This window comes from Gaetbulibacter saemankumensis DSM 17032 (genome assembly GCF_000425645.1).
Taxonomy (GTDB): domain Bacteria; phylum Bacteroidota; class Bacteroidia; order Flavobacteriales; family Flavobacteriaceae; genus Gaetbulibacter; species Gaetbulibacter saemankumensis.
In genome coordinates this window covers 57,672-282,375 of sequence record NZ_AUDV01000007.1, presented here as the reverse complement: position 1 = coordinate 282,375, position 224,704 = coordinate 57,672, and the positions used below count along the sequence as shown (strand labels likewise).

The following is a 224,704-nucleotide window of genomic DNA, read 5'->3' as shown; positions in this document are numbered from 1 at the left end:
GTTTTGTGGTTTTACTTTTTCCAGACCATCACCTTGTATTTGAATTGGACTGTCGATAGTACGGATTCCATTAGTACCTTCTACTTCTGGGAAACAACCGTTAGCAATCATGTGCTCATCACGTGTACATTCTTCTGTAGTTTGTACCACGCTAAAGTTAACTCTGTACTCTTTTAAACGTTTAGATACTTCTGCTAAATCATGCTGACCAACAATTTTTTGCATTTCATCAAATAATGCCTGGTGGTTTTTAGCTCTTAATTCTACAGTAGCAAATCGTTCGTCTCCTTTAAGATGATCTGCTCCAAAAGCATTACGTAAATTATCTACGTTATTTGGATTAAGCTCTACAATAATAATGTAGCGCTCATCTTTAGTTTTGTATATTCCACCACTTACTGGGTTAGGCCATTCGGTACGGTGGAATTTTTGCATGGCTGGTGCTCCAACAAGTGCAGCCTGCATCATACTTGAATTCGCCCAAATACCCATATTCATTAAGGATGTAGAAACGAATGATCCTTTTCCTGTTCTTTCTCTATGGAAAAGTCCAGTCATTACAGCACTAAAAAGAGAAACAGCCGTATTTAAATCACCTCCTCCAACTGGTAATGGCACAGGACTACCATCTTTAGGACGTAATTCTTCCATCATACCTGAGCGTGCATACCATGCAGTCATATCAAATCCTGGTGCATCTTTATCTGGACCTTCTAATCCAAAACCGTTAATCCATGCATAGACTATATTCGGGTTAATTGCTTTTATATCTTCATAAGTGTGAGCCAGCTCTTGTTGAACTTTGCGAGGAGAGTTAGTAAGAAAAACATCTACATCAGCAACCAGTTTATGAAGTGCTTCCTGAGCATCTTTTGATTTTAGGTTAAGGGCCACAGACTTTTTAGTTCGGTTTTGTATGTATGTAGTATATGGTATTTTACTAGGTGGCATACCGGCAACCATATTACCATATCGCCACATATCTCCACTTAATGGTTCTACCTTAATAACTTCTGCGCCTAAATCGGCTAGAATTACTGTCGCAGACGGTGCTGCTGCCATAGAGGCTACTTCCAAAACTTTGATTCCTTCAAGTACTTTCATTTTTTACTTCTTTTTAAAAATTAGACATTATTATTTTTGTACATTATTGCGCGGCAATAAATGCATTACTTTATTTTTTGAATAAATGAATAGTTGGGGTGTATTTAATTTTATCCATATCTCTTGGAGTTTGTGAATCGATAACTAATTATCTATCCGATTAATTACATTACAAAGATGCGAGTAATATGAAGCATACACCTATAAGGTGGATTAATAAAAAACCTTAATCTACATTAAGACAAATACTTAAGAAACACAGCCCCCTAGCAAAACCGGTAACTTTACTATGTAAATACTAAGCTTTCAATTTAAATGACAGCTAAACTTTTATTAAAAATTTAGTACGGATCTAAGGAACCTTTAAAAATAACCCCAAGAGCATTATAAAATTATATTGAAAAAAGACAGACTTACGATTGATGGACCACCAGATAAACTCAAACTTTTAAATCAACTGGTTGGTAATAATTTGCAATATAAATAATATCCAAGATTATTATTAATGCCACGGGATGGCCTAAGAACATGCTAGAAGCAATCAAAAGAAAGGCGTATGGTATGCTCGAAGCTTATCATTCTAAGTCACTCTTGCAATCATGATAAATTTAGAATGAATAATATCTTCTATAACGCGAAATTGTTTTTGTCTTCAAATTAGCTCAAAAAAAGCAAGCTTAACAATCGATACTGATAGAAATTATTAAGATTATTTTCTCCCGATATACAGGGTAAACAAAAAAGGGTTCAGCTTTTTAAAAGCTGAACCCTAAACACTAACTAACTCACTCACTTATAGTGAAATCACCAAATTATGATATACTGACTATTATTTTCTCTTTTGAAATAGATACTCTGAACAAACTATTTTTGATTATTGTTCGTTAAGCATCATTCACTTATTGGCTATTTGGCCTTCCAATTAGGAGCACGTTTTTCAGCAAATGCTAAAGCACCTTCTTTGGAATCTTCCGTTCTCATTAGCCAGTCGAAATATTCTTTCTCAAGTCTAACGGCCTGCGGTAACGGCATATCTAAACCTTGCATAACAACGGCTTTCATTTTTTGTACAGCAAGTGGTGCACTCTTTAAAATCTCGCCTGCTATTTCTTCACATTTAGCCATTAATTCTTCTTCGGTAGAAACCACATGGTTTACCATACCAATGCGATATGCTTCTTTGGCATCAATACGACCACCAGTATAAAGCAACTCTAAAGCACTTCCTAAAGGCACAACACGAGGTAAACGCTGTGTTCCATAACCTCCTGGAATCCATCCCAGTCTTACTTCACCTGATCCAAAATGAGCATCTTCAGTACATACGCGAATATCGGCAGCCAAAGCTTGCTCTAAACCGCCTCCATTACAATGTCCGTGTACTGCGGTAATAATAGGTTTGGTTAGGGTTAACATGCGTGGATACAAACGATCTACATAGCCATCAGCGTCTGGTGATTTTACCCATTTAACATCGGTACCTACACAAAAAGCACGACCAGATCCGCTAACTATACCTACGCGTAATGTAGGATCATTTTCCAGTTCTTCCCAGGCATCTGCTATGGCATTATAGGTATCTCCGTCACAAGCATTTAATACATCTGGACGATTGATCTTTACATACATAATACCTCCTTTTTTCTCTACTATTACTTTTTCCATTATTTCCTAATTTTTAAAATTTATCTTATAATTTAAGTTCCTTTTAATTAGTAAAATCTATCCGATTAATTACATTACAAAGGTGCGCGTAAAAAAAAGTGTACACCTATAAGGTGCATTAATAAAAAATCTTAATCTACATTAAGACAACATCTTAAATCATGAATAAATAAAACAATAATAGCCAAGGCAAGGAAAACTGGATAATGAAAATCAAATATTTACTGTTGAACTTTTTTCAAAATGAAGGTAATAAGTTTAAATTAATTAGGTGCATTTTGTTAAAGAATCCTTTTAGACTAAAGAACCAATATGAATAACTTATAATTTCAAGTGAACACTTGAAAAGAAAATTTACAAAATTGGGAATAACTAAAAGTAGTTATAATTTAATGAAATCGCAAAATACACATATATAGTTCCTGATAATAAATGCTCTAGATATAAAAAATATTACATTAAGTTTAGCACCTACCTTTCTATTATGAATTTCACCAACCTAATGCACAAGGCGATACTTATGCGGGAAGTAAAGGCATAACCGATGAAGACAAAGCACAATTCAAAGTCTATCTTAAAGAATACCTTAAACTCCAATTCAAGGAGCTCATTACCCGCGACAAAGTATACCATGAAAACTTATGGCCAGAAATCCAGATAGCCTAAAAACATCTAGCATTGAAAATGCATAAATAAATTGTTTAATAACCCATTATTCATGATTTTAGCTGTAAATAATTCATTTTCATTCGATAGAAAAACTAAAATGAATAGTGAAAATAAAAAAATCTAAGAAAGGGAAAGCCTTATTTAAAAATATCAAAAAGCATGACCCATGGTCAAACCAGTCGAAAAACGGCTGTTTATAAAAAACATTTCAATTATAGATTAACAATTAATATAAAATAAAATGAGAATTTCTATTATCTTATTCATTAGCTTATTAAGCTTTTCTTGTTCAAACAAGTACATGGAATTAAAAAATAGTGCTATCGATTATCATATTATTCCAAAACCTCTTAAAATAAACATTGGTACCGGTAAGTTTTTAGTGGATGAAAACACAATAATAGTAGCTAGTAAAAGGCTGAAAAATGAGGGTGAGTTACTGGCTAGTATGTTAAGTTCCGCTTCTGGAAAAACTATAAATTACACCTCAAAAGGAAAAGGAAATATAATACTTGAATTAAACAACTCTATAAACAATGATGAAGGGTACAAATTACAAATAACTTATAATAACATTACCATTACTGGGAAAAATGCCAAAGGAATTTTTTACGGAATTCAAACGTTAAGACAATTACTTCCTGCACGTACAGAATCGGAAAGTATAAATGAATTAACCATTCCTGCTGTTTATATAGAGGACAGTCCACGTTTTAAATATAGAGGCATGCATCTGGATGTAGCTCGTCATTTCTTTCCGGTAGATTTTATCAAAAAATATATCGATTTGATTGCATTACATAAAATGAACACTTTTCACTGGCATCTAACTGAAGATCAAGGTTGGCGGATAGAAATAAAAAAGTATCCAAAACTTACTACAATTGGAGCATGGAGAAATGGAACCATTGTAGGGCGTCTTCCTGGGACTTCAAACGATCAAAAAAAATACGGTGGATTTTACACCCATGAAGATATTAAAGATATTGTAGCTTATGCCACAGCAAAACATGTTACCGTAATCCCAGAAATTGAATTACCAGGTCATAGTAGTGCAGCGATTGCTGCTTATCCTTACTTAAGCTGTTTCCCTAAGGAGCCAACTAAAGTAACCAAAAACATGGGTTCCGAAAAAGGAAAACAAATACAAGAGACAGGAACTCCAAAAATTGTTCAAGAAACCTGGGGGGTTTTCCCAGATGTTTATTGTTCGGGAAAAGAAGAAACGTTTTTATTCTTACAAAACGTTCTAGATGAAGTTATACAATTATTTCCATCTACATATATTCATATCGGAGGCGATGAGTGTCCAAAAACCAATTGGAAAAGGTGTGCTAATTGCCAAAAAAGAATCAAAACAGAAGGATTACATGATGAACATGAACTACAGAGTTATTTCATTACTAGAATTGAGCGTTATCTTAATTCAAAAGGAAGAAACATCATAGGATGGGATGAAATTTTAGAAGGAGGCTTAGCTCCTAATGCAACCGTTATGTCATGGCGAGGAACCAAAGGAGGTATTGAAGCAGCAAAACAAAAACACCATGTTATTATGACACCAGGGCATTCCTGCTATTTTGATTATTATCAGGTTAAATCACCCGAAGAAAAAGCAAAAGAGCCATTAGCTATTGGAGGTAATACTACGGTAGCCAATGTATATTCCTATGACCCTATACCTATAGAATTATCAAAAGATGAACAAAAATACATATTAGGCGCCCAAGGAAATGTTTGGACGGAGTATATGAAAACTTTCAATTATGTTGAATATATGATACTTCCTAGAATGGCAGCCCTGTCTGAAGTTGTTTGGTCATCCAAGAACAATAAAAATTGGGAAGATTTCACTAACAGATTAAATTCATTAAAAGATCATTATGATGCTTTAGGTGTAAATTATGCCAAGCATGTTTTTGAAATCGAAAAAGATACTTTAATAAATAAGTAGATCAAAGGCTATATTGAAGTAATCACTTCTATGCCAACTCTCAACCTTGTTTCATTACAGACAAATAACTATTTTAATTTGCAATAAGATAATAGTCGATATGGGTAAAATATTATCAATACAAGAACCTCAACCTGCAATCATTCGTAGTATGATTATTATTTCTTAAATATCCATTTTTTTTTTACCGTAAAAAAGTTAATCGAACTATTCAAGCAAAATAGTACTAAAATCACCAAAGTAATGCCAAGAAGCACAAGTCTTTTATGAATATTTTTGTAGTAAAGTACCATGTCATTTTCGAAACCTTAATGTTATTTTCTTTTCGTATAAAATAACAACAGAAGCTAATTACAAATCAACGAAATAAAACAAGGACATAGTATAAGGAAATCATGAAACGACTTGAACATAAAAAAGCAATAGTATTAATTAATTTAATCGTTGCGCTTTGGCTGTACCAATTTATATTCCCTATCGTATAAATTAAGTTGATTTCGTTTCCATTCTGAGCCTTCTAAAAACAAAGGATGTGGTAAGCTTACGTTCCAATCGCCAAGCTTTTTAAGCAAAAACTGTGTTTTCTCTATATGCTTTAAAGCTAAGTCATTTTGTTCAGTAACATCATCTGGTAAATAATAAAGCATGGGCAGACGATCTGGAATGGATATCAGTTTCCAGCCACCCATTCTAATGGCCGAACTTATTGTGAAGCGCCACATTAATGCTTCATGAGGGCGCTCTTGTTTTTCTTTGGTTATGTATGGTATTAAATTTTTACCTGTAAATTTTGTATTTTCTTCGTGGCCTCCTGCCAAAGCTACAAATGTTGGGGTAATATCCAGGCTGGAAATGGGTTTCTTATAAACTGTTCCGGCAGAAATCTTACTTGGCCATTTAATAATATAAGGCACGTGAATTCCGCCTTCAAGCAATATGCCCTTTTGACCTCTGTAAGGAGCATTTAACGAAGCATTGGCATCTACAGGACCACCATTGTCACTAATAAATACGACTACTGTATTCTTAGATAAATTATTCTGGTCTAAGGCATCAACAATTTTACCTATGTTTACATCCAGTCTATGGACCATAGCTGCATAAGTACGTCTTTTAATATCTTTAATGTGCTTATATAGATTAAGATCGTCTTGGGTTGCTTGCAAAGGAGCATGAGGGGCATTAAATGAGGCAAATAAAAAAAAGGGGGTGCTTTGATGTCTATTAATAAAATCAACACATTCATCTCCCTTGTCATCTGTAATATAAGTTATTGGCTCAGGCATTTTATAATTGCATTCTATAGGAACATCGTACCCTTTCCCATTAGGCGAAGAAGCGAAATAGTCATGTCCTCCTCCTGTATAGCCCCAAAATTCATCAAATCCTCTTTTTAACGGATGAAATTGTGGTTCATCACCCAAATGCCATTTTCCTATTAGCCCTGTTGTATACCCTAAATCTTTAAGGTAATTAGCTACTGTTTTTTGCTCTATAGGTAACCCTAAATAATCGGGATCAAACCCTTTCTGACTTCCTCCAATGTTATTATCGTGACCAAACTCTACTTGGTTTATCCCAGTTAGCAACCCAGCTCTTGATGGACTACATACAGCAGAGGAGACATAAGCCTCTGTAAAGTTCACACCCTTTTTAGCTAATAAATCTATGTTTGGTGTTTTTATTTGTGTACTACCGTTTAAACTTAAGTCGGCAAATCCTAAGTCGTCGGCCACAATTAAAATAAAGTTTGGTTTTGTCTCATTTTTATAGGATTGTTCTTGTGCCTCCATATAAGTTATTTTCAAGAATCCTATAACAAGTAAAAAATGGAAGGAAGTAAATTTCATCTGTTTAAATTTTATTATTTTTCATAAGTCAGACCTGCCTTGCCGGCAGGCAGGTCTGATTCGCCAATAATCATATCTGTGGGTATCAAGATTTGTTCTGGCTCATTTCATGGTCTGCATTTTCACAAAAAAAATTTTTATACAAGAGATAAAATTACCTCAATATCATTCTATAGATCAATTACTTTTTCCTTCTAGATTCTGGCTTTGGAAAAACATTATATTTTTTTGCTAGTAACATCCATTCTTCCTCTAGTTCCTTCACTTTATCTGGAAACTCACTAGCCAAATTGTTATTCTCGGTTTTGTCTAAAGATAAGTTATAAAGCTCCCATGGATTATCACTATCTAATTTAACCAATTTCCAATCACCTTTTCGAATCGCATTTGAGCCGTAATGCTCCCAGAAATAAACCTTTTGTGCTTCATAGGAAGCATCACCTTGTAATAATGGTATAATACTTTTACCAGGAGTTGGTGTTATGGTATTACCTTTAAATTCCTTGGGGTATTGACCTTTGCCTATATCTAAACATGTAGCCATAATATCGGTTACGTGAGCTGGTTTAGAGATAACGGTTCCTTCTTTTAGACCTCCTTTTGGCCAAAAAGCAATAAATGGGGAGTTTATACCTCCTTCATACACCCTTGTTTTCCAGTATTTAAATGGAGTATTCGCCGTATGTGACCACTGCGAACCTATCCCTGAATGTACGGTTTGGGGTCCAGGCATTTTATCTTTATTAACTGGAAAATGTACTTTCCTCCCATCACGAGTGCTTCCTGCTCTATCAAATCCTGGGCCATATCGGGATGGCATCTCATAACTTGCTCCATTATCGGAAAAAAACAAAATTAAAGTATTATCCAATTCGCCTGTAGCTTCAAGCTTATCCAATAATTTCCCTACCGATTGGTCCAAAACGTCTATCATAGCAGCATGAACCGCCATAGCTCTAATATCCCAATCTTTATTTGGATTTGTTTCCCAATCCAACTCAGGAAACATAAAAGGTGTTAGCGTACTATTTTCTTTATCTAGAATACCATTTTCCAATAGTCTTTCATAACGCGCTTCCCTTGTTTTCTGCCACCCCTTTTCAAAAGTTTTTATATATTTCTGAATGACTTCCTCTGGGGCCTGTAAAGGCCAATGTGGTGCACAATGTGCTACATAAAGGAAAAAAGGGTCTTTACTTTTTGAGAATTGTTCTACATAGGCTACAGCAGTGTCTCCAATGGCATTGGTATAGTAAAAATCTTCTGGTACGGTTTTTACCGGTTCTGTACCATTAACCAAACTAAAAGGATCAAAATAATCTACGACACCCCAAATGTTGCCATAATACTTATCGAAACCTCTGGATGTTGGGTACGAACTTATATCGGAAAAATCACCGTAATCTTCTTGGTGAGCAAGCCATTTTAAGTGTTTCTTTCTTTCAAGACTCTTAGTTAAAGACACGTGCCATTTACCTGTCATCCCAGTTTGATAGCCAGCATCTTTTAAAACTTCAGCAATAGTAACCGTATTCGACTGAAGGGACCCTCTATAACCTGGCTCACCTTCATCTTTTGTCATGCCCCCAATTCCAGCTTGATGCTGATATAATCCTGTTAACAGTGAGGCTCTTGTAGGGCAACATCTGGAAGTATTATAAAATGCATTCGATCTCACGCCATTTTTGGCCAAACGATCTAAGTTGGGTGTATCAATTTCTCCACCATAGCACCCTAAGTCAGAAAACCCAAGATCATCGGCCATAATAACGATAATATTTGGTCGTTCTTCCTTATTATTATCTTGATTTTTAACATGTTGCGTCTGACTTTTACACGCTACCATTGTAACAATAAAAAGAAGCAATAAACCCCATAATTTCACCTTTTTCATAAAACTTAATTTAAATTGATATTATCTTGATTGATATGATAAACTTGCTATTCTATAATTAGAATAGCAAGTTTGTTACTTTTTTAATTTTATTTTAAAACTTTATTTCCACGGCCTCATTTTTATAACTTCTTCATAGGGAAGTACATTACTTCTGGCTGCCCATTCATCATACATCGCTTTCATTTCATTAGCTTTTTCAGGCATTTCATTGATTAAATTTTTTGTCTCCGATCTATCCGCTTCCATATCGTACAACTCCCAGTTATCTTTATTCCTTACCCAACGCTGTACTAATTTATATTTACCCAAACGTACTGCCTTATTGCCCTCATGTTCAAAAAATATGGGCTCTGTGTGGATTTGCCCTGAATACTCTGAAAATAGTGGTTTTAAGCTTTTTCCTGAATGCTGGGTTATTACATTACCATTATACTCTTTTGGTTGTTCCATTTGGGCCAGATCTAAACAGGTTGCCATAACATCCGGAAGAAATCCATATTGATTAACAATGGCCCCTTTTTTATCCTCTGAAATTCCTTTAGGCCAATGCACAATGAATGGGGTCGCTATGCCACCTTCATGCGTCCAGTGCTTATACAATCTGTAGGGCGTATTAGATGCATTCGCCCATGCTTCACCATACGAAATACCTAAGTCATTATTAGTTCCTAAATTTTTCGCTGCTCCACGTCCCAACATACCGCCTTCAGCACAAGCTCCATTGTCATTTAAGAAAATGATAATGGTATTATCGTACAGATTCTTTTCTTTTAAGTTCTTTACTAAACGACCAATATTTTGATCCATTCTATCTATCATAGCTGCATAAATAGCCATACGAAAATCCATCTCTTTTTGCTTTTCTTCGCTTAAAGAATCCCATGCTACTATGCCCTTTGCTTCAGACAGTTCCCAAGAAGGATCTACAAGTCCCATCTTTTTCATGCGTTCGTAACGTTCTTCACGTAACTTTTCCCATCCTTCCATATACTTTCCTCGGTACTTTTCGATATCTTCTTTTGGTGCTTGTATTGGCCAGTGTGGTGCGTTGTAGGCCAAATACAAAAAGAAAGGCTTCTCTTTGTCTTTTGATTTGGCAGCATCGATATACTCTATAGCCTTATCTGTAAAAGCATCTGTAGTATAATAATTTTCATCGGTAATTGTGATGGGCTCATTCCCTTCTGTTATCCCCCTTGGATGTTCTGGCTTAAAAAAGCTTCCTGCTCCCGCAAGGAACCCATAAAAAGCATCAAACCCCCTTTGCATAGGCCACTGCTCTTTTTCGTGGATTCCCAAGTGCCACTTACCTGTCATCATCGTTGAGTATCCAGATTCTCTTAAAGCTTCGGCAATAGTGACCGTATTAGAATTTAAGAATCCTCTGTATCCGGGCACACCTAAATCCATTCCTTTACTTTGGGGTTGTTGTGTCATGTACCCAATACCTGCTTGGTGCGGATAACACCCTGTCATGAGCGACGCTCGGGTTGGGCAACACCGGGCTGTGTTGTAAAATTGCGTGAACTTTAATCCCCCATCGGCTAATGCGGTTAAATTTGGTGTATTGATCTCACCTCCGTATGGTGCCAAATCGGAGTACCCCATATCATCTGACATTATTAATATAATGTTTGGTCGTTCTTCTGCCTTTTGAGCATTTGTTTTATTCGCTTTACACGATACTAGCACCATTGTTACTAGTAGCAAAAAACCATTTTTCACTAATTTCATTGTGATCTTTTTATTTATTATTAATTGACTTTTTTTTAATCTTCTTATCATGAGAAATCCACTCCTGAGCTTTGTGTTGCCTTCGGCTTAGAGCTTCCATTTCGGTAGCTATTCCTTTATCCCCCTGTTGGGCCATCCAATTATCGAGTTCTTTTGAAAGTACATCCTTTATTTTTTTCACCCCTACTGAATCTGCAATATCATTTAATGCAAAAGGATCATTTTCAATATCGTACAACTCCTCAAATGGTCTCTTTTGATAACGTTTAACCCATTGCTCCTTATCAGTCGATTCAGCATTAGTTAACCAAGCTTTGTATATTTTTGATCGAACTGTAACCGTATTATAAAAATTGGCCTCAGCATTTAAATTTCTTATATATAAATATTTATTTGACCTAACTGAACGCACCGGATAGGCCTCAGACCCTTCATAAATCCCCCTGGTGGTTTGAATACCAAATGTATATTTACGATGTGTTTGTGTTTCCCCTAACAATGCCGATAAAAAACTAAAACCATCGAAACCTTTATAACCATTGGCATCGGCTATTCCCGTATCTATGTTTTTAGGATCCGCACCAACAGCCTCTAACAGCGTTGGGATAATATCAACATATTGCGCAGTTGCAGAATTTCTGGTACCCGCTTTTATTGTCCCTGGCCATTTAGCTATAAACCCCGTTTTTAAGCCCATATCATAACAAGTCCATTTTGCAAACGGAAACGTGTACCCTTGTTCACTTGTAAACAGGGAAATGGTTTTTTCTTCCTTACCTGCCTCTTTAATATAGCTCAATGTTTTTCCCAACAGACTATCCATATAGGTGATTTCGGCATAATACTTTGTGAATTCATCACGGGTTTTGGGTGTATCTAATACATATTCTGGCAATTTCAATGTTTCAGCATTGTACTGCGATTTATCTCCTCTATTCCAAGGAATGTGGGGTTGGTTCTGGGCAATAATCAAAAAGAATGGTTGGTCTCCCGTTACTATAGGTTCAATTTTTTCCAAATGAATATCAGAACCATTTTTTCCATTATCATGTTGCCTTCCTCCCAGATATTCAATCGGAAATGAATCATCCGGTCCGTAATGTTGTTTACCAATTAATGCCACTCGATACCCTAAATCCTTAAAATGATGGGCAAAACTTTTTACCCCATCATAAACGACTGAGTGATTTGGAAACGCCCCGCTTCTTGCTGGGTAAAGTCCAGTCATTAATTGCTGTCTGGATGGGGCGCACATAGCTGTTGATGTAAACATATTATCGAAGCAAACACCTTCATCTGCAAGTTTTTGAATATTAGGCGTTATAACATCCTTATTCCCATAAGGCGCACAATCGCGCCAGGTCATATCATCACCCAAAAAGAGCAAAATATTGGGAAGCGACTCCTTTGTTTTGGCTATTGATTTGCTCGTAGGCTTACAACCGTTAAAAAGAAGCGCATTAAAGCCCAAAAGGCTTAAAGCGATAAGGATATTTTTATTTCTAAAATTCATATTTCGCCCTAACCAGATTAATCTAACAACCCTGCGTCTTTATGTATATTGTAAAGTTCCTCTGGTGAAATTTTCATTACTTTCCTATCGTAAGTAACCAATCCGTTAATTTCGCCTTCAACATCTGAAGTTTGAGTATAAACACCAGCGCTAATTCCGCTCTTCTTCAAATCACCTAATTTGTTCGAGCTTTTTATATATCTGGCTTTATATTCATCTATGGTTTTTGGAAGTCCGCCATAACCCCAGTTTTCCTTTTTGGTATCCCAAAGATGTCCCTTAACGGCCCATCCATGGCCTCCATATTCTCCCACTGCTTTTATATAATCATCATATAACTTAAGGTGTAATGGAAAACCTGGATTCGGATATGCATGCTGATCTGCAATATCTCCTATTTCAAAGAAATTACCACCACTAGCAATATTAAGCAATCTTGACGGGTCGTAAGATTTCACCCATTTTCCTACTTCTAAACTACGGTGTTGCCCCCAACGCTCGTTAAAAGTTGTCCAAACAACTACGGATGGATGATTATAAAGTACATCAATCATCGTATTTAGCTCATCCATGTATAAATCATGTGCCCAATCTGGCCAATCTGCATCTTCAGGATCGCCTTTACTCCACTGACTATTATTATTGGCCTTATAGCCTTCGGAAATAGCATGAAGCCTTTTCCATTTAGGCCATTCACTACCTCCACTGCCTCCAGAAGTTTGGTCTTGCCATATTAAAAACCCAAGGCGATCGGCATGGTAATAGTAGCGTCTTATCTCTGCTTTCTTGTGCTTACGGATCATATTAAAACCCGCAGCCTTTAAATATTCCATTTCCCATACAATAGCGTCATCGGACGGAGGAAGCAGGAACGATCCCGGCCACCAACCCTGATCTAATGGGCCAAAATGAAATACCTCTTCTCCATTTAGAGAGAATCTCCAATTGCCATTTTCATCACATATTCGGCCAACGCTACGAAAGCCAACATAAGATGAAACGCTTTCTAAAACTTCGTCGTCCTCTCCATAAACATCAATTTTGAGATTATATAAAAATGGTGATTTTGGCGACCATAGTTTTGCGTTTTTAACATGTAACAAAACACTGTTGTCGAGACCTTTCCTTTTGGACACAACCTCATCGCCATCCAAAACAGTAACCTGCAACTTGACATTTTGAGTTGAGCCACTCATGATGGCCTCCGCTTTCAATTGTCCATGCATATCGGCTAAAACTTTCAATGACCCTACATATGTTTTAGGTACCCGTTCTAACCATACAGGCGCCCAGATACCAGAAGATGGCGTATACCATATCCCAAAATTATTCCGCATTTGTTTTCCTCTAAGTTGATATAAATCGGGATCGTCGGTACCGTCTATAACCCTTAATTTGACTTCATTCGTCCCTTCTTTAACTAGGTCTGTTACATCAAATGAAAATGGCAGATTGCCCCCAATATGCGAACCAGCCATTTTACCGTTTACCCACACCATACATTTATAATCCACGCCTTCAAAATTTAGCAAATGTCGCTCATTACCAATGTTCGACAACTCAAAAGCGCGCTTATACCAAATCACTTCATTCGATTCGATGCGACGTCCTACGCCCGACAAAGGGGTTTCTAAAGCAAATGGCACTAATATATCCTTCTCCCACTCTTTTGGCTTGGCCACATTATTAGTCGTTATTGCATAATCCCATAATCCATTAAGACTTTGCCAGTTCTCACGAACCATCTGTGGACGCGGATATTCATTCCATACGTTTTCTGGAGTTACTTTTTCTGCCCATTCAGTCATCATTTTACCTTTTACAGGTTTCCAATTTTGAGCAAACGTGAAAGTACCCATCAAAAAAAGAATCAGTATAAATCTTTGTTTCATTATTGTCATTTTAAATTTTTGTAAGGTTGTTATTTTGTCAATTCATAGATAACTTATGTAAACTAACGGATTCTAAAATGATCACCCTTTTTTTGAGCTTTAAATTCCTTTTTAGAATCTAAGGATGCACCTGGATCTCCTTGTTGGACCATCCACAGCTTAAGTTTGTCTGATAAATCATTTTGAACAACACTATATTCAGGTTGATTTACTAAATTATTTCTTTCATGAATATCATCATCCGGCTTATAAAGCTCTTCTTGTGGGCGTAACATATAATTTGAAACTAAGTTCAAATTATCTTGGTTTGCCATAGCACTGTCCATCCATGAAAACCAATATCCCGTCTTTTCTGGTTTCGCCATAAGCGCCCTTAATAAAAATAGGTTTTCACTATTGAGATTTGAAATATAATGATACTCGCCATTTGTAATTGATCGAATAGGATATGAAGCCCCAGCCGGCACATTATTGTGCATAAAATAAGCATAATCTCTATGTTTTTCTTTTTCCCCTTTTAAAACAGGTAAAAAACTTGTTCCATCAAAACCTTCTGATTGTCCCCCAACAGCCTCCAAAAGCGTTGGCAATACATCACAATATTGAATTAAAGCATCGGTTCTTACCCCCGGAGTTGTAACGCCATTCCATCTAACTACAAAAGCTGTACGCACGCCATTTTCATAATTGGTCCACTTACAATATGGAAATTGAGCACCCTGTTCGGATGTAAATATGATAATGGTATCATCATAAACACCGGCCTCTTTGAGCATATCCAAAGTTTTTCCAACTTGTTCATCAAAAACTTCTATTTCTGCTAGGTATTTGGCATAATATAATCGCGTTTCTTTATTATCAACCAAATAAGGCGGTAATTCAAGCGCATCTAGGTCAAAATGTGAAGGGTCTCCAACGGTCCACGGTGCATGAGGTATTGTAAGTGCCGTAACTAAACAAAAAGGTTCACTTTTATCTCTGGTTACAAATTCAAACATACCTTTTGAATCGTAGGGAGACGTTTCACTAACACAATTTCTTCCAACACCAGGCACCATCTCAAATGGAAAAACCGCTTTGGGTTTGATATGTGTTTTCCCTGCAATACCTGTTCTATATCCCAACTTATCAAGATATTGAACGATACTCTTTGTTCCTGTTCTTGCTTGCGCATGATTCCAACAAACACCATTTGTTGCTGGCTGCAATCCTGTATATAATTCCGAGCGGCTCGGAGCACACATCGACATGGTAACATATGCTTTATTAAAGGTTAAGCCTTCTGAAGCTAGCTTATCGATAGCTGGTGTTTTAACATTTTTACCACCGTAAAGCGCCAAGTCACTATATGTACAATCATCACCTATAATTATTAAAATATTCGGTTTTTTTGCAGTTTGCGCATGAAGCACATTACAAAACGAAAAATACACAATACTTAATACTAGAAGATTCTTTAACCTTTTCATGAGGCTTATTTAGTTTCGGCTATTGAAAACTTATAAATCGACACGGTATGATATGTTTCGTCTGGATTTAATATAATTGAGGGAAACCCCTCTTGATTGGGTGCATCTGGAAAATGTTGTGTTTCAAGAGCTAAAGCTGTCCTAAAATCATCTTTAGCACCAGCCTTGAATGTGTTATTACTTTGCATAAAATTACCACTATAAAATTGCAACCCTGGTTCTTCCGTAATGATATCCATGACAATACCAGATTTATCCCCAACTACCGTAGCTGCATAATTCATGCCGTCTTTTTTTGTATTGTTAAGTACAAAATTATGATCATAGCCTTTTCCAAATTTCAACTGCTGATTATCAACATCTATACGCTCACCAATAGTGTGTGGTTTGCTCACAAAATCAAATGGTGTCCCCGCGACCTTTCTCAATTCGCCCGTTGGAATTAACCCTTCATCTACAGGCGTGAATTCATCTGCATAAATTTTAAGTGAGTGATTTAATATGGTTCCGCTTCCTTCACCATTCAAGTTAAAAAAGGCGTGATTTGTTAGATTTACAACGGTTGGTTTATCCGTATTAGCCGTGTATTCCATTTTAAGGGCATTATCATCGCTAAGCGAATAAACGACCGTCACATCTAAATTACCCGGAAAGCCTTCCTCTTTATCTTTAGACAGGTATTTAAAAACCAAGGTAGCCTCATTTGGTTTTTCTACATCCCAAACAACATCCTGAAACCCTCGCTTCCCACCATGTAAAGAATTCTCTCCATTATTAATGGGAATTGAATATGCCTCTCCATTTAGGGTAAACTTTCCTTTGGCTATTCTATTGCCTACCCTACCAATGGTGGCACCAAAATAGGGCTCAGAAGAATTGACATATTCTTTAACACTATCCATTCCAACAACCACATCGGTCATTTTCCCTTGGGCATCAAGCGTCCATAACCCTACCAAACGACCACCATAATTGGTAAACGCTGCTTGAATATTAGAATTTGAGATCCAAAGCAACTTAACCTTTTTACCATCAATTATGGTATCAAATTTTTCAGATTTTAGATAGGATTCCCTACTAAAATCAGGCTTTACTACTTCTTTTTTTGAAGTTACCGCTTCTTGTTTTTTACTTTCTTTACACGAACTAATCGTAAAAGCTAAAATAGAAACTAATGCTATTGTATATTTAAATTTATTCATAGAAATTGAATTATTTTATTGTTGATTTTATCTTATTTTAAAATTTATTCATAACCTTTTAAAATTACAATACTTATTACAAGTACATGATTTGGTGTTCTAACAAATATACTTGCACCAAATTAAGCTACATATTTTCAATATTTTACTTACCACGAAATCGGCAAGTAAAAAATAACACTTAATATATTGTTATTTAATTCACCTGAAGAAAAGAATTGAATCTACTCTTGTTTCCTTTCAGTCTCCTTAGTTTCGTCTAAATCCTTTTAACATAACAAGCAATAGAAAAAGATTAGGTAAAGACTAAAAAATAAATGCAGTTCATTTTTCACACAAATGATGTTAATCTACTAACTTGCAATTTCTTCTTTTTCTAACACTATTATATGTGATATATTATGCATTTATATGTGATATATTATGCAATATATTATGATAAAATGGTTGCCAAATTAAAACAGTAGTCTTTTTTACTGTTTTTAAAATACCTTCCAATGTTGGATCCATGATAAGCCTCAGAAGAATTGACATATTCTTTAACACTTCCCATTCCAACAACCACATCGGTCATTTCCCTTGAGCATCAAGAGTCCATAACCCTACCAATCGACCACCATAATTGGTAAACGCTGCTTGAATATTAGCATTTGCAATCCAAAGCAACTTAACCTTTTTACTATCAATTATGGTATCAAACTTTTCAGAATTCAGATAGGATTCCCTACTAAAATCAGGTTTTACTACTTCTTTGTTTGAGGTTACCCCTTCTTATTTTTTACTTTCTTTACACGAACTAATCGTAAAAGTTAAAATAGAAACTAATACTATTGTATATTTAAATTTATTCATAGAAATTGAATTATTTTATTGTTGATTTTATCTTATTTAATCTTAAAATTTCAGTTATTATTTTTCCTTAAAAACACTCTAATACTTTTTATTAATGATTTAGGACATTTTACTTGCCTTTAATTCTTTTTAGACTTTTACAAATATCTTATTCCTGTACATATGCCATAAAACTAAGATCAATATTATTGACCCGCAAACAACCTTAATCATTGGGTAAAAACTCCCAACATATTGCTGCAAACCAAACAGTACACCATGGGCTATATCATTAAAATTAATAACATGTGATATAACATATGCCGTAATGGCATTCATACCTATTACCTTAAAAATAAAGGTCCATTTTTTATAGCCTTTCACATCAATAACCCAATAGAAAAGGGCCATTAACAAAAAGCATAATCCAGATGAATACAGTACAAAAGTGCTACTCCATATTTTTTTGACAATGGGATGCCATATTCCCAGTACCAATCCTAGAAAAACTCCTAAAACACCAGCTAAAAATAAGTATAAAGCTATCTTTCTTCTAGGAAGTGTTGATTTTATAAGTTCGCCGGCAAACAGACCTGATAATGTGGTTGCTATAAACCCAAACCCAGTGATTAACCAAGTGTATTGAGTACCATCCTGATATTGCCCAAAAACCAAACAATCTACATAAATTGCAAAATTTCGATCTGGTAACATGTCACTAAATCCCTGTCCCGGAATTTGTGTTAGTGTTAAAAGTAAGGTGTAAATTATAAGGCATGCCCCAAAAACCACAAACAACCACTTTCTTTTAAGATGAATATAAGCCATACTTGAAAACAAATATCCAACCGCAATAGCCTGCAAGGTATTACTAAAAACCTTGAACTGATTTATATCTAAAGTCAAAAGCCTCCCTTGCACCAACCATCCTAAAACAAACAATATTACAAACCGTCTTATTAGCTTTTTGTATATCTGGGATTTAGGTGTAATTTCCTGAAAATGTTTTGATAACGAAAAAGGAATTACGGCTCCAACCACAAATAAAAACAAAGGCATTACAATATCGTAAGCGGTAAACCCTAACCAGTCTGGATGCTTAAACTGTTCGGATATCGACTTAGTTATAGGCAAACCAACTCCACGGTGCAAACTGCCAAAAAATTTGTCCGCAAAAATAATCATAAGCATATCGAAGCCCCTCAATACATCTATAGATAATATTCTTTCTCCTTTGAGCGTATTCTTCATATAACGTTTAACTGTGCTACCCTTTTTATTTTTAAACTTGATATCATGATTTCTTTTTTCTTCTACCTGAACAAGATAAGAACAATACTAATATCATAAAATCAATTATTACCAACACCTTATTTTCTTTCACATAATTTTTCATCACAAGACATTAATTTCGGCTTTGGCTTCAGCAAGATTTTCAGATTTTGCCATAATGCTAACTGTTCCTTTTTCCCCTGCCTTACTTTTTATTATCAACATACACAATCCATTAAAAGCTCTTCTGTAATTTGCTTGAAATGGTTCGGTTGTCGCCGCATTCCCATTCCCAACAGCAGCAATAGTTGCTGGCCCTTCAATATCAAAAGTTACTAGGTTATCTGCCAACGGACAGAAATTACCATCTTTATCTACTATTTTAACCGTTATAAAAGACAGGTCATTTCCATCATCATCTATTTCTGTTCTATCTGGAGTGAGTTCTATTCTATCAGGAGCTCCTGCCGTTACAATTGTTTTTTCTGCTACTGTTTTTCCGTCTTTATAAGCTATTACTTTTAATTCTCCAGGCTCGTAGGGCACCTTCCAATTCAATCTGTATGGTGAGTCCCAAGTTTTTTCAGGTTTTTTCCACCATAAAAATTCGGCAGGAATGGTGGTTTTATCAACACCCATCACTTTAATTCCTAACGACTTACCATTTAAGAACAGTTCTGCTTTATCGGCATTTGTGTAGCAATACACAGGGATTTCTTTATGCCCTGAGTTTTCCCAATTCCAATGCGGTAAAATATGCACCATAGGTTTTGTTGTCCATCTGCTTTGATAATAATAGTACCTGTCTTTAGGAAATCCACATAAATCCACTATGCCGAAATATGAACTTCTTGAAGGCCAATCGCCTCCCCATTTCCCATGGGTTTCATGATCCTTGCCGTTATATGGCGTAGGCTCTCCCAAATAATCAAATCCTGTCCAGACAAATTCTCCCAAGGAATGCGGTATGGTTTCCTGAGCATAGGTCTCAAAATCTGGTGGGTATGCCCATGGCGGACTGATAATATCATAGCTAGAAATTTGTAAAGATTCATGCTTATCGTAATTTCCCATTGGTAGATGATACACTCCTCTAGAGCTTACCGTTGACGCGGTTTCTGATCCGTACACAATAAAATCAGGGTTATTGGCAACAGCATTATCATACTGGGTGGGCTTATAGTTAAGCCCCACCAAATCCAGTGCCTCTGCCAAACCATTTTTAACACATTGTGGGTATTGATTAAAGCCAGCCGTAACGGGTCTTTTGGGGTCTTCGTCATGACAAATATCGACCAAATGTTTAGCCAGATCTCCACCATTTTTTAATCGTTGCTCTTTAATTTCGTTCCCAATGCTCCACATAACAACGGACGGATGGTTTCTGTCTCTCTTAATCATATCCCGTAAATCGGTTTCATGCCATTCATCCCATAATAAATTGTATCCATTTTCTACTTTACCCAAAGCCCATTCATCAAAGGCTTCTAACTGAACCAAAATCCCCATTTTATCACACAACTCTAATTGTTCTGGTGATGGTGGGTTATGACTGGTTCTTATGGCATTGACCCCAATACTTTTCATGATTTCCAATTGACGTTGAGTAGCACGGTAATTAACAGCACTTCCCACAGGTCCTAAATCATGATGTAAACAAACCCCTTTGAACTTAACTGGTCTGCCGTTTAGCTCAAATCCCTTTTCTTTTGAATATTTTATGGTTCGAACACCAAATGTAGTTTCGTAATCATCAACTGGCATTCCATTTTTCAACACAATAGATTTAGCTTTATATAAGTATGGTGTTTCTAAATCCCATAGGTTTGGATTTGGTACTTTTAGCTTTTGTTCTATAGGGGTGTTGGCATCTATATATATTTTATTTTCAACTTCTGAAACCGCATTTCCATTACCGTCAACAATTATAGTTTTTAGCGTATAATTACCTCTTATCTTATAACCACGTCTTATCTTATTTTTATTTTCTATGGTAGTTTTTACAACTACATCAGCCTCTTGTGCATTTACACTCGGAGTAGTTATATAAGTCCCATTATAAGTAATATTAACAGGATTCTTAATTGTTAAATACACATTTCTGTATATTCCAGCCCCGGTATACCAACGTGCCGACAGTTCTTTAGGTGCTACTTTTATGGCTATAACATTTTCTTTACCATACTTTATAAATGGGGTGGCATCTACCTCGAAACCAATATAACCATACGGACGTGCTCCAACTTTTTCACCATTAATATATACCTCGGCATTGCTCATTACGCCGTCAAACTGAAAGGTTACCAAGTTCCCTTTTTGATTAGCTGCTACCATAAATGTTTTTCTATACCACGCTATACCCGTAATAGGCAAGCCCCCTGTCCTTGCATCGAATTTTTCACTGAAAGGCCCCTCAATGGCCCAGTCGTGAGGAACATTTAAGGTTCTCCAACCAGAATCTTTGAAAGTTATTTGTTCTTCACCTCCTTTTTCTCCTTTATTGAACCGCCAATGGTTATTAAAACTTGTTTGGGAACGTTCATATGGTTGTACACATGATTGTAACAACACAAGAAAAATGATTCCCAAATTGAAAATTTTCATCTATTTTTTTTTATTGATCAAGTGTAATATCCTAGAGATCTTCAGTTGGTTTGAATATCTTGCTAATAGGAAATTTAATAAATTACAAATGATTTGATTCATTATTTATCTTCAAATTTATCTCATTAAACCATGTATTAGAGGGGACAAATTCATTTCATAAAGGGGGATAAAGCGGTTAAAACACTTCCTTTTGATGTTCTATTAACAATTATTTTAATGAAGCTATTCCTGTCTTAACCTTCTATAGAAAATATATACTCTAAACTCTATATTTTTTACAACCTAATATGACACCCCATGTAAAGAGCTCGCTTAACCGAGGTAACCTTTATCTTGAATAAACCACTACCTACTACCCTCCCTAAATGAACAAAAAGCTCAAGAGTTTATTGTTATAAAATCCCTTGAGCTGATTTAAACATATATTGCCTTTAAGTAAATCAGGCAGAAGTTTGTTAAACTTTTTATTCGAGCATAGGCTTCCCTATGGGCTACCTATTCAACCAATAACTTTTTAACAAATACATCGCTTCCTGAATTAATCTTTAACAAGTAAATTCCAGATGCCTTAATACCTTTTGTTGGAACCTCCATCGTTCCTGAAGAGACCTTAAAAGCTTCACTTACCATTCTTCCCGTTAGGTCCATAATAGAGACATGAATATCACCAACATTACCATACCCTTCAGGTAACAAGATCTTTAGAACTTCTCCTTTTCTAATTGGATTTGGATAAACCTTCAATTGCACCTCTTCTGTTGTGCTTGTTGTCAAACGCTTTTTTCCTTCCAACTGTTTTGATCCTTGACCAGAAGAAGCTGTAACCTCGATTTTATCTAAAACAGGAGAATCATAAAACTTAATCGTATTGTTGCCAGATGTTAGCTGAACTGTAAACGTATAACCTGCAGGCACTCCACCTCCAGGACACCATGTACTACCACTGGCAGGTATTGCTGCTATCACTGGAGTTCCTCCATTAACTTCATAGGTCAACTCTCTATTAATAAGGGCATTATAACTAACGGTTACATCATATGCTGCATCCGATCCCGCCGTCACATCAAACAAAACACCACTCGTAGATGAGCTTATATTATTGACCTCTTTACCTCCCGAAGCGATATCACAGTTTATGATGTTGGCTTCTCCTATGAGTGTGGCATTTTCAGCCTCGTACACATCTGTTTGCACTGCTGTTGATACTTGCTCCACATATATTCTATCCAACACAGGAGAATCATAAAACTTGATCGTATTACTTCCTGCTGCTAATGGAACAGTAAATGTATAGTCTGCAGGAAAGCCTCCAGATGGACACCATGAACTGCCACTGGCAGGGATAGCTACTGTTACCGGGGTTCCTCCATTAACTTCATAGGTCATCTCTCTGTCATTAAGGGCATTGTACCCAACAGTAACCGTATAGTCTGCAGCGGCTTCTGCGCTTACATTAAACAAAACCCCACTCGTAGCATTTATTTTATTAACCTGTTTCCCCCCGGAAGCAAGATTACAATCTATAATGTTCGCATCACCCGTAAGGGTAGCATTTTCTGCCTCGTAAGTATTTCCCAGTTCCACATAAATCTTATCCAAAACAGGGGCCTTAGAAAATTTAATGGTATTACTACCCGCATTTAATGGAACCGTAATTGTATATCCTGATGGTGCTACCCCTCCAGGACACCAGGAAGTGCCATTGGCAAGAATAGCTATCGTTACTGGTGTACCGCCATTCACCTCGTAGGTGATGTTTCTGTCCGTAATGCTATTGTAACTAAAAGTCACTTTATGGTTTGCTGTAACATCCGCATTTACCGTAAACAAAACACCACTCGTGGCATTTATTTTATTGACCTGTTTGCCTCCAGAGGCAAGGTCACAATCTATTATGCTTGCATCGCCTATAAGCGTAGCTTTTTCGGCTTCATAAGCAATTGAACCAGCTACAAGTTTAAAAACCGTGATTGAAGTTGATGGCAGTGAATAATTTGAGATTGTATTATTATTGATATAAATATCCCCTATCTTCCCCAAGGTTGGGGTAGTATCCCATTCATCATTCCCTTTATATTGCCAAACTTCATCCGAAACATAAACATTTCCAGAATTAATGGATAAGCTAATATTTTTAGACGACGTTTCTTTATTAATTAGAAAAACGTTTAAATCACGGGTAGCATCATCGTAAGCAGCATAAGCTACAACAGCATAATTATCGCTGCTTATCTGTACCAGTTCATCTTTGATAAATCTTTTCCATAAGATGAATGGTTGTGCCACTGGCAATAGATTGTTGTAATTATCTAATGCTTGAAATTTATCCTCAGTATAAACTCCTGAACTATTGGGGTAATAGCGCGTATTCCAAAACATTCCATACTCAGTTTTAGCGCTTTTAAGAATCTGGCCTGTCATATCAAAATTAATAATTCCTTTACCTGCACAATTTGCCAAATCCCATGTGCTATTGCTCCAATCGGCATGATTATACTCAGAAACAACTGTATTTAGCGGTATACTGTTGAACTCACTCAATAAATCCCTATTGTTTGCGTTTTTATAATCTGAGTAACTACTACCACCTCCACTTTTATAATTACTAATTGTAACAAAATCCAGAGCGCTACCACATAAGTCAATAAGGGTCTGGAATTCGTTTGTATGCCAGCTAACCCCAATTTTTATAGTTGGATCAATAGCTTTCATGGCATTGGAATAGCTTATAACAATAGAAGCCAATTCCTGAACATTCTCAATTTTTCCGCTTGTCCCAAAATTACCAGCATTCCACATTTCATTGCCTATTTCCCAATACTTAACATTGTAACCTTTGGTAATATTTGCATACTTAACCCAAGCCGCTGCAAGTTCCTCATCGAGCAGGTCTTGATAATCAGGGTTTTTATGGTAAGCGACATTAACATGAGGCTGTGCCCCACTTTCAATGCAAACAGCCATAAATTCATCAAAATTAAGATCGTTGCTAGTACGCGCTGCAGTATTTGCAGCCCAACCAACCCAATGATGCGTAGTAGGATCTGGATTTAAAGGATCGGCGGTCCAAGCATAAAAGAGTGATTTCTTACCTCCCGGATACCGAATACGTTTTGCTCCTATTTCAGTCATCGCAGTAGCCAGAGACTGTGCTCCTACTGTTCTATCATCATCATGATCAGCCGCAGCGTTTAGGTTAATACCATATTTATTACTCACACCAGAAGCTATAACGGCATTTGTGTTTACGTCAACGTTAATTTGTGCATAAACACTATTAATTGTCAGCAACAAAAACTGAAAACTCGCAATTAATGAAAAGTAATTTGTTTTCATATAATAAAGATTTAGCGGTTAATTGGTTATCTATAAATATTATCTGGATTTATTTCCAGCCTTAATTTATTGTTCATCTTATATTAAACTAATGTTTTATTGAAACCTTGATATTTTCGGTTTCAAGACCTTTTGAAGCTGCACTTATTTCCAGCATACCTTTGGATATTCCTGCTTTCAAAAGTATGGTTGCTATGCCTGCTTCCGAAACTATTGGGTTAGTCCCTATTAATTCTGCATCCCCTTTTACTTTAAACGTTATTTCATTATCCGCAGAAGGAACGTAATTTCCATTTTTATCTAAGATTTTAGCATAGACAAAAACAACATCGTTACAGCCTGCCTCCAAGGGTTTATTAGATTCGTCTATAGATAATGTTATTTTTGCTGGAGCTTCAGGTGTGGTTACATCCATCTGCGTTATTTGTTTACCATTTGAAAATCCTTTTGCGGTTAATGTTCCCTTTTGATAAGGGACATTATGAAATGTAAATGGAGGATGTTGTAGGTTAGTAGAATTTCTATCTGTATCTGGTTGTCTTTTTTCAATAAGCTTTCCGTTAAGCCATAACGCTACTTCATCGCAATTACTATAAACCTTTACATCTTTAAAACTAGAATCATCCCAATAATTGGCAATAAATATCACTGGATTATTACTATCTAAATTTTTCTGACTGCCGTAAAAGTAATAAGCAAATTTGGGCAACCTAAAAACATCCATTATTCCAGAACTCTCTATATCTGATGCATAGCCCCTATTATAATCGTACATTAACCAATTGGCATCTCCAGCGGCAGGATTATACAAATTATCATTATGTGACTCCTGGTAATTTAAGGCTTGCTGCACTAATCGCATTTGACCGTCGCCCCTTAACTGACGTGAGGTACGCTCATGCTCTTTTAAGCTCTCATAGGCTGTTTGGTTGAACCCTGCATTTTGGGCATAGTATTCCCAGTCGCCATATTCAGCAATAAGCATAGGCTTGTCGTTGGAGTATGTTTTCCAATAATCTGGTGCCTTTGCATGTTGTCTTGCAGGGATAAAGACATCGTAAGCATAGTCTATCCATCCACAAGTATACATTTGATCTCCGGGAAATTCCTCATGAGCAATAGTATGGGCATTGTCCATAAATTCCTTGGACATCCTAGATTCGTTTAACGAGGCTTCCCACAAAATAACTGAAGGATGGTTTCTGTCTCTACGAATAACCTGCCTGATATCGTCATAACAATTTTCCTGAAAGACATCATCTCCAAAAAACTGCCATCCTGGAATTGCATCCATTACCATTAAACCCAATTCGTCACAGGCATCCATAAAGGATTCTGAGTGGGGATAATGGGATAAACGCACAAAATTAAAACCTGCATGCTTTATTTTGTAAGCATCCCTATACTGTGCATTATCAGACAGGGCATAACCTATATATGGGTATTCTTGATGACGGTTTGTTCCTCTTAAATAGTATTTTTTTCCGTTTAGGTAGAATCCATTTTTATCAAACTTTATAGACCGTATTCCAAAAGTATTTTCTTGGCTATCAATTAAAATATCGTCTTTTAACAAAGATGTTTTTAAGGTATATAAATTTGGGGATTCTGGTGACCATAAATTGGGAGCTTCAATATAAACATTGGTTATGAACTCATCCGAATTACCGTTTAAAATTGTTTTGGGCTCACTTATCACTGTTTTTACCAAATCACCCGAGGCTGTATAAATATCGCTTTGAACCTTTAAGGTATTAGTAGCGTCCGATTCATTTAAAACATCCGTTTTTATACGAATTGTTGCTTGGTTAGTATTCGCTTCCAAAGTTTGAACAAACACACCACCTCCCGCAACGGTATCGGCCTGAATTGGATTGGTTATATGTATCTTATTCTTGACAATTAAATGCACACTTCGATACAGTCCACTAAACCAATTAAAATCCAATGTTTCAATAGGTTTTCCAGGTGCGACATGTGGGTTGTTGCTATTGTTTAACTTAACGGCAATTAGATTCTCTTTATCAAAGTTAACCTTACTTGTAAGATCTACATAAAAAGGTAAATACCCCCCTTCATGATGTGCAATCAATTCACCATTTAGCCATACTTCGGCAACCTGCATGGCTGCCTCAAAATAAAGCGCTATATGTTTTCCTTGATATTCGGGATCTAGTTTAAACGTCTTTCTGTACCAACAGGTTCCCTGCCATTGTTGTTCGACAATTACTAATGGCTCTATATTAGCAGTATGTGGCAAGGAAACATCTTCCCATCCTGAATCATCTATCGCATTCGTATACAACTTTGTATTAGAAGTTGAAGTTGTTTTTTTGAATTTCCAATTTTGGTTAAAACTACAAACAGTTTGATAAGGATTTTTATTATCTATATTATTGATTCCTGTGATATATCCAAAAAACAATAAGCTTGTAAATAGAAGTAAAATATGCTTTCTATGTAGTAAGTTAAATTTATACATGTTTGTTATAATTGCCCTTCTTGTTGGACTAATTCTTCATCTCGTTAGTTTTCCAAAACTTAATTTAAATCCCCAAAACACCGTTTCAATTTGTAATTTTCACAGGTCTTTTTCATTCTAGTAGGGGACGTTTTCTTTTATACAGTTTAAAATTTAAAATGTCCTATTTTCTTCCTCTTACCTTTTAATTTACTTCCCATAACCAACTTACTTTATAGTACTCTGGTAGCCTTTTTGAAATAAAAAACAGTTTGAAATAAGTACAAAATACCCCTATCGGGTTATAATAATGTAACCTTAACACTATTCCCATACATCTAATTTTAAAAAGAAATTCTGGTAGTTTTATTGAAGTTAAATAAGACCTTTTGCCTTAAATCCTTGATAGATATTAAACCCTGTATTATTTATATTATGCTCAAAGGGTAAAGTCTATTTTAACTTATTTTTTAAAAAACAATACTGCCCCATAACCCAAACCTACTATTACAAGCTATGGGACAGTATGAATTTCATCTAATTTCTTAATGCTAAACTCCTACTGCCACTCAGGCTTTTGATTTAACAAATTATTTAAGTCTACTTCTTGTTCTGGATAAGGCAGAGATAAATGTTTTGACGGATCAAAATTTGTATAAGCACTAAACTTCCTATTATGTGTCACATTACCACTTCGGTATGGTGGATAGTTAATAATAGATTGATATAATACATTTAGTTTTTCTTCATATAGGCCCCATCGAATTAAATCTGTCTTTCTTAACCCTTCAAAGCACAATTCTCTGAGACGTTCATCTACTAATTCGTTAAAGAAAGCCTCTTTTCCAGCAATAGCCTCTGGTTTTGCAGTAGCCAAATTATCTAATCCCGCTCTATTCCTAACCATGTTAATGGCATCTTGGGCCACAGAGGTTGGACCGTTTAATTCGTTCTCAGCTTCGGCATACATTAACAACACGTCTGAAAATCTTATAAGTGGGAAGTTTAAACCCGTGACCGATTGGTGTACCGGTTGTGGTGTTTCCAACGTAATCCATGGTTGAAGTTGTTCATTTGACAATGGAATATCATCTGGATAGACCGCATCCCATCTCCTAAATTTACCTGAGGCCGATGGCCCAGCCAATACATTAGGTACAATTTTTATTGTACCATTAGGGTATTTGGCGTTTCTAAGAACATTATAGTTAGGTACGTTCCATGATTTTCTAGTATCTCCTTCTTCATAAATAAAATCATGTAATGGTGTAGGCCTATTAAATCTTTGTTCAACAGGTAAACCAATTTTAGATAAATTTCCTGCCCAAGTTAATCCATTTATATAGCCAATTGGACCACCCGAAGGTATTCCTAAAGCCGTACCATTACTATAGGCCACTTCAAGCAATGATTCACTATAATCATATCTATTTTGGATATAATTTAAAAATACGTCTTTGTAACTCGCCATATTCAAATTATGTCCAAGATCCATTACAGCTTGACAATGTTCTTTAACAGCTTGGTATGGGTTTTTGCCATTAATTTCAGTAGCTCTTAATGGGTAACCCGCCGCTTTTAAATACGTCTTGGCCAACATGGCATGAGCGGCCCCTTTATTGGCATGGGCTGCTTTATAATCCGAATCGAAAGCACTTGGTAAATGCTCTGCAGCAAAAGTTAAATCGGCAATAATTTGGGTATAAACATCCCCTAAAGGTGAAGGTGCTACATGATTTGAGCTCTGATCTAGAACAGGTTCCAATCTTAACGGCACTTCGTTAAACCAAACCGTTAAATGGTAATACATAAAACCTCTTAAGAATTTTACTTCACCTACATATTTATTGAAATCTGCTTCATCCTCAAATTTGGAGGCATCTATATATTTTATGAAGTTGTTGGCATTATTAATGCCCTTATATAAGGTTTGCCAGAGCAACTGAATATCTACGTCTGTAGGATTATGGTCATTATGCCCTACCGGATTATCTGAACCAAAATCTCTATTCCTGATAGCTTCATCGGTCCCCAAATCAAACAATATTAAATGTCTTCCAAATGCTCCTCTTGCGGCTATATTAGAATAAATACCTGCAAGTGCCGCTTCAATATCACTTTCACTAGCATAAAAGTCTTCTGCGGCCCAATTAGCCTCAGGATTTAAATCTAATGTTTTTGAGCAACTAAAGGTTGTTGCTAATATACCTAAGATGAGCAAGCCTTTATTGTAAATTGTTTTTATTTTATATGATATCATAGCTGTTAGAATTTTAATTGAACTGATAAACTGTATGTTCTATTTTTAGGATAGGCAGAAAAATCTAAATTACGAATCAATGATCCATTACTTGGATTATCTAACTGGTTAATTGAACTTCCTACTCCAACTTCTGGATCGAATCCTGAATAATTGGTCCATGTAACCAAGTTCTGACCAGATAATGCCAGCCTTAAACTTGTAAATCCGGTTTTGGCATCCAATGGTAAGTTGTAGCCTAAAGTTATTGTTTTTAACCTTAAATAACTTCCATCTTCAATAAATCGAGTATCCCCTTTAAAACCTGCTCGTGGATAGGTTGGGTTGCCATTTGCCCAATGCGCTGCCACATCTGTGTCTGTATTCCATGGCGTCCAGGCATCTGCCGCCCCTGCCAATCTACTAAAACTATTATTTATAGGATATTCCCATAACGCCTTATTGGCATTAAACACATCAAAATCATAAGACCACTGCATCAAAACAGATAAATCGAAGTTTTTATACTTAAAATCGTTTACAAAACCACCAAAATGTTTTGGATGTGGATTCCCAATGGTTTTGCGATCATTTTGATTAATAACCCCATCTCCCGCATCAGGAATACCATCTCCATTGGTATCGACCGTAAGTTGGTCTACATATTTTACAGATCCAGGGCCTACTCCTACTCCGTAACTAGGTAAACCATCCTTTAAAGTATAAGGGCTTGCAGGATTTGAATCATCATAAATAAAATCATCTACCTGATAAAGACCATCATATTCTAAACCATACATCATTCCAACGGGTTGCCCAACTTCTGAAATGTAATAGGTTTCATTTGAAGTAAAACCAAGTTGGGGATTAGACTTTATAAATTCTTGACCATCATTTAAACTGAGAATTTTATTTTTGTTAGTAGACACATTTATACTAGAACGCCATTTAAAATCTTTAGAATCAACAACCAATCCTGAAAGTGTTACTTCAAATCCTTTGTTCGATACCGCACCAACATTCTGTTGTACAGTTACAAATCCGGTGCTTAAAGCCATATTAGCATTCAGCAGAAGGTCTTCGGTCTTTTTTTCATAGTAATCTACAGTTCCTGATAATCTTGAATCAAAAATTGAAAAATCTACCCCTATGTTTGTTTGTGCCGTAGTTTCCCATCTTAAATCCGGTACAGCAAATGTAGTCTGTATAGCACCTGGCTGAAAAACCTCGTCATTACCAAACACATATCCTTGGGAAGGAACAATTCCAAATTGGTTAATAGAGGCATAATTTGGAACTCTATTGTTACCAGTTAATCCCCATCCAACTCTAATTTTAAAACTGTTTATAAAGTTAACATTGTCCATAAACCCTTCTTTAGCTACTTGCCAGGCTCCTGAAAACGAGGGAAAATACCCCCATCTATAATCGCCTTGAAACTTAGAAGACCCGTCACCTCTAAAAGTAGCCGTTAACAAATATTTGTTTTTATTAAGTCCAATATTGGCTCTTCCAAAAAACGATACTAACTTATTTTGTGCCGCATTTGTTGTTGCTATGGTAGGTTGTGTTGCAATATTTAAGTTGTTAATACCGAACTCATCTGTTGGCAAATTTTTATTCCAAAGCCTTGATTCGAACAACGTGTTGTGCACATACTCAGTTCCAAATACCGCATTAAAAGCATTACGGCGTACTTTTCTGTTAAACGTAAGGGTATTAGACGAAGAGAATGTTGATCTTTCGTAACCATCAATTCGGCCGTTAATACCATTAGGAGATCTTGATCCTTGTTGTGTATCTAAAGAATAAAATAATTCTTCCCTACCAATGGTTGTATTAAAACCATTAGTGGTTTTAAATGTTAAATCCTTATTTATGTTATACGTTATGGATGTGTTCACACGAATGTTATGCGCCTTGTCCTCTCGTGTGGTTCCTTTCATATCACGTATTGGATCAAACAAATCGAAAAAATCATTGTCGTTTACACCAGGTATATAGCCCCCTTCACCTTCCAATTCTCCTGCATCGGGATTCAAAGGATCTACGGGTCTAAATAAAATAATCTTTTTTAACAGCTGATTTGAACCACCAATTCTCAATCGGGCACCTCTTCTATTTGAGTTCGCATAGTTTATGGATCCCCAAAAATTTAGTCTATCATTTGCCTGATGGCTAATGGTAAAGTTATTATTCCATCTTTTAAAACCTGTGGTAATCAAAACACCATCCTGATTTACTATACCACTGGAAAAAGATACCGATGTTTTATCGTTACCGCCTCTAACGGATAGATTTGCACGTGTCATATGTGCCACGTTAAAAGCTTCGTCCTGATAATCTACACCTTTTACATTTCTATACAATTCTAGATCTCCCCATTTTTTATAAATAAAATTTAAGAACGAACCGTCCTCATCAGGTAAAAACTGGTACCCATCTTTAGCAATAGCTTGTGTTTCAAGATATTTAACATACTGATATGGACTTAATACATCTATGGTTTTTGTGATTTCCTGTAAAGAGGTTGAAACATCGAGAGTCACTTCAGTTTTTGAATTGGTTTTACCAGATTTTGTAGTAATTACTATTACCCCATTGGCTCCTCGGGAACCATAAATAGCCGTAGCAGAAGCATCTTTTAATACTTGAAATGTTTCTATATCTGATGCAGATATCGTAGCAGGGTCAAAATCTTCTAGCGGCAAACCATTTATCACATATAATGGACTATTAGAGCTGGTAATAGAGTTTCCTCCTCTTATCACAATATTTAAAGGTTCCCCGGGGGTCCCTTCATTTGAAGACACATCAACACCTGCTATTCTTCCCGTTAAGGCCTCGTCGAAATTGGCAGTTATTACGGACTCTATTGTTTCAGCCTTTAACGTCGCTACAGATCCTGTTAAATCCTTTTTAGCAACCGATCCATACCCAACTACCACTACTTCATCTAGTTGGGCTACATCCTCTTTTAATGTAACATTAATTACTGTTTGATTAGCTACCGTAATGGTTTTGGACGTCATACCAATTATGGAAAAATTTAAAATATCTCCTGTTTTAGCTTTTATAGAATAGCTCCCATCAAAGTCAGTCATAGTTCCTGTTGAGGTCCCTTTAACAATAATGTTTACTCCAGCAAGTGGTAGTTTATCTTGATCTGTAACGGTTCCTGTTATCATCGTATTTTGTGAATATCCTAACAAGGAAACAAAAAACGTTACTATTAATATGTATATATTATTTTTCATAATTTATTATTGAATTTCTTTAGCTACATAGTGTAGATCTGATATGTATAAATTGATTCTAACTTTGTCAAGGGAGGCCGTTGAAGGAAAAACAACTGGCTCATCATATGATGTTTCTTGCTTGAAGGCAATAGTAAAATTGCTTAGACCCCCATAGTCAGCTAAATCCAATTTACATTTAACCCAACTGTCGTAAGCATCTACGTTAGCTTCTCTAGTGCCGGTAAACGGGTATGGCGTTCCTAAAAACTCCGTTTCTGTACCTGCAATTTTACAAGTTAAATCATCATTAACCTGTGTCCATTCCGTTGTAGCCACATCACCAGTATAATTATCGGTAATATATGCCAAGAAGCGTAATGGCGTTTCTTTTCCTGTGAAATAATCTTCAGTATCCGGGAAATGATTCTGCTTTATCCAAAATACCAACTCTGATTTATAACAACCTGAATATGCTACTAAATTAACAGCATCAGCAATAAACCAGGATTCAAATGGTTTGTTTGAATTTGGACCTTGCGTAAAATATCTTAAACCCGTGATTCCGTCAACACCAGCCTCTGCTCTTGTGTCTAAAGCTTCTTGTTCATTAAGTTGCTCTGCACCTGGACATGTTCTGTAAATTTCTTTTTTAACAAATCCCTTTTCTGCAGACCATCTACCTATATCTACAGAATAACCATCACCACCTGCAGCCGTATTGTTATTAATAGTTGCCTTTAATTTTGGATAAAAGAAATAGTCTATCTCACGTTCTAATTCAACTGGTTGATTAGATAAGACAGCTATAAACCTACCATCATATACCAATGGTACCGATGGATTGCTTTCATAAATTAATTTTATAACTGGGCTTAAGTATTCCGTTTCCGTAATAGTATAAGATGAGTTTACAGAAATAGCTCCAGTCACTGGGTCTATAGATAACTTTTCTTGGTCAGATCCCAATTCAAATCTAACATTATCTCTTCCCCCTAGTATTTCAGCTGCTTCTGAAACAGTTCCTGCGCCAGTTACAAAATTTACTTTAAATGGACAATAACTTATTCCATCCGCCCAGCCTACTTGTAAATGAAGAGCATTTTCAAAAATTACCGACTCTATTTGATTGTTAATTTTAACTGATGCCTTAATGGAAAAGTAATAGTCTCCATTAGCAAATGGATTGCCTTCTTCAATGATTATTTTGCCTGCTTCGGCTATGTCCGGAGTAATAATAATAAACTTATCACCTTTCAAACTGAATTCTGTTTCTATAAGCTCATAGTTTACAATACTTGCCGCATTTAAATAAGTTTCATCTAAAATAACACCATCTTTAGCAATGCTTACAATTTCGAACATAACCGGTTGGCCATTCGAGTCGTAAGTTGGTGCAGCCGTTTCCATTTGGCTAAATGCACTATATCCTATGATGTCTGGATATGAAAGATTAGTAGGCAATACTGATCCATTTGTATCTTTTCCAAAAGAACTTTGATCTTCACAACCCTGAAATGAGAAAATTGTAAAGACGACAAGACATAATAATCTTGTTAATGTTAATTTATTCATTTTAAAATTAGTTTATTCAAACATTTAATTATGGATAAATGTCTCGTTAGTCAAAAAATTAAGTTTAGTTTTAATTATCTTTCAATCTTTAAGAAAGATGCTATTTAATGGTACTGATTTCTTCATTGTTTGGTTATAGTTTTAGTTGGTTTTGGTATTTATTTTTAGTTCTAAATAGAACTTATTACCTATTTATAAAAATGTTTCAGTGGTTAAGTAAAAAAGTAGAGAGTCGTTTTAAAACACTTTAATACAACAACTCTACCTCTTAAACTAAAAACTAACTACTAAACATTTTATTAATTTAAACAAACGCAAATTCTATATAAATACCTTTTAAAAGGTGGGTAAGATTCATTTTCTTTAGGGGGATAAATTCATTTTAACCAAAATTTCACCCCTTATTTTAAACACTTACAAGATTTTATCTCTTATTTTTAAATAATTACCATTATTACATTAATTTATAATTATAGCACTGCCAGAAAAGCAACCTTCAATAATTCTATAAAATGATTTTGAATTTCAACCAAATAACATATTACTTCTGGTTACAGGGTATTCGATAGAAATAAAATATATTCCTCTTAATGCGTAATCACTTTAGTAAGTTTTAAAACTGTAATAGAAGTGGAAGGCAATGTGTAATTCATAATTTGATTATCGACAATAGAAACATTGTCTATCGTTCCCAAAGTTGGGTTAGTATCCCTTTCATCATTCCCTTTAAATTGCCATACCTCATCTGTTTTATAAATATTACAAGAAGTAATCGATAGGTCAATACTTTTAGAAGACGTTTCTTTATTAACTAAAAAGATATTTAAATCCTTCGTTACATAATCATAGCATACATAAATCACCACCGCATAATTATCACTGCTAATCAGTACAAGCTTATCCTTAATAAACATTTTCCACAATTTAAAAGGTTGGGCGACAGGTAAAAGACTATTATATAATACGCGCTGCAATATTTGCAGCCCAACCAACCCAATGATGCTTAGTAGGATCTGGGTTTAAAGGATGGGCGGTCCAAGCATAAAAGATTGATTTCTTGCCTCCCGGATACCGAATACGTTTTGCTCCTATTTCAGTCATCGCAGTAATCAGAGACTGTGCTCCTACTGCTCTATCATCGCCATGATCAGCCGCAGCGTTTAGGTTAATATCATATTTATCACCCACACCAGAAGCTATAATCGTATTAGTGTTTACATAAATATGAACTTGAGCTGATGCAATAGAATGAAAAATAAATTGCAGAATAACAATAAAAAAAAGATTCCGTATTATCATATTTAGTTATTTACGATAAATATTATCGTTTAATTTAAAAAAACAACTAAAACTATCCTTTAATTATCCCAAAAGAGGGAAAGATTCGTTTTTAGTGGTTAGACAAATTCATTTTTAAGCAATAAAGTATACAGAATCATTTCTAAATTGAATTAATTTTTTCATTTTTATAAAACCAACTAAATTAATAGCAAAATTTTGAATCGAATACGTCGTTATCACATCATTATAATTATCCTATTATTTGCTAGTAATTGCTTTACCCAAACACAACCTGTATTCAAAAAAATTGGTCCAGAACACGGATTATCATACACAAGAGTAACTAGTATTGTGAAACAACAACATGGGTATGTATGGATTGGTACAGGTAACGGTCTTAACAAGTTTGACGGTAAAAAAATAAAGGTATACAATGAGCAAAACAGCAATCTAACATCAAATAATATAACAGACCTATTAATCGACAGTAAACAACGTATATGGATAGCAACTTCAGGAGGACTTAATTTATACAATACTCTTAAGGATACATTTGTAACTTTTCAAAAAGGTATTGAATCATCATTTCCCTCCAATGAAATTAATACCATCTTTGAAGATTCCCACGGTAATCTTTGGCTAGGTACTAACAATGGTTTGTCTTTATATATCGAAGATGAAAATAGATTTATTAATTATACCCATGAAATCAATAACGAATATTCTATTAACAATAATATCATCAAAAGTATCTATGAAGACGTACATGGTAATCTATGGGTAGGCACCTTGGGAGGAGGTCTAAATATGTTTGAAACTGATAAAAAAATATTCAAAAAAATAACTTCCCCAGCTGATATTACTTCAGATTTTATAAATGTTATATCAGGAATTGACGAAAATAGAATATTAATTGGAACTAATGGTTTTGGTCTATTAATTTTTGATATTACCAGTCTAAAATTTTCTAAAATTGAACTTCCTAGCAACCAAACCATAAAAATAGTACGAAGCATAAAAAAAGATATAACTGGTAATCTATGGGTAGGAACAGATGGTAGTGGCTTATTTAATTTCAAAACTATAAAACCTAAAGACAGTCAATTCATTATTTATACATTCAATGCTCAGTTGGAATCATCTATTTCTAGCAATTCTATATACGAAGTTTATGAAGATGAAAACCGTAATTTATGGATAGGTACCGCTTGGGACGGCGTTAATGTACTAAGCCAAAATGAAAATTACCAACTTTTATATGGCACTACTATAAATGAAGTGCCCTCACCCGTCCTATCTGTACTTAAGGATGCTAATCTTTTAATAGGCTTAGATGGAAAAGGCTTATCAGTTTTAAGTGGAAAAGGTAAAGTTAAAAAACGGTATAGTAAAAATCATAAAAAGCATATAGGTGCCGACTACATTCAGTATATAAAAAAAGGGGACGATAATACCTACTGGCTAGGCTCTTTTGTAAATGGATTGATTCATTTTAATCCAGCTACCGAAAACTTTATAAATTACAGGTATGCTAATAACAAAAAATCACTCAGCTACAATGATGTAAGATATATTATTGAAGATGAAAAGCACAACTTATGGATTGCTACATGGGGAGGCGGTCTCAATTACTTCAATAAATCCTTACAAACCTTCACACATTATAAAAGTAATGAAAGTGATACCCTGTCTTTAAGTAGTAACAATATTTTATCCATGCAAAAAGATGCCGAACTATTATGGTTAGGCACCAATGGTGGTGGTGTTAATGTATTCAACACAAAAACTAAACAAGTTTCAAAACGCTTTATGTATTCTAAGTCTAATAGTAATACTATAAGTAGCAATTATGTACAATCCCTGTTCAAAGATTCGAAAAACAACATATGGGTAGGCACATCAAAAGGTATAAACTTAATAAATAAGAAAACTGGACAAGTTAACCGCTTTGATCAGCATAAAAATATCCGACACCAAACAGTTTTAGCAATAGTAGAGGATAATAAGCATCAAATTTGGTTTAGTACTAAGCAAGGTATTTACAATTATAATTACGACACCAATAGTTTCAATAGTTTTGAAAACCTAGCCGGAGAATATCATATTAATGCTGCTACTAAAGATGAAAATGGGTTTTTATACTTTGGAGGAGCAAAAGGTCTCATGGTATTTAATCCCGAAAAATTAGCTCCCAAAAGTGTTAACCCCAAAGTTGAATTTACCAGTTTTAAATTATACAATAAAGAAGTTTCTATAGGGGAAAACGACATCCTAAAAAACAACATTTCACTAACAAAATCAATTACTTTAGAGCACGACATGGATGTTATTACGTTTGAGTTTGCGGCCATGCAATTCCCTTTTTCCACAAATTGCGAATATGCCATACAAATGGTAGGTTTTGATAAAAATTGGAGAGAAATAGGACATGATGTAACAGCCACCTATACAAACCTCCCGCATGGAAACTACATTTTCAAGGTAAAAAGTAAAAGTTCCGGAAGTGAATGGGGAGATAATTTCAATTCTATAAATATTAAAATAGAAAGACCATTCTGGTTAACATGGTGGGCTTATATAATTTATTTTTTAATAACTATTCTAATTTTCTATTTATTTAGGAAATACATCATTTCTTGGGAGCAATTAAAGTCTAATCTGGAATTTGAAAGATTATCCCATGAAAAGGATATTGAACTTTATAATATTAAGCAACAATTCTTCACCAATGTTTCTCATGAGTTAAGAACGCCAATAACACTTATAACCGGTATTATAAACAAAATTTTAAGAGAAGGTGAAAGCACATCCGAAAAAACTCCAAATCATTTTAAAGTTTTAGAAAAGAACAGTAAGCACCTGCTTAATTTGGTAAACGAACTATTGGATTTTAGAAAACTGGAAAGCAGCGAAATTAAAATAAAGGCTACAGAAGAAGATTTTGTATCGTTCTGCAAAGAAACCTTTTCTGTATTTCAGGAACAGGCAAATGCAAAAAACATAGCATTTACTTTTGATTGCCACACCTCTAAGATCCCTTTATGGTTTGACAAAATACAAATGGACAAAGTGTTATACAATTTAATTTCAAACGCTTTTAAGTTCACAAACCAAAATGGCTCAGTAACATTACAGGTTGTAGATACCGAAGATAACGTTCGGTTAATTGTAGAAGATGAGGGCACTGGAATTTCTTCAAATAAAATCACCAAAATTTTCGACCGTTTTTATCAGACCGAAATAAAGAACAGTATTAATAATAAAGGCTATGGTTTGGGACTTTCAATAGTTAAGGAGATTATTGAATTACACCACGGTACTATAACGGTAGAAAGTGAAAAAGATAAAGGCACTAAATTTACAATAGAATTAAAGAAAGGCAACCATCATTTTAATACAATTGAATTGGGTGGAAAAGAATTAAATTCTGAAATTCTAGAAAATTATTATGATGTTGAAAGCCATTTAAACAAAGAAAAAGATGATGCTCTTTTTGAGCCTGGTGAAAAGCAAAAACTATTAATAGTTGAAGACAATCAAGACATTCGAGACTATATCAAAGAGTTCCTTCAAGACGAATTTGAAATTCTGGAGGCCGAGAACGGCAAAATAGGTCTCGATATAGCTAAAAAAGAAGCCCCAGACCTTATTATTAGTGACGTTATGATGCCAGAAATGAACGGCATAGACCTTACCAGAATACTAAAAAAAGATGTAGACACTAGTCATATCCCGATAGTACTACTAACTGCAAGAGCCTCTGTAATGCAACAAATGGAAGGCTACAATACAGGAGCAGACGAATACGTTACCAAGCCTTTTAATGAAGACTTATTAAGAAGTAGAATAAAAAGTTTGCTTCGTAATAGAGCGATTCTTCATGAAAAATTTCGATCTGCAGACATCGTTACAATAAGTGAATTGGCTAAAAATGATGCCGATCAGGCGTTTCTTAAAAATTTAATCGATTTAATAAATGAAAACATTGACTCTGATGCCTTAAATGCCGATTTCATTTCAAAACATTTAGGGATGAGCCATTCGGTTATATATAAAAAACTAAAAGCGTTAACTGGTTTATCCCTTGTAGAATTCATAAGGGATTATAAGTTAAAGGTAGCCAAAAAGTTACTTACAGAAAAAGGATGTACCGTAGCTGAAGCTTGCTATCATATTGGATATTCAGATCGAAAATATTTTAGTAAACTATTTAAACAGCAATTTGGAGATAATCCTTCAGCGTTTATTAATAGAGAATAATACTTACCCGTTGTGCATTATGATTTAAAAGAAAAAAGTTGTTCATCTTACTGATAAACAGTAACCTGTTTTAAATATAAAACATTAAAAATAAACAACTTAAATGCAATTTACGAGAGAATTTTGAAAGTTTTACAAAAAATATCGGAAGAACAATTATTGCCCAACCAAAGGCGAAAGCCAAAGTTGAGTGATCTAGAGTTGACCAGCCTTTGCTTGACGGCAGAATATTTTGGCATCGATAGCGAAATGACCTGTTCAGAAAGCCTCCCTAACCGCTTTTAGGTAAGATAGAGCGCAGCGTGTACAATAGAAGAAGACGAAGGTTGGCCTGCCATATCGAGGGCATCCGATTAAAGTTAGCATCCCGTTTCAATGAGTTTGAGGATTTTTTCATTGTAGACAGTATGCCTTTGGAGGTCTGCAAACTTTCAAGGAGCCAGCTCTCTAGAATTTGCAATGAAAAGCGATATACATGACCGAACAAGGACTACTACGCCGCCCAAGGCTCAACTAAGCTTCACGCTGTATATTTCACAGTATTGACCTGTCAACAGCATCGGTGCACGATACTCACTACCTAAAGGACATCCAGGCAAAGCTGAATGACTGTACATTAATTGGAGACAAATAAGCTCGAAAATAATAAAAGCAGATGATTAAAAAAAGATACAAACGCCCTTAAAAGAAAAATATCGCAACGATGCTGGCTCGGCATTAATAACGTTGAAAGCAAGTGGACAAATAGGCGAAGGAATTTCATGTAAAGTAGATACAGGTAAGGCAATGGTGGAGGCGGAGCTTCATCCTGCTACGGGAGGAACTGGACTGCAAGCATGTTCGGGAAATTTGCTTCTCGAAGCGTTGGTGACTTGTGCTGGCGTTACCCTTAATGCTGTTGCTACAGCTATAGAGTGTGACTTTGAAGGACGTATTGTAAAGGCAGAAAGCGATTTGGATTTTCGAGGAACCCTTGGTATTGATAAAGAAGCACAAATTGGTTTTAAAAAAGTACATTTAAATTTTTAACTGAACACTTCCGAAAGGATAGAAAGGCTGCTAAAATTAACCGCGAGGTATTGTGTGGTTTACCAAACTTTGGTGGATGCAACAGAGGTGGATGCAGTAATAGAATCTGTATGAAGCTAAAAAGCAAAAACCCCTATAAATAGGGGTTTTATATGGTGCTTACAGTGTTAAATTAATCTTCTTTTCTGGTGATATGTCCTCATTTTTACAGCCATTAGTAAAATGGCTGTAAAACAAAGACAAAGACTAACTCAAACACTTCATTAAAAACAATTTGCTTATTAAAATCTGTAATCTAATATCCAGGATTTTGTACCAATAAGGGATTCGCATCCATAGCAGGCTGTGGAATAGGAAAAAGAACATGAGTGGATTTAGCAGGTTTTCCTCTTGACACAGCTGATGAAATGAAAGTTCCCATTCTAATTTGATCTTCTCTTCTTAATGCTTCAGAATAAAATTCCCAAGCACGTTCATTCAAAAGATGAGATCTTAATTCATCCTTTGATGTAAAACTTGCCAAGCTTAAATCTGTCAATCCTGCCCTGTCCCTTACTTCATTAATCAAATCAATTGACTGCTGATTTGGTCCATTGAGTTCATTAAGGGCTTCTGCCCTAGATAACAAGATATCTGCATATCTTATAGCTGCTATATCATTGCCATGCTCACTGCCAGCGCCATTTGGGTCAGGCCAGTATTTAAACGATCTTGTGTTATTATTATTCAATAATGACTTCGTAACTCCCTTCTTATTGACATACTCATCAATAATCAGGTTTTTTCTCAAATCACCTGACTCAAATGAATTATAAAAGCTATCATACAATCTATACTGTGCTGCCCAGTTCCTCCATGCAGAATTAAACATAAGCCCAGTAGGTTCATGGTAATTAAACCCAGGAGGAAACGCTCCTGGCATGTAATTACATCCAGGGCCAGCTGCTATTTGTGGATATGAAAGTATGAATTCACTATTTATCTCATTCTCAACGCGGAACATCATTGCATAATCAGGATACAAAGAATAAACTCCCATGTTTATGATGTTTTGAGCCATATCAGCTGCTTTTTGCCATTGCTTTGTATTTAAGTAAAACTTTGTAAGCAATGCCTGAACCATCCCTTTATTAGCTCTCCCTCCTGCAGCTTCCTGACCAGGATCTGGCACATTTGGTAAAGCTGCCAATAATTCAGACTCAATGAACGTTTTCATTTCATCATCAGTAGCTCTTGCAAGCTGAAGCTCGTCTGCTGAACTTGTTCTTAAGGGAACAGGTCCAAACCAAGAATACAAATAGTTATAAGCTAAAGCCCTAACAAATCGCGCCTCGGCAGTATATAAAGCCTTGTTTTCATCCGAAATATTAGCATTTTCAACATTTTCAATAACCGTATTGGCATTTCTAATCCCTCTATAAGGCTTTCTCCACATATCACCGTTCATCCAATCAATCGTAGGGTCCCAAGTAAAACCAATCATTAAAACCGCCTTAAGGTTTTCATTACCACCAGTCTCCCATTCAATATCGGTACACCATTCTAAAATATTTCGCACACTATGGTGTGAATACCCATTTAAATAACTTTCTGCATAGGCAGAAAATAAAACTGACTGAATACCTTCCTGTGTAACAAGAAAATTTCCCGGAGCTAATTGAGAATATACTTTCTCATCCAACGAATCACTACAGGAAAACGAAATGATGAAAAGCAAGGTGAATAAATTCAATTTTAATATTTTTTTCATAATTTTTTTATTTTAAAATTTAACTTTTAAACCAAAAAGAAACGATTTTGCTGATGGATAAGCATTATAATCAATTCTACTTAATGCGCTTCCATTAGGGTTAACTGCAGGATCTATTCCTTTGTAAGGTGTGATGGTTAAAAGATTACTTCCAGTAACATAAACAGAGGCATCTTCTATTGACTTGGTGAATTTTGGAAGCCTATAGCTCAATGTAACAGTTTTAAGCCTAACATATGAGGCATCTAAAATAGTATATGAATTTGCCTGTTTTTGCCCCTGTCCTCCTGGATTAACAAAAGATGGATACACGGTTGAAGGGTTATCTGGTGTCCATCGGTTTAAATAAGGTTCTGCAAATTTGTTTCTCCTGAAATTAATTGGGAAATAGGTGTCAACAAGGTTCTGATTAAGCATACTGACTCCTTCTACCCCTTCAAAAAATATCGCTAAACTTAAATTTTTGTAATCGAATGTATTATTGAACGACCATGTAAAATCAGGGAAGGAATTCCCTAGCACAACCCTATCTTCTGCATTAACAGTACCGTCTCCATTAACATCATGAAATTTAATGTCTCCAGGCGCTACATTATCTGTTGTAACACTAAAATCATCATCTGTTTGCCAAATACCATCAATTTGGTATCCGTAAAACGATCTCAATGTTTGTCCTTTTTCAGTAATAAAAAATCCACGGGTAGCTCCTGCGCTTCCTTGAATAATACGGTCAATTGAACCAATATCCTTAACCTTATTTTTCACAGTAGATATGTTGATGTTTGATGACCATCTAAAATCACCATCTTGTATGTTTCTAGTATTAAGGCTTAATTCAAACCCTTTATTTTGGATACTCCCAATATTTGTAAGTTGAGTATTAAACCCTGTTGAAGATGGAATTGGCAAATTAATCAACATATCAAACGTTTTCTTTTCGTAATAATCAATTGTTCCATTAATTCTCCCGTTAATAAATCCAAAATCCAATCCAACATTCCATTGTTCAGTAGTTTCCCATTTTAAGTCTGGATTGGCAATTCTACTGGCATCTGTGGTAGAAATTTGTGTAGAAGTTCCTCCAACATTAAATACCGCTGTTGGCCCAGCAGCATACGTATCAATTGACTGGTAGTTTCCTATGGATTGGTTACCTGTTTGTCCCCAACTGGCTCGGAATTTCAGTGAGCTTATGGCATCAATATCCTTCAAAAAAGATTCTTCTTTCATCTTCCAGCCAAATGCTGCCGAAGGGAAGTATCCATATTTATTGTTCTCACCAAAACGTGAGGATCCATCTACCCTAAGCGTTGCTGTGAAAAGATATTTATCCTTTAATGAATAGTTTATACGGTTCATATAGGATATCAGTTGGTTTTCAGATCTTCCACTGCCCAAGTTATAAAGAGTGGGGTCTCCTAACCCTAAATTGTCTGTGCCGGTAGCATCCGATGGAAAGCCTCTAGCCTCTGAATATGTTGATTTATTAAAGAACTTTTGAGTGGTATATCCAGCAAGAGCCGTAATTTTGTGAACTCCATACGTCTTATCAAAAGTAACAGTTCCCTCTACTAAATAATTTGAATTGGTAGCCTGAAAAATAGTTCCAATACCACCATTAGCAGCACCATCAAGAGTCGTCCTGTCTATATATACATCTTTTCGCTGATTTGTAATATCGGTTCCCACATTCAGTTTAAAAGAAAGTGATGGAAGTAAATAATAATTAGCGTATACTACTCCCAAAGTTCTATAACTTTTTGTAAAAGACGATTTTCCATTTGCTAATGCCAAGGGATGCTCAAGAGAATGGTATGGTGGTCGTTGATAATCTCCATTCTCATCATACGGCGTCAAGGTTGGGTCATAATTAAAGGCTGCATACAAAGCACCATTATCCAAGTTAGAGCCAAAAGATTGTGCAGGAACTTGATTGTTATCTGTAAAGGTAGTATTCAGATTCATCCCAACTTCCAGTTTATCCGAAAATTTAGAATTAAGATTTAATCGCCCCCCATACCTCTTAAAACCAGAACTTATAACAACACCTTCTTGATTAAAATAGTTTACTGCCGCATAATAATTTGTTTTATCGTTACCTCCCGATAGGGAAAGGTTGTGACTCTGCACTGGAGAATTTTTTCTGAAAATCAAATCTTGCCAATCTGTTCCACCATTTTGTATTTCGGTTACTTCTTCATCAGGATTACCACCTCCATCAGCAATAATATCATTCATGACCTGCATATATTCTTGAGGTGTAAGAACATCAAACTTTCCAATGACATTCTGTAAACCAAAATAAGTATCATATTCGATATTCATCTTTCCTGATCGACCTTTCTTTGTAGTTACCAATACCACTCCATTAGCTCCTCTAGAACCATATATAGCCGTAGCAGAGGCATCTTTTAATATCTCAATGGATTGTATGTCATTTGGATTAATCGAGCTAAGAGGATTGCTTGAAGTTCTTGAGTTTGGGAAACCTGACCCAGTCCCACTTGTAAGAGAAGCATTACTAATAGGTAATCCATCAATAACATACAAAGGTTCTGTTCCAGCTGTGAAAGAACTGGATCCCCTAATATTTATGGAAATACCTCCTCCTGGTTCAGAACTATTCTGAACGACATTAACTCCAGCCGCCCTACCTAAGAGCATTTGATCTACTGAAGCATTAACACCTTGGTTTATGTCTTCAGTTTTAATTGATGTAACAGATCCCGTTAAATCACTCTTCTTAACAGTTCCATACCCTACAACAACTACTTCATCCAGTTGTGCTAAATCTTCTTCTAAAGTAACGTTTATAACCGATTGATTTCCTACCGCTACTTCTTTGGTTTTTGACCCTACAAAAGAAAATACCAATATAGCATTAGTGCTACTTACCTCAATCTCATAGTTGCCATCAAAATCTGAAGAAACACCGTTTAATGTCCCTTTTTCAATTATACTTACACCGGGTAAGGAAGCCTTGTTAGCATCACTAACCGTTCCTTTAATTTTTACCTGAGACCAACTGACCTGGCAGGCTAAAATTAGAAATAAAATTAACAAGTTGTTTTTCATATTTATTATAGTTTAGTTAATTAATTTAAGTTTTGTTTTGTTAGCTTGGTTATTGTTCAAATTATCTTTAAAAAAATATGAGAGAGAAACGGACAGACTCAATATTAAATTAAAAACATGTTAAAACCTTGTTAAAATAATAAATAGTTGCAACTTAAAAATGGATAAAAATACTTATGCGAATATGTCTCCTAGAATAGGTGAATATGTCCCTAATTTTGCCTTTATAAAACAAAATTTCAAGGTTGGTTGTCCTTTTTTATTAAGTTTTTGCTAGTAGTAGAATTGTGTACTCAGGGGGCATTATGCGGTAGTTGTGAAATCTTCTTCTTGTAAGATAAGCAGTTCAAAATCTGTTATGACCCTAATTTCCTTCCGTGTTTAAATGATTTTATATTCTGATGACTTTTTTCAAGAAAATGGAATTGTTCTCTAGTTTAATTTGTATTTCCGTAAATGGTATCTTTCTGTTAAAAGTTTACACAATATGGTTTTAAAAATCTACGTTTAAATTTTCAACTGTACACCTCCCAAAGTAAAGAAAGGATAGAAACGCTGCTAAAATTAACCTAGAGGTATTGTGTGGTTTACCAAACTTTGGTGTTTGCTACAGAGGTGGATGCAGTCATAGAAGTTGTGTCAAGCAAAAAAGAACCCCCTTTAAATAGGAGTTTTATATGGTGCTTTCAGTGTTAAATTAATAAGATTTAGGCTGCTTGTGTTGGTCCACTAATCTCTTTTAATGCTTCAGCTCTAGACAACATGATATCTGCCAAAGGTATAACAAGAATATCATTCCAAAAAGCTCATATTAAAATGGCTCACTTGCATAAAGATGTCGAAAAAACAAGCTTTAAGGCTTTCAATGCTATCACTAATACAATAAGCATAAATTGCAATTCTATACTCAATTACTTTATTAACAGAGGTACTAATGCTTTGGCGATTCTTTCAATGCAAAAATAAAGGCATTTAGAAGTCTATTTAGAGGCGTGAAAAATACCGTATCTTCCTTTTCTGGCTTACTCAAATTTATGCATACACACGACTATTTGTCTTGAGCCGTTTTTATTAGGAATAAAATGCGTAAAAAACAAAAAACACTGAAAATCAAAAGATTAACAGTGTTTTAGTTTGACTTATTACTAAGTTCGTCGGGGTGGCAGGATTCGAACCTGCGACCTCCGCGTCCCAAACGCGGCGCGATAACCGGGCTACGCTACACCCCGATTCTGGTTATCAATTTGCGGAGAGACGGGGACTCGAACCCCGGCGACAGTTACCCGTCGACAGATTAGCAATCTGCTCCATTACCACTCTGGCACCTCTCCTAGATTTTTTTAAGAACCTTGCAATAAAATTGCGGTTGCAAATGTATATCTTATACACATAGTACGCAACTATTTTTTGACCTTTTTTTGAAATATTATTCTGGATATTCAATCCTTAAATGGTAAATATTTGCAAGCTTGTGCTTTAGCACTTTTTTTATAGACTGAATTTCTTTAAAAGTGATATTCGCATTTAAAAATTGTCCTTCTTCAATCTGTTTGTCGATAATATTTTCAACAAAAGCATCAATTTTAGTTGAAGTCGGATCTTTTAAACTTTTCGATGCAGCCTCAACGCTATCACACATCATTAATATAGCTGTTTCCTTACTAAAAGGTCTTGGTCCAGGATAGCAAAAGTTTAATTTATCAACTTCTGGAAAATCCTTCAGTTCTTTTGAGTAGAAATAATATACGACGCTAGTCCCATGATGCGTTCTTATAAAATCTATGACGCGATCTGGAAGGTTATTTTTCTTCGCTATTTCTATCCCGTCAATAACATGATTTATTATAATTCTGGCACTTTCCTTCGAGGATAATTCGTCATGAGGATTTATACCTGTGGTCTGGTTTTCCGTAAAATAAGTCGGATTCTTCATTTTACCTATATCGTGATACAATGCTCCTACTCTTACAAGCATTGCATTTGCTCCTATTTCATTAGCTGAAGACTCTGCCAAATTAGCCACATTTAAAGAATGGTGAAATGTTCCAGGCGCTTTGTTAGAAAGTTCTTTTAGCAATTTTGAATTCGTGTCTGATAATTCTAACAGAGATACATCCGATACTAATCCAAAGAGCTTTTCATAGGCATATATTAATGGCTGAACAAATAAGGTCGCTAACCCACCTAATATAAACCATATAAACATTTCCCATTTAATCGTTTCTATACTCCCCTCGTGAATTACAAAAAAGGCAAAATAAGCCACAATATATATTAAGGTGATTTGCCCTACCGAAATAAACAAATTAGCCCGTTTATATAATTCAGAAACCGTTAATATAGTTACAATACCAGCTATAATTTGAAGAAACATATATTCGTAACTATTGGGCACAATAAAACCTAGCAATAAAACCGTTATAACATGTGCAAACAACCCTAAACGGGCATCAAAAAATGCCTTAAATACCAAGGGTAAAATACAGATTGGTACAACGTAAATAAATTTAGAATTATAATTCACAACCATGGTTGTGATAAGTATAATTAAAAAGATATTGAAAAAAATAAAGGTTACTTTGGTATTGTTTTCGAACACTTCCTCTCGTCTGTACTTTCGTAAAAACAATAACAACATCAGTAATGCCAATGCTACTAAAAGTGTATAAGCAAATAATATCCAATTGTAGTTTGTTTTACTCCAGACCTGTGACTCATACTCCGATTGTAGCGACTTTAAAATTTGAAACTTATCGCCCTCAATAACCTCTCCTTTTGATATAATGAGCGTTTCTTTCTCTATACTCCCTCTGGTATAAGCAATTTTACTTAATTCTTCATTTAAGGCATTTTCAGTAAATGAGCGGTCGTAAACTAAATTGGATTGAATTAAATCGAAAAACAAAGATTTAAATTCATTTTTATAATTCTGTAAATTATACTTCACTAAAGTTTCATCGATAATACCTGTAATATCATTAGGCTTTACCAAGTCACTAAAATACCCTTCGTTTACCTTAACGCGGTTTTTTAAAATAACAACTCGTCGGTTATCAGAAAAACTTAAATTTTCATTTAACACGCCATAAGCATAAAGTCTATTGTAAATTTCCTGACCAACTATGTACAGTCTATTGAATACCACACTGTTAACCGAGTCTTTAAATAAATCGTTAAACTCCGAATTAAACACATTTATACCCTGATCATAAACTAAAGAATCTATATTAAAATATAATATAGAACTTTCCTTTATACTTTGTTCTTCAGCATCAATTTCACTCGCCGATTTTTTGATAGCAAAATTAAAAGGAGCATATAAATTTTCAGATTGCCATGGTTTACCCTTTTCAAAATTATATTTAAACTTTCCACTTTTAGGAAACAAATAAACAATTAAAAATGTGGTACATAAAAACAGTAATCCTTTATAAATCAAGGAATGGTTTTTATAAAGTTTATTTATAAGGTCTTTCATTTGAAGAATTATCAATATCAAATGTAACAAATTTATAAACTCCAACCCGTTTTATAATAAATGAATCAGTCTTATTTCTCCCAAAAAATGATTAATTTCGCAGGTAATAAGCTAAAACCCTATTAATGAATAAAGAAGTAGTAATTGTATCTGCTGCAAGAACTCCTATAGGAAGTTTTTTAGGAGCGTTATCGACAATTTCGGCACCAAATTTAGGAGCTATTGCTATAAAAGGTGCATTAAATAAAATTAAGCTTAAACCTGAATTGGTTGAAGAAGTTTTAATGGGAAATGTTGTGCAAGCTGGAACGGGACAGGCGCCTGCCAGACAAGCTGCTATATATGCCGGAATTCCAAATACAGTACCTTGTACTACAGTTAATAAAGTTTGCGCTTCAGGAATGAAGGCTGTTATGCAGGCTGCCCAAAGTATAGCCTTAGGCGATACGGAAATTGTTGTTGCTGGAGGTATGGAAAACATGAGTTTAATACCTCATTATTTACACGCCAGAACAGGAACAAAATTCGGACCAACAACATTGGTTGATGGCATGCAAAAAGACGGTTTAGTTGATGCCTACGATCAAAATGCTATGGGAGTGTGTGCGGACGCTTGTGCTTCTGAATATAACTTTACTCGTGAAGATCAGGACGCATTTGCTATTCAATCATATCAACGCTCTGCAAAGGCTTGGGATGAAGGGAAATTTGATAATGAGGTGGTACCTGTTGAAGTTCCTCAACGTCGAGGAGAACCTGTAATAGTTACAAAAGATGAAGAGTTTACCAATGTTAAGATAGATAAAATACCACAGCTACGTGCCGCTTTCACTAAGGAAGGTACTGTAACTGCAGCTAATGCCTCTACCATTAATGATGGCGCAGCTGCATTAGTTTTAATGAGTAAGGAAAAGGCGAGCGAATTAGGATTAACACCTTTAGCTACCATAAAAAGTTATGCTGACGCTGCCCATGAACCACAATGGTTTACTACAGCTCCAGCCAAAGCACTTCCAAAAGCACTTCACAAAGCAGGTATTTCTATAAGCGATGTGGATTATTTTGAATTTAACGAAGCTTTTTCTGTTGTTGGCTTAGCTAATATGAAGATTCTCGGTCTTGACGACAGTAATGTTAATGTTAACGGAGGAGCTGTTTCTTTAGGTCATCCCCTTGGATGTTCGGGTGCACGAATATTAATCACATTATTAAACGTTTTAGAACAAAACAATGCTAAAATTGGAGCAGCTGCTATTTGTAATGGTGGCGGAGGAGCTTCGGCAATTGTTATTGAACGAAATTAAGCAGTTTTAATGCAATACGGAATTTGTAATTTAAGCATTGTTCCTCTTAGAAATGAACCCTCAGATGCAAGTGAATTGGTTTCTCAAGTGCTATACGGTGAAATTTTTAAAGTAATAGAACAACGCAAAAATTGGAGTAAAATAAGACTAGCCTACGATAAATATGAAGGCTGGCTAGACAATAAGCAATATGTAGAAATTTCAGTAGATCACTATGATACGATTAATGCCGAACAACCAAAACTCTCTCTAGATTTAGTTGAATTTGTAGAAGATAAAAATCAGGCGTTATACCCTATAACTATCGGTTCGATGCTAAATGGCTTATCGTTATTAAACCACAAACATGATGGTAATATTGTTATTACCAAACTACCAAAACAGCATCTTATTGAAACTGCATTTTTATATTTAAACTCACCTTATTTATGGGGAGGTAAAACTCCTTTTGGCATTGACTGTTCTGGCTTTACTCAAATGGTGTATAAATTAAATGGCTATCAATTATTACGCGACGCATCACAACAAGCAAAACAAGGTGAAGCTTTAAGTTTTATAGAAGAAAGTGAACCTGGAGATTTAGCTTTTTTCGACAACAACGAAGGAGTAATAACGCATGTTGGAATTATTATGAGCGATAATTATATTATTCATGCCCATGGTAAAGTACGAATTGACCGCTTAGACCATTCTGGAATTTATAACGTTGACAAAAAAATACACACGCATAAATTACGAGTTATTAAAAAGATAATATAAAAAAAGAGCCGCTAAATAGCGGCTCTTTTTTTTAACAGAAATCTTTACTTGATTAATTACCTTCTAAAGCATCAACCTTAGCTTTTATTTCTTTATGTTTTTGCGTTTCTCCAATAATACTGTAAATATTCATTAAAGTTTTTGCAGCATTTATATTTTCAGTATCCACATTTAATGCTTTTTCTAAATAAGGAACAGCTTGTTTATAAATCTCCTGACGTTCCTCTCTTAATTCATCGTAGCGTAAATCGTCTTTTTTAGAACTCCCTAACCCATTCATCTCTTTTATAATAGCTTCTTCTTTTGATAAAATTAAAGCAGAGAGATTAATGTAGGCATTCGTATAATTTGGATCTAATTCTAAAGTCTTTTCATAATAAGCTCTAGCCTCTTCATTCTGACCTGATTCAGCAGAAATAACACCTAAGTTATACTGTAATTCTGGATTACTAGGATCCATTTTAGTTGCTTCTTGCAACAACTCTTTAAACTTATCGGTATTCCCCATTTTGTAATGGATATTTGCCTCAGATAAAATTAGATTTACATCATCTGGACTTGCTGCTCTAGCGGCCGACATAGCTCCCAAGGCTTTTTCATCATCTCCTTGATTTAAATAAATAAGAGCAATATTCTTTACAATTTCAGGTCTTTTCGATTCTGTTGTACGTACACCTGGATTAACATGGGTTTTAGTTTTTACCGATAAATCTCTCATGTTTTTATTCTGGAAAGTCTCTTCTTTATTAGTTTCAACATTAGTTGCAAAATATTCCTTCGCAATTCCTGTATATCCTAAATCATCCAATTCCTTGTAAATAGATAACGCTCTGTCATACTCCTGAACGTTAATAGCGGTAGCTGCAGCATAATACAAAAACAGTGTGTCTTTTGTACTTCCTCTGTATGCATTTTCAAAGTATTTTGAAGCCTTAGAAAATTCTTGTTTCTCGTATGCTTCATTACCCTTAGTAAGCAAATTATTAACAATTGTTTGTTTCAATTCTGCACTCTCATCTTTATAAGTACCATCAGTCTTAGATAGGTTAGCCAATGCTTTATCCACATCTGCCATCGAACCCGCTCCTCCGGCGTATAAGGTTTGTGCTTCTAAAAAATAATACTTCTCTTTTAATTTATCATCCATAGCAGAGATCAATGCTTCTGCTTGTTTTAATGCCGCTTTTGCTTCAGCATAATTAGCGCTTTTAATAGCTTTTTCTACGGCCTTCAGTTCCTTTTTTTGTGCAAATGAAAATGCACTAACTGATAAAGCTAAAGCTACAATAATTTGTTTTTTCATTGTAATGATATTTAGTTATTTACTCTTCGTTATTATTATCTTCTGTTTGAGAATTATCAAGAGTTGTGCCATCTTCTGTTGGTTCCACCCCTTCAACAACTTCAGATATTTCTACAACCTCTTCTTCATCGCTCATCACCTTAGCAACGGCAGCAATAGAATCGTTGTTTTTTAAGTTAATTAATCTTACACCCTGAGTAGCTCTACCCATAACACGTAAATCTTTAACCTCTAAACGGATTGCAATTCCCGATTTATTGATAATCATTAAATCATCACTATCGGTTACACTCTTAATAGCTACTAACTTACCTGTTTTATCAGTAATAGAAATAGTCTTAACTCCTTTACCTCCACGGTTAGTAATTCTATAAACTGGCTCTCCATCTTCCGGATCGTCAATATAAGTTCGTTTACCATAACCATTCTCAGAAACTACCAATACAGATTCTTCTTGCGGATTTTCGATAGTTACCATACCGATTACCTCATCTTTATCATTAGCTAAAGTGATACCACGAACTCCTGAAGCACCACGTCCCATTGGGCGTGTTTTAGCTTCTTCAAAACGTATGGCTTTACCAGATTTTAACGCTAACATGACCTGACTTTCACCAGTTGTTAATTTTGCTTCTAGTAATTCATCCTCTTCCTTAATGGTAATCGCATTAATACCATTGGTTCTAGGACGTGAATACTGCTCTAAAGAGGTCTTTTTAACCTGACCTTTTTTAGTAGCCATAATCACATAATGACTATTAATATAATCTTCATTTTTCAGGTCTTGAGTACAAATAAAGGCTTTCACTTTATCATCTTGCTCAATATTTATTAAATTCTGTATAGCCCGTCCTTTTGATGTTTTGCTTCCTTCCGGAATTTCGTAAACACGCATCCAGAAACATTTACCTTTTTGAGTAAAGAATAACATATATTGGTGATTCGTACCAACAAATAAGTGTTCTAAGAAATCTTCATTTCTGGTGGTTGAAGCTTTTTGGCCAACCCCCCCTCTATTCTGTGTTTTGTATTCGGTAAGCGATGTACGTTTAATATAACCAGCATGCGAAATAGTAATAACCACTTTTTCATCTGGAATCATATCTTCAATACTTAAATCACCTCCAGCATACTCTATTATTGAACGACGCTCATCACCATACTTTTCTTTTACCTGCTCGAGCTCTTCTTTAATGATATCCATACGACGTTCTTTCTTGTCTAAGATATCCTTTAAATCTTCAATAGTCTTCATCAACTCGTCATACTCAGAACGCAATTTATCCTGTTCTAATCCGGTAAGCTGACGTAAACGCATTTCAACAATCGCTTTCGCCTGTATTTCAGAAAATTCGAATCGTTCGATTAATTTAGTTCTTGCTTCTTCAGCATTTGAAGAGGCCCTAATTATAGCAATTACTTCATCAATATTATCTGAAGCAATAATTAATCCTTCTAAAATATGAGCACGTTCTTCTGCTTTACGCAATTCATAAGTAGTACGCCTAACAACTACTTCGTGTCTGTGCTCAACAAAATAGTGAATTAAATCCTTTAGATTTAATAACTGAGGTCTTCCCTTAACTAACGCAATGTTATTTACACTAAATGAAGACTGTAACGCTGTGTACTTATATAATTTATTTAAAACAATATTTGGAATAGCATCACGCTTTAACACATATACGATACGCATCCCATTTCTATCGGACTCGTCACGAATGGTAGCAATGCCTTCCAGTTTTTTGTCATTAACCAAATCAGCAGTCTTCTTAATCATTTCTGCTTTGTTAACTTGGTATGGAATTTCAGTCACTATAATACATTCTCGCCCTTGAACTTCCTCGATATTAGCCTTTCCTCTAAGTACTATTCGGCCGCGTCCTGTTTGGAAAGCTTCTTTCACGCCATCGTACCCATAAATGGTACCTCCCGTTGGAAAATCCGGTGCCTTTATATGTTTGATTAATTCATCAACCTCTATGTTATTATCATTGATGTAAGCAATAGTACCATCTACAACTTCCGATAAATTATGTGGAGGCATATTCGTTGCCATTCCCACTGCAATACCAGACGCTCCATTAACTAAAAGTCCAGGAATACGAGTTGGTAACACCGTAGGCTCCTGAATGGTATCATCAAAGTTTAATTGATGATCAACTGTCTCCTTATCTATATCTGCTAACATATCCTCAGATATCTTACGCATACGTGCCTCCGTATAACGCATTGCTGCAGGACTATCTCCATCTATCGAACCAAAGTTACCTTGACCATCTACTAACATATAACGCAAGCTCCACTCCTGAGCCATACGTACCATAGCGTCGTAAACTGAAGAATCACCATGTGGGTGATACTTACCCAATACTTCTCCAACAATTCTCGCTGACTTTTTGTGTGCGGTATTAGCTCTAACACCTAATTCATGCATTCCATATAGCACCCGTCTATGCACAGGTTTTAAACCATCTCTTACATCTGGTAAAGCACGTGACACAATGACCGACATTGAATAATCAATGTACGCAGACTTCATCTCATCTTCTATATTAATAGGGATCAATTTTTCTCCTTCTGCCATAAATATTTTAATTAAGTTTTATGAGTATTTCAAAACACGCTAATATACGTATTCCGTCAGTATTGATAGGTCTTTTAACAGTATTTTTTCATGTTTTTTATTAACAATTTTTCAATACATTTTATTTAATAAATATCATCCTATTTTTTTTGATTTTATTAAGTTTTTTTCGTCAATTAGCAACATGCACTTAATTTAAGGTATAGTTTTTGCCTTTGGTTAAATGTTTTAGTATTTTTAATGCAGAAAGGAATTGACTATGGATGATAATTTTTCACCTCGAGTAAAAGACGTTATAGCGTACAGCAAAGAAGAAGCGCTAAGGTTGGGTCATGATTTTATCGGGACCGAACACTTAATGCTCGGACTTTTACGTGATGGCGACGGAAAAGCCATCAACATATTAAACGCTCTGGATATAGATTTAAATCATTTAAGACGTAAAGTAGAGATTTTAAGCCCTGCAAACCCGAATATTTCGGCCGCATCAAATCAAAAGAAAAATCTACATCTTACCAGACAAGCAGAACGCGCTTTAAAAACGACATTTTTAGAAGCTAAACTATTTCAAAGTTCTTCTATTAATACCGCCCATTTATTGCTATGTATTTTACGTAACGAAAATGACCCAACTACCAAGCTTTTAAATAAGCTTAAAATTGATTATGATAATGTAAAAGAACAATTCAAACTTATGATAACAAACGACAACGAATATATAGACCCAAAAGCAGAATCATTTCAAGATGACTCAGATGCTAGCGACGATGCTGGAAAAGACATTTTCAACACACCATCAGGTAAAACAAACAAAAAATCTAAAACTCCTGTTTTAGATAACTTCGGACGAGATTTAACGGCACTAGCCGAAGAAGGCAAGCTTGATCCTGTTGTGGGTCGAGAGAAGGAAATAGAGCGTGTTTCACAAATTTTAAGCCGTAGAAAGAAAAACAATCCGCTATTAATAGGAGAACCTGGTGTAGGCAAATCGGCCATTGCTGAAGGTTTAGCTCTACGTATTGTAAAACGTAAGGTATCCCGAATTCTTTTCAATAAACGCGTAGTTACTCTAGATCTTGCCAGTTTAGTTGCCGGTACGAAGTACCGCGGACAATTTGAAGAACGAATGAAAGCCGTAATGAATGAACTAGAGAAGAATGACGATGTGATTCTTTTTATTGATGAAATTCATACCATTGTTGGTGCCGGTGGAGCAACAGGCAGTTTAGATGCTTCCAATATGTTTAAACCAGCCTTAGCAAGAGGCGAAATTCAATGCATCGGAGCTACAACACTTGATGAATACAGACAATATATTGAAAAAGATGGTGCCCTAGAAAGACGTTTTCAGAAAGTGATTGTTGAACCAACAACAGTGGCAGAAACGATCGAAATTCTTAATAACATAAAAGCGAAATACGAAGATCATCATAACGTAGATTACACCCAAGAAGCGATTCAAGCCTGTGTCACACTTACTAATCGTTACATGACTGAGCGTTTCTTACCAGACAAAGCTATTGATGCTTTAGATGAGGCTGGCTCTCGCGTACATATAACCAACATTGAGGTTCCTAAACAAATTATCGAATTGGAAAAACAACTCGAAGCCATTAAGGAAACTAAAAATGCTGTTGTAAGAAAGCAAAAATATGAAGAAGCAGCCAAATTGAGAGATGATGAAAAACGTATTGAAAAAGAACTTGCTACAGCTCAAGAAAAATGGGAAGAAGACACCAAACAACATCGTGAAATTGTTACCGAAGATAATGTGGCCGATGTTATTTCTATGATGACGGGGATTCCTGTAAATAGAATTGCCCAAACCGAAATTAATAAATTAGCTGAATTACCTAATTTAATTAAAGGCAAGGTGATTGGCCAGGACGAGGCTGTTGCGAAGGTCGTTAAAGCCATTCAGCGTAATCGTGCCGGACTTAAAGATCCTAATAAACCAATCGGGTCATTTATATTTTTAGGGCAAACTGGTGTAGGTAAAACACAGTTGGCTAAAGTTTTATCCAGAGAGTTATTCGATAGTGAAGATTCATTAATCCGAATCGATATGAGTGAATACATGGAGAAATTCGCTATTTCTAGATTAATTGGAGCGCCTCCAGGATATGTTGGATACGAAGAAGGCGGACAACTAACAGAAAAAGTAAGACGTAAACCATATGCGGTAATCCTTTTAGATGAAATTGAAAAAGCGCATCCAGATGTATTTAACATGCTTTTACAGGTGTTAGACGATGGTTATCTAACAGATAGTTTAGGCCGAAAAATTGATTTTAGAAATACTATTATTATAATGACTTCTAATATCGGAGCGCGTAAGCTTAAAGATTTTGGCACAGGTATAGGTTTTGGTACGTCATCACAAAAAGCTCAAGCCGATGCAAATGCAAAAAGCGTTATTGAGAATGCTCTTAAAAAATCATTTGCTCCTGAATTTTTAAATAGAATCGATGATGTTGTTATGTTTAATGCTCTTGAAAAAGAAGATATTAACAAAATTATCGATATCGAATTAGATAAATTACTCTTAAGAATAAAAGACTTAGGGTACACCCTAAAACTAAGTGATGAAGCGAAAGAATATATAGCTGAAAAAGGTTTCGATAAACAATATGGCGCTCGACCTTTAAAACGTGCCATTCAAAAATATATTGAAGATGCCTTGGCTGAAGAAATCATAACTTCACATGTAGAAGCCGGTGATGAAATTCATATCAATCTAGACAAAGACACACAAGAATTGAGTATTGATATTAAAAAAGCTGAAAACCCTACTGAATCATAACCTAAATTTATATTTGATAAAAAAGCCCGAAATACATATTTCGGGCTTTCTTTTTAAATCGGTACGGCATAAGAATTTTTTATCTCACCCATAACGAACGTGCTATGTGCACTCCCAATATTTTTAATACCTCCCAACTTATCTAACACAAAATTCTGATACTCCTTCATATCTCTCACTAATATCTTTAAAAAGAAATCATAGTCTCCCGAAATATTAAAGCACTCAACCACTTCCTTCAACGATAAAATATCTTTTACAAATTGATTTCCGATCTCTCTAGTATGTTCTTTCAATGTAACATTACAAAACACCATGAGGCCTTTGTTTAATTTTCCGGCATCTAAAACCGCAACATAATTTTTTATATACCCTGCTTTCTCCAATTTTTTCACACGCTCAAAGACAGGTGTCGTCGACAAATTAACTTTAGCCGCTAAATCCTTGGTCGTTAGATTCGCTCTGTTTTGTAGCATTTTTAAGATTCTAAAATCAGTTTCATCTAACATGATTGTAGGATAATTTTCTTCTAAACTCATTTTACTTTTTATTAAAAAGATTATTATTCTATAATAAAAAACAATATTAGGTAATATAACTAATATCCCATAACTATTATATAATTATATTCTTCAATTATAATTTTGAACACGCTTTAAAAAACCATTAACATATTATGAAAACTACCATTTTAGGACATCCAAGAATTGGATCACATCGTGAATTAAAAAAAGCCTGTGAAGCCTTTTGGAAAGGACAAATTAACAAAGAAGAGTTACTTGAAACTGCAAGTTATTTAAAAACACAAAACTGGAATCAACAAAAACAATTGGGTATCGACCTTATACCTTCAAACGACTTTTCTTTATACGACCAAATTTTAGACACCTGCTTAACAGTAGGTTGCATCCCAAAACGCTACAACTGCATTTCAAAACAGAATGATCTGGAGTTGTATTTTGCCATGGCTCGTGGTTTACAAAACGAAAATATTGATGTTACCGCTATGGGAATGACCAAATGGTTTGACACAAATTACCACTACATCGTACCTGAATTTGAAAAAAATCAAACTTTTGAATTTTTTTCAAAAAAAATCATCAAAGAATATCAAGAAGCTTTAGTGTCTGGAATTAAAACAAAACCTGTTTTAGTGGGGCCTGTTACCTTCTTGCTTTTGGGTAAGGAAAAAGAAACGGGATTTCATCGTTTAGATTTACTAAATAAATTACTTCCCGTTTATTTAGAAATCATAAAAGAATTAACAGCTTTAGGCGTTGAATACATTCAATTTGATGAGCCTTGTCTTGCTTTAAATCTTAACAAAAAAGAACAAGAAGCAATAACAACAACCTACCAAACTATAAACAAACAATTTCCAGATTTAAAAATTTTTCTCGCTAATTACTTCGACTGCTATGGCGACAATCTAGAAACTGCTCTACAATTACCTGTTGATACTTTGCATTTAGATTTAGTTCGATGCCGTTTACAGTTAGAGGATGTTCTCGAATCTAAATATTTTAATGAGAAAACAAAACTTTCATTAGGACTGGTTGATGGGAGAAATATTTGGAAGAATGATTTTGAATCATCTCTTAAAATCATTGAAAAAGCAGCCACTAGAATCCACTTAGACAATCTATGGATTTCATCTTCCTGCTCGTTATTACACTGCCCATATGATTTAGATTTAGAAATTAACTTACAAAAAGACATTAAACAATGGTTAGCTTTTACAAAACAAAAACTGGAAGAGATTAATACATTAAGAAACCTATATTTACCAGAAAACGATGCCTACTTATCTCTATATGAAGAAAATAAATCAGCCAATCTTAACCGAAAAACGTCTAAGCTAATTCATGATTCAGCGGTAAAAGATCGCGTATCAAATCTTAAAGATTCCGATAGCGATCGAAAGCATCCTTTTTCTTTTCGCCAAACTAAACAAAAATCAACTCTTAATTTACCCTTATACCCAACAACCACTATTGGCTCTTTTCCACAGACAAAAGAAGTTAGAAGCTGGCGGTTAAAATACAAAAAAGGTCTTTTGTCGCAAGAAAACTATGATTTCTTAATAGCAAAAGAAATCGAAGATTCTATTCGTTTTCAAGAAGAAATTGGCTTAGATGTAGTGGTTCATGGCGAATTTGAACGTAATGATATGGTCGAATATTTTGGAGAGAAACTTAACGGATTTGCATTTAGCGATTTTGGATGGGTACAAAGTTACGGTAGCCGCTGTGTTAAGCCTCCTATTTTATTTGGTGATGTTTCGCGAAACCAACCAATGACAATACAATGGTCAGAATACGCACAATCGTTAACTAAAAAACCATTAAAAGGAATGCTCACAGGTCCTGTAACTATTTTACAATGGTCGTTTGTTAGAAACGATCAGCCTAGAGAAACTACCTGTAATCAAATTGCTTTAGCTATTAGAGATGAAGTTGTAGATTTAGAAAAGCATGGTTTAAAAATTATTCAAATTGACGAACCTGCTATTCGTGAAGGTTTGCCGCTACGAAAAGAAAACTGGAACGAATATTTAAACTGGGCAGTTAGAGCCTTTAAAATTTCGGCGAGTGGTGTAAAAGACGAAACACAAATTCACACTCACATGTGTTATTCTGATTTTAATGATATCATTTCAAGCATCGCAGACATGGATGCCGATGTAATTACGATTGAAACTTCGCGCTCTGAAATGGAACTACTTGATGCTTTTGTAAACTATAAATATCCCAATAAAATTGGTCCAGGTGTTTACGATATCCACTCGCCTCGTGTTCCCTCATTAGAAGAAATTGAAAATTTACTTCTAAAGGCTACAAAGGTACTCCCTAAAGAACATATCTGGGTTAATCCAGACTGCGGATTAAAAACTAGAGATTGGCCAGAGACCAAAAAAGCACTGCAAAACATTGTTAAAGCTGCAAAAAACTTGAGAGCTCAAGAAGTTCAATTAGCGTAACTCTATAAAAACTATAATGCTTCTAATTTTAAATTCCTACATTATTAACTTAGTGTGGGGATTTTTTTTTAATAAAACTGTAACATTTGTAATTCCTTATACTCTATAAAACAACAATAAACCTAAGTGAAGCTAACCAAATTAAATACAGAGCAACTTGTAAAACTATGTTCGAGCGGCAACCAATCAGCTCAACTAGAAATTTACAATCGCTATTATAAGACTATGTTTAATGCTTCCTTAAGAATTGTAAAAGATCGCTATGCGGCTGAAGATATTATGCAAGACTCATTTTTAATGGCTTTTGCAAAACTAGACAACCTGAATGATTATAAGACATTTGGACCTTGGTTAAAGCGTATTGTGATAAACAACAGTATTTATCACTACAAAAAACACAGTAAACATCAGGTTATTCCGTTAGATGATGTCATGTATAAAATTGAAAACAATGAAACGTCTTCCGCCAACATTGAAGAAAACAACATTAAAGTCAAACAAGTTATAGAGGTTATGAATTCACTAAAAGAAAATTACAGAGTATGCCTTAACCTTCATTTAATAGAAGGTTACGACTACGAAGAAATAAGTGAAATTTTAAATATCTCTTATGCCAATTGTAGAACTATTATATCTCGAGCCAAAGAAAGTATTAGAAAAAAATTAGCCCTTGTGGTGTAAATGAAAAAGATGAAAAAAGAACCTATAGATAATTTATTTGAAAGTTTACATTCAGAATTTGATTTCGAAGTTCCCGAATTCGGTCATGAAAATCGATTTCTAAAAAAACTAAACGCTCAAAACCTAAAACAGGAAAAAAGGTATAATTACTGGAAACCTATATTATCTATGGCAGCATCTCTTGTTTTATGTTTCGGATTACTCACATGGTTTAATATGGATAAAGAAACCGACTTAGCGAGTGTATCACCAGAAATGGCAGAAACACAATACTTTTTTACCTCGGTAATTTCTGAAGAATTATCAAAATTAAATCAAGAAAGAAGACCAGAAACCGAACAACTTATAAATGATGCCATGAAGCATATGGCTGTACTTGAAAAAAATTATGAATCTCTTAAACAAAACCTTTTTGATAGTGGTGAAGATAAACGCGTAATCTATGCCATGATTTCAAATTTTCAAACCCGAATAGATTTATTAAAAGATGTCCTAGAGACTATTGAGAACATTAAAAATTTTAAACAACAAGATTATGAAAACTACTATACTATATAACACCATTTACCTATTACTTTTTATCCCTGCTATTGTATGCGCGCACAATGTCACCAAAGACAAGTATACCAAAGAAAAAAACATTAAAAAAGAATATACCGTTAACAAAAATGCGCTTTTAAAAGTAGACAACAGCTACGGCAATTTAGATATAACTACTTATGAAGGAAATAAGATTTATATTGAAGTTAGCATAAAAGTAAGTGGAAACGATGAAGATAAAGTGCTCGACAAACTTGAAGAAATCGATGTATATTTTGAATCAACTCCAGCTTTGGTAAGTGCAAAAACCATTTTTTCCAAGAGCAAAAAGTCTTGGTGGAATTTTAGCAATAACAATACCAATATGAAAATTAACTACACCATAAAACTCCCAATCACTAATAATGTTGAACTGAGCAACGATTATGGAAGTATTAATTTAGACAAACTGGAAGGCAAAGCCATTATAAATTGCGATTATGGAAAAATTACCACAAAAGAATTAATGGCTGAAGACAATAGTATTACTTTCGACTATACGAATAACTCCTATTTTGAATACATTAATGGCGGAAATATTGCTGCTGATTACAGTGAATTTACAGTAGGTAAAACAAAAAATCTAAGTATTAGTGCCGATTACACCAAATCAAATATCGAATATGCTGAAGATATTAATTTTAATTGTGATTATGGTGCCATTAAAATCAATCAATCAAATAATATAAATGGTAATGGTGATTACTTAAATATGCGTTTTGGTACGGTTTATAAAAACCTTAACATTAAAGGCGATTATGGCTCTTTAAAAATAGATGAAATGGGTGCCAAAGCAGGAAATATTAACATAAAATCAGACTACCTAGGCATTACAATTGGCTATAATCCAGAATACCATTTTAATTTCGAAATGAACATAAAATATGGTGATGCCAGAAACACCAAAGAATTCACTTTTACTGAAACGATCAAGAAATCTGTTGAAAATTACTATCGTGGCTACTACGGCTCAAAAAGTAATAATTTAATAAAAATTGATTCAGATTATGGCAATGTAACCTTCAAACAAAATTAGTATTTCGATTAAAATTCTTTTTACCGCATATATCAGCAATATATCTAGAAAAGGTGACTAATATAAAAGTTAAACACCTTTTCTGGTATTATGTTTTATTTGGCACGCGGAATAACAGCACTATTCCCATAAGGAAGAATAAAAATAAAAATAGCACAGCATTTCTCATACTTCCCGTTATTTGTGCTACAAATCCATACAAAAATGTTCCAATGATGATGCCTATCTTTTCGGCAACATCATAAAAACTAAAAAATGATGCTGTATCAGTTGTTTCAGGTAAAAATTTAGAATAAGTGGACCTCGACAATGCCTGAATCCCACCCATTACAACACCTACTAATCCAGCAGCGATATAAAAATCCATTGGTGTAATTAAATAATACGCATATACACATATTAAAGCCCAAAGCACATTTACTACAATAAGCGTTTTGATATTTCCGAATGTCTTTGCCAAGCGTGCGGTTAACAATGCCCCGGCAATAGCTACCACCTGAATTACCAGAATACTAACAATCAACCCCATTGTACGTTCACTATCAGAGCCCCAAGCTATCTCCTCCTCTCCAAAATAAGTCGCGATCAACATAACCGTTTGCACGGCCATACTGTAAACAAAAAAGGCTCCTAAATAGCGTTTCAATTTCTGGTTGTCGCTTAATTGATTCCAAACTAAACGTAATTCCTTGAAGCCATTAAGAATTATATTCTTTTTTGGGCTTTCTTTTTTATTACCTTTTGGTAAAAAATAAAAAGTATACTGGCTAAACAATATCCACCAAACTCCTACAGAAACAAAAGAATACTTCATAGCTTTAATCTCGGCTTTCCCTGCTTCATCGTTTGTGATGCCAAAAATATCTGGTTTCATTACCATAGCTAAATTAAGAAGCAATAATATAACACTCCCTACATAACCTAGCGAAAATCCCTTTGCACTAATACGATCTTGTTGCTCTGGAAAAGCAATATCCGGCAAATAAGAATTATTTATTGCGAAACTCACCCAAAATCCGACCAAACCAAAAAAATAACATAGTAAACTAAAATAAATATGTTCTAAAGAAAACCAATACAACCCTATGCAAGATAATCCGCCCAAGTAACAGAAAAACTTCATGAACACACGTTTATTTCCAAGATAGTCGGCAACTCCAGATATTAATGGGGTAATCACAGCTATGAAAACAAATGCCAATGATGTTGTATAACTTATTAATGGTGCTCTAGCTAATTCTACTCCAAAAACAGTCACCTTTTCCACCTCAGCCATCCTAAAAAGGGCTCCATAAAATATGGGGAATATCGCCGAAGCAATAACAAGGCTGTATACTGAGTTTGCCCAATCGTAAAACGCCCAGGCATTTAAAAGTTTTTGACTTCCTTTTTCTAATTGTATCATAATAAAAAAGCTGCTTTATTAAAGCAGCTTGTAAAGTAAATAAATATTTTCTATTTAAAGGTCGTGACACCAAATTTTGCAGCTTCCTGCTTAGCCGTTGGAGCAAGTGCTGTTAAGTTTGCTATTCGAGATTCATTTGATGGGTGCGTACTTAAAAGTTCCGGAGGGGCTTGTCCTTCACTTCCTGCAGACATACGTTTCCATAGTTCTGCTGCTTCATCGGGATTATACCCCGCAACAGCCATAATATACAAACCAATTTTATCGGCTTCTGTTTCATGTGCTCTGCTAAAAGGCAACATAACCCCCACTTGCGAACCAACACCGTAATATTGATTAAAGGCATTTCTATCCTTCTCATTTTGAATTGCAATATTACCAGCCAAAGCAACACCTTGTTGCACATAAGCCGCACTCATACGTTGCTGCCCGTGATTAGCTAAGGCATGCGCTACCTCATGCCCCATAACGACAGCTAATCCTGTTTCCGTTTGAGTTACAGGTAAAATTCCAGTATAAACTACAATTTTCCCTCCAGGCATACACCAGGCATTTATAGCATCATCATCAACCAAATTATACTCCCATTTATAATCATTTAAATAGCCTACATACCCATTAGCATTTAGCCAGCGTTCTGCCGCAACAGCAATCTTCTGCCCCACTCTGGTTACCATCTTGGCATCTGAAGTACCTTCAATGACTTTGTTTTCAGACAAAAATTGATTGTACTGCGCAAATGATGTTGGAAACAACTGATCATTAGATACAAGTGCCATGGTTTTTTTTCCAGTAAAAGGATTAGTGGCACAGGCAAATATTCCTAAAGCCACCACAATCATTAAATATGTTTTTTTCAAATTGCTCATTATTTTTTATTTAAATATAAGATAAAAATACAAAAATTGTGTTTTCAACTTTATTTGATTCTACATTTATTCCTTTAAAAATGGAATATTTAATATTTAGTTCATCCTGTTATGTTTTTCCTTTTTATTCGACTACTTAACACAAATAAAAAACTATGAAAAAACTATTCTTCTTATCCACTGTCTTTCTACTATTTAACTGCAATGGCAATGCCCAAAAAGAAAAACAACAAGATTTTAAGGTTACAAAAACTGAAAAACAATGGCAATCTGAATTAAACGATATGGAGTACAAAGTTCTTAGGCAGGCTTATACCGAACCACCTCACTCCAGCCCCTTAGATAAAAACTTTAAAAAAGGCACCTACATTTGTAAAGCCTGTAATGCCCCTCTTTTTAAAAGTGAAAATAAATTTGATGCCCATTGCGGTTGGCCAAGTTTCGACCAAGAAATCAAAGGAAATATCACTTATCAAAAAGATTATAAATTAGGCTACCCAAGAATAGAAGAAATTTGTGCTTCTTGCGGAAGTCATTTAGGACATGTATTTGACGATGGCCCTATGGAAACCACTGGAAAACGCCATTGTATCAATGGAGTAGCACTAAAGTTCATACCTGATGAAAACTAAAAAATCGGGATTCATAAGGAATCCCGATTTTATTTAATTCTTTTTCTAATCGCTAAGTCAAATCGAATCGATCTGCATTCATAACTTTTACCCAAGCCTTCACGAAATCTTTAACAAATTTCTCCTTGTTATCATCTTGTGCATATACTTCGGCATAGGCTCTTAATATAGAATTCGAACCAAAAACCAAATCAATACGCGCTGCTGTCCATTTCACAGCTCCTGACATTCTATCGCAGATTTCAAAAATTCCGTTATTAATTGGCTTCCATTTATAAGTCATATCCGTTAAGTTTACAAAGAAATCATTCGTTAATGCCCCAACATTATTGGTAAACACACCATGTTTAGTTCCACCATAGTTAGTACCCATTACACGCATACCCCCAATTAAAACGGTCATTTCGGGTGCTGTTAACCCCATAAGCTGAGCGCGATCTAACAACATCTCTTCCGGACTTACCACATAATCCTTTTTTTGCCAATTTCTAAACCCGTCAGCCAATGGCTCTAAAGGCTCGAAAGATTCAGCATCAGTCATATCTTGTGTTGCATCACCGCGTCCTGGCGAGAAAGGTACCGTGAAATCCAAACCAGCATTTTTAATAGCTTTTTCGACCCCTACATTACCTGCTAAAACTATTGTATCTGCAACACTAATACTAAATTCTTCTGCAATAGGTTCTAAAACCGATAAAACTTTTGATAACTTTTCAGGTTCATTTCCAGCCCAATCTTTCTGTGGAGCTAATCGAATACGAGCACCGTTTGCGCCTCCTCTAAAATCGGATCCTCTAAATGTTCTTGCACTATCCCAGGCGGTTGACACCAATTCTGAAATAGTTAATCCTGAATTCGCAATTTTAGCTTTTACAGCATCAACATTATAATTTGAATTTCCTTTTGGAATTGGGTCCTGCCAGATTAAGTCTTCAGAGGGTACATCCGGACCAAACCATCGATCTTTGGGTCCCATATCTCTATGTGTTAACTTAAACCATGCTCTGGCAAAAGCATCAGAAAATGCATCAAAATCATCTTTAAACTTCAATGAAATTTCTTTATATATGGGATCCTCTCGCATAGCCATATCGGCATCAGTCATCATTGGGTTATGCCGAGTTGTCATATCTTCAACATCAACCGGTTTATCTTCTTCTTTTATATTTACCGGCTCCCATTGCCATGCGCCAGCCGGACTTTTACGTAATTCCCAGTCATGATTGAATAACATTTCAAAATAACCATTATCCCATTTTGTTGGATATGTTGTCCATGCTCCTTCTAAACCACTAGTTACGGCATCTTTACCTACTCCAGAACGCGTTGGATTAGACCATCCAAAACCTTGCTCTTCAACCGCGGATGACTCAGGATCTGGACCTAAAATACTAGCATCACCATTACCATGTGTTTTCCCAACAGTATGACCCCCTGCTGTTAGAGCCACCGTTTCTTCATCATTCATAGCCATACGTTTAAAGGTTTCACGCACCTGGGCCCCAGTTTTTAAAGGATCAGGTTTACCATTAACTCCTTCTGGGTTTACATATATTAATCCCATTTGCACCGCCGCCAAAGGGTTTTCCATAGTTTCAGGTCTACTAACATCGTCATATCTCGCATCACTCGGTTCTAACCATTCCTTTTCCGCTCCCCAATAAATATCCTTTTCAGGTGCCCAAATATCTTCACGTCCAAAGGCAAATCCATAAGTTTTTAACCCCATACTTTCATAAGCAATCGTTCCCGCCAAAATAATTAAATCGGCCCAACTTACTTTATTACCATATTTTTTCTTAACTGGCCACAACAAACGTCTGGCCTTATCTAAACTTACATTATCGGGCCAGGAATTTAACGGTGCAAATCGCTGGTTTCCTGTTCCTCCTCCACCTCGACCATCAGAAATTCTGTAAGAACCCGCAGCATGCCATGCCATACGAATCATTAATCCTCCATAATGACCCCAATCCGCCGGCCACCAGTCCTGAGAATTGGTCATTAAATCGGTAACATCTTTCTTTAAAGATTCAACATCTAAAGATTTTAGGGCTTCCTGGTAATTAAATTCTTCTCCAAGAGGGTTAACTTTTGTATCATGCTGGCTTAAAATATCTAGGTTTAAAGCATTGGGCCACCAATTCATGACCGATTGATTTGTTTCGGTGTTTGCGCCATGCACAAACGGACATTTTCCGCTTGATAAATTTGAATTTCCTTGCATTTTTTGAGATTTAAAAATTTAAAGATTATTTGTTTCCTTTAAAGTTAAGAAATAAGAATTAAAAACCTTTAAATCTATATTTATATAAATTATATAATTATTACTAAAATTTATTAGGGTATTCGCAATAGCATATAAATTCAACAAAATTATAGTCTCGAGAATCTTAAAGTTAATTTCTGCTCTAATACAACCGTTAAAGATTTCAAAACACAAATCAATTTTCTTTGATATTCTTTTTTAATTACTACTTTTAATAAAAATAAAAAACACTAAAAAATGGCAACAGTATCATTACAAGGGACCCCTATTAATACCTTAGGCGACTTACCTGAAATAGGATCGACTGCTCCTGATTTTAAATTAGCAAAAGTAGACTTGTCTGATGTTACCCTTAACGATTATAAGGGATCTAAAGTAATTTTAAACATATTCCACAGTTTAGATACAGGAACCTGTGCTAATTCGGTTAGGAAATTCAACGAAGAAGCAAGTAAACTGGAAAACACTAAAATTCTTTGCATTACCAAGGACCTACCTTTTGCAAACGGTCGTTTTTGTGAAACAGAAGGCATTAATAATCTTGAAGTTCTTTCTGATTTTAGAGATGGTAACTTTGGTAAAAACTACAATTTAGTTTACGTAGATGGTCCTATTAAAGGTTTACTTTCACGAAGCATTATAATTTTAAATGAACAAAGTAAAGTGCTTTATACAGAGCAAGTTTACGATGTTGTAACCGAACCAAACTACGAAGCTGCTCTAAACGCTTTAAAATAGTAATTTCTTAGATGTCTAAAAAAGAATCCATTCTTGCAAATCGGCTAAGAAGTATTGGCTATGCCTTAAAAGGAGCTCTATTATTAATAAAAACCGAAGCCAGTATTCAAGTTCAATTCGCCACAGGCTTAATTGCTACGGCGGCTGGATTCTTTTTTAATATCTCGAAACAAGAATGGTTGGCTCAAATATTTGCCATCGGTCTTGTTATGAGTATAGAAGGACTTAATACAGCCATAGAAGAGGTTGCTAATTTTATACACCCAGAACAACATAAGAAAATAGGTCGAATAAAAGATATAGCTGCTGGGGCTGTTTTTATTGCTGCCATATTTGCTACCATAATAGGTTTTATCATCTATTTACCTAAGATTTTAAAATACTTTTAGCGTTAGGATAAACGTTAGTTATTTGTATTTTTGTTAAACCAAACATGGCGTGAATGGCGAAGAAAAAAACCAACAACAAATCTAGAACACCTAAATTAAAAAAGCCTACAATAACATTATCCAACCAGCAAAAACTTGTGGTTGGTAGCTTTTTGGTTCTGTTCGGTCTTGTTTTATTTATAGCATTTGTTTCTTATATTTTTACTGGCGAAGCTGATCAAAGTAGTCTAACAAATTTTGCATCCAGAGATATCAAATCAAAAAACTGGCTAAGTAAAACAGGCGCTTGGCTTAGTGATTTCTTTATTCAACGAGGTTTTGGAATATCTTCCTTTATTTTTTCAGGCCTTATTATGCTTTCAGGGGTTTATGTTCTTATGAACCTTAATAAAGAAAAACTTCGAACTCATTGGTTTTGGGGTGTTATTATCATCATTTGGCTTTCTGTTTTATTTGGTTTTTTTGGTCACAGCATCGATATTCTCGGAGGAACCATTGGATTTGAAATTAATACTTTTTTACAAGATTATATAGGTAAAACAGGAACCATTCTATTATTACTTTTTATACTTATTACTTATTTAGCTATTCGTTTTAAATTAACTTTCGATAGTATTTTAAATAGTTTCAAGTCTGTAAAAAAAGACCTTAAAAATGAGTTCTCGGAAGCTAATGAGGATGTCGTAGTATCTTTTGATAATAACTTAACAGAAGAAGCAGAAAATTTTAAATCCGCTTTCGATTTAACGTCTGAAAATAGTGATGATTCCAAGTCTGAACTAGAAACAGAAAAAAGCAGTAATGCCTCGTTTGCTCCAACACCTTTTGAAGTAACCGCTTCAGAAGCAGAAGACATTGAAGAAGTAAACGAGCAATTAGAAATAGAAGTTGAAAAAGTAGCCGAAGAACAATCGGAAAACGACAATTTATCTAACAAATTGGTAGAAGATTTCGGTCAGTTCGACCCTACTTTAGAGCTTTCAAAATACCAATTCCCCCCATTAGATCTGCTTAAAAAATACGACACTGAAGGTATTAAGATTAATCAGGAGGAATTAGAAGAAAATAAAAATCGTATTGTTGATACTTTAAAAAACTACAATATTGGTATAGCCAGTATAAAAGCGACGATTGGTCCAACAGTTACACTTTACGAAATAGTTCCTGAGGCTGGTATTCGAATTTCGAAAATTAAAAATTTAGAGGATGATATCGCATTATCATTATCAGCACTAGGTATTCGTATTATCGCACCAATTCCGGGAAAAGGGACTATAGGTATCGAAGTTCCCAATAAAAACTCGACTATTGTTTCCATGCGTTCGGTTATTGCTTCTAAAAAATTTCAGGCTTCAGAAATGCAGTTACCTATAGCCCTTGGTAAAACTATTAGCAATGAAACTTTTGTAGTAGATTTAGCTAAAATGCCTCACCTACTTATGGCTGGTGCTACAGGACAGGGTAAGTCGGTTGGATTGAATGCCGTTTTAACCTCGTTGCTATATAAAAAGCATCCGGCCGAAGTAAAATTTATTTTAGTTGACCCTAAAAAAGTAGAGCTTACCCTATTCAATAAAATTGAACGGCATTACCTAGCAAAATTACCTGACAGTGAAGAGGCCATTATTACCGATAACACGAAGGTTATAAACACCCTTAACTCTTTGTGTATTGAAATGGATAATCGCTACGAGTTACTTAAAAATGCGATGTGCAGAAACATTGCTGAATACAATGTAAAATTTAAAGCTCGAAAGTTAAACCCGAATGATGGTCATCAATTTTTACCATACATTGTACTAGTGGTTGATGAGTTTGCGGATTTAATTATGACCGCTGGTAAAGAAGTAGAGACCCCAATTGCGCGATTAGCTCAGTTAGCCCGTGCTATTGGAATTCACTTAATTATTGCCACTCAGCGTCCTTCGGTAAATGTTATTACAGGAATTATTAAGGCCAACTTCCCGGCACGTATTGCTTTTAGAGTAACTTCAAAAATCGATTCACGAACCATTTTAGATGGTGCTGGTGCCGATCAGTTAATTGGTAGAGGAGACATGCTTTTCACGCAAGGAAACGATTTAATTCGTGTACAATGCGCCTTTGTAGACACCCCTGAAGTTGAAAAAATCACCGACTATATTGGATCTCAAAAAGCTTATCCCGAAGCCTACCAACTGCCAGAATATGTTGGCGAAGAAAGTGGCACAAGTCTTGATATAGACATTGAAGATAGAGATAAGTTATTTAAAGATGCAGCCGTTGTAATTGTAACAGCTCAACAAGGATCAGCCTCCTTATTACAGCGTAAATTAAAATTAGGCTATAATCGTGCTGGTAGGTTAATTGATCAGTTAGAAGCAGCTGGTATTGTTGGTCCTTTTGAAGGAAGTAAAGCCAGACAGGTTTTAATTCCGGACTTAATCGCATTGGATAATCACTTAGAAAACGAAAATTTATAAATTATAAAAAATGAACCTTAAAAACATCTTTACTGTTTTATTAATTACTTTAACACTTAACGCTTTTGCTCAAGATAAGTCAAAGGCTTTACTAAAGGAAGTTTCTGAAAAAATAAAAACCTACGACAACATATCACTTACCTTTAAATACGTTTTAGAAAACACTGCTGAGAACATAAAACAAGAAACAAAAGGTGACGTCGTTTTACAAGGTGATAAATATCGTTTAAACATATTAGGTGTTACCAGATTATTTGATGGAGCGAAACTTTACTCCATTAGTATGGAAGATGAAGAGGTTACCATTTCTTCTGAAAATGAGGATAACGAAGATTCTATAACACCAAGTAAAATGTTATCTTTTTATGAAGATGGTTACACGTACAAATACGATATTGAACAAAATATTAACGGAAGAAAGATTCAATATGTAAAATTAACCCCTATTGATTCTAACTCAGAAATCAAGGATATTTTATTAGGGATCGATAAACAAACAAAGCATATATATAACCTTATCCAGATAGGTAACAATGGTACAAAAACGACTTTGACTGTTAATTCTTTTAAAACAAATGAGCCGCTATCGAAAAGCTTATTTACTTTTGATGCCAATAAGTATAAAGATTACTACATTAACAACCTAGACTAAGTAGCCAGCTCTTGAAAATATTAGACCGTTACATATTAACATCGTACCTTAAAACTTTTATCAGCGTGTTTCTTATACTCATGCTGATTTTTATTTTACAAACCATCTGGCTATACATTAAGGAATTAGCCGGTAAGGATTTAGATATTATAGTGATTGTAAAATTCCTTATCTATTTCATGCCTAAACTTATTCCGTTGGTACTACCACTAACAATATTATTATCATCTATCATGGTATTCGGTAGTTTTGCAGAAAACTACGAATTCGCAGCAATGAAATCGACTGGTATTTCTTTGCAACGCGCCATGTCTGGATTAAGTATTTTTATTGTAATACTGGGTATTACTACCTTTTTCTTTTCTAACAATGTTATTCCTTGGGCCGAACTTAAATCGTATAACCTCCGAAGAAATATCGCGAAATTAAAGCCCGCCATGCTGTTAGCAGAAGGGCAATTTAATCCGGTAGGCAATTATAATATAAAGTTTGAAACTAAGCATGGTGATCATGACCAATACCTTGAGGATGTAACTATTCACGTAAAAGGAGACAACGGAAGAAAAAATGCGACGACTATAAAATCTAAAACCGGAGAATTAGCTAGTAAAGAAGATTCCAATGTCTTAAAACTTATTTTAAAAGACGGAAATTACTATAGTGATATCACTCCAAAATCGCCAAAATCTCAAGATCAAAAACCATTTGCCAAAAGCACCTTTGATACTTATATCATGAATATCGACTTGACTCAAATTAATAAAGTTGATTTTAGTGATGAATCGCAAACCGACAAATACAATATGTTGGATGTGGTTGACTTAAATAAAACTATCGATTCCCTATCTAACAGGCAAGTTGAACAACAACAAGCGTTTTCTACTAATTTATTTCATCGATCCAGTGTTATAAGTAACAGAAAAAAACAAACCAACAAAAAAGTTCAAGATTCTACTTACTTGGGGCCTATATTAGATGTTTTTGACACTAAGAAGAAAATAGAGCTTATAGACGTAGCCCTGCGTACCATAACCGGAGCTAAACAAACTATTAAAACTAGAGACCTTACAACTAAAAACTCCAGAGAATGGCTTAACAAACATGTTATTTCATTTCATGAAAAGTTTGCCTTAGGTTTTGCCTGTATTATATTATTTTTTGTTGGTGCCCCACTAGGAGCCTTGATAAGAAAAGGTGGTATTGGTCTACCTATGGTAATAGCTATATTATTATTTTTAACCTACCACTTTATTGGAATTTTTGCTACTAACAGTGCTAAGAATGGTTCTTTTAACCCTGTTCTTGCTAGTTGGTTCTCGACTCTAATAATGCTACCATTAGGCTTTTTCCTAACCAAACGAGCCACCGAAGACAAAGGTCTTTTTGAATTCGATCATCTCATTGAACCTATTAAAAAAGCCTTTAATATAAAACCAAAGGATAGTATTTCTTACACCTTCTTACAGGCTTATAAAAATCAGGAATTAATTAATACCATCAATAATTATGAAAGCCTCGGACACGATGAAAATTGTCGTTATGAAGCAATAAAAGTATTAAAAACCAGAGGTCTTGATATTCAGGATATTGAAGAACTTGGCGTTAGTATCGAAAACGACTATAAGGATTCAGAAAAAATTCAAAATGAATATAAAGAATATGCCAAATACGCCTTAACTCTTTTTATAATAGGTGCTATATTACTTATACTACATTTCGTTTTTAAGAATAATAAATTACCTTCGATTGCGAGTGCATCTATACAATTAAGTTTTGTTTCTTTCTTTTTATATATGGTCTATTATATAAAATCTCTAATTAATATTTTTAAATTTTATAAACACATAAAGAAATCGAACAAATTTCCGAATGTAGCGCTTTTAATTTTAGGGCTCCCTTTATATTTCCTGACTTTCATATTTTTAAATTCTAAAGTAAAAGAAGACTTAAAACTACATTGTTTAAATTCATTAAAATAAGCACTATCTTTGCAAAATGATACAAGAACCTATGACAAAGAACACGACTTCTGAAATAAAACTTAACACCATTCCAGAGGCTATTGAAGATATTAGAAATGGAAAAGTTATCATTGTAGTTGATGATGAAAACAGAGAAAACGAGGGTGATTTTGTTGCCGCTGCCGATAAAGTAAGTCCACAAATGATTAACTTTATGGCTACCGAAGGAAGAGGTCTTATTTGTGCTCCTTTGACAGAAAATCGCTGTAAAGAACTGGATTTACACATGATGGTTCGTAATAATACAGACCACATGGAAACGGCATTCACAGTTTCTGTTGATTTAAAAGGAAATGGTGTTACAACGGGTATTTCAGCTAGTGATAGAGCAAAAACCATAAAAGCTTTAGTTGAAGAACATACCAAACCTTTTGAACTTGCCAGACCTGGTCATATTTTCCCACTGGTAGCAAAAGAAGGAGGCGTATTACGCCGTACAGGACACACCGAAGCAGCTATAGATTTCGCAAGACTTGCTGGCTTAAAACCTGCTGGAGTTATTGTAGAAATCATGAATGAAGATGGTACAATGGCTCGTTTACCGCAGCTTATTAATATTGCAAAAAAACTAGATTTGAAAATCGTTTCTATTGAAGATTTAGTTGCTTACAGAATGCAGCACGATTCATTAATTGAGAAAAAAGAAGATTTTCAGTTAGAAACGCGCTTTGGAAGCTTTCGTTTAAGAGCCTATAAACAAACCACAAATAATCAAATTCATATTGCCTTAACAAAAGGGAATTGGAATGAAAATGAAAAAATATTAACAAGAATCAATTCAACTCTGGTTAACAACGATATTTTAGGAACATTAACCAATAACGCTGACAAGCAATTAGACAATATGTTTAAGGTTATTAATGATGAAGGACGTGGTGCTATTATTTTTATAAACCAAGAAGCACAGTCTACAAATATTTTAAACCGCTTGGCTTTCCTAAAAGACCATCAAGAAGCCCAAAAAATAACCAAGGCTCCAAATATTAAAATGGATAACCGAGATTTTGGAATAGGAGCTCAAATATTACATGATTTGAACATTCATAAAATGCGTTTAATTTCTAATAGCGGACAAACCAAACGAGTTGGTATGATTGGTTATGGATTAGAAATTGTAGAATACGTAACTTATTAAAAGACCGTTATAATAAATAAAAAAAGCCAGTATCATGATACTGGCTTTTTTTACAAACACTCATTTTCAAATATATTATTACAGTGAAGATTTAATAATTTCAACCATCTTACTGGCTCGTTTTATAACTTCCTCTTCAGTCCATGATAATTTAATCAAACAAGAAATATTTCTTCCAATATAATAATCTGATTTTGGATATGATTTTGATTTTAAATATTTTAAACCTGATTTTACTTCTTTCGAAATAGGATATAGTGATTTAAAATCTTTTAAATGATCCCAATTACGTAAATAATGCCAGTTATTATTGTAATATTGAAAACAACCATCTATACCACAAGCCTTTAATGCCTGCGATACTTTAAGAGAAGATTCTATATCTGGTAAAAAGAAACTTAAAAAGGAATAATTTTCTTCACCTCCTTCTGGTGTACGTCTAAAAGTAATTTCAGGAACTTTAGACAAAGCTTCTCTAATTACAGTATAATTCTTTTTTTGAATATTAATAATTTCAGGCAAACGCTTTATTTGTGCCAACCCTACTGCTGCATGCAACTCAGATATCCTAAAATTATATCCCAAAAACGGATGGCATTCAGCTCCTCTATCATTACCTATATGGTCGTGACCATGATCACTATAATGATCGGCATGTAAATAATAATCTTTATTATTAGTAATTACTGCTCCACCTTCACCACAGGTAATTGTTTTTACAAAATCAAACGAAAAACACCCCAAATCACCGATACTTCCTAGAGCACTATTCTTATAAGTTGCTCCAATTGCCTGACAAGCGTCTTCAATTAATATGAGATTATGTTCGATACAAATATCTTTCAAAACATCCATTTCTCCCATACCTCCACACATTTGAACCACCATTACAGCTTTAGTTTTATCTGTTATGGCCTGCAATACGGATTCAGGATTTAATGCTAGCGTATCATCAATTTCCACTAACACAGGAATAGCTCCCAGCATCATAACCGCTTCGAAACTTGCAACAAACGTAAAAGTTGGCATGATAACTTCATCCCCTGCTCCCACTCCAGCTGACGCCAGAGCTACTGAAATTGCGGCAGTTCCACTAGATACTAATTGCGCATGATTTACTTGAAATATATTTTGAATTTCGTTTTCTAATTCCTTGGCTTTCCAATGACCATTTCGCATCCCGTCAAAACCATAACGCATAAGGACTCCGCTTTCTAAAACATCATTGACCTGTTCACGTTCTATATCACCAAATAATTCAAATCCTGGCATAATAAAATTTAAAGTTAGAATTCAAAACTACGATTAAATTAGGCAATAAAAAAAGCCCTTCAATTATAAATTACAAGGCTATTTTAAATACTTCTTATAGTTCTATAACAGACTCTTTTATAGAACGTCGCACTTTCTCAAAACCAGAAAAGATATCATCTTCCGCTCTATACCCTACTGGTAATAATAATACAGATTTTAAATTCATTCCGGCTAAACCTAAAGCCTCATCGTAGGCCTCCGGCACAAAACCTTCCATTGGACATGAATCTATTCCTTCGGCTGCACAGACAGTCATTAAGTTACCAAGGGCTATATAAGCCTGGTTTTTTGACCATTGCTGACGCTCTTCCACACTCATTTTGGTCATCATATTAATTAATTCTTCTCTATATGGTTTTAAAATAGTATCAGACGTTTTGCGAGTAGCTTTTATGTTTTCGTAATAGTTAACTACATCCTCATTTAAAACATCATCTTGAATACAAATAACTAATAAATGTGAAGCCTCAAGAACCTGTTTTTGATTATAGGCATGCTTTAACAACGATGCTCTTAAGTTAACATCCTTAATAACAATCATTTTTATGGTTTGTAAGCCAAAAGAGGTTGCTGTAAGGTTAAAAGCTTGTTTTAAAACTTCTAGTTTTTCATTGGATAGCTTTTTAGATTTATCAAATTTTTTAGTGGCATAGCGCCATTTTAACTGTTTTATTATATCCATGTATCGAATCGTTTCTGCAAAAATAAGATTTGTAACATTTCTTTTAAGCAAATCCTCTAGAAATTAATAGGATAGAAAAACAAGATAAAAAAAATCTAAAAAAACTTAATTTTTATTTGAAAGAATTAAAAAAGGGTTCTATATTTGCACCCGCATTCAGGGAATACCTGATGAGACACTCAAGGAGAAATGGCAGAGTGGTCGAATGCGGCAGTCTTGAAAACTGTTGAGGGTCACACCTCCGGGGGTTCGAATCCCTCTTTCTCCGCTGATAAAGTCGTCAAATGACACTTTAAAAGTCAAAACCCTTTAAACATTATGTTTAGAGGGTTTTTTGTTTTTTGGTATATAGGCAAAATACACATTAAATATCAAAGTTAGGTTACCCTATAGGTTACCCTTGAAAATGAGAAAAATAGGGTAACTAAATTTTTAAGGGAATCCTTGGGAATCCCTCGAAAACCCTATGTTTTACTGATAATTTTACAAAAACACTAAAACCGTAATATTATGATTAAAACATTTCTCTATCTTAAAACAGACAAGCAAAACGAAGAAGGCGAATCTCCAATTTATGCTAAAATCGAACTGCAAGGAAAAAAAACAACTTTAAGCACAGGTAAATTTATTAGTAAAGAAAGATGGGCTTTCACTAATAAACTTAGAAATAAACTACGCTTAGACAAGGAAAAAAACTGTAGAATAGCTTTGGATTTACTTGAATCTAAAATTGAAAACACCTACTTTGAATTAACAAAAAACAATATCAATACAACTTTAATAGATGTTAAAAACAAATTAAAAGGTAAGGATATAGATTCTACTGAGGTGGATATTATCAAATTATTTGAAAAACATAATGATTATTTTAAACGAAAATTTAAAGCTGGTGAACGTTCTAAAGCTTCACTACAAAAATACAATAGAGCCAAAGATTTATTGGCCAACTATATAAAAGTGAAACATGGTAAAAATTCTTTCGTTATAAATGATATTGATAATCAATTCATATACAATTTAGAATCTTATTTAAAATACGAATCCACTTTTAATAATAAAACGGGGATAAGTCATAATTATACTGTCAAATACATCCAGTGTTTTAAAACCGTCTGTAACTATGCTATCAAAAGAAATTTGATAAATAATAACCCATTTTTAATATATGACGAAAAACTAGTAATAAAAGACGCTATATTTCTCACCAACGAAGAATTGGGACGTATAGAAATGAAAATCTTCAGCAGCGAAAGACTAAATAAAGTACGAGACATATTTTTATTTAGTTGTTATACGAGTTATGCCCCGTGTGATGTAGAAAAATTAACAAAAAAAAAATCTCATCAAAGATAATGAAGGCATGTTTTGGATAAAGACGAATCGAGCAAAAACAAATGTTAAATCAAACGTACCATTGATTCCACCAGCCAAACGAATCATTGATAAATATGAGCGTCTAGATAACGATAAACTTCTACCGAAGATATCTAATCAAAAAATAAATGAATATCTAAAGGAAATAGCAACACTGTGTAGAATAGACAAAAAACTAACCCACTATACAGCCAGACATACCTTTGCTACAACGGTAACTTTAGGAAATGGCATTGCAATAGAAAATGTTTCTAAAATGATGGGGCACACTACAATAAAAATGACTCAACATTATGCTAAGGTGTTAGATAAAAATGTAAAAGAAGATATGAACAAATTGATGCAAAAGTTTTCTTAATTTCTTAATATGTTTAATTTAGAAGCTCTCAATATTGAGAGCTTTTTTTAAATAACTTTTTCCATGAAAAACATACTTGACTTAAACATTGAGATTGAAAAAATTGTAAAACCTAATATTGAATATCATCAAGAATTACAAAATATAAGATACAATGGAAAATGGGTGAACGAGATTCATTGGAACTATTTTAATGACTGGGAAGAAAGAATAAAAAATAAAATTAACAATATAGCAGATTTAGATAGCCTTAGTAAAGTCAAATTTATAAAAGTATTTCACCAAGATGTGTTACAGAAATATAGGGATTTACTTAAATTGGATTATAAGGATTTAGATATTCTACAATCAATTCCAAAAACTGTATATATATCAAATCTAGAAACAAAACTGTCAAAAAAGAAATTTCAAGAATTATATTTTTCTTCAGATGATTTCGGCTATGAAGAAACATTAACTAGAATGGCTGAAATATATAAAATAGATGATTTCGACTTATATGATGCACAACATTCACCTGATTCTTATAAATACATTCTACAGGATGAGATACTCTCTAATCTTAAAGAAGATAATGAAGAAAAGCTTGAGAGCATTTACTCCTATGTGCATTTAAGCTTAACCATGGAAGAAACACGAAAAATGTTAGGACGAATTACCGTATACCTTGATTATTTAGTAAACTTCATCAAAAAGTTAGAGAATTTTGAAGAAGATAAACTAACTTTAGATGAGGTACATGATAATGACCCAAATAATATTAAACTTGAGTTTAAAATCAATAAATTAGCTATTGCCATGTTTTATAGAAATCTTCACGACATGGGAATAATAAACGTTGATAACAAAAATCAAAAAATGCCCTATACGAACTTAAAAAAATATATCAATGATGCTAACATCTATTATTTAGATAATAAAAATGTAAATAAAGTTGATAGAATTAATAAGGAGTTTTCAAAAATTTTAAATGACAAATACAAGGAATACAAACAACAAGAACTTAACCTTTTAGACCTCCTAATTTCCAAATTTCAAGAAAAAAAAGAACAAATACTATCTCAATAACACCAAATTAAAATAAAAATAACCGTTCCTCAGGGAATGCTAGGGAATCCTTAGCTATCCCTATGAATATGAACAACCTTTGCAGCATATTAATTTTAAAAACAGATTATTATGAATGCAAAAGACTTAAACTTTCAATTCCTATCTAAGGAAGAACTTCAAAATCTATTAACTCCAATTACCTCTAAATTAGAATTAATAGATAAAAAACTAAATAATTCATCCTCTTCAAAGTCCAAAGGCTACTACCGTAACAAAGACCTTCAGGAAAAATTTAGACTGTCTCCCAATACAATAATTAAATATAGAGAGTCAGGTCTAATTCCTTTCACTGTAATTGGAGATATATACCTATACCCCATCGATAAAATTGAGGAAGTATTAAAAGCTAATTCTAACTGGGATTTATTCCAATAAAATTAGACTTGAAGATGTATACAGTTACAAAATATAAAAACATTAAGAATCCAAAAGACGGATTCAGATTAAGTATTGATAAGGTATTTGAAATAATAAAAAATGGAGATTCAGAATTAACTCATATTAAATATGCTAGAAGGTTAAAAAAAGGAAGTAAAGAATATGATGATGTAAAAACAAACCTTATCTCAACTTTCAGATTCAACTTTTTATTTAAAGGTAAAGCATCAAATAAAAATATTACCGATTCTACAGGTCTTATTTTTATTGACGTAGATAGCAATAAAAAAATAAATAAAAATGAATTTATTTTTGCTAAATGGAAATCCCTTTCAAAAAACGGTTACGGTATATTAGTTAAAGTGGATGGCTTAACAATCGATAATTTCAACAACGCTTATGATGAAATCTCGAAATTATTAAATATTAATTCTGATATAGGTGCTAGAAAACCAACACAACAAACGGTGTTAAGTTATGACCCTAAAATGTATATAAACCATAATTCAAAGGTTTATAATTGTGCCAATACAAAAAAAGTACCATCCCCCATTAAACAAAATTTGGAGAGAAGGGGTTTAACCTCGAATGATACTTTTTCTAACTCCTCCGAGTATAGAAAAGTAAGATTCAATAACATAAACGATTACTTTCAAAATAAAAATATGGATTTAGATTATATATTTTTTCCTGAAAATAAAGAAAAAATATGTCAACCATTTGTACCTATCACTGTTAAAGAAGGTCAAAGAAACAATACTATGTTCACCTATCTTACACAAATAACAGCCTTAAACCCATGGATTAACAATAATTATTTATCAAAACTAGCTGATTCAGTTAACTCGAACGCTTTTAAACCCACTCTTCAACAAAGTGAAATTAAAAATATTATCAATAATATTCTAAAACTAAATGAAGAGGGTAAGCTTGAATTATACCTGAATAAGGAAAGAAGAATTTTATTTAATCCAAACAAGGAATTCACATTCAAAGAAAAAATGGAAATTTCCAATAGAGAATTAGGTAAACTAAGAAGTGAAAAAACTAAAGACATAATATACGAATGTATTGAGATTTGGGATTTTAATACTCTCGGGAAAATAACCCAAAAGAAAATAGCAGATGAAATAACACCGAGCATATCAACAGTGAAAAGGCATTGGGAAGAATTTAAAAGTTATGTAAAAGAGCTTAATACTGATTTCAAAGCTAGAGGTAAATTAGATAATTTTGAAAATAACTGTAGTATCAAATATTCAATAAACTTCAGAGAAACACCCTTTCTAAAAAAATCTGCCTAAAATTTTTAAAAAAATTTTTAGAGACATCCCTCTCCATCGTATATACAATTAATTTTTCACCTTAAATATAAGGTTCGATACGGGGGTGGCGTAGGATTTTTGATATAAATTTCATAATTATTTTAAAGACACCTCCCTCCTAAAGTCACCATACAATTCAAAAAACGCACTATTCCTTAATGTAAATACACGTTTTAACGTGCTATACTGATACCATAATAGTACTATAAAACTCCTTTTGGGTATTTTATTTTTTTTTGATATTTATATTAAAAAAGAGTAAACTATGAAACTACCAAATCCATCAAAAGATGAAGTCTTACTTATTCGAATAAGTAAAAAAGAGAAAGAACATTTAAAAGAATTAGCTAGAAATGATAAACACGGAAGTAATGCCAGTGAAGTTGTTAGAAATTTAATTGAACGTGAATACTTTAAAAAAATATAATAACTCTAGAACTAAAGCTTTTAATATTTCAAACGAATAGTACTGTTATAATTTACAGTATAAATACAATTTTCATTGCTATTTAGGTTCGAAAACTAATCTATTTTTAAGATTAATATTTTATATTTAGTTTCTGAAATTTCACACAATAACTAAATCCAAAGATGTAAGGTTTAGAGTTCTGTTAAAACTATAATTACGGTTTACCGTTTTTAACTGAATAGTGATTAAACTAACTTAGAAGCCTTATACTGGTGCGGTATTTTAGTGCCGTGTGATTTGATTATTAATTGCTAACCAACCAATAAATGAAATTAATTAACAATCAAGATACTCTGCTTATTGAGGAACTAAAAAATCTGATTTCAGAAGCCTCTAAAATTTATGTAAGTTGCAACTATTTTACCTCTTTCGCCCTATTTGAACTTATTGAAACATTAAAAAAAGCAAATAATATTGAGGTACTTTTAGATTTCCATGAACAAGAAAAGGATGATTTCAAATTCATTCAAAATGGAGACGAACAAAAACTTAATTTAAAGTTAGATAGGAAATATAAAATCAACCAAGTTATTGGTTTAATTGAAGATAAAATTCATTTCCGAAAAGGCAGCATTGGAAACCAAAATATCATTATTATAGAGAACAATGAGGTTTCAACCTGCTTTATCCTAACGCCTCAAAATTTAGATTCTGTAAGTTTAGGAATCATACCTTCTAAGCTTCCTATTTTTATTAATGCGTTTCAAGAATTAAATCAATTTCAAAAAAATTAATCCATGGATAATCGATTAGAAAAAAATCAAATTACCCCATTCACCTAAAATTTGGTCTCCATTTGAACCATCGCTATTCTCACTTGAATCGCATGAGGAAAAGCACAGAAAAATGATTTAACTTATTCCAATTAATATTTTCATGACTATAAATATATAAATATAAAATATTGATTACAAATCACCTACAACCTAAGAATTAGTTTACGTATATTTGATAAATAAATGGTTAAAAACTTATTCTTATTTAAGAATAACGATTATTTAAAAAAATAATACGTTAACTAACTGAATTCTTTTTAAGCCGTACATATGTATAATATTGTTATAAAAACTTACAATAATGAAACACAAACTAACTTCAATAATTATTGCAGCCTTAATAGTATTTAGTGTTAACGCTCAAATTTCACATGATGGATTAATAGCATATTATCCAATAAATGGCAATATAAATGACGAAAGCGGGAATGGCTATGATGGAACCCCTGATGGTGTAACTCTAACAACAGATAGATTTGGTAATGAAAATTCTGCCTACAGCTTTAATGGTAGTAGTGATTTTATTACCTTTCCAAATATAATTCCTATAGATGTTGGAAGCTATTCCTTTTGGTTTAAAACTAACAATCATGACGCACAAGTAATGTTATATCATTCTAATGTTCAAGACAATGGCTTTGGATATAGCTTAGATGCATTGCAAACACACACAGGAATTTCTTCCTTTTCAGAAGGTGGAATATTTTACATTTTTGAAAACAACCAAAGTGTTAGTCATAATGACACCTCTCCATTGATTTTAAATAAATGGTACCATTTAACACTGACATATGACACACAGGATAAAATAAAATTATACCTTGATAATGTTCTTATAAATGAACAGAATTTAACACCTATCCTCGGTAGTCATATGCCAATTTACACTTACTTCGGTAAACCATATTTAAATACCAGATACTTTAATGGTTCTTTTGACAACCTTAGAATTTATAATCGAGTTTTACTTGCCGAAGAAATCAAAGAATTATTTTATGAAGGAACATGTTACCAAACTATTACTGTAACAGACACATTGTATATTAACACAACTACTTTAAGTTATAATCCAATTTCCTATAATCACACCTTCAAAGTTTACCCAAATCCAGCAAAAAACCAAATTACAATTGATAACGGCAATATTAATTCAATTCCTGGTTATTCAATTGAAATAACTAATTCATTAGGTCAATCAATGTTTCAATCGGAAATCAGTGAACAACAATTTTATATTGACATATCTAATTGGGCAACTGGTCTTTATTTTATAAGTATTTACAATTCATCCTCCAATAAAATTGAAGTTAAGAAACTTATTTTAGATTAGAAGCTTACCTAAATACTAATAAAATAAGTTTGATTAGTTTTAGTTAAACTTTTAAATGTAATTATCGATATAGTTATATTAAAAACAAGACTTTTTAAATAAATCCATACAATAAATTACATTTATACAGTAAACTGTAATAAAGTTGATTGAATTTATCAGCATGAAACAATTCTTAACCTTCACCTTAATTTGAAGAACTTAATGTCCTAGAAATAACTCCTAAGACCTCAACCATTTTACGAAGTCTATCACCAAAGCGACAATCAATACAAGAAATGTAAAAACCAACTGAACAAACAAACCTATTACATTCAGGTCTGCTCTTATTGAAATTGGCCTATTTTGCAATTCAGCACTTTTAAAAGAACGATACCAATGGGCAGCCTCCAAATCATATTTAGCACGAGTTCCTACACTTTCATCATTTGGTCTCCATAAATACTCTATGTTTTTACTGTGACTTTCCATGACTTTAAACTTTATATTACAAATATAACAAATTGCTAACTAACGTTTGCAATTTGTTATAAAATATTTCATCTTTGATTATATAAATTTAACACCATGAAATCCAACACTTCAATTCAAATCGCACAAATCATTTTAAATCAAATTAAGTGTATTGATAGGTCTGCTCTTTTTGCATGGGGAGCAAAGAACTATGTAGCTTTACCTGAGTCAAAAGATTTTCAAGGAGGTGTTACTTTTAAAGTAAATGGTTCAACATTTAAAAGCTGGGTTAAAGTGAAACTAACAAGGCTTGACGAATACAAGGTATCGTTTATTAATAAAAAAGCTGAGGTTGAAAAATCTTGTGACGGTGTTTATTGTGACATGCTTGTTGATATTATAGACTATGTAGAAGGTAAATATGCTGGTTAATGAAAAAGTACGTTGCATATTATAGGGTCTCAACCCAAAAACAGGGAAGTTCGGGTCTTGGGTTACAAGCTCAGAAAAATGCTGTTGCATATCATATAAAGGAAAACGGTAATCTAATTGGCGAATTTACCGAAGTTGAAACTGGAACCAGAAAAAAGAAACGTGTTGAGATTTATAAAGCTATCGAACTTGCTAAATCCTCCAAAGCAACCCTTATAGTAGCCAAGCTAGACCGTTTAGCTCGTGACGTAGAATTTACCTCTGCCCTATTTAACGGTGGTGTTGATTTTATATGCTGTGACAACCCCAATGCAAACAAATTAACTATCCAGCTACTTTCAGTAATAGCAGAACATGAAGCTGAGGTCATTTCTAAGCGCATTAAAGACGCTTTAAAGGTTAAAAAAGAGAAAATTGAAAAAGGTATCTACACTAATAAGGATGGTTCAACCATGACTCCTATTAATGGTGAAATTAGACTTGGCAATCCAAATGGTTTTGGGGAATTTCAAAAACTTGGCGTTGAAAAAATCAAGGAAAATGCCCGTACAAATAAAAACAATATTCAAGCCATGGATATTATCTGCTCAGCTCGGAAAGAAGGTATGACTTTCCAAGCCATTGCTGATAAATTAAATAAACTACAGTATACCACTAGGAGGGGCAAGAAATTTAATCCTATCCAAGTTCAAAGACTTTTTAAAAAATGTGAGGATTAACTATTGTTTAACGTCAGCAAAAAGTGAACTTTTATAGGTTGATTTTTAAGTGAGAAAAAAGATTATAATTTTAACCTTAAAAATCATTACAATGAACAGAGAACACAATGCAAAATCATTAATCAAAACATTAAACGACAGAAAAAAAACAATATCAAAAATTTAGCTTAAATTAGCATTAAACCCTCTCTTAAATTTTAAACCAAAAAGTTCAAATTTATCTGAAGACTTAGAAATACAAGACCTTGACATTATGCGTTCTCACATGCTTAATCCCGCCTCTCATTATGATGTTTACACAATTCTTTTTCAAACTGAACTTATTAAAGGTATTAAAACTCTAGAAGAGCTTTCGATACTCACTAACATTATATTATAAAAATTTAATTAATAATTAAATGAAACAAATAGATAGCTCTATAGATTTGAGTGACGAAATATTGAATTATTTAATCCAAAAGCGGTCGTCTAATTCTAATCTTAAATTTTGGTTACGTCAGCAAAACACTAGCAACCGATTAGATGATGGCTATTGGTTTCAGGGTACTGACAAATATATAGCTGTAGGTTTTGTAAATAGAACTGCTGGCAATCACTCTACAAGAAGTATTTCATTTATTGTAGAGTTTGATGGGGATGGAAAAACCAAATGTAGACTCGAAATTATATTCAAAAAAGAAAAAAACGAACAAATAATAGCATGTTATAATAGCATTGTAAATACAATTGGGGGTTTTGAAAAAGTAAACGACAAGCATTTCTTTAAAAAATATAATTCAAAAGAACCAATAGAGAGTTTAGATGAGTTCCTAACAACTCAAAAACCTAAAATTGACAATATTATCCAGAAGTTGAACCTAAAGGATAAATTTGAAATTCCCGATGAAAAATTTGAAAAAATATTAAGCAATACTCTAAAAAAGAAAAGTGAAGCTAAAATTTCAAATCCTTTTAAAATTATAGTTGCCAACATCACTTGGAATAGTAAAGATTGGAAAGAAGTTAGTGAAGATATGAGTGGTCATGCTTGGGTTGGTGGTGACAACATACCACATGAAAGCTGGAATTTTGATTTTGAAAATCCAAGAAATGAAGGAGACAAATTACTTGGCTTTGTCAAGTTCACAAATGCACCTAAAGTATCAGGTAACAACAACCTTTTTATATTTTACTCTCAAGGGAAAATAGTTGGTTTTTATGGTAAAACAGAAGTTCTTAAAGACTGGGTGGATATTAATGAAAGAGAATCATATAACCTCATTGCTGATAAAAACTTAAGTGTAGTATTGCCAAACAAAATAGACAACATAAAAGACAAAGGGTATTTAGAAGGCTTGAGTCGTGTAGGTCAAGTAGGGTTTAGCTATCTCAAAAAACCTGAAACTGTATTAAATATTTTAGATGAAGCTATTGACTTAAACCCTAATATAAGCAATAAGCTACAAAACATTAAAGCATGGATTACAGAACAAAATTCCTCAACAGAAAGAGAAACCGCAATAACAATAGGCATGGATAAAAAAATAGATTTAAATCAAATATTTTTTGGGCCTCCTGGGACAGGAAAAACATATCATACCATTAATGAAGCAATAAAAATAGTTGACCCAAAATTTTATCAGGCAAATAAAGATAATAGGGATAAACTAAAGGACCGTTTTAAATTATTGTTACTTAATAATGATAATGAAGATATAGGTCAGATAGGATTTACCACTTTTCATCAATCATTTAGCTACGAAGATTTTATTGAAGGTATTAAACCTGTAGAACCATCGGATGGAGACACTTATTTAAAGTATGAAGTACAAGAAGGTGTTTTTAAAAAAATATGTCGATTGGCTAATGATAGTTTAAATGCTGTCTCTATAGATTCAGATTCACTTATTTCTTTATCTCCAGAGGAATATGAAAAAGCTCACTTTTATAAAATGTCATTGGGAAATACACTAATTGAAGATGACAATGAAATATTTGATTATTGCGTAGATAATAATTGTATTACACTGGGGTTTGGAAATGGTCTGAATTTTACTGGAAAGGACGAAAAGGAATTGAGAACTTTTGGACAAGAAAACAATCTGGAACCATTTCCTATACAAGCAATGAATTTATTTAGTAATTATTTAAAAATTGGTAATTACGTAGTGATATCTAATGGTAACCACTATATAAGAGCTATTGGTAAAGTAGTTGGGAACTATGAATTTAGGGAAGAATCACCTTTTACCAATAATTTAGATTATAAACACTTTAGACAAGTAGAATGGGTTTTTACTAATAAAAAGATTTCAGCTAAAGAGATTTATAATAAAAATCTATCCCAACAGACCATTTATAAACTTGAAAAAAAGGAAATTAAACAAGATTTTTTTGTTAAAGAAAAGAAAGTTGATACACTAAAGTTACCCAAAAACCCTAAAAACTTTGTTTTAATTGTTGACGAAATAAATCGAGGTAACGTGTCTTCTATATTTGGGGAGCTAATAACGTTAATAGAAAAAGATAAAAGAGCTAATAGTGATGAAGAACTAAGCGTGACATTACCTTACTCTAAAACTGAATTTAAGGTACCTAATAACGTTTTCATTATTGGAACTATGAATACAGCTGACAGAAGTATAGAAGCATTAGATACAGCCCTTAGAAGACGTTTTTCATTTAGAGAAATGCCTCCAAAACCCAATTTAATTTTAACGGAAGGGAAATTAAAAAGCACTAAAGGTATGATTGAGGATATCAATGTTGTTAAAATTTTAGAAACCATCAATAATAGAATAGAAAAACTTATTGATAAAGACCACAAAATTGGTCATTCATATTTTTTAAATATTGCAACAGAAGACGAATTAAAAAATACTTTTAATGACAAAGTCATACCGCTTTTGGAGGAATACTTCTTCGGTGACTTTGGCAAAATAAGCTTAATTTTAGGAAGTAGCTTTATAACAAAAGGGACTAAAGCTGGGATGACTTTTGCTAAATCAAATGAGTATGACCCTTCAATTGCTAATGATTTACTAGAGCGTTCTGTTTATGAAGTAACTAGTACAGATGATTGGAATTTTAAAGCTATTTACGAATAATTAATATGTCTAGAGTTATTCAAGTCTTTGAGTTCGAAAAGTTAACCCTTCACAAGGATTGGAGAGGACGCTATTTAGAAGAAAGAGAACTTGATAAACTCTATGAATTTAATGACAAAAACGACAATGTTTATTTTACTGGCATTAGAGATGGTGTTAAGTTTAAAAACTTTGTTGGTGTTATTCAGATTGGTGGGTTAACTATTGAAATTCTCCCAAAAACAGATAGGAATATTGCAGAGGATTCGGATTTTAGTGCATGGTATGGTGCTTTACTCAATATGCTCAAAATCTGTAAGCATATTAATGTAAATTCAGTATCTGAAACTAATCTTAAAAGAAAACATAATTCCCTTTTAGACCTTTATTTTGAAATGTATTTAGACGAAGTTCAAAGTTTGTTAAGAACAGGATTAGTTAAACAATATAGAAGAGACTCTTCAAATGTACTTGCTTTAAAAGGGCGATTAGATTTTAATAAAAATATTCAGCAAAACCTTATTCATCAGGAGAGATTTTATACCGAGCACCAAATCTATGACTATGAGAACTTGGTGAATCAAATTCTATTAAAGGGATTAACCATTTTAAGTACATTAACTTATAACTCTCAACTAAAAGATAGAATAGCAAGGTTAAGAGTAAACTTTCCAGAAATAAAAGAAATCTCAATTCAGAAGTATCATTTTGATAAAGTAAAAGAAAATAGAAAGACTATTGGATACACTCGAGCATTGCAAATCGCTAAAATGATTATTCTCAACTATTCACCAGATATTCGGTCTGGTCAAGAAAATATGTTAACGCTATTGTTTGACATGAATAAACTTTGGGAAGAGTATGTTTACAGGATGTTATTGAGAGCTAAAGAAGATAATCTTACAGTAAGCTTTCAAAATAAACAAGTTTTCTGGGAAGGACGAACTATTAGACCTGATTTAGTTCTGATTAGAAATAAAGATGAGAAAAATGAAGAAACTTTTATTATTGATACAAAATGGAAAGTATTAGACGCAAGTAATCCAAAACCAAGTGACAATGATTTAAAGCAGATGTATGCCTATAATTTATATTGGGATGCTAAACGAAGTATGCTCTTATATCCAAATTCAAAATTAATTAATGAGAAATTTGGTAATTACTGGAAGGGTAGAGAAAATCCAGATAATAACCAATGTAAGGTTGGGTTTATAAATGTTTTGGATGAAGATGATTATTTAAACTTAACAATAGGTGGAGAAATTTTAGAAAAAATAATCATGTAAAACTTAAATTTTAAAATTGAATGGAATTAAGTCATTTATCAGCAATTATAGAAGGTGAAATCCCCTTATTTCTAATTGGGTTGGAGCCTGAAAATAGTACAGAAAATATTACAAACAATCGGTTAGAAAATATTATTATAAAAGAAATATTAAAAAATGATATTTATAATGTGTTTCGGGGGACTGACTTTTCAAGACTTACCTACGTTATAAATCATGGTGTCGAAGGAGAAAATCCTACTGATGCATTCTGGGCAATTCCTTTTTCTATTGACAAAGCTTTAGAATATGGAGGCTATCCAAAAATGTTACTTTGCTATGATTTTGAGCAATGCCAACGCTCATATGAAAGAATTAAAAATACAGATGAAAATGCTGTACAAATTTCTAAATTAAAAAATACTTATAAGTCATTTTTATATTCTAAAGACAATAAAGAGATTTGGTTTTCTATGTTTGGTGATAATGATGAAAGGAATTACAATAGGATTGGAACACCTTATGAAATGAGTTATGGTTATTATATACCAAAGAATCAAAAAAAAGCTCTAAAATATATTGTTGCTATTGCTTCTGGGAAAGATTGGATAAATCAATTAATGTTGGAGTTTTCTAAATATGATGTCAAGATTCAATCTCAAATATAGTGAACATGGAAAAACCAATCCTTTCTAAATCAACATTTATTAGGGGCTTACAATGTGAAAAGTCATTGTATCTCTATAAGCATCATTATGATTTAAAGGTTGAGGCATCTACTCAAATTCAAGCTATATTTAATCAAGGAAATAATGTTGGCATTTTAGCTCATGATTTATTTCCAAATGGTGTGGACGCATCACCTTCTAGTTATTTTAAAATTCAAGAATCAGTTTTAAAAACAAAAAAATTTATTGAAAATGGAGAGTCAATTATCTTTGAAGCCACATTTCAATTTAATGGAGTATTGGCTGCACTTGACATTCTAGTTAAGGAAAATGATAGTTGGAAAGCTTATGAAGTAAAAAGTTCTACCAGTATTTCAGATGTTTATATAAATGATGCAGCAATTCAGTATTATACAATAGTTAATTCAGGAATTGCACTTAAGGATATCTCTATCGTTCATATTAATAATCAATACGTTAAAGATGGTGGTATTGATATTCAGAAACTATTCACTATAGAATCAGTTTTTGATAAAGTTCAAAATGTCTTACCAAAAACACCAAATCAAATAGAGCGATTTAAGCAAGTAATAAAACAACATGAAGCACCTAATATTGGTATTGGACCACATTGCTCTGAACCATATGATTGTGACTTTAAAGGGTACTGTTGGAATCTTATTCCAGACTATTCTATATTCAATATTTCTAGATTAAATATAAATAAGAAATTTGAACTTTATAATCAGGGTGCTGTTTCATTTGAAGAAATTGATTTACAAGTCACATCATTAAATCCTAACCAATTAATACAAGTAACGAGTGAATTAGATAATACAACTTATATAGATAAGTCAAAGATTAAGAGTTTTTTAGAAGAATTGGTTTATCCGCTACACTTTTTAGACTTTGAAACAATGGCAACAGCTATTCCTATTTATGATAATAGCAGACCATATCAGCAATTGGTTTTTCAATATTCGCTTCACGTTCAAAATGAGATTGGAGACATAGACCATAAAGAATACTTAGCAGAAGCTAATCCTAATATAGACCCAAGAGAATCTTTTGTTAAGCAGTTAATTGAGGATTGTAAAAATTCTGGTGATATACTGGTCTATAACATTGGATTTGAGAGAGGAAAATTAAATGACCTCATCTTAGTATATCCACAATATTCAAATGAAATTGAAAGCATTATATCTAGGTTGAAAGACTTAATGATTCCATTTCGAAAGAAGTGGTATTATACACCAGAAATGAAAGGCAGTTACTCTATCAAAGCTGTTTTACCAGCTTTAGTGCCAGAATTGTCTTATAATGATTTGGAGATTAAAGAAGGTGGTACGGCAAGTACTGTTTTTACACAAATGGTCACTGGAGAATTTTCGGGGGACATGGAAAAAACCAGAACAGACCTTTTAGAATATTGTAAATTGGACACTCATGCTATGGTAAAGATTCTTGAAAAGCTTTATGAAATACCAGAGTCTTGAATGTTAATTTACCTCTTATCTTAAAAGATTTGAGATTTGCCTTTCTGTTTTAATTTACTGCCTAATCACATTCATAGCCAGAATTCTTTGACTTTTATTAGTTGGTTTTATTCTATTAACTTATTAGTTTCATCAAAAGGAATTTCCGCATCTTTAGTATAAAAGATTCTATCTTTGAAATTCGCATCTAAAACTTCTAATTCTTCCCCAATTGTTGTTGTAATAAACATCCTAATTACCTTGTATTCTACTGTTTCTCCATCATAACTTTCATGTGTTGTTAAAGTCAATCTTAACCCTGAGTGAATATGTAAAAGATTAAACTCATTCATACGATAAACTTCATCGGTCTCTCTGCGTTCAGAATTCATGTATTCTGAAGTGATATAACGCTCAAAATTTCTTTTGTTATAAAACATAACATAACAGGGTTGCGAACCCATTAAGTGCTTTAGTCCAATTGTCGATAAAATTTTGTCTTTATTATTTATGTCAGGGGTCATTAGTAATAAGTAATGGCATTGGGTATGATTGATTTAAATATAAACTATGTTACTGCTATTTAAAATGGATTCTCCGTTAAGCCTATATGCCACAAGCTTTCCTTCTTTTGCAAGGCTATAATCTAAGCAACATACATTGTCTTTGTATAATGATGGTTGACCTTTTAGCCAATAATGTCCGAAAAATACCTTTTTGTCACCACCACGATAAAAGTCAAGGGTTTTTAATTCTGATAATTCAATGGGTTGTTCTGGTAAATTTTCAAGTGGTATAATACTTATTGACTTACAGGTCATTTTTGAAGGGTCTTCCCACCATTTTATTCGTATTTCACTTCTTCTTGTTCCGTCTTTGTCAGTAAAAAAAAGTCCTTCTGGCATGTTCATTTCTTTACCTTTAAGGTCTGTTCAATTGCTTCATATAGTTTTGTTCCTCTATTAACCGATTTATAAATGAGTTCATCGTTCAATCTGTCGTTAACCAGTGTCCTTTTTAGATATTCAATGGTATTGTTATCCCAACAGGCGTGAACAGCTCTAAATGTGTCAGTCTCGAAATAAAGAGGTAATATTTTGAACCAATCCAGATATTATTCATATTCTTCTTGTCTATTCTGAAATTGCTTCTGTGTTTCGTAATGCTGAATGATATTTTTAATTAAATGTTTTCTAAGGTGACCACTCTCAGTTTCTTGGAAATGAAAACATAGCGCATTGTATTCGTGATTGCCCATTAAGGCAATTGCATTTCCACAATCAACCATCGACTTGACTATTTGAAGTGTTTCCCTAATTTTTGGACCTCGGTCAATATAGTCACCAACAAATAATACTTTCCTGTTGGTATGCGAATAAACTCCGTCTCTTTTTTTGTAATCTAACTTAAGAAGTAATTCTTCTAGTTTGTCTGCCTGGCCGTGGATGTCTCCAATAAGGTCTATCATAAATTAAAAGATGTTTTTACTATATAAGCTTTCCTTGCCAAAAGGCAATCAAATGATAGCAATTTGGGCATTCTAAATCACCAATTACATGAACTTCACTAAACTCACCATTCTCCAATTCTTCCCCTTTACCTTTCCATCCACATTTTATACAGGTGAAGTCTTGCGTTTTATATGTATCATAATCTACTTGCATGATTTTTTAATTTATTAAAATAATGATTTTATTTATATTGGCTAACCTTGAAAAAATAAATCTTATCATTGTTTAGTAAGTAGTTGTTTAAAGTTAGTTGTTTTATTAATTGAAAATAATAATATAAAAAATTTGTTTACATTTACTTAATCAAGTTCATTAAAATCATATAGTTGAGTTACCCTATGAGTTACCCTAAAAAAGGTAATGACTGTTAGGCCACTGTTTATGGGGCATACAATATAAGGTGTTGGAGCCTCTTTCTCCGCAATAAAAGCTCGTAACAGTAATGTTTACGAGCTTTTTTATTTTTAGTTGACAATTCAAAAATCTTGATTTACACTATTTTCATAAATTCAAACTTATCCCTTTTTTAATTAAGAATAGATTACTATTCATAAAACCCGCTTAATAATTTATAAGCAGATTTTTCGGTATTCTCTTGTATATTCTGTAAATCATATACAAATAAATATCTCCTATTTGATTCTTGCGTAAAAATTGAAAAATTTAAATCAGTAAAAAAACTTAAAAAAGAATGAAGTCCCATTCTAACTATATAGTCATTAATTATAATATAGTATTACCCGAATTATTATGTTTAACTTATAATATCAAGTATTTATCTACAATTTGAGTTTTTAAAATAGAAGAAAAAGAGTAAAACCCCAAAAAACAAAAATGAATAACATTCTTTATTTATATTGTATTTTCTCTTTTAAAATTTAAATAATTTTAGTTATAAATTTCCGTCCATTTAGGAGGAGTAACGCCATGTAAATGCTTCACAAAAAAGTCTTTGCGTTTACGTGCCCCGAAAGAACCTCCGGCAGAATGTCCCATTCCAGGAATCGTAACTAACTCAAAATCTTTATTTGCTTTTATTAAGGCATTAACAAACTGCATCGTGGATGCTGGATCCACATTATCGTCTATTTCTCCTAATATCAACATTAAGTTTCCTTTTAATTGGTGTGCATTAACGACATTTGAACAGGCTTCATAGTGTGGCCCGATAGGGTACCCCATAAACTGCTCATTCCACCATATTTTATCCATTCTATTATCATGACACCCACAAGAAGATACGGCAACATCATAAAAATCAGAATTAAATACTAAAGCTGCTCCCGCATTTTGTCCACCAGCAGAGGTACCATGTATACCTACCTTATCTACATTCATATAGGGATATTTCTTAGCTGCTGCTTTCATCCATAATTTTCTATCAGGAAAACCACCATCTCTCAGGTTTTTCCAACATACATCATGAAATGCTTTCGATCTGTTAGAAGTACCCATGCCATCTATTTGAACAACAATAAAACCAAGCTCCGCCAAGGAAGACATTGACCAGTAATAAGCATGAAAATCTTTAGGAACAAATGAATCGTGAGGACCAGCATAAATGTATTCGATAATAGGATAACTTCTGTTGGGGTCGAAAGTGGTTGGTCTAATAATTATGCCCCAGATATCAGTAGTTCCATCTCTACCTTTAGCTTTAAATACTTCGGGAGCCTTCCATCCCTGTTTTAGTAATTCTTTATAATCTCCCTTTTGAATTTCTAAGAGAGTGTTTTGTTTTTTAGCTGATTTTAATAAAGATATAGCTGGCATGTCAACTCTTGAATACTGATCAACATAATATTTATAATCCTTAGAAAAGGTTACTTTATGATTACCATTTTCGGAAGTAAACCGTGTTAAATGCTTTCCTTCAAAATCTATCTTACAGTAATGAATGAAATAAGGATCTTGATTTTTATCTAAACCACTTGCTGTAAAATAAATTTCTTTGTTTTCTTCATCTACATGAATTACTTTTCGAACTACCCATTTGCCTTTTGTAACTTGTTTTTTTAAAGTTCCATCGCCATTATATAGATAAATGTGATTCCAGCCATCGCGCTCTGAAGTCCAAATAATGGAACTACCATCTGCTACATCATAACGATATTTTTTACTGCTGTAATCAATGAACGTATCACTCATTTCATTGACTAGAACTTTAACGGTACCATTGGAGGCATCAACTTCTATGATTTTATAGGCTTGATGACCTCTTTGGTTATATTCGAAAGTAAAAGCTCGACTATCTTCTCTCCAGTGTATATCTGAGATACTAAACTGGCTATTAAATTCTTCGGTTGGAATTTTGATGTGTTTTTTTGAGTCTACTATAAATAGTTGCGGACTCTTAAATGGCAATTCATCACCTGGTTTTAAGTAATCTCTGGATTGCAATTTAGGTTGTAACTGATTTTCAGGACTGGATTCTACAAAATATAAGGTATGCTCTACACCGGGCTTTACTTTATAAGCCATTATTTTTTTTCCATCGGGAGACCATTTTATATAAGAAGAATAATAATTGCCTAAAGCACCATCATAGCTTAATTGAAATTCTTCATTATTTTTGATGTTTCTTATGTAAAGGTTAGAGTTTTTAATAAAAGCCAATCTGGTTTTATCTGGAGATAATACTGGTTTATTATTGGTTTCATCAAAACGATTTCCCCAATATCCACGATTCTCATTATTTTTAATGGAATCAATAACGTTTAGATTATATTCATTAAGATTACAGCTTAATACAAGATTTTCAAATTTAAATTTCAGACTATTTTCATTAGCTGAATAATGTAAATCATCAATTTTTAAATTCTCGGCACTAACATGCTTTTGTAATGTTTTATTAATCGCATGAGCCATTCTTTTGTGATCAAACAACAAACGCTGGTTTAGGCTCTTGGTATTAACTAGATAGTACGCTTTACCTTGTTTAGAATTATTAATATACCAGAAATTATTATTTGGCATCCAGTGAAATTCCTCTGGTGTATTGAATACTTTGTTTTTAAAAAGCGAGTCTATTGCTATAGCTTTTTTATATTCTTCTAATGTTCCTTGGCTATAAATTGAAAGACAGCAAAGAAATGCAATAGCTGTGTTTGATATTGTATACTTTAAGTTCATAAAATGAAATACGCATAAAATTATATATTACCTAATAACGTGTCTTACGTCATGTTATCTTAATTTGATATTATGTTATCCTTGACTATGCTAAAATGATTAAAAAATGAAATTTGAATAAAAAAAGTAATCAATTCCAATGAAGAATTGAATAAATAACTCCATGGTATTACAAAAAAGCAATAAGATTTATCCTAATTTTTGCTATGATTAAAGATACTTAAATCTAGGGTTTCAAAACTAAAAACATATTTCAGCCAAAACTAAATTCGACCTAAATACAAATCATGTAAACCTTTTACGCAAACCGGAAAAACAATTTTGATTCTTATAGTCTATAACTTAATTCATCTGATAAAAATTAAATTTAAAATCACCTTAAAAAATAATCAATAGCCAAATGGATTTTCTATTGAGTGTGCTGGCTCAGTAAACCATTTCGGACCATTATCTGTCATGTATATATGATCTTCCAAACGGATTCCGAATTTATCAGGCACACAAATCATAGGTTCGTTACTAAAACTCATGCCCTTAACTAATTCTGTATTATTACCTTCTAGAATATAAGGGTATTCATGAATATCTAATCCAATACCATGACCTGTTCTGTGTGGCGTTCCAGGAAGTTTATAATCTGGTCCTAATCCATTTTTAATTAAAACCTCTCTTACTGCTCTATCAAGCATCTGGCAAGAAGTACCATTTTGAGCAGTCTTAAATACCTCTATTTGCGCTTCCTTTTCTACATTCCATATTTTTTCCTGATAGGTATCAGGTTTTCCAAATACATAGGTTCTAGTTATGTCAGAAAGATAATGATGTAACATACATCCAGTATCTACCAATACAACATCATTAGCTTCTAATGGCTTTGGATTTTTCACTCCATGAGGAAAGGAGGTGTCTTTACCGAACAATACAATACAAAAATAAGACCCCGAAACAATTCCGTGTCTTTTATGAGCTTCGTTTATAAAGTCTTCAACTTCCTTTGCAGTTATTCCCACGTGTAATATTCTTGCAGCTGCTTTATGAACCTCTAAAGTTATATCCATAGCCTTTTGAATAATAGCTATCTCGGCTTCAGATTTACACATTCTACAAGGAGAAATTACGCTGTTAGCATTTATAAATTGAAAGGCCTCCGAAACACTTAAAATACCGTCTGTAATAAAAAACGGTGTTGTTTCATCCATGAAAATATGCCCCTTTACAACACTTTTAGATTGCAGTACCTGAACAAATAATTCAAAAGGACTTTCATGCTCTTCCCAACAATTAACCTCCCCTTCAATTATCATAAAATCTAATAAGGTACCTTTCTCGAATGTAGGAGCGATATACTCTATAGTACCATCAGAAAATAAAATAGCTCCAACCATACGTTCGCTTGGACCCCATTTTGTTCCCGTAAAATAATATAGATTAGTTCCCCCGTGAAGATACATGGCGGGAACTTCCTGAGCTTTCATTAGCTCAGTAACCTTTTTTATGCGTGATTCAAATTCACTTTTTTTTATAGCTACGGCTTCGTGAGCCGTGGGTACAATTTTATCTAATTCTTCTTGTATTGATGATCCTCCTATTCCGTATAAATTCATTTATATTTTTTTATTAAAAGCATCTGTCTGGACTAAATGGTTCCAAGTTTAGAGATACTTCTTTATTTAGTATAATTTCTGAAATTAACTTTCCGGTTGCTGGGCCTAAACTCCAGCCCATCATAGCATGTCCAGTTCCTATGGTTAAATTATCACATTTTGATGATTTACCAATATACGGCAAACCGTCTGGACTACATGGTCTTAATCCGCATTGAGCAGCTTCTTTTTCCTCCGAAGTAATGGTAATATCTGAATAATAACGTTGTACTGCATTTGAAATAGCGTTGACGCGTTTTGGATTGATATCATGATTAATTCCTGCAATCTCCATAGTTCCTGCAAATCGTGTAAAACCATCCATAGGGGTAATTGCAACCTTTGCTTCACAAAGAATCGACGGTATAGTGATTCCTGTTGAACGTTCAACATCTATGCGGTACCCTTTACCTGCCTGAAGTGGAATTTTAATTCCTAATTTTTGAGATAAAATAGGACTCCAACTCCCAGCCGCAAGTACAACCTCATCTGCTGTAAATATTGAATTTTCAGTAATAACTTTAGTTATTTTATTATTACTTAATTCGATATCCTTTACCTGTTCATTCTTAGCAAATTTAACACCTTTCGAATTCAAATAACCAATCATGTCTACCATGAAATTATTCGGGGTCATATGCGCATCGCAATCGTAATAAACAGCTCCCTTTATATCCATAGCAGCATCAGGTTGCATTGCTTCTACCTCCTGTTTAGTTAAATTCTTAACCCCTAAACCTTCCTGAATACCGCGCTTACCAATGTGCCATTCTTCTTCCCCAACCTCATCTGTCTTATAACACATCAAAAGTCCCTTGCGTTCATAGTGAAATTCGAAATCAGTTGAAGTTCTTAAATCTTCATATAAATCACGACTATATAAATTTATATCCTTAATTACAGAAATTGATTTTTCTACTTTCGATTGCGTTGCCGATTTCTTAAAAGCTAAAGCCCATTTAAAAAAATCTAAATCTAAACGTGGTTTTACATAAAGCGGACTCGAAGCATTAAACATCCATTTAATACCTTTTGTAATCATACCCGGTGCTGCTAACGACACAAAATGACTTGGAGTAATATAACCTGCGTTTACATGTGAAGCCCCGCCATCCATATTAGATTGATCGATAATAGTTACATCACAACCTTCTTTTTTTAGATAGTAAGCCGAACACAGACCAATAATACCCCCTCCTATTACTACAACACTTTTACCCATAAATTCATAGTGTTATCTCAATTACATGAGAAACGATTAAAATTAAATTCCATTATATCACCTGAAAACCAAAAGCATACGGATCGTCTTCACTATCGATGGTAATGGTGTTATGACCATAAATTTTAGCCCAACCTTGTATACTTGGAATTATAGCTGTTTTCCCATCTAATTTTGTTACTTCTTCAACACGACCTATAAATTTACTACCTATAAAACTTTCGTGTACAAAAGGTTCTCCTTGCTTTAGTTTTCCTTTCGTATAAAGTTGTGCCAAACGCGCAGAAGTACCCGTTCCACAAGGACTTCTATCGATAGCTTTGTCTCCATAAAATACCGCATTTCTTCCAGATGAAGCAGAATCTAATGGATCACCCGTCCATAACATATGACTTACATCTCGAATGGTTTCATTCTCTGGATGTACAAACATATCTGGATATTTTTGATTGATGCGCTCGCGGACAATTTGAGAAAATTGTATAAGTTTAGATGCTGAATAAGCTTGTACCCCTTCAAAATTCTTGTGAGGATCTACAATGGCATAATAATTCCCACCATACGACACATCAAAAGTAATCTCTCCAAGCTCTGGACAATCTATTGTTAATCCTTCGGCTGCCAAGTAACTTTTTACGTTGGTTAATTTTACCCAATCTACCTTTTCACCCGTCTGTTGATATTCAATCTCCACCAAACCAGCAGGGGCTTCCATTCTAATTTTACCTGGCACTTTTGGAGTCACCAAACCTTCTTCTATCGCTACAGTTATAGTACCAATAGTACCATGCCCACACATAGGTAAACAACCAGAGGTTTCTATGAAAAGAATCCCAAAATCGTTTTCAGGCTTTTGGGGTGGATATAGAATACTTCCACTCATCATATCATGACCTCGTGGCTCGAACATTAAGCCTTTGCGTATCCAATCGTATTCTTTTAAAAAATGCTGACGTTTTTCACTCATTGAAGCGCCTTCAAGTACAGGGCCGCCTTCTTTTATTACCCGTACGGGATTACCACAGGTATGTGCATCAATACAAACAAATGTACTTTTACTCATTATTAACACATATTATAATACAAACAACAATAATTCGCCACTAACCTGACGATAATATATTAAAAACCAAAGGAGCATTTACAGGAACATCTACAACCCGTTTACTTAAACGCCCCTTTAAGTTTTATTATTTTAAATATGTAGGCAAAAGTTCTTTTGGAAACGACTGGTAACTTACTGGACGTACCCAACGCTTAATAGAACCAGTACCAACCGCCGTAAAGCGTGAATCTGTTGATGCTGGGTAAGGGCCTCCATGTTGCATAGAAGGACTTACTTCTACTCCCGTTGGCACTCCATTAAAAATAATTCTTCCTACTCTATTTTCTAAAGCATCGATAAGATCATACAGTTCGCTGTATTCTTCTTCTTCAGCAATGATAGTTCCTGTTAACTGACCTTCTAAACCATTTACAATTTGTAACAATTGATTTTCATCAGAACATGTTACCACCAAAGAAAATGGTCCAAATACTTCTTGATGTAATTTTGGATTGGCTAAGAATTCCGTTCCTGAAACAGTAACCACGTGAGATGCTGCATAATTAGCTTCTAATTTACCATCGATAGTTCCAAGTACTTGTACACCTTTTTGTTCAACTATACTCGCACTGTTCTCTACAAAGCTTTTCTTAATGTTAGGCCCTAACATACACTGTGCTTCAATAGCAACAGTTTTCTCTGCTAGTGAATTTAAAAATGCATTAGTTTTATCGCTTTCTACCGTTAATATTAATCCAGGATTGGTACAAAATTGTCCTGTTCCCAAGGTAATAGAACTTGCGTAAGTAGTAGCAATATCTTCTCCTCTATTATTTATAGCTTTAGAAGTTATAATTACCGGATTAATACTTCCCATTTCTGCAAATACAGGAATAGGCTCTTCACGTTGCGATGCTAAATTAAATAATGCACGACCACCAGAAATACTCCCTGTAAAACCAACAGCTTTAACATTTGTATGTTTTACTAAGGCCGTACCTACAGTTCTTCCGCGTCCCATTAAATTTGAAAACACCCCATTAGGCATTCCTGTTTTTTCAGCAGCTTTAATAATAGCTGATGCTACTAATTCGGAAGTTCCTGAGTGCATCGCATGAGCTTTAACAATTACTGGACAACCAGCAGCCAAAGCACTAGCAGTATCTCCTCCTGCCGTTGAAAATGCTAAGGGGAAATTACTCGCTGCAAAAACAACGACCGGGCCTAATGGTTTTAAGGTTTTTCTTAAATCATCCTTTGGTAAAGGCTCTCTATCTGGATTAGCTTCATCGATAACATTTTCTCTCCATTCATCGTTCGACACCAAATCAGCAAAAGTACGTAATTGATAAACGGTTCTCCCGCGTTCACCAATAGCCCGGCCTTCTGGTAAGCCAGATTCTGTAGTATAAGCATCAATCAGTTCTTGGTCTAAAGCCAATATTTCATCGGCAATAGCATTTAAAAAGGCTGCTCTTCTTACACCAGGAATTCTTCGGTATTCTTTAAAAGCCTCCCATGCTAGATTAATTGCTTCATTTACTTCTTCTTCTGTGGCTTCATAAAAAGGCACATCGGTAGGAATATTTAACTTTGGATTAATGCTATGGTGTGTCACACTACCATTAGCTGATAAAGTATTCCCTATATAATTTTTACCTGTAATCATTTATTTTATAAATTTTTATAATCTGTTAATGTTGGTCTAGATTGCATTGCTGTATCAATAACATTTATTACACGAGTTCCTTCTTCTGCTCGTAATGGCAATCTGGGCGCTCTTACATTTTCTGTTACAATACCTCTAGCAACTTCTTCTAATTAATTAAAGTTTCCTTTTCGTCTTGTGTAAGCGTACTGGATTCCTCTAGAGTTCCTCCAAGGATAATTCCATGTACCCCAACTTCAATTTGAGCTTTGATATTATTTCAAACATCACAAGGTCTAATGTATTGTAACTTGTAAACTTAGTCGTTACTGCTGTCATTACACCTTCCTAATTAATCATAGGATATAAACTTTAATAAAGACAAAAATAGACCATGTTTATAAATTTACTGTCGTTATAATTAGCACATAATAATACTATATTACCATTTAAATATGATTTTTGTAAAAAATTTAATAATATTTGCATAAACAACAGTATATGAAGGTACTTCCATTTAAAATTCCGAAACCAGATAATGAAGCATTAGTATATCAGGAAGAACGGTTAAAAGTATTATACGATCAATTACACCAACATAGTGAGATACAAATTAGCTACGTAGAAAAAGGTGCTGGAACGCTTATAGTCGGAGATACAATTAATACTTTTTCTCCAGACGATATTCTTGTATTAGGAGGCTATTTACCACATGTGTTTAGAACAGATACTAAGTTTTCTGATGAAACCGTAGTTTACACATTGTTTTTTGACAGAAACTCTTTTGGAAAACATTTCTTCGATTTGCCTGATATGGAAATTATCAATGATTTCTTTAATGCATCTGAATACGGGATGAAAATATTAACTCCAAAGGATAAACTTATTAAACTCTTTTTAAAATTAAAAGATCAGAATAAAGTTCAACGTATTAGTAGTCTTTTACGAATTATTGACCTTATTACCAAAGCCGAAAAAACACCTTTATCATCATTTGTCTACAAAAAGAAATACACCGACGATGAAGGTAAACGTATGAATGATGTATTTAATTACGCCATGGAAAATTATATGGAACCTATTACCTTAGAAGAAATATCTGAAATAGCCCATATGAGTAGAAATGCTTTTTGTCGCTATTTTAAAAAACGAACTAATAAAACGTTCTTTCAGTTTTTAATAGAAATACGAATAGAAAATGCGTGTAAACTCATCTACTCCAACCCTGACCAATCCATTTCCTCCATTTCTGAACTATGCGGGTTTCAAAACACCGCTAATTTTAATAGAAAATTTAAAGAGATTAAAGGCATAACACCATCACATTACAGGTTACAAAGGTTTTAATAGAGTTAGACACCTCACTTATTATAAAAAATTATAATATAAATACCACCTCCACCAGTTTTTTGAGATAGTTTCAGGGTTTCAAATCTATATTTTACTCTTAAGGAATTACGACTACCTTATTTTTTAATAAAATACTTAAAAAAGGATAATATAATATCTCTTTAGGCTAACTATACTTCATTGAATGAGGTTTTACTTTATACTTTTGCCTAAGACATCAATTGAAAAATGTTTATTTAGGTTAATTTATAGATAATAAGAAATATGATAGAAACAAATAATTCAGATTGGAGGCATAGCGTTATGCCAGCTGTGTTTACATGGTTGAAAGAGTCAAAATCAGGCACCCTTGAAATTGACCTAGATGCAACAAAAAAATACGCCGCAGAGGCTTTAAAAATTCAAGGAAAAGGAGGAAGTAGAATGGGCGGACTTGTCGGCTCTGGTACTCTAGGAGAGAATAGCTACCTAAGCAACGAACAGCGCCTTACTTTACTTAAAGCCCTTTCTGACGTTGCTAAAGAATACAATGTACCGTTGATTAGTGGAGCTGCGGCTGAAACGAAGGAAGAACTTGCCAAAATCGTTGAAGATCTTGCAACGGTTGGAGTGGATACAGTTATGGTCATGCCGCCAAAAACTAAGACGGCTCCATCTGATGATGAAATGTATGATTACTATGAACTTGCTGAAGCAACTGCAAGAAATGTAGGCGTAACAATTATGCCTTATAACAATCCTGATGCTGCTGGTTATCATGCAATATCAACTGATCTTCTTCGAAAAATTTCTGCTCTACCTAACGTAACTGCTCTTAAAATATCGACTATAGATGTTTCAATTATTGAAACTTTGATGTTAGAGAACAAAGATTTAAAAGTTTTAGCAGGCGTTGACACAGTTACTGTACACGCAGGACTTGCTGGAGCAAGTGGTGGTATTACTGGTGTAGGCGTTATCTTCCCAAAAGCAAGCGTTACTATGCAAGAGCATGTTTTAAATGGAGAATGGGCTGAAGCAAACAAAATTTCTCAGGCTTTAAATTCCATATCGTATCTGGATGGTCAGCCGCTACTTATGGAATATCTTAAGCTTGCCATGGGTATTCATCATAATGATATAGCTGGAGGGCTTCGTACCTATGGTATAAAGTTAACTCAACAGCAAATTGATGATGTTCATGCAAGATATACTCTAGCAAAAGAAAGACTTGAAGCTTTAGACTTATTATAGTCTAATACTTTAAAATAGAAAAGCTCCATTTTTATGGGGCTTTTTTTTTGTCAATATTTTGTATCGTAGAAAGAATAAGTTTGAATTATATTTTTATTAAGAATTACTCTTGTTTAAGTGACTGACTAAATCACAAATCCGTACACCCTGTATAATACCCAAGATTATCGTTATGATACGGATTGTTTTCTATGACCTCCTTAGATGTAAAATACCCTAGTAAACAATAATACCTAAACTGAATTAAAAACTTATAGATGAGATAATTTGATTTCTTATGTTGAGGCACTTCATTGACAGGGGTTCTTAATTCTTCAAAAACCTGTTGTTCTCTATCTTCAGATAAATTAAAATATAAACTGAATAACTCATCAAATTCCTCACGCCTTCCATTGAGCGCTTTTTTCCCATAAAGTAACTCAAATTTCGATTTATACTCAGAAGCCCCATTATGAAACATTTTTTTAGATTTAGAATTCACCGTATGTTTCATCATTTTATCAATAAACTGAGCTATGTTATACTGATTTTCAATCGACGAATTCCCTGAAAATAATATAATATGAACTAAATGCTCTGCCAAATACTTTTCACCGGCATTAAAAAATTCTGGTGTCCAATCGGTTCCAGGTGCAGTACATGAATTTAAAATACTTACGAGCGTTGGGCTAGCAAGGGCACCACCAAATGACAAACCAATATTTTTAAGAGCTTCTCTGCGATTCATATTCTAAATGTGATTATTTTTTATCTGATTTACAGCGTGAGCGACCGCTCTTGCCGTTAAAGCCATGTACGTTAAGGAAGGGTTTTGATTCCCTGAAGAGGTCATACAAGCGCCATCTGTTACATACACATTAGGAATCCCGTGTATTTGATTATTCTTATTCAATATCGATGTTTCAGGGTCATGTCCCATTCTTGCCGTGCCCATTTCATGAATAGCGTGCCCTGGAAAGAACCCTTCGTCGTATCCTTTTACATTTGAAAATCCAGCTGCCGTTAACATTTTAATGGCTTCCTGTTTCATGTCCTTACGCATAGCCTTTTCATTCTCTTTAAACTCAGCATCAAAGGTAACCGTGGGTAATCCCCACTGATCTTTTTTATAATAGCTTAAAGTTATTTTGTTTTCATGATAAGGCAAACATTCACCAAATCCAGTTAGGCCTATTTGCCAAGGTCCTGGTTTTAAAAGTTCCTTCATGACATCTTTACCGTAACTTAATTCCTTGATAGCACGTCTCCAATTGGTTCGGCTGGCACTCCCCTGAAATGAATAGCCTCTTAAAAAGTTCGGATGCGGTTCCATATCTTTTAAATTTTGAAATCGAGGAATATGAAAACTCGCAGGACGACTTCCTTTATAGGTCTTATTTTGAAACTTATGGCTTGTCGCTGTTGCTCCTACCCTAAAGTGATGATCCATTAAATTATGACCTAACTCTCCACTATCATTACCTAATCCATTTGGAAACCTTTCCGATCTTGATTGTAACAAAATACTAGTAGTTGCCACTGTGGAAGCACAACAAAATATCAACTTTGCCGAGAATTCGATACGCTCGTTGGTTATGGCATCAATCACCTTCACTCCTGTTGCCTTCTTTTTTGTGTCATCATAAACAATTTCATGAACAATGGCATTGGTCTTTAAAACCATATTTCCAGTTCTTTTAGCGGCAGGCAAAGTAGAAGAATTACTGCTAAAATATGCTCCTAGAGGACAGCCCCGCATACAACGGTTTCGGTAAATACAATTGGCTCGTCCCTCATGATTTTCATTGCCTGTAAGATTTGCAAATCGGCCAATAGTTAAATACCGGTCAGAATAATGCTTTGTGATTTCTTCCCTAAAAGATTCTTCAACGCAGTTTAATTCCATTGGTGGCAAAAATTCTCCATCAGGCAAATGATCTAAACCTAAATTTTCACCCGATACGCCAATATACTTTTCAACCTTAGCATACCAGGGTTCAATATCATTATACCTAATAGGCCAGTCAACACCAATATTTTCCTTTTTATTGGCTTCAAAATCCAGATTACTCATTCTTAATGCCTGTCTTCCCCATGTTAATGATCGTCCGCCTACATGGTATCCACGAATCCAATCGAACCGTTTTGTTTCATTGTAAGGATGTTTTAAATCATTAACAAACCAATGTCTTGTAGCTTCATGAGTAACAAAACCTGTTCTGTTTTGTTTTAGCTGTTTTTTAAGTTCTTCCTGACTTGAAGCTCCTCTAAATTCAAAATCCCAGGCTTCCTTATTAGCGGTTGGATAATCCTTCACGTGCTCTACCATGCGCCCTCGCTCCAGAACCAGTGTTTTTAATCCTTGTTCACATAATTCCTTTGCAGCCCATCCGCCAGACACACCAGTCCCAATAACTATGGCATCATATATTGTATTTGTATCGAATTTAGAAAACATATAAGATTTAAGGTTTAAAAACAAAAATCGCTAATTATAATTGAAGATAGGATTATTATTTTTTCATTTTGGTAGGATAAATTAGTCAGTTGTATTAATAAAACAAAAAACCTGAACGTTTTGTTCAGGTTTTTATAATTGAAAACATACGTTTCTATTTATTTTATTTCAACCAATTCTAGATCGAACACTAAATCATGCCCTGCTAAAGGATGATTTGCATCAATAACAATATGCTCCTCATGAACTTCAGCTACACGAAATTGCATCTCTGTTCCATCAGGATTTTTTGAAGCTAATCCCATACCTACTTCTGGAGTAATTTCTGGTGGTAACTGATCTTTTTTCACTTCATGAAATAAATCTGTTCTAACATCACCATAAGCTTCTGCTACAGGTATATTAATAGTTTTTTTCTCATTCACCTCCATGTTGATGATACCTTTTTCAAAACCAGGAATAAGCATTCCTTGCCCTAAAGTAACTTCTAATGGCTCTCTTTCTAAAGAACTATCGAAAACCTGACCATTAGCTAATTTACCTGTGTAATGAACTTTTACAGTATCATTCTCTTTTACTTGACTCATAATTTTTTAAATTTTCTAATAAATTGTTTTACAAAGCTATCATTTTAAAAAAGTCTGACCAGATATTATTCAATAAATTATGTCCATTAAGATAATATTAACGCACTAATTCACAATTTATTGATTTCAAAAAATAACTTTAAAGAAAGTATTACCCACCAAATCCCATTTCCATAAAACAAAAAAGAGCCATGATAATCATGACTCTTTTCAAAAATTAATCCAATAAAATACTAAAACCAGTTTTTAGTAATAGTGCTTTCAATAGTTGGTTGACTATTATGAATATATTCATTTTTAGAAGCATCATAGGTATATTCTTGTCCCCACTTTTCAGCATTCTTAGCTACTTCCTTAATAGCATCACAAACAAACACCACTTCTTTATTTGTCATAGTTGGATGCACCGACATACGAATCCATCCTGGACGCTCAATCATACAACCTTCTAATATCTTCTTTTCAATCGATTTTGAAGTTGATTGGTCCACATTCAATAAATAATGGCCATAAGTACCAGCACAAGAACAACCTCCACGTGTTTGCACCCCGAATCGATCATTTAGTAATTTTACGATGAGGTTATAATGTACATTTTCAATGTAGAAAGAAATAACACCCAAACGATCTTTATTTTCTGGTGCTAATAATTTCAAATTATTAATTTTTGACAAACGCTTAAAGATGATCGTATTCAACTCATGCTCTCTATCTAGAATATTTTTAACTCCCATTTCTTCTTTTAGCTGAATTGAAAGGGCAATTCTAATCGCTTGTAAAAATCCTGGTGTACCACCATCTTCACGAGTTTCAATATCATCAATATAATCATGATCTCCCCATGGATTTGTATATGATACTGTTCCTCCTCCCGGATTATCTGGCACTAAATTTTTATATAATTTTTTGTTGAATATTAAAACCCCCGACGTTCCAGGTCCTCCTAAAAACTTATGCGGAGAAAAGGTAATCGCATCTAAATAAGCTTCCTCGTCTGCCGGGTGCATATCTATAGACACATAAGGTGCAGAACATGCAAAATCAACAAAACATAAACCGTTGTTCTGGTGCATGATTTTCGCTACCTGATGGTAATTTGTTCGAATACCTGTTACGTTAGAACACCCTGTAATAGCCGCAATCTTAATCGGCACATTTGCATATTCCTGAACCAAATTCTCGAGACTATTTAAGCATGGTAACCCTTCATCATTCGATGGAATTACAACTACCTTTGCTATGGTTTCCAACCAAGAGGTTTGGTTAGAATGATGCTCCATGTGAGACACGAAAATAATGGGGCGCTTTTCCTCAGGAACATCTGTATGATCTTTTAAATTCTCATTCAATTTAAGACCCAAAATACGTTGAAACTTGTTGATAGCTCCTGTCATACCCGTTCCAACAGTAATTAATACATCATCACTAGAAGCATTAACATGTTTCTTAATAATCGCTCTGGCATCATGGTAAGCATGCGTCATGACACTACCGGTAATAGAAGTTTCTGTATGCGTATTAGCCACATACGGACCAATCTCATTCATTAATTTTTCTTCTATCGGGCGATATAAACGTCCACTGGCTGTCCAATCTGCATAGATAATTTTCTTCTTACCGTAAGGCGATTCAAACTCTGTATCAACACCAACAACATTAGCTCTAAACGGCGCGAAATAATTTTCTAACTTCGTTGCCTTTTCGTCTGAACTGAATGTATTTTTTATAAAATCTTTTATAATACTCATACTTTGAAATCTTTAAAAAGAATCACTTTGATTTAAACAACCAAAGTGATTCGGGGAAAACAAAAATAACTTTAGAATCAGGTTATTTACTTATTAAACTTTTCTACGCCTGTTTTTAACCAATTGTAATATATTTTCACATCTGGCGTATATGCTACCGGATCTATTAAGTTTTCTTCATTATGATCCATTAACACGTAAAACGGTTGCGAATTTGCTTTATACTTAATAGTTTGTAATTCACTCCATTTCTGACCGATGTATTTTAATTTCTTACCCGGACGTAACTTAGAATCTACAACTTCGTGATCTTGTAACGGACGTTTATCATCAACATATAATGAGATTAAAACCACATCATTTTTAAGAATTTCTAAAACCTCTGGTTTTGGCCAAACGTTCTGCTCCATTTTACGACAGTTAACACATGCCCATCCTGTAAAATCAATCATTACTGGTTTGCCTACTTCTTTAGCATAAGCTAAACCTTTATCGTAATCGTTGAAGGCTAGTATATCATGTGGAGCTAATAAATGCGCCCCTTCTGGCAGACTTCCATGATCGCTAGAAGCAGTTGCACCTCCCCCTACTTTGGTAAACCCAACTCCATAAGGTGATTCGCTATAATCTTGTGGTGGAGGGAATGCACTAATTAAATTTAATGGTGCTCCCCAAAGTCCCGGAATCATATAAATTGTGAATGTTAATACTATTAATCCTAAACTTAATCTACCTACCGAAATATGTGATAATGGCGAATCGTGTGGTAATTGAATTTTTCCAAAAAGGTATAATGCCAAGGTTCCAAAAATAGCAATCCAAATGGCAATGAATACTTCACGCTCTAATAAATGCGTTTGTGATACTAAATCGGCTTGTGATAAGAATTTAAAAGCTAATGCTAATTCTAAAAATCCTAATACCACTTTTACTGTATTTAACCAACCACCAGATTTTGGTAATGAATTTAACCAACCTGGGAACGCCGCAAATAAGGCAAAAGGTAATGCAATAGCCATAGAGAATCCTAACATTCCAATAATAGGAGCTAAACCACCTTTTGAAGCTGCTTCAACTAATAAAGTTCCAACAATTGGTCCCGTACAAGAGAATGACACAATTGCTAAAGCCAATGCCATAAAAAAGATTCCTATTAAACCACCTCTATCGGCTTGAGAATCTACTTTGTTAGCCCATGAATTAGGTAACATGATTTCGAATGCTCCTAAGAAAGAGGCTGCGAAGACAACAAGTAGAATAAAGAAAATAATGTTAAACCAAACGTTAGTTGCTAATGCATTTAAAGCATCGGCTCCAAAAATAGCTGTTACCGCAGTTCCTAATAATAGGTAAATAACAATAATACAGATACCATAAATAATGGCATTTTTAATACCTACTGCTTTATTTTTACTTTGTTTAGTAAAGAAACTTACGGTCATTGGTATCATTGGGAATACACAAGGTGTAAGCAAGGCAGCAAATCCTGAAAGGAATGCTATAAAGAAAATAGACCAAAGTCCTTTTTTAGATGCTTTCTCTTCACTGGCTTCTGCCTCTTCTATTACTTTCTCAGCATCATCAGAATCACTTTCTTTAACCGTTGTACTGGCTTGTGATTTTTCTGAAATCGTAAATTCTAAATCAACTTCGTTTGGAGGTAAACATCTAGTATCATCACAAACCATAAATTCTACAAGCCCTTCAATCGTTTCTACGCCTTCTGAAACTTCAATTTTTTGTTTGAAAATCGCTTTATTTTCAAAAAACTTTATTTTCATTCCAAATACAGGATCATCTACAACATGACCTTCATCTTCTACGGTATTTCCAACAATTTTGAAGTTGCCTTCACTATCGTCGTACATAAAAGATGTTGGAATTGGTCCACCTTCTGGTACTGTTTGCGAGTATAAGTGCCATCCTGGTTCGATAGCCGCTTTAATTATAAGTTCGTATTCCGTTTCCGATACTTTCTCTACCGAAGTTGACCATTGTACTGGATCTAAGATTTGGGCATGACCTAAAACAGATAAAGATAATACCGCAATTGCTAAAAGAAATTTTCTCATTCGTTTGTAATCTATATTATTTTATGTTGAATTCTAAATCTACTTCGTTTGGTGGCAAGCATCTGCTATCGTCACAAACCATAAATTCAACGGTTCCATTTATTTTAAATGATTCTGTAGTTTTTAATTTTATACGTTGTTTAAATGTCGCTTTATCTTCAAAGTATTTTATCTCCATTTCAAAAATAGGATCGTTAACCACATGCCCTTCTTCCTCAGTAGTATTACCTTTTTTCAAGTATTTTCCATTCCCTTCAAAAGTAAAACTTGTGGCAATAGGTCCGTCTTCTGGAACATTTTGTGAATACAAATGCCATCCAGGCTCTATACCTGCGGTAATAACCAATTCGTATTCAGTATCTGCTATTTTATTTACCGAAGTACTCCATGTTACAGGATCTAATATTTGTGCCTGCCCTATGCTAAAAGCTAAAAAGGCTAACATTAAAACTACTTTCTTCATTACTTTAAGTTTAATTAGTATTTAAGTTTAATTTTTGGGTTTAAAAATGATTTCAAAAGACTTACCTCCCTTAAGAACTTCTTTTGCGATAGATTGAATGTCTTCTTTAGACATACTTTTTACAATGCTATCAAAGTTTTTAGGATCGTTCATATTGTAATGGTATTTAAAGAAATTCGATAATAAAGCCATATCATATGAATTTCTATCTTTTGATTGCTCGCGTTCTTTTAAGAAGTTCGTTCTTGTTTTATTTAAATCTTCTTCTTTAATATCGCCATCGGCCATTTTCTGTAATTCTTCTTTTACGATATCCACCATTTTATCGGCTAACTCAGGATTACAATCGAAATTAAAAGACACTGAAATTATAGCTTTAGGCTCTCTTGACAACCGTGCTGAAGCTCTTGGACTATAAGCACCACCTTCTGCTTCTCTTACCGTTTCGTTAACACGTAACTGAAGCATATCACCTAATACACTAGTGTATATAGATTTATCTGTAGCATATTCTATTTCCTTTTTGAATGACACATTTACATTCGCTTTAGGATCTTCCATAGGAATATAAATATCTTCATCTATACGGTCCTTAATCCACTCGGCTTGATTGGTCTTATAAATTTCTTTTACATTAGTTGCAGGTATACTTGCTAAATATTTTTCTAATAATGGTTTTAAATTTTCCTCCTGAACATCTCCCACGATGTAGAAGTCGAAATCGGCAACGTTTGCGAATCTATCCTTATAAATAGCCTTAATTTTCTCAAAAGAGATATCATTTATATAGGCTTCATTAAAAATACGCATTTTTGGATTATTATTACCATAAAGAGCAACAGTCATGCTATCCCTCATTTTTTCACCAACATCATTGACTCTTCTAAGAAGGTAGTTTTTTATATTATTTTGAAGTACTTGGTAGGCCTGTTCGTCGAATCTTGGCTTTACAAAATATAAGTGTACTTGTTGAAGCATAGTTTCAACATCCTTGGTGTTCGATCTTCCAGTCAAACCTTCAGAAATATTCGAAATATTAGCATTAACACTTGCTGTTTTACCCGCCAGAACCTTTTTTAAATCGGTAGATGAAAATTCACCCAAACCAGACATACTTACTAAATTCCCAACAAGATCGGCAGATGGTAAGTCTTCATCTTTTAATAATGACATCCCACCGTAGCTTTGTGCATTTAAAGTAACTTGGTCTTTATCCTTGTTTACATACTTATAATGTACAGTAACCCCATTACTTAAAGTAAAAGTAGTAGCTCCAATAACTTCACTAACCTCCGTTTTTACAATTTTACCAGGTGTAATATCTACTCCTGATATTAAGGTTTTTCCATCAAGAGCTTCACTGTAAGGCTCTATTGTTTTATCATTTTCAACGGCAGAAATAATGGCTTTAACATCAGATTCAGTTAAATTATCTTGGCCTTCAACCCCTGTAACATTTACAAATCGATTATTCTCAGTATAAAATCCTTTAAACGTTTCATGAAGTTCTTCTAAACTAATATTATCTAAAATCTGCTTTGCTATTTCGTATTCTTTTTCAATATCAGTAATAACATCATTATTTAAATAATTAGCCTGAATAGCCTTTTCTATTGAAGCATGACTCTTATTATCCCTTTTAGCGATAGCATTTTCGTAAGAGCTTTTCATTTTTGTAATGGCACGATCTACCTCAGACTGTAAATACCCGTAATTAATAACGCGTTGTACCTCCGTTAAAATAGCTTTAAAAGCCTCCTTCTGTTGGTTTGGCTTAGGATTTACGTTAACACTGAAATAATCTTTTGTTCTAACCATACCGCCAAACCTAACTGAACCGCCAAGAAATGGTACATCTGGATTTTGTGATTTCTCAGAAATTCTAGAGTTTATTAAATTCGTTGCTATAGATTCTAACAAGTTTCTTTTTAAAGCCCCCACAGTTCCTTCATCTTCTGGCTTATCATGTCGAATACCAAAACTGATTGAAGCTGTAGATATTTCAGGATCTGTACCTAAACTATAAAGCATTTCTTCATGGTCAGGTATGTTAATATAAAAACGCTCTTTGGGATTTTCAACCGCAGGAATATCGGAGAACATTTTAATAATTTTCGCTTCGATTTCCTCTACATTTACATCTCCTATAACTGCAATAGCCTGTAAATCGGTTCTATACCAATCGTGATAAAAGTCACGTAACGCCTTATACTCAAAACCTTCTACAACCGACATTAAGCCTATAGGCATTCTATTAGCATATTTTGAATGATTAAATGAAATAGGCATTGATGTTTCAAACAAACGCATTCTTCCATTTTGACGTGTTCTCCATTCTTCCTTAATAACACCACGTTCGGCATCAATTTCCTCTTCAGTTAGTAATAACTCGTTAGACCAATCATGTAAAACCAATAAACAGGTATCTATTAAATCTTCTGTTGTTGGTAAATTATTCAGATTATAAACTGTTTCATCAAATGAGGTATAAGCATTAACATCTTTACCAAAAACGGCACCATACTTTTGAAGAGTATTCAACATTTCCTTACCTTCAAAGTTCTTAGTACCATTAAAAGCCATATGCTCTAAAAAATGTGCCAATCCTTGCTGATCGTCATTTTCTAAAACCGAACCAACGTTCTGAATAATGTAATAGCTTGCCGCATTCTTCACAACATCAGTACTTTTAATGTAGTAAGTCATACCATTTTCAAGTACGCCTTTCTTGAAAGTTTCATCTTGCGGTAAGGGATCGTTATAATTTAAAGATTGAGCTCCTGCAAAATTATTGAAGGAAAAAATTAACGAAGTAATGAATATAAAAGTACGTGTCATATGTTAGGTTTTCGGTTATTAACAAAATGGCTTCAAAGCTATTGTTTTCTTTTATTTTTATTGCTCTATTTAAGATAGTTTTAATAAAGAGGACTGCTACAAAAAACAGTCCTCTTGTGTACTTCTCAGCTTATTTCAAAGGTTTATTTCGAGTGACTAATTCAAATAAACATAAAATCAAACTTATAAGAAGCTTTCTTTATAGAGCCTAAACCTTTCCTCTTTTAGACTTCTACTCCTTATAACCCTGAAATTGTATTTTAGGGTGGTTTACACCATGTTAAATATTACTTAAAATTTTTCTTTGAGAAACAAAGCGCCATTTGCAGATAAGACGCTATTTCGAACCACCCCCCCTATTAATATTATGTTAAAATTTTAAAAGATGATTAGTTTCAGAACTTATAAGGTGCTTTTTTCAGAGTTTAAAAATTTCACACAAGGTTTTATGCTTTTACTTGCAGTTTTATTGCTTTCATAGCATTCATTCATTGAAAAGTTATATTTTTGAATCTGAATACAGTTATCATTACTTACATGAAACGATTTACATACTTCACGCTTACCTTAGTGATATTAACCTTATGGAGCTCTTGCAGAAAAGATTTTGAATTTGCCCCAAGTACCGGAAGTTTACAATTCTCTAAAGACACCGTTTACTTAGACACTGTATTTACTAACATCGGATCTAGCACCTATAATTTAAAAGTTTACAACCGAAGCCATAATGACATTGAAATTCCAATGGTAAAATTGGGATTGGGAGAAACATCGAACTACCGATTAAACATTGATGGCATTGCAGGAAAAGTATTTGAAAACATTCAAATTCAAGCCAACGACAGTTTATTTATTTTTGTTGAATCGACTATTGACATTAATAATTTTCCTAATCCAAACGGAGAATATCTTTATACCGATAAAATTGAATTCGATACAGGAAGCAAATTACAGGATGTCGACCTAATTACTTTAGTCAAAGATGCTGTTTTTATTTATCCGGATCGCGATGAAACTACCAAAGTTATTGAAACCTTAAAAATCAATATCGATGGAGAAACCACAGAAACCAACTTACAAGGAAGGGAATTATTACCAGAAGAATTACATTTCACTAACGAAAAACCTTATGTGATCTATGGATTTATTGCTGTTCCTAGCAATGAAACCTTATCCATTGATGCTGGTGCACGTCTACACTTCCATGAAAATTCAGGAATCATCGTTACAGAAGGTGCGTCCATTGCAGTAAATGGTACATTTAGTAATAATCCTGAAACGCTTGAAAACGAAGTTATTTTTGAAGGCGACCGCCTCGAACCTAATTTTTCTGATGTTCCCGGACAATGGGGTACCATTTGGCTGTTTGAAGGCAGTATAAATAACACCTTTAATTACGCAACTATTAAAAATGCCACTTTAGGTATTTTAAGTGACGGTGATGCCGATGCTACAAACAACAAACTCACTATTACAAACTCACAAATTTACAACTCATCCAGCTTTGGTATTTTAGGAAGGAACAGTTCCATTTATGGAGAAAATGTCGTTATAAATAACAGCGGACAAACTTCATTTGCGGGTACCTTTGGGGGCAAATATAATTTAACACATAGCACCATTGCTAATTACTGGAATTCAAGCTCCAGACAATTTCCTGCTTTACTTTTGAATAATTTCATTATCGATGAAGAAGATACGGCCATTATTACCGATTTAACCGAAGCTAATTTTAATAACTGTATTATTTATGGTAATGACAATCCTGAAATTCTACTGGATGAAATTGAAGATGATGCCGTAAATTTTAATTTTAAATTCACCAATTGTTTAATTCGCTTTCGCGATAACAATAACAATTTCTCTAGTCCAAATTACGATATTGAAAATAATAGTCTTTATGAAAATTGTATTTTCAATGAAGATCCCGACTTTTTAAACCCGGAAAACAACCAGCTTATTATTGGTAACAACTCTGCAGTTATCAATAAAGGAAATACAACTTTTGCCAATCAGGTACCTTTTGACATTCTTAACATAGATAGAGCTACCGCGCCGGATCTAGGCGCTTATCAGCATATTATATTTCCTGTAGAAGAATGATCCTTTATAGCGAATCAATAGCCTCTTTTAATTGCTTAAAAGCTGTTTTTATTTTTGAAAGAGGCGACGCAATATTCATGCGCATATACAATTGATAGTCTGCACCAAACAGCTTCCCTGGTGCCAAGCCTAATTTCGCTTCCTTAAAGACTAATTGCTTTAATTCTGATTCAGATAATTTAAGTGCTGAAAAATCCAACCAAACCTGATACGTTCCTTCTGGCTTAACCATTTTTACAGTAGGTAATTCTGTATTTAGGAACTCTTGAATCCAATTAACCGTTTTCTCTAAATACGCCACTAATTCATTAACCCAATCTTCACCCCGAGTATATGCTGCTAAAATTGCATAAGCCGACAGAGCACCTCCTTGATGCAGATACATGGAAGTTACCAGGTTATTAACCTGATTAAACCTTTCCTTATTGTTTAAATAAATATATCCATTGGCAATACTCTGCATCCCAAATGTTTTTGCAGGAGACCCCAAAACAGCAATATGGTTTTCAGTATTTGGAAAAGACAAAATACTATTAAATTTAAAATTAGAATATACAATTTCAGAATGCACTTCATCACTAACTATAATTACATTATAGGTATTCGCCAAGTCAATAAACTTTTGCAACTCATCACGATTCCAAACCCGTCCTACCGGATTATGTGGATTACAAAGCAAAATGAGTTTTGTTTTTCCTAATTTTAATTGCTGCTCTATATCTTCAAAATCAAAAACATAACTCCCATTTTCAATTTTTAGAGGGTTTTCAACAACAGTTCGGTTCGCCGTTTTAATAGCTGTATAAAACTGATGGTACACCGGAGTTTGTATCATGACCCCATCTCCCTCTCTGGTTAATACCCGAAGCAAAACAGCAATAGCAGTAAGCACGCCATTAACCTGGATAAAACACTTCGAATCCAAATCTAAACCATGTCGCCTTAGATTCCAATTAGCAATAGCTTGTTTTACTTCTGGGCTTATATCTTCATAAGCATACACACCGCGATTAACAATTTCTTGCAAGCCCTGAGTAATAGCAGGCGCTACCTTAAAATCCATATCGGCAATCCATAAAGGCATAAGATTATCTGTATCAAACAAAGACTTTAAATAACTTGAATTATTTTTTACAAATTTGTCTTTACCAGACTCAATAGTATCGAATATGCTCATAAATTTTTCTTTTAGTATCGCTACAAATCAAAACTAATAATATTGCAGTGCTTAATCTAAATTTTAAATTAATTTTTAGAATTGTTTCAAAGTAAAAATATCTTTAAAAAAGTTCCTAAAACAAAAAAGTTCCACAATTGTGGAACTCCTTTTTATATAAATCTCTAAAAGATATTCTAAATCAACACTAAACGAATAAAGGTTTATCCTGCATCATAGCATTCACTTTAGTTTTCACAGCTTCTAGAATATTTTCATCCTCAAAATTAGCAATCACTTCGTCAACTAATTCAACAATCGCTAACATATCAGCTTCCTTTAAACCTCTCGTTGTTACAGCTGCAACACCTAAACGAATACCAGAAGTTACAAACGGTGATTTATCATCGAAAGGCACCATGTTTTTATTTACAGTAATATCTGCTTTTACTAATGCTTGTTCAGCATCTTTACCAGATAGATTTTTATTACGTAAATCAATTAACATACAATGATTATCGGTTCCTCCTGAAATAATATTATATCCCTTAGCCACTAATGCATCGGCCATGGCAGAAGCATTCTTTTTAACTTGCAACTGATAATGTAAAAAGTCATCGGTTAGTGCTTCACCAAAAGCAATAGCTTTAGCCGCAATAATATGCTCCAATGGACCACCTTGATTCCCTGGAAATACAGCAGAATCTAATAAAGACGACATCTTACGTAAGTTGCCATTCTTTAATTTAAGACCGAACGGATTATCGAAATCTTGCCCCATCATAATCATACCTCCTCTTGGACCTCTTAAAGTCTTATGAGTTGTAGTCGTAACAATATGACAATGTGGAAGGGGATCGTTTAAAATGCCTTTCGCAATTAAACCTGCTGGATGCGAAATATCTGCTAATAAAATAGCACCCACGCTATCTGCGATTTCTCTAAAACGTTTAAAATCAATATCACGTGAATATGCAGATGCCCCAGCAATTATTAATTTGGGCTGTTCTGCTGTGGCGATTTCTTGAATTTTGTCATAATTTAAAACTCCTGTTTCCTCTTCTACCCCATAAAATACTGGGTTATATAATTTACCTGAAAAATTAACCGGCGATCCATGTGTTAAATGACCACCATGAGATAAATCAAAACCTAAGATTTTATCGCCAGGTGTTAAACACGCATGATAAACAGCTGTGTTAGCCTGACTTCCAGAGTGTGGCTGTACATTTACATACTCAGCACCAAACAAAGCTTTTGCTCTATCTATAGCTATTTGCTCAACCTCATCTACCACTTCACAACCACCATAGTAGCGCTTTCCTGGGTATCCTTCAGCATATTTATTAGTTAATACAGATCCTGCAGCTTCCATTACTTGTTCACTTACAAAATTTTCTGAAGCGATTAATTCAATTCCGTGTAATTGGCGCTCTTTTTCAGCTTGTATAAGTTCAAAAATTTGTTCGTCGCGTTGCATATAAAATTAAATATGAGTTAAATATTCCGCAAAAGTATGAAATTGATTAGTTAAATACATCAAAAAACATATATTTACTATGAAGTTTTTAAACGTGTTAGCAACCGTTAAAAGAAACCTATAATTTTAAATTTATTTTATATAAAAAGAAAAAATTATGTAGGTTTGAAGATAATTCAATAAACATTAAAGATTTAAATTATGGCGATTTCAGCTAATAATCCAGACAGAAAGTCCTGGCTTCATGTAGATAAAAATTCAGATTTCCCAATACAAAACATTCCTTTCGGTGTCTTTTTAACACGAGACGACATCATTACTATTGGTACTCGTATTGGTGATACCGCAATCGACCTAGGGGCATTACATCAACTTGGTTATTTTGATGGCATCGCACTAACCGATGATATTTTTCTTCAAGATAGCCTAAACGACTTTATAGCCGATGGAAGAAAAACTTGGCGTTCCGTAAGAAACCGTATTGCTGAAATTTTTGACGATAATAACACCAGTCTTAAAAACAACAAAAGTCACAAAGAAATCGTGTTATTTCGCTTAGATGAAATTGAAATGCAATTACCCGTCCAAATTGGAGATTACACCGATTTTTATTCAAGTATTGAACATGCTACTAATGTAGGTACCATGTTTAGAGACCCTGATAATGCGCTATTACCTAACTGGCTTCATATTCCGGTGGGTTACCACGGTAGAAGTTCATCCATAATCCCTTCAGGAATTCCGGTACACAGACCACAGGGACAAACGCTTCCAAATGGTGCTACAGAACCTGTTTTCGGACCAAGCAAATTGGTAGATTTCGAATTGGAAATGGCTTTTATTACAACCGACGCCAACGACTTAGGAGAACCTATTCCTGTGAACGAAGCCGAAGAATATATTTTCGGACTTGTTTTATTAAACGACTGGAGTGCCCGTGATATCCAAAAGTGGGAATATGTGCCACTAGGCCCTTTCTTGGCAAAGAATTTTGCCTCTTCAATATCTCCCTGGATAGTTACCTTAGATGCATTAGAACCTTATAAAGTAGAAGGACCAAAACCACTAAAACCTCAGTTACCTTACCTTCAATATAAAGGCAAAAAGAGTTACGATATAAATTTGGAAGTTTCTATTCAACCAATGGGAACAAAAGAAACATTGGTAAGTAAATCGAACTTTAAATATATGTACTGGAACATGGCACAGCAATTAGCTCATCACACCATTAATGGTTGCCCTGTAAACTCAGGAGATATGATGGGTAGCGGCACTATTTCCGGGCCTACACCAGACTCTTACGGATCAATGCTTGAACTAACCTGGAAAGGTGAAAAACCTTTAACGATGAAAGACGGTTCTGAACGCAAATTCATTAATGATAATGATACGGTAATTATGAGAGGGTATTGTGAAAAAGATGGTACAAGAATTGGGTTTGGTGAGGTTTCAACAAAACTTTTACCCGTTTATAAGAAAAAATAATTTACTGCAAATTAATTAGTTGATAGGTACTTTAGTAGTTTTTTCTATTTTTGGCATTACATTTGAACTACAATTTCAATAAGCCAAAATTTAACCTATGAAAAAACTACTACTTAACATACTCACATGCTGCCTATTTATTTCCTGCAGCACAAGTAAAAAAATAGAAAAAGCATTAAGCTATGGCAATTATGACACTGCCATAGCTAATGCTGTTAGCAAATTACGCACTAACAAAGACAAAAAAGGAAAAGCCGATTATATTATCATGCTTCACGAAGCATATAATAAGGCTACCGACAGAGATTTGGCATCTATCGCTTTCCTAAAAAAGGATAATAATCCGGAAAATTACATTCGTATTTACGATACCTATGTAGGATTAAATAACCGTCAGGAATTAATAAAACCTTTACTACCTTTATACGCACATGGTAAAGCGCTAAACTTCAAATTTCAGGATTACTCCCATCAAATTATAAACTCTAAAAACGAAGCTTCTCAGCAGCTTTATAGTAATGCAACAGCGCTTTTAAAATCTAATAACAAATTGAACATTAGAGAAGCTTACAATATTTTTCAAGATATTGAAGAAATTAACCCAAACTTTAAGGATACTAGAGTGCTTATAGATGAAGCGCACAATAAAGGCACCGATTTTGTATTGGTGCACATGATTAATGATACCGACAAAGTTATTCCGCAACGCCTAGAAGACGATTTATTAAATTTCAGCACTTACGGCATTAACAATCTTTGGACTGTTTATCATAACAACGCCGTCCAAGACCTTAAATACGATTACGATATGCGTGTTAACTTAAGACAAATCAATATTTCACCGGAACAAATCCAAGAGCGTCAAATTATTAAGGAAAAACAAATTGCCGATGGAAAAAAATTACTTTTAGATGAAAAAGGAAATCAGGTAAAGGACAGTCTTGGTAACGCTATTGAAATAGACAATTTAAAAAATATACGTTGTGAATATTACGAATTCAAACAATTTAAATCTTCACAGGTCTCTGGAAATGTGGAATATTTTAATTTGAACACCCAACAATTAGTGGATGCCTTCCCTATTGAAAGTCAATTTTTATTCGAACATATTTATGCGACAGCAAGTGGAGATCGCCGAGCTCTGGAAACCACATTACTTCCATTTTTAGATAACCGACGCGTCCCCTTCCCTAGTGAATCGCAAATGATATACGACACAGGTGAAGATTTAAAACTGCAACTAAAGCAAATTATCACATCCTACAACATCAATTAATAAAAAACTCCCAAATTATTTTTGGGAGTTTTTTATTATATCTAAATTCAGATTTTTTCCATATTTTTTGTATATTTAGAATAAGCCAATCCTTGATATACAAACCCTTAGAATGGCTTAATTCCCGACTTCTACTTGCAAGATTCAACTTGTATATGTTGTGCTTATATTAAAACTAAACCACGATGAAAAAATTACTAATCATTGCTTTTGTAGCTATAACATGCTTTAGCATGCAAGCTCAAGAAAAACTTTACCTCATATTTGAATTAATGCAAGTAGATAACGAACAAGAAGCCGACTATCTTGACACCGAACGTTTCTGGAAAAAAATCCACGAACAACGTCTTGCCGGTGGAGAAATTATTGGTTGGGATTTGTGGCAATTACTTCCTGGTGGAGAAAATCAAGGCTACCAATATTTAACGGTAACACTTTACAATAGTCCCGATAAAATGTTTGATGTTCACGAAGTATTTAAATATGCAAAAAAGGCCTATCCTGATATGTCTGATGAATCGCTTCGCGACATGGTAGAAGGCGCAGGAAAAACCAGAAATCTAGCCGTTAGAAACTTTATGGAGCAAATTGCCGTAACCGACGGTGATTTTGAAATGAACATTGGAACCATAGCTTTTATAGATTTGATGAAAGTACCAATGAAAGGTTACGATCTATACGAAGCTGCCGAAAAAGACGTATTTCAACCTATACATCAGGATATGGTTAATAACGGATGGAAAGGCTCATGGTCTTTACTTAGATATATCATACCAATTGGTGAAGCTACTTATGCCTCACACATGACGGTTAACATGTATAGCGATGTGACACAAGCACTAACTCCTCATCCGTTTGAAGAATCGCCAAGTGCCGCTTCGAAAGAAGCTATAGAAGAAGGTTTTAACACCCGAGAATTAAAATACACTTATATGGCTCGTTTGATTGACAAAGTCCGCTAGCCGCATTTAGATATTTTTAAAACGGAACCTTACAATTTATATTAAGCTGTTCCTTAGTTATTGGATGTTCAAACACAAGATTTTCGGCATGCAAATGTAGTCTATCCGATTTGCAACCGTACAAGTCATCGCCTACTATAGGAGTCTTTAACCCTTGGCTATGAGCTGCATGAACACGAAGTTGATGGGTACGACCGGTAATAGGATAAAAATAAACTCGTGTTTTTCCATTTTCAACGGCTATTACCTTATACTTTGTTTTAGCAGGCTTACCGTATTCATAACACACTAGCTGTTGTGGACGGTTATCTAAATCTACACGTAATGGTAAATCCACCACACCAGATTGTTGAGAAACCTCACCATCTAATATAGCTACATAACGCTTCTTTATAGTGCGGTCGATAAATTGTTTTTGAAGCTTCTTATGAATACGATTTGATTTAGCTACTAAAAGAATTCCAGAAGTAGACATATCTAAACGATGCACCAATAAGGGACCAGAAGCGTCTGGCAAATACTGCTGCATTCTACTTAAAACCGATTCTTTAACTTTTCTGCCCGGCACTGACAAAAACTCATGTGGCTTATTTACAATCAACAAATGAGTATCTTCATATAGAATTTCTAAATCCCGATTAAACTCCAAATCCTGCTCTATCGGATTATCCTCAACTTGTAAACCTTGCATCATATGACCCAATATTGGCTCACACTTACTTCGACATGATGGATAAAACTGCTTATGCTTTCTAACTTCTGATTTTGGTGATTCACCCCACCAAAACTCAGCCATTACCAAAGGCGTTAAATCGTGCAGATAGGCATATTGAAAAAGCTTTGGAGCTGCACATTCACCCGCACCCGCCGGAGGAATCAAAGTATTTGTAGCATTAAAAATATCTAATAAATCTTTCTCCTGACCTTTAGCATTTAAGAATCGATATTGTTCATGAATACGCTTTTGTAACGAGGCAGAAAGGTTTGCGCGTTGCTCTTTTAACGCAATTATAGGTTTTCGTAAATTATTTAAGTGATTCCTGGCTTCATTTATTCGTTCTTGTCCACTTCGTTTCAAATGCTTTAACCGAATTTGATAACTTTTACTCTCCTGACTTAGCTCTTCTATTAATCGAGAGTATTCAGAAGCCGACATTAGACCTTCAGCTAATTTACGTCGTTGATCCCGTTCTTTCTTTTTTCCTTTTATTTCGGCTTTCAGTGCATTTAATTCCAGTTCATGATTTAATGTAAATTGATCTAAATAATATTTGGCTTGCACTATAATTTCAGACGACTCTAAAGTCTCTATTTCACGATTCATCGCGTTTAACTTTGCCTCTCCCTGTTTATAAAAACCAGTAACATCTAAGGTATTAAATATGGGGGGTACAAATCCGGAAATATCATTACTATCAGCCAATTTCCCTGAAAACGCGGCAAGATACCCCAATTCACCCTGTCCATTTTTAACCACCATAACACCAAACATCTTCCCGATAGACAATCCCTTAGCACTTGATTTTAATCCGAAATTATGTATAAAATCTCTCTGATTTTCTAGATAATTCTGCAAATCGGCTGCTGCCACCCTACTTAATCTATGAGGCTGATAGTAAAACGGAAATGTGAATTTTTCTGGAAACTCTACCTCTTCATGAATATTTAAAGGATGAAATACGGATTCAGAAAATGACTTCATAAACTTTATTGAAAATTGCTGCAAAGAAACGAAATATTATTTCTTTAAATAGTAACCAGAAGGTATTAACCGTAAATTAGTAACTTCTAAATTATAAAGATAAACCCATGCTTTTACTAAAACCCCAGATTCTAATATCACATCGACTACTTCACGTTTATATAAGTCGGTTTCAATAGTACTTTCCTCTATACCTTCATAAGGGTCCAAAATACTAAATACGTATTCAGCATCCTGAATAATGAATAGATCTCCATAAACTTTATACGTTTCATTTTCGCTAAGTATAGCCCCAGGATAACCAGCAACTTCATACAAACTACCCTGAAAATTTCCCTTACCTACAAACGTGGAATGCTTTTTCAAAAATTGAGACATTTCATTTTCAACATCCTGCATTAAGGTTCCATAAACAAACAAGTAATTAACTGCAGACTCTAACATTCTTTAGACATCCATAAAAAAATAAAGACTATAACTGAGTCAAATCTAGCTCATTTATAGAACTGTGACTCGCATGCTTCATAACGGTACCATTTTTAATTACCAATAACTGTGGTGATTCATGCCATACCTGAAACTTTGAAGCTATTTCATTAGAAATATCGCGATAATTTAAAAGATCAAGATAATATAAATCTGCTTGCTCGGCATTTAAATTATATGATTCTACAAACCTATTAATAACCATTCTACTAATACCACAGCGTGTAGAATGCTTAAATATAACTTGAGTTTTTTCTTTTGATTTGTTTTCTATCTCTTCTAACGCCTCCATTTTATTTAGAGAATTCCATGGTAACACTTTTTCTTCCTTTTCCTCGGAAACACTATTAAATAACTTGCTAATCAATCTCATTTATTGTAATTTAAAGGGATTAAGTCGAAACTAAATCATAACCTTACATCTGACTAAAAGTCATACACAAACCACGCTTTTAAGACAAATTGTCCTGCGAATAATCATGGTAAGATTATTGTCCAAAATAAGTAGTAAATGTAAAACAATAGAGCATTTCCACACGATGGAAACTAAAAAATATTAACTATGAACTTAAATAATTATACAATTAAATCGCAAGAAGCCATACAACAAGCGCAACAATTAGCGCAGGGTTTCGGGCATCAACAAATCGAAATCGAACATATCTTTAAAGGCATTTCAGAAGTGGACGAAAATGTATTACCATTCCTTTTAAAAAAATTGAATGTTAATATTAACATTTTGAAGCAGGCTTTAGATAAGCAAATTGAAAGTTATCCGAAAGTAAGCGGTGGCGAATTAATGCTATCACGTGAAGCTGGCAAAATGTTAAATGAAGCCGCAATAATTGCAAAAAAAATGAATGATGACTACGTGTCTGTCGAACATTTAATTTTAGCCATTTTTAAATCGAATAGTAAAATAGCTCAAATGCTAAAAGATCAAGGTGTTACCGAAAAAGCATTGAAAGCAGCTATCGATGAATTAAGAAAAGGAGAAAAGGTTACTTCTCAAAGCCAGGAAGACACCTATAATTCCTTAAATAAATATGCAAAAAACCTAAATCAGTTAGCCAAAGACGGTAAACTAGATCCTGTAATTGGTCGTGATGAAGAAATTAGAAGAATTCTTCAAATTCTCTCTCGTAGAACCAAAAACAATCCGATACTTGTAGGGGAACCTGGTACAGGTAAAACTGCTATAGCAGAAGGTCTTGCTCACAGAATTATCGACGGTGATATTCCTGAAAACCTTAAAGACAAGCAAATATTTGCCTTAGATATGGGTGCTTTAATTGCAGGCGCTAAGTATAAAGGTGAATTTGAAGAGCGATTAAAAGCAGTCATTAAAGAAGTAACTACAAGTAACGGAGATATCGTACTATTTATAGATGAGATACACACTTTAGTTGGTGCTGGTGGTGGACAAGGCGCTATGGATGCTGCAAACATTTTAAAACCCGCCTTAGCCAGAGGTGAATTACGCTCTATAGGAGCAACCACCTTAGACGAATACCAAAAATATTTCGAAAAAGATAAAGCATTAGAACGTCGTTTTCAAAAAGTAATGGTGGATGAGCCTGATACAGAAAGTGCCATCTCCATATTAAGAGGTATTAAAGAGAAATACGAAACACACCATAAAGTACGCATTAAAGACGACGCCATTATCGGAGCTGTGGAATTATCACAACGTTATATTACGAATCGTTTTTTACCAGATAAAGCGATTGACCTAATGGATGAAGCTGCTTCTAAATTACGCATGGAAATAAATTCCAAACCCGAAGAGCTAGATGTATTAGATAGAAAAATCATGCAACTTGAAATTGAAATTGAAGCCATTAAAAGAGAAAAAGATGAAAATAAATTAAAGGCACTCCGTTCTGATTTAGCAAATTTAAAAGAACAACGCAATGAAATAAATGCAAAATGGAAAAGCGAAAAAGAAGTAGTTGATAATATTCAGAATATTAAACAAAATATTGAAAACTACAAATTAGAAGCAGAGCGTGCTGAACGTGATGGTGATTACGGAACAGTAGCAGAATTACGCTACGGCAAAATAAAAGAAGCTCAAGAGCAACTGGAAGTGCTTCAAAAACAACTAGAAGTACAAGCCGAAAATTCGCTTATTAAGGAAGAGGTGACTTATGATGATATTGCAGAAGTTGTAGCTAAATGGACAGGTATTCCTGTAACTAAAATGCTCCAAAGTGAGCGCGAAAAATTGTTGAACTTAGAGCATGAATTACACAAACGCGTTGTTGGTCAGGAAGAAGCTATTACCGCGGTAAGTGATGCCGTTCGCAGAAGTCGAGCCGGTTTACAAAATCCTAAAAAACCCATTGGTACATTCCTTTTTTTAGGTACAACTGGGGTTGGTAAAACAGAATTAGCTAAGGCTTTAGCCGAATATTTATTTGATGATGAAAGCGCGATGACCAGAATCGACATGAGTGAATACCAAGAACGTCATGCTGTTAGCCGTTTAGTTGGTGCGCCTCCAGGATACGTAGGTTACGACGAAGGTGGGCAGTTAACAGAAGCTGTTAGAAGAAAACCATACTCTGTGGTACTTTTAGATGAAATTGAAAAAGCCCACCCAGACACATTTAATATATTATTACAAGTTTTAGACGAAGGACACTTAACAGATAACAAAGGTCGTCTTGCCGATTTCAAAAACACCATTATTATCATGACTTCAAACATGGGAAGTGAAGCCATACAACAGCATTTTGAAACGACTAGAGATATCTATACAGCTACGGAAGCAGCTAAAATAGATGTGCTTGCCCTTTTAAAACAAAGCGTTAGACCAGAATTCTTAAACAGAATAGACGATATTATTATGTTTACCCCTTTAAGTCAATCGGACATTAAACAAATAGTAGGATTACAACTTAACGGTGTTAAAAAAATGATTGCTCAGCAAGGCATCACTTTCGATGCAACATCAGAAGCTATTGATTATTTATCAATGAAAGGCTTTAATCCTGAATATGGAGCACGTCCTGTAAAACGAATTATTCAAAAAGAAGTTCTAAACGCTTTAAGTAAGGAAATTTTGGCTGGTAAAGTCACTACAGATAGTATCATTTTATTAGATGCTTTCGATGAACAATTAGTATTTAGAAATCAGAATGATTTAGTTGAAGAAAATCTTGAGTAATTTAACACCAATTTAGATGTTGTATATTTAATTTTGTTTAGTTAGTATAAGCGTTGTTATTCGAATAATTTTAAGAATAACAACGCTTTTTCATCATAAAAACGCAAATAATTCAATAAACATCCACGATTGAATGGTTTTGTAAATAATCTGACAACAAAGAAGTTAATACTCTTTAACGATAATTTTCGACTTTTATCGAAGATATATTAAATTTTATTATTAGATTTGTTGCTGTTGAAAGTCCCCAAAACTAGACAACAATTTTAAAAATTACCCTGTTTATTTCCCTAAGAATAAACAAAATTAAACCTACTTAGAACTATGAATAGCATATCAAAGCGCATTGATTATACTCTCTTAAAACCTACATCTACAGAACGCGAAATTATTGATCTTTGTCACGAAGCTATTTTAAATGATTTTCACTCTATTTGTATTAACAGTTCATACGTTTCTCTGGCCAAACAGTTATTAGAACGATCGGACATTAAAATATGTACTGTGGTTGGATTTCCTTTAGGAGCTACATCTACTGAGGCTAAAGTATTTGAAGCTAAAAAAGCCGTTGAAGATGGTGCCGATGAAATTGAAATGGTCATTAACCTCGGGTTTTTAAAAAGTAAAAACTACGTTTCTGTTCTAAAAGACATTAGCGATGTGAAAATTGCAATAAATAAAATTCCATTAAAAGTAATTTTAGAAATTTCTGAATTAAGCAAAAATGAAATTATAAAAGCCGCAGAAATTTGTATAGATGGTAGAGCCGATTACATAAAGACATCCAGCGGTTTCTCTAAAGGCGGCGCTACTTTAACGGCTACAAAAATTATAAAGAAAACTGTAAAAGACCGAACAAAAATACAAGCTTCAGGAGCGATAGAAGATATTGAAACGGCTTTAAAATATTTAGATAGCGGTGTACATAGAATTAGTATGACCTCAATTCCAAAAACCACAAAATCTTTACGTAAATATTCAAAAAAAGCATAACCTCTTTGCTTTATATCGAAAATAAATGTCATTCCTACGAAATATGACGTTTAGCATATTTTAGCTTTTTATATTGACTTAAATTTACTCATAAGTTTACTATGGAAAATTTAAGTCAATATATAGACCACACCTTATTAAGTGCTACAGCAACAAGTGATGCGATAAAACAGTTGTGTGAAGAAGCTAAAACCTATCAATTTCATGCTGTTTGCGTTAACTCATGTTATGCTAGCCTTGCAAATGAACAATTAAAAAACAGTCAGGTAAAAGTATGTTGCGTTGTTGGTTTTCCACTTGGTGCTATGAGTACAGAGGCCAAAGTCGCCGAAACCAAACAAGCCATTTTAGATGGTGCTGAAGAAATTGATATGGTAATCAATCTGGGGTATTTAAAAAGTAAAAATTTTGATGACGTCTGGACTGATATTGAAGAAGTAAAAAAATGTATACCAAATGGCACTTTAAAAGTTATTCTAGAAACTTGCTACCTAGATGATATTGAAATTATAAAAGCCAGTGAATTAGCCATTCAAAGTGGTGCCGATTATATAAAAACATCTACTGGATTTGGTACTTCAGGAGCCACCATACACGTTGTTAAAATAATGAAATCGGTCGCTCAGGATTATGCTAAAGTTAAAGCTTCTGGTGGCATAAAAGACTACGAAACAGCAAAGGAATATATAAACTTGGGGGTTGAACGTATTGGAACCTCCTCTGGTATAGCCATTGTAACGGGGATTTCATCTTCAAATAAAACGTATTAATATGAGTGTTCATATTGAAGCAAAAAAAGGAGACATTGCAGAAACCATTCTATTGCCTGGTGATCCCTTACGTGCTAAATGGATAGCGGAAACCTTTCTCGAAAATCCGGTATGTTTTAACAGAGTGCGAAATATGCTTGGCTATACAGGCTCTTACAAAGGAAAACGAATTTCTGTGATGGGCACCGGTATGGGAATTCCCTCTATTTCCATTTACGCCCATGAATTAATCACGCAATACGATGTAAAAAATCTTATTCGTGTGGGCTCTGCAGGATCATATCAAAAACATGTAAAAATAAGGGATATTGTTATTGCCATGGCAGCTTCTTCCAATTCGGGCGTGAACAGGAATCGGTTTGAAGGTACAGATTATGCGCCCACTGCTAGTTTCGATTTATTTCAAAAAGCCATTGAAGTGGCAAAAACAAAAAACATTCCAATAAAAGCAGGAAACGTATTTACCTCTGATGAATTTTATGCTGATGACATAAAAACCTATAAAAAATGGTCTAAATTCGGTGTATTATGTGTAGAAATGGAAACAGCAGGACTTTACACGGTCGCAGCCAAATATCAAGCCAAAGCATTAACTATTTTAACCATTTCCGACTCCCTTGTAACAGGGGAACGCACCACTAGTGAAGAACGAGAAACGACTTTTAATGAAATGGTTGAAATTGCATTAGAACTCGATTGACACTATTTTAAATTTAATTTTGGTACCGGTTAACTTTTGAGACAATACATTAATAGCCTGACTACTCAATTGAAGCACTCTTGGATACCCCCCGGTAGTTTGACAATCTCGCATAAGCACAATTAACTTCCCGGATGGTGTTAACTGTACTGTCCCTGGAAGAACAGGTGTCGTTAAAATGGCATCCAAATCATTCTGTAATAACTCTTTCAATTGATAAGCCATGCGACTATTATCGTTAGAGATGGTGAATTCTTGAGCTTTTAAAATATGCTGAGCCTCTTTTGATAATTTTGAAAATTCAGGACCTTCATATGCTTCAATAACATGCTCGGAAATATGATGAGCATTTACTTTTACATGGGCATTTTTATCAGCCAAAAACCGGTTAACCTCCCCTATTTCCAATTCATCACCTTTACTAATAGTTATCTGCTTTGTTATACCGCTATACATACTACGGCTCCGCATTATGAGCTCCGTTTGAAATCCCCCCCGCACACTTAAATAACACCGAACACCAGATTCCAATTTCCCAAAAGAAAGTATTGTTCCTTTTTCAACAGAAATCATTTTATTCATATGAACAGGTGTCTTATTCAGCATAGGGTTCATTTGAGCTCCAGAAACACAAATTAAAGTAGGACTCAAAAACTCAAGTTCAGGGCCTTTCATGGTAATCTCCAAAACAGCATCGTTTAGGTTATTCCCTAATATATGATTGGCTAATTGAGCCGAAAGCTGATCCATAACACCAGCATATGGCACTCCAAAATCCTGATAAGCATAACGTCCTAAATCCTGAATGGTTGAATAAAAACCTGGTTTAATAACTTTAATCATGCCCGTTTTCGATTTCAATTTGATAAACCCCAGCATCGGCTAGAATTTTAATATCACCATACGCCTTTAAAGTAATAGGCTTAAAAACAATTTTATCCCCAGCTTTTGCAAAACAAGGCGTTTCTTTTTGTGGGTCGAAAAAACTAACCGGTGTATTGCCAATAATATTCCATCCTCCCGGACTCTGAACAGGATAAATACCCGTCTGTTTACCACCAATGGCAACGGCTCCTTTTTCAATTTGCATTCTTGGCATGGCTTTCCTTGGTGTATGAAGGATGTCATCAAGCCCTCCTAAATAAAGGAATCCTGGTAAAAACCCCACAAAATAAACCGTATAAATTGTTTCAGAATGCTTTTTAATAATTTCTTCTACAGTAATATTTTTCTCTTCTGAAAGCTGCTTTAAATCCAAACCAAAACTAAAATCATAGCAAACAGGAATTATCCAGGTAACTGAATCCACCCCAGCATCTTTAACTTCTTCTTTTGTATATATTGTTTTCAGCCGGTCACCAATACTTTTCAAGTCGGAAATCTCCTTATCACAAACAACTAGTAAACTGTTATAAGCAGATTTCAACTCGAGAATACCATCAATATTTTCAGCAATTATTTTATGTTTAAATTTTAGAATATCATAAAGAATATCCTCCTGAATCTTACTTGGCCATTCAATTAAAATAGCATATTCTCCGTATGGTTTATATTTTAGATTAAAACTCATGTATTAAGTTACCAACACCCCCTTTTTTTCTAATTGGCGTCTTAGCTTTTTAACCAATTCAACTGCTTTAATATTATCACCATGCACGCATACCGTTTCGGCGATAATCGAAACATTTTGCCCTGTAATCACCTTAACTTCACGCTTTGTAATCATCTGATACACGTGCTCAAAAACTTCATTTTCATCTTCAATAATCGCCATTTTGCTTTTTCTGGAAACTAATGATAAATCATTATTATAATTTCTATCGGCAAACACTTCATATACTACTTGAATACTATTTTTTATAGCCAATCCTGAAATCACTGACTTATAAGGCACATATAATTTTATTGAAAGCGCATAACTCTTAATCAGCTCTATAATAACAGTAGCAATTTTTTCATCTTTTGCGGCCAAATTATACAATGCGCCATGAGGCTTTATATGATGTAATCCTACCTGTTCCTCTTGAAGAATAGCTATTAAATTATCTACCTGATGTTTCAAGGAAGCATAAAGAGCCGCATAGGATATATCCATAGGTTCTCTACCAAAATTTTCCTTATCAGGAAATGAAGGATGCGCCCCTATTAGCACGCCCTCTTCTTTCGCCAAATGTACTACAGCCCGCATCGAATCCCCATCACCGGCATGTCCCCCACAAGCTATATTACAAGAAGAAAGATAAGGCAAAATTAGAGACTCGTTTCCAATACCTTCACCCACATCGGCATTTAAATCTACAGAAAACATAGTAATTAATTCAATGTTATGTGTAGCACTTTAATTAAAGTAACTACAGAGAGTAATATACTAATTCCAAAAATAATTAGAGCTATAATATTCTGCTTTAAGCTATTTTTATAAGTACCCAAGACCGAAGATTTATTTACCACCCAGATTAAAAAGCCTGCGATAAAAGGCAATAAGACCCCGTTGGCTATTTGAGCAAACTTAATAACTTCAATGGGTTTTATTCCCAATGATGAACAAAAAACACCAATAAATAACACTACAATCCAGACCGCTTTAAACCTTTTACTCTTTAAATGTGAAGGCCAACCTAAACAACCAGTAGTTACATAAGCAGCTGCTAAGGGAGCTGTAATAGCGCTTGTCATACCAGCCGCAAACAGCCCAATAGCCAAGAAATACCTAGCAAAACTTCCAAATAACGGCTCCAGACTTTTAGCTAAATCAGCGGCATTATTAATAGTACTAGATTGGATTGAAGTTGCTGCTATAATAATACTCATTGATACCAAACCTCCTAATACAACAGCCACTACGGTGTCTTTATTTACTAAACTTAAATCGGATGATCGATGCCATTTTTCTTTTACCAACGAGGCATGTAAGAATAAATTATATGGCACAACCGTAGTTCCAATAAGCGCCATAATAGTTAAGATACTTTCTTTAGACACCTGAGGCCTAAACATACTTTTAAATACCAAAACATAATCTGGTTTGGTTATGATGGCAGTCACCAAAAACGCCATACTCATCAAAATCACTAAAAAAATCAGAACTTTTTCAATAACCTTATAATTACCAATGTACAACAAAATAAAAGCCAAAACACCTATCAACACATTAAACCCTTTTAATGTAAAATTTCCTATTTGTAAGGATGGATTTTCGATTAAAGCCTCAAGACCTAGCACACCACCAGTAATATTACCGGCTTCATAGGCGGCATTGCCAACAACGATGGCCATAAGAATTAAAACAAGTGCAAAAATCTTTATTAATGGAGATTTTATTTCAGATCTGATAACCTCTGCTAACCCTTGTTGAGAAATAAGTCCCAATCTAGCAGACATACCTTGCAGCACGATGGTGGCGACAACAGATAAGACCATAGCCCACAGTAACGAATAACCAAAGTTTACACCTGCTAAGGTACATACTGTAACTGTTCCGGGGCCGATGAAAGCAGCTGCTACCAAGGGCCCCGGACCAATATTTTTAAACCATTCTTTCACTAGTTATATTTGTTTTAATAAAGCATCAACTGCCGCCTTTAACTGTAAGTCAACCCCTTTTGCTTTATCACCCGGATGTTGTTTAACTAAAATATCAGGCATCGCAGGCACAAAATCCATGTTTTTTCCTGTTTCCTTGTTATACCAACCTCTAAAAGGCATTCTTACCATAGAACCATCCATTAAACTGGCACTTCCTGTTGAAATTACGGCACCAAATGTTGGTTCGCCAACCAAGGTACCAATTTCTAATGATTTATAGGCATGCGAAAATATTTCAGCATTAGAATAGCTATTGCTATTACATAAAGCAATAGAAGGTTTTGTCCAAGCCGCAAAAGGCAATCGTTCACTATATGGATAGTGATTTTTGAATTTAGTATGTTCCTTTTCTAAATTCTCAGCTGCTCCCCTTGGCACTGTGTAAGCGTGTTGCTTTACATTTAAAACTGCCATTAGATAATCAGTTGTCCAACCACCACCATTATAGCGCACATCGATAACAATACCTTCCTTACCGTAACCTGCTGCCGTAAGTTCTCTTTCAAATTCTTCAAAGCTCTGCCAATTCATACCTTCAATATGAACATAACCTAATTTTCCATTTGAATATTTATCCGTTAATCGCTTACGCTCCTTAACCCAGGCCAGATAGTTTTCTCGCTGATTTGAATACTCCGGTCTTATAAGAACTTCTCGTTTTTCGTTAGCACGATTCACATTTAAATAAATAATTTGATTGGCCACCCCTTGAAATAAACTATAAAAATTAGTCTTTTTATCTAAATCAACCCCATTCACAGCCGTGATAACATCACCTTTATACAATCTACTTGTACTTTTACTAGCTGGCATCCCTGAAACCAGCGAAGTTACCTCAACATGACCATTAGATAGAGGTTTTAATTCTACTCCCAACAATCCAGTAGATTCTCTCTGTACATTTTCTAAATTCTCACCATTTCTAAAGCCCATGTGACTGGCATTCACTTGACCAAGCATCCAATTAAAAATATTTTGAAAATCGCTACGCGTTGAAGCTTTCATTGCAAGTGGCTTATAGACTTTCTTTAAAGCTTCCCAATCTCTACCATGAAAATTAGGATCATAAAACCCATCGTTAATTGCTCGCCATGCCTCCTCAAAAATCTGATCCGATTCTTTGAAATAATCGACATCCATTTTTGCACTCACCGATAAGCTTTCCGGTTTATTACTAGACAAACTCATTACCGATAAAGTTCCTGAACCTCTGGTAAAAAGAACCTTTGAAGACTTACTGTCTACCGAAAAATGAGCCGGCTTAGAATTATTTGATGTTAACGACTTTTCGCCTTTTTTATCCCAGGAAATTTTAAAAAGATCGCTATCAACCTTAGCATTACCTCGACTTCTACTTCCTGTTGTGTAATAAATGGTTTTTCCGTCTTTACAGAAAAACTCACCGAACTCACCACCCACTGAAGCTGTAACTTGAACTTGACGCTCATGAATATCTTCAAAATCAATAGCAATTGGTGTTATAGAATCTTTAGATTTACCCCCTTTTTTTGCCGAAGATTTACTTTTCGATTTTGCCTCTTCGTCTTTCCAATCTTCGGGTGTTTTTTCCCAATCGGCCTTTTTTAACCAAGTAAACCAAATATCGTAATCGCCATTATTCCTATTTGATGAAAACATTAATTTAGATCCATCAGGACTCCAAATAGGATTCATATCCTGTTTTGGATGCATAGAGATATTAACAGGTGATTCCGAATTATCAGCTTTATGAATATAAATTTCATTATTAAATTCTAAATCACTTAAACTATATGCTAACCATTTTGAATCTGGTGACCATGACACTCCTGAAGGTGAAGCCCAGCCATTTAGTAACACATTTTCATTGGTTATATTTCCTTTCGAATTAATTTCTGCAACGATTAATTTATCCGTTCCTCTCGAAAAAGCAATAGATTTACCATCTGGAGATATTACCGGATCCTTTTCATCCTCACTTGTCTTTGTTAAGCGAACGACCTCATATTTTAATGTTTTAACTAAATCCGATTCTTTCTCATCTCCAGATTTTACTAAATAAAAATCATTCTGACCTTCCCTGTCTGAAACAAATACTAAGGTACTATCATTTAACCAAGCTGGCATTCTATCTCTATATGCCGATTTCGATAAGTTTACTGTTTTCTTATCATCCTTATTAGTCGTTTTTACAAAAAGTTCTCCTCGAATAACAAAAGCACTCTTTTCTCCATTGGGCGATATAGCAACGTCCTCAATTCGGCTTGTAAATGTTTTATGCGAAACAGGATAAAACTTATAATCAGACGCGATATCTAAATTAATGGCTTTTTTATCTTGAGTAACTACATTTACATGATATAACTCATCGCCTTTAACCAAGACAATATCTTTACCATTGCGACTTAAATTAAAGGAAAAAATTCCCATATCTTTAAAATTGGTAATCTGAGAAATGTCACTATTTTTTTCACCTTGATTATCAATTTCAAGCTTATAAACATTATAACGTCCAGAACGAGAAGACTGAAAGTAAATAGTATTATTATCGGCCCACTGCGGATAAAAATCATTTCCTTCAAAAACTGTTAACTGTGTGTATTTGTCATTTTTTATATCGTATAACCATATATCTCTATTCGCCGAACCTTGATACGCTTCTCTTTGAATACGACAATAGCCTTTTGTAAATACAACAAATTTGCCATTTGGCGATAATCTTGCATCGAAACCTAATGCATCCAAATAACGCTTTGGAGTGCCTCCATGAGCACTAACAATATGGGTTTCCATCTCGTTTTCGACCTGAACAAAGTTTCTTCTGGTTGAAAAAATAATATCTCCGCTCGCTGTATAATCGGTTAAATAATCACTTGTTGAATGATAAGTAATCCGCTTTGGTATCCCTCCTTCAGCAGGGACAGTAAAAATATCATAACCTCCAAATCGGTTACTTTGAAATGCAATCTGCTTGCCATCTGCTCCCCATAATGGTTTAGTATCATAAGCTTCATGTATGGTAATTCGCTTGATATCAGAACCGTCTACATTAGCCGTCCAAATATCACCTTGATAATTAAAGGCGATTTTCTGACCATCAGGACTCATAGATGGTGCATTAACCAAAGCTCCCTGAGCAAAAGCCAAATTGGTTAAAAAAATAAAAAAAGTAAAAGTATTAATTAGCTTCATTTCAATATTAATTGAGTTGTTTACGTTTACAAAACAATAAATATTTTAAGGGTATAAAGTCTAATTAATAATAATTTAACAACTTATTCCTAAATATGGCTAATCTTTATTGATTTCCTTAAGTGCATATATAGCAAAAGTACCTAACCAATGCCCTCCCTCATAACTGTCGCCAAAAATACTTGGCAAGGAATGATTCACATGATTATAAGCAACATTATGCAAATGCTCATACTCTGGAAGTCCCTCGGAAATCTTAATTAAATTCCATGCTCTAGAAAAATTCACACCATCTAAGTGTACTAAATGGCCATCAGTTCTATCGGACACTTTACCAGTTTCTATGGTAAACGCCTTATTTTCAAGTTGTGGTAAAAATTTATGAATCCAAATTTTAAATTCTTCCTGAGACAAAAGTCGCTTCATCAAAGCGGCTTCTTCTAAACAAGGTGATAAAAAATCGGAACCGCTAGGCTCCCATGATATTGGACAATTAATATCGTTTGCATAGAAAAATTTAGCTCTACTTGTTATAGCTTCCTTTAGAGTTATATTATTTACAGCCTTCGCATAATCATATGCAAAAGACAATCCAAAAGCCGTATTCGTATGTGTTCCTACACGTAATGGATAATTGAGTTTTGGTAAGTAAGCTATAAATTTATCAACGATAATATCGGTTAATGGCTGCAAATTATTTTCTAAAACACGCGCTTCAGATGCATCCCAAGTATGTAATTCTTCAGCCAATTTCAACAACCAAGCCCAGCCATAAGTACGCTCATAACTTTTATTATGCTTTCCTTGAAAATATAATACTTCGGCATCTATATTTTCTTTGGACAAATTCGTTAACAAACGTTTCTTCACACTCTGAGCATCATTAATGTTTGGAAATTGTTTTAATAAACTTACTAAACTCCAATGCCCATGTACCGAAGAATGCCAGTCAAAACAACCATAAAATGCAGGATGTAATTCGCGAGGTGCTTTTAAATCTTCATCACCTCCAAGTGTCTGAGATAATTTATTCGGATATTCTGTATTAATACAGTGCAATGGTAAATCTGCCAACATATTGGCTTGCTCCAAATTTAATTCAGGCTTTAAAACATTATCATTCACAGGCATATCATCAGCAGTTTTCTCTTCTTTTTTTGATGTGTTACAACTTAAAACTAAGGTTAATGCTATTAATATATAATACTTCATTCCGAATAAATTTGATTATTAAAAATGCAATTATACAAATTTATTTACCCTAACCAACCTTCTCGGTCTAAACTTCTGTATTGAATCGCTTCACTAATATGAGTACCATTTACCTGTTCTGAACCCTCTAAATCGGCAATAGTACGAGCGACTTTTAGTATCCTGTCATAAGCTCGAGCAGAAAGACTTAAGCGCTCCATAGCCTTTTTTAAAAGTTCCTTTGAAGTTGAATCTAACGCACAATGCTTTCGAATTTGCTTCGTATTCATTTGTGCATTATAATGAATATTTTCCAGATCACAGAAACGTTCAGTCTGAATTTCACGTGCTTTGGTTACACGTTTTCTAATATCCGTAGACGACTCACTTTTACGTTCTTCCGATAACTTTTCGAAAGGTACAGGAGTCACCTCAATATGAATATCAATACGATCTAAAAGTGGCCCTGAAATTTTACTCAAATAACGCTGCATTTCAGCAGGGCTTGAAGTTACAGGCGCGTTTGGATCATTAAAATACCCTCCAGGACTTGGATTCATACTTGCAACCAACATAAAACTACTCGGATAGGTAACGGTAAATTTAGCTCTTGAGATGGTCACCTCCCGATCTTCCAGAGGCTGTCTGAGTACTTCTAAAACACTGCGTTTAAACTCTGGTAATTCATCTAAAAACAAAACTCCATTGTGAGAAAGAGAAATTTCTCCCGGTTGCGGATAAGCCCCACCTCCTACCAAAGCCACATCTGTGATAGTATATAATGTGGTGGTATGAATTTACTATACAAAGATTGGTATTATATACGACCAAATAACAAATAATAATAAAACATAGAAGCAATAAAGAATCGTCCTATTGCTATAAGTATTATTAATTCCTTTAATAAAATAATGCCTATGTGCGATTATTCCAACAATAATTATTATTGCGAAATATTGCAGTTTTTTAACATCATAATCTAAATCTGGCTGTATAATAAGTGAAACTAATTTATTCATATTATTTATTTTTAAAGGTAAACATTTATTTCCTGAACGGAATTATATTTTAGTAGTACGATTTGTCTAGTCAACAATAAAAGTTCTTGCTATAATGGCGCATACTACTACATCTGTAAATATATTAAATGTGTGGGTTGTTGAATATTGTTCAATTGTTGAATATTTTTTAAATTTGGATAGTATTCGATTATATGAAATCAAAATTTCTTACACTTTTAACAATATTACTATTTACCTGTAGTTCATCAGATGAAAATGAATCTACATCACTAACTATAGTGAATAATAGCAATACTGATAAAGTCATTACAAATATTAGCCTCGTGGGATATGAATTCTCTAACTTAAATATTGAATTTGGTAGCTCACAAACCTTTTCTCTAAATAAAGGTATGTCAGGCGGCTATTCAAATATTAATGTTGATATAAATTTCACGTGTGGAACCAGAAGTTGGAGTGCTTCTAATACAGTAAATTTTAAACAAGGTGATGTAACAACAATCAATTTCCTACATTGCGACAGTACATTAGGATATTGTAGAGGTGTTTGTTTTGAATAATAAACTTAATACGAATAACATTATTTAAATAATCAACTTTAAACCTATATCAACTATTAACCTAGCTTACCGACTCTTTTAAAAAAGAAAATTCCTCCAACAACAGTCGCAAATACCAAATTAGAAATCAACCTTTTATAAACTGAATTTTTATCTTTTGACATTCTCTCATTAATTTTTAAGATTTCAATGTGTATTTTTGCAAGTTCAATAGATTTTTCCGCAATAATTTTAATAGACTCATCACTTTCCACCTTTTCCGTGAGTTTTTCCAAAATATTAGCTGATTCTCTTATAACTTCCATTAATGGCTCAACTGATTTCTTATGGCTTTCATTAAAATTATAAGAAACATTAATTAAAGCATTAATTAACGTAATTTGCATTTTAAAAAATTCTGGAAAAACCTTGCCAATATTATAAATCTCTTCTTTTTTTATAACTCCCTCAGCTTCAAGCTTTGTTATTTCGATTATATCTTCTCTAGTTAATTTCTTTTTAGCACTAACCTCATTTAAAAGTAAAATTTTCTTAGTTTGTTTAATATTATCTTCTATCTGATTATTTTCCATTTTTATGATTGTTTAATTTAACTTATACCGCAGTTACTAAAATTAGCACTATCAACAAGAATATTTTCAAAAAACTAATTCCAGTCTAAAAATCATAGTCTAATGATTCTTATAATCTATAAGTTAATCAATTTATCATAAATTACTATTATAACTAATAAAATAAAAAGCACAATTAATACTGGTCTGGTATATTTGGTATACACCCACCAGAATCTTGGGTCGTTCTTTTTATAATTATCAAACATATTTACTTCTTCCAAATAATACGCCCATTTTTATCACGTACTGGTTTAATACCGAATGTACACGCACAACTGAACGAACTTGTGCATTTATCTGTTGCAATGTGGCATTCATCAATTAAATCATCAATTTCTATTAATTTATCATTTATACTATCTGCATATTCACATCTGCCTTTTGGGGCGGCAACCACTTGTGCTATTATTTTTACACTACCTTTTAAATCACTCACCATATGCGCTTTTGCTTGTGATTCAAACCCCATTCTTAAGTACTTATTAACCGAGTTTACATTACCACCTTCTTCACGTCTAAACCTACCCATTGAATAATAAATACTTCCATTTCTTTGATAAAATTGTTCCTCATTTCCATCTATACGATATTTATCAGCACTCTTTTTTAATGCTCTATTAAATAGTGACCAACAATAATTATGAAAGTTAATTTCATCACCATATTCATCTAAAAACAAATCCAATTCTTCTTCGGTGTAAATTTCTTTAAGAATATTATGTCTATTTAAAAACCAACTAAAATCATCTATTGTGTATTTATTACTCATAAATTTTCCTTTATTTTTAAAGATAAAAAAACCCACCGTAGCGGTGGGTTAACTTTTAGTATAAAACATATGCACTTATACCATTATATGTTACACCTTCTATAATTAATTAATCAACTTCAAAATATTCTTTTCCCCTAACTGAATTATCATAATATTCAATGATTTGCCAATTACCTATTATTCTATCTGGCGTATTACCATCAATTGAACAAGAACTAAATAATAATGTTACGGTGAACAATAAAAGAAATCTGCTTTTCATTAATAGTGTTTAATAAAGTTTTAAGGTAAACACTTACCATAAATATAAAAGTTAAAAATATCAAAGTATATATTACACAAAACGATAATAGCAAAGATAATTGGGAACCATAAATCAAGAAATATTATTGCTCTTTTATTAAATGTCATTTCCATTTTCACTTCATCGTCATATGCTTGCAACAATTTTTCTTTGAATATTTGCTGTGCTGTTTTAGCTATAAATTCGACATTATGAAAATTGGTTGAATCAATCCAATTAATTTTTGCTGTATATTTTTCTTTAAATCTATCATTCATTATTCGTATTCCAAAAACCACCATAAAAAAAATGATTATACCCCCAATAAAATTTGGTATAAATGTGGCATCAAGATTAATTACTTTGAAACCAAAAAACTCGAAATCACCAGATGAAAAATTAATCATTTGTTTAAAAAACAAACCAATTAAACTTGATATTAAAAGTGATTTTCTAACCTTTATCACATCGTCAAATTCTAAATGTTGTATTGCCATATTTTTAATATTATAAAATAATTTATTCAGGAATTAAATGTATGAGAATAGCTTCCTTTATGAGAAAGAGTTTTCCTTTAGTTATAATTAATGTATAAACATATCTAGTAACTTTCCAACACCCCAACTTGTACTTATTTCTGCTAATTTATTTATTAATGTAATACTGGTAAACTTAACTTTTGCCATTGTACGACCAAACTTTAATTTAATCTGTTTTTGATTCAATTTAGGCATATTAGCATTTAAATACTTTAATTCTTCAATTATTTGAGTATTATCACCTTCATCTTCTTCTAATATAACAATTGCCTCATCTATCCATTCACTTAAAAGAATTTGTTTCTCACGCTCTAAGGGTAAATCATCATTTTCATCATCAATAAAAGTAAATGATTTAAATATTTCCTTTTCGTAATGTTGAAACACTTTACTATTTGGGTGTAATTCAAGTGTTTCATATTGCTCGATTAAGCTAATCCAGTTTGTTAAAGTTTGAAATATCCCATTATTATGAGATGCAACGGAAACAGTTTTAGTTTCAATAGGCCCAGCATTATAAGGTTTTAGAGTTAATTTATACATAAACTTGTTGTTCATAAATGTTGGATTATGTATTATAAAATGAAAATCAGATTCAAAATCTAAGTCCTTAATAACAATTTTCTTCTCATCATCAAAATCTATATAAACATAGTCCTTTTTTGATTCTACAACCTCCCTTACTTTATTGTACACCCTTTGAATATCCTTTAAATATGCCAAAGATTCTGTTTTATAATTCATATAATTAGAATTTTTTCATCAAAAGAAAAATTAAATCTTTACTAAAATATACTTTAATTCACTTACCCTAAGGTTTCTTAATTTGATGTATTAGTGAAGTAAATTTAATTATTAATGCTTCTTATAAAAAACAAACATATTAAGAGTTATAAACAATATTGTAGAATATTTCACACCTATTTTTTCTACTAAGTAGAAGCCTACTGACTCTAAATTTTGCTCCATAGATAGTGAACACACATATTTTATACCCCCTAGCCCCCAAAAAAGACATTCATTAACTTATTTATATATAAATAATGTAGGGCAATCTAATAGGGGGGAGAAATTAATAATCTACACTAGTCTTTGGACCTGAATAGCCTGAAATTGTTTCCCTCGACTAGTAACAAAGCCATTAGAATTAAGTTCCTTAGCAATTTGATTAAAATTTAATCCTTGTGAACGCAACGCCTTTATAAATGCCCTAGCCTTACGGTTATTGATATTGGTTTTTGCTTTTTCTATATTAGTCTTTACGCCCTTGTTACGTCCCTCTTGGGTCATATTTTCGGGTTTGCCTAGTTTAACACCATCTTTCTTTAGTTCTGCTAATGCTTGTTTAGTTCTATTAGCAATCAATTCTGCTTCGTGTTCTGCAATTGCACTAAAAATATGAATGGTTAGCTTATTAGCGTAAGGCATATCCAATGCTTTAAAATCAATACCAGAATCCATTAGTGTTGATACAAAAGCAACATTACGACTTAAGCGGTCTAACTTAGCTATTAATAATGTAGCATTAGTTTTCTTCACCAAATCAATTGCCTTTTGCAATTCTATCCTAACTCGCTTATTGGTACCAGTTTCCTTTTCTGCAAATGACCCCACCACCTCATCATCAGGTTTTAAATGATTATTAACAATAGTTTGTTGGGCCTTTAGGCCTAAATCTTGTTTACGGGTAGATACACGATAATAGCTAACATACTTCATTCTATCTATTTTTTTAATACCTAAAGATAAACAATTTTACATCTTTGTAATGAACATTTCTGTTATGTAAAATAATAACATTGATAAATTATACCCCGTCCTTAAGTTTCATTGTTATATATATAAAGGTTAAGGACGGATACTATAAAAAACCTCAAACTCCCTACCAATATTAACATCACCACAATAAACTTCATAAAAATCGGATGCCCTGAGATTTCCAAAAAGCACAACATAATCACCCCTCCCTATTAACGTATTTCAGCAGATTTATATGTATTTCATCGAAAAGTCAATGTTTACTATTTACAAAATGGGTTTTTATATCAATAATAGACTACATATTATTAAGCCCTTTTTATAAAGGACTATAGCGATTTCTTAAATAAAAAAAATGAAAAACGAAAAAAGAAACAAAAAGCAATTTAAAGTTACTGATGATTACAACCAATTAACTCACTCACAAAGAAAAAACCTATTACTGGTATTATATTTTATTAATGAAGCTGGTGACATATCTAACGGAAAAACACTACTAAAAAATCGATGGTTACGTAAAATTTACCCTCTACCAAGACCTAATGACCCAACTTATAACACTAGAAAAGCTGTACGTTCAGCATATTGGGTAAAATTAAATTCAATGATAAAAAACTACATCATCGAAATATAATATTGATAAAAAAAAAGAGGTCACCCACGACCTCTTAAATAACACTCCTTTTGGATGCTAATAAATGATGTTTATAATAAATAGTATAAAAACATAATAAGCTATCTAAAAAGGTGAAAAAATTAATACTAACCTTTTAAATGTTCAAGAATGAAATAAAAATTAATGAAATACAATATAACAGTAAATATGTTAGCGGAAAAGCCTTAGAAGTTATAACCGACTTTACAAATAACACTTATATTATAAAAGGTAGCACTGGTAACGGTGGTACACACTCCATATTAAATTACACCAAAGGAAACTGCCTAATCATTAGTCCAAATGTTGGAATGATTAAAAGTAAAGAGGACAAGCGCTGTGACTTTTTAAGTGATAAGCAATTTTTTATCTATGAAAAGTCCGATGATAAGTGGAATGAATTAAATGATTGGTTAAATATCAGCACCAATATTATAATTAATACAACGCCAAATCAAATTATAAAAATAAAAAACAAAAATAAAGAGTTATACAACCAACTAATAAAAATTCCCATCTTTATAGATGAAATACACGCCTTTACGGTATCTTCCAATTATAGGGATGAAGTTGGACATTTTTTAGAACTAGTGTATAATGAATGGAATGCACCTTTTAAATTAAGCACTGCCACCCCTAACTATAATTATCTAGATGTTCCAACGGATAAAAACATTACATATTATAAAATAACTAAAGCCGACCAGAACAAAAGGAAACTTAAACTTTCAAGTAATTTAAAAGACGCTAAACAATTTATAATGGATGAGCACCATAAAGGTCGATTGGTAATCGTTTTCACTAATAACCCAAATTACCACAAATCCTTTAAAAATTTAAATGTAAAAAACTTGGTAGGATTAACTCTTGACCTCAAATTAAAGCCTTTTGAAAGAGGAAACTACAATGGCCCTGACATTTACGAAAACACAGATATAATATTTGCATCCAGTAGTTTTTTTGCGGGATATGATATAACTAAAGATTGTTCAATATGTATAATTTCTGAACAAAAGAACCACGCATACCAAATACATATTAACGATGTTGTGCAAGCTTATGGCCGATGCAGAACAAATGTTCATAATGCACTTTTTGTAAATTCTACTGCAACACACGACCAAGATGGTAATGAAATAAAATATTTAGATTCTATAAATGACGTGAATAATATGATTTCAACCTATCCCATTGAATTAACCAGATGGCATCAAACGGCAACTACTATGCAATGGTATTCGTCTATAAACTACAAACAAATAACACCTCAGCTATACACCAATAGAGCAGTTATTTTGGCTCCTATTTTACAATGTATATATGATTATCAATTGTATAATGAAAGTGTCTTAAAATCAGTTTTAGAATCATATAATTTCATAGTTACAGACTACATTAACCCTAATCCAACTGCAAATTATACTGAAAAAAAAACACCATTTAAAACAATATTAAACAACCTATTAAAACAAAATGAAATGGAGTTATTATATGGTTACTTTGCTATAAAAAGAAGTTTAAAATTTAAAAAAGAAGGGAATTATTCAGTAAAACTAGCTTTACAATACTTAAGTGCTTATTTATTAAAAATAACTAATGCAACATCTATTATTAATAAATTGGATAACCAAAGAGTTAAACCTAATGAGTTTTATAACTCTATGGATTTATTTTTGAGGTCCAATGTAAATACCTCCAATTATTATAATCAGTTAACACCTCAACAGATTAACAGTTGCAACCGTCTTTATTTTTCTAAAAAAACGACCAACATCTTAAAAAATAAAGAGCACTTAACAAATGACTGGCAAATACTTTATGCGTGTCATAAGATAACCAATAACATTCTACCCAAAAATGTAGAACGTGAAATTAAATTATACGATATCTTTTATGATACTAACTTATACATAGAAAAAAGTAAGGACAAAAACCGTATCAGGAACACTGTAAGAGTAATTTTAAAACGTTGTATGGACTCTAAAATAACTTTAAATACCACTGAATATATTTGGCTCGATGAGGTTGTTAAAGGCGTTTATAAAGCTTTAAATAACACTAGTGCTTATGTAAATTCTAATACTCGAAAAAGTATAAAGAAAAAAATGTTGAATGCTTTAATATACTTCTTAACAGAAGGTCTTGTAAGTGAATTTGAAGAAATTAAGAGTCGTGAATATAACCCATTAACTCAATTACCAGCGAAGTTTCGCTGCATCATACCAATCAAATATGTATCAATTGACCTAGCAAGTGCTAACCCACAAATTACTGATAGTATACTTAAGACTAACATTGCACTTAATATTTATAATAATTTAATGAATAAAAGAGGAATTACACGTGACCAAGCAAAAAAATTATATAATTCTACATTAAACAACCATCGGTTGTCTGTATATAGTGCTAAAAAAATATATTTAGATTGTGGCTATGATGAGGTTAACTCCAAACAATTAGCAGAAATGACAGCTGGAGTACAAAAAGGTACATTTTATGAATTAATGACTGCTAATGAAAAAAAACTAATGGAAAATTACAGTAACATATTACCATTTAAAAGTTATCGATTTCACGATGCCATTATTGTTAAATTTGAAGACCTATTAAATTATAATATAACATTACCAACTCTAGTATGCGGATATAAGTACCATATAGAACTATTTAATGATTATAGCACCTACAACGGTCCTATATCCAATATTCCTAATAATGGTATAATGATTGAAAATATGGTGCATTTATCGTAATATATGAGTAATTATTTACGTAGTATGCTATATATATCCACCTATTTTTTTACTATACATTTTACACATAAATAGTTAAAAACTTGTTGAAGGTTATTCTTCAATTATCTGATTTAAAATAAATCTACTGATTAAATTTGGTTATAGAATAGTTTAATTTATGGGTTTATATATGGAAATTTTGGTGATTACTATTGTTGGAAATTTAATGGGTTTAATATGTTGGTATTACATTCAACCATCACTACCAGAAAAAAGATTAATAATTAAATACATAACATTAGTTACTGTATATGTGGCTGGTATTATCTGTACTGTTGTTTGTTTCTTATATGGGTTATTATCTTTATTTATTGGTGATATATTTGGTATTAGTAATTACATATTGATATTCATTGGTATCAGTGGTTTTATTATCTCTTATAAGTATTATCTTCTTCTTAACAAGTGATTTATGAAAGGTTTTTATTATATAGTGTTTTCACATTGTGATTCTGGGATATTAAAAAGAAGAACCCCTGATTCTGGGTTAAAATCAAGGGTTTTAATAATGGTGGGTTAACTAAAAGATTTCTTTAATTAGTTAAAGTTAAATATTTCATCATCTAATAATTTAATAGGTTTCAAAGAATAAACAGCTGGAATGCCACAAGATATATTATAAGTATTATGTGTATCTAATGCACAAAACCAATCATTATAAGGTAGTTCAGTATTCCAGATGGTATAATCATTAAAACCTTTATATTTTATGGTTATCATATATGAAGGTTGTTTTGTATCAAAGGATTCAATTACTATATCTTCAATAATATTATTAACAGCCATTTTAAGAGTATTAAAATCACTTTTAGCATTAACGCTTGTTAATTCCTTATTATAAGTTTTTAATGCATTAGAATTGGTTAAATCAGCTTGTTCAATCTTTAGTTTATTTAATGTTTGTTCAAGTGATTTCAATTTACTTTTTGCATTGGTATATTGTTTAATAATAAATATATCATCTTGTAGTTCATCACCCAATAGTTTAGCATATTTATTTACCCTCGATTTTGTTTTAATAATATCATCTTCCAATTGTTTAATTTCTGAATTAACAGCATCCAATGCCACATTAGTTGATAGTATAGATTCCATCATTTTCAGAAGGTCTTTTGATTTAAAAAGGTGTTTAATAATAAAAGATTCCAGCATTGGAATACTAATTGATTTATTACCACAATTAGTTGCTGCACTTCTTTTGCTTGAACACATATAGAAATTATCCTTTTTTGATTCTCTATATCTACCATAATAATTTCTTCCACATTTATTACATCTTATTAATCCTTTCAGAAGGTATTTATATTTGGGTGTTGTTGTTCTTGTACCTTTTCTTGATTTAATTGCTTTTTGGACCTTATTAAAAAGAACACTATCAATAATTATTGGTGTTGGGTATTTTTCACCACCAAATTTTCTTTCACCAACATACCAAGTATTTTTTAAGATATCACTAACTGTTTTAGCTGACCATTTAATATTACCAGTTGATTTTTCAGTTACTTTTTTAGTGTATTTATTTCTTCTTTTAATAGTACCTTTTCTACTATTATATTTTGTTGGTATATTTTCTTTATTAAGGCTGGTGGAAATTGTTTTTGGACCTTTTCCAGATAGATATTCATTGAATATTCTTTTAATTATTTCAGCTTCTTCTTTATGAACATATGGCATCATATTTTCATCACTTCTGTAACCATATGGAATAACCCCCCAAACTTTACCTTCTTGTGCATTATCTTTTAATGCTCGCTTGGTTGCTTTAGATTGTTGTGCTGGTTTTAGTGCATCCACCCCAGCCATAATGGTTAGGTGAAACATTTCTATTGGGTCGGTTAAATCAACTTCACCTTTATCACCAAATATTAGGGTTATACCATTTTTAACAACTGCATCAGCAAACAACATAACGGTAATACCCAATCGGGCCAATCTATCTTGTTTACGCATCCAAACAGAAGTAACTTCACCAGATTCCATATCTTTTATCATCTGGTTTAGTTCTGGCCTTTCTTGGATTCTTAGAGTACCCGAAAACCCTTTCCCTTCATTATATATTTTATAATCTTTAATAGATTTATCTTCTACATATTGAAGTGCTTCCCTTGTTTGGTTTTTGATGGAATTTGATTCATCATCTTCTTTACTAAGTCGTGTATAAATACCTAACATAATCCTATAGTTCAATTGATTACATATCAAATATAACCAATAAAAATCACCCACACAAAAACATTCTACACATCACTGATTGTGTGATGCGGACTACGAAATGGTCGTTGCGCCATTAATCCAGAATCTTTTACTCGACCAACAACCGAATGTATTTTAGTCGTCTCTAAAGCTTCATGTAATGTCATTGGTGGAAGAATACTTGGTAATCGCTTAGCTAGCATTGTTTTCCCAGCGCCTGGAGGTCCTATTAAAATAATATTATGCCCTCCAGCAGCGGCTATTTCCATACATCGCTTAATACTTTCCTGCCCTTTAACATCGTTAAAATCATATTCAGGAAACTCCAAATTTTTATAAAACTCTTCTCTAGTATTAATTATAGTCTGATTAAGTTTCTCACCACAATCAAAAAAATCGATTACCTGCTTGATGTTATCTACGCCATAAACTTCTAAGTTATCAACTATTGCAGCTTCCTTAGCATTTTCTTTGGAAAGAATAAACCCTTTAAAACCTTCTTCTCTAGCCTTCACTGCAATGGGTAAAGCTCCTTTTATAGGCTGCAAACTACCATCTAACGAGAGTTCTCCCATAATAATATACTTTTCTAATTCGGGAGCTTTTATTTGACTTGATGCCGCTAAGATCCCAATAGCTAAGGTTAAATCATAAGCACTACCCTCTTTACGCAAATCGGCGGGAGCCATATTAATAGTTATCTTCTTACCGGGTATTTTATATCCATTATTCTGCAAAGCAGCCGCAATACGGTAATTGCTTTCTTTAATAGCATTATCTGGCAAACCTACCAAATGATAACCAATTCCTGAATCCACATTAACTTCAACTGTAATAGTTTTAGCCTCTACACCAAAGACTGCACTACCAAAAACTTTTTTAAGCATAGTTTACTTTTATTACAATAAATGTAAGAAAAGTAATTTAATTTGAAAACAACATAATTACCACTCATAAAAAATCCCGCAGAAGCGGGATTTTTATACTAACACTTTATAAATATTTTAATTTATAAACTTAGGTTTAATTAATAACTGCACCCATGCCCAGTTCTGTACATCAGCAGCTACACTTTCTGACACACCCTTTAATTCATACATCCCATCGCTAGCAAACATATGAGAATACCCTAAATTTAAACCAAAACCTTTGAAGGTTTTTGAATATACCAAATCAACTTCCGTCCCTAATGATTTCTCCCCTGAAGTCAATTCCTTTTCCGCACTAAAGTTTAAAACTTTTGCCATTAAATTAGATGTTTCATTTAGCTTAAAATTAGCACTCACATGAACATCTAATAAACCAACACTGTTTGCGTGATTCCCAACATAGAAATAATCCATAAAACCATTAAATTTATGATTTGTTCCGTATAAAGGGAAGAATGCTCCGGTTTCAGAAGTATCAGTTTTATCGTTTCCACTTATTAATTCAACACCTGCTCCCAATCCTACTTTGGACGACACTTTATAGCCTAAATCCAAACCAAGTAAATAAGCTCCTTTAACATCTTTATACGAAGTTCCATAAATAGCTTCACCCGTTTGTAAATATGCATTTGCCGCTAATGAGAAAGCCTTTTTGCCATATTTTAAATGCACCCCTATTGTTTGTAAATTAACTACATCAGTCAAGCTAGCATCGGCATCTTGGAAGCCGTTATTCATTAATAATAAACTTCCTGAAAAACTCTCCCAAGCATTACTTAAATGCGCCATTTGCATCGTTTTATAAGAGAAAAAACCTGATGTATTATACGCATTTCCTACAGATACAAATCCTGTTGGATCTGAATAATCTTGATTCCAGGCTAAAGCCAAATCAAAAGCGAATTTATTCTTCTTATATTTGATTAGACCAGCATCATGATTACGCCCTTGTTGAGCCCAATCTAAAGCACCAAGAATACGCTGATCATCATAGGACAATATTTGACGTCCTAGTTTGGTAGACCATCCTGAACCTAATTGAAATTCTGCCCAGGCTTGAAATACAGCAAAGGAATTATTCATATCATAAGGTAATATTTGTCTGTTTTCACCCCAAACCATAACATCCTGAAAACTAACATACAGCTTATATACATCGGTTGCATACCCAGCATTTAATCTTACCCTTGTAGAAACACCAAATCCTGGTTCTGCCGATTCTTGTATTAAACTTCCGAAACCGTGGCGGTACTCCGCTCTAGGTTTAAACTCACCATCTAATGTAAACTGTGCATGCACAAATTGCAAGCACCCTATAAGTAAACCTAGTATTACGTATTGTTTTTTCATTTTTTTAATTTTAATTTGGTTGATTAATTTTAATTAATTTTTATTATTAAACTGTTTTTAAAAGTATTAAGAGCATTTGTATATTGCCATGATAAAAGTCATTTCTATTTATTTTTCTATTGTATTAAATTAAAAATAATTTTTCTTTTAATCTAATTACACGTAAAATTAGTGCTCAAGAAAATCTATTAAATGCTTTCTGTATTTGTAATAATCATCATGTTCAAGCACCGTTTTCCGTGTTCTTGGTCTTTGAAAATCGATTTCTAAAATATCGCCAATTTTAGCTTTAGGACCACTGGTCATCATAACGACTCGATCTGCTAAAAATATAGCTTCATCGACGTCATGGGTAATCATTACGGCTGTAATTTTTTCTTTATTCCAAATTTCAATTAGAGTATCTTGAAGTTCCCCTCGAGTTAATGAATCGAGCATACCAAAAGGCTCATCAAGAAGCAATACTTTAGGCTTTATGGCAAAAGCTCGTGCAATACCTACTCGTTGTTGCATACCTTGTGACAAATCGCTCGCTTTTTTATGAAACGCATCTTCCAAGCCCACCTTTTGAAGGTAATATTTAGCAATATCATTACGTTGTGCTTTTGTTGCATGGGGAAAAACCTGATTTACCCCAAGCAGCACATTTTGAAGTGAGGTCATCCAAGGCATTAAACTTGGCGCCTGAAAAATAACACCTCTATCTGGTCCAGGACCTTTAATATGACTACCTAAAACCGAAATATTACCACCCGAAATTTTATTAAGTCCTGCAATCATAGAAAGCATTGTTGTTTTACCACAACCTGAATGACCTATTATGGTAACAAACTCCTCCTTCATTATTTGAAGATTTAAATCTTCCAACACAACGTAATCACCTTTTGGTGTTGGATACACTTTTTTTAAGTGCTTCAAATCCAACATAACATTCGATGGTGGAAATAAACCGTTATCTGATATATCTAGTAATGACCTATTTTTTAATACAGTATTCATAATTTTTCTTTTTAAAAGCGTCCAACAAATGCTTTAGGTTCTACATCTGGCAATACAATTGCCTCTTGTGCTTCAGACTTTCTTTCGTTTCCTATATCCATTAAATATTCTATAATAGCATTTCTAGTTTTCTTAAAATTAGGATTATCATTTAACTCGGTTTTATCTCTTGGACGTTCAATATCAATTTTAAATTCAGGACCTAAAGTCGCTTTCGGACCTGGTTTAAGAGGGATTATGCGGTCAGCCATATAAAGTCCCTCATCCACATCATTCGTAATTAATAAAGCGGTACGTTTATCTTTTCCCCAGATATTTAAAATTTCGTCTTGAAGATTTCCACGCGTTAAAGCATCTAAAGCTCCTAAAGGTTCATCCATAATAATCATTTCTGGTTTCATCGCTAAAGCCCTGGCTACCGCTACCCGTTGACGCATCCCACCTGATAATTCTTTAGGTCGTTTATTAATGGCATGAGAAAGATTTACCATTTCAACATATTCCTCTACAATGGCATTCAGTTCCTTTTTGCTCTTTTTAGGAAAGACTTCCTTTACCGCCATGAATACATTCTGTCCCACGGTTAACCATGGTAAAAGCGAATAATTTTGAAAAATCACACCACGTTCATGACTTGTTCCGAATACAGGTTTACCTTTAAAAAGCACTTCTCCTCTGGTTGGCTCTAACAACCCGTTAATTAAATTAACCAGAGTTGTTTTGCCACTACCTGTAAAACCTACAATGGCTACAAATTCTCCTTCTTCAATCGACAGATTAATATTAGACAACACTTCTGTTTCATAATCTCCTTGACCGTAATTTTTATGTATATTATTTAATTCTAGATATGACATATCCTTAATCTTTAATGTTGAAATTGTAAATATTACAGACCTTCATTTTTATTAAATGATACTGTATTCTGAATGGTAAGCATCAAACGATCTAATAAGAAACCTATAATTCCTATAACGAACATTGCCACAATAATTTTTGAATTTGAATCGTTTGCCCCATTTTGAAATTCTTCCCAAACAAACAGCCCTAAGCCTGGACTTTGCGCTAATAACTCAATAGCAATTAACACCATCCATGCTACCGATAAGGTTATTTTCAAACCCGTAAAAATTAACGGCAAAGAGGATGGCAATATAACCTTAAACACTTTTTGAAAAGGGCCTAATTTCAGTACTTTGGCAACATTGATATAATCTTTATCTACCGAAGACACCCCCATTGCTGTATTAACTAATGTGGCCCACATAGAACATAATCCAACACTTATAAAGGAAATAACAAATGAACTATCTTCTGTTGAATCGATTAATACCGTTTTTACAATCATAAAAACTAATAAATACCAAACTACAGGTGATACCGGCTTAAATATTTGAATAAACCAGTTGAAAGCACTTTTTAATGTCGGACTTAGTCCAATTAATATTCCAATGGGGATTGCAATGACTAATGCTAATAAAAAACCAGCAAAAACTGTCTTTAAGCTCATCACAATCTGATCGATAAAAGATGGACGTCCTGTATAAACAATTGGAGCTCTACCTTCACTAATACGCTTAGCGTTTAAAGCGGCTGTTTTTTCCTTAAAAGCCGCTTTATCTGCGCTAATAATGTTATGATCCCTTAATAAAGACTTATAAGACTCCCATACCTGTGCTGGTGCCGGTAAGGTATTTGGCTGGCAACTTAAATCGCCCGAAGCAATACATGCACGCATGACTTCAGCAGCTTCCGGACCTTGATCTTCAAGCGCTTTTTCAATTTTAAAATTAGCCTCTCTATCGTATAGAGTTTTTGCTCCTAAATGCCATAAGCCAATAAATAATAGTATGGAAGCAAGAGGTACGACTATCTTACGAAGAAATTTAATAAAGTCTTCCTTTTCTAGCTTCCCGGTGAATAAGGCCTTTAAAGTACTTAAAAAACCTAATCCCATAAATTTAGTTACTTTTCCTAGTGTTATACTTTGCTTCATGATTGATTATTTATTTAATTCTTTCAAGTTTTACTGTACTGCTTCTTCTTTGTTTCCAATTTTAAAGCTGTTGATATAAGATATCGGATCTTTTGCATCATAAGTATTTCCATCTATAAAGTCTGAAGTCGGAGCTTTATATCCATCGGTCACAGGAATATCTGATGCGGGAATATTACCTTCTTCAACTAATAATTTGGCTGCTTTTTTCCAGATATCTGGCCTATATATGTTTTTGATTGTTTCTGAATACCACTCGGCTGGCTTTGATTCCGGGATTTGTCCCCATCGTCTCATTTGCGTTAAGAACCATATACCATCTGAATAGAACGGATAGGTGGCATGGTATTTATAGAATACATTAAAGTCTGGCATATCACGTTTATCCCCTTTCTCAAATTCGAACGTTCCTGTCATCGAATTTGCCAAAACAGCTTCATCGGCACCCACATATTGAGACATCGATAATATTTTTACTGCTTCAGCTCTGTTTTCTGGTTCATCTAACCATTTTCCCGCTCTAATTAAAGCTTTAGTAACAGCAATTGCCGTATTTGGGTTTTCTTCAACAAATTTCTTTGTCATTACAAATACTTTTTCTGGATTATTTTTCCAGATATCGTAGTTAGTCGTAACTGGCACGCCTATCCCTTTAAAAACAGCTTGCTGGTTCCATGGCTCACCTACACAATACCCATAAATCGTACCCGCTTCAAGAGTTGCAGGCATTTGTGGCGGAGGGGTAACAGATAATAAAACTTCTGCATCAATTTGCCCCTGAACATTATCGGCGGTATACATACCTGGATGAATTCCGGCAGCCGCTAACCAATATCTAATTTCATAATTATGAGTCGATACTGGAAATACCATTCCCATTTTAAAAGCTTTACCCGAATTCCTATAGTCTGTAATTACAGGTTTTAAAGCATCTGCCTTTATAGGGTGAATAGGTTTTCCATCTTCTCCTATTGGCACATTTGGTTTCATCTTAGACCAAACATCATTAGAAACGGTAATACCATTTCCATTTAAATCCATAGAAAAAGGAGTCACTAATTCCGCCTGACGCCCAAATCCTGCACCTGCAGCAATAGGCTGACCAGCCAACATATGAGATCCGTCTAACTGACCATCTATAACTCTATCTAATACATTTTTCCAGTTTGATTGTGCTTCAACAGACACAAATAGTCCTTCATCCTCAAAAAAACCTTTTTCTTTAGCAATAGCCAAAGGCGCCATATCTGTTAATTTGATAAAACCAAAGGTTAACTGAGGTTTCTCTATATCCAAGTTTTTTGCTTTAGATACGTTTACAGCAATCTCTTCTGTAACTGCTTTCTTTTTAGAATCTTTTCCACCACAAGAAAACAACAGTAATGAAACTGACAATGCCCATGCTGATTTTTTTAATACTGATTTCATATTTAAGAATTTTTAGTTTAACTAAGTATTAGTACTTATTTATTCAACAAATATATACGTAGCTATTAAGTCCAACAATGGTATATCACATATAATCTTATACTTTTAAGCATTAAAAAACCTGCTAAAAAGCAGGAATCCCTAACAAACACAGTAATAACTATAGATTACAGATTAAGTAAAATAAAAAACCATACGACATATACGTATGGATATAACTAATAAAGTTAGTAAAGTACTAGAAACAGTTTGTTCTAACTATCGAGAAAGAAATTATGCTCACTAATTTCCTTTTTCAAGAGATTTATATCATTAACTCCTATTTTTTTTCCTTGAGCAATAATCAAGCCTTCCTTTTTTAACGCTGAAAACACACGTATAACTTGCTCCTCTGTTGTTCCAGCATAATTAGCATATTCTCTTCGACTTAAAGGTAAGTTTATAAACCCCCTCAAATCACCAAATTTTCTATGAATATATAATACGGTATCTATAACACGTTCTCGTACCGTCATCTGAGAAATAGACTTTACTTTGTTTTCACTTCTATTTAGCTCATTAGCATAGAACAACATCATATCATAAGTAAACATTGGGTTTTTCAACAGAACATCCTGAAGGCTACCCTTTGAAAAATAACACAACACAGAATCCTGCAGAGCAATGGCTCCAATAGAATAATATTCTTCGGTACCAAAACCACGATGCCCAATAATCTCACCCTCCTTTGCAAAACGCACTATTTGCTCCCTTCCGTTAATACCCGTTCTAAATACTTTGACCGTACCCTTTAAAATGAAAAACAACCCATTTACAGGAGCACCTTCAATAATAAACTGTTGTCCCTTCTTACAGCTCAGGGTATTTTTTTTATCGGCAAAACTGGAATCTTTGAATGAATATAAATTTTTTTTAATCAAGCAGTTATCGTTAAGACACGTATTGCACGAAACATCTTTCTGTAATTTATGCTTTGATCTTATATGTGAAGCTATCTGCATCATAAAAACTGGGTAATACTACAATATTACGTAATAATACTTAGTTTTTAAAATGTAACACTTATTTTTAAGGGTAATACAAAAAACACCAACTGAAATTAATCAATTGATGTTATAATATCTATTAAATGAGAAACTCTTAAATTATCAAACGAGTTACTTATCTTTTCTGTATCTCAATTGTCCAAGCTCAATACCTATGGCTGTTCTTGCCAAAATAGTAAAAATAAAGGCTCCCAAGGCCCAAATACCAATAGTTACGCCTATCTCTATACCTGTAGGTGTATATTCTGCTATCTTTCCATAAGGGCCAGGAATAAATCCAGGAACAATTAATCCAAAACCTTTTTCAACCCAGATAGCCACAAATAATATGAAACATGAAAAGTATAATATTTTAGGGTTGTTGCGGAGCTTATGAAAAGTTAACAACACTGTTGCCAATACATTTAAGGGAATAGCCGTCCAAATCCAGGGCAGTAAAGCATCTTTACCGTGTAATCCAAAAAACAGATAATAAGCACTCTCACTATGGTGTGTAGGTGCATAGAATTCCTTAAACAATTCTGAAATCAACATGATTAGATTTATCTGAGCAGCAACAGTAACAACCATAGCAATCTTCTTCAAAGTTTTATCCTGAATTTTAAACTCTGTAAAATTTCTAATAATTGCTAAAACAAGAATAATCAAGGCAGGTCCCGCTGCAAAGGCAGATGCTAAAAACCGAGGCCCCAACAAAGCATTATTCCAAAACGGACGTGCCTGAAGACCTTGATATAAGAAAGCTGTTACCAAATGAATTCCTACAGCCCAAAAAACAGATAAAATAGCCCCTGGAACATACACCTTGGACTTAGCTTCTTTACCTTGATAATGCCTGAACAATATATAAAACGGAATAGTTATATTTAAAAACAAATACCCATTTAACACAATAACATCCCAGGTAAGCATCGAATTGGGGAAATTAAACACGCCTATACCAGGTATCATATGCCAGAGAACTGAAGGACCTCCCATATCGGCAATAACAAAAGCCAAACACATAATTAAGGCCGCAACGGCTAACCCTTCCCCTATAAGAACCGCTTGCTTAAAATCGACATCATGCAAGACATAAGTTGGCATTACCAACATAACTGCAGCCGCAGCCACTCCCACTAAAAAAGTAAAATTAGAAATATACAACCCCCAACTTACACGATCAGTCATTCCCGTAACACTTAACCCTTCACTTAACTGTATTGAATAGCAATACATCCCAACAAGCATCATAAAAGTAAGGAACCCCATCCAGAGGTGATAATTTTTAGTGCCATGTGTTACTACATCAAAGCCATCTTTCACTAAACTTCTAAAGACCTTTAATTGTTTCATTTATTCTAATTTTAGTCTGCGGTAGGTTTACTTTTTCTATAATTAATCCATAAAATACCAAAACTTGGGTTCGGTACCTAAATCTTCTTTTAATCGAAATACTTTTTTATTCTCCAACACCCATCGTATGGTACTATTAGGATCTAATAAATTTCCAAATATGCGTGCTCCGGTAGGGCAAGCTTCTACACAAGCCGGATTTTTACCAGCTCTTGAGCGCTGTACACAAAAGGTACATTTTTCCATTACCCCTTTTTTACGCATTCTATTTCCTAAATAATGCTGATTATGATTTACCTCTTCTTCTGGCACTTCAGGTTTACTCCAATTAAATCGACGTCCATCATATGGACAGGCCGCCATACAGTAGCGACATCCGACACACCAGTCGTAATCAACAACCACTAGGCCATCATCTTCCCTCCAGGTAGCCTGCACAGGACACACCTCTACACAAGGTGGATTGTCACAATGAAAACATTGGGTTCCCAAATAAAAATGACCTTCTGCAGGGACTTCATGATAATAATTATCGTCGGCCTCATCAAATTTCAATCCTTCACCATCTTTCATTTCATGAATACGGATATACTGCATTTGAGAATTTCTATCCTGATTATTTTCCTTTACACAGGCACTTACACAATCCATATAACCCTGACATTTGGAAATATTAAAGGCGTAGCCAAACAATACATCTTCTTCTGCATTTTTAGATGACATACTCACTGTTTTCCCTGTACGCATTTGATAAGAACGCACCAATCTATCGACAGTCCCTTTTTTCTCATCATCGGTCATTAATTTATAGTTACCTTTAAACTGCTCCTCCCAGTCAATTTGTGCCTTTTCTTTACTCTCATCGCTGCTTAAAACATTACAAGAAGTGTTTACGGCACCCGCTCCTATTAGCAGACTAGCCGTTAATTTCCTAAATGCCGTACGTCGATCCATTTTAACATCAAAAACCTGATCGAAACCATCCTTTTCTCTTTCATCTCCAATAGAAGCATCCACGGCCGCATTATAAAACTCCTCTTCAGACATTTCAGAGTCATTTGAATGAGACCCACAACCACCTGATGTTTTACCGCAGCCACAAGAACCCGAATTATCATGTTGTTTTCTCCCTAGATTTAATGAAAACCATTTTTTGTTACTTCTACTCATACCTTAAATATTTTAAACTTCTAATGGTGCTTTATTCTCTTTCTTTAACCTTTTGTGTATTAAAACGTGCAGGCCATCGACTTTCAAAATGTGGTTGATGCGGATTATGACAATTCACGCACGTCATAGATGCTCTAGGTGGTGCCCAACCTCCAATACGCTTACCGTGTGCTCCACCTTTCCAATCTTCAAATTGCTTTGAATGGCACTGACTGCAAAGATTATAGCTATTATTAAAATCGATACTTTTTCCTGTTAAGCTATGCAACTCATCCATATTAGAAGGATTATGGCAGGTTACACAGTTCATGGTATTCTCATTAGCATGCACTATTTTTATATCCCAATGTGCCTTCTTAATATCGGCCTCTTGCATTTCTGCCAATGGTTTTGAATGACATTCTGTACAGGCAAATGATTTTATATGACTTTTTCTTTCAGGTATCAAGAACGTCTGACCTCCTTCTGAAATTTCAATTGTTTCAAGACCTTCCAGATAATTTTCTGATGATATCGATGTGCCTTCATAATGATTTCCTTCAACCTGAATTTTTTCCATAACGCCATGATATTTATCCCCTTCATGTTTACATGAAAAAAATACTATACAAAAAGCGATTAGACCCAAATATTTATTCATAAGGCTATTAATCATCATAATTACTTAATCTTTTAAATTCTCCAATATCTCTAACCTCTTTATTATTCGATACATGACATTGTCTGCAATTCACGCGTTCCGGATGGGTAACACGAATCTCTTTTGGAGCCGCAGGTCCAGCATGGCAAGCCAAACAATTTTCATGCATTTGAATTTGATGTGGAATAATTGGCGGACTACCATCTAAGGCATTATTAATACCTACCTCAGGGGCTTTTATTTTATGAAAATTAGTTTCTTCAAATAAAGATTCAGATACCTGAGCCACATGGCATTGGCGACAATTAACCATTTCTGGGTGTGGAGTTACAGGGGCATACGCATCAAATTTATCGACAAAACCTCCATTCTGATGACACTTTAAACAAATATCTTCTCCCATACCACGATCGCTAGCAACCGGATGTGGAATACTAGGGGGCGCACCATGAAATGCACGATTATCATAATAAGTCTCTAAAGAGCGTTGATGATTTTCATCAACGGGCATATTTGCATAGTCTAAAGCAAATTTTGAACGCTCAAATACACCTATTTCAGACGGAATTAAGGTCATTGGCTGTTCATTATCAACAGGAATATATGCTTCTTCCCGTCCTTCCAGGTAGCTAACATTCCATACAGTTACAAATGCCAGAAACAATATTAGAAACAAAGATATTATACCTATTCGCTTCATACTTTCTCAATTTTAACCGCACATTTTTTATAATCAGGTTGTTTTGATATCGGACAGAAAGCATCTAAAGTCACATCATTTATTAACATATTCTCATCAAAGAATGGTACAAATACTTGATTACGCTCTGGCACACCACGTTCATTAACTGATGCTGGTAAAATAATTTCACCGCGTCGAGTTGTTAATTTAACCTGGTCTCCTGTTCTTATCTGCATCTCTTTAGCCTGCTCTGGGTTAAGTTCCACATAAGCGTGTGGCATTGCTTTGTGTAATACTGGTATTCTTCGAGTCATGGACCCCGTATGCCAATGTTCCACCACTCGCCCCGTACACAACCAGAATGGGTAATCATCATCAGGAGTTTCTGGTGCGGGTTCGTATGGACGTTGCCAAATTACAGCCTTTCCATCTTTATTTCCATAAAAATGAAATTGCTCGCCGTTACTACATGCCGGGTCATACTCGGCATTAAAACGCCATTTCGTAGACTTTCCATTAACATAAGGCCATTGTGCTCCTGGCTCAGCCTTTAAAACCTCTAAAGGCGCCATAGCATGTTTATTACCTTCATGATGCCTTCTATACTCATTGTAAATTTCTTCTATATGAGTTGCCTCGTTATAGTAGAACTGCTTTTCATATCCCAGTCGCTTAGCTACTTCAACAATTTGCCAGGTATCACTCATAGCTTCGCCTGAAGGCTGTATCATTTGTTCAAAATATTGCGTTCTTCGCTCTGAATTTCCATACATACCTTCGCGCTCTATCCACATGGCCGAGGGTAAAATTACATCTGCAATATCGGTTGTTGGTGTAGGATAAATATCTGAAACTACAATAAATCGACCCTCTTTCTCACATGCATCGCGATAACGCTTTAATTTGGGCATAGTAACCATCGGATTGGTAACCTGTATCCACATAAATCTTATATCTCCCCTATCTAATGCTCTAAACATTTCCACGGTATGATAGGAAGGCTTGGCAGGAATATTCTCTGCAGGAACATCCCAAATCTTCGCAGCAAACTCTCTATGCTCTTTATTTGTTACCACACCATGCGGTAACTTATGAGTTAAGGTTCCCACTTCACGAACCGTTCCGCAGGCACTTGGCTGACCCGTTAAAGAAAACGGACTGTTCCCCGGTTCTGAAATTTTACCCGTAAGTAAATGTATATTATAAACTAAATTGTTTATCCATGTTCCTCTTGTGTGTTGATTCATTCCCATACACCATAAAGACATGACTTTCTTGTTAGGATCACCATAATAAGAGGCCATATATTTGATGTCTTTAGCAGAAACCCCAGAAACCTTTTCTACTTTTTCAGGAGTATAATCTTGTAAAAAGGTTTTAAAATCTTCAAAAGTGATTCCTTCTGGCTTATCATTAAAGTTGTACTTATCTTCTAAACCATAGCCCATATTAGTAAGCCCCTTTTTGAAATTACAATGCTTTTCAACAAAGGCCTTGTTCACCCAACCATTATTTATAATTTCATAACAAATAGCATTTGCAACCGCTAAATCAGTCTGTGGCTGAAAAATAATCGATTTATCTGCAGCCATACTAGTACGTGTTGTACGTGTTGCAAAATCAATAATTTTAACACCTCGTTTTAAACGCTGATCTAATAATCGGGAAAATAATACAGGATGCATTTCTGCCATATTATTACCCCATAGCACAAAAACATCGGCATGATCAATATCTTCATAACACCCCATAGGCTCATCGATACCAAATGAAGTCATAAACCCTGTAACAGCACTTGCCATACACAAACGCGCATTAGCCTCAACATTATTTGTTCCTATACAACCTTTAAAGAGTTTCGAAGCAACATATCCATCAGGAATAGTCCACTGTCCCGAACCATAAATAGACACCGCATCCTTACCATAATCGCTTATGGTCTCTTTCATTTTAGAAGCAATTAAATCGAGTGCTTCTTTCATAGAAGTTTCTACAAACTTGCCATTTTTCTTCACCAAAGGCTTAGTCAATCGATCTTTACCGTAAATAGACATAACGGAGTGGTATCCTTTCACACAACACAAGCCCTTATTTACCGGAGATTTAGGATCTCCTTTTACAGCTACCGCTTTTCCATTATCAATACCAACTAAAACACCACATCCAACGCCACAAAATCTACAGGGAGCCTTTTTCCAATCTAAATTTCCACCTTTTGGTAGATTCTTCTCTTGTTCTTCAGCAAATAATATCCCTGGAAACATGGTGGCTGCAGCCGTCATAGCCGACATAATTGCCATTTTTTTTAAAAATTCACGTCTATTGGTTAACGAGGTATACATACTTAATTACTTTATAGGTGTATCGAATCCTGAAACCATGGCTAGTAATTTTAAACTTTCAATGGCTTCAATTTTTTCTTTTAATATATTATCTTCGGTATTGTTCGTTGTTTCAGTAATCACTATCAACAAATCATTATTTTCAGCAGGAATAACTTCACAACTACTTATTGATGTTAGTGCTTGAACAAGTTCACTTTTTTTTCCTTCGTGTGGATGTGCTAGATAACTCTTTATTGGCATAATAAACTAATACTGTCGTTGTTAAATTTAGGGCAATTTTATCTTAATTAAAAATTAATTTACATGATAAATGTCAGTTTAACATAAAAAATCTTTTCGCTATATTTGCTTAGATATAACGATTTATATGTATGGTTTCTATTAATAAAGCGATTTCTATAGTTAAAAATACAGGGCAAAAAATTTCTAAAAAAACAATTAAATCTGTTGAAAAAGCTGGTGGATATATTTTATATGAAGATATTACTTCTCCCATAAATATGCCGCCTTTCCGGCAATCGGCCATGGATGGTTACGCTTTGAATATTCATGATAAATTGTCGTATAAATTAATTGGTGAAGTAAAAGCTGGTGATGCCCACCAACCAATTTTACAAAAAGGAGAAGCTATTCGAATTTTCACAGGTGCTGCCGTTCCCGATACTGCCAATGCTGTAATGATGCAGGAAAAAGTGATTCTTACGAACACCGGAATTAAAATTGAGCATCCCATTAACGAAGAACTAAATATCCGGCCACAAGGAGAACAAGTAAAAAATGGTTCTGTTGCCCTTAAAAAAGGCACAAAATTAACACCGGCCGCCATTGGCTATCTTCTCTCTTTAGGTATTACTGATGTTCCCGTTTTTAAAAAACCTAACATAGCTATTGTAACTACTGGTAATGAACTTATAGAACCCGGACAGAAATTAAGCTACGGGAAAATTTATGAAAGTAATTCTAAAATGCTTTTAAGTGCCTTATATAATCTCAAATTTTACGACGTCACAATTCACAAGGTAGAAGATGATTATCAAAAAACCGTAAACAAACTTAAATCGGTAATAAATACTAACGATTTAGTACTTATAACCGGAGGCATTTCAGTTGGTGACTACGACTTTGTTGGCAAAGCACTTTCTGAACTACAGGTTGAAGAACTATTTTATAAAGTGAAACAAAAACCAGGAAAACCGCTCTTCTTCGGAAAAAAAGAAAAAAGTTTAATTTTTGCACTTCCCGGTAACCCCGCTGCTGCCTTATCTTGTTTTTATGTATATGTATATATCGCACTTCAAAACATGATGAATCGCAACAATACAGAATTACCTAGAACTGAAGCCATATCAGATTCAACATTTATAAAACACGGTGATCGTCCGCAGTTTTTAAAAGCCATTTATAAGGAAGGACATGTTATAATTTTAGAAGGTCAAAATTCGTCTATGCTGCAAACATTTGCTATTTCAAATGCCTTAGTATATGTTCCTGCTGAAATAAACACGATTCAAAAAGGAGATCTTTTGCAAACAATTTTATTACCAGAATAAATAATATGAAGTATAAAATTAAAAGTAGAATTTGGATAGAAGCGGACAATAATGTACTCCTTGGGGAAGGCCGCGTACATTTATTGAAAGCCATTCAAGAAACGGGGTCACTTTCAAAAGCAGCTAGATCTTTAAATTTATCATATAAAAAAGCCTGGAACTTATTAGACTCCGTAAACAAATCAGCTAAAAAACCAGTAACAGTAAATAGTATTGGAGGTAAAGGCGGTGGTGGTGCTCAATTAACAGATTATGGCCTATCCCTTATTAGAGCGTTTGATGAAATTAATAAAAACTGCTGGGACTTTTTAGATAAACAACTTGAAAAAATAGAACATATATAAATGCTGAAAAACGAACATATATACTTGTTTCTGGCTATTTTACCTATCGTATCCTTTTTATATGCCAGTGTAGGTCATGGTGGTGCCAGTGGTTATTTGGCTTTAATGGCTTTATTCTCATTTGCTCCAGAAACTATGAAACCAACAGCTTTATTGCTTAATTTATTTGTAGCTGGTATGTCATTCTATTACTATTATAAAGGCGGGTATTTTAATAAAAAATTATTTTTATCATTTGCCATAGCGTCAATTCCACTAGCCTTTTTAGGAGGCACCATAGAAGTAGACGCCTCGATTTACAAAAAAATATTAGCGGTATTACTCATTTTCGCTATTCTAAAAATGCTTAATGTCTTTGGAAAAGAAAATCAAAAAATAACCCAAGTTAAACTTTGGCAAGGTCTAATAGTAGGTGGCATCATAGGCTTCTTTTCAGGACTTATTGGTATTGGAGGTGGCATCATATTAACTCCTGTAATTTTATTATTACACTGGGGTAAAATGAAAGAAGCAGCTGCCGTATCAGCTCTGTTTATTTGGGTAAATTCGGCAGCCGGTTTATTTGGCCAACTTAGCAGTGGAGTCACCCTAGAAACTGCATCTTTCTTATTAGTTGCCATAGCACTTATAGGTGGTATTGCAGGAGGATATTATGGTAGTAAAAAGATTAACAACAAGCACTTGCGCTATATTCTTGCTATGGTACTAATGATTGCCTGTGCTAAATTATTTTTCACCTAAATGATAAACAAAACAAACATAACAGGTATTATATTGGCGGGAGGTAAAAGTTCCAGAATGGGTCAAGATAAAGGGCTTTTAAAATTTAAAGAACAATCCTTTATTCAATACAGCATCGATGCGCTTACTCCATTAGTTTCTGATATAATTATTGTCTCAGACCATGCAGAACACCAACTATTCGGTTTCAAAACCATTGAAGACGATGAAAAAGATGCAGGGCCTGTTTCAGGAATCTGTTCCGGATTAGAGGCATCTAAATCAACATATAATATCATTTTAAGCTGTGATATTCCATTCATAAAATCGAGATTATTAGAAAAGCTATTAAAACATACAGACGACGCTTACGATATTATCCAAGCGGAAAGTAAAGGTAAAACCATGCCTCTTATTGCGATATACAAAAAGCAATGCCTTCGTACATTTAAGGATTTACTAAACCAAGGTGAACGTCGCCTACGAGTTGCTGTTAATCATTGTGTTGTAAAGAATGTACCAACCAATTTTGATGAAGACAAAATGACTATGAATATAAACACGAAAGAAGAACTAAAATTAATAAGTGATGCGGATAACAGTTAAATATTTTGGTCAGATTTCTGAAATTACCCAAAAAGAAGAAGAGGTATTAGAAATTTATGAAACTTCGATCGCCCAGCTTTTAGATCGAATCTATTCAAAATATGAAAAATTAAAAAATAAAGAATTCAAAATAGCGCAAAATCGGGAATTAGTAGATATGAATACTGAGATTAACGGTTCTGAAATTGCTCTTTTACCACCATTTGCAGGAGGTTAATTATTATGGAAAGATACAACAGACATATTATATTACCAGAAATCGGACAAACAGGACAGGACAAAATATCGAATTCCAAAGTTTTAGTTATTGGAGCCGGTGGTTTGGGTTGCCCTATTTTACAATACCTTGCTGCCGCCGGGGTTGGATTTTTAGGAATCATTGATTTTGACACCGTTGATTTGACTAATTTGCAGCGACAAGTACTTTACGGAAATTCTTCACTTGGAAAAAATAAGGCCTTAGCTGCTAAATCAAGATTATCAGACTTAAACAGCGATATTAATATTATTGCTTATCCAGAACCACTCACCTATCAAAATGCCCTTGATTTGTTTAAGCAATATGACATTGTAGTAGATGGTTCCGATAATTTTGCTACACGCTATTTAGTAAACGATGCCGCCGTAATTACAAATAAGCCTTTAGTTTTTGGAGCTATTTATAAATTTGAAGGTCAGATATCCGTTTTCAATTATAAGCACGGACCAACCTATAGGTGCCTTTTCCCAAATCCGCCTGAAGCTCACAGTGTTCCAAATTGTTCCGACATTGGTGTACTTGGAGTTTTACCAGGAATTGTTGGTAGTATGCAAGCTAATGAAGTTCTAAAAATTATTTTAGGAATTGGTGATGTTTTATCAGGCAAATTATTATGTTATAATGCACTAAACGCTCAAATAACGAGCCTAAAGTTCAAGAAACACGAAAAGGGTGTTGCCCAAATCTTAAACACCTCTAATTCATTTAGAAAAAAACAACTGGATTTAGACTGCGATGTCACCTCCAATCGCATTTCATTTAAAGATGTAATATTCGACCATAACATTCAACTTATTGATGTTCGAGAAGAAGATGAACAACCGAAAATGTTAGATTATCCTATAACGAACATACCCTTAAGTAGATTAGAATCTCACCTAAGCAAACTAGAACCAAATAAAAAACATATTCTTTTCTGTCAATCGGGTGTTCGAAGCCAAATGGCCGTAAATCGATTAAAAGAATTACAAATTAACTCATGTTTCAGTTTAGAGGAAGGCGCCTCAGAACTGAATCAATATTTAAAAGAAAATCTTAAAATAATAGAAAATGAACGATAAAAAACCTAAAAACGTTTTCAAATCAGGGCCTATTTCTTTTGAATTCATAGGTGATTCCATATATAAACATCAAACTAAAACAAGCATTGGTGCCCACAATATTTTTCTCGGACAAGTAAGAGCCGATAACATTGATGGTAAAACAGTTTCTGCTATAGAATATACGGCTTATGAAGATATGGCTAATCAAAAATTTCATGAGATAAGAGAATCGGCATTTGAAAAATTTAATTTAACATGCATGCATATTTACCATAGTTTAGGCACTGTAAAAGCTGGAGAAATTTGCTTGTTTGTTTTTGTGTCATCCCCAAGAAGAAAGGTAGTATTTGAAGCATTGGAATACATAGTAGAAGCCATTAAGGCAAATGTTCCCGTTTTCGGAAAAGAAATATTTGAAGATAATTCACATCAGTGGAAAGTAAACAGTTAAATCATGGTAGATATTACACATAAAAGTACCACCCTAAGAACCGCAGTTGCTCAGGCTATAGTAAGAGTAAGCAAACCTGAGACCGTAACAGCTATTAAAAACGATACTGTTCCGAAAGGTCATGTCTTTGCTATGAGTAAAGCCGCAGGGTTACTGGGCGTAAAACGTACGCCTGATATTTTACCCGATTGCCACCCCTTACCTATTGAGTTTACTGGGGTTGAATATGAAGTTAACGGATTAGAAATTAAGGTACTATTTACCGTAAAGACCATCTACAAAACGGGCGTAGAAGTTGAAGCAATGCACGGTGCTAGCGTGGTTGCTCTCAATATGTACGACATGCTAAAACCTATTGACAAGGGCATTGAAATTCAATCCATTAAATTACTGAATAAAAAAGGTGGAAAATCAGATTTCAGCGATAAATTCAGAAAAGATTTAACGGCTGCCGTTGTAGTCTGTAGTGATACTATATCGGCAGGAACCAAAGAAGATAAAGCGGGTAAAGCCATCATAGCGAAATTAAAATCGTGTGATATTCAAATTTCAGAATACGTAATTATCCCAGATGAAAAAGAAATCATTCAGCAAAAAGCTCAGAATTTTCAAGAGCAAGGAGTCGATATGGTTATATACACCGGAGGCACAGGACTTTCCTCAAGAGATGTAACACCAGAAGCTTTAACCCCAATATTAGACAGAAGAATTCCAGGAATCGAAGAAGCAATTAGAAGCTACGGTCAAGAGCGCACGCCGTTTTCGATGTTATCTCGCAGTGTTGCGGGTACCATAGAAAACACTCTAATTTTAGCCTTACCAGGTTCAACCAATGGTGCTAAAGAATCTATGGATGCAATTTTTCCGGCCGTCCTTCATAGCTTCAGAATTTTAAAAGGAGCCAGACACGACTAATGAAAAACGAAACAAACATATTACAAGATACTCATGGTAGAAAGCATAGCTATTTACGGATTTCGTTAATAGAACGTTGCAACCTGCGATGTACTTATTGTATGCCGGAAGAAGGCGTTACACTTTCTCCTAAAAGTCATTTAATGACTTATGAAGAAATTTATGATATTGCCAAAACCTTTGTAAAGCATGGCGTAACAAAAATAAGGCTTACAGGAGGCGAACCTTTGGTTAGAAAAGATTTTCCTGTAATCTTAGAAAAATTAGCGTCATTGCCTGTCGAACTGTCCATTACTTCTAACGCTGTAATTATCGATAAATTTACAGAGGTCTTAAAAGCCAATGGCGTTAAAAGTTTGAATATTAGTTTAGATTCTCTTAATCCTGATAAATTTCATAAAATCACACGCCGCAATGAGTTTAATAAAGTTTATAACAATATTTTACTCTTAGTTAAAGAAGGATTTAAGGTCAAGATTAATGCTGTTCTAATGAAAGACTTTAATGAAAATGAAATTATCGACTTCATTAATTTCACTAAGGATCTACCTGTTTCTATTCGATTTATAGAATTCATGCCTTTTGACGGAAATCGATGGGATATGAGTAAGATGGTTTCATATGCCGAAATCATGGATATAGTAAATACGCATTTCCCAACTAATCAAGTAATTCGGCTAAAAGACGCTCCAAATGACACCTCTAAAAATTATAAAATTAAAGGGTTTAAAGGATCTTTTGCTGTTATTAGCTCTGTTACCAATCCGTTTTGTGACTCCTGCAACCGACTACGCCTAACCGCTAACGGACAATTAAAAAATTGTTTGTTTTCATCAAGTGAATCAGATTTACTTACAACTCTACGTGCAGGCAAAAACATCGAACCTACTATTCATAAAGCAGTACAAGGTAAATTTAAAATTAGAGGCGGCATGAATACCTTAGAAGAATTTAAGAAGCCCAAACTTCACAATAATAACAGAAGCATGATTACTATCGGCGGTTAAACTATAATACAACTGCCAATTCGAGCTTAATGACTTTAAATTAAATTATGGAATATAATCCCCTTTAGCTTCTTAAGTCTTATTTAACCACTACAAACGCTCAAATTGACATATTGTATTATTAACTAATAATTAAAACTATATTATTTTACTAAAACCTTCTTTTCAAAACTACTTTTTGGAGCTTCACATAGCGAACACTCATAACTTTCCGGAAGCTCCTCAAAAGATGTCCCTGGTGTAATATTTTGCGTGACATCACCATAAATTTCACTGTAAATGGTCATACATTCGCTACATTGAAATACTTCTTCTTCTGAAATTTCTTTTACACTTTCCTCTGAATCAACTTCTTCTCGCTCATTTCCTAACTGTTCAAAATACAACTGACTCAACTCCATTAAAAGTCCCGGTAATTCCACTTTATCAACATCTTGAACGTGCATGATATACTCACGCGTATTTGGATCGAAGTTTTTTGCATACAAGAGATTGTAAGTATCTCTAATTATGAAATCACCCAAAGACTCTGGTTGCTTATTTTTTTCAATGACTATTGAAGTAAAATAATAGGAATTGCTACCATAATTAGAAATACCAAAGGTAAGTCCGTAAGTACTTATATCATTCTGATCAAAATTAGAAACCAAATATTTTTTTAAACTTAGCGCTTCCTTATCGTTTACTGGTAAATGCCAGTTTAACTCCAACATGGAATGGCGTACATTTATACCAAACTTTCCTAGAAATTTTTCCCACTGCAATTTGGTTTTTAATGGAATTCCCTTTACGATAAACGATTTCCAAGGCGTAATAGATATTTTACCAATTTTACTTTCGGAACACAACTCGCACATAGCTTTTAAAAATTTCAAATCATAACGATTATTCCTCCAATAAAGCCCTAACCAATAACGATCGGTCCCTATTCTATTCATACCCTCATAATATGGAAACGGATAAAAAGGTACCTCCAATGGTTTATCTACAGTTCGATTATTAGTATCTACAGCATCACTCACCAGATCGAAAATAGTTTCGATGGTTTCAGGCTCTTCCAGCAATATATTTTCAATAGCCAACTCAACCTTATCCATATCCCAACTGTATATAAGCGCCGGATACATCACGGTTTTTTTCCATTCAGGTAGTCTGATGTACAAATACCAGTAGTCTTCATGTTCAGATGCAATAAAATTAATATTCCCTGTAAACAAAGGCACTAATCGTTGTTTAGGATCTGTGATATTTACACGTAATTTTAAATTGTGTTTAAACTGCTCTAATATATACAAATAACGATCACTCGTAAGCCATGAGGTACTTGGTAAAATATCGGAAGACACATAAGATGATACGATATTTTCAATACCATCATGTTTTGGTTTTATAAATTGAATCTTATTAAAATCGACGAACTTCGATTCATCAATTTTTTCAGGAAAAATAATATCCTGACGAGATCCGAAAGAAATAGCATCTAAACCTAAGCCCTCTGCGGCTTCACAAATATATTTTAATTCACCCGGCGACAATACACCTCCGTTAATTCGTAATCTATATGGCTCTTCCATGCGATATTATTGTTATATCCTTAATTATATTAGACCAATACTTTTGTATTATTTAAAATCTCCCTCACTTCTGTTTTACAACTCCCACAACCTAAACCAGCTCCGGTACTACTACATAATTCGGTGAAATCTGTACAACCGGCCTGTATAGCTTCTTCAATATTACCATCGCCCACCTGACTACAAGAACAAATAAGTTTACCTTTTACAGGTACAGCATTGGAGGTGCCTCTTAATAAAGTGTTGCGTTTTTCAGACATCTCCATCTTGGTTTCAATCATAGTTTTAAATTCGGCAAATTCATTCTTATCCCCCATTAAAACGGCTCCAATTAAAAGATCATCTTTAACGATACACTTTTTATAATAACGCTTTTTAATATCTGTGAATATAATTTCTTCATAAGAATCATCATTTTCGGGAACACTTATATCTCCGATACTACATAAATTAAGGTCGTTAAACTTTAAAATATTCATTAATACTGAACCGTTATAAGCACAACTAATATCACCCGCAATAAAGTTTGCTAATATATTAGCCTGTTCCTCAGCTGCCGAAGTAATCCCGAATAACCTATTATTAAATTCGGCTATTTCACCAATAGCAAAAATATCTGGGTTAGACGACTGTAAATGCTGATTTACTTTAACACCTCGACTACATAAAATACCATTTTCTCGTGCTATTTCAACATTTGGAATCGTGCCTATAGCATATACAATAGCATTTGCCGTTAGTAACTTGCCACTCTTTAGTGTGATATTCAATTCACCCGTATCTTCATCATCGAATACCGTACTTACTTCATTATCAAAATATATCTGAATTCCACGCTCCTGAACATCTAAAGCCAATAATTTACTAGACACCTTATCCAACTGTCGCTCCATTAAGCGAGAAGCTCTTTGAATGATAGTAATTTTTACCTTTTTGTGTTTCATGGCGGCCGCTAACTCCAAACCTAACAAACCTCCCCCTACAATAACAACATGTTGTTCTTCAGGAGGCAATCCTGTAGCATTTAAATACGCTTTAAATTCATCGGCATCACGTTTGTTTCTCATAGTGAATCGCCCTGGTAAATCTATCTGAACATCTTTAGGAATAAAGGCTCTACTTCCTGTTGCCAGTATTAATTTATCGAAACTATGCTGTTCTCCATGACTATCGGTTACTATTTTATTCTCCTGATCGATATTAGAAATTTGTGTTTCAGGATGCACCTTTATATTGAGTTTATTAAGCTCTAATTTTTTAATTTTTAATAATTGTTCCCAGCTTAATTCTTCTGTAACATATTCGGGAAGTAATACTCTGTTGTAAAATAGATTTGGTTCTTTTGAGAATACATGAATTTCATCTAATTCGTTGTATTCACGATAATTTTGAACAAACCTAAAAGATGCCGCTCCTGCCCCAACTATAATGATTTTTTCAACAGGCTTTTTGTATCGTGTCACTGATACTCGCGTAAATTTAAAATCTGGCTCTTTCGATACCGGATCTACATGGGTATTCGTTAAATTATTTGCTCGATTTAAATCACTTTGTAACTGTTTTCCCCAGTGCATAGGTAAAAACACAACCCCTTTGGCTATATTATCTGTAACATTAGCTCTTACTCTTACAACCCCATTTTCACTTTTAATTTCGGTAATATCTCCATTTTTAATTTTACATAAATAGGCATCAACCGGATTAATTTCTAGAACCGGAGTCGGGTAATGTGTTTTTAAACGTGACACTTTACCAGTTTTCGTCATGGTATGCCATTGATCGCGAATCCTCCCCGTTGTTAATATTAACGGATAATCTTCATTAGGTTGCAATGAGGTATTTTCAACAGACGAAGGGATATTAAATATGGCCTTTTTAGAAGGCGTATAAAACTTTTTATCGGAAAATAATCTAGGCGTTCCAGTATGTCTGTATTCAGGTACTGGCCATTGGAATGTACCTTCACTTTTAAGTCGGTCGTAATTCAAAAAGGAAACATCAATATTTGTTCCTTTTGTCATAGCACAGTACTCATCATAAATTTCTTCGGCACTGCTATAGTTGAATCCTCGAAAGCCCATTCGCTGTGCAAAATCACAAAAAATCTCAACATCTGGTCTAGCTTCACCCGGAGCATTTAATTCTTTTGGTAAATAGGAAATACGGCGTTCTGAATTGGTCATAGTTCCTTCCTTTTCCAACCAGCCTGCGGCAGGCAAAACTAAATCTGCATAAGCTACGGTATCAGATTTATGCGAAATATCCTGAACTACCACAAATTTAGCATTTGCCATAGCTTTTTCAATACGATGTGTATTTGGTAAACTCACCAAGGGATTCGTACAGGCAATCCAAACAGCTTTTAATTTACCAGATTCTAAGGCGTCAAACATCTCGGTTGCCGTTAATCCTGGTTTTGGATTTATTTTTTCAACCCCCCAAAACTGTGCAACTTCACGGCGGTGCTCTTCATTCATTAAATCCTTATGAACCGCTAATAAATTAGCCATACCACCTACTTCTCGACCTCCCATGGCATTAGGTTGCCCCGTTAATGAAAATGGCCCGGAACCCGGTTTACCCACCTGACCCGTAATTAAAGACAGATTTAATAACGATACATTTTTATCGGTTCCCACTACACTTTGATTCAGTCCCATGGCCCACATACTGATAAAGCCCTTTGAAAGTCCAATGGTATCAGCTGCTTTTCTAATATCCTTTTCTGGAACTCCACACAATTTTGAAGCCTGTTTTACAGAGGTTTTATAAATTAAATCTTTATAAGCCTCAAAACCTTCGGTATGATTATTTATAAAATCTTCGTCTATTAAACCACGTTCATATATGCACCTTCCAATGGCATTATACAAAATCACATCGGTACCTGGAATAAGTTGTAAATGTATATCAGCGAAGTTAGCCGAATCGGTTTTACGCGGATCAATAACAATAATTTTTACATCCGGATTTTCTTCTTTATGTTTTTCAATGCGTCTGAATAAAATAGGATGACACCAGGCTGGGTTCGCTCCTGTGATTAAAAAACAATCGGCCAATTCAATATCGGCATAAGCAATTGGCACACTATCTTCTCCAAAAGTTTTTTTATAACCTACCACCGCCGAACTCATACATAAACGTGAATTGGTATCAATGTTATTGGTTCCTAAAAAGCCTTTAGTAAGTTTATTTGCTATATAATATTCTTCTGTTAAACTTTGTCCAGACACATAAAAAGCAACACTATCTGGACCATATTTTTTTATAATAGATTTAAAAACGCCTGCTGCTCTATCTAAAGCTTCATCCCAGCTTACGCGCTCCCTAGGGTGAGAACGGCTCCATCGCATTTCTGGATATAAAATCCTATCTGAAGTATCATTCACAACGTAGTGTAAATTCATTCCTTTAGAACACAACATTCCTTTATTAACCGGATGATCTTTATCGCCTTCAACTATAATCTTATCATTATGGTCTTTTTTAGCAATTATACCACATCCAACACCACAATAGGAACATGTTGTTTTTACTTCATTTTTTAACATCTTGACAACCGTTTTAATACTAATTAAGACATTTTAATAACACTAAACAAGCGCACTTTACTTTATTATTAATGCGATAAAAAAACCTCTAACAACCTACACTATTAAAAAAATTAATCACTTAAAATTAACTTTTCACTTTTATAGTAGCCAATTCGGGTGCAACATTAACATCTTCGTTAATAACTTCTTCTACATTTGAAAATTTAATAGCTAAAGATGCCATGCCTGCTAATATTACAAAAAAGCCAATAATAAAATATCCATTTGATACTGCATGTGAAGCCGCAATAGATTGTGCTGAATTTATTATATCTTCTCCTAATCCTTGATTAGCTAGAATAGCTGCTTTTTCAGCTGCTGCTGATTTAGATTTTAATAAGATTGCCGCTAAAAACGCTCCTACATTACCACCTGCACCTACTATACCTGACACGGACCCAATAGCTTTTTCATTTATAAATGGCACCACAGAAAAAGTTGCCCCCTCAGCCATTTGTACCGATAAACTAAATAAAATTAAGAAAATGAAGCCTATAATAATACTTGTAGTTGTTGAAAATGATATGAGCATAATTCCTTGAACGGTTAACATAAACGCTAAAAATAAAACGCGACCACGTACCCCTTTTAATTTTCCAAATTTATCACCAAAGAAACCTCCCAAAGTACGAGCAAATATATTCATCAAAGCAAATGATAACACTATATTTCCAGCGGTTATTCTTTCTAATTGAAAGGTATTTTGAAGATAGTCATCCATGGTTCCATACACGGTTAATTCAATACCAAAACAGGCAGCATACACAAAGAATAATATCCATGTTCTATAATCTTTAATAACTGTTAAAAATCCTTCCTGATCATTTTTCGTCGCAATAGTTTCCCCGGCCTCTTTTAGATCTTTAAAATTACCCTGTGGCGTATCCTGTGTAAAGAAGTAATAGACCAACCCCATAAAAAAACAAATAGTTCCAGCAACCACCATAGAATATCTCCAGGCTTCCGCGTCAGCTACTCCAAAACCAACAACTGCTGCCGCAATGATAGGCATTCCTAACCTATTAGCTCCACCTCCTAAATTACCCCATCCTGCCGAAGTTGCATTGGCAGTTCCAACAATATTTGAAGCAAACATTAAAGAAGTATGAACCTGAGTTATTACGAATGATGCCCCAATAAAACCAATAAATAACCGACAAATTAAAAATTGTAATGGTGTTTGAACCAACCCGCATAATATAACAGGAACAGCTCCCAACATTAGCAACCAAGTGTAACACAACCTTGGTCCGTACTTATCACACAATTTACCTATTAACAATCTGGCAAATACGGTGCCTGATACAGCCAAAATTATCGAATTCCATTTTTGCTCAGGAGTTAAACCTAAGTCTCGAACAACATCTGGCATAAAGGGTACAATTCCAAACCAAGCAAAAAAACACATAAAAAAAGAAATGGATGTAATCCAAAATATGCGTACTGGAATGGCTTTAAAATTTAATAAATTGAATTTGGTGGCCTTAAGTGAATCTGAATTTGTCATAATATTTACTTTTTCTGACTCAAAATTAAGTATAAATACTTAATTTATACGTATACCGAATACGTATTTTAAAATAAATACCACTTTGACAAATAATAAAATCCATTTTTAAGAATCTCTCAAAAATGGATTTAAATTATATATGAAATTAAAAGAATTATTTAAAAATAGGAATTCAATTATTTAATTTAAAGCGTATTTCTTTGCCTTATTACTTAGTTCCATAAGGTTTTTTACATCCATTTTCTTCATTAAATTAAATCGATGCACTTCTGCTGTACGCTTACTAATATTTAATTCCTCCGCTATATCCTTATTATTCTTTAATTGTAATACCAATTCCAAAATTTGCTTCTCACGTTTTGTTAAATGAAATGGGAGCTCAACCTCTTTGTTTTCAACAGGTTCTTCCTTAGACACATTACCATTCACAAAATTATTCATAATAATAGCAGATACATCTCCAGTAAAATACTTACCTCCTTCAGATATTTTACTTAAAGCTTTCAGAAACTCTTCTTTGCTCGCTCCTTTTAACAGATAACCATCGGCTCCAGCCTGAATAGCCTGAACCACATACTCTTCAGAATCGTGCATAGAAAGCACTAAGGTGTTAACATCAATATTATTTTTGGTTATTTCCCTCACCACTTCAATTCCCGTCATTTCAGGCATTCTAATATCTACAATAAGAACGTGTGGCTTTTGTCTTTTAATTACCTCTAATGCCTCTTTACCATTCGAAGCCTCATCTATTACAGCAATACCTACCTGATCTTCTAAAAGTGCCTTGATACCATCTCTCACTAAAACATGGTCGTCTGCTAAAACTACATTAATCATAATTACAATTGGATTTATAGTAACAAAAATAAGAATTTTAAGTATCTCTACGTATTCTTAGATTGGAATATTAAGAGTTACACGTGTCCCTTTATCAACTTCTGAATGAAGAAACAGTCTACCATCTATGTATTTTATACGTTCACGCATAAAGGTCATGCCCATTCCTCCGTCGCCCTTTTTAATTTTTTTAACCTTACTCGGCTCAAACCCCTTACCGTTATCATCGATAACAATACTAAGTATATTCTCCCTATGTGAAATAGACACTAAAATATGTGTTGAATTGGCATATTTTATAGCGTTATTAATTGCCTCTTGTACAATACGATAAATATTAATTTCCACTAAAGAATCTAGACGGTTATTAAAATCGGTTTTATTAAATAACATGATATTCTTACCTGTAAGCCTAGCCAACTCCTGAGTTAATTTGGTTATTGCCGGAACAATGCCATGGTCTGATAATTCTGGGGGCGTTAAATTAAACGTAGCCGTCCTTACCCCTTTAATAATATCTAAAGTGAGGTTTTTTAAATGTTCAATTTTCTTATTTGTTTTTTCTACATCACTAGTATCAATACTTTCCAGATTATACTTTAACCCGGTTAACATCTGCCCAATACCATCATGAACATCTTTAGCAATACGATTCTGCTCCTTTTCCTGATTTTCAATAATCTTACTGGAGATAACTTTTTGCTGACTCATCTTTTCTTCAAAGCTCTGCTTTGTGAGGCGTTCAATCTCTAATTGCGCCGCTTTTCTTGAGCTGATATCTGATGCTATAACTAACAATTCAGATCGGTCATCGGTCGGGTTAAAAGGAATCATAGACATTTCAAGCCAAACATTGGTCTGGTCTTTGGTGGTAGCTTTAAGCTCACCTTGCCAACCTGTTTTTTTATACTTAGAGATTAAATTCTCTATATTCTCTCGTTCATTTTCATGAATAGAAAGTACCTCCGACAAATGTGTATTTACACTAAACCTTGAAAACTTGAAGAGTTTAGAAAATTTCTTCCCCATATGAATTAAAGCCCCATTTTGAGTGATCCTGGCAAACAACAAGGTTTCATCCATGGCATAACTCAACGCCCGTAATTCTTTAATAGATTTCTCCTTAGCGGCACTTAATTCATCCGCATCAATAGCCATTTGTTTAGCGCGTTTTTCGGCATCTAACAATTCTGCTAATGTAACCTTAACTGTTTTTGCTGCTGGCCAGAAAATAAATAAAAATTCACCTAATAAAATCAGTAATGTTAAGGCAGTTAATAGTAATTCTAAATTCCCTAATCTGCTTACTTTTTCATCGGCTTCTAAATCGTACAAATTAACGATGTCATCCATTTTTAATAGAAAATGCCCCTCGTTAGCTTTTACGACATTAATATCGCCAATAAACGATTCCATTGGAAGCGACGGCTGATTTTCTAACTTTTCAATAATAGACTTTGAGGCCTTACTTATTTTATTGAAGGTTGGATTTAATTCCTCGAATTTTTTCTGAACTAGAACACTGTTTTTACCTGGAACTCCCAAGCTATCATTCCCTTTTTGTAAAGCATTATGAGAACTTTCCCAAACTTTAAGTGTTTTTTTTATACTATCTTTTATCTCTAAGCGTTCTGCATTGTTAGTCGCCCCAGTTAATGTCACGATTTCCTTCGTTAACTTCTGACTCAGCATTCGTTGACGCCCTGCTACATTAATAACTGTAGAATCATTCTGCTGAGATTTTAGGTGTCGGCGCACTAATAATTGACTGACTAAAACAGAAAATGCAATAGTACTTAGAGCAATGATATACAAACGGCGTAGTTTATCAAAAGTGCGTTGATCTAATGAATTATTACCGTTTTTACTCATACTTTAAATAAATTATGAAATGGCTTTATTAACTAAATCGAGGCTTTTATTGGAAAATTTAATTTTTAAAGCTTCCTCATGACCTTCTTCAGACATTTTCTTCCAGGTTTTCTGAAGTATATCAATTATCTTATCATCATCATGTTTAGCCGCAAACTCCTCAAAATAGTAATCTAGAAACACCAAACAAATAACATCTTCAATGGCTTGGCTTTCTTCATTTTTCTTAATGAGTTTTTTATTTATTAAAAATGAAACGCGTTCGATAAACTCATCTTCATACCCTACTTCTTTTAAAATTTCTGCCGTAATTTCCGCATGCATCTTTTTTAAAGTTTCACGCCATTTTAAATAGCCAACACGATCCATTGGGTATTCGTCTCTGGCAATTTTCCATCTACAAATATGTTGAGCCCGTGCAGCGATTTGAAGAGCTCTGGAAGCATTGGGTTTAAACTGGAGTAATTTTCGGGTCATTCGCTGTGAGTACAACAACTCCTTTGGATACTCAATTCCAAACACTTGATAGGTGTTTATATCTTCTGAATTTTTTTTATCTATTAAGGCTATAGCTGTTTCAAATCTTGTTGGCTTCATTATGTATTTAGTAAAAGTTAATCTGAAAAGCCAATATACACATTTTCATCTTCAACTTTTACAGGATATACCGCAATTTTTAAATCGTCACCACCCAAATTAGAACCATCTTCTAGAGAAAAATTCTTTTTATGCATGGGACAAGCCACTTTAGCTATCCCTTCTTTATCACCAATCATTCCTAGAGACAAAACCATTTCCATTTTATGAGGACATAAATTTTGACAGGCATACCATTTACCCTTTCTCACAAAATTGTAAACCGCAATTTGTTTGGTTTTATATTTTATACAAGCCCCACTGTTTTCCGGAAAATCTGATACGACTCCTACGTTAAACCATGTACTTACTTGGTTTTCTGAAACTGAATTATATTGTTCTAATATGTCTTGCATTTTTAAAGATTTTATGAATTTATAATTACCAAGCTTTAGGCATTTTTTGATCTCTCATTGGAACAAAAACTAAATTATCGTCGGTATCGTCTGAGTTTACGAAGTGCCTGAATCGTTTTCTCATGTTTGGATCTTCAACGGCTTGCTTCCATTCACATTCGTATTTATTTACAAGCCCCTGCATTTCGTTTTCTAAATCTTCAGCTATTCCTAAAGAATCTTCAATAACTACCCTTTTAAGATATTCTATACCGCCATCTAACTTATCTAACCAAGGGGCTGTTCTAACTAACGGGCCTGCTGTTCTTAAATAAAACATTAAAAATCTATCTAAGTATTTTATCGCGGTTGCATCATCTAATTGTTCTGCAAATAACACGGCATGTTTTGGTGTAGCACCTCCATTACCACATACATATAAATTCCAACCACCATCTACAGCAATCAATCCGAAGTCTTTACCCCGAGCTTCAGCACATTCCCTGATACATCCAGAAACGCCTCCTTTTAGTTTATGTGGTGAACGCAGACCTTTATATCTATTTTCAATTTCTATAGCAAAGGTTACACTTTCATGCATGCCATAACGACACCAGGTAGAACCGACACAGCTTTTTACCGTTCTAAGTGACTTACCATAAGCATGTCCACTTTCGAAACCTGCCGCAATTAATTCTTCCCAAATTAGAGGCAACTCTTGTAACTGCGCCCCAAACAAATCAATTCTTTGTCCTCCTGTTATTTTTGTATATAAATCGTATTTTTTTGCAACCTCTCCTAATACAATGAGTTTATCAGGTGTAATTTCACCACCAGCAACTCTAGGCACTACAGAATAGGTTCCATTTCTTTGAATATTTGCTAAAAATCTATCGTTAGTATCCTGAATAGCCACTTGCTTATTAGGTGTTTCCATAGTTATAGTCGCGAAAATAGATGCTAATGCTGGTTTACAAATTTCACAACCATCACCATCACCAAATAAGTTTAAGGCTTCATCGTAATCTTTAACCTGATTTACTTTTACCAAATCGTACAACTCCTGTCTGTTAAAACTAAAGTGTTCACAGATAGTTTCTTTTACTTCTTTACCTAGGGATTTTAAAGTTTCATTTACAAGGTCGACCACCATAGGTTTACAACCGCCACAGCCCGTTGTTGCCTTAGTAGCACCAACGACATCTCCTAAATTATTACTAACACCATCGGTAATAGAACAACATATATCACCTTTACTTACACTTTCACATGAACAAATTTGTGCAGTATCTGGAAGGTCCATGGCACTTCCAAAAGAAGCGCCACCTTCACTTGTTGGTAAAATGAGCTGAGCGGGGTTTTTCGGTATTGCCATACCATTCAGGCATATTTGATGCAACATATTATAATCGGCTGCATCACCAACCAAAATTCCTCCTAATAATTTTTCACCGTCATGACTAACGTTTATTCGTTTATATAAATGCTGTGTTTTATCTTCAAAAATTATAGAATGTCCTTTGGTGGCAGGCATAAAAGGATCTCCAAAACTTGCGACATCTACCCCAATTAATTTAAGTTTGGTAGACATATCGATATCGGCTGGCATAAAACTATCGGTTTTACCTAAAATTTGATCGACTGCAATTCCGGCCATATCATAGCCAGGCGCCACTAACCCATAAATCATTTGATTATACAATGCCACTTCTCCAATAGCGTAAATATGAGCATCTGAAGTTTGCATTTTATTGTTTACCACTATACCACCACGCGTACCCATTTCTAAATCACAAGTTCTTGCTAATTCGTCTCTCGGACGAATTCCTGCAGAAATAATAAGCATATCTACATCTAATACATCATCCTCCCCGAATTCCATGGCTATAATTGCTTTATCACCTAATATTTGATTAGTTGCTTTGCTAAGATGAATATTTAATCCGATCGTTTCCAATTTCAGTTTTAAAACCTGACTACTTCTAGAATCTAATTGCCTAGGCATTAATTTAGGTGCAAATTCAACAATATGCGGCTCTAACCCCATATCTAACACTGCTTTTCCCGCTTCTAGACCGAGTAATCCTCCACCTAAAACCGCAGCCTTCGCATTTGGGTTGACCTCACGTAATTTTGCGGCATATTCCAGCATATCCTCTAAGTCTTCAATCGTTCTGTAAACAAAAACCCCCTCTTTTTCAACACCTTTAATTGGAGGTACAAAGGGAGAAGATCCTGTAGCTAAAACTAAATAATCGTAAAAGTAAGTTTCTTTATTTGCCGAAATAACCGATTTAGTTTCCCTGTTAATAGAGGTTATTCTGGCATTCGTTATTAGTTCTATATTATTTACATCATACCAACTTCTTGGTGCCATTTCTAAAGATTTTGCATCCTGGTTTTCAAAATACTCACTTAAATGCACACGATCGTATGCTGGTCTTGGTTCTTCACCAAAAACGGTAATTTTAAAAGCTTCGTTTCCTGAACTTGCTACAAACTTTTCACAAAATTTGTAACCAACCATACCATTACCGACAACAATAATATTCCTCATAACTACGTATTTTACATTACAAACATAATTATAAACTACGTAATTATACTTATTTTTATCATTGAAATATCTAAATTCAGTGCATTATTACCAAAATCACAAATTGAAATATCATTTTCTACGTATTAAATAAAATTATTATACCAGAAATATGAAAGAATAAGGATTATGAAATTTTATGCACCGTAATAATGACACTTTTTGAAGCTGGTGTCTTGGCTGTATGAGCAAAACTATCTAACGGCACTAAGATATTAGATTCTGGAAAATAGGTAGCACAACAATTTTTGGGAATGTCGTAAGGTATTACCTTAAAATTATGAGCCTCACGTGTAACACCTTTAAATATTGATTTTAAACGTACAACTTCTTCAGCCTCTAGATTTCTCATTTTCATATCATCCCGATTCATAAAAATTATGCGTCTTTCATTGAATATACCACGATACCTATCATTTAACCCATAAATTGTTGTATTAAACTGGTCATGACTCCGAATAGTCATCATAATTAACTCTTCATTTTTAAGCTTCCATTCGGGTAATTTATTAATAGAAAAATTGGCTTTTCGCGTTGAGGTATTAAATTTCCTAAAACGCGCCCCATTAGGAAGATAAAACCCAGATGGATTATACAGTCTATTATTATAATCTTCAAAACCGGTTACGACCTCAGCAATATCATCTCGAACCAATTTATAATTATCTCTATAAGCCAACCAATTAACTTTAGAGCTTGAACCCAAGGTTGCATGAGCAATACCACAAACTACAGCGACTTCACTAAGTAACTTATCGGAACATGGCTCTAAAACACCCTTCGTAGAAGTAACTACTCCCATAGAGTTTTCAACACTTTGAATTTGCAAACCTGTTTTCTGATAATCCTTCTCCGAACGACCTAAACATGGTAAGATAAGCGCTTCTTTACCTGTTACTAAATGTGAACGATTTAATTTCGTACTTACGTGAACCGTGAGATTGCAATTGGACATAGCTTCGGCAGCATATAAAGTGTCCGGAACTGCTGAAATAAAATTTCCTCCAAGGCCAAAAAACACCTTTGCTTTTTTCTCGTGCATGGCGCGAATAGCATCAATTACTGAATAACCATGTTTTTTTGATGGTTTAAAACCGTATTTAGCTTCAATTTTATCTAAAAAGGCCTGAGGTGCCGACTCCCATATACCTACGGTACGATCACCTTGAACATTAGAATGTCCACGAACAGGACAGGTACCCGCTCCCTCTTTACCTACACTACCCTTTAATAATAACAAGTTCACCAACTCACGTATATTATCTACGGCATTTTCATGTTGGGTTAATCCCATAGCCCAACAAATAATAATCTTATCATTATTAAGTATTAAATGAAAAACGTCATCGAAGATTTCCTCAGATACCCCAGAGGCTTTTAAGCAATCATTAAAATTATATCGGTTTAAATCTTCTATAAAAGATTCGTAACCCGCTGTATGATTATCGATAAATTCCCAATCAAACACAGAACCTCGTACATTTTCCAATTCCAACAACCTTAACAAAATAGCCTTAAAAAAAGCCACATCACCATTAATAGTTATTGGCACGAAAACATCTGCTATTTTAGTACCACCAGTTAATAGCTTAAAAGGATTTTGTGGGTTAGTAAACTTTATTAAACCGGCTTCCGGAAGTGGATTTATTGCTACAATTTTTCCACCATTTTGATTACACTTTTCCAACGCCGTAAGCATTCTTGGGTGATTGGTTCCCGGATTCTGTCCAACAACTAATACCAATTCTGCTTTGTACAAATCATCTAAAGTCACCGACCCTTTACCAATCCCTAAAGTTTCAGACAAAGCCTTTCCAGATGCTTCATGACACATGTTTGAGCAATCAGGTAAATTTGAAGTTCCAAACTCTCTCACAAATAATTGATACAAAAAAGCAGCCTCATTGGTTGTTCTCCCGGAAGTGTAAAAAACAGCCTCGTCGGGTGAATCTAAAGTATTCAATTGCGTTGCAACCTTTTTAAAAGCCTCTTCCCATGATATCGCCTTGTAATGTGAAGCACCTTCCGATAAATACATAGGCTGAGCCAATCGTCCCGATTTTCCTATTTCAAAATCTGTCCATTGAGCTAATTGATCAACAGAATGCTCCGCAAAAAAATCAGAACCGATAGTTTTATTCTGTGCTTCTTCAGCAATAGCCTTTAATCCATTTTCACAGAACTCACCCAATGAAGAGCGATCATCATCTGGATCTGGCCAAGCACATCCCGGACAATCAAATCCACCTTTTTGATTTATTTTTGAAGTTAGCCTGAACACTTCATTCAAATTCATATATTTTGAAACCTGAGTAACTGCCGATGCTAAAGCAGCTAAACCCGCACTGTTTTTGGGTGGTCTCTTAAATTTTAATTTTGTAAAACCTTCCGGTGTTTTGGCTTTATCTTGGGCAGAAGAACTCATATTACTTTAAAAATTGCGCTTTATAGGCTGCTTTATATTCGGTTTGAGTATCCAAATCTATGTTTTTAGTCCCACCAAATAAAATTTTCACCTTCGATTCGTGAGCCTTTAAAATCTGTTTAGCACCAATATCACCATTCAAAGCTTCTAATTCTTTAAAATAAATGGCATCAAACAACACAGGAACTCCTTTTTCTCCATCAATATAAGATGTTGCTAAAATTTGGTCTTTATGAGATTCAAACAAACTCATCATATGTTCTAAGTAATTTGAAGTGATAAACGGCTGATCAGCTAAAAGAAACAAAACGCCATCAAATTTCAATATCGAATCATTAATCTGTTTTACCGCTTTTGAGATAGAGCTTCCTAATCCTATTTCCCAGTCCAGATTATTTATAATCTCTACCGGATAGTTTTCAACCTTTCTCCTTAAAGTTTCATAATTTGCTCCTAAAACCACAAAAACATATTTAGGACGAACTTCAAGAGCTGTTTCAATAGCATGTTCTAATAAGGTAAAATCTCCCCAAGCCAACAATTGCTTGGGTTCACCCATGCGCTTAGAACCTCCTGCTGCTAATACAACCAGAGCTATTTTTGAAATTTTATTCATGGTTTATTTTAACTTCGAATGAATCTTCCCAGATTTTTCCCGAAGCGAATAGGTCGCTCTTTTTCTAGTTACTGCTAATATTTCAGAAACTATAGAAAGCGCTATTTCTTCAGGAGTTTCTGAACCAATATCGATTCCGGCAGGTCCATAAATAACTTCCAGAAAATCATCTGAAACATCAGGACAATACTCTATGAATTGGGACAACAAATCATCACGTCGTCTTGACGATCCCAGCAATCCTATATAATTCGGCATCGATGCTCTCAATGCTACCAAATAGCGTAAATCTATTGCAAAATTATGTGTCATTAATACTATAGCTGTTTGCTTATCAATATTCAATGAACCGATATCTTCTGGAACCATAATCTCCATAAAGTTAATTCCCGGAAAATGTTCAGGTGTTTTTAATTCATTCGTTCTGGCAACGACAGTAACTTCCCAACCTGTCAATAAAGCATATTGCGATAACTTAACCGCATCGTGTTCAGCTCCAATAATAAGTAACTTAAAACAAGGTAGCATCTCCTGTTTAAACCATTCTAACTGGCTTTTGTCATCATTAAAAACATGATTTGCATCAATTGAATATGACAGATCATTTAACGCTATTTCTGACCCCAAACCTTTAAACACGCCTTCCTGCCTTTTATAATATGAGGAAATCGTAAAAGAGCTCCTGTTTTCAATACAATTAAAAAAAGCTTCTTTAAAACCTGCACTAGGATTAAAAGGTTCTAATAAAATATACAACACCCCTTCGCAGCCCAGACGATAACGTCCGTCATAAGTCATCATTTTTGACAGACCTGTTTCAAAAACACTTTGGGATTCGCGATACACTTCCTTTTCAACACAGCCTCCGCTTACAGCACCTTTCCACACTCCTTTGTTATTTAATAACATTCTAACGCCAGGCCGTCGGTATGAAGAGCCATCTAAATCAACCACCGTTGCTAAGACCGTTTTTAAACCTTGATTTTCCCAAGCGATAGCTGTTTCAACCAGCGTTTTGAATTCGTGTGTCATAAATAATTTTATTAATTCATCTGATTTCTTAACCCTTTACAGACTTAAAAGACATAAATGGCTGGTGATAATGTCTCTCTCCGGTAGCCTGATACAATGCATTTGCCAAAGCTCCGATAGCCGGTGGCAATCCGGGTTCTCCGAGCCCTGTGGGGTCAATATCATTTTCAACAAAAAACACCTCAATTGCTTCTGGTGCCTGAGAATGACGTATTAATCGGTATTGATTAAAATTACTTTCCTGTGTTGCACCATCTTTAAATGTTAACTGACTGTACATGGCATGACCTACACCATCTATTACACCACCTTGAACCATATTTTTAGCAGCATCGCGATTAACCACAATACCGCAATCTACAGCACACCAAACCTTCTTTATCTTAGGTGTATTCTTTTCCATAGCGATATCGATAACTTCCGCTACATAACTATTATGACAATAATAGGCCGCAACACCACGATGAATTCCTGGCATTTCTTGGCCCCAATTCGATTTTTCTTTTACCAACTTTAAAACACCTGCGTAACGTTGCGCATCATAATCATTTCGGTTTCCAATGGGATTAGAAATTGCTCTATCGAATAATTCCAGTCTAAACTCTATAGGATCTTTTTCTGCTAATTCAGCTACCTCATCTAAAAACGATTGCTCTGCTCCTGCAGTAAAATGCGATCGTGGTGCACGCCAGGCGCCTGTGGTAATATTAGTTTTTGTACTCGCTTTTTCTGCCAGGTAATTTTCTACGGTTCCCGCCGGAAAACGATTTTCAAACACTGGACTTTCAGGCAAACCGGTACCTTTAACTGAAAACGCTATTAAATTGTTATTTTCATCTAATCCAGCTTTATACGTTGCCAAATATGCCGGTCGGTAAGTGCCTTGTGTCATATCGTCTTCACGTGTATATATTAACTTCACAGGCGCACCTATTTTTTTTGATATTGCAGCAGCTTCTACTCCAAAATGCACATATAAACGTCTTCCAAAACCTCCACCCATGCGCGTCATATTTACAGTAACGTCTTCAATAGGTAATCCTAATAATTTAGACACCGAACCCTCTAAAGCCTGAGGTGTTTGCGTTGGCCCAACTAATTCTGCCGATGTTTCGGTAACATGCGCAAAAAAGTTCATCGGTTCCATGGTATTATGTGGTAAAAAAGGAGCACTATAGGTGCGTTCTATAACCTTCGCTGCTTTTTTAAATGCGGCAGCTGGATCCCCATCTTTTCGACTCTCACGCATTTCTGAAGCCAAAGATGCTTCCATACGCTTCATGTGCATTTCTGAATCTTCCAATTCGCTTACCTGTTCCCAATTGACTTTTAATGCTTTTTTCGCTTTCATGAGTTGCCAAGTCGATTTCCCAACGATTGCAACCAATTGCAAAAATCCTTTTTCATCAAAATATCCAGGTTCAGGCACTGTAATATCAACTATAAATGCATTGCTCACACCAGACATAGCTTTAATTTCAGCTTCATTAAAATCTTTTACCTTCATACCAAATGCAGGCGGATGCTGAATCATTGCTAATTGCATACCTTCTCTTTGAAAATCTAATCCGAATAAAGGCTTACCGGTAACTATATTTTTACCATCAACATTTTTAACACTTGTAGAAATAAGCTTAAAATCTTTAATATCTTTTAGTTCAACCACTTCAGGCACTTCGATACCTACCGCTTTTGAAGCAATATCGCCATAACCCATGGTGCGTTCACCACTTATTTCTTTAATAATACCATTGGCAACCGTTAAGGCTGTAACCTCCACACCCAACTCTTTAGCCGTAGCTTCAAGTAACATCCTTCTGGCTGTAGCCCCTGCCATACGCAAAGGATTCCAACCTTTTCGAATGGATTGGCTTCCTCCAGCTATCTGATTATTATAAAACCCTGTGTTCAAAGGCGCTTGCTCAACCATAACATTTTCCCAATTAACATCAAGCTCTTCGGCTACTATCATAGGCATAGAAGTTCTTACATTCTGACCAATTTCTGGGTTTGGCGAGTAAATAGTTACCAAACCGGTATCGCCTATTTTTATATAACCATTTATATCGAACCACTCGTTTGGAATTGCTAAAGCTTCATTATTTTTACCTTCCGAAACACATCCGGTTAACCAACTAAATCCAATGAGCATACCTCCTCCGGCAGCAGCAGATATTTTCAAAAATGAACGACGATTATATTGTGTTTGAATTTTTGTCATGAGGTCTGCTTTTATTGATTAGATGCTGTTTTAATAGCTTGCTTGATTCTTACATAGGTACCACATCGGCAAATGTTTCCGTTCATGGCATTATCAATATCGTTATCTGTCGGCTTCGGATTCTCTGCTAACAACGCAGCTGCATTCATAATTTGTCCACTTTGGCAATAACCACATTGCGAAACATCGTGCTCTAACCACGCCTTTTGCACCGGATGATCACCATCTTCAGATAAGCCTTCAATAGTTGTAATTTCAGATTTACCAATAGCAGATACTGCTATTAAACAACTACGCACAGCGGCACCTTCAAAATGCACAGTACACGCCCCACATTGGCCAATACCGCATCCAAATTTCGTTCCAAGAAGATGTAATTCATCTCGCAATACCCATAGTAATGGAGTATCATCGGCTACATTAACCTTATAAGAAGTTCCGTTAATGCGTAATTTATAATCAGGCATATTAATTTGTATTAAGTTAAAAGGTTGTTTGTTTTGGCTAAAACCAATTCCCTTAAAAATACAAAAAAGAATACTTGTTCTCGGTTTTTAAGATTATTTTAAGATTTAAAAACAAACTCAAGCGCTCGTTTTTCATTGTAATAGACATTGCGTTTATCAATAAAACCAACATGCCCACCATTTTTCGGCATTTCTAAAAATAAGTTAGGATTATTTTTAGCTTCTTTTACAGGATAACATTCTGGAGATAGAAAAGAATCATTTAAAGCATTTATGATAAGGGTTTTTGTTTTTATATTGGGCAGAAACTGTAAGCAGCTACTCTTTTCATAATAATCAGAAGCGTCTTTAAACCCGTGTGCCTTTGCCGTATAGACCTCATCAAAATCTCTAAGTGTATTGATAGTACAAAACTCATCAAAAGATAAATCTTCCGGATGCTTAACTGCTTTTGCAATGAGTTTGCGTTTTAAATGATTTAGAAATCGATTAGAAAAAGGTCTGTTTTTTAATTTCATCAATTCTTGGCAGGAACCATTTAAATCTGTAGGTACTGATACTGCAATTCCAGCTTTTATTTCAACAGGAAGTTCTGATCTTTCCCCCAAATATTTAAGAAGCATATTAGCCCCCAAACTAATGCCTTTAATATATATATGAGTATATTTCTTTATATGTATGGCATGATTTATTACGTCTTCCAGATCTTCGGTAGCCCCTGAATGATAACTTCTAAATTTTAAATTATCTTCACCGCTACATCCTCTAAAATTCACGCAAACAGCATCTATACCATTTTTATTAAAAAGTTTTGCCGTACCAGTTAAATATGGTCTCTGACCATGTCCTTCTAAACCATGTAATAAAATAATAAGTTTACTCGATTTTTCTTTAGCATAACTCCAGTCTAAATCTAAAAAATCGCCATCACTTAAAGTGATACGTTCACGATCCTGTTCCAGCTTTACACTCCTGAATAAACCAGAATACACAGTGGATACAAATCCGTTCTTAAACAAAAAAAATGGCTTATACGTAGATTCTATTATTGGCATTCTAACTAATTTATTTGTAATGATGTAAATTTAAAATGGGTTCCATTAAACAAGCCTTTATCACTCAATTTTAAGGCTGGAATTACCAACAAAGCCATAAACGACAAGGTCATATAAGGCGCTATTAAAGTACTCCCTAATGTCTTAGCCATCTTGTCAAGTTTGACATAAGATTCACTAACAGAGACTGCATCTTTATCACTCATAATTCCAGCTACCGGGAGCTCTAAAACTAATTGTTCTCTATCTGAAACCGCACAAATACCACCTTTATTTTCAATAAGTAAATTTACGGCTTTACATAGAGCTTCATCAGATACTCCTACCGCTATAATATTATGAGAATCATGTCCCACAGAAGAAGCAATAGCTCCTTCTTTTAATCCGAAATTTTTAATAAAGGCCATCGCAGGATTGGCATTATTATAACGATTTACGACGGTCATTTTTAAAATATCAGCTTTTACATTAGATACAATGTTATTATCGACAATGCATGCATCTGCTATTAACTCATTAGTCACCAACTGCCCCTCTAAAGCTTCAATCACACGAATTTTAGTTGACGTAGAAGCAACTTTAAAATCTATAACTGATTTTTTATCACAATTAAAATTATTTAAAGTTTCAAACTCAACAGACTGTATCAAAGTCTCGTTTCCATTAAAAACCAACTCACCATTTACATAAGTCTGTAACGTTTTGAAATCTAACAAATCCTCAACCAAAATACAATCAGCCGGATCACCTTCCTGTAATAAACCAACCTCTAAATTGTAATGCTTTACCGGGTTTACACAAGCCATTTGCAAAACCTTAAAAACGTCAAGTCCTTTTGATACAGCTCTTGCACACAATCCATTAATATGACTGAGCATTAAATCGTCTGGATGCTTATCATCACTACAGAACATTATATTCTCAAAATGCTCTTCTGCTAACCCGATTAAGGCTTCAAAGTTTTTTGCAGCACTGCCTTCTCGAATCAGGATTTTCATGCCTTTCTGAAGTTTCTCTAATGCTTCTTCGTATGTAAAACACTCATGATCGGTTGAAATGCCTGCATCGATATATTTTGAAACCTCATCGCCGCGGAGTCCCGGAGCATGTCCGTCTACAGGCTTATTAAATTGTTTTGCCAAGGCTATTTTTTTCATCACCTCAGCATCATCAAATAACACACCAGGGTAATTCATCATTTCAGCTAAATATTTAATATCAGGATTAGCCAAAAGATCCTTTATACCTTCAGAATCTATAATGGCTCCCGCAGACTCAAAAGTTGTCGCTGGCACACAGGATGGCGCACCGAAATTAAACTTAAATGGTACTTGTTTACCATTTTCAATCATAAATTCTACACCTTCAATACCCAGTACATTAGCAATTTCATGAGGATCGGAAACCGTTGCCACCGTACCATGTTTCACGGCAATTCTAGCAAACTCACTCGGCACCAGCATAGAACTTTCAATATGAATATGAGCATCTACAAATCCTGGAAGAATATAATGCTCAACATCATGTTGTTTTTGTTCTATGGAAATAATTCTACCATCTTCAACAGTAATTTCACCCTTGAAGATGCGTTTATTATGAATATCAACGATCCGCCCTTGTAATTTCAAATTTTATGATTTTAGATTAACTCGATTTGTAAAATCTCTTTAGTGCTTTCTGTAACTCGAAATCGGTTATCTGCTCTTCTATTTATAACCCAAACCACATCATCTCCTGAACATAATAACCATACATTTTCCTTATCTAATAAAGATAACTTTTCGTCTTTAAAATACTTACTTAGCTTCTTTTTTCCATTCATTCCTAATGGATAAAACACATCACCCTGCTCCCACTTTCTAATGATTAACGGGAAGGTTAATTTGTTTTTATCTACATAAAGGACGTTTAAATTTTTATGTGTAATGGCTTTAACCGATTTCAACTGCAATACCCCTTGAGATATTTCGACGGATTCATCATTTTCTGAAATATAACTATTCAACTCGCTGACTTCCTTTAAATCAGTTAACAAAAGAAAGTCTCTATCTTTAATTAAACGATGCGTATTAGATAACACTTGTTTTCCTGGTTGCGCTTCCAGCAAATTAACCACATCATCCCATTCGCTAAAACCATAATCTTTGAACACCTCAAACATATACGCCTTAGGACGGGAAAGACTCTTAAATTCAGAAATTTTTAATTTTAAAACACCATCATCCACACTCACAATAGCTCGACTTTTTAAGGCGTCAATTGTATCTTTTACGATATATGAAGTTTCATTTAAATTATCTAAAGTGCTCTGAAAACTTTGTAAAATACTTGGATTAATCTCCTTTAGCACTGGTATTACATCGTGCCTTAACTTATTTCGTAAATATTTTCTTGAAGCGTTACTACTGTCATTACGCCAAGTAATGTGTTGATCAATCGCATAAGATTCGATACTTTCCCTAGAAAACGGTAATAAAGGTCGAACAAAATAGCCATTGACTTCCGGAATCCCTGTTAATCCCTCTAACCCCGTTCCTCTGGTAAAGTTTATTAAAAAAGTTTCCAGATTATCATCAGCATGATGGGCTGTTAATATATAATCAAATTGTAACTGACTTGCCAATTCGTTAAACCAATTATAACGCAATTCACGAGCCGCCATCTGGGTAGATCGCTTATGTTCTTTCGCATAAACCTCGGTTTCGAAACTTTCTATAAAAACTTCAACCTCTAAATCTTCTGCTAAAGCCAAAACAAAATCCTCGTCGGCATCACTTTCACTACCTCGTAAATTAAAGTTGCAATGAGCCAGAGCTATATTCATGCATAATTTATGACATAAATGAGCTAGTACTACACTATCAACTCCTCCCGAAATTGCAATAAGCACCTTAGATTTATTTAGAAAATTCAGATGGTTTTCTATATGTTTTTGAAATTGTTCTAGCATGCTTCAAATATACAACTTTGCAAAATGAAACCCGGGGCTTTATCATAATTAAGGATTCACCATTTTTAATAGAAAATTATTCTAAAATTTCGTATCTTGAGAAGAGCAACCATAAAAGCTTTTACTATGGGATCGACTGAAAAATTAAATGATAAATCTACTCAAGATGCTTTCAACAAAAAAGTAGTTTCGGCTTCATTGCATCTACATGCTTATGTAAAACACCGTTTATATATTGGGCAAAAACTAAATATCATCCCCAAAAACATGTATACTTCCAGTGGTATAATTGATGAAAGTATTGCCAAATTTTACGAAAATGGTTATAATATTGAAAATGACACGCACGACATTAAATTGAAACTTTTTAAAATTGTCGACGATGACTTATACCACTTGTTTAAAAATGAAGCCTTTCATAAAAAAACAATGAGTACGGACACCATATTAAAAGAAGAATTAGATAATTTAGAAGAACATTACACCATAGATGATGACCTCGACTATATCATGAATGAGGAGTTAAACGACATTTCTTACCAGCAAGACAATCATAAAAAACAGGAATTTTTATATGATGATGACAACAGTTCCATCCTGAAAGCTTTCGATGCTCAAGATCTATCACCTAACAACTCACAAAAGGCCCTGGGAAGTCTATACCATTGGTTACCGCTTAACGTATCTAATATTGTAGATTTATTTGCCTTTGGAAAACTTAGTTTTGAAGATATTTCAAAAATTAAAAATATTGAAACCAAGCGTCTCATACTTATTTTTGATGAAATAAAAGAGAAATTTAAAGATCATATCGATTAAGACTCTAACACTTCTCGCATAGCTTTTGCCTTTATTAAGCATTCTTCATACTCGCTCAGCGGATCACTTTTAGCTGTAATCGCTCCACCCACCGAGAAAGAAACATATTGCTTAGTTTGGTTATACAAAATACTGCGAATAACCACATTAAAATCGAAATCCCCTTCGGATGAAAAATACCCCACTGCTCCTGAATACAGTCCGCGTTTGGTTTCTTCCAAATTTTCAATAATTTTCATCGCTGAAATTTTGGGTGCCCCCGTCATGCTCCCCATTGGAAAAGTCGCCATAATTATATCTACGGGATGTGTTTCTAAATTGACCTCGCAAGACACTGTAGAAATCATTTGATGCACCTGATCGAAAGTATAAATCTCACATAACTCATCCACTTTAACCGAACCTCTTACAGCTAATTTAGATAAGTCATTTCGAACCAAATCCACAATCATAATATTCTCACTTCGTTCTTTTTCATTGCTCTTTAAGGTCCGTTTTAAAAGTGAATCTTCGGATTTATTTTTAGAACGTTTAGCCGTTCCTTTTATAGGTTGAGAAACTACTTTTGTACCTTCTTTTTTTATGTAACGTTCGGGTGACGCCGACATAAGATATTTATCGCCTTGTTTTAAATAAGTGGCAAATGGTGCATTAGAAATACTATTGAGTTTATTATAAATATCTAATGGTTGTAGAATTATATTTTCAGCATAAAATTCCTGACAAAAATTAGCTTCATAAATATCGCCGTAATGTATATGCTGAAGCATCGCCTTAATTTTATCGAAATATTCATCTTTATGAATGCGTAGTTTTATTTTAACCTCCTGATGCGTTGAATGCGATTTCATTTCATCAACTTTCTGAATTTCATTTAAATCAGAATTCAATTCATCCTTAACACAATTCAAATACTGAATTTCTACTTCGTTGCCTTTAAAAAAGAACAACCTTTTAGGCTGAAAAAAATACAAATCGGGAAATCCTAAACCGTCATAATTCTCAGATTTCAGGTTTTCTACATCATTTTTTAAATCATAGGTTAAATAACCAAAGATCCAATCGTTTACCCTAGTTTGATAGTCCTTTAACTGATTAAAAGCATCAAAATAATCGGTTTGAATGCTTGTAAATGCATCGACTGCTAAAACCGCATCATAATTAGAATGATTTTGTGCATAATTATTAGAATCCAACCAGACCACATCATCAAATTGCTGACTCCAATTCAACAACTGTTGTTTAAACCTCCGAGGATCTTCAATAATCGAAATTTGCTTTGCTCTCAACCTTAAAATTTAGGCTGCAAAGTTATGCAGAATCCTAATAAAATTATAAGTTTTGTATCTTAGTTTAAATATTTTCAGAATGCACAGCTTAAAAAACGATAAATTAGAAATTTCAATAAAAAATATGGGCGCCGAATTATGTAAAATTGCGTCTGTAAAATACCAAACCCATTTTATGTGGGATGCGAATCCCGACGTTTGGCGTGGTTATGCTCCCAATTTGTTTCCAATTGTGGGTGCCCTTAAAAATAATAGTTACCTATTTGAAGGCAACACTTATACGCTACCTAAACACGGTTTCATTCGCAATAATGACGACATGGAACTCCATGAAAAAACCAATGATACCCTCACTTTTAAATTGATATATTCTGAAAAAACATTAAAAATGTATCCATTTAAATTTGAGTTTTATATCAGCTTCAAATTAATTGACAACGCGATACAAATACATCATACCATAAAGAACTTAGATATTAATCCTCTATATTTTTCTTTAGGCGGGCATCCAGCATTTAAATGTCCTGTTTTTAAAAATGAAAACTATGAAGATTATTATTTAGAATTTGAGCACGCTGAAAATTCCAAAACTCATCTTATAGACATGTCTAATGGACTTATAAGCTTAGACACCAAGCCTATCTTTAACAACACCAACACATTACCACTGAAACATGAGCTATTTAATAAGGATGCTCTGGTTTTTAAAGATTTAAAATCTAAAAAAGTAGCGCTAAAAAGTCATTCGAAAGGACGTATATTATCTGTTGAATTTCAGGATTTCCCCTATTTAGGCATTTGGGCTAAACCTTCAGGCGATTATGTATGTATTGAACCCTGGTTAGGCATTGCAGACCATGTAGATACGAATCAAGATTTTAAGAATAAAGATGGTATTATCAAACTCAATCCCGAAACCGAATTTAAGGCCAGCTACCTTGTGGAAATAGATAACAGCCATTTAGTGTAAATTAAATAATAAGCGTAACTTTGCCAGCAAAATACAGGCTTTGACATTTCAAGATTTAAATTTAAACACCCCGTTATATAACGCCATAGACGATTTAGGCTTTACCACGCCAACCCCAATTCAAGCAGAGGCATTTAGTGTGGTAAGTTCCGGGAAAGATGTAGTAGGGATAGCACAAACAGGAACAGGGAAAACCTTAGCCTATATGCTTCCTATTCTAAAAAATCTGAAATTCTCTAAGCAAGAGAACCCACGTGTCCTTATTCTGGTTCCTACTCGGGAATTAGTTGTTCAAGTAGTTAACGATATTGAAAATTTAGCAAAATACATTAACATTCGTGTATTAGGCGTTTACGGAGGAACCAATATAAATACTCAAAAACAGGCTGTTGCTGAAGGCTTGGATATTTTAGTTGCCACTCCAGGTAGACTTTATGATTTAGCTGTAAGCCGTGTTTTACAATTAAAATCAATCCAAAAATTAGTGATTGATGAAGTTGATGTGATGCTAGACTTAGGTTTCAGACATCAGTTAATAAACATTTTTGATATTCTACCTGAAAAACGCCAGAACATTATGTTTTCGGCCACTATGACTCAGGATGTCGATTTATTATTAAACGACTTTTTTAAATCGCCCGAGCGTGTTTCTATAGCTGTTTCAGGAACGCCTCTTGAAAACATCGAACAATCACGCTATATAGTACCGAACTTTTATAGCAAAGTAAATTTACTGACCCATTTACTTCAGGACAGCGAGAAATTTAATAAGGTTATTATTTTTGTTGCCTACAAAAAAATGGCAGACCGCTTATTTGAACAACTGGATGAATATTTCAAAGAAGAATTATGTATCATTCATTCTAATAAGACACAGAATTACCGTTTACGTAGCATTGAACAATTTCGAAATGGCGACAACCGAATTTTAGTGGCCACCGATGTTATGGCCCGCGGATTAGATATCGATAATGTTTCCCATGTTATCAATTTTGACGTTCCTGAATATCCTGAAAACTATATGCACCGTATTGGTAGAACTGGTCGTGCAGAACGCAAAGGAGCAACCATTTTACTCTCAACAGAAAAGGAACAAGAAGCAGTTGATGCTATTGAATCATTAATGAATATGCGTATCCCGTTAATTGACTTCCCTGACTCTGTAACAATCTCCACCGAACTCATTGAAGAAGAACGTCCACAGATAAAAGAGCGAAACAATCCTACAAAAAGAAAACAAGAAGATGAAGCTGGCGCCGCTTTCCACGAAAAAAAGGCCAAAAACCAGAAAGAAAATCTAGGTGGTTCTTATAAGTTTAAAATCGCTCAAAAATACAAAAAGCCAAAAACGAGAGGCGATAAAAATTACAACAAGCGTAACAAGAAAAAATAGTTTTCTGTAAAAACCTTTCGTAATACTTACTAGTGGTTAATTAATTAAAATTACCGTGTAGCAATAAAAAGAATATCATAAATTTGTAAAATACATTGCTACATGAATTTATGGCTAATTCTAAAGAATTAATTAAAACTACTGATTTACTTCTTGAAATTGCTTCCATATTAATGGTATCTGGAGCAAATACGATTAGAATAAACTCTAACATTGATAGATTTGTAGAGGTGTTAAATTATAAAGCATCTTGTTTTATTAGTCATAAAAGTATTGTTATGACTGTTTACACTGAAAATGATCTAGAAAGTTGTACTCGGGTTAAAAACATACCGCCATACGCTATTAACTTTTCTATCATATCAGCTATAAGTAAGCTTAGTTGGGAAGCTTCAAACGAAAACTGGAGTTTAAATGAGATCGCCCAAGCCATTAATTCTATTAAAAAAAGCAAACGCTATCCCAGAATTATAATCCTATTGGCTGTAAGTATTGCTGGTGCTGGCTTCTGTAATATCTTTAAAGGCGACTATATTAATATGTTAATAGCTTTTATAAGCACATTTACAGGACTGTTTATTTTACAGACCGCGCATCAAAAGCATTTCAACCTTTATTTCAGAATTTTTCTAGCATCCTTTATTGCATCCTTTATAGCCAGTCTAGGTGTTGTCTACGATATAGGAGCAAATCCTGTTGCTGCATTGGTAACCTCAATACTGTTCTTGGTTCCAGGAGTTCCTTTAATAAATTCATTTACAGATTTACTAGATAGCAATATTATAAACGGTCTGGTTAGATTCACTACAGGTTTAATGATTGTTTTGGCCATTGCTATGGGACTATTCCTTACATTATTAATCTTTCAACTTAATTAAAAAATGCAGGAAAGCCTTATACACTTGATAGAAGTTGCTACTTGGTCTGGATTTGCCGCCTTGGGTTTCGGCATTTTATTTAATATTCCCCGAAGTGCTATGGTGACTGTATTTTGTCTAGGATTTTTAGGTGGTTTTATAAAGTTCCTTCTAACGGAATTTGAACTTAACATCATTATTGCCACATTTATTGCCGTTATTGGTATTGCTATCATTAGTATTCCGCTAGCACATAAAATTCACCATCCTCCAGTCATTTTCTGCGTCCCACCTGTAATTCCTATGATTCCAGGATATTTCGCATACAAAACGGTACTTTCAATAATGAATTTCATATTTATAGAAACCAATTTAGATAAACGTATCGAATTGATTGATGCCATTTATTCTAATGGATTTACCATGGTTTTTATTTTAATTTCAATTGCGGTTGGCATTTCACTACCTATGCTTATTTTAAGAAAAACCACGGTTAAAAATATCTAATGTTTTGACACTGTCGAACGAGGAAGTGAAACAAGAATTTATTCAATTTAAAAAAGTGGCATAAGTCTAAAAAAAATGTTCGAAAAATGGCTGGGCTTATCACGGACTTAAACCAGCTTATAATGCCTTAAAGGATGCTAAAAACGAATCTAAAATGGAAGATTTAATTTCTGAAAGCTGGAAATATGCAGATTATGAGCTATAAAAAAAGCGAACCTTGCGGTTCGCTCCCCCAAATATTTAACCTACATCATTCTATTATTACTTTTTTAGTTAAATCACCCAAAAAAGATCTAACCGTAAAGAAATAAATACCACTAGTTAAATATTGAAAATTTAAAGTGTTATTACCTGATTGCAAATGACCTTCAAATACTTTCTTTCCCAAGACATTTGACACTATATAATTCGAAGGATGATTGACTATAATGTTTAAAATACCAGTAGAAGGATTTGGATTAATCTGTAAACTTACCTTATTAAAAGACTCCACATCTAAGGTACAATTCTCTGAAAAATTGGAACCAACATCACGTTTCCAGTCAGGACTAGATTTTGCAGTAGCTTTAGCCAAATCATCAACCTGAATACATTTTAATAATGGATTATCATGAGCCCACATGACTTCTAAATTATCTATAAACCCATTTGCTATATTTAACTCATTTAACAAAGCATTCTCATTACAATAAAATCCTTTAAGATTAGGCAACATACTTACATCTATACTCGTGAAATTACCATGAGCAATATCCATATACTGCAAACCTGTATTTTTCGTGAAATCAAGATTTGATAAACCAGTAGTATAAGCCCACAACTCTGTTAATGTGATAGTTTGAGGAAGGATTAAGCTAGATAGATTATTACAATAATAAACATCTAAATATTGTAACTTGATCAAGTTACTTAAATCTAAAGCTTCCAAAGCAGTAGAATAACATTCTAATTCCTTTATTGAATTAGTTACTGGCAAATCAAGAATGGTTAAGGACAAATTACTACCGCAATCCAAAAACTCCAAAACCTGATTAATACTTATGTCGAGAGTTATCAGATTATTTGAAATACAATTAAGCGTTACTAGATTTGGAAAAAGTGATACATTAAGAGAACCAATAGGATTATTACTGCAATCGAGCGTTTCTAAAGCTGTGTTGTTTGTATAATTAAATGTACTAATACCACTATTGTAACATCTTAACTCTGATAGCACCGTATTAGTGGTAATATCTAAAGTTGATAAATTATTTCCATAGCACCACATGAACTCTAACAGACTACATTGCGTTACATCCAAAGAATTAACTCCCGAATTATGACAATACAATGTTTTTAAAGCAGTATTTGAGGATAAATCCAAAGTCCCTAAGTCAGAGGGACTATTATTATAACACGCCAGATATTCCAATAATGGATAACCACTTACATCCAACGTGCTTAAATTGTTATTACCACAATTTAAATAACTAAGTGTATTATTATCAGGTAATGTTAAACTGGAAATATTACAATTAAAACAGCGAATATCTTTAAGTGCTATATTTTGAAACACATTAAGTTCTGCAAGAAAGTTATTACTACTACAATTTAAAGTTTCTAATGCGACAAAATCCTGAATACCCGTCATATCTTGTATTCCCTTTCCGCTAACGTCTAAGGTTGTTAAAACCTCTATTTTAGCTGTTGGAACTGAATTATTAGTAGCATCACCATCTCCTAGACTATTTACACTTCCAAGAGTTACTTCAACCCCATTAGCATCGTGAGTTTCCAAGTACATTTCAAACTGATCATCAGGAACTATAGTTTGCGAAAAAGAATAATAAGCAAAAAGTGAAAAAAAAGTATATAATAATGTTGTTTTCATAGTATGCTATTTTGAATTAATAACATAACATGAATAGATAAAGTAAAGAACTTAACCTATGAACTTAAGCTCTCATTGTAATGATTAGTTAGGAAGCAAAAAACATTATTCTATGTAACTATATAAAGTTACTAAATGTTATTCAAAAAACCACACAAGACATTCACTTTTAATATTTTAACAAAAAACCTCTTTTAAATTTATTAAAAGAGGCTTTTTTATAGCTGCTAAATTAACTATTTCATTAAATGTGCAAAGCGCGATCATCTGTTGCAGCCAAAGCCGCTTCTTTAATGGCTTCGGTAAACGTTGGATGTGCATGTGACATGCGAGATACATCTTCTGCTGATGCTCTAAACTCCATGGCTACAACAGCCTCAGCAATCATATCGGCAGCACGAGCTCCGACCATATGTACTCCTAAAATTTCATCGGTATTTTTATCGGCTAATACTTTTACAAAACCATCTATATCCATACTTGCTCTGGCACGACCTAAAGCACGCATTGGGAAAGAACCTGCCTTATAAGCTATACCAGCCTCTTTTAATTCCTCTTCGGTTCTACCAACAGCTGCCACTTCCGGCCACGTATAAACTACGCCTGGAATTAAATTATAATCGATATGCGGTTTTTGTCCTGCTAGAGTCTCGGCAACAAACACACCTTCTTCTTCGGCTTTATGTGCCAGCATGGCCCCTTTAACAACATCTCCAATCGCATAAATGTTTGAGGCATTTGTTTGTAAATGGTCATTAACTTCTATCTGTCCTCTATCGGTTAATTTTACACCAGCAGCTTCAGCGTTTAAACCATCAGTATAAGGACGACGTCCTACAGAAACTAAACAGTAATCACCTCTAAACTCAACCTCTTCGCCTTTTTTGTTATCAGCCTTCACAATCACCTCATCACCAACTCGTTCTACAGATTTTACTTTATGTGACGTATTGATTTTGAATTTTTGTTTCTTTAAAACTTTGTTTAATTCTTTAGACAACCCAGCATCCATAGTTGGAATAATACGATCCATAAATTCTACTACAGAAACCTCAGCACCTAAACGTTTATAAACCTGACCTAACTCTAAACCAATAACACCGCCACCAATTACTATTAAGTGTTTTGGAATTTCTTTTAATTTTAAAGCTTCCGTAGATGTTATGATACGCTCCTTATCGATATTAATAAATGGCAAACTAGAAGGTTTACTTCCGGTAGCTATTATCGTATTTTTAGCCTCAATCTCAGTTGTTTCTTCCCCTGCAATAGTAATATGCGTTGCATCTTTAAAACTTCCTAATCCTTGGTATACATCAATATTATTTTTCTTCATTAAGAAATCGATGCCTCCTGTTGTTTGATCGACCACCGCTTGCTTACGGGCAATCATTTTTTCTAAATTCACTTTTACATCTCCAGGGATTTCGATACCATGCTCTTCAAAATGCTTAATGGCATCTTCATAGTGATGTGAAGAATCTAAAAGGGCTTTACTTGGAATACACCCTACATTTAAACAAGTACCACCTAAAGTACTATACTTTTCTATTATGGCAGTTTTCATGCCTAATTGAGCGCAACGTATAGCTGCAACATATCCCCCAGGACCTGAGCCAATTACGGCCACATCATATGAATTCATAATTTATTTTGATATTCGTTTATTTAAAAAAAAAATGGAGTTTCAAAAATACAAATGTTTTGTTGGAAGGCAATAAAAAACAAGGGTTTATAAAGTAATTTTAAAATTTTGATATGAACATCAAAAGCTCAGAGCTAAAACATATTGATAATGAACACCTTACAACCACTAAACACCTATTGAAGTATTCCATTTTTCACATTTTTTTTGTAACTTAAAGAGTTTTATAATTAAAGTCAAAAATTATGGATGAGCATATTTATAAGAAAATAGAAATAGTAGGCACCTCAGATACATCGAGCGATGATGCCATACAAAATGCCCTAAAAAGAGCGTCACAGTCTATAAACAATCTTCGTTGGTTTGAAGTAATAGATACACGAGGTAACATAAAAAATGGAAAGGTAGATATGTGGCAAGTAACTATTAAGGTTGGCTTTACCATGAATTAAACCTTCATATAACTTCCAAAAAACTAAATACTGCCGTTATTTAGAGTTATTACTATGTAGCACATTAAAACCTAAATGATTTGCTCAGGTTACACTATAGAGCATAAACTAAAATTTTCAGAACTATTTAAAATGCGGACTACATAAAATTATGTAGTTTTGTGCTCCATGCAAAAAACCATAAACATACAAAACAAGAAAGCGCGTTTTCTTTACGAAATTCTGGATAGGTATACAGCTGGTATTGTATTAACAGGTACGGAAATTAAATCCATTCGCAGTAGTAAAGCCTCCATTGCTGAAAGTTTCTGCGAATTTAATGAACGTGGTGAACTCTTTGTTATTAACATGAATATTGAAGAATATGCCTTTGGAAACTATTACAACCACCGCCCGAAAGCCGAACGCAAATTACTTCTTAATAAACGTGAATTAAAAAAACTTCAAAAGGAAGTTCAGAGTACAGGTCTAACTATAGTGCCATTACGATTGTTTATTAACGACCGAGGTTTGGCTAAATTGGACATCGCTTTAGCCAAGGGTAAAAAACTCTTTGATAAACGCGAAACAATTAAAGACCGTGATAATAAGCGTAATCTGGATAGAATAAAAAAAGCCTATAAGTAACTTTAAGAAATCCTTAACATTCTTAAGTTTTGCAATTGGCTAATTTGTGCTTTCAAACTAACATCTATTTTGTTATGAAAAAGCACTTAAAAATTATGGCCTTTCTACTTATAACGACAAGCAGTATTTGGGCCCAAAACGAAGAAAAAAACGAAGAAAGAGATTACTCGAACAATGTTAATACTATTGATAATACGGTAAAATCTCTTTATGCTTCCATATCAGGAGAAAAGGGTGAAGACCGTGATTGGGATTTATTTAAACATCTATTCTACCCTAACGCTAAACTGATTCCTTCTGGTAAAAATACCGACCGTGAACCTCAGGTAACTTTTTTAAAACCTAATGATTATATTAAAAGCTCAGGGCAATGGTTAGTTGACAACGGTTTTTTTGAAAAAGAAATTCACCGTACCATTAATGCTTTTGGGAATATTGCTCACGTATTTAGCACCTACGAATCCTACTATAGTCTGGAAGATAAAAAACCTTTTATGAGAGGGATAAATAGCATACAGTTATTTCATGATGGCGACCGCTGGTGGATTGTGAATGTATATTGGTCGCAGGAAACACCAATTCACCCTATACCAAACAAATACTTACCAAAATAAATTATACAAACGACTAACTTATGTTAAGATTAACACACTTGCGTACAATAGCCTCTGCTGGTATATTATGCGTAACGACTTCATTTACCTGTTTTTCGCAAGTAAACAATAAGGTTCAACCTATTTTTAAAGATGGGCAGACACAAATTGTAAATGCCTTTAATACTCCAAATAAATGGATACGCCACGATGTTTTTGTTGAAACAACTTTCGATACTGATGGTGATGGCAAGCTAGACCGCATGCATGTAGATATAACCAGACCTTATCAAACAGATACGGAAAAATTAAAACTACCAGTAATATACAATTCAAGTCCTTATTTTGCTGGGGTAGCACCCGATGTAGATGGTTTATTCTGGGATGTAAATCATGAATTAGGTGAAGTAGCACCCGAACGGATTCATCCTGAAGTACAACGAACAGGTAAACGCCCGATAATTTCCAATGCATTCATAAAAACCTGGGTGCCTCGAGGTTTTATTGTTGTGCATTCTTCATCTCCCGGAACCGGATTTTCTCAAGGTAGTCCTACTGTGGGAGGGGATAATGAATCTTTAGCTCCAAAAGCTGTAATTGATTGGTTAAATGGTCGCGCCAAAGCTTATAAAGAACCTTATGGTAACGAAGAAGTAAAAGCCTATTGGAGTACTGGCAAGGTCGGTATGACCGGCACCTCATATAATGGTACCATTCCACTAGCGGCTGCTACCACGGGTGTTGAAGGTTTAGAAGTTATTATTCCCGTGGCACCTAACACCTCTTATTACCATTATTATCGTTCTAACGGATTAGTACGTTCACCAGGTGGTTATCTCGGTGAGGATATTGATGTACTTTATGATTTTATTCATAGTGGCGATGAATCTAAAAGAGCGTATAGTAACAAAACTATCAGAGATACTGAAATGAGGAAGGGAATGGATAGAATTACGGGTGACTATAATGACTTCTGGGCAGGACGTGATTATTTAAATGATATGAGTTCCATGAAGGCCGCTTTGTTAATGTCGCATGGGTTTAACGATTGGAATGTTATGCCCGAACACAGCTACCGCATCTATAAAAAAGCCAAAGATATGGGGCTTGAAACGGCCATTTACTACCACCAAAATGGTCACGGTGGACCTCCTCCTTTTGAGATGATGAATAAATGGTTTACTCATTACCTATTTGGAATTGACAATGGTATAGAAAACGAACAGAATAAAGCATGGATTGTGCGCGAAAGCGATCCCATTCAAAATCCAACACCTTACAAAGATTATCCTAATCCGAATGCTGAAAATGTAAATTTATATCTATCTGCTGGAGCACCTACTTCTGGCCAATTATCAACCATGAAGCCCTCAGAAAATCAAAAAGAAACATTAGTAGACAATTATTCTTTTGATGGAGCGACCCTGGCGCAAGCAGAAAACACCAATCACAGATTATTATATATAACACCTAAACTTTCTAAAAATCTGCATATTTCAGGAGTTCCGGAAATTACTCTAAAACTATCCAGCAGTAAGCCTGCTGCGAACCTATCTATCTGGCTGGTATCTTTACCTTGGAATAATGATCCTAATGCTAAGATTACGGACAACATTATTACCCGTGGTTGGGCCGACCCCCAGAATTACAAATCTATTACTAAGGGAGAACCTTTAATTCCAGGTAAGTTTTACGAAGTCACATTTAATTTACAACCAGACGATCAAATAATTCCCGCTGGACAACAAATTGGACTAATGATTTTCTCGAGTGATAAAGAATTTACTCTACACCCACAACCAGGAACAGAATTAACTATTGATTTGGAAGGTACTCAGTTAAAACTGCCAATTGTTGGTGGCTCTAAAAGATTTGAAAATGCGATAAACAATTAAAAATATTTCGAAGACATAAAAACGCCTAAAGTATTTCTTTAGGCGTTTTATTTTAACATAATATTTTGCACTTTTTATTTATACGAGATTACAAATAAACACGTTACAACATAATAATCAACTAATTTGGTATATCAACGTTCAGAATAAAAATCAAAACAAACTCTTAACCACAGCATGAAAACCTATGGCATTAATTTCGTTTTCAATGGCTTTAAGCGTTACAATTTTTGATGTGTGAACAGTAAATTCTTTAGGGTACACACCATAATTAATCTCAACATCTTTTATCCCTTCTACCCTTAAAATTGCCTTTTTTATTCTTTCTAGATCTTTATCCTCTTTAGCATCGGTTACGAAAGATTTGCCATAGTCACCGGGGATTATATTTTCAGAAATAAGACTCATAATTTAAGTATCTATAAATTAAACAATTAAGATTCTATTTAACTATTCATAGTACGATAACTAGTAAGATTCCTTTTAACAAGTTACAAATTAGCCTCCATCTTTGCAAACTTTATTATAGCCAAAATAGCACTAAACCCAATTAATGTCATAGATTTTTCAGAAATCCTTCTTCCTAAATTTATCCTATTTCGTTTTTAACATTTTTAAAGAAAACCATGCTAGCAGAACCATGATTACAACCATAATAACCCAAAGCCAAATCTTATTTTTGAATAGACCTGTATTTTTTTGAATGTCATTTTTTATGATAATTTCCTCTTCTCCTGTATCAATGAGATTAAGCTCTTTTGGTATTTTAGAACGAAAGTTCTTAATATCGTAATCTGGACTTAAAGCTTCCAAATTCCCATAAACTAAATAATAACTGGCGGCCCCATTAAATCGAGCTACCAATTGATGCTCATATCCCTTAACTATAGCCGAACCAAAATTTAAAGGTTCATTATTTAGATTAAAAACAGTAATTCTAAGTTGCTTTAAAATGCTGCTTTTGAATTTAAATTCGTTCTTTTCAAGAGAACTTATAGTGCCTTGAAACAAAGTTTTGAACTTATACCTCATCCCCTTTTCTGTTCGAATACTATCTGAAATATAGTCTATTGTTACTGGACGATAATAATCGAAATCATTAATTACAGATAATTTTAGAAAACTAACCGGAACTGCATGTTTAAGATCTATATTCACCATGGTGTTATGTAGTTCTTCATCTTCACTAACCTCAAAATTCTTTATTTGAAATGTTTTATAATGGCTATTTAAAGTGTCATGAAAGACAAGCTTTGCATGAGCCAGTAATGGCTTTTGTTCAGAATTAACTAAAAGTCGAAGAAACTTAAACTTCGCACTTGGTATATTAACTTTAGTGAACTGATAATTGGTATCTTCATTTACAATAGATAAAATACGATAATCTTCTGTTATGGTAAACCATTCCTGTTGATTCTGACTGCCTTCAAGGGTAATCCGCCAATCAAAATTCTGCTGCTCAAAATTTAATTTTATTTGATTAATAACATCTTGAGAAGGTACTTCTAAAGTAAAAAAATAGCCCTCCTTATTACGGGCAGTATTAATTATTTTAAATTCAACGTCACGTTCAAAACGCTTTCCTTTTAATGGTTGAAGTAAATACGGAACTTCAACGGTATCTTTTTCAGAAGTGATTCCATAAATTCTAATATCATTTAACCCTGATTGTAAATTCTCAAATAAAGCCTCAGGCAAAATAATTTGGTTCCAAATACCATCAATTCCTGTTAATTTGCGTTTAAATTGATAATCCTGCATTTGTCCGAAAGCAGGAAAACAATATAGCCCAACTAAAAGCAGCAATATTTTAATTCTTAATATCATCGGTTATTTTGTGTTTAAACTTATTATATAAGAATGAAATAATTAACAACAACACACCTAAGGATAAGAATACGATGGTTTTAGACAATGTATTTAAATGCGAAATATCATAAAAGAATAGTTTTAGAAGTGTGATTGCAAAAATAACAATGGCTCCAATACGCAAATACTTTTTGCTTTTCCAAATTCCTAAGGCAATTAAAAACAAGGCGTAAACACCCCAAAGTATGCTTAACCCTAATTTATAAGATTCTTTAAAATCAGCCATATCCAACCAATGAATTAATTCACTACTTGCAACCCATAAAATACAAATAAATAATAGCATGTCGAATGCTGCATTTAATTGAATTTTTATAAAATCAGTTCGGATATATTTATAACACGCGAAAAGCCCCAATCCTAAAAACAGCAGGGATGTATATCGAATCACGATATTATAAACACCTATGTTATAATAATCACCTAATACTTGATTTAAGTAGCTATCACGCAATTCGCTAATAACATATAACCCCTGAAATAAAAATAATAATACGGTAAATGCCAATAGCAATAAATTAATATGGCCTAATAATTTACTTTTTATTTTATTTATGTTCAAGAATGCCAAAGCGCTAACAAAGAATAAAGAATAATTCAACACCCACAAAACTCTAAACTTTCTCAAATCGTAATTAGCCTGTGTCACTTGATTACCAATTTCCAGTTTAGAATCATGATAACGGTTAAACCAGTAATTCTCGATCTCTAATCTTAAAGCGTAATATAAAACCACTAAAAGCACCGCTGGAATTAAATAGGATATCATTTTATATAGATCAGAACGTACCGGGGAAGCGTACTTTTCATTTCTATTCAAGTTGAATATAAACCCAAATGCTACAATAAATAAAACAGAGGTCAGGAAATGTATATTAAGTATGGGGTTTATTTTTACTACCATATCTTTATAGTAATTTTGGTGGTAGTCGACAGACCAATCCTGAAAAATACTAAAAACCGCTAAAATCATTAGTGGATAAGCAATGTATTCATATACTGGTAACCCTTTTGTTCTTCCAATCCAGAAAAGCAAAGCACCTTCTCCAACCCATAGCAAGGTGACCCAATTACCATCAAGCTGCACAGGAATAGTTATAGTAATAAAAACCAATACCAAACCTGAAACCAGATAAAATAGATTTTTGTCACCTAACTTCTGCTTATAAATAATAACACTAACTATAAAATGAACAATGCCATTACACAAAGTGAAGACTCCTAAAAGCTGAGACCCTACCTCATGACTTTCCAGAATACCATATCCAAAACCATAAAAAACAAAGGAATTAGCTAAGAGCATTAAAATATCTGTAATCTGAAACTGTTCCTTCTTAATTAATTTAAACACCAAAAAGGCTGCATAAAATATGGTAAAAAAGATGATAATAAAGGTCAAGGCTACTCCAAAATATACACCTGAAGAATAACTATAAAGCTGCCATGAAGCATATATTAACCAGGTAATCACAAAAGATGATAAGTAAAGAGGTTTCCAGTATTTTTTTATAGCTATTACTAATATTCCCCCATTAATTATAACCATATAACTAAATAAAATTGTAGCATTTCCAGACTCTTCACTTAACAAAAACGGCACGGCATAGGCGCCAACCAATCCTATATGAGCTATAACCTGTTTATTATAATGTAAAGCAGCAATAACAGAAAAAATGGTAAAAACTACCATAAAAACAAAGGCTACTACCTGAGGAAATAACATATAAAAACTATAGGCTGCATAAGTCATGAAATACATAATACTAATAGCTCCACTTACCAAAACGGCGCTAAAATTTTCATATGACGTTTTAAGTTTTATGCCAAATCCCAAAAGTCCGACACCTACAAGATAGCCTAAAATAATTCGGGTTAAGGGACTAATTAAATTGTGTTCAATGGAATATTTAGCTCCTATTGCTACCCCTATAATGATAATTATAATTCCTATTTTATTGATTAAATTTTCGCCAATAAATTTTTCTAAATCTGAACTTGGTATCGTTTTACTCTTATGAGGTTCCTTTAATGGTAGGTTGATAATACTTCTATTTTCTGAAGGAATAAAAATCCACAATATTATATACAGTAAAAACCCTATTCCAAAAAAGACAGAAAAAATCAAAAATAGAATTCGAATAATTATTCTATGAATTCCCAAATAATCAGCTATTCCAGCACAAACACCGCCTAAAACCTTATGACTTAAATTTCGTCTAAACTTGTTTGTTTTTATGGATGTTTCCTTAACAGACACCTTCTCTTTTGAAGTATCTTCAACCTCTAAATTAGCAGGGTGTTCTTTTGTCTGTGAAGCTCTTAGTTGAAGAATTTCGGTTTTCAAAGCGTTCACTTCTTTAGAGAAATCTTCTTGCTTTTTTAATAACAGCTCCAATCTACTTAGAAGGAGATTCAGTTGATTTTGATTGCTCATAATTTAAATTAAGCTAGTTGGTTCTAACAATATCCATAATTTTACACAAATACGACGTAAATGTTTTAAGTAATTTATTATTTGAACACATCCAAACTTCAAAACACCTAATATTCATTGTTACAGCAAAAGCCTGTATTGATTAAACTAATTTACCTTTTTAATTTACAGTTTACTCATTACAAACTATTGCTATTTTCGTTGTATACACTAATCTCAAACATTTAAAATCTAGGTATCAAACCTTAACAGCCTCAAGGCATTTAATACCACCAATACCGTAGATCCTTCATGACCCACTACGGCGGGACCAATATCTATAATACCCATTATAGTTAAAGGCACTAAAAAGCCTACCATACCGAGGCTTATCACCAAATTTTGTTTGATAATCCGTTTAGCTTTACGGCTCAATCCAATGGCAAAGGGAAGGTTATCAAGTGTGTCGGCCATTAAGGCAATATCGGCCGTTTCCAAAGCCACGTCCGATCCAGCTGCTCCCATCGCAATCCCTACTGTGCTAATAGCCATAGCCGGAGCATCATTTACGCCATCTCCTACCATAGCTACCATCCCCAACTCTAATTTCAACCGTTTAATAGCACTTACTTTTTCTTCAGGCAGCAAACTGCCTAACGGATCGGTTATCCCAATATTTTTAGCAATAGCATCAGCCACCTTTTGATTATCACCGGTGAGCATAACCATTCGTTCAATATTCATATTTTTGAGAGTGGTTAAAGTGGCTGCAGCCTCTGGTCTGGCAATATCCATTACAGAAACAATGCCCATATAAATATCATCTCTATGAACAATCATAGCCGTATGTCCTGTGGACTCTAGTTCCGCCATCTCTAAATCGATTGCTTCAGGCACTTTCTTGCCTGTTAACTCTACAAATAAGCGTCTGTTGCCAATATGTACTATACTGTTTCCTAAACTTGCCTGAATTCCTCGTGCCATAAGAGCTTTTAAATTTTCGGCTTTTGTAAAAACATCCATTTTAAGCTCTTCCTTTGCTCCTTCAACTATAGCAGCCGCCAAAGGATGATCACTTAAGGCTTCAACAGCAACAGCCACCTTTAGCAAATCTGACCTCGTAGTATTTCCAAAGGGAATGACATTTGTAAGCATGGGTTTTCCTTTGGTAAGGGTACCTGTTTTATCGAAAGCAATGGCTTTTATCCCTCCTAAGTCTTCCAATGGGCGCCCACCTTTAATTAAAACACCCTGACGCGCGGCACGGGCAATACCTGCTAGTACCGCACTTGGTGTTGAAATAGCCAAAGCACAAGGTGAAGCCGCAATCAGTACCGAAAGTGCCCTGTAAAAACTAACCTGAAATGTTTCATCAACTATTAAAAAGGCAAACATCATCAGTAATACCAAAATCAAAACCAATGGTACGTAATACTTTTCGAATTTATCGGCTAAATGTTGGGTTGGTGACTTTTGTGTTTCGGCTTCTTTAACTAATGTTATGAGTCGAGACAGGGTACTGTCTTTTGCTTGCTTTAACACTTTAATTTCCAATATTCCATTACCGTTAAGGGTCCCGGCAAAAACACGGTGTTCAGCAGATAGGTTTTTAATCTCGTTCACCTGTTCCCAATCCAGACTTGGCCGTTTATCAACTGGTAAACTCTCTCCCGTAATGGACGCCTGATTAACAGGACTACTGCCCTTAATAACAACACCATCGGCAGCAATTTTAGAATTAGGTTTCACAACAATGATATCGCCTATATTAAGGGCCTCAATAGACACTTCTACCAATTCGCCCTCACTTTTTAAAAGTGCTACAGGAGGCACTAAATCGGCTAAAGCAGCTATAGATTTTCGTGCCTTTTGCATGGCATAATGCTCTAGGGCATGCCCTAAACTGAATAAAAATAAAAGCAAGGCCCCTTCACCCCATTTCCCTAAAGCACCAGCACCTATTGCTGCAAAGAGCATAAGAAAATCTATTTCAAACTTACCTTTAAAAAGGTCATTACCCGCGGTTATAAACGTAAAAACACCACCAAATACAGCAGAAATTATATAAAAAATAACGGAAAACGTTCCAAAAATATCTGGTAACAGGTAACAAACAACACCTGTAAACCAAAAAACACCGCTAGTAATTGCGAAATAAAGCTCTGTATTTGTACCAAATAAATTCAGGATGGAAAGCTGATGTTCATGATGATCGACTCTATGACTATTATCTTTATCATGAGTCACATCTTTTATATGAAAACCCAACTTTTGAATTGATGATAGAATTTCTGCAACACTAGTGTCGTGAGGGTTCCATCTTAAATAAACAATCCCTGAAGTTGAAATTGCAACTTCATTTATCCCATTACGCTTACTCAAAATCTGTTCAATTCTACGGGCTTTACGTGGGTTTTTAAGCTCATTTATTTCAATTTGAAGCTTATTCATGAGGATACAGCTATATAAAAAGACTACACGAATTCGATTCTATACTTTACAAGGTCAAACACTAAATACAAGTAAACCAATATATACGAGTCTATTTTTTATCGTATCCTAAAGATACTCAATAAGATTCAATTTCCGACAGAAAAAGGGCCATACAAAACATAAAAAACTACATTATAACCTGTTTTAATTTGGACTATTTATGCATTAGGTGCCTATTTCAAAATTAACAATATTGATAAACTAATTAATTATAATTTCTTTGTTAAATAATACTTATACACCATGATTAGAGAACAGTAATTATGCAACGTTGTTATGATATGGAGAAACTATTTAAACGCTTTGATATGATTATTTATTCTGTTATTAACCCTTTGATTTCAACCTTCCTTTTTTACTCTGAATAGTACAGTATTTCATAAATCTTATACGTGTAATTTCTTTAAAATCTAAAAGTTACTTATATTTAAAACATGAGCCTGTTTAACTTTTATTAGAAACACAATAAATTAGTAACAAAAGTATCTTTATGTGGATACATCATTTTATTAGCTTTTAACTATTTTTGTACCTTAATTAAAAATCATGCCTAATGAAAAAACTAAAGGAACGCTGGGATATAGAACATAATTGGGAAATCGTTATTATTTGTATCGTATTTGCTATTACTGGATCTACCGCTTCTTACATTGGCAAACCCATATTAAATTATCTAAATATTACCTCCGAATCTTTTACACCAGTAGGTTATTGGGTTATTCGTATTGTTGTACTTTTTATTATGTACCAAATTATGTTAGTTTGTTTTGGCTGGTTATTTGGACAATACAAATTTTTCTGGAATTTTGAGAAAAAAATGCTACGTCGTATAGGACTAAAGCGTCTTGTTGATTAATGCAACGCATAAAACAACATATCATTACCAAAATTCTAACTACGGTATTAGCATGCTTGCTGTTAACGCCGATAATTACTGAATTTACCCACCTATTCTCTCACCATAAACATGATATATGTTTAAATGAAGTCTCGCATGATCATCTTCATGAATTAAATATTGATTGTCATTTTTACGATTATAAAATCACATCTCTTTATGACTTTCAATTATTTAAACACATCATATTTTATCCAATTGAAGTTTCCACAAGTGTTGTATCGCAATATTATTTTATAAGCAAATTTCAACGACAACAAACCTTCTTAAGAGGCCCTCCCTACACTATTTAATATCTGTTATTTATACTGAAAATCATCAGTTATTTTTTATGAATATTAAATATAAAACATGAAACACCTATTAAACATTTTGCTTTTATTAGCAGTAACTAATATATATTCCCAAAACGAAATTAAAGGTACTGTTATTGATGCGAATACCAATGAAACACTTCCTCTAGTTAACATTTATTTTCCCGATATAGAAAGAGGAACTACGACCAACGATACAGGACACTTTAGTTTGAATAATTTACCCAATGGAAATTACGACATGGTTATTTCCTTTATAGGGTATAAAACACAATCTTTAAAAATAGACATCCCAAGTAAATTACCTCTTAATATTAGTCTTTCACCTTCTGCAATTGAAATGGAAGATATTATTATATCGACACCTTTTCATAAACTGCAAAGTGAAAATGTGATGAAGGTTGAACAAAAAAGTATTGCCGAATTAAAAACCTCTGGCGCCATCAGTTTAGCCGATGGAATCTCCAATATCGCAGGTGTTAATAATGTTAGCACCGGTATGGGTATTGGAAAGCCTGTTATTAGAGGTTTGAGCTCCAATCGCGTTATTGTGTATACCCAAGGCGTGCGTTTAGAAAACCAACAGTTTGGTGATGAACATGGTCTTGGATTAAATGATGCCGGTGTTGAAAGTGTTGAAGTTATTAAAGGTCCTGCCTCCCTACTCTATGGTAGCGACGCACTGGGAGGGGTATTATATTTAAACCCTGAAAAATTTGCTCCAATGAATTCAGATGCGGGCGACTTAAATGTAAATTATTTCAGTAACACTTTGGGTTATAATGCGAATGCCGGATATAAATCATCCAGTGACAATTTTAAATTATTGTTTAGAGCCAGCCAAACAGAACATTCTGATTATAAAACAAAAGATTACCGAGCTACCAATTCTAGATTTACCGAACAAGATTTTAAAGCTGGTATCGGGTATCAAGATAATAAGTTTAAAACTGATTTTCGCTATAACCTAAATCATTCCAAACTAGGTATCCCCGGATCTATTGGAGCACACTCTTTAGCTAAGTCACCATTACTGCCATATCAGAATATTACTAATCATGTATTTAGTTCAAAATCCACTTTGTTTTTTAACAACTCTAGGCTGGATATAAATTTAGGGTATATTTATAATGATAGAAAAGAGTTTGAAGAAGAACACCACCATGATCATGGTGCAGAAGAAGAGGAGGAAGATGATCATGACGATCACGATGATCACGATGATCACGAAGAAGATTTGGAAGCTGCCCTTCACATGAAATTAAAAACCTTCAATTATGATTTAAAATACAACCTACCGGAGCTTGGGAAATTTGAAACCATAGTTGGTATTCAAGGAATGAATCAAATTAACAGCAATTACGGGGAAGAATTTTTAATTCCAGATGCGATTACTAACGATTTTGGTGTTTTTGGAACTTCTCATATTCATTTTAATCGTGCCGATGTACAGTTAGGTATACGCTACGACCGTAGAACTCTAGACGTTCCAAACCTATTAAACAAAAACTACAATAGCTTTAATGGTGCTTTGGGCGTTAAAACCAATATTACAGAAAAACTAGTTGCCCGCGTAAATCTAGCTACAGGCTTTAGAGCCCCAAACTTAGCGGAGTTAACCTCCGATGGTGTGCACCACGGCACCAACCGCTATGAAATTGGTAATGTTAATTTGAATAATGAGCAAAACTTTCAAACCGATTTAGCAATTGAATACAAAAGGGACTATTTAGAATTTTTTGTGAATGGTTTTTATAACCTAGTAAATAATTACATCTATTTATTACCAACAGGAGATGTTATTAATGAAACCCCGGTTTACCAATACGCACAAAATGATGCGCGCTTATACGGTGGTGAAATGGGAATACATTTTCACCCATATAATGTGGAATGGCTTCATATTGAATCGAGCTTTGAAACAGTAACAGGAAAACAGTCTAACAATAATTATTTACCACTTATTCCTGCCAACTCCATAAACAATACAGTTCGTGTAGAATTTGAAAGGCCCTGGTTAACACAAGGGTATTCCTTTATTAAATTAGCTACTACATTTAAACAAGATAACGTGAGTGATTTTGAAACTCCAACGGCAGGATATAGCCTGTTAAGTGCTGGTATTGGAGGGAATATTAATTTATTTAATAATGAAACCACCATTAGAATATCGGGTACGAACCTAACAAACAAGTCTTACTTTAATCACTTATCCCGATTAAAATCAGACGGCATTTATAATATGGGAAGAAATATCAGTATTGGTATCAGCTATAAATTTTAAAACAAAAAATCCCTTTCTAAAATAGAAAGGGATTTTTTTATTCTTCTATGGTAGTCTGGTCTTCCTTTTTTATTAGAAAGGTATAAATCCACATTAAGGTAAAGGTTGGAATAATATCAAACCCTGGAAGTGCTTCCTCAACAAAAGCAATTCCTGCAGCTACTTTACCCGACTTGCCTTTATACAACTTAGTCATAAGCCAACCTGACACTGGTGCCCAAACTATATCGGCCAATTCACCAACTCCCGGAATCATGTAAGACACACAGCCTATGGCATCCAGAATGAGTCCAATAATAAGTTTTTTGTATTTACTCATAGTGTACATAAATTCAAACGTCTTACTAATGAGTTATTATTATTTACCAATTAATTTAAGGAATTCGTTACGGGTTTCAATCTTTTCGAACTGCCCTCTAAACCCTGAAGTAGTGGTTAGCGAATTTTGCTTTTGAACCCCACGCATCATCATACACATGTGTGCTGCCTCTATTACCACCGCGACACCCTGAGGTTTTAAAGTATCATTTATACAATCCAACACATCTTCCGTTAGGCGTTCCTGAACTTGTAAGCGTCGCGCAAACACATCAATAACGCGTGGTAATTTACTAAGACCTACAATATGACCGTCAGGAATATAAGCTATATGTGCTTTACCAAAAAACGGTAGCATATGGTGCTCGCAAAGTGAGTATATTTCAATATCTTTTACAATAACCATTTCATTATAACTCTCTTTAAACATGGCGCTTTTAAGAATTTCAACAGGATCCTGATGATATCCCTGAGTTAAAAACTGCATGGCTTTAGCAGCGCGTTCAGGAGTTTTAAGTAATCCTTCGCGGTTTATGTTTTCTCCTAAATCTTCAATAATACTTTTATATCGTGATTTCACATCATCGGTAACCTGCATATTATATTCTTCCAATTTCTTATAAGGCATCTTCAATTTTTAATTTAAATATAACGCATAAATAGGACAATCCAATAAAAACCAATCTTAATTGTACATCACAGCTTAAAGTAGTAAATTCACGCAGTTATTTTAAGGTATGATTCAAGCAAAAAATATTCACAAATTTTACGATAATTTAGAAGTTCTTAAAGGTGTCGATATTCATGTAAAAAAAAGCGAAGTTATTTCTATCGTTGGAGCCTCTGGGGCAGGAAAAACTACGCTATTGCAAATTCTGGGAACGCTGGATCGGGCATCAACTAAGACCCCCTATGAATTAGTCATCAATGGTATTGATATAAGTTCTCTTAATGACAAGGAACTAGCTAAATTCAGAAATGAACATATTGGTTTTATTTTTCAATTTCATCAATTATTACCGGAATTTACTGCTCTTGAGAATGTCTGCATACCGGCCTTTATAAAAGGCACTAAAAAAGATGCTGCAGAAAAACGTGCTAAAGAATTACTGGATTTCTTAGGATTGTCTCAGCGTTATAATCATAAGCCAAGTGAACTATCAGGGGGCGAACAACAACGGGTTTCGGTTGCTCGTGCTTTAATAAATAATCCGGATTTAATATTTGCTGATGAGCCTTCGGGTAATTTGGATAGCGAATCGGCTGAAAATCTTCACAACCTGTTTTTTAAACTACGTGATGAGTTTGGACAAACATTTGTTATTGTTACTCATAATGAAGAATTGGCCGATTTAGCGGATAGAAAACTTACCATGGTAGATGGTAATATTATGGTATAAATCAGACCTTCAAAAAAAATTCCGCTAATTAACTAGCGGAATGGTTTTTCCTAATACACTAATAGTTTTATTGGTATAGTTTAATTCTATATTTTTAATCAATCCTATTTCTACATCCATAATACCGGATTTGATACTTCTGGGTAATAAAGTAAAATGTAATGGGTCCCGAATCGATAATTTATAGTCTATTCCTTTGGTATTAACACCTGTTTGCTGTCCTCCCAACAGATACTCATCATCCCAGATATTAAATGGTGTATCGGCTCCTGCAATCCAGGTTCTAGTAGAGGTTTCCTGATAGGTTATAACCTCACCCATACTGGATGTTACCTTACCATCATTAATAGTTACGGTGTATTTTAAGTTCCCTTCAACTTCTCCCAAGTTTTCAACCACGTGGGTACCTTCTACTTTATAAGATTCGTGATAATAGTTATTAAATGTAGCCGTATGCACACTCCCTGCCACACGATACCAATTGGTAGAAACAACTTTAATTATACCTTTTCTGGTAATACCATCTTTACACAACACACCAGTACCATAATCGATCGTTGTGGTTTTTGGAAAGGTTGATAAATCAAAAGGCTCTACTGTTATTATCGGGCCCGTACTGGATTTTGAAAATGTCTTACTTTGAGCTGATGCCGATACTTCAGCCTCTAATATCGCACCTCCATTATTATTTCCTACATCCTGAAAAATTTTGTTAACTAAAACAGCTTCATTTAAAGATTTAATAATTTCGGTGGTTTCGCCGGCTTGATTTTTAATATCTTCTACTGTACAATTAAAAAGCAAACATGCTAGAATTGGGGCGATTAGCTTTTTCATAACATAAGTATTTTTGTGCTACTAAATAAACGCATTAAATTGAATTATATGTTATAATATTATAATTTTTTATCACCTCAACCTTGTTTAATGCATTTCATCGACACAATTAGCCGATACAGAAACAACAAAGTATTAAAATACACACAATTTTATAGCGTGATTTTACTTTATTAAAAGAGCTATTATGCCAAAAACAAGACTACAGCTAGCAAGGTAAAAAGGTAAGTTTCATCCATTTCACGTTTTTAATCTTCACCTGTTTAATTTATAATAACGGAGACTATGCAATAATCATTAAGACATGCTTTTTATTGATTCATTGCTTCAGTTTATATATGAGTTAACGATTACCGAATAATTAAACTTAATCTAATATTTTTGTAGCCATATGGATACTAATACAGTTATTTTAAGTACATCAGAATTAAAAGAGTTTCTGGACACTAAAGTTATTGAATATAACCAACCCAAATTCATAGACAGTGATCCAATACAAATTCCGCATCGTTATAATCTAAAAGAAGATATCGAAATTGCGGGCTTTATAAGTGCTACCATTGCCTGGGGAAACCGAAAAAGTATTATTAAAAATGCCAGCCGATTTATGGATTTTATGGGTAATGCACCTTATGATTTCGTTATGAACCACTCTGAAAATGACTTAGAGCAACTAAGCCCTTTTGTGCATCGAACATTTAATGGTGCAGATGCTATGCAATTTATTAAGTCCTTGAAACATATATATACGAATCATGGCGGACTGGAAAATGTATTTAGTAAGTATGCTTCTCCAGATTCTGTACAACCAGCCATATCGGTGTTTAAAAGTCTGTTTTTTGAAATAGATCATTTAAAGCGAACTGAAAAACACATAAGTGATCCATTAAAAAAATCGGCAGCCAAACGTATTAATATGTACCTGCGTTGGATGGTTAGAAATGACAACACGGGTGTTGATTTTGGCATATGGAATAGCCTCTCACCAGCACAACTCTCCTGCCCACTGGATGTGCATTCCGGTAATGTAGCAAGAAAGTTAGGTTTACTCAACAGAAAACAAAACGACGCTAAAGCTCTAAACGAACTTGATAACGCGCTTAGAGCACTAGACCCTAAAGACCCCGTAAAATACGACTTTGCTCTTTTTGGACTTGGTGTTTTTGAAGGGTTTTAAAATTTAAAAACTCTTTTAAATTGTTTGCCAATACAACAAAATTTCCTAGAACCTACTATTTCAAAACAGCTGTAGTTATAAACTTTTTTTATTTATATTTGCTTACATATTTGGCAATGAGGTCTGCCTTAAACCGTTCCGCTTGGATCTAATGACTTCTGCTTTTAATGGCTTATGCCGCTGTAGAATTATTTATTTAAGGCAATATGGACAGAACAAAAATCAAAAACTTTTTACTTTCAATAGAGCAAATTACCTCCCTAGCTTATCTTGTTAAATGGATTTTTATTACGCTAATGATTGGCGCCATTGCGGGTAGTTTATCAGCTTTTTTCCTTATTAGTTTAGATTGGGCTACCAATTGGCGGGAATCACATCTGTGGATTATAGCCTTATTACCAGCTGGAGGTTTTATTATTGGGTTGTTCTATCATTTATTTGGAGATAGCGTTGTAAAAGGAAACAATTTATTATTAGAGGAGTACCATTCCCCAAAAAAGATTATTCCTTTTCGAATGGCTCCCCTTGTTTTATTTGGTACTATTTTAACCCATTTTTTTGGTGGCTCGGCAGGACGTGAAGGTACAGCAGTGCAGATTGGTGGTGCCATTGCTGATAGATTCACCAAAATCCTTAATCTTTCAAAACGCGATAGAAAAATTGTTCTCATTGTAGGTACCAGTGCTGGTTTTGCCTCTGTTTTTGGAACGCCACTTGCTGGTGGTATTTTTGCTTTAGAGGTACTGATTTTAGGAAGAATACGGTTAGATGCCATTATTCCAAGTTTTATGGCGGCTGTTTTTGCGAATTACTTTTGTGAAATCTGGAATGTATCACATACGCATTACACCATTCATTCGGTTGCCGAAATGACCCCTGTAAACCTGTTATGGTCCTTATTAGCCGGTATAATTTTCGGACTAGTAGCGATGTTGTTTTCTAAATCAACACATTTCTGGAGCAATCTTTTTAAAACAAAAATTAAGTATCCCCCATTGCGTCCTGTTATTGGGGGGGCTATTTTGGCAATTACCATTTATTTAATGGGAACAACTAAATATATCGGACTAGGAATTCCTACCATTTTAGATGCCTTTAATGTCGATTTAAACGCTTATGATTTCCTGTTGAAAATTTTATTTACTTCGTTTACCTTAGGTGCGGGTTTTAAAGGTGGTGAAGTAACCCCCTTATTCTTTATAGGCGCTACCTTGGGTAATGTACTAATCTGGTTTATCCCTTTACCTATGGGACTTTTAGCCGGTATGGGTTTTGTAGCTGTTTTTGCAGGAGCCACCAATACACCTATAGCCTGTACCATTATGGGCATTGAACTTTTTGGTATAGAATCAGGTGTTTTTATTGCTTTGGCATGCTCTACTGCCTATCTGTTTTCCGGACATTCTGGAGTTTATTCTTCTCAAATTATAGGCAGTCCTAAAAACAACTCATTTTTAAGAGAAAAGGGCTTATCCTTATCTCAAATAAAAAACAAACGAATAAAGAAATAACATACCACAAACCACTTTAATCGATTAGTACTTAAGAATAAAAACTTAAGCACTAATCTTATCAAAATTTTATTTAGGTTTAAATCCCAATCTTATGCTCCCAAGAAGCACTATTAAACTATGTACGCCGGGTTTTATTTTAGCACATAGTAGTTTACAATCGCATCATAATTTAAGGCTGATAAGGCTTCTTGATTGTATTTAAGTA

The 224,704-nt window shown here is 34.1% G+C and carries 169 protein-coding genes, 3 tRNA genes, 4 pseudogenes and 1 riboswitch; of the genes and pseudogenes, 69 read left to right on the top strand and 107 right to left on the bottom strand.

Annotated features, from left to right (window positions below; genetic code table 11):
• Positions 1-1,104 (bottom strand): CaiB/BaiF CoA transferase family protein (locus H611_RS0105760; protein WP_027137454.1); only part of this gene is annotated, 1,104 nt, incomplete at its 3' end.
• Between the two features lie 906 nt (positions 1,105-2,010).
• On the bottom strand, positions 2,011-2,769 hold the full coding sequence (locus H611_RS0105755) for an enoyl-CoA hydratase/isomerase family protein (protein ID WP_035483505.1): 759 nt from the start codon (positions 2,767-2,769) through the stop codon (positions 2,011-2,013).
• 970 nt (positions 2,770-3,739) lie between these two features.
• On the opposite strand from H611_RS0105755, the gene H611_RS0105750 reads away from it, so the two are divergent.
• The gene (locus H611_RS0105750) at positions 3,740-5,392 is read left to right on the top strand and encodes a beta-N-acetylhexosaminidase (RefSeq protein ID WP_245574776.1); all 1,653 of its coding nucleotides are present in this window, start codon (positions 3,740-3,742) and stop codon (positions 5,390-5,392) included.
• Between the two features lie 437 nt (positions 5,393-5,829).
• Here the strand turns inward: H611_RS0105750 and H611_RS0105745 are convergent, their stop codons facing one another.
• The 16 genes from H611_RS0105745 to H611_RS0105660 all read right to left on the bottom strand — a co-directional run bounded on the left by H611_RS0105745 (position 5,830) and on the right by H611_RS0105660 (position 35,805).
• Positions 5,830-7,242, bottom strand: a complete 1,413-nt coding sequence (locus tag H611_RS0105745; protein WP_211223791.1) for a sulfatase-like hydrolase/transferase — start codon at positions 7,240-7,242, stop codon at positions 5,830-5,832.
• A gap of 181 nt (positions 7,243-7,423) precedes the next feature.
• Positions 7,424-9,136 carry an arylsulfatase gene (locus H611_RS0105740; protein ID WP_027137450.1) on the bottom strand — a complete coding sequence of 571 codons (1,713 nt, stop codon included), beginning with the start codon at positions 9,134-9,136 and terminating at the stop codon, positions 7,424-7,426.
• A gap of 102 nt (positions 9,137-9,238) precedes the next feature.
• On the bottom strand, positions 9,239-10,873 hold the full coding sequence (locus tag H611_RS0105735; RefSeq protein WP_027137449.1) for an arylsulfatase: 1,635 nt from the start codon (positions 10,871-10,873) through the stop codon (positions 9,239-9,241).
• A gap of 10 nt (positions 10,874-10,883) precedes the next feature.
• On the bottom strand, positions 10,884-12,386 hold the full coding sequence (locus H611_RS14030) for a sulfatase family protein (RefSeq protein WP_051238738.1): 1,503 nt from the start codon (positions 12,384-12,386) through the stop codon (positions 10,884-10,886).
• Positions 12,387-12,403: 17 nt separating this feature from the next.
• A complete protein-coding gene (locus tag H611_RS14025; RefSeq protein WP_169515983.1) occupies positions 12,404-14,278 on the bottom strand; it encodes a glycoside hydrolase family 2 protein in 1,875 nt (624 codons plus the stop codon).
• A gap of 62 nt (positions 14,279-14,340) precedes the next feature.
• Positions 14,341-15,747 carry a sulfatase family protein gene (locus H611_RS0105720; protein WP_035483503.1) on the bottom strand — a complete coding sequence of 469 codons (1,407 nt, stop codon included), beginning with the start codon at positions 15,745-15,747 and terminating at the stop codon, positions 14,341-14,343.
• Between the two features lie 5 nt (positions 15,748-15,752).
• A complete protein-coding gene (locus tag H611_RS0105715; protein ID WP_027137447.1) occupies positions 15,753-16,949 on the bottom strand; it encodes an aldose epimerase family protein in 1,197 nt (398 codons plus the stop codon).
• Positions 16,950-17,930: 981 nt separating this feature from the next.
• Positions 17,931-19,031, bottom strand: a complete 1,101-nt coding sequence (locus tag H611_RS0105700) for an acyltransferase family protein (RefSeq protein ID WP_027137446.1) — start codon at positions 19,029-19,031, stop codon at positions 17,931-17,933.
• Positions 19,032-19,175: 144 nt separating this feature from the next.
• Entirely contained in the window at positions 19,176-21,656 is a 2,481-nt protein-coding gene (locus H611_RS0105695; protein WP_027137445.1) for a glycoside hydrolase family 2 TIM barrel-domain containing protein, read from the bottom strand.
• A 498-nt stretch (positions 21,657-22,154) separates the two neighbouring features.
• On the bottom strand, positions 22,155-24,995 hold the full coding sequence (locus H611_RS0105690; RefSeq protein ID WP_027137444.1) for a CBM35 domain-containing protein: 2,841 nt from the start codon (positions 24,993-24,995) through the stop codon (positions 22,155-22,157).
• Between the two features lie 88 nt (positions 24,996-25,083).
• Entirely contained in the window at positions 25,084-27,477 is a 2,394-nt protein-coding gene (locus tag H611_RS0105685; protein ID WP_051238735.1) for a glycoside hydrolase family 2 protein, read from the bottom strand.
• Positions 27,478-28,015: 538 nt separating this feature from the next.
• Positions 28,016-29,716, bottom strand: coding sequence for a RagB/SusD family nutrient uptake outer membrane protein (locus H611_RS0105680; RefSeq protein ID WP_027137442.1), 1,701 nt, complete (start codon positions 29,714-29,716; stop codon positions 28,016-28,018).
• 5 nt (positions 29,717-29,721) lie between these two features.
• Entirely contained in the window at positions 29,722-32,952 is a 3,231-nt protein-coding gene (locus H611_RS0105675; RefSeq protein ID WP_027137441.1) for a SusC/RagA family TonB-linked outer membrane protein, read from the bottom strand.
• A 6-nt stretch (positions 32,953-32,958) separates the two neighbouring features.
• Positions 32,959-34,506, bottom strand: coding sequence for a hypothetical protein (locus H611_RS0105670; RefSeq protein ID WP_027137440.1), 1,548 nt, complete (start codon positions 34,504-34,506; stop codon positions 32,959-32,961).
• Between the two features lie 587 nt (positions 34,507-35,093).
• Positions 35,094-35,480: a hypothetical protein gene (locus H611_RS0105665; RefSeq protein ID WP_157515058.1), complete on the bottom strand. Its 387-nt coding sequence runs from the start codon at positions 35,478-35,480 to the stop codon at positions 35,094-35,096.
• Positions 35,461-35,805 (bottom strand): hypothetical protein, encoded by a 345-nt coding sequence (locus H611_RS0105660; protein ID WP_027137438.1) that lies wholly within the window; start codon positions 35,803-35,805, stop codon positions 35,461-35,463. Before H611_RS0105660 ends, H611_RS0105665 begins: the two co-directional genes overlap by 20 nt.
• 198 nt (positions 35,806-36,003) lie before the next feature.
• Between H611_RS0105660 and H611_RS0105655 the strand changes: the two genes are divergently transcribed.
• From H611_RS0105655 to H611_RS14835, 3 genes and pseudogenes are all read left to right on the top strand, one after another.
• Positions 36,004-40,047 (top strand): hybrid sensor histidine kinase/response regulator transcription factor, encoded by a 4,044-nt coding sequence (locus tag H611_RS0105655; RefSeq protein WP_027137437.1) that lies wholly within the window; start codon positions 36,004-36,006, stop codon positions 40,045-40,047.
• 90 nt (positions 40,048-40,137) lie between these two features.
• A pseudogene (locus H611_RS15025) lies at positions 40,138-40,678 on the top strand (IS982 family transposase); the annotation flags it as partial.
• A 95-nt stretch (positions 40,679-40,773) separates the two neighbouring features.
• Complete coding sequence (locus H611_RS14835) at positions 40,774-41,076, top strand: OsmC family protein (protein ID WP_211223790.1); 303 nt, start codon at positions 40,774-40,776, stop codon at positions 41,074-41,076.
• Between the two features lie 295 nt (positions 41,077-41,371).
• On the opposite strand, the gene H611_RS0105645 is transcribed toward H611_RS14835, so the two are convergent.
• The 5 genes from H611_RS0105645 to H611_RS0105620 all read right to left on the bottom strand — a co-directional run bounded on the left by H611_RS0105645 (position 41,372) and on the right by H611_RS0105620 (position 49,379).
• Positions 41,372-42,826: a RagB/SusD family nutrient uptake outer membrane protein gene (locus H611_RS0105645; protein ID WP_027137436.1), complete on the bottom strand. Its 1,455-nt coding sequence runs from the start codon at positions 42,824-42,826 to the stop codon at positions 41,372-41,374.
• Positions 42,827-42,838: 12 nt separating this feature from the next.
• The gene (locus H611_RS0105640) at positions 42,839-45,901 is read right to left on the bottom strand and encodes a SusC/RagA family TonB-linked outer membrane protein (RefSeq protein WP_027137435.1); all 3,063 of its coding nucleotides are present in this window, start codon (positions 45,899-45,901) and stop codon (positions 42,839-42,841) included.
• 1,154 nt (positions 45,902-47,055) lie between these two features.
• Positions 47,056-47,130 (bottom strand) — tRNA-Pro (locus H611_RS0105630).
• 18 nt (positions 47,131-47,148) lie between these two features.
• A tRNA-Ser gene (locus H611_RS0105625) sits at positions 47,149-47,232 on the bottom strand.
• A 95-nt stretch (positions 47,233-47,327) separates the two neighbouring features.
• Positions 47,328-49,379 carry an HD family phosphohydrolase gene (locus H611_RS0105620; RefSeq protein WP_027137434.1) on the bottom strand — a complete coding sequence of 684 codons (2,052 nt, stop codon included), beginning with the start codon at positions 49,377-49,379 and terminating at the stop codon, positions 47,328-47,330.
• A gap of 125 nt (positions 49,380-49,504) precedes the next feature.
• Here H611_RS0105620 and H611_RS0105615 point away from each other — a divergent pair, with 125 nt between their 5' ends.
• Both H611_RS0105615 and H611_RS0105610 read left to right on the top strand, forming a co-directional pair.
• Positions 49,505-50,683, top strand: coding sequence for an acetyl-CoA C-acyltransferase (locus H611_RS0105615; RefSeq protein ID WP_027137433.1), 1,179 nt, complete (start codon positions 49,505-49,507; stop codon positions 50,681-50,683).
• Between the two features lie 9 nt (positions 50,684-50,692).
• The gene (locus H611_RS0105610) at positions 50,693-51,442 is read left to right on the top strand and encodes a C40 family peptidase (RefSeq protein ID WP_027137432.1); all 750 of its coding nucleotides are present in this window, start codon (positions 50,693-50,695) and stop codon (positions 51,440-51,442) included.
• Positions 51,443-51,494: 52 nt separating this feature from the next.
• On the opposite strand, the gene H611_RS0105605 is transcribed toward H611_RS0105610, so the two are convergent.
• Both H611_RS0105605 and gyrA read right to left on the bottom strand, forming a co-directional pair.
• The gene (locus H611_RS0105605; RefSeq protein ID WP_027137431.1) at positions 51,495-52,745 is read right to left on the bottom strand and encodes a tetratricopeptide repeat protein; all 1,251 of its coding nucleotides are present in this window, start codon (positions 52,743-52,745) and stop codon (positions 51,495-51,497) included.
• Between the two features lie 19 nt (positions 52,746-52,764).
• Positions 52,765-55,332 carry a DNA gyrase subunit A gene (gyrA, locus tag H611_RS0105600; RefSeq protein ID WP_027137430.1) on the bottom strand — a complete coding sequence of 856 codons (2,568 nt, stop codon included), beginning with the start codon at positions 55,330-55,332 and terminating at the stop codon, positions 52,765-52,767.
• Between the two features lie 259 nt (positions 55,333-55,591).
• Here gyrA and H611_RS0105595 point away from each other — a divergent pair, with 259 nt between their 5' ends.
• A complete protein-coding gene (locus H611_RS0105595; RefSeq protein WP_027137429.1) occupies positions 55,592-58,135 on the top strand; it encodes an ATP-dependent Clp protease ATP-binding subunit in 2,544 nt (847 codons plus the stop codon).
• A 53-nt stretch (positions 58,136-58,188) separates the two neighbouring features.
• On the opposite strand, the gene H611_RS0105590 is transcribed toward H611_RS0105595, so the two are convergent.
• Entirely contained in the window at positions 58,189-58,674 is a 486-nt protein-coding gene (locus H611_RS0105590) for an Lrp/AsnC family transcriptional regulator (RefSeq protein ID WP_027137428.1), read from the bottom strand.
• Positions 58,675-58,811: 137 nt separating this feature from the next.
• Between H611_RS0105590 and metE the strand changes: the two genes are divergently transcribed.
• The 4 genes from metE (at position 58,812) to H611_RS0105570 (ending at position 63,411) form a co-directional block, all read left to right on the top strand.
• Positions 58,812-61,115 (top strand): 5-methyltetrahydropteroyltriglutamate--homocysteine S-methyltransferase, encoded by a 2,304-nt coding sequence (metE, locus tag H611_RS0105585; protein ID WP_027137427.1) that lies wholly within the window; start codon positions 58,812-58,814, stop codon positions 61,113-61,115.
• A 126-nt stretch (positions 61,116-61,241) separates the two neighbouring features.
• Positions 61,242-61,796 carry an RNA polymerase sigma factor gene (locus tag H611_RS0105580; protein WP_027137426.1) on the top strand — a complete coding sequence of 185 codons (555 nt, stop codon included), beginning with the start codon at positions 61,242-61,244 and terminating at the stop codon, positions 61,794-61,796.
• Positions 61,797-61,805: 9 nt separating this feature from the next.
• Positions 61,806-62,354 carry a hypothetical protein gene (locus H611_RS0105575; protein ID WP_027137425.1) on the top strand — a complete coding sequence of 183 codons (549 nt, stop codon included), beginning with the start codon at positions 61,806-61,808 and terminating at the stop codon, positions 62,352-62,354.
• Positions 62,332-63,411 (top strand): GSKIP domain-containing protein, encoded by a 1,080-nt coding sequence (locus tag H611_RS0105570; RefSeq protein ID WP_027137424.1) that lies wholly within the window; start codon positions 62,332-62,334, stop codon positions 63,409-63,411. The genes H611_RS0105575 and H611_RS0105570 overlap by 23 nt, the downstream gene beginning before the upstream one ends.
• Positions 63,412-63,499: 88 nt before the next feature.
• Here H611_RS0105570 and H611_RS0105565 read toward each other — a convergent pair whose 3' ends face one another.
• A complete protein-coding gene (locus H611_RS0105565; protein WP_027137423.1) occupies positions 63,500-64,816 on the bottom strand; it encodes an MFS transporter in 1,317 nt (438 codons plus the stop codon).
• Between the two features lie 50 nt (positions 64,817-64,866).
• Entirely contained in the window at positions 64,867-65,685 is an 819-nt protein-coding gene (locus H611_RS0105560; RefSeq protein ID WP_211223789.1) for a M48 family metallopeptidase, read from the bottom strand.
• A gap of 155 nt (positions 65,686-65,840) precedes the next feature.
• On the opposite strand from H611_RS0105560, the gene msrB reads away from it, so the two are divergent.
• Complete coding sequence (msrB, locus tag H611_RS0105555; protein WP_027137421.1) at positions 65,841-66,317, top strand: peptide-methionine (R)-S-oxide reductase MsrB; 477 nt, start codon at positions 65,841-65,843, stop codon at positions 66,315-66,317.
• Positions 66,318-66,369: 52 nt separating this feature from the next.
• Here msrB and katG read toward each other — a convergent pair whose 3' ends face one another.
• A complete protein-coding gene (gene katG, locus H611_RS0105550; protein WP_027137420.1) occupies positions 66,370-68,544 on the bottom strand; it encodes a catalase/peroxidase HPI in 2,175 nt (724 codons plus the stop codon).
• A 279-nt stretch (positions 68,545-68,823) separates the two neighbouring features.
• Here katG and tpx point away from each other — a divergent pair, with 279 nt between their 5' ends.
• The 6 genes from tpx to ribB are packed head-to-tail and all read left to right on the top strand — an operon-like array spanning position 68,824 to position 75,983.
• The gene (gene tpx, locus H611_RS0105545; protein WP_027137419.1) at positions 68,824-69,324 is read left to right on the top strand and encodes a thiol peroxidase; all 501 of its coding nucleotides are present in this window, start codon (positions 68,824-68,826) and stop codon (positions 69,322-69,324) included.
• A gap of 11 nt (positions 69,325-69,335) precedes the next feature.
• Positions 69,336-69,713: a diacylglycerol kinase gene (locus tag H611_RS0105540; protein ID WP_027137418.1), complete on the top strand. Its 378-nt coding sequence runs from the start codon at positions 69,336-69,338 to the stop codon at positions 69,711-69,713.
• A 53-nt stretch (positions 69,714-69,766) separates the two neighbouring features.
• Positions 69,767-72,175, top strand: a complete 2,409-nt coding sequence (locus H611_RS0105535) for a DNA translocase FtsK (protein WP_027137417.1) — start codon at positions 69,767-69,769, stop codon at positions 72,173-72,175.
• A 10-nt stretch (positions 72,176-72,185) separates the two neighbouring features.
• Entirely contained in the window at positions 72,186-72,827 is a 642-nt protein-coding gene (locus H611_RS0105530) for a LolA family protein (RefSeq protein ID WP_035483498.1), read from the top strand.
• Positions 72,828-72,838: 11 nt separating this feature from the next.
• On the top strand, positions 72,839-74,806 hold the full coding sequence (locus H611_RS0105525; protein WP_084158148.1) for an LptF/LptG family permease: 1,968 nt from the start codon (positions 72,839-72,841) through the stop codon (positions 74,804-74,806).
• A 31-nt stretch (positions 74,807-74,837) separates the two neighbouring features.
• A complete protein-coding gene (ribB, locus tag H611_RS0105520) occupies positions 74,838-75,983 on the top strand; it encodes a 3,4-dihydroxy-2-butanone-4-phosphate synthase (protein WP_027137414.1) in 1,146 nt (381 codons plus the stop codon).
• Positions 75,984-76,061: 78 nt separating this feature from the next.
• Here ribB and H611_RS0105515 read toward each other — a convergent pair whose 3' ends face one another.
• Together H611_RS0105515 and H611_RS0105510 are read right to left on the bottom strand one after the other, a co-directional pair.
• The gene (locus tag H611_RS0105515) at positions 76,062-77,255 is read right to left on the bottom strand and encodes a DegT/DnrJ/EryC1/StrS family aminotransferase (RefSeq protein ID WP_027137413.1); all 1,194 of its coding nucleotides are present in this window, start codon (positions 77,253-77,255) and stop codon (positions 76,062-76,064) included.
• Between the two features lie 94 nt (positions 77,256-77,349).
• On the bottom strand, positions 77,350-77,979 hold the full coding sequence (locus tag H611_RS0105510; protein ID WP_027137412.1) for an NAD(P)H-dependent oxidoreductase: 630 nt from the start codon (positions 77,977-77,979) through the stop codon (positions 77,350-77,352).
• A 183-nt stretch (positions 77,980-78,162) separates the two neighbouring features.
• Between H611_RS0105510 and H611_RS0105505 the strand changes: the two genes are divergently transcribed.
• The 9 genes from H611_RS0105505 to H611_RS0105470 all read left to right on the top strand — a co-directional run bounded on the left by H611_RS0105505 (position 78,163) and on the right by H611_RS0105470 (position 85,099).
• A tRNA-Ser gene (locus tag H611_RS0105505) sits at positions 78,163-78,247 on the top strand.
• A 242-nt stretch (positions 78,248-78,489) separates the two neighbouring features.
• A complete protein-coding gene (locus H611_RS14010) occupies positions 78,490-79,332 on the top strand; it encodes a phage integrase SAM-like domain-containing protein (RefSeq protein WP_245574775.1) in 843 nt (280 codons plus the stop codon).
• Positions 79,333-79,339: 7 nt separating this feature from the next.
• Positions 79,340-79,711: a site-specific integrase gene (locus H611_RS14910; protein ID WP_245574774.1), complete on the top strand. Its 372-nt coding sequence runs from the start codon at positions 79,340-79,342 to the stop codon at positions 79,709-79,711.
• A 63-nt stretch (positions 79,712-79,774) separates the two neighbouring features.
• The gene (locus H611_RS0105495) at positions 79,775-80,779 is read left to right on the top strand and encodes a hypothetical protein (protein WP_027137411.1); all 1,005 of its coding nucleotides are present in this window, start codon (positions 79,775-79,777) and stop codon (positions 80,777-80,779) included.
• Positions 80,780-80,890: 111 nt separating this feature from the next.
• Entirely contained in the window at positions 80,891-81,196 is a 306-nt protein-coding gene (locus H611_RS0105490) for a helix-turn-helix domain-containing protein (RefSeq protein WP_027137410.1), read from the top strand.
• A gap of 14 nt (positions 81,197-81,210) precedes the next feature.
• Positions 81,211-82,503 (top strand): primase C-terminal domain-containing protein, encoded by a 1,293-nt coding sequence (locus tag H611_RS0105485; protein ID WP_027137409.1) that lies wholly within the window; start codon positions 81,211-81,213, stop codon positions 82,501-82,503.
• Positions 82,504-82,789: 286 nt separating this feature from the next.
• Positions 82,790-82,951 (top strand): hypothetical protein, encoded by a 162-nt coding sequence (locus H611_RS14745; protein ID WP_157515057.1) that lies wholly within the window; start codon positions 82,790-82,792, stop codon positions 82,949-82,951.
• 308 nt (positions 82,952-83,259) lie between these two features.
• On the top strand, positions 83,260-83,727 hold the full coding sequence (locus tag H611_RS0105475; protein WP_027137408.1) for a phospholipase D-like domain-containing protein: 468 nt from the start codon (positions 83,260-83,262) through the stop codon (positions 83,725-83,727).
• A 343-nt stretch (positions 83,728-84,070) separates the two neighbouring features.
• Positions 84,071-85,099: a LamG-like jellyroll fold domain-containing protein gene (locus H611_RS0105470; RefSeq protein ID WP_027137407.1), complete on the top strand. Its 1,029-nt coding sequence runs from the start codon at positions 84,071-84,073 to the stop codon at positions 85,097-85,099.
• Between the two features lie 222 nt (positions 85,100-85,321).
• Here H611_RS0105470 and H611_RS0105465 read toward each other — a convergent pair whose 3' ends face one another.
• Positions 85,322-85,570 (bottom strand): hypothetical protein, encoded by a 249-nt coding sequence (locus H611_RS0105465; protein ID WP_027137406.1) that lies wholly within the window; start codon positions 85,568-85,570, stop codon positions 85,322-85,324.
• A gap of 96 nt (positions 85,571-85,666) precedes the next feature.
• Here H611_RS0105465 and H611_RS0105460 point away from each other — a divergent pair, with 96 nt between their 5' ends.
• From H611_RS0105460 to H611_RS0105435, 6 genes are all read left to right on the top strand, one after another.
• Positions 85,667-85,984 carry a hypothetical protein gene (locus H611_RS0105460; RefSeq protein WP_027137405.1) on the top strand — a complete coding sequence of 106 codons (318 nt, stop codon included), beginning with the start codon at positions 85,667-85,669 and terminating at the stop codon, positions 85,982-85,984.
• Complete coding sequence (locus H611_RS0105455) at positions 85,984-86,703, top strand: recombinase family protein (RefSeq protein WP_035483495.1); 720 nt, start codon at positions 85,984-85,986, stop codon at positions 86,701-86,703. The genes H611_RS0105460 and H611_RS0105455 overlap by 1 nt, the downstream gene beginning before the upstream one ends.
• Before the next feature lie 398 nt (positions 86,704-87,101).
• Positions 87,102-89,789 (top strand): McrB family protein, encoded by a 2,688-nt coding sequence (locus H611_RS14480; protein WP_051238733.1) that lies wholly within the window; start codon positions 87,102-87,104, stop codon positions 89,787-89,789.
• A gap of 5 nt (positions 89,790-89,794) precedes the next feature.
• The gene (locus H611_RS0105445; RefSeq protein ID WP_035483493.1) at positions 89,795-91,054 is read left to right on the top strand and encodes an McrC family protein; all 1,260 of its coding nucleotides are present in this window, start codon (positions 89,795-89,797) and stop codon (positions 91,052-91,054) included.
• A gap of 20 nt (positions 91,055-91,074) precedes the next feature.
• Positions 91,075-91,701 (top strand): hypothetical protein, encoded by a 627-nt coding sequence (locus H611_RS0105440; RefSeq protein ID WP_027137402.1) that lies wholly within the window; start codon positions 91,075-91,077, stop codon positions 91,699-91,701.
• 5 nt (positions 91,702-91,706) lie between these two features.
• Positions 91,707-93,197: a DUF2779 domain-containing protein gene (locus H611_RS0105435; protein ID WP_027137401.1), complete on the top strand. Its 1,491-nt coding sequence runs from the start codon at positions 91,707-91,709 to the stop codon at positions 93,195-93,197.
• A gap of 107 nt (positions 93,198-93,304) precedes the next feature.
• On the opposite strand, the gene H611_RS0105430 is transcribed toward H611_RS0105435, so the two are convergent.
• From H611_RS0105430 to H611_RS14895, 10 genes and pseudogenes are all read right to left on the bottom strand, one after another.
• Positions 93,305-93,700: a hypothetical protein gene (locus H611_RS0105430; RefSeq protein WP_027137400.1), complete on the bottom strand. Its 396-nt coding sequence runs from the start codon at positions 93,698-93,700 to the stop codon at positions 93,305-93,307.
• Positions 93,701-93,733: 33 nt separating this feature from the next.
• Entirely contained in the window at positions 93,734-94,081 is a 348-nt protein-coding gene (locus tag H611_RS14905; RefSeq protein ID WP_245574773.1) for a metallophosphoesterase family protein, read from the bottom strand.
• 209 nt (positions 94,082-94,290) lie between these two features.
• Positions 94,291-94,644, bottom strand: a complete 354-nt coding sequence (locus H611_RS14900) for a metallophosphoesterase (RefSeq protein WP_245574772.1) — start codon at positions 94,642-94,644, stop codon at positions 94,291-94,293.
• 19 nt (positions 94,645-94,663) lie between these two features.
• Positions 94,664-94,840 (bottom strand): hypothetical protein, encoded by a 177-nt coding sequence (locus H611_RS14740; RefSeq protein ID WP_157515055.1) that lies wholly within the window; start codon positions 94,838-94,840, stop codon positions 94,664-94,666.
• 735 nt (positions 94,841-95,575) lie between these two features.
• Positions 95,576-97,819, bottom strand: a complete 2,244-nt coding sequence (locus H611_RS0105410; protein WP_035483490.1) for a S9 family peptidase — start codon at positions 97,817-97,819, stop codon at positions 95,576-95,578.
• Between the two features lie 389 nt (positions 97,820-98,208).
• A complete protein-coding gene (locus H611_RS0105405; protein ID WP_027137398.1) occupies positions 98,209-99,423 on the bottom strand; it encodes a M24 family metallopeptidase in 1,215 nt (404 codons plus the stop codon).
• Positions 99,424-99,436: 13 nt separating this feature from the next.
• A complete protein-coding gene (locus H611_RS0105400; protein WP_027137397.1) occupies positions 99,437-100,684 on the bottom strand; it encodes an NAD(P)/FAD-dependent oxidoreductase in 1,248 nt (415 codons plus the stop codon).
• Between the two features lie 52 nt (positions 100,685-100,736).
• On the bottom strand, positions 100,737-101,747 hold the full coding sequence (locus tag H611_RS0105395) for a 4-hydroxyproline epimerase (protein WP_027137396.1): 1,011 nt from the start codon (positions 101,745-101,747) through the stop codon (positions 100,737-100,739).
• Positions 101,748-101,874: 127 nt separating this feature from the next.
• A complete protein-coding gene (locus tag H611_RS13995; RefSeq protein ID WP_035483488.1) occupies positions 101,875-103,398 on the bottom strand; it encodes an aldehyde dehydrogenase (NADP(+)) in 1,524 nt (507 codons plus the stop codon).
• A gap of 154 nt (positions 103,399-103,552) precedes the next feature.
• A pseudogene (locus tag H611_RS14895) lies at positions 103,553-103,716 on the bottom strand (dihydrodipicolinate synthase family protein); the annotation flags it as partial.
• A 162-nt stretch (positions 103,717-103,878) separates the two neighbouring features.
• Between H611_RS14895 and H611_RS0105385 the strand changes: the two are divergent.
• Entirely contained in the window at positions 103,879-104,724 is an 846-nt protein-coding gene (locus tag H611_RS0105385) for an AraC family transcriptional regulator (protein ID WP_027137395.1), read from the top strand.
• A 267-nt stretch (positions 104,725-104,991) separates the two neighbouring features.
• A complete protein-coding gene (locus tag H611_RS0105380; protein WP_211223788.1) occupies positions 104,992-105,960 on the top strand; it encodes a dihydrodipicolinate synthase family protein in 969 nt (322 codons plus the stop codon).
• Positions 105,961-106,090: 130 nt separating this feature from the next.
• Here the strand turns inward: H611_RS0105380 and H611_RS14475 are convergent, their stop codons facing one another.
• The 7 genes from H611_RS14475 to H611_RS0105345 all read right to left on the bottom strand — a co-directional run bounded on the left by H611_RS14475 (position 106,091) and on the right by H611_RS0105345 (position 116,105).
• Positions 106,091-106,687: a gluconate 2-dehydrogenase subunit 3 family protein gene (locus H611_RS14475; protein WP_027137393.1), complete on the bottom strand. Its 597-nt coding sequence runs from the start codon at positions 106,685-106,687 to the stop codon at positions 106,091-106,093.
• A gap of 3 nt (positions 106,688-106,690) precedes the next feature.
• The gene (locus H611_RS0105370; protein ID WP_027137392.1) at positions 106,691-108,397 is read right to left on the bottom strand and encodes a GMC oxidoreductase; all 1,707 of its coding nucleotides are present in this window, start codon (positions 108,395-108,397) and stop codon (positions 106,691-106,693) included.
• Between the two features lie 158 nt (positions 108,398-108,555).
• The gene (locus H611_RS0105365; protein WP_027137391.1) at positions 108,556-108,984 is read right to left on the bottom strand and encodes an FKBP-type peptidyl-prolyl cis-trans isomerase; all 429 of its coding nucleotides are present in this window, start codon (positions 108,982-108,984) and stop codon (positions 108,556-108,558) included.
• A 233-nt stretch (positions 108,985-109,217) separates the two neighbouring features.
• A complete protein-coding gene (locus H611_RS0105360) occupies positions 109,218-110,732 on the bottom strand; it encodes an aminotransferase class V-fold PLP-dependent enzyme (protein ID WP_051238732.1) in 1,515 nt (504 codons plus the stop codon).
• Positions 110,733-110,818: 86 nt separating this feature from the next.
• The gene (locus tag H611_RS0105355) at positions 110,819-112,804 is read right to left on the bottom strand and encodes a protein-disulfide reductase DsbD family protein (protein WP_027137389.1); all 1,986 of its coding nucleotides are present in this window, start codon (positions 112,802-112,804) and stop codon (positions 110,819-110,821) included.
• 16 nt (positions 112,805-112,820) lie between these two features.
• Entirely contained in the window at positions 112,821-113,267 is a 447-nt protein-coding gene (locus H611_RS0105350) for a protein-disulfide reductase DsbD domain-containing protein (RefSeq protein ID WP_027137388.1), read from the bottom strand.
• A gap of 27 nt (positions 113,268-113,294) precedes the next feature.
• Positions 113,295-116,105, bottom strand: a complete 2,811-nt coding sequence (locus H611_RS0105345) for a M16 family metallopeptidase (RefSeq protein WP_035483484.1) — start codon at positions 116,103-116,105, stop codon at positions 113,295-113,297.
• A gap of 537 nt (positions 116,106-116,642) precedes the next feature.
• On the opposite strand from H611_RS0105345, the gene H611_RS0105340 reads away from it, so the two are divergent.
• Positions 116,643-118,208 (top strand): hypothetical protein, encoded by a 1,566-nt coding sequence (locus H611_RS0105340; RefSeq protein WP_027137386.1) that lies wholly within the window; start codon positions 116,643-116,645, stop codon positions 118,206-118,208.
• A 4-nt stretch (positions 118,209-118,212) separates the two neighbouring features.
• Here the strand turns inward: H611_RS0105340 and H611_RS0105335 are convergent, their stop codons facing one another.
• Both H611_RS0105335 and glyA read right to left on the bottom strand, forming a co-directional pair.
• The gene (locus H611_RS0105335) at positions 118,213-119,385 is read right to left on the bottom strand and encodes a MalY/PatB family protein (RefSeq protein WP_027137385.1); all 1,173 of its coding nucleotides are present in this window, start codon (positions 119,383-119,385) and stop codon (positions 118,213-118,215) included.
• A gap of 187 nt (positions 119,386-119,572) precedes the next feature.
• On the bottom strand, positions 119,573-120,844 hold the full coding sequence (glyA, locus tag H611_RS0105330) for a serine hydroxymethyltransferase (RefSeq protein ID WP_027137384.1): 1,272 nt from the start codon (positions 120,842-120,844) through the stop codon (positions 119,573-119,575).
• A 201-nt stretch (positions 120,845-121,045) separates the two neighbouring features.
• On the opposite strand from glyA, the gene fahA reads away from it, so the two are divergent.
• The 3 genes from fahA to H611_RS0105310 all read left to right on the top strand — a co-directional run bounded on the left by fahA (position 121,046) and on the right by H611_RS0105310 (position 124,567).
• Positions 121,046-122,329, top strand: a complete 1,284-nt coding sequence (fahA, locus tag H611_RS0105325) for a fumarylacetoacetase (protein ID WP_027137383.1) — start codon at positions 121,046-121,048, stop codon at positions 122,327-122,329.
• Between the two features lie 97 nt (positions 122,330-122,426).
• A complete protein-coding gene (locus H611_RS0105320) occupies positions 122,427-123,605 on the top strand; it encodes a hypothetical protein (RefSeq protein ID WP_027137382.1) in 1,179 nt (392 codons plus the stop codon).
• A 185-nt stretch (positions 123,606-123,790) separates the two neighbouring features.
• Positions 123,791-124,567, top strand: a complete 777-nt coding sequence (locus H611_RS0105310; protein WP_027137381.1) for a hypothetical protein — start codon at positions 123,791-123,793, stop codon at positions 124,565-124,567.
• Positions 124,568-124,583: 16 nt separating this feature from the next.
• On the opposite strand, the gene H611_RS0105305 is transcribed toward H611_RS0105310, so the two are convergent.
• From H611_RS0105305 to ytxJ, 3 genes are read right to left on the bottom strand one after another with little or no spacing between them, the layout of a single operon-like run.
• Positions 124,584-126,269, bottom strand: coding sequence for an RluA family pseudouridine synthase (locus tag H611_RS0105305; protein ID WP_035483481.1), 1,686 nt, complete (start codon positions 126,267-126,269; stop codon positions 124,584-124,586).
• A 36-nt stretch (positions 126,270-126,305) separates the two neighbouring features.
• On the bottom strand, positions 126,306-126,713 hold the full coding sequence (locus H611_RS0105300) for a gamma-glutamylcyclotransferase family protein (RefSeq protein ID WP_027137379.1): 408 nt from the start codon (positions 126,711-126,713) through the stop codon (positions 126,306-126,308).
• A gap of 28 nt (positions 126,714-126,741) precedes the next feature.
• Positions 126,742-127,128, bottom strand: a complete 387-nt coding sequence (gene ytxJ / locus H611_RS0105295; RefSeq protein ID WP_027137378.1) for a bacillithiol system redox-active protein YtxJ — start codon at positions 127,126-127,128, stop codon at positions 126,742-126,744.
• 189 nt (positions 127,129-127,317) lie between these two features.
• Here ytxJ and clpB point away from each other — a divergent pair, with 189 nt between their 5' ends.
• From clpB to deoD, 4 genes are all read left to right on the top strand, one after another.
• Positions 127,318-129,927 carry an ATP-dependent chaperone ClpB gene (gene clpB / locus H611_RS0105290; protein WP_027137377.1) on the top strand — a complete coding sequence of 870 codons (2,610 nt, stop codon included), beginning with the start codon at positions 127,318-127,320 and terminating at the stop codon, positions 129,925-129,927.
• 324 nt (positions 129,928-130,251) lie between these two features.
• The gene (deoC, locus tag H611_RS13985) at positions 130,252-130,920 is read left to right on the top strand and encodes a deoxyribose-phosphate aldolase (protein ID WP_051238731.1); all 669 of its coding nucleotides are present in this window, start codon (positions 130,252-130,254) and stop codon (positions 130,918-130,920) included.
• A 101-nt stretch (positions 130,921-131,021) separates the two neighbouring features.
• The gene (deoC, locus tag H611_RS0105280) at positions 131,022-131,690 is read left to right on the top strand and encodes a deoxyribose-phosphate aldolase (RefSeq protein WP_027137376.1); all 669 of its coding nucleotides are present in this window, start codon (positions 131,022-131,024) and stop codon (positions 131,688-131,690) included.
• A gap of 1 nt (position 131,691) precedes the next feature.
• Entirely contained in the window at positions 131,692-132,390 is a 699-nt protein-coding gene (gene deoD / locus H611_RS0105275; protein ID WP_027137375.1) for a purine-nucleoside phosphorylase, read from the top strand.
• Here deoD and H611_RS0105270 read toward each other — a convergent pair.
• The 7 genes and pseudogenes from H611_RS0105270 to H611_RS13980 form a co-directional block, all read right to left on the bottom strand.
• A complete protein-coding gene (locus H611_RS0105270) occupies positions 132,376-133,269 on the bottom strand; it encodes a 5-oxoprolinase subunit C family protein (RefSeq protein ID WP_245574771.1) in 894 nt (297 codons plus the stop codon). The genes deoD and H611_RS0105270 overlap by 15 nt on opposite strands.
• Positions 133,226-133,960 carry a 5-oxoprolinase subunit PxpB gene (gene pxpB, locus H611_RS0105265; RefSeq protein ID WP_027137373.1) on the bottom strand — a complete coding sequence of 245 codons (735 nt, stop codon included), beginning with the start codon at positions 133,958-133,960 and terminating at the stop codon, positions 133,226-133,228. Before pxpB ends, H611_RS0105270 begins: the two co-directional genes overlap by 44 nt.
• 3 nt (positions 133,961-133,963) lie before the next feature.
• On the bottom strand, positions 133,964-134,698 hold the full coding sequence (gene pxpA, locus H611_RS0105260; RefSeq protein WP_035483479.1) for a 5-oxoprolinase subunit PxpA: 735 nt from the start codon (positions 134,696-134,698) through the stop codon (positions 133,964-133,966).
• 5 nt (positions 134,699-134,703) lie between these two features.
• Positions 134,704-135,933 carry an Nramp family divalent metal transporter gene (locus H611_RS0105255; RefSeq protein WP_027137371.1) on the bottom strand — a complete coding sequence of 410 codons (1,230 nt, stop codon included), beginning with the start codon at positions 135,931-135,933 and terminating at the stop codon, positions 134,704-134,706.
• 3 nt (positions 135,934-135,936) lie between these two features.
• Positions 135,937-139,146: a S41 family peptidase gene (locus tag H611_RS0105250; protein ID WP_027137370.1), complete on the bottom strand. Its 3,210-nt coding sequence runs from the start codon at positions 139,144-139,146 to the stop codon at positions 135,937-135,939.
• 99 nt (positions 139,147-139,245) lie between these two features.
• Positions 139,246-140,358, bottom strand: a complete 1,113-nt coding sequence (locus H611_RS0105245; protein ID WP_027137369.1) for a DUF2891 domain-containing protein — start codon at positions 140,356-140,358, stop codon at positions 139,246-139,248.
• 44 nt (positions 140,359-140,402) lie between these two features.
• Positions 140,403-141,116 (bottom strand): annotated as a pseudogene (locus H611_RS13980) (YifB family Mg chelatase-like AAA ATPase); the annotation flags it as partial.
• Positions 141,117-141,682: 566 nt separating this feature from the next.
• On the opposite strand from H611_RS13980, the gene H611_RS14735 reads away from it, so the two are divergent.
• Positions 141,683-141,919, top strand: a complete 237-nt coding sequence (locus H611_RS14735; RefSeq protein WP_157515054.1) for a hypothetical protein — start codon at positions 141,683-141,685, stop codon at positions 141,917-141,919.
• 56 nt (positions 141,920-141,975) lie between these two features.
• Here H611_RS14735 and H611_RS0105225 read toward each other — a convergent pair whose 3' ends face one another.
• From H611_RS0105225 to H611_RS0105200, 6 genes are all read right to left on the bottom strand, one after another.
• Entirely contained in the window at positions 141,976-142,491 is a 516-nt protein-coding gene (locus tag H611_RS0105225; protein ID WP_027137366.1) for a hypothetical protein, read from the bottom strand.
• A 250-nt stretch (positions 142,492-142,741) separates the two neighbouring features.
• On the bottom strand, positions 142,742-143,302 hold the full coding sequence (locus H611_RS0105220; RefSeq protein WP_157515053.1) for a hypothetical protein: 561 nt from the start codon (positions 143,300-143,302) through the stop codon (positions 142,742-142,744).
• 109 nt (positions 143,303-143,411) lie between these two features.
• Positions 143,412-143,567, bottom strand: coding sequence for a hypothetical protein (locus H611_RS14730; RefSeq protein WP_157515052.1), 156 nt, complete (start codon positions 143,565-143,567; stop codon positions 143,412-143,414).
• A 20-nt stretch (positions 143,568-143,587) separates the two neighbouring features.
• On the bottom strand, positions 143,588-144,085 hold the full coding sequence (locus H611_RS0105210) for a hypothetical protein (RefSeq protein WP_027137364.1): 498 nt from the start codon (positions 144,083-144,085) through the stop codon (positions 143,588-143,590).
• An 87-nt stretch (positions 144,086-144,172) separates the two neighbouring features.
• Positions 144,173-144,871, bottom strand: a complete 699-nt coding sequence (locus H611_RS0105205) for a hypothetical protein (RefSeq protein ID WP_027137363.1) — start codon at positions 144,869-144,871, stop codon at positions 144,173-144,175.
• A gap of 336 nt (positions 144,872-145,207) precedes the next feature.
• Positions 145,208-145,846 (bottom strand): recombinase family protein, encoded by a 639-nt coding sequence (locus tag H611_RS0105200; RefSeq protein WP_035483475.1) that lies wholly within the window; start codon positions 145,844-145,846, stop codon positions 145,208-145,210.
• A 394-nt stretch (positions 145,847-146,240) separates the two neighbouring features.
• Here H611_RS0105200 and H611_RS0105195 point away from each other — a divergent pair, with 394 nt between their 5' ends.
• Complete coding sequence (locus H611_RS0105195) at positions 146,241-146,519, top strand: hypothetical protein (protein WP_027137361.1); 279 nt, start codon at positions 146,241-146,243, stop codon at positions 146,517-146,519.
• A 140-nt stretch (positions 146,520-146,659) separates the two neighbouring features.
• Complete coding sequence (locus H611_RS0105190) at positions 146,660-149,293, top strand: DEAD/DEAH box helicase family protein (RefSeq protein WP_027137360.1); 2,634 nt, start codon at positions 146,660-146,662, stop codon at positions 149,291-149,293.
• Between the two features lie 579 nt (positions 149,294-149,872).
• Here H611_RS0105190 and H611_RS0105180 read toward each other — a convergent pair.
• The 14 genes and pseudogenes from H611_RS0105180 to H611_RS0105115 form a co-directional block, all read right to left on the bottom strand.
• Positions 149,873-151,507 (bottom strand): recombinase family protein, encoded by a 1,635-nt coding sequence (locus H611_RS0105180; RefSeq protein WP_027137358.1) that lies wholly within the window; start codon positions 151,505-151,507, stop codon positions 149,873-149,875.
• Between the two features lie 68 nt (positions 151,508-151,575).
• Positions 151,576-152,415: pseudogene (locus tag H611_RS13975) on the bottom strand (YifB family Mg chelatase-like AAA ATPase); the annotation flags it as partial.
• A gap of 117 nt (positions 152,416-152,532) precedes the next feature.
• Positions 152,533-153,807 carry an alginate export family protein gene (locus H611_RS0105170; RefSeq protein WP_027137357.1) on the bottom strand — a complete coding sequence of 425 codons (1,275 nt, stop codon included), beginning with the start codon at positions 153,805-153,807 and terminating at the stop codon, positions 152,533-152,535.
• A 168-nt stretch (positions 153,808-153,975) separates the two neighbouring features.
• Positions 153,976-154,806 (bottom strand): ABC transporter ATP-binding protein, encoded by an 831-nt coding sequence (locus tag H611_RS0105165; protein ID WP_027137356.1) that lies wholly within the window; start codon positions 154,804-154,806, stop codon positions 153,976-153,978.
• A gap of 11 nt (positions 154,807-154,817) precedes the next feature.
• Positions 154,818-155,663 (bottom strand): ABC transporter ATP-binding protein, encoded by an 846-nt coding sequence (locus H611_RS0105160; RefSeq protein WP_027137355.1) that lies wholly within the window; start codon positions 155,661-155,663, stop codon positions 154,818-154,820.
• Positions 155,664-155,695: 32 nt separating this feature from the next.
• Entirely contained in the window at positions 155,696-156,802 is a 1,107-nt protein-coding gene (locus tag H611_RS0105155) for an ABC transporter permease (protein ID WP_027137354.1), read from the bottom strand.
• 30 nt (positions 156,803-156,832) lie between these two features.
• On the bottom strand, positions 156,833-158,230 hold the full coding sequence (locus H611_RS0105150; RefSeq protein WP_027137353.1) for a CmpA/NrtA family ABC transporter substrate-binding protein: 1,398 nt from the start codon (positions 158,228-158,230) through the stop codon (positions 156,833-156,835).
• A 254-nt stretch (positions 158,231-158,484) separates the two neighbouring features.
• Complete coding sequence (locus tag H611_RS0105145) at positions 158,485-159,150, bottom strand: Crp/Fnr family transcriptional regulator (RefSeq protein WP_245574770.1); 666 nt, start codon at positions 159,148-159,150, stop codon at positions 158,485-158,487.
• A 237-nt stretch (positions 159,151-159,387) separates the two neighbouring features.
• The gene (gene dsrP / locus H611_RS0105140; RefSeq protein WP_027137351.1) at positions 159,388-160,611 is read right to left on the bottom strand and encodes a sulfate reduction electron transfer complex DsrMKJOP subunit DsrP; all 1,224 of its coding nucleotides are present in this window, start codon (positions 160,609-160,611) and stop codon (positions 159,388-159,390) included.
• Between the two features lie 42 nt (positions 160,612-160,653).
• A complete protein-coding gene (locus H611_RS0105135; RefSeq protein WP_027137350.1) occupies positions 160,654-161,781 on the bottom strand; it encodes a 4Fe-4S dicluster domain-containing protein in 1,128 nt (375 codons plus the stop codon).
• A gap of 31 nt (positions 161,782-161,812) precedes the next feature.
• On the bottom strand, positions 161,813-162,340 hold the full coding sequence (locus H611_RS0105130) for a cytochrome c3 family protein (protein WP_245574769.1): 528 nt from the start codon (positions 162,338-162,340) through the stop codon (positions 161,813-161,815).
• Positions 162,341-162,428: 88 nt separating this feature from the next.
• Positions 162,429-163,121 (bottom strand): multiheme c-type cytochrome, encoded by a 693-nt coding sequence (locus tag H611_RS0105125; RefSeq protein ID WP_027137348.1) that lies wholly within the window; start codon positions 163,119-163,121, stop codon positions 162,429-162,431.
• The gene (locus H611_RS0105120; RefSeq protein WP_027137347.1) at positions 163,118-165,445 is read right to left on the bottom strand and encodes a molybdopterin-dependent oxidoreductase; all 2,328 of its coding nucleotides are present in this window, start codon (positions 165,443-165,445) and stop codon (positions 163,118-163,120) included. The genes H611_RS0105125 and H611_RS0105120 overlap by 4 nt, the downstream gene beginning before the upstream one ends.
• 6 nt (positions 165,446-165,451) lie before the next feature.
• Positions 165,452-165,688 (bottom strand): hypothetical protein, encoded by a 237-nt coding sequence (locus H611_RS0105115; RefSeq protein ID WP_027137346.1) that lies wholly within the window; start codon positions 165,686-165,688, stop codon positions 165,452-165,454.
• A gap of 131 nt (positions 165,689-165,819) precedes the next feature.
• Between H611_RS0105115 and H611_RS0105110 the strand changes: the two genes are divergently transcribed.
• From H611_RS0105110 to moaA, 9 genes are read left to right on the top strand one after another with little or no spacing between them, the layout of a single operon-like run.
• On the top strand, positions 165,820-166,998 hold the full coding sequence (locus H611_RS0105110) for a molybdopterin molybdotransferase MoeA (protein WP_027137345.1): 1,179 nt from the start codon (positions 165,820-165,822) through the stop codon (positions 166,996-166,998).
• A 5-nt stretch (positions 166,999-167,003) separates the two neighbouring features.
• Positions 167,004-167,342, top strand: a complete 339-nt coding sequence (locus H611_RS0105105) for a winged helix-turn-helix domain-containing protein (protein ID WP_027137344.1) — start codon at positions 167,004-167,006, stop codon at positions 167,340-167,342.
• Positions 167,343-168,083, top strand: a complete 741-nt coding sequence (locus H611_RS0105100; protein ID WP_027137343.1) for a sulfite exporter TauE/SafE family protein — start codon at positions 167,343-167,345, stop codon at positions 168,081-168,083.
• On the top strand, positions 168,084-168,668 hold the full coding sequence (gene mobA, locus H611_RS13970) for a molybdenum cofactor guanylyltransferase (protein ID WP_051238729.1): 585 nt from the start codon (positions 168,084-168,086) through the stop codon (positions 168,666-168,668). It begins immediately after the preceding gene.
• Positions 168,652-168,885, top strand: coding sequence for a MoaD/ThiS family protein (locus H611_RS0105090; protein ID WP_027137342.1), 234 nt, complete (start codon positions 168,652-168,654; stop codon positions 168,883-168,885). Before mobA ends, H611_RS0105090 begins: the two co-directional genes overlap by 17 nt.
• Before the next feature lie 5 nt (positions 168,886-168,890).
• The gene (gene moeB / locus H611_RS0105085; protein WP_027137341.1) at positions 168,891-169,988 is read left to right on the top strand and encodes a HesA/MoeB/ThiF family protein; all 1,098 of its coding nucleotides are present in this window, start codon (positions 168,891-168,893) and stop codon (positions 169,986-169,988) included.
• A complete protein-coding gene (locus tag H611_RS0105080; protein WP_027137340.1) occupies positions 169,978-170,421 on the top strand; it encodes a molybdenum cofactor biosynthesis protein MoaE in 444 nt (147 codons plus the stop codon). The genes moeB and H611_RS0105080 overlap by 11 nt, the downstream gene beginning before the upstream one ends.
• 3 nt (positions 170,422-170,424) lie before the next feature.
• Positions 170,425-171,336, top strand: a complete 912-nt coding sequence (gene moaCB, locus H611_RS0105075) for a bifunctional molybdenum cofactor biosynthesis protein MoaC/MoaB (protein WP_027137339.1) — start codon at positions 170,425-170,427, stop codon at positions 171,334-171,336.
• Positions 171,336-172,343 (top strand): GTP 3',8-cyclase MoaA, encoded by a 1,008-nt coding sequence (moaA, locus tag H611_RS0105070; protein ID WP_027137338.1) that lies wholly within the window; start codon positions 171,336-171,338, stop codon positions 172,341-172,343. The genes moaCB and moaA overlap by 1 nt, the downstream gene beginning before the upstream one ends.
• Positions 172,344-172,486: 143 nt before the next feature.
• Here the strand turns inward: moaA and H611_RS0105065 are convergent, their stop codons facing one another.
• The 16 genes from H611_RS0105065 to tilS form a co-directional block, all read right to left on the bottom strand.
• Positions 172,487-173,917 (bottom strand): rubredoxin domain-containing protein, encoded by a 1,431-nt coding sequence (locus H611_RS0105065; RefSeq protein ID WP_027137337.1) that lies wholly within the window; start codon positions 173,915-173,917, stop codon positions 172,487-172,489.
• Between the two features lie 29 nt (positions 173,918-173,946).
• Complete coding sequence (locus tag H611_RS0105060; protein ID WP_027137336.1) at positions 173,947-177,468, bottom strand: nitrate reductase; 3,522 nt, start codon at positions 177,466-177,468, stop codon at positions 173,947-173,949.
• Positions 177,469-177,595: 127 nt separating this feature from the next.
• On the bottom strand, positions 177,596-179,017 hold the full coding sequence (locus tag H611_RS0105055; protein WP_027137335.1) for an MFS transporter: 1,422 nt from the start codon (positions 179,015-179,017) through the stop codon (positions 177,596-177,598).
• A gap of 183 nt (positions 179,018-179,200) precedes the next feature.
• Positions 179,201-179,860, bottom strand: coding sequence for a response regulator transcription factor (locus H611_RS0105050; protein ID WP_035483469.1), 660 nt, complete (start codon positions 179,858-179,860; stop codon positions 179,201-179,203).
• A gap of 57 nt (positions 179,861-179,917) precedes the next feature.
• On the bottom strand, positions 179,918-181,732 hold the full coding sequence (locus tag H611_RS0105045) for a sensor histidine kinase (RefSeq protein WP_027137333.1): 1,815 nt from the start codon (positions 181,730-181,732) through the stop codon (positions 179,918-179,920).
• A gap of 12 nt (positions 181,733-181,744) precedes the next feature.
• Entirely contained in the window at positions 181,745-182,329 is a 585-nt protein-coding gene (locus H611_RS0105040) for a DUF4202 domain-containing protein (protein WP_027137332.1), read from the bottom strand.
• Between the two features lie 17 nt (positions 182,330-182,346).
• The gene (gene nirD / locus H611_RS0105035) at positions 182,347-182,724 is read right to left on the bottom strand and encodes a nitrite reductase small subunit NirD (protein ID WP_027137331.1); all 378 of its coding nucleotides are present in this window, start codon (positions 182,722-182,724) and stop codon (positions 182,347-182,349) included.
• A gap of 25 nt (positions 182,725-182,749) precedes the next feature.
• A complete protein-coding gene (nirB, locus tag H611_RS0105030; RefSeq protein WP_027137330.1) occupies positions 182,750-185,260 on the bottom strand; it encodes a nitrite reductase large subunit NirB in 2,511 nt (836 codons plus the stop codon).
• A 166-nt stretch (positions 185,261-185,426) separates the two neighbouring features.
• Positions 185,427-187,724 carry an FdhF/YdeP family oxidoreductase gene (locus H611_RS0105025; RefSeq protein ID WP_027137329.1) on the bottom strand — a complete coding sequence of 766 codons (2,298 nt, stop codon included), beginning with the start codon at positions 187,722-187,724 and terminating at the stop codon, positions 185,427-185,429.
• 1 nt (position 187,725) lies between these two features.
• The gene (locus H611_RS0105020) at positions 187,726-188,340 is read right to left on the bottom strand and encodes a nucleotidyltransferase family protein (RefSeq protein ID WP_027137328.1); all 615 of its coding nucleotides are present in this window, start codon (positions 188,338-188,340) and stop codon (positions 187,726-187,728) included.
• Between the two features lie 3 nt (positions 188,341-188,343).
• A complete protein-coding gene (locus H611_RS0105015; protein WP_027137327.1) occupies positions 188,344-189,372 on the bottom strand; it encodes an XdhC family protein in 1,029 nt (342 codons plus the stop codon).
• 28 nt (positions 189,373-189,400) lie between these two features.
• A complete protein-coding gene (locus H611_RS0105010) occupies positions 189,401-191,593 on the bottom strand; it encodes a molybdopterin cofactor-binding domain-containing protein (RefSeq protein ID WP_027137326.1) in 2,193 nt (730 codons plus the stop codon).
• Positions 191,594-191,604: 11 nt separating this feature from the next.
• Positions 191,605-192,060 carry a (2Fe-2S)-binding protein gene (locus tag H611_RS0105005; protein ID WP_027137325.1) on the bottom strand — a complete coding sequence of 152 codons (456 nt, stop codon included), beginning with the start codon at positions 192,058-192,060 and terminating at the stop codon, positions 191,605-191,607.
• A gap of 98 nt (positions 192,061-192,158) precedes the next feature.
• Complete coding sequence (locus tag H611_RS0105000; protein ID WP_027137324.1) at positions 192,159-193,115, bottom strand: YheT family hydrolase; 957 nt, start codon at positions 193,113-193,115, stop codon at positions 192,159-192,161.
• A gap of 5 nt (positions 193,116-193,120) precedes the next feature.
• Positions 193,121-194,743, bottom strand: coding sequence for an adenine deaminase (ade, locus tag H611_RS0104995; protein WP_027137323.1), 1,623 nt, complete (start codon positions 194,741-194,743; stop codon positions 193,121-193,123).
• A gap of 11 nt (positions 194,744-194,754) precedes the next feature.
• The gene (gene tilS, locus H611_RS0104990) at positions 194,755-196,065 is read right to left on the bottom strand and encodes a tRNA lysidine(34) synthetase TilS (RefSeq protein WP_027137322.1); all 1,311 of its coding nucleotides are present in this window, start codon (positions 196,063-196,065) and stop codon (positions 194,755-194,757) included.
• A 96-nt stretch (positions 196,066-196,161) separates the two neighbouring features.
• Here tilS and H611_RS0104985 point away from each other — a divergent pair, with 96 nt between their 5' ends.
• On the top strand, positions 196,162-196,884 hold the full coding sequence (locus H611_RS0104985) for a hypothetical protein (protein ID WP_157515050.1): 723 nt from the start codon (positions 196,162-196,164) through the stop codon (positions 196,882-196,884).
• Here H611_RS0104985 and pabB read toward each other — a convergent pair.
• Positions 196,881-198,173 (bottom strand): aminodeoxychorismate synthase component I, encoded by a 1,293-nt coding sequence (gene pabB, locus H611_RS0104980; protein ID WP_051238728.1) that lies wholly within the window; start codon positions 198,171-198,173, stop codon positions 196,881-196,883. The two genes, H611_RS0104985 and pabB, sit on opposite strands and share 4 nt — an antisense overlap.
• A gap of 79 nt (positions 198,174-198,252) precedes the next feature.
• Here pabB and H611_RS0104975 point away from each other — a divergent pair, with 79 nt between their 5' ends.
• From H611_RS0104975 to H611_RS0104960, 4 genes are all read left to right on the top strand, one after another.
• Positions 198,253-199,143 (top strand): aldose 1-epimerase family protein, encoded by an 891-nt coding sequence (locus H611_RS0104975; RefSeq protein ID WP_027137319.1) that lies wholly within the window; start codon positions 198,253-198,255, stop codon positions 199,141-199,143.
• A gap of 40 nt (positions 199,144-199,183) precedes the next feature.
• A complete protein-coding gene (locus H611_RS0104970) occupies positions 199,184-200,536 on the top strand; it encodes a DEAD/DEAH box helicase (RefSeq protein ID WP_027137318.1) in 1,353 nt (450 codons plus the stop codon).
• A gap of 110 nt (positions 200,537-200,646) precedes the next feature.
• Positions 200,647-201,414: a threonine/serine exporter family protein gene (locus H611_RS0104965; RefSeq protein WP_051238727.1), complete on the top strand. Its 768-nt coding sequence runs from the start codon at positions 200,647-200,649 to the stop codon at positions 201,412-201,414.
• Positions 201,415-201,417: 3 nt separating this feature from the next.
• Positions 201,418-201,900, top strand: a complete 483-nt coding sequence (locus H611_RS0104960; RefSeq protein ID WP_027137316.1) for a threonine/serine exporter family protein — start codon at positions 201,418-201,420, stop codon at positions 201,898-201,900.
• Positions 201,901-202,150: 250 nt separating this feature from the next.
• Here the strand turns inward: H611_RS0104960 and H611_RS0104955 are convergent, their stop codons facing one another.
• Both H611_RS0104955 and lpdA read right to left on the bottom strand, forming a co-directional pair.
• A complete protein-coding gene (locus tag H611_RS0104955; protein WP_027137315.1) occupies positions 202,151-203,770 on the bottom strand; it encodes a T9SS type A sorting domain-containing protein in 1,620 nt (539 codons plus the stop codon).
• A 244-nt stretch (positions 203,771-204,014) separates the two neighbouring features.
• Positions 204,015-205,415, bottom strand: coding sequence for a dihydrolipoyl dehydrogenase (gene lpdA / locus H611_RS0104950; protein WP_027137314.1), 1,401 nt, complete (start codon positions 205,413-205,415; stop codon positions 204,015-204,017).
• A 245-nt stretch (positions 205,416-205,660) separates the two neighbouring features.
• On the opposite strand from lpdA, the gene H611_RS0104945 reads away from it, so the two are divergent.
• The 4 genes from H611_RS0104945 to H611_RS0104930 all read left to right on the top strand — a co-directional run bounded on the left by H611_RS0104945 (position 205,661) and on the right by H611_RS0104930 (position 208,982).
• Complete coding sequence (locus H611_RS0104945) at positions 205,661-205,867, top strand: dodecin (protein ID WP_027137313.1); 207 nt, start codon at positions 205,661-205,663, stop codon at positions 205,865-205,867.
• Positions 205,868-206,035: 168 nt separating this feature from the next.
• The gene (gene smpB / locus H611_RS0104940; protein WP_027137312.1) at positions 206,036-206,494 is read left to right on the top strand and encodes an SsrA-binding protein SmpB; all 459 of its coding nucleotides are present in this window, start codon (positions 206,036-206,038) and stop codon (positions 206,492-206,494) included.
• A gap of 74 nt (positions 206,495-206,568) precedes the next feature.
• A complete protein-coding gene (locus H611_RS0104935) occupies positions 206,569-207,108 on the top strand; it encodes a hypothetical protein (RefSeq protein WP_027137311.1) in 540 nt (179 codons plus the stop codon).
• Positions 207,109-207,128: 20 nt separating this feature from the next.
• Positions 207,129-208,982 (top strand): Xaa-Pro dipeptidyl-peptidase, encoded by a 1,854-nt coding sequence (locus H611_RS0104930; RefSeq protein ID WP_084158146.1) that lies wholly within the window; start codon positions 207,129-207,131, stop codon positions 208,980-208,982.
• A 153-nt stretch (positions 208,983-209,135) separates the two neighbouring features.
• On the opposite strand, the gene H611_RS0104925 is transcribed toward H611_RS0104930, so the two are convergent.
• From H611_RS0104925 to H611_RS0104910, 4 genes are all read right to left on the bottom strand, one after another.
• Positions 209,136-209,390 carry a heavy-metal-associated domain-containing protein gene (locus H611_RS0104925; protein WP_027137309.1) on the bottom strand — a complete coding sequence of 85 codons (255 nt, stop codon included), beginning with the start codon at positions 209,388-209,390 and terminating at the stop codon, positions 209,136-209,138.
• Positions 209,391-209,576: 186 nt separating this feature from the next.
• Positions 209,577-210,809 (bottom strand): DUF3999 family protein, encoded by a 1,233-nt coding sequence (locus H611_RS0104920; protein ID WP_027137308.1) that lies wholly within the window; start codon positions 210,807-210,809, stop codon positions 209,577-209,579.
• A complete protein-coding gene (locus H611_RS0104915) occupies positions 210,793-213,285 on the bottom strand; it encodes a DUF2339 domain-containing protein (RefSeq protein WP_027137307.1) in 2,493 nt (830 codons plus the stop codon). Before H611_RS0104915 ends, H611_RS0104920 begins: the two co-directional genes overlap by 17 nt.
• 231 nt (positions 213,286-213,516) lie before the next feature.
• Complete coding sequence (locus H611_RS0104910; RefSeq protein ID WP_027137306.1) at positions 213,517-215,715, bottom strand: heavy metal translocating P-type ATPase; 2,199 nt, start codon at positions 215,713-215,715, stop codon at positions 213,517-213,519.
• A gap of 595 nt (positions 215,716-216,310) precedes the next feature.
• Here H611_RS0104910 and H611_RS0104905 point away from each other — a divergent pair.
• Positions 216,311-216,613: a DUF6787 family protein gene (locus H611_RS0104905; protein WP_027137305.1), complete on the top strand. Its 303-nt coding sequence runs from the start codon at positions 216,311-216,313 to the stop codon at positions 216,611-216,613.
• A gap of 393 nt (positions 216,614-217,006) precedes the next feature.
• Positions 217,007-219,253, top strand: a complete 2,247-nt coding sequence (locus tag H611_RS0104900; RefSeq protein ID WP_027137304.1) for a TonB-dependent receptor — start codon at positions 217,007-217,009, stop codon at positions 219,251-219,253.
• A gap of 37 nt (positions 219,254-219,290) precedes the next feature.
• Here H611_RS0104900 and H611_RS0104895 read toward each other — a convergent pair whose 3' ends face one another.
• The gene (locus H611_RS0104895; protein ID WP_084158145.1) at positions 219,291-219,572 is read right to left on the bottom strand and encodes a hypothetical protein; all 282 of its coding nucleotides are present in this window, start codon (positions 219,570-219,572) and stop codon (positions 219,291-219,293) included.
• A 39-nt stretch (positions 219,573-219,611) separates the two neighbouring features.
• A complete protein-coding gene (gene folE, locus H611_RS0104890) occupies positions 219,612-220,199 on the bottom strand; it encodes a GTP cyclohydrolase I FolE (RefSeq protein WP_027137302.1) in 588 nt (195 codons plus the stop codon).
• Positions 220,200-220,308: 109 nt separating this feature from the next.
• Between folE and H611_RS0104885 the strand changes: the two genes are divergently transcribed.
• On the top strand, positions 220,309-220,971 hold the full coding sequence (locus H611_RS0104885; RefSeq protein ID WP_027137301.1) for an ABC transporter ATP-binding protein: 663 nt from the start codon (positions 220,309-220,311) through the stop codon (positions 220,969-220,971).
• Between the two features lie 24 nt (positions 220,972-220,995).
• Here the strand turns inward: H611_RS0104885 and H611_RS0104880 are convergent, their stop codons facing one another.
• Entirely contained in the window at positions 220,996-221,808 is an 813-nt protein-coding gene (locus tag H611_RS0104880) for a hypothetical protein (protein ID WP_027137300.1), read from the bottom strand.
• 391 nt (positions 221,809-222,199) lie between these two features.
• Between H611_RS0104880 and H611_RS0104875 the strand changes: the two genes are divergently transcribed.
• A complete protein-coding gene (locus H611_RS0104875) occupies positions 222,200-222,985 on the top strand; it encodes a TIGR02757 family protein (protein ID WP_027137299.1) in 786 nt (261 codons plus the stop codon).
• 103 nt (positions 222,986-223,088) lie between these two features.
• Positions 223,089-223,153, top strand: a riboswitch (Fluoride riboswitch).
• Positions 223,154-223,191: 38 nt separating this feature from the next.
• A complete protein-coding gene (locus H611_RS0104870; protein ID WP_027137298.1) occupies positions 223,192-224,496 on the top strand; it encodes a voltage-gated chloride channel family protein in 1,305 nt (434 codons plus the stop codon).
• Positions 224,497-224,704 lie beyond the last annotated feature (208 nt).

Bases quoted from the DNA above. Each gene is read 5' to 3' on its own strand.
- H611_RS0105740 (WP_027137450.1), bottom strand. From the start codon at position 9,136: ATGAAAAAGGTGAAATTATGGGGTTTATTGCTTCTTTTTATTGTTACA.
- glyA (WP_027137384.1), bottom strand. From the start codon at position 120,844: ATGCAACGCGACGAACAAATTTTTGAACTTATACAAGCTGAAAAAGAG.
- H611_RS0105360 (WP_051238732.1), bottom strand. From the start codon at position 110,732: ATGAGTATTATAAAAGATTTTATAAAAAATACATTCAGTTCAGACGAA.
- H611_RS0105395 (WP_027137396.1), bottom strand. From the start codon at position 101,747: ATGAGTAAAAGTACATTTGTTTGTATTGATGCACATACCTGTGGTAAT.
- H611_RS0105565 (WP_027137423.1), bottom strand. From the start codon at position 64,816: ATGATACAATTAGAAAAAGGAAGTCAAAAACTTTTAAATGCCTGGGCG.
- tpx (WP_027137419.1), top strand. From the start codon at position 68,824: ATGGCAACAGTATCATTACAAGGGACCCCTATTAATACCTTAGGCGAC.
- H611_RS0105110 (WP_027137345.1), top strand. From the start codon at position 165,820: ATGGTTTCTATTAATAAAGCGATTTCTATAGTTAAAAATACAGGGCAA.
- H611_RS0104910 (WP_027137306.1), bottom strand. From the start codon at position 215,715: ATGAATAAGCTTCAAATTGAAATAAATGAGCTTAAAAACCCACGTAAA.
- deoC (WP_027137376.1), top strand. From the start codon at position 131,022: ATGGAAAATTTAAGTCAATATATAGACCACACCTTATTAAGTGCTACA.
- H611_RS0105560 (WP_211223789.1), bottom strand. From the start codon at position 65,685: ATGAGCAATTTGAAAAAAACATATTTAATGATTGTGGTGGCTTTAGGA.
- H611_RS0105090 (WP_027137342.1), top strand. From the start codon at position 168,652: ATGCGGATAACAGTTAAATATTTTGGTCAGATTTCTGAAATTACCCAA.
- H611_RS0105115 (WP_027137346.1), bottom strand. From the start codon at position 165,688: ATGCCAATAAAGAGTTATCTAGCACATCCACACGAAGGAAAAAAAAGT.
- H611_RS0105305 (WP_035483481.1), bottom strand. From the start codon at position 126,269: ATGAAGTCATTTTCTGAATCCGTATTTCATCCTTTAAATATTCATGAA.
- H611_RS0105160 (WP_027137355.1), bottom strand. From the start codon at position 155,663: ATGTCATATCTAGAATTAAATAATATACATAAAAATTACGGTCAAGGA.
- H611_RS0104960 (WP_027137316.1), top strand. From the start codon at position 201,418: ATGCAGGAAAGCCTTATACACTTGATAGAAGTTGCTACTTGGTCTGGA.
- H611_RS0105300 (WP_027137379.1), bottom strand. From the start codon at position 126,713: ATGTTAGAGTCTGCAGTTAATTACTTGTTTGTTTATGGAACCTTAATG.
- H611_RS0105370 (WP_027137392.1), bottom strand. From the start codon at position 108,397: ATGTTTTCTAAATTCGATACAAATACAATATATGATGCCATAGTTATT.
- H611_RS0105065 (WP_027137337.1), bottom strand. From the start codon at position 173,917: ATGGAAGAGCCATATAGATTACGAATTAACGGAGGTGTATTGTCGCCG.
- katG (WP_027137420.1), bottom strand. From the start codon at position 68,544: ATGCAAGGAAATTCAAATTTATCAAGCGGAAAATGTCCGTTTGTGCAT.
- H611_RS0105400 (WP_027137397.1), bottom strand. From the start codon at position 100,684: ATGGGTAAAAGTGTTGTAGTAATAGGAGGGGGTATTATTGGTCTGTGT.
- H611_RS0105685 (WP_051238735.1), bottom strand. From the start codon at position 27,477: ATGTATAAATTTAACTTACTACATAGAAAGCATATTTTACTTCTATTT.
- H611_RS0105445 (WP_035483493.1), top strand. From the start codon at position 89,795: ATGTCTAGAGTTATTCAAGTCTTTGAGTTCGAAAAGTTAACCCTTCAC.
- moaCB (WP_027137339.1), top strand. From the start codon at position 170,425: ATGGTAGATATTACACATAAAAGTACCACCCTAAGAACCGCAGTTGCT.
- H611_RS0105380 (WP_211223788.1), top strand. From the start codon at position 104,992: ATGATAGAAACAAATAATTCAGATTGGAGGCATAGCGTTATGCCAGCT.
- H611_RS0105245 (WP_027137369.1), bottom strand. From the start codon at position 140,358: ATGAAGTATTATATATTAATAGCATTAACCTTAGTTTTAAGTTGTAAC.
- pxpA (WP_035483479.1), bottom strand. From the start codon at position 134,698: ATGTTTTCTGTAGATTTAAATGCCGATGTGGGTGAAGGTATTGGAAAC.
- H611_RS0105320 (WP_027137382.1), top strand. From the start codon at position 122,427: ATGAAAAAACTACTACTTAACATACTCACATGCTGCCTATTTATTTCC.
- H611_RS0104965 (WP_051238727.1), top strand. From the start codon at position 200,647: ATGGCTAATTCTAAAGAATTAATTAAAACTACTGATTTACTTCTTGAA.
- H611_RS0105645 (WP_027137436.1), bottom strand. From the start codon at position 42,826: ATGAAAAAAATATTAAAATTGAATTTATTCACCTTGCTTTTCATCATT.
- H611_RS0105605 (WP_027137431.1), bottom strand. From the start codon at position 52,745: ATGAAAAAACAAATTATTGTAGCTTTAGCTTTATCAGTTAGTGCATTT.
- H611_RS14475 (WP_027137393.1), bottom strand. From the start codon at position 106,687: ATGAATCGCAGAGAAGCTCTTAAAAATATTGGTTTGTCATTTGGTGGT.
- H611_RS0105105 (WP_027137344.1), top strand. From the start codon at position 167,004: ATGAAGTATAAAATTAAAAGTAGAATTTGGATAGAAGCGGACAATAAT.
- moaA (WP_027137338.1), top strand. From the start codon at position 171,336: ATGAAAAACGAAACAAACATATTACAAGATACTCATGGTAGAAAGCAT.
- H611_RS0105100 (WP_027137343.1), top strand. From the start codon at position 167,343: ATGCTGAAAAACGAACATATATACTTGTTTCTGGCTATTTTACCTATC.
- H611_RS0104905 (WP_027137305.1), top strand. From the start codon at position 216,311: ATGAAAAAACTAAAGGAACGCTGGGATATAGAACATAATTGGGAAATC.
- H611_RS0105340 (WP_027137386.1), top strand. From the start codon at position 116,643: ATGAAACGATTTACATACTTCACGCTTACCTTAGTGATATTAACCTTA.
- H611_RS0105365 (WP_027137391.1), bottom strand. From the start codon at position 108,984: ATGAGTCAAGTAAAAGAGAATGATACTGTAAAAGTTCATTACACAGGT.
- H611_RS0105355 (WP_027137389.1), bottom strand. From the start codon at position 112,804: ATGAGAAAATTTCTTTTAGCAATTGCGGTATTATCTTTATCTGTTTTA.
- H611_RS0105750 (WP_245574776.1), top strand. From the start codon at position 3,740: ATGGAATTAAAAAATAGTGCTATCGATTATCATATTATTCCAAAACCT.
- H611_RS0104880 (WP_027137300.1), bottom strand. From the start codon at position 221,808: ATGAAAAAGCTAATCGCCCCAATTCTAGCATGTTTGCTTTTTAATTGT.
- mobA (WP_051238729.1), top strand. From the start codon at position 168,084: ATGATAAACAAAACAAACATAACAGGTATTATATTGGCGGGAGGTAAA.
- H611_RS0104945 (WP_027137313.1), top strand. From the start codon at position 205,661: ATGGATGAGCATATTTATAAGAAAATAGAAATAGTAGGCACCTCAGAT.
- H611_RS0105720 (WP_035483503.1), bottom strand. From the start codon at position 15,747: ATGAAAAGGTTAAAGAATCTTCTAGTATTAAGTATTGTGTATTTTTCG.
- gyrA (WP_027137430.1), bottom strand. From the start codon at position 55,332: ATGGCAGAAGGAGAAAAATTGATCCCTATTAATATAGAAGATGAGATG.
- H611_RS0105690 (WP_027137444.1), bottom strand. From the start codon at position 24,995: ATGAAAACAAATTACTTTTCATTAATTGCGAGTTTTCAGTTTTTGTTG.
- fahA (WP_027137383.1), top strand. From the start codon at position 121,046: ATGGCGATTTCAGCTAATAATCCAGACAGAAAGTCCTGGCTTCATGTA.
- H611_RS14905 (WP_245574773.1), bottom strand. From the start codon at position 94,081: ATGCCAGAAGGACTTTTTTTTACTGACAAAGACGGAACAAGAAGAAGT.
- H611_RS0105155 (WP_027137354.1), bottom strand. From the start codon at position 156,802: ATGAAGCAAAGTATAACACTAGGAAAAGTAACTAAATTTATGGGATTA.
- ribB (WP_027137414.1), top strand. From the start codon at position 74,838: ATGACAAAGAACACGACTTCTGAAATAAAACTTAACACCATTCCAGAG.
- H611_RS0104875 (WP_027137299.1), top strand. From the start codon at position 222,200: ATGGATACTAATACAGTTATTTTAAGTACATCAGAATTAAAAGAGTTT.
- H611_RS0105615 (WP_027137433.1), top strand. From the start codon at position 49,505: ATGAATAAAGAAGTAGTAATTGTATCTGCTGCAAGAACTCCTATAGGA.
- H611_RS14030 (WP_051238738.1), bottom strand. From the start codon at position 12,386: ATGAATTTTAGAAATAAAAATATCCTTATCGCTTTAAGCCTTTTGGGC.
- H611_RS0105250 (WP_027137370.1), bottom strand. From the start codon at position 139,146: ATGAAGCTAATTAATACTTTTACTTTTTTTATTTTTTTAACCAATTTG.
- H611_RS14910 (WP_245574774.1), top strand. From the start codon at position 79,340: ATGTTTTGGATAAAGACGAATCGAGCAAAAACAAATGTTAAATCAAAC.
- msrB (WP_027137421.1), top strand. From the start codon at position 65,841: ATGAAAAAACTATTCTTCTTATCCACTGTCTTTCTACTATTTAACTGC.
- H611_RS0105595 (WP_027137429.1), top strand. From the start codon at position 55,592: ATGGATGATAATTTTTCACCTCGAGTAAAAGACGTTATAGCGTACAGC.
- H611_RS0105660 (WP_027137438.1), bottom strand. From the start codon at position 35,805: ATGATAATACGGAATCTTTTTTTTATTGTTATTCTGCAATTTATTTTT.
- H611_RS0105055 (WP_027137335.1), bottom strand. From the start codon at position 179,017: ATGACAAATTCAGATTCACTTAAGGCCACCAAATTCAATTTATTAAAT.
- H611_RS0105610 (WP_027137432.1), top strand. From the start codon at position 50,693: ATGCAATACGGAATTTGTAATTTAAGCATTGTTCCTCTTAGAAATGAA.
- H611_RS0105755 (WP_035483505.1), bottom strand. From the start codon at position 2,769: ATGGAAAAAGTAATAGTAGAGAAAAAAGGAGGTATTATGTATGTAAAG.
- H611_RS0105045 (WP_027137333.1), bottom strand. From the start codon at position 181,732: ATGAGTAAAAACGGTAATAATTCATTAGATCAACGCACTTTTGATAAA.
- H611_RS14025 (WP_169515983.1), bottom strand. From the start codon at position 14,278: ATGAAACAAAGATTTATACTGATTCTTTTTTTGATGGGTACTTTCACG.
- lpdA (WP_027137314.1), bottom strand. From the start codon at position 205,415: ATGAATTCATATGATGTGGCCGTAATTGGCTCAGGTCCTGGGGGATAT.
- H611_RS0105205 (WP_027137363.1), bottom strand. From the start codon at position 144,871: ATGAATTATAAAACAGAATCTTTGGCATATTTAAAGGATATTCAAAGG.
- H611_RS0105530 (WP_035483498.1), top strand. From the start codon at position 72,186: ATGAACCTTAAAAACATCTTTACTGTTTTATTAATTACTTTAACACTT.
- H611_RS14010 (WP_245574775.1), top strand. From the start codon at position 78,490: ATGATTAAAACATTTCTCTATCTTAAAACAGACAAGCAAAACGAAGAA.
- H611_RS0105475 (WP_027137408.1), top strand. From the start codon at position 83,260: ATGAAATTAATTAACAATCAAGATACTCTGCTTATTGAGGAACTAAAA.
- H611_RS0104935 (WP_027137311.1), top strand. From the start codon at position 206,569: ATGAAAAAGCACTTAAAAATTATGGCCTTTCTACTTATAACGACAAGC.
- H611_RS0105345 (WP_035483484.1), bottom strand. From the start codon at position 116,105: ATGACACGTACTTTTATATTCATTACTTCGTTAATTTTTTCCTTCAAT.
- H611_RS0104955 (WP_027137315.1), bottom strand. From the start codon at position 203,770: ATGAAAACAACATTATTATATACTTTTTTTTCACTTTTTGCTTATTAT.
- H611_RS0105435 (WP_027137401.1), top strand. From the start codon at position 91,707: ATGGAAAAACCAATCCTTTCTAAATCAACATTTATTAGGGGCTTACAA.
- H611_RS0105025 (WP_027137329.1), bottom strand. From the start codon at position 187,724: ATGAGTTCTTCTGCCCAAGATAAAGCCAAAACACCGGAAGGTTTTACA.
- H611_RS0105470 (WP_027137407.1), top strand. From the start codon at position 84,071: ATGAAACACAAACTAACTTCAATAATTATTGCAGCCTTAATAGTATTT.
- nirD (WP_027137331.1), bottom strand. From the start codon at position 182,724: ATGCAAGACATATTAGAACAATATAATTCAGTTTCAGAAAACCAAGTA.
- H611_RS0105640 (WP_027137435.1), bottom strand. From the start codon at position 45,901: ATGAAAAACAACTTGTTAATTTTATTTCTAATTTTAGCCTGCCAGGTC.
- H611_RS0105060 (WP_027137336.1), bottom strand. From the start codon at position 177,468: ATGTTAAAAAATGAAGTAAAAACAACATGTTCCTATTGTGGTGTTGGA.
- H611_RS0105405 (WP_027137398.1), bottom strand. From the start codon at position 99,423: ATGAATTTATACGGAATAGGAGGATCATCAATACAAGAAGAATTAGAT.
- H611_RS0105040 (WP_027137332.1), bottom strand. From the start codon at position 182,329: ATGAAGCCAACAAGATTTGAAACAGCTATAGCCTTAATAGATAAAAAA.
- H611_RS0105485 (WP_027137409.1), top strand. From the start codon at position 81,211: ATGTATACAGTTACAAAATATAAAAACATTAAGAATCCAAAAGACGGA.
- H611_RS0105020 (WP_027137328.1), bottom strand. From the start codon at position 188,340: ATGAATAAAATTTCAAAAATAGCTCTGGTTGTATTAGCAGCAGGAGGT.
- H611_RS14730 (WP_157515052.1), bottom strand. From the start codon at position 143,567: ATGAAAAGCAGATTTCTTTTATTGTTCACCGTAACATTATTATTTAGT.
- H611_RS0104900 (WP_027137304.1), top strand. From the start codon at position 217,007: ATGAAACACCTATTAAACATTTTGCTTTTATTAGCAGTAACTAATATA.
- H611_RS0105200 (WP_035483475.1), bottom strand. From the start codon at position 145,846: ATGAAGTATGTTAGCTATTATCGTGTATCTACCCGTAAACAAGATTTA.
- H611_RS0105180 (WP_027137358.1), bottom strand. From the start codon at position 151,507: ATGTTAGGTATTTATACACGACTTAGTAAAGAAGATGATGAATCAAAT.
- H611_RS0104920 (WP_027137308.1), bottom strand. From the start codon at position 210,809: ATGATATTAAGAATTAAAATATTGCTGCTTTTAGTTGGGCTATATTGT.
- H611_RS0105460 (WP_027137405.1), top strand. From the start codon at position 85,667: ATGAAATCCAACACTTCAATTCAAATCGCACAAATCATTTTAAATCAA.
- nirB (WP_027137330.1), bottom strand. From the start codon at position 185,260: ATGAGGAATATTATTGTTGTCGGTAATGGTATGGTTGGTTACAAATTT.
- H611_RS14745 (WP_157515057.1), top strand. From the start codon at position 82,790: ATGAAACTACCAAATCCATCAAAAGATGAAGTCTTACTTATTCGAATA.
- H611_RS0105195 (WP_027137361.1), top strand. From the start codon at position 146,241: ATGAAAAACGAAAAAAGAAACAAAAAGCAATTTAAAGTTACTGATGAT.
- H611_RS0105165 (WP_027137356.1), bottom strand. From the start codon at position 154,806: ATGAATACTGTATTAAAAAATAGGTCATTACTAGATATATCAGATAAC.
- H611_RS0105270 (WP_245574771.1), bottom strand. From the start codon at position 133,269: ATGCTGGGGTTTATCAAATTGAAATCGAAAACGGGCATGATTAAAGTT.
- H611_RS0104895 (WP_084158145.1), bottom strand. From the start codon at position 219,572: ATGAGTAAATACAAAAAACTTATTATTGGACTCATTCTGGATGCCATA.
- smpB (WP_027137312.1), top strand. From the start codon at position 206,036: ATGCAAAAAACCATAAACATACAAAACAAGAAAGCGCGTTTTCTTTAC.
- moeB (WP_027137341.1), top strand. From the start codon at position 168,891: ATGGAAAGATACAACAGACATATTATATTACCAGAAATCGGACAAACA.
- H611_RS0105150 (WP_027137353.1), bottom strand. From the start codon at position 158,230: ATGAAATCAGTATTAAAAAAATCAGCATGGGCATTGTCAGTTTCATTA.
- H611_RS0105410 (WP_035483490.1), bottom strand. From the start codon at position 97,819: ATGAACTTAAAGTATACAATATCAAACACAGCTATTGCATTTCTTTGC.
- H611_RS0105535 (WP_027137417.1), top strand. From the start codon at position 69,767: ATGGCGAAGAAAAAAACCAACAACAAATCTAGAACACCTAAATTAAAA.
- H611_RS0105620 (WP_027137434.1), bottom strand. From the start codon at position 49,379: ATGAAAGACCTTATAAATAAACTTTATAAAAACCATTCCTTGATTTAT.
- H611_RS0105350 (WP_027137388.1), bottom strand. From the start codon at position 113,267: ATGAAGAAAGTAGTTTTAATGTTAGCCTTTTTAGCTTTTAGCATAGGG.
- H611_RS14900 (WP_245574772.1), bottom strand. From the start codon at position 94,644: ATGATAGACCTTATTGGAGACATCCACGGCCAGGCAGACAAACTAGAA.
- deoD (WP_027137375.1), top strand. From the start codon at position 131,692: ATGAGTGTTCATATTGAAGCAAAAAAAGGAGACATTGCAGAAACCATT.
- H611_RS13995 (WP_035483488.1), bottom strand. From the start codon at position 103,398: ATGATTACAGGTAAAAATTATATAGGGAATACTTTATCAGCTAATGGT.
- dsrP (WP_027137351.1), bottom strand. From the start codon at position 160,611: ATGAAACAATTAAAGGTCTTTAGAAGTTTAGTGAAAGATGGCTTTGAT.
- H611_RS0105495 (WP_027137411.1), top strand. From the start codon at position 79,775: ATGAAAAACATACTTGACTTAAACATTGAGATTGAAAAAATTGTAAAA.
- H611_RS0104925 (WP_027137309.1), bottom strand. From the start codon at position 209,390: ATGAGTCTTATTTCTGAAAATATAATCCCCGGTGACTATGGCAAATCT.
- H611_RS14740 (WP_157515055.1), bottom strand. From the start codon at position 94,840: ATGCAAGTAGATTATGATACATATAAAACGCAAGACTTCACCTGTATA.
- H611_RS0105490 (WP_027137410.1), top strand. From the start codon at position 80,891: ATGAATGCAAAAGACTTAAACTTTCAATTCCTATCTAAGGAAGAACTT.
- H611_RS0105570 (WP_027137424.1), top strand. From the start codon at position 62,332: ATGAAAACTACTATACTATATAACACCATTTACCTATTACTTTTTATC.
- H611_RS0104975 (WP_027137319.1), top strand. From the start codon at position 198,253: ATGCACAGCTTAAAAAACGATAAATTAGAAATTTCAATAAAAAATATG.
- H611_RS0105080 (WP_027137340.1), top strand. From the start codon at position 169,978: ATGAACGATAAAAAACCTAAAAACGTTTTCAAATCAGGGCCTATTTCT.
- H611_RS0105575 (WP_027137425.1), top strand. From the start codon at position 61,806: ATGAAAAAAGAACCTATAGATAATTTATTTGAAAGTTTACATTCAGAA.
- H611_RS0105385 (WP_027137395.1), top strand. From the start codon at position 103,879: ATGAAGGTACTTCCATTTAAAATTCCGAAACCAGATAATGAAGCATTA.
- H611_RS0105170 (WP_027137357.1), bottom strand. From the start codon at position 153,807: ATGAAAAAACAATACGTAATACTAGGTTTACTTATAGGGTGCTTGCAA.
- H611_RS0104870 (WP_027137298.1), top strand. From the start codon at position 223,192: ATGGACAGAACAAAAATCAAAAACTTTTTACTTTCAATAGAGCAAATT.
- H611_RS0105735 (WP_027137449.1), bottom strand. From the start codon at position 10,873: ATGAAATTAGTGAAAAATGGTTTTTTGCTACTAGTAACAATGGTGCTA.
- H611_RS0105590 (WP_027137428.1), bottom strand. From the start codon at position 58,674: ATGAGTTTAGAAGAAAATTATCCTACAATCATGTTAGATGAAACTGAT.
- H611_RS0105135 (WP_027137350.1), bottom strand. From the start codon at position 161,781: ATGAGTAGAAGTAACAAAAAATGGTTTTCATTAAATCTAGGGAGAAAA.
- H611_RS0105695 (WP_027137445.1), bottom strand. From the start codon at position 21,656: ATGAAAATTTTCAATTTGGGAATCATTTTTCTTGTGTTGTTACAATCA.
- H611_RS0105190 (WP_027137360.1), top strand. From the start codon at position 146,660: ATGTTCAAGAATGAAATAAAAATTAATGAAATACAATATAACAGTAAA.
- H611_RS0105225 (WP_027137366.1), bottom strand. From the start codon at position 142,491: ATGGAAAATAATCAGATAGAAGATAATATTAAACAAACTAAGAAAATT.
- H611_RS0105310 (WP_027137381.1), top strand. From the start codon at position 123,791: ATGAAAAAATTACTAATCATTGCTTTTGTAGCTATAACATGCTTTAGC.
- clpB (WP_027137377.1), top strand. From the start codon at position 127,318: ATGAACTTAAATAATTATACAATTAAATCGCAAGAAGCCATACAACAA.
- H611_RS0105745 (WP_211223791.1), bottom strand. From the start codon at position 7,242: ATGAAATTTACTTCCTTCCATTTTTTACTTGTTATAGGATTCTTGAAA.
- H611_RS0105430 (WP_027137400.1), bottom strand. From the start codon at position 93,700: ATGACCCCTGACATAAATAATAAAGACAAAATTTTATCGACAATTGGA.
- ytxJ (WP_027137378.1), bottom strand. From the start codon at position 127,128: ATGAGATTGATTAGCAAGTTATTTAATAGTGTTTCCGAGGAAAAGGAA.
- H611_RS0105670 (WP_027137440.1), bottom strand. From the start codon at position 34,506: ATGAATAAATTAACATTAACAAGATTATTATGTCTTGTCGTCTTTACA.
- H611_RS0105715 (WP_027137447.1), bottom strand. From the start codon at position 16,949: ATGAATAAATTTAAATATACAATAGCATTAGTTTCTATTTTAGCTTTT.
- H611_RS0105510 (WP_027137412.1), bottom strand. From the start codon at position 77,979: ATGGATATAATAAAACAGTTAAAATGGCGCTATGCCACTAAAAAATTT.
- deoC (WP_051238731.1), top strand. From the start codon at position 130,252: ATGAATAGCATATCAAAGCGCATTGATTATACTCTCTTAAAACCTACA.
- H611_RS0104915 (WP_027137307.1), bottom strand. From the start codon at position 213,285: ATGAGCAATCAAAATCAACTGAATCTCCTTCTAAGTAGATTGGAGCTG.
- H611_RS0105005 (WP_027137325.1), bottom strand. From the start codon at position 192,060: ATGCCTGATTATAAATTACGCATTAACGGAACTTCTTATAAGGTTAAT.
- H611_RS0105015 (WP_027137327.1), bottom strand. From the start codon at position 189,372: ATGACACACGAATTCAAAACGCTGGTTGAAACAGCTATCGCTTGGGAA.
- H611_RS0105000 (WP_027137324.1), bottom strand. From the start codon at position 193,115: ATGCCAATAATAGAATCTACGTATAAGCCATTTTTTTTGTTTAAGAAC.
- H611_RS0105540 (WP_027137418.1), top strand. From the start codon at position 69,336: ATGTCTAAAAAAGAATCCATTCTTGCAAATCGGCTAAGAAGTATTGGC.
- H611_RS0105700 (WP_027137446.1), bottom strand. From the start codon at position 19,031: ATGAAGAATACGCTCAAAGGAGAAAGAATATTATCTATAGATGTATTG.
- folE (WP_027137302.1), bottom strand. From the start codon at position 220,199: ATGCCTTATAAGAAATTGGAAGAATATAATATGCAGGTTACCGATGAT.
- H611_RS0105465 (WP_027137406.1), bottom strand. From the start codon at position 85,570: ATGGAAAGTCACAGTAAAAACATAGAGTATTTATGGAGACCAAATGAT.
- H611_RS0105050 (WP_035483469.1), bottom strand. From the start codon at position 179,860: ATGATTAATGTAGTTTTAGCAGACGACCATGTTTTAGTGAGAGATGGT.
- H611_RS14480 (WP_051238733.1), top strand. From the start codon at position 87,102: ATGAAACAAATAGATAGCTCTATAGATTTGAGTGACGAAATATTGAAT.
- H611_RS0105440 (WP_027137402.1), top strand. From the start codon at position 91,075: ATGGAATTAAGTCATTTATCAGCAATTATAGAAGGTGAAATCCCCTTA.
- pxpB (WP_027137373.1), bottom strand. From the start codon at position 133,960: ATGAGTTTTAATCTAAAATATAAACCATACGGAGAATATGCTATTTTA.
- metE (WP_027137427.1), top strand. From the start codon at position 58,812: ATGAAAACTACCATTTTAGGACATCCAAGAATTGGATCACATCGTGAA.
- H611_RS0105335 (WP_027137385.1), bottom strand. From the start codon at position 119,385: ATGAGCATATTCGATACTATTGAGTCTGGTAAAGACAAATTTGTAAAA.
- H611_RS0105675 (WP_027137441.1), bottom strand. From the start codon at position 32,952: ATGAAAAATAATATATACATATTAATAGTAACGTTTTTTGTTTCCTTG.
- tilS (WP_027137322.1), bottom strand. From the start codon at position 196,065: ATGCTAGAACAATTTCAAAAACATATAGAAAACCATCTGAATTTTCTA.
- H611_RS0105125 (WP_027137348.1), bottom strand. From the start codon at position 163,121: ATGAAGCGAATAGGTATAATATCTTTGTTTCTAATATTGTTTCTGGCA.
- H611_RS0105515 (WP_027137413.1), bottom strand. From the start codon at position 77,255: ATGCCAGGATTTGAATTATTTGGTGATATAGAACGTGAACAGGTCAAT.
- H611_RS0105680 (WP_027137442.1), bottom strand. From the start codon at position 29,716: ATGATATCATATAAAATAAAAACAATTTACAATAAAGGCTTGCTCATC.
- H611_RS0104930 (WP_084158146.1), top strand. From the start codon at position 207,129: ATGTTAAGATTAACACACTTGCGTACAATAGCCTCTGCTGGTATATTA.
- H611_RS0105130 (WP_245574769.1), bottom strand. From the start codon at position 162,340: ATGGAAAAAATTCAGGTTGAAGGAAATCATTATGAAGGCACATCGATA.
- H611_RS0105455 (WP_035483495.1), top strand. From the start codon at position 85,984: ATGAAAAAGTACGTTGCATATTATAGGGTCTCAACCCAAAAACAGGGA.
- H611_RS0105220 (WP_157515053.1), bottom strand. From the start codon at position 143,302: ATGAGTAATAAATACACAATAGATGATTTTAGTTGGTTTTTAAATAGA.
- H611_RS0105120 (WP_027137347.1), bottom strand. From the start codon at position 165,445: ATGTATACCTCGTTAACCAATAGACGTGAATTTTTAAAAAAAATGGCA.
- H611_RS0105210 (WP_027137364.1), bottom strand. From the start codon at position 144,085: ATGGCAATACAACATTTAGAATTTGACGATGTGATAAAGGTTAGAAAA.
- H611_RS0105010 (WP_027137326.1), bottom strand. From the start codon at position 191,593: ATGACAAAAATTCAAACACAATATAATCGTCGTTCATTTTTGAAAATA.
- H611_RS0104885 (WP_027137301.1), top strand. From the start codon at position 220,309: ATGATTCAAGCAAAAAATATTCACAAATTTTACGATAATTTAGAAGTT.